Source organism: Enterococcus sp. AZ196, assembly GCF_050498845.1.
Classification (GTDB): domain Bacteria; phylum Bacillota; class Bacilli; order Lactobacillales; family Enterococcaceae; genus Enterococcus_A; species Enterococcus_A murrayae.
On the sequence record NZ_JBIPAM010000001.1, the window covers coordinates 2273281 to 2495000 of the forward strand.

Here is a 221720-nt window from a genome sequence, read left to right on the forward strand (position 1 = left end):
ACATTGATTGGCTTATTAGTCGGTGTCTTTCGAACGATTCCTGAGTCGGACAATAGCGCAAAACGCGGACTGCAAAAAGTGTTTGGTTGGCTGTTAAATGCTTACATCGAGATTTTCCGTGGAACACCAATGATTGTTCAATCAGCCGTAATCTATTATGGGATCGCCATGGCTTTCGGCATCGATCTGAATCGTACAGCTGCTGCTCTATTCATCGTATCAATCAATACTGGTGCTTATATGTCAGAAATCGTCCGTGGGGGAATCTTCGCTGTCGACCAAGGGCAATTCGAAGCTGCTCACGCAATTGGGATGACTCATGGTCAAACAATGCGTAAAGTCGTACTACCGCAGGTCTTACGAAACATTTTGCCGGCGACCGGAAATGAGTTAGTCATCAATATCAAAGATACTTCGGTATTGAGTATCATCTCTGTTTCTGAATTGTTCTTCCAAGGGAAATCAGCTGCCGGAACGAACTACATGTTCTTCCAAACCTACTTCATCATCTGTGTGATCTATTTCATCTTAACCTTCACAGCAACGCGTATCTTACGAGCTGTTGAAAAGAAAATGGACGGTCCTTCGGCATATGTCCGCTTAGATGATGTAGACGTAGCAGTTGGTGAAGATAAATAGTAAGAAAGGCTGAACGAACTCGTGAAGTCAAACCGCAAGAAAAGCGAAACGAACTCGTTCTGCTTTGCCAGTCCCACTAATAGAAATAAGGAGGATCATTATGAGCAGTATCATTGAAATCGAACATTTGAAAAAGAGCTTTGGCGATAACCTCGTCTTAAAAGATATCAGCATGAATGTCAACAAAGGAGAAGTCGTGACCATTATTGGTGCGTCTGGCTCTGGTAAATCCACTTTTCTGCGTTGCATCAATTTATTGGAAACTCCAACAGATGGAAAAATCATGTATCTAGGTGAGAATGTTTTAGCGCCGGGCTATAATTTACCAAAATATCGTACCCATTTAGGAATGGTTTTCCAATCCTTCAACCTCTTCAACAACATGAACGTTTTGCAAAACTGTATGAGCGGTCAAGTAACAGTTTTAGGCAGGAAGGAAGAGGAAGCCCGCAAAGTTGCGTTAGAAAATTTGGAAAAAGTTGGCATGGCACGCTTCATTGATGCCAAACCAGCACAGCTTTCTGGAGGACAGAAACAGCGGGTCGCTATCGCTCGTGCCTTATCAATGAATCCAGAAGTCATGCTGTTTGATGAGCCGACATCCGCCCTTGATCCCGAAATGGTCGGCGACGTGCTGCAGATCATGAAAAAATTAGCGGGAAGCGGTCTGACGATGGTGATTGTGACACATGAGATGGCTTTTGCGAAGGAAGTCTCTGATCGTGTCATCTTCATGGATAAAGGAGTCATCGCAGAACAAGGAACACCAGAAGATATCTTTGTACACCCGAAAGAAGCTCGAACAAAAGAATTCTTGCATCGAGTATTACATCCAGAACCTTAAAACTTATACACCAAAAAAGCGGCAGAAGCTCTTAACTTCTGCCGCGATTTTTTTTGCCAAATATTTTTTGATAGTATTGGTCAGCCCTACGATAAGAAACGACCCAGATACCGGAAACTAAAAACCGGCCAAAGATTCCAATGGGCGGAAAAAGAAAAACTCCGCCTAAAACAGCTAGGTTAATAATTATTGATAGCTTGCTGCGTTGGTCACGCCTTAAAACCTTTGCCACATGACTATCAGGCTCATTCGCTTTGATCAGCTGTTTCGATAAAACACCATATGAAAAACTCCACATCATGTAAACTAGCACATAAGAAAATTCCGGCCAAAAATGGTCAGGATTACGACCCACCCAACTCGTCACCGCAGGGCATAATGTTAGCCAAAATAACCAAAAAATATTTGCCCAAATAACACGATAATTGATTTTTTCTGACATCTGCATCATTCGGTGATGATTCACCCAGATCACAGCGACAAAAATGAAGCTCACCACATAGGCAATTAATGTATTCGTGATACTCAGCAATGACGCCAGAGATGGCTCGTCAGGTATTTGAATATCCAGCACGAGAACGGTCAATACAATAGCAACTACACCATCTGTAAATGCTTCCAAACGTGACTTTGTCATTTTTTCACCTTCTTTCTTAGAATAGCATGAAAATTGTTTTTCCCTATATAATTTTACTCACTTTTTACTGGTTAATAACTGACAGGTTTTTGTAAATAAAGTACAATATAGAAGAAATATGCTTAAAAAAATTCAGATTAATAAATTAATTTAATAAAGGAGGAAAACAGATGTTATATGAGGAACTTATGTTTGATGCGTCGCTCCTCTTGCGTTTTAATATCTTTAAATACCTAAATCAAACATCAAAAAAAATACTAGCAATCAGTCAATTGTCAGAAGATTTAGATTTAAATTATCAGCAAAGTGTCATTGAGTTGAATGAAATAGATCAAGAATTGGCAGAAATTCGGCCAAATCACGAAACAATCATGATGCGTGCCGGAAAGGTAAATCTAGAAAATCTCAACGCTACCGTTGATGAATATCGGTATCACCTATTGCAGCAAGCGGTGCCGTTTCAGTTTATCCTATACTTCCTAAATGAAGAAAATCCAACAATCGAACAATTTTGTGAGAAATATTTTGTGAGCCGCTCCACAGTTTCTCGTAAGATCGATAAGTTGAAAAGACATTTAAAACGCTTCAACATCCGCTTTACTTATACAGAGGCCGGAATGTCTGGAGATGAACGCTTGATTCGTTTAGCATTGTTTGATCTTTTATGGCTTGGAACCCGTGGAATTGAATGCCCATTAAATGTTGATCAGCATCAGTTGAATCAAATCGTTGATACATACAAAGAATATTTCCCGTTGTCACGAACGTACTTTGGAACCCAAGAAATCAAATTATTTACTTCGATTGATATGATCCGTGTCAATAACAAGAAATTTGTCAAATACGACCCGCGCTACAATTTCTTAATGAAGGACAATCCTTACTACGACTTTACTTCATTGCGTGATTTAGTCGATGTTCCTATGACGACCCGTCAGTTAAAAGGCGAATCTAGCTTCATTTATTTGTTAGCTCACTATTCACCTTTCTATACGATTCGTGATGATCAGAGTATGAAACAAACAATTCACGACTTTAATGCCCGGCCAAATCCAGTCAATGATTTTGTTACAGAATTTCGTAATTTCGCGAAAAAGGCGCTGTTTCCTGATCGTCCTGAAATGATGGATGATCCGTTAGTTATTGCGAATTTATTGAATATTACCTTCGGCTACTTTATTTTCCGGCAACCATTCCCAAGTATGATCGAATTGGTGATGGATCCCAATGAAAAACAAACGCGCGGTGAATATATTTTATTTCAAAATATCCAAAACTTTATGCAAATGGCAAAAGATAACCCGCAATACAGCTTTATTGGTTCTGTACATCCGATGCTTACGCGAGCCTTTAAGCGATTGTTATTGCCTTACTTCAACCAATTTCCATATGCGAATAATTTGAAAGTCGGGATCGCCTTGGAACACAATGCCATCTTCGTCCGTGATTTATATCGCTTCTTGGAAGATCTGCGCTTTATCGATGCTGAACCTTATGATGTGTCCTTGAAGGATGATTATGATTTAATCATCAGTTCGTCTTCGTTGCTGAAAAAAGAAAAGCCGCATATTCAATTGTATCAATTGGACTTCCCATACACGAAAAATGAGCTGATTCCGCTATACCTGGAATTACGGAACATTTACGATAAGAAAAATCGCGTGTATGAATAGTAAAATCTCCCAAGGACATGATGCCATGTTTTTTGGGAGATTTTTTCTTTAGTGATTAAGCCTTTTTTGCCGATACCATTCTGCTTGGTATTTTCTGTCAGCAGTTCACGTTTAAAATTTACTTGATATTATATAATTATTAGGTCTTTAATTTCACTAATTTGCGGCAATCAAGCGTTTTATTCGACTTTCTCCGAATAAATTCTTTTATTAATATATCGATAGATGAGCTTTATTTCTTATAAAATTAATGGTTTCGCTAGTCTTTCATCACATTTTATTCATAAGTAGTTGCTATTATATAAGCATACCAACAAACAACCCTAACACTTTTTCATTTTTTAACTCCTTTGCTCATCGGCCACCCACCGGTGAGCTCCTTTTTGTTTATAAGGAAATAAATATAATATTTTTGTCAAGTTAATTGCGTTCCACTTTCTTTATAGATTTTTTAATTTCTGAACAACCATCGTTCACACTTTTTTCACAACTAGTTGCTATTATATATGTATACCAACAAACAACCCTAACACTTTTTCATTTTTTAACTCCTTTGCTCATCGGCCACCCACCGGTGAGCTCCTTTTTGTTTATAAAGAAATAAATATACTTAATCTTTTTTTCAACCTACTTTCTTTAATTTTATGCCAAGCTTCATTCACAAATAATTCACAACTCGTTGCTATTATATAAGCATACCAACAAACAACCCTAACACTTTTTCATTTTTTAACTCCTTTGCTCATCGGCCACCCACCGATGAGCTCTTTTTTTTGCTAATGGCACTGTTTTAATTATTAGATTGAGCACGCTTGAAGTTTCTCTTTCACTCCCATATGTTTACAGCAAAGAAGCGTCCGTTTTTTCGGACGCTTCTTTTTAAATATATGCAAATTACACTTCCAGCATTTTTTCAGCAATCCGAGCCTCTGATCCGACAACATTCAATAGTCGATCATAGATTTGCCCGTCCTTCAAAAAGATGACATCTTTAGCGGCCTGAGCTACTTTGCTGTCATGAGTGATCATTACGATCGTGATTCCTAAGTCCTGATTGATCTGCTGAAATATGTTGATTACCTCTGCTCCAGCGTTGCTGTCTAAATTTCCCGTTGGTTCATCTGCCAAAATAATTTGCGGCTCATTCATAAGTGCTCGGCAAATTGCCGCTCGCTGTTTTTCCCCTACGGATAATTCATGCGGCAATTTGTCCAGCAAATGCTCGATTCGCAAAACTTGGAAAAACGGTGTCATCCGTTCTTCTGCTTTTACGGTATCCTGTTTATCCAAAATCGCAGGCAACAGAATATTCTCTCTCACAGTAATACTCTCCATCAAATTAAAATCCTGAAACACGAAGCCAATTTTTCGTCTGCGTATATCAGATATCTCATCGGGAAAAAGTTTATGCGTCACTCGGTTCTCAAATACTACCTCTCCTGTAGTTGGCGGATGCATCAGACCTAAAATTTTTAGTAACGTGGTCTTTCCACAACCAGAGCGCCCCATGATACAAGTGAAATCTCCATAATTGATAGTCAGATCAATTCCCTTGAGTACTTCTTGCCGCCCATAATTTTTAGTAATAGCCGCGGCTGTGATGATTGGCTCCATTTACTTACCTCCACTTTTCAATTCTGCGATAGATCAAGCTTGCGATAACCAGCCAGCCTAATAAATAAATACTGTAATCCATTAGGAAGAAGCGGCTAAATTCCAGCCATTCCTGCCTCGAGAAGAATCGCAGCATCCCCATAGTTCCAATAAAGCCAGCACTCAGCAGAAACCCAGCGACTATCGGCAGCAACGTAAAGAGACCCACCTGCTGTTTTAAAACCCTTCGCTACTCTTTTTCCGGCATTCCTAATTGATCCAATAGTCTCCTTCGAGCGATCAAACTGGCCTGCTCGCTCTCGAATTTTGCTACCAACAGCCCAACACTCATAAAAATGCATACAATTAACGTAAAAATCAGTAGTAAAATCTGCAAATAATTCTCCGTAACGACATTATCTTCACGTTGTTTTTTTTCGTATATCGGCTCGATTGTTGAATCCCATCGCTTATCGTCTACATAGCTCTTCTTCAAGAAGCTCAACGAATTACTATTTTTTTGGACGCCATTAACCAAGAATAATTGACGAGGACTTTCCTTCTTGGCGAGTTCTCTAAATTCTTCATCTGCTAAAACAAGAATATTTTCCTGCAATCCTCGTTGAAACATACCAGTTAAGACTAAACGTTCTTGACTTTTTATATTGCGCATCGGAAAAATCAAATCAACATTTGCTGTGTTGTAACTTTCCAGTGGTGTACCGACCCTTAGGCGCGGTCGCGTGCTTTGGGGATCCCAATCGATCGGTTGTCCGCGAATACTGATCGATTGCTGATAAACCACATGCCATTGTCCTTTTTTTAAATGCAGCGGGTGTTTCGCAAGTTTATTTGCTTGTCGCAGCTGCTGGTACGACGTCTCCGAAATACCGATATGCTGTCCTTGTATAAACATGACAGGTCGACTAGTTCCGAACGCTTCCCATTCAGGATCGCCATCGACAGATGTTACTGGATAGAAAGGATATTTTTCCCACGCTGCTTCGTTCTGATTCAAGATTGCTTCTACCTGCTGAACCTCCGGCTGTTTGACCTTTGCGACTACTTCATAAGGAAACAAATCGGATACCGACGTTTGTTGAAAGGTCACTAAGCGTGGTAAAAAGAAGCCGATTGTTAATACCTGTAATAGCGTCGCTACTATTAAACTATTCATACTTTTATGGAATCGGTAAAATAAATCATTGCGTGAAAGCAATAGACTGATTTTTCCACGCTTGTATTTAACATAGAGTCCGCCTCCGCCTAGAAATAGTCCCCATAAAGCAACGACCAGTGATCCTACCACTAATAATGTCTCCGCTGATTTTCGACGGTGGAACCACCAAAAAGTAATAGCTAGTGCAATCAAGCCTACTAATAGAAACAGTAGTGTCCATCGTTGGTTCGGCCGATCCGGCTTTGCCTGCTCTCGCGGTTCAAACTGGATCAGGCGTAATATTTTCTCCTGATGAAAGGACATTGCCAGTGTCAACAGACCGACATACAGTAAAAATGCCCAGCCAAAGCCAGATAGTTCTCTGGCAATCAGTAAACTAAGTGTTCCGCCAATCAGGATACCCGCTAATGCACAAAAACTAAATTCTTCTAAAAGCATCGCCAAAAAGGTCTTTTTTCGAATGCCTAGCTGAATAAATAATTCCATGTGCTTCGCTTTAAAATCAACATATAAGCCATCCATAAAGGCCAAAAATAATAGCAGCAATAGCAATAGAACGCCGCCTGACTCAATAAAAATCCGCAAAAGCCCCGTCCTATCAAGGATGGAATCCTGCGTATGGGTTCCACTAAATTCCTTATAGGTAAAAAAAAGAATTACTAGTGTAAAAAAGACCAGTGCATTGGCAACTATCAGCAGCAAATAATTCTTTTGATGAGAGCGAAAATTCCTACGAATCATCTGGTGAAACGCCGACGGATATTTTCCCGGAAAGGCTAATCGTCGTTTGCGATCTTCATTATAGGATTTTTCGATTTTTTGCAGCTCTGCATATTTTCGATCCCGCTCAATTTTATCTTCTAAATATCGATTCAAAAGAAATTCCAGTGCACCCAAAATCAAGATTAAAACAAGCCAGATACTGCTAGAATAGAATTGAATGAAAATGAAGTAAAAGAACATCGTGAAATACAACCATGCTACTTTAACTGATTGTAAAAAAGAGACGCTTCGATGACGAGTGGTCAAAACGGCATCAAGGATATAGAGCAGTGCCAATATCAGAAATATTCCCGTACCCACTAAAACGCCAATCCCAGAAGAAAACTCGTTTTGCCAGAAATGTAAAAAATTCCCGCTGATGAGACTACGAATCCAGACCTCAAGTAAGCTGAAGCGCTGATTGACACCGCCGATTATTTTTAAAAATGAAGCAATTATTAAAACTCCATAGCCCGCAGCCATGGTAATTCGATCCATTCTCTTTTGCATGATACCCTCCTCAGACAGACTTTTACACTTATTATCATATCAGAAGGAAGTTCTCGTGAAAGCGTTTATTCCAAATTTTTTGATCCATTAAATTATCTTCAAAAATAAGATAACGTGAGAAGAAGCGCATTTTCTTATGTTTATAGTTTTTTCTAATTTGCGAGAAGTTGCGCTGAAAAAAAGGCATCCTATTTAAGGATGCCTAGTAAGTAAAATTATTTTTTATGTGTTTCAAACAACGGGCTGACTGGTTTGTTTTCATGGATACGTTTGATCGCATCCCCCATTAATTCACCAACACTGATTTCGTCGATTTTATCGATCTTGCGTTCATCAGATAAGTAGATTGAATCTGTTACAACTAAATGTTCGATCGCTGAATCTTGGATCCGCTGCATTGCCGGACCGGATAATACAGGATGCGTACATGAAGCGTATACTTGTTTCGCACCAGCTTCTTTTAATGCATTTGCAGCTAGTGTAATCGTACCAGCTGTGTCGATCATGTCATCGATAATGACACATGTCTTCCCATCGACTTTCCCAATGATATTCATTACTTCGGCAACATTCGCTTTCGGACGACGTTTGTCGATGATCGCGATCGGTGCTTTCAAGAATTCGGCTAATTTACGCGCACGTGTTACCCCACCATGGTCTGGTGAAACAACCACGACATCGTCGCCGCAAATCCCTTTTTCTAAGAAGTAATCAGCGATCAATGGCGCGCCCATTAAGTGATCCACAGGGATATCAAAGAATCCTTGGATTTGAGAAGCATGAAGATCTAACGTCAATAGACGTGTTGCGCCAGCTTTTTCGATCATGTTAGCAACAAGTTTAGCAGTAATTGGTTCCCGTGCACGCGCTTTACGGTCCTGACGGGCATACCCGTAATAAGGCATTACGACATTGATTGTTTTTGCACTCGCACGTTTCAAAGCATCGATCATAATCAAAAGTTCCATTAAATTATCATTTACCGGACTACTTGTTGACTGAACGACATAGACATGACAGCCGCGAATACTTTCTTCAATATTTACTTGAATTTCACCATCGCTAAATTGGGTAACTGAACTTTTTCCTAGTTCAACACCGACTTCTTCAGCGATTTTCTCAGCTAAGGGACGATTTGAGTTCAAAGCAAAAATTTTCAATCTTGGATCAAAATAGTGTTTCGACATGGGGACCTCCACTTTCTTTTTAAGCATACGTTACCGATTATATACCATTTCAAATAAAATACTAGTCATTTCCATTTAAGAAATCAAGAGAATTCCCTTAAAATGGCAAACGATTTGCATATCCTGCTTTATTCACCTGACGGGCACGAGCAATCGCCATATCTCCTTCAGCGATATCATCCGTAATCGTCGAACCGGCTGCTGTGACGCTATGATCTGCGATAGTGACTGGTGCGATGATATTTGTCCCTGAACCGATAAAGACATGATCACCTACATTAGTATGATGTTTGTTCTTGCCGTCATAGTTAACAAAAACAACACCGCAGCCAACATTGATATCTTTTCCAAGCGTCGCATCGCCAACGTAAGTCAAGTGACCGACTTTGGTATTTTCACCGATCGTCGCCTTTTTGACTTCTACGTAATTCCCGATATGCGCATTCGCACCGATGTCTGCCTGCGGACGCAAATGGGCATTAGGGCCAACATCTGCATTTTTACGAACAATACATTCTTCTAAGACGGAAGCTTTGATTTCTACATTGTCTTCTATCGTGCTGTCGACGATTTTTGAGTGTGCGCCGATAATACAATCCGAACCGATTACAGTCTTTCCTTGAATTTGCACACCCGGCTCGATGATCGTATCTGAACCGATCTCGATTCCGGCATCTATATACGTAGTTGCCGGATCAATAAAGGTCACACCATTGACCATATGTTGGCGATTGATCCGACGACGCATAATCCCATTCGCATTCGCTAAAGCAATACGATCATTTACACCTAATGATTCTTCAAAGTCCTCTGTTTGATAGGCAGCGACCGTTTGATCTTCGTTCTTTAATATTTCAACGATATCCGTTAGATAGTATTCCCCTTGCGCGTTGTTGGTACCGATTTTTTCCAGCGCTGCAAATAGCTGTTTATTATCGAAGCAATAAGTTCCCGTATTGATTTCTTGAGTACGAGCTTCCTCTGGCGTCGCATCTTTTTGTTCAACGATTTTTTCTACGATGCCGACATGATCTCGCAGGATACGCCCGTAGCCTGTTGGGTCTTCTGCATGAGCTGTCAAAATCGTCGCACTTGCCTTTTTCCCTTGATGGTAATCAAAAAGATTATTCAACGTTTGAGTCGTAAGCAAAGGCGTGTCCCCGCTGATAACCAAAGTGGTTCCTTCTTTGCCTTTTAAAAATTCTGCCGCCTGCATAACCGCATGACCCGTACCTAGTTGTTCTGCCTGCAGAGCGTATTGACTGCGTTCACCTAACTGCTCTTTAACCATTTCCGCGCCATGACCCACGATCGTTACGATCTCAGTTGGCTGTGTTTCAACCACACGTTCAATAATATGCTCCACCATCGGTTTTCCCGCTACTGGATGCAAGACCTTGTATAATTTTGATTTCATGCGAGTTCCCTTACCCGCTGCTAAAATAATCGCATAACGATTTTCCAAAAGAAGTCACTCCTATTTCGTTTTAATGTATTCATTTTTCTTAAAAAATGAGTCTGATCCTCAACACGCATATCATTCCACTAATTATGCTGAAAGTATAACGTAGAACTGATATCCTCATTCATAATAATGAAATAATTTAAAAAAATTATCTCGGTTTTCATTCCGCATCTCATTCCACTAATATACTAAGATAAAAGTGGAGCTGACATCCTATTTCGTTTTAATAAGCACTGAAATTTCTATTAATTTTTAAACACTCATACTATTTTACTAGCCCGACGCAAAAAAGGCTAGTCCGTCAGACCCTCCATAAAAAAACTGGAGAGCCCAAACAGCTTAGCATTTCTAGCAGCTATTTATCAAAGCAGTTGCCTGGTACGACCGTGATAGTCTTCGTGCTGGTGTCAACATCCTGCACAAACAACAATGAATTATAGTCATCGATGGCACGTTCGCCTTTGAACTTAGATTCTGCAAAAACAGTGATTCCCACAAGCTCTGCTTCAAATTCTTCAATCAAACTCTTCATACCATTGACGGTCCCGCCGCCCTTCATGAAGTCATCCACGATCAAAACTTTCGAACCGCGCTTCAAACTGCGTTTTGATAATTCCATTTTTTCAATACGTTCAGAAGAACCGGAAACGTAATTTACACTGACAGTTGATCCTTCCGTGATTTTCGAATCCCGGCGGACAATCACAAATGGTGCGTTTAAATAATATGAGACTGCTTGGGCGATCGGCACCCCTTTTGTTGCAACAGTCATAACTGCATCGACTTTCTTATCCAAATATTGAGCAGCAATAATACGACCGACTTTACGCAGCAAGTCTGGTTGCCCTAACATATCAGACAGATACACGTAACCTCCAGGCAATAAACGATCTTCCTCTGACAAACGCTCAGCTAAAGAGCCAATGTATTCCTGCGCTTCCTCATCCGTAATGCTCGGTGTAAAAACAACACCGCCTGCTGCACCTGGAATTGTTTCTAAGAACCCTGTTCCTCGTTCTTTGAAGGTTTTCTTTACAATGGCTAAATCTTCACTGATAGAAGATTTTGCCGAACCATATCTGGCCGCAAAAAAAGTCAATGGAATCAAGTCATGTGGATGATCCAACAAATATTGTGTCATGTCGATTAATCGTTCGCTTCGACGCACTTTCACGTAATTCACTCCTATTTCGTTTTAATATTTTTTTCTCGATGAAAAAAATTTTGATTCTCAACGCGTATTCATGTCCTGCTTCCATAAAGAAAGAGCACACGACTGCCTATTCTGATTTATCGTTTCCCATTATAAGGGTTTAACCAATAAAATTCGAGCATTTTCTCGTTTTAAAGTCGAAAAGTTCGGAATTTATTAATTATTCCACAAAAAAAGAGGAAAAGCTTTCGCTTTCCTCTATTTCTGCTGCTGTTTTCGCTGAATCATGATCCGTAATTGCCGAATGCCATTAAGGATTAGGAACAATAAAATGAAGCCTAGCGTAATCGTTGCCCCTGGCGGTGTATCTAAATAATACGAACCAGTCAGTCCGCCGATCATTCCAACGAACCCAACGAGGACGCTGACTAGAATCACGATGTTGAAGCTTTTTCCCACGCGCATCCCAATCGCCGCTGGCAGCACCATAATCGCCGAGATCAGCAAAGCTCCCGCGATCGGAATCATAATAGCGATCGCCACCCCTGTCACAACATTGAAAATCATCGACATCGTGCGGATCGGCAAACCGTCTACAGCCGCAATATCTTCATCAAAGGTCAAAACATACATCGGACGTTTAAATAGTAAAAACAGAACGCCAACTAAAACAAACAATATTCCTAGAAAAATGACCTGCTCCCATGTAATCGTTACGATTGATCCAAAAAGATAAGATTGGATGCTGACTGCCGAGCTTCCCGGTGCTAAACTCATTAAAACCAATGCTACTGCCAAGCCCGCTGCCATCAAAATCGCAATAGATATTTCCGAATAAGAGCTGTACATATTCTGTAAATATTCCATAATAACTGCCGCAGCTACAACGACCAGCAATGTGGTGCCAGTCGGATTCAAATTTAAGAAGAAGCCCAGCGCTACTCCGGCTAATGAAACGTGGGACAGCGTATCCGCCATCAGTGATTGACGACGAATGACCAAAAACACCCCCAGCATCGGCGCAATTCCAGCAATAAAAATAGCCGCTAGGAAGGCACGTCTCATGAACTCATATGAAAGCAACGCCATTTGGAATTCTCCTTTCGCACCAATCGGATATGCCGATCGATATATTTTTTGGTATCCTCATGATCATGAGTGATCATCAAAATACTTTTGTCGTGTGCGTGTGCACTATGACGCAGCAACTCATAAAAATCATTCCGAGATTTTTCATCCATCCCGGTGGTTGGTTCATCTAAAATCAACAAATCTGGATCTTTTGCAAATAAACGAGCCAGACTGATTCGTTGCTTTTGTCCGCCAGACAACTCGCCAACTTTTTTATGGCGCATGTTCCACATGTCCACCGATTCCAAAGCCTTCTGTACATGCTCGTGGTCTCGTGAAGAAAGTTTTTTAAACCATTTCCCCTGCGGATAACGTCCAGACTCTACTAACTCCAGAACAGTGCTGGGAAAACCAGCATTAAAAGAGGCCACTTGCTGCGGGATATAACCGATACTCAATTTTTTCCCTTGAGCATTCTTCTTTGCAATCGTGACTTTCCCGCTACTGGGCTTTAATAAACCTAATGTCGCTTTGATCAATGTCGATTTTGCGGCACCATTTTCTCCAGTCAAAATGACAAACTCCCCCGGATCAACATGATAGGACACATTTTCCAAAACTGGTTCGTTGTCATAATAGAATGAGAGGTCTTCCACCTCGATATACGACATTTTCGTCTCTCCTTTTAAAATAATTCTCCTACTAATGAATACTTTCCTTCAAAGCCTCTAAATTTTCTCGCATCACAGAAACATAATCTTCACCGTTTTTGATTTGTTTTTCCGTCAAGCTTTCTAACGGGTTCAACACTTCCAGCTTTACACCCGTCTCTTTAGACAATGTTTCGGCAACTTTAGATGAGGCATTCTCTTCAAAATAAATCACTTTGACCTGATGATCATCCACATAATGCTTCAACTCGCTCAAACGACTAGGAGAGGGCTCCTGATCTGGCGAAATTCCTGCGATCGCTTCTTGTGTTAACCCATATTGCTTAGCTAAATAGCCAAAAGCCGCATGCTGTGTCACAAATGTTTTGTTCTTCGCATCCATAAATGCCGTTTGATAGTCTTTGTCCAATGTTTTCAGCTCATCAATATAACTTGCCGCATTTTTTTCAAATGACGCTTTATCCGCTGGATACTTCTTGCTTAACTGATCCCGAATCGCTTCAACTTCCTTGATTGCTAAAACAGGATCCAGCCACACATGAGGATCTAAATCGTGGTCATGCTCGTGCTCTTCGTGTTCCTTTGCATCATGGTCATCATGAGCTTCCTCATGGTCATGATCAGCGCCATCCATCAAAGTAATGCTTTTAGAAGCTTGAATGATGGCTGTTTTTTTCGTATCAATGGTGTCCGTCAAATTATCCGTCCATGTTTCCAGCTCTGGACTATTATAAACAAATACATCCGAATCTGAAATTTTAGCTAAGTCTTTAGCTGACGGCTCAAAATCATGCGGCTCCGTACCTGCAGGGATCAGCAATTCCACATCGCCTTTGTCCCCAACCACTTGCTTGGTGAACTCATACATCGGGTAAAAGGTTGTCATCACCTGAATTTTTTTATCAGATGAGACTTCTTTTTTCTCTTCGCTGCCACAAGCAGTCAGTAAAACTGATAGTAACACAGTTCCTATTAAAAGCAGTCCTTTTTGCATCTTCATCTATTAAAACACCTTCTCTTCTCTTTTTAAGACAAGATTTAATTTAACAGATGTTTTTCTATCCGTCAACACAAAACGTAAAAATTACGATTTACACCCGAGTAATCCTGTTAAATCGTAAAATAAATGACCTGTCATTCATATGAAAAGCGGGACCTGTATCCGATTCATTTCTTTTCTTATGTTATTTTATATTGTCTGATAGTTAAAATTTTCCGAAAAGCAAAAAAAATAGACCCCTTGAGATCTATTTTAACGTACGAACGAGATAGACTTCATCGCAAAAACCCTTCAACGCATTAAACACATGCTTTGCTCGCGAATATTTCCGACACAGGGCATAAACTGTCGGACCGCTGCCGCTCATCATTGCGGCATCAGCACCATACTTCAGCATACGATCCTTCAGCTGTTGGATAACCGGATGCTTCCTAATCGTCACAACTTCCATTGAGTTGCCTAAATTTTCTGTCATTCTCTGATAATCATTTTCTTCGATCGCCGACACAAGTGCAGCAATATCAGGATGATATAAATCCTCCATCACGATTTGAGCAAAAATCGTCCGTGTTGAAACACTCATTTTCGGTTTCACTACCACGACCCAGCATTGCGGCATCGGAGCGATCGGCGTGACCTTTTCTCCAAAACCTTCAACTAATGATGTTTGTCCATATACACAATAAGGAACATCCGAGCCGACTTCCGCACCTAAGCTGGCTATTTCTTCAATCGACAGACCTAAGTCCCATAAGCGATTCACTGCTCGCAGTGCTGCCGCAGAATCCGTCGAGCCTCCGCCTAATCCTGCCGCCACAGGAATCTCTTTATGGATTTTGACCCGCAGTCCTTTTTTTATATCAAAGCGCTCCTTGACCAAATCCAGCGCCTCATAAACATGGTTCTTTTTATCCGTGGGTAAAAAAGCCTTGTTGGTCTCAATAATGATTTTATCTTCTGGAATCTCTTCCAAATACAAACGATCCGCTAGATCGATGCTCGCCATAACCATCGCCAGCTCATGCAAGCCATCCGGTCGTTTGCCTAAAATGTCGAGGCCCAAGTTGATTTTTGCTGGGGCTTTCTCCATAATTTCCATTTTCTCACCCGTTCAAATTTTTCACTAGACGATTCTATCATAGCCCATCCTAAATGTATAGATAATTCATTCTAGCATAGGCACCCCAAATTAGTTGAATAATTCCTCCCGAGGCTTTACCATGAGATTAGGAGATGCCGCAGCGAATTTATGTGTTGTCAGAAAAGTATTCATTACGAATTAGGAGGAAACGATATGAATCTACTACCGAAAAACGATTGGCTAGATGGAGAAGATTTAGTTGGCAAGCTGATGAACACGTTTTGGGACGATCGGAAAATGAGTGTAGATATTCGCGATTTAGATGATCATTATGAAGTAAAAGCAGATCTTCCTGGATTTGAAAAATCAGAAATTTCCGTTCATTACAACAATGACATTCTTTCAATCGATGCCGAGCACACAGCTGAAAATGAAGTCAAAAATGATGGCCGCTTTGTCCGCAGAGAGCGTTCCAGCAGTGCTTACCACCGTCAATTTGTCGTCAAGGATATTGTTGAAGAAGAAATCAACGCAAAATTTGAAAATGGCGTACTTACTTTAAAACTGCCTAAAACAGAGTATGAAGAAAAAAATGGCAAATCGATCACGATCGATTAAGACCAGAATAGAAAAAATACCGACCGCCAAAAGTTAGATGGTTTGTCTAACCTTTGGCGGTCGGTTCAATTTGTTCATTCTTTTATACTTCGATCATCTCTTCTGAAATGGTTACCCCTTTATTCTTTCCTCGGCCAATCAACAATAATAGCTGCAAAGCAGAGAACACGAAGCTGCTGTCCTTCATATAAGCAAAGTATCTCGGACGCCAATGATCGACATAAACCGTTTTTTCTTCTGCTACCTGCTGAAAGGCATAGATTGAATGTCCATATTTATAAATCAAGTTCATGATTCGTTCCCCTAAAAAGGCAAAGGAGGTTTCACCAACCTTCGCTAACGGTGCCATGCCTTGATAGACTTCACCATAACCCTGCTTTTTCAGCTCATCCATTAAATGCAATTTCAAAAAGGTCGGCAATTCGTTAGGTACATCATTTCGAAAACGTAACAGATCAAAGGAGGCTTTTTCCTGATCAACCGGCTGCTCTGTAATAAAACCAACAATTCGATTCTGCGGATCACGAGCGATTCCAACATTACTAGTTTCGATATAAGCGCGATCAAAACGTCCCACAGAGAAACACTTCTCTTTTTCTCCATTCAACCATTCATCGGAAATTTCCTCCAGCTCGTCAAAGACCTCTTCCGGCAGCTTCTCAAAATAGATAAACTGATAGCCTTCATTGGTCAGTCTTTTAAACTCAAAGCGGTCCGAAAAAACATCCAACTTATGCTGAGTGAAGTCTGTCACGCCCGTTTCACCGATCTTATCAAAATGGAAACCTAAATCATGTAAAAGGAGTACGTACTCTTCCGATATCTTATAAAACGCTAACTGATACCCAAGCTTATCGGCATGCTCCATAAAAGCAAAAGTTGCCGCTTGCCATTTTTCAGGATTTCCCACGGGATCTCCTAAAACAAAACACTTATTGGCTCTCGTTTGAAACCCAAAGACAATTTGATCATTGCCATTTTCTTGATAATAGAAATATTGATAGCCTGACACTCGTAAATAGTGGCTGGCCGGTGTACCACCATAACGATTAATCAGATAATTGAATCGTTTTTCATCCCATGCCGCTCCAATTTTAGTCTCGCTTTGTGTCAAATATTGATAGAGAATGGCTAAACACAAAATCGATAAAATCAATCCGATTAAGCCGGAAAACCAAATCTCCTCTGACGGAAAAGCAAAATACTTCGTCGACAAACGTTCCGTACTCCAAATTTGCCCACTGTGATAGCCGGCCACTGCATAGAAGATGAACAGCAGACCGAACAAAATACCGTCAAAAACCAATCCACCCCAAGAATAAATAAAACGTTCCCGATAGAATTCTTTGCGAGACATCCAAACGATCAGTAAAATCACCAAGTAAACCACAATCAAACGAACGGATGCCGTTCGAGCGACTGTATTGATAATCCCGAAGATCAGCAATAAAATTGTCGGCCAGAATGCCCGTTTTACCTTCTGCGAGATTCCCCGGGCAAAGCCCAGCAGCAAGAATCCGATCAACAAATTCAGCGTCTGATCCAAGAAATCAAATGAGAATGGCAGCAATACTTGAAACAATCGACTGATATTTGACAAATTCGTCAATGTCGATAGCAAAATCATCATAATTCCCGCAAAATATACTGCACTGACCATGATCACATGAGCCAGTTTTTGTGAAAGCAGCCGCGGTAAATTATCAAAGTAACGGTTCATTTTGACACTGGTATTGGTCAAAAAGATCACGATCCCTGTGACAAACGGAACTAGATAATAGAATATCCGATAAAATAAGATCCAGACAACTGCGGTGCTTTGATTCAGACCGAGGTGTCCTAACCCTAAAATCATCATGACATCGAAGGTCCCTGCACCTCCTGGCACCATCGTCAGCATCCCTAAGCCCGTTGCGATCACAAACATTGGGTATACTTCTCCAATATTTAACCGCACCCCCATGAGATAACCAACTGTTAAGAAAACTGCTAAGGCCCCAAGCCATTGGCCTAATGAAGCTAAGTATAGTTCAAAAATTTGCTTCATTCGAAATTCTTTAAAAATCGTCCGACGGCGGGCATAGACAAAGCCGAACAAAATCGGTGCAAAAGCTCCGCCAATCAATAGCCAAAGTCGGTATCGAACGAACGGATTCTGCGTTCGAAAGAAAAACAGATCTAAAGAGGTGATAAAGGCCATAATGGACAGTCCTGCCAGCATGAAAATAGCAATTTTAGAGATAACGGCTAAAACCTTTTTCTTCTCCATCCCTTTGCCATAAAAGCTTGAGCGCAGACTCACTCCGACGACCCCGCCAAAGCCGGCTAAGTTATTGATTGTATTGGTGGTCCAAGCCGAGACCAGCCATTCTTTGCGATTCACTCGTGAACGTCCCGCTGTTTCCAGCGTCGTAATTGCCACGTGATCATACAAAAGCATGGGCAGAACGCCGCATAGGCCGATCCCAAACATACTTAATAATGAAACCTGATCCTGTTGTTTGATCGTTTGCCAAACGGTTTGCCAACTCATTCCATGGGCGATATTTTTTACCTGATTCGCGACAAAAAATAAGACGATCCCAAAGAAGATAATCTTGAGTAAGGTAGCATAGCGTTTGAACCAGCGACTGATAGTCGTCATCCTTCTACTCCATTCTTTCTTTTCTTGTACTCTATTTTAAATGAATTCTTGTTTTGAAGCTATCCTTTTAAAATTATGATTCCCTTAAAAATATATTTGTTATAATTTTGACGCAATTCTTCATGATTTCATGGAATAATTGAAGCTATATAATAAAATTGCTGGTATTCAAATTGCAGGAAAGTACGTTTTTCAGTTCGCATAAAGTCAAGAAGTCATTTTTACAGGGTTGCCGTAAAATTATGAGTAAAAGGGAAAAAATAAAAAGCCTCAAAACTGAGGCTTTTTACTATTTTGCATAATCGGTTGCTCGTGTTTCACGAATAACGACCACTTTGATGTGTCCTGGATAATCCAATTCATCTTCGATTCTGCGGCGAATGTCGCGAACTAAACGAACGGAATCTAAATCAGAGATTTCTTCTGGTTTGACCATGACACGTACTTCACGCCCTGCTTGGACAGCAAAGCTTGAATCCACTCCGTCAAAACTATTTGAAATATTTTCCAAGTTTTCCAAACGACGGATATAGTTTTCTAAGGACTCGCTCCGTGCCCCTGGTCTAGCGGCTGACACTGCATCGGCAGCGGCTACTAAAACAGAGATTACTGAAGTTGCTTCTGTATCCCCATGGTGAGAGGCAATAGCATTGATCACAACAGGGTTTTCACGATATTTGGCAGCTAACTCTGCACCAATTTCAACGTGAGAGCCTTCGATTTCATGATCGAGTGCTTTACCAATGTCATGAAGCAAGCCTGCGCGCTGTGCCAATTGAACATTTTCGCCTAACTCTGCAGCTAAAACGCCCGTTAGTTTGGCCACTTCGATCGAGTGGTTCAGTACATTTTGACCATAGCTGGTCCGGAAATGTAACCGCCCTAAAATCTTAATCAAATCTGGATGCAAGGTGTGGGCGCCCACTTCAAAGGCTGCCTGTTCCCCGTATTCACGAATACGCTCATCCATTTCTTTGCGAGATTTTTCAACCATTTCTTCGATCCGTGCCGGATGAATCCGACCATCTTGAATCAATTTCTCTAACGTCATACGGGCAATTTCCCGTCTGATTGGATCAAAGCCGGATAGAACGACTGCTTCTGGCGTATCATCGATGATCAAATCGATCCCCGTCAATGTTTCCAATGTCCGAATATTACGGCCTTCACGTCCAATAATGCGACCTTTCATCTCATCATTTGGCAGCGTAACTACCGAAACAGTCGTTTCAGAAACAGCATCGGCACCACAACGTTGAATAGCCATCGCCAAAAGATTTTTGGCTTTGCGATCGGCTTCTTCTTTCGCACGTTGCTCAGATTCCTTGACCATCACAGTTAACTCATGGTTCAATTCCTCTTCAGTCGTCTTCATAATTACTTCTTTCGCTTCATCTTTCGTTAAAGAAGCAACTTGTTCCAATTTTGTTTGTTGTTCTTCAATCAGTTGTTCTACATCTTTTTCTCGCTCGTCAATTAATTGCTGTCTAGCACTGATTTTTGTTTCTTTTTCTTCCAGTGAGTGCTCACGCTTCTCGAGAGAGTCGTCTTTACGATCTAAAGTCTGTTCTCTTTGAAGCAAGCGATTTTCTTGCGATTTTAATTCTTGTCTGCTTTCTTTCAACTCACTTTCAACTTGTGCGCGATACTGCTGGTTTTCTTCCTTGGCTTCCAACAAAGCTTCTTTCTTTAAGGTCTCTGCTTCTTTATTTGCATGCGTAATGATCCCTCTAGCTGTGTTTTGTGCCCCATCAATTTCTTTTTCATGGCGTGCTTTTGCTGCCACGAAACCCAAACCAAGACCGACAATTAAACCGATGATAGCGAGGAGAATAGGAACTAACATTAAATCCACCTCCGTACTATCTTATTTACCTATCTGTAGTTTTTTGATAAACGAATGTCAAATTATCAATATGCCTACTTGCATATGTGTGAGAGTCACACAACTTTATTCTAATGTTTGTCTGATAGCGTGTCAACTTTATTTCTCTTTTGCCAACGGCTCTAATAAAGCGCTTTGATTTGTTTTGAAAAGTCACGAAAAAAAACACTAATGACCCCGCGGCTACGCATTGTCATTAGTGTCCATTTGTTTTTTATTCATCTAATGGTAGTTCTTCTTGTCCGGCTTCATCTGCTTCCGCCACATCGCCTTCTTCTCCGATGCCGTAAGCTGCCCGAACCCGCGTAGCGACCTCTGCCATCATTTCTGGATGATCCGCCAGATATTTCTTGGCATTTTCACGCCCTTGGCCGATTCGGTCCTCTTTATAGCCATACCAAGCGCCGCTCTTATCGATAATGTCTTGTTCTACAGCCATGTCTAAGAGCTCGCCTTCTTGCGAGATTCCCCGACCGTACATCAAATCTACCTCAGCGATTTTAAACGGAGGAGCCACCTTGTTTTTCACAACTTTGATCTTCGTACGGTTACCAATGATATCTGTCCCGTTTTTCAATTGTTCAGCACGACGGACTTCTAAACGAACCGTTGCGTAGAATTTCAATGCACGTCCACCAGGGGTCGTTTCAGGGTTACCGAACATTACGCCGACTTTTTCCCGAATTTGGTTGATGAAGACGGCGATCGTCTTCGTTTTGTTGATCGAGCCGGATAATTTACGCAATGCTTGCGACATCAAACGAGCTTGCAAACCAACATGGGCATCTCCCATTTCACCATCGATCTCAGCTCGAGGGACTAACGCCGCTACCGAGTCAATCACAATAATATCTACTGCCCCACTGGAAACTAATGCGTCCGCGATTTCCAATCCTTGCTCACCAGTATCTGGTTGAGAAAGCAGCAGCTCATCAATGTTTACGCCTAAACGTTGTGCGTATTGAGGGTCCAATGCGTGTTCAGCGTCGATAAAGGCCGCTGTCCCGCCATGTTTTTGAACTTCCGCGATAGCATGCAATGCTACCGTTGTTTTACCAGAACTTTCTGGACCATAAACTTCAATAATCCGTCCGCGAGGGTAACCACCCACACCCAATGCAACGTCTAGCGCCAAAGAGCCGCTTGGAATCGTAGAAATCTGCTGGTCGACCTTTTCTCCTAATTTCATGATCGAACCTTTTCCGTAGTTCTTTTCAATCTTCTTCATTGCAGCATCTAAAGCTGCCTTGCGATCATTAGCCAATAACTGATCCTCCTATTTCGTATAATAAACATGCTTTCCACATCATTATTGCTTTTTCAATATCCCTAGTTTATCGGTTTAAAATCAAAAAAGCAAGCAAAAAACGAACAAACATTCGGTTTTTTAATTTTTATTTAGAATTGCTCTTCGAAGCATATCCAAGCCCTTCATCACTGAACTATGTCGAACGTAAAAACGATCACGAGTAAAATGGTTCTCTGTGACGATCGTTTTGCCATTTTTTTGTGCTAATCCAATATAAACAGTCCCTTTTGGTTTTCCTTCTAATTCATCAGGGCCGGCCACGCCGGTAAAGGACAACGCATAATCGGTACCAGCAAGGCGCAGAGCAGCCTCTGCCATCTCCTTAGCACATTCTTCGCTGACGACACCGGTACGCTCTAAAAGAGCCGGATCAATTCCTAAGAAGTCCGCCTTTGTCTCTTTTGAGTAGGTTACAAAACCTCCTGGGAAAACTGCTGAAACCCCTGGAATCGTGCCTAAAGTTGCTTGAAATTCGCCCGCAGTTAAACTTTCTGCCGCTGTAATACTCAAGCCTCTTTCTTTTAACAACTCTACGACAACTTGAACTAAGCTGTTCTCTTCACCATAGCCGTAAAAGAATTCGCCAACCTTGGCTAAAATTTCTGCTTCTGTCTGATCTAATAAAGCATTCGCGGAGAGTTCATCTTCCGTCTTCGCAGTGATACGCAATGTCACTTCGTTGGGCTTCGCGTAAGGCGCGATCGTCGGATTCGACTGGTGTTCGATCATTTCTGCCAGATCGGTCACTAATTTCGATTCACCAATACCGAAAAAGCGCAATACTCGTGAAGTTAATTTTTCTGTCGTAGGAAATTCTTTCTCCAGTAATGGACGCGCCTGCTCCAAGAACATCGGTTTCAGTTCACTTGGAGGTCCTGGTAATAGAATGTAATTATTTTTTTCACCTTTATATAAGCAGCCGATTGCTAGACCCGTTCGGTTCGGCAATGGGATCCCATCTTGCAATGTTTCGATTTGCCGCAAGTTATTCGGTGTCATAGTGCTTTGCCGTTGTGCAAAGAACCCATTTAATGCCTCTAAGCCTGCTTGATTTTGAACGAGTGGAACACCTACATGGTCAGCTAATACATTTTTTGTCAAATCATCGTCAGTTGGTCCTAACCCGCCGCATAAAAGAATCAATTCACTGCGTGTATCCGCTAATTGAAGCAATTCTTCCAAACGCTGCGGATTGTCGCCAACAACGGTATGGAAATAGACTTCGATTCCCATATCCGCTAATTTTTCTGATAGGAAAGTCGCATTGGTATTCACGACCTGCCCTAATAAAAGTTCTGTGCCCACGGCAATAATTTCTGCTTTCATTCGTCCCTCTTCTTTCTAAAGATACGCCATTTTTTCTCAACTATAACAGAAAAAACTGAATTTAAGGAGTGATTGGCAAACTTATTTATCGGTGTACGCATGATCACTCTATTTTTGTTTTTTTTAGTCTACTTCATTTTAATGTACGCAAACGACGTAAAAAAGAACGATACCTAAGAGTATCGCTCCAAAATTTCTATTACATCGAGCCTTTAAAGATCGATGTGTTTTTAGCAAAGTAGTCATATCCTGAATAAATCGTAAAGAATAGGCAGACATACAACATGATTTGATCCACTGGAATACCGATAAAATTAAACGGTACGTTGTTAAGGTAAAGCAATACGATCCCAACCATCTGTGTGGCCGTCTTGATTTTCCCCGGCATCGCTGCGGCCATAACACCGCCGCCTTGCTCCACAATCAATAGACGCAAACCAGTTACTGCTAATTCACGACAAACGATGATGGCGATCACCCATGAAGGTGCTTTTCCTTGCTCCACTAATATGATAAAGGCTGTCATTACAAGCATCTTATCCGCTAATGGATCAGCAAATTTTCCAAAGTTAGTCACTAACCCGCGAGCTCGGGCAATTTTACCATCTAAGTGATCCGTATAGCTGGCTACTGCAAAAATAATTGCTCCGACTAGCTGCGTTACCGCTAAACTAGTATTTCCGATTTGCAATGTTCCCCAATCCCATGGCGCTAATACAACGATCATGAACACCGGAATCATAAAGATCCGAATGACAGTCAATTTATTTGGTAAATTCATTGTTGATTCCTCCTAATTCTATTTAACACACGTCCCTAAGACGCATAGGCGATATTCAGCGTCACATTCTTTTTCAGCAACGAGTCTCCCGGCTGAAAATCAAGTGTCTGATCATTGACTTTGATTTCAGCATATTTCGCCATCCCTACAGTAATCACCGCTTGGGCTGCGTCGTCTGGCAATTCGGTTGTTTGTGATTCTCCTGGTTGCAGCGTGTATTGATACGTCAAAGCACCGTTTATCTGTACACCGACCCATACGCGTTCTTTTCCCGTGAAAGTGATTTTTAATGGTTTTTCCGCATTCTCCACTTTCATCGTTGCCTCGTTCGTTGTATTATTTTCCATCGCAAACGCCATTTTAGGTTTTTCCGGTTTCTTCGATGATTCCGTTGTCGGTTTCGGCTGCGTTGATGAAACCTTTTCCGCTGAGGATGAAGAAACATCTGAACGTTCAACTTGAACAGAACTATTTTCTGGAATAATTGCAGTCTCTTGATGGTCTAACCAAGTTATGTAGCCTACCACAGCAATAATCGCTAATGCCACGAGTCCCAAAACGACCATCGGCATCGTCGCCCTAAAACGAGCGCGGGTAGGATTTTCAGCATGTTTATTTTTTCTTAGCTCGTCGACAGTTTCCAATTCCGGATAACTCGGCAACGGCTGATCCTTGCCATCCAAAACATCGATCAAATGATTGCCGTCAAGTTTCACCTCATCAGCATATTGTCGAATGAACGTCCGCAAATAGTAATCACTAGGCAATTCTTGAAAGTCGTTTTCTTCAATTGCCAGCAAATAACGTTTTTGGATTTTCGTGCGCTGCTGCAGTTCATCTAGACTGATTTTTTTATCGATACGGGCTTTGCGTAACGTTTCTCCAATATTAATACTAGCCACTTGATTCTCTACTCCTAATTCATAGTTTGGACTGAAATCCTAATTCATAGTAATGAAGCAACGCTTGTCCTTATTCCATCCAACCGCCAGCAACAGGCAGAACAATCCCCGTTGTATAACCGGCTTCTTTAGAAAATAAATAGTTGCAGGCTGCTGCGACCTCTTTGGGATCTGCTAAGCGGCCTAAAGGGATTTCTGCTTTCAAATCAGACAATTCTTGTGAATCCCAATTGTCATTCATTTTAGTCTGTACAGCTCCGGGTGCGACAACATTCACAGTAATACCTAATGTTGCAACCTCTTTGGCATAAGCCTTCGCAAAGGCTTCCTGAGCTCCTTTGACAGCACTGTAGACCGTTTCCATACTGCTTCCGCGATGTCCGTAAACGGAGCCGATGAAAACGACTCGACCATTTTTATTGGCAGCCAATTTTTCTTGCAGTCCCTGCAATAAAAGCAGCGGTGTTTTCAAATGAACCCGCCACAAAGCCTCCATTTGGTCAGCCTTCGTCTCTGGCAACAACTCGTAAAAAGTGAAGCCCGAAGCAAAAACAATCCCATCAACTTGGAATAACTGTTGCAAAAAATGAGGGATTTCCGCTTCCCTCAACATGTCTAAGGATACCATAAAAAAATCTTGCTGAGGATAACGTTTCTGTAAGTCTGAAACGAAATTTAAAACTTTTTCTTTTTGCTGATTGTAGTGGCAATAGAGGGACAAGCCTTGCCCCGCCAATTTTTCGCAAACGGCTCGCCCAATATCGCCGCTTGCGCCCATCACTAATGCATAAGGCATCTTATGCCTCCTTCTCCATATAAAAGCGGGTGAACGCCTCTTTACGGATAAATAATTCTCCCGCAGCTAAAACATCGGCCAGTTCAATTTCCTGAATGATTTCTGGCATATCGAACAATGTCCATTCACCATATAAAGATTGAGTGAATTGATTTGCGACATATTCTAAAGAATTTAATGATTGGAAATATTTCCCTAGCATTTTTTTCTTCAATAAAGCCAGATTCTTTTCATTAACCTCCGGATCGGTCGCAAAATTCAGTAAAATCGTCGTCAAATGATCGGCCAGTTTTTGCGGCTCTTCACTGTCTCCGCCAAAATCAGCAAAATAGAAACTGCGATCCAACGAAAATTCATACCCGAAGCTGTCATCCAACAGCCCTTCATTGTACAATCGCAAATAATTTTGTGAGGTTGTTCCTACCAACATTTGGAACAGCAGATCCATTGAAATTTTGAAGATCAAGCGTTTCTTATTATCAGCAGGCAGCTCCGCCAATCCTTTCACACCCACGATCGCTTTTGGTATCGTGATTGGCATTTTTTCTTCACTAAGCTTGATGATCTCGTCAGGTGTTTCTTGCGGAAAACGTCGTTGGATTGGTTCTGGCGCTTCAAACATTTTTTCCGCTTGATTCTTACGAATGAACGCCATCAAAGCTTCCGGTTCCAGATTTCCTACGACGAATAGCGTCATGTTGCTAGGGTGATAAAAAGTATTGTAGCAAGTATACAGATCTTCAGCTGTAATCTCCGCAATAGAATCGATTGTTCCAGCAATATCGATGTGCAGCGGATGTTTCGGGTACATATTCTTTAAAATAGCGAAAAACTGCTGCCAGTTTGGATCATCTTGATACATTTGGATTTCCTGACCAATGATCCCCTGCTCTTTTTGCACGGATTCTTCAGTGAAATATGGCTCTTGGACAAAATCCAATAGTGTCGCTAAATTCAATTCCAATTGATCTGTCGTTGAAAACAGATAACTCGTCCGAGTAAAGCTGGTGAAAGCATTCGCTGATGCACCCTGCTCACCAAATTTTTGGAATACATCCCCGTCTTCCTTTTCAAACATTTTGTGTTCTAAAAAGTGGGCAATTCCATCGGGGACTTTAATGTAGTCTGTTCCGCCACGCGGGATAAATTCATTGTCGATCGAACCGTAATTCGTACTGAACAACCCATATGTCTTATGATAACCAGCTTTTGGCAATAAATAGACGGTTAAACCGTTTGGTAAAACTTCTTTATATAAGGTCTCGTTGATTTTTTGATATGCTACTTTAGCCATTCTGCTGCCCTCCATCTAAAAAGAAGATTGCTTGCAGACGTATTTTTTTAGCGACCCTTTGAACATCTTTTGGTGTCACAGCCGCCAAGCGTCTTAGCCATTCTTCGTCTGTTAGTTTACTTTGCGGCAACCATTGCGCCAAGTAAGTTGTCTCGATTGTATTTTGCATGCTGTCTAACCCTAATAAGTAATGATTCCTCAACATCGCTTTGGTTTGCTGAAAAGCCAAATCAGTAAATTGGCCAGCCTGCAGTTCGATCAATTGTTCATCAATTAAATGCAATACTTTCTCACGGTCATCGCTATTGATTCCAGTCTGCACCTGCAAGTATCCGCGGAAGGTATCAAAGGAGCTAGAGGCGTAATAAGCCAAGCTCGCCTTTTCCCGAACATTAATAAATAATTTCGAATGGGGGAAGCCGCCGAATAAGCCATTGAAAACCAGCAGAGCGAAGCGCTCCATATCTTCATAGTAAATATCTGTCGCGTAAGCCAAGTTCAATTTTCCTTGTGTCACCGTCTCTTGTATCTGCTGTTCGCGAATCACATTGTCTTGGTTTTGATAGTAATAAATGGCAGGGAAACTTTCTTCCCGATCAACAAACGGCAGGCGCTTGAACAGCTCTTCCATTTCTGCTTCTTCCACATCACCGATTACAAACAGATCTACTTGATCTTGGGTAATCATCTCATGATAATACGCCGCTAGATTTTCATTCGTTTCATTTTCTAAATCGGCTACCGTACCAAAGCTTGGCACCTTTTGGGCTTCATCTGTGAAATAGGTTTCTTTGATCTTTAACGATGCCATTGTTTGCTTGTCTTCGTGCAGGGTTTCGATATAGCTTTGCAGATTTTCCTTTTCTAATTGAAACATCTGTTCATCAAATTTCCCATCTTGAATATTGGGATAAAACAGGACTTCCCGCAAGAAATCCATTGCAGCAGGCAAAAGTTTTGGGTCATCAACGTATTTTCCATTAACCACGCCCAAGCCAATATCTAACCAGTGTAAATTTCCTTTTCGCCCAACATTTAAGCCAAAGCTGGCACCATAGAGCTCAGCCAATTGAGCGCTCAGCTTCGTCTGATCAGGATATCGTAACGAATTGGTTTCCAATAAGTTCGCCAACAAAGCACGTTTGGTCATGATCTCTTTTGTCAGCCGGGTCGTCATACGCCCATAAAATTGAATTGTTTTATACTTTTTCGTCGGAATAACGTGCAGGCGCACGCCTTTTTTTAGTTCAATCATTTATAAAGCTCCTTATTCCTATTTAATGTATTCATTTTTTACACATTACTGCAAGATAAACGATAGGGGTATTTTCTCCACGCGTTTGCCTTCTCTGAGAAACAGGCAAATCTGCAACAGTATTTTTGTCTTATCACTAAGGCTAATTATAGCACAGGCATGATCTAAGAACTGGAATCAGCTCTAGCGGACAGGCTGTTTTATTTTAAATTTTTTTCTTCTTTCGCTATACTGAAAACAAGGACGAAGAGAGAGGAGTGTCACGATGTTTAAAGAATTTAAAGAGTTCTTGATGCGAGGAAACGTCATTGATCTTGCTGTTGGTGTTGTTATCGGTACTGCATTCACCGCTATTGTGACCAATGTTGTTAACGGATTGATCACGCCATTAGTAGGGTTGATCGTTTCATTATTTACAAAAGGAAAAGACTTAAACGAAGCAATGTCTGTTTTAGACTGGACACCAGTCAAGGGAGTTACCTTTGCCTTTGGTGATGTTGTCAGCGCGTTGATTACCTTCATTATTACTGGTTTTGTGCTATTTTTGATCGTCAAAGCTGCCAACAAAGCCAAAAATACTGCTACAAAAAAAGAAGCTGCTGTACCAGAAGTCAAGGTTCCAACAGCCGAAGACTACTTAGCGGATATCCGCGATCTATTAGTGGAACAGAATAAAGCAGCACAGGAAAACGTGGAAGACAAATAAAAACCATGGAGCGTTATGCTCCATGGTTTTTAAATTGCTTCTGTTAAAAATTCGATCTCTACTGTACGAGTCAATACATCGGAATAGCTGTATGAAACACGTTCGAAAGAATTTTCTTCTGGGTCCAAATCAACCACAAAAACGGAAGGATAAGTCTCGGTTAAGATTCCTTTACGTTGTGTCTGGCGCTTGCGTCCCGTCTGAGCTACAAGCATAATCGGAGCACCAATACGATCTTCCAAGTTTTTCTTGATAGTCGCTAAAGTTGTTGGCATACAGTTCACCTCAACATATATTATAGCACAAATATAAAACTTTTCAATGTTATCATAAGATAAAAAAATTTGCAACTTCTTATCTGACTATCAGCTAGAAAGCCCTTTCAATCATTCGTTCAGTTCATCTATTTTTTTCTTGATTTTATTTTTAGTCCGATTCAATGCATTATGGATCGCCTTTTCTGTTTCATTCAAATATAGCGCGATCATTTTGGGCTCTACCCCTTTTAAATAATAATTCAAAGCTCGAAGCTCTAAGGGAGACAGCACAACCTCCCCCGTCAATAGCATCTCACTAATAAACAAATCCTCTTCTACAAACTCATGGTACTGAAACTGTTCACTGAAGGCTTCGGAACCGACTTTTTCGATGGAAACAGCCTGCTGTTGGGCGAAACGCTTTTTAGCCCGCTGGCGACGCAAAAGGGAACGGATACGATTTTCAAAAATCATTTTGTAGTACAAACCGAATGTCGTTCCACGACCTTTGCGATAACTTTGCATCGCATCATTCAACGCGATCCGTCCTTCCTGCAGCCAATCATCTAAATCAAAATCGCGTATGTGATACCGAGACTGCATACTGTATACGATTGGCACATATTGACTAAACATTTCTTCAAAGGCAACACTATCAAATTGTTCTGAATCATTCTTTTCTTCCATTCCAAAAAAACACCCCTCTCACAAGTAAAAGCATACACTTTGTCTAAAAATGAGAGGAGTGTTAAAAGTAGATTTATTTTTTTCGGCTTAATTCGTCTAACTTCTGTGACAACTTTTGTAATTGTTCATTATTCCATGGAGAATTTCGGCGAAAATTTTTAAAATGCGTATCTTCGGTATCTCCAGTTATCAATGCTTCCGTTTGTTGAACAGTCTTATACAATTCACGAGCAGAGGTTCGCAAGGCTCCCTGAGAAAAGATTGTCCATTGTTCCGCTAAATCACTGGTCGCTACGGTGACTTGAGTGAGACGATCATTCAATTCTCCTGCGATCCGTTCAATATAGCTGTCAGCTGTTTCATCCTCTTTTGTAAAAACAACTGTCAGCTGATATTTTTTATAGCTTTGAGTGATTCCAGGGACAAACTGCGCATCAAACACGACGATCGTTTCCAATCCTTGGTACTTCGCAAAATTCGACAAACGAAACAACAACGCTTCCCGCGCTTCTTCCAAACGCTCTTGATTTTTTAAGGCGGTCAATTCCGGCCATGCACCAATCATGTTATAACCGTCAACGATCAGCAACTGTTTTTTCATCACTGGTCACTTCGCTTTCGGAAGACTTCATACATCAATAAGCCAGCTGCTACACCCGCATTTAGGCTTTGTACATGACCGGTCATCGGGATCGTCAGCATTTCATCGACTTCTTTTTTCAAGCCAGCACTCATGCCTTTTCCTTCATTGCCAATGATTAAGGCAATCGGACCAGAAACTTTCCACTGACGATAATCAGTACCTTCCATATCCGTGCCGAAAATCCAATAGCCGGCATCCTTCAATTGTTTGATACTTTGAGCCAGATTTGTCACTCGCGCGATTGGCACATATTCCACTGCGCCAGTCGACGCTTTCGTCACGACAGGCGTAATCCCTACTGAACGATGCTTTGGAATGATTACGCCGGACACACCGCTGGCATCTGCTGTCCGTAAAATAGACCCGAAATTATGGGGATCCTCCAGACTGTCTAAAATCAGTAAAAATGGTGCTTCTTCAGAAGATGATTTTGTCAGTAATTCATCCAAGGTCAAATATTCATAAGGGGTTATTCCCATAACAACACCTTGATGAACCCCACCGTCACTTAATGTATCCAGCTTCTGCTTTGGTACCCACTTCACCGGAACGGCTTGTTCTTTTGCCAAAGCTTTCAATTGATCGATCTTATTGCCATGTGCATCTTCTTGTAAAAATAATTTGTTTCCGCGGCCAGCCTGCAGCGCTTCTACACTGGCATGATGACCGAAGACAAAATTATTCTCTTCGGACTCAACCGCATCGATCGGTTCGTTGCGGCGATCTTTAGGTCGATCATTTTTTCGCTGATTGCGGCGATCAGTTCCCCGCCGTTGTTTTTTATCCTTCATTTACTTCGCCTGCTTTCTCTAAACACCACTTAATCAATTCTTCCAATCGTTCCTGCCGCTCTAATAGATGCAGATAGCCCATCAAGGCCTCAAAACCAGTGGACATACGATAGGTCATGATATCGGTATTTTTCGCAGAGGTATAGCTTTTGGCATTTCTTCCACGCCGATAGATCCCCTGCTCTTCTTCTGTCAGCATACCATCTTCGATCATTTTTTGAATCAACATTGCTTGGGCTTTAGCCGAAACATAATGAGTCGCCATATGATGCAGCTTATTCGGACGTGTCTGACCTTCTCGAACAAGATAATCCCGCACATGGGTTTCATAAATAGCATCGCCAACATAGGCTAGTGCTAAGGCGTTTAATTGTTTATAGTCTGTCATTATGCTCTTCTCCAACGAACGCCTTGAGGAGTATCTTCTAAGAGTATCCCCTGATCTTTTAATTGATCACGAATTTCATCGCTGCGGGCAAAATTTTTGTCTTTGCGCGCTTGATTACGTTCCTCAATCAATTGGTCGATTTCCTCATCCAATAGTCCCGCCGTTTGGAACTCAATGCCAAAAACTGCCAACATCTTTGTGAATTCTTCTAAAACTGTTGTCAGAACTGCTGCTGAAACCTTGTCCTGTTCACTATAATTATTTAGCCATTTAGCTGCTTCATAAACCACGGTGATTCCATTGGCCGCATTGAAGTCATCGTCCATTTCTTCGATAAAGCGATTTTTCAAGGCATGCACTTCACTTAATTTTTCTTGATCCTCCGCTAATTCTGCTTCTGCCGTCGTTTGACGGAAGGCCGCATTTTCAAAGGCTGTACGTAATTTTTGTAAATTTGCTTGTGCGTCCTTCATCGTCGCCTCGCTGTAGCGGATCGGACGGCGGTATTGTGTCGTCGCCATAAAGAAGCGTAAAATTTGCGGATCAATTTCTTTCACTAAATCATGAACGGTCACAAAGTTGCCTAATGATTTACTCATTTTCGCATCGTCTTCACCAATCGTTACATAGCCATTATGCATCCAATAATTTGCAAATCGCTGACCCGTTTTCGCTTCACTTTGAGCGATCTCATTTTCATGATGAGGAAATTCCAAATCCTGGCCGCCGCCGTGGATATCGATCGTGTCCCCTAAATGTTTAGTCGCCATTACTGAACACTCGATATGCCAGCCTGGCCGACCTTCACCCCAAGGAGATTCCCAAGAAATTTCATCTGGCTTCGCACTTTTCCACAACGCAAAATCCAATGGGTCCTCTTTGATTGCCTGCTCCGCTCCAGTCCGCTGGCTTGCACCAACCTCCAGCTCGTCAATCGACTGATCACTTAGTTCCCCATAATGTTCAAATTTACGCGTACGGTAATAGACATCGCCTTTGGCTTCATAGGCATAGCCCTTTTCAATCAAAGCTTCGATAAACGCTAAGATATCGGGAATATGATTGATCACTCGCGGATGCAGAGTCGCTGGTTTTACATTTAACGCCGCTGTATCTTCTTTAAAGGCCGCGATAAATCGGTCTGCTACTTCCGGTGCCGTGATTGACAATTCGTTGGCTGCCTTGATGATCTTATCATCCACATCGGTGAAATTCGAAACATAATTCACTTCGTACCCGCGATATTCAAAGTAACGGCGGATTACATCAAAGGCAATCGAGCTGCGGGCATTTCCAATATGGATATAGTTATAAACTGTAGGCCCGCAGACATACATTCGAACTTTATTTTCTTCAATAGGTTGAAAAATCTCTTTCTCTCGTGTCAATGTATTGTGTATTTTAATCATGTTGAATTTTCTCCCCTTTTATTCTGACTATTTTTGCAGGTATACCTACAGCGGTCGCGTCAGCTGGCACATTCTTTAATACGACAGCACCAGCCCCGATTTTCGCTCTTTCACCGATCTCAATCGGTCCTAATATTTGGGCATTCGCCGATATAAATGCCCCTTGACGCACAGTCGGATGCCGTTTCCCAGTATCTTTTCCAGTTCCGCCCAACGTTACGCCATGGAACAATACAACATCTCGCTCAACTTCCGCTGTCTCACCGATCACTACACCCATTCCATGATCGATAAAAACACCTGAAGCAATTTTGGCACCCGGATGAATCTCAATCCCTGTCAAAAAACGCCAAAATTGCGAGTGAATCCGTGCCAGTAAAAACCAGCGATGCCGGTAAAGAAAGTGCGAGAATTTATGGAAAAATAATGCATGGACACCTGGATATGTAAGAACTACTTCCGCGCCTGTTCGGACTGCCGGATCATTTCGTTTCGCTGCTGCGATTGCTTCTTGCCACCAACCCATTTACCTCAACTCCTTTTACTCTTTTTTCTGTCAGCGTTCCTCCCTAACTTGGAAAGCGGGCAGATTTATAGTGATATCTTCATTCTCCGATACAGCTAGCTCTTAATAAGGCAATCATTTTCGAAAATCACGAAAAATGAATCACATTCTCACCACGCATATTATTTTTCTAACCTGCTGAAGCAGGAAGAAAAACTGACAGCTAGCTCTTAATAAAGAATTTATTTTTCCAAAATCGCGAAAAATAATTCTGATTTTCGCTTCACATATCATTCTGCTAAACTACTTGTCTCTAATGCATATAAAAAATCAATATTCACACCTCAAAACAAACGAACTGCGAAAAGCAGAAGTGAAAAAAAGGCGTCTTTTGAGGAAATTCCTCAAAAGACGCCTTTACGTGGTCCCACTTTTGTTTGCAATAAAGTCTATTGCCTTGAAACAGGTAACGTCTGTGAACCGTCCTTAGCTACGTATCGCCAAGACCACTCGGAGATGCATTTCGCAAGCATAGATCTGACTGCTTTCACCACCCGCAGTCTCTCTGAAAAATCGCCGCTTACTACTTCTTCTCTTCTTTGTGTTTACATTACTTGATCTAAATGTGATAAGGCCTTTTCTTTGCCTAATAATTCAACTGTTTCCGGTAATTCTGGTCCGTGAACCACACCGCTGACAGCTACACGGATCGGCATCCAAAGGTTTTTCCCTTTGATCCCAGTTTCTTTTTGAACTGCTTTGATCGCTGCCAAGACGCCTGCTGCATCTACTGTTTCCATCGCTTCTAGTTGTGCTTTGAAGGCGTTCAAGACTGTTGATACACCTTCACCTGCTAAAACTTCCTTCGCTGCATCATCTAGTTCAAGATGCTCTTGGAAGAACAAGCTAGATACTTCGGTAATTTCTGCTGCGTAACTCATTTGCGGTTGGTATAAGCTGATTACCCGTTTCACCCAATCTTTACGCTCAGGTGTTGGATTTTCTTCGACTTTACCAGCCTGAATCAAATATGGCAAGCACAAATCTGTTAATTTATCTAAATCCATCGCTTTGATGTAATGGTTGTTAACCCATTCTAATTTCTTTTGATCAAAGGACGCAGGGGATTTGCTCAAACGTTTCGTATCAAACAGCTTGATCAGCTCTTCTTGAGAAAAGATCTCGTCTTCGCCAACTGGTGACCAGCCCAGAAGAGTAATAAAGTTGAACATCGCTTCTGGCAGATAGCCTAACTCACGATATTGCTCGATGAATTGTAGAATGCTTTCATCACGCTTACTTAGTTTTTTACCCGTTTCTGTGTTGATGATCAAGGTCATGTGACCAAAGGTTGGACGCGGCCAACCAAAGGCATCATAGATCATTAATTGCTTTGGTGTATTGGCAATATGGTCGTCACCACGCAATACGTGGGTAATCTTCATCAAATGATCATCAACTGCCACTGCAAAGTTATACGTCGGCATGCCATCACGTTTTTGAATGATGAAATCGCCGCCCACATTGTCAGATTCAAAGCTGATTTCACCCTTGACCATATCCTCAAAAGCAAAGCTGGTGTTGCGAGGAACTCGGAAACGAATCACTGGCTCAAACCCTTGAGCTTCTTTTTCTGCCTGTTCTTCTGGAGTCAGATTGGCACATTTGCCTGAATAGTGAGGCATCTCTCCGCGCGCACGCTGCGCTTCACGTTCTTCTTCCAACTCTTCAGAAGTACAGTAACATTTATACGCCAAATTGCTCATTAGTAATTGATCGATCAACGGCTGATAAACTTCCCGACGTTCTGATTGACGATAAGGACCATACTTTCCAGGATTTTCTGGTGATTCATCCCAATCAATCCCTAGCCATGCTAAATTTTCCAGCTGGCTTTTCTCTCCGCCTTCAATGTTTCTTTTTAAATCGGTGTCCTCGATCCGAATGATGAACTCTCCATCATTGTGGCGAGCAAATAGATAGTTGAACAACGCTGTTCGGGCATTTCCGATGTGTAGGTGTCCAGTCGGACTTGGTGCGTAGCGCACACGAATTTTTGACATATATTAGTTCCTCTTTCCCGCTTATTTAGTAAATGAAAGCCATTTACTACTCAACCCAAATTGTACAATCAATCCACGGTTTAGTAAAGCTGCACTGTTATTTTGCAGCCTTTTCATGTGTGTAGTCTAACTTTTTCTCAGGTGAATCATCTTTGATGTTGCGGCTTGAATGCGCAGGCTTCGCAAAAATCATTCGCCCAGCGGCGGTTTGCAGGGCACTCGTCACGACTACTTCGATATGCTCATTCATGTAATGCTGCCCATCTTCCACCACGACCATTGTCCCGTCATCCAAATAAGCAACTCCTTGTTGGCGCTCTGTTCCAGCCTTCACCACTAAAACATTCATGTTCTCGCCTGGAATCACGACTGGTTTCACCGCATTGGCTAGCGCATTGATATTTAAGACTGCCACATTTTGGAATTCTGAAACTTTATTCAAGTTATAGTCATTGGTTACGATCACACCATCTAATAGCTTAGCCAGTTTAATCAATTTACTGTCGACTTCGCTGATATCTTCAAAATCGCCATCATACATTTCAACAGCAATGCCGTCTTCTTTTTGCAATGAATTCAAGATATCCAAACCGCGGCGTCCCCGCACACGTTTCAGGCTATCGCCAGAATCGGCAATATATTGCAATTCATATAACACAAAGTTGGGAATCATCAAGACCCCTTCTAAAAAGCCGCTCATTGCAATATCATAGATTCTCCCGTCGATGATGACGCTCGTATCTAAGATTTTATACTTATGAAAATGATCATCCGCTTTACGCTGTAAAACTTCGCCGTCGTTCGATTCCGCTTTTTTGCTGCGGCCGCTGAAGAATTTCTTCAACTCATCGATCCGCGTCGTTCCCATTCGAAATCCTAAATAGCCTAACAGCAGCATGATCAAGATTGGCAAAGCGCTGTTAATAAATGGAAGCGGGATCTGATATAAAGGGGTCGTCCCAATCAATCCTAGAGTCAATCCGAGGATTGCACCCACCACTCCAAATAAGATATAAGTCAAGCTAAGTTCATTTAATTGTTTCTCAATTTTTTTCACACCAACTGTGATTGGTTCTACGATCGCCAAAGAAATAATATAAAAAATAATTGCACCGATAAGGCCGTTCGTAAGTGAATTATTCAACCACATGTTGTCTGCATAACCAATCGCTGTCCATGCTGCCGGTAGGAAAGTAACTCCTAAACTAATCCCAACAATCAAAACGATTACTGTCAACACACGTTTCTGCATGCCATCCCTCCTAAATTCTATTATTTATTTTAAGCTAAAAAGCTTTGAATAAAGGGTGTGCCGGAAAATCTCCCGACACAGCCTTATTTACCGAAATACTTTTCTTAGTGTTTCTCCTAATGTCGCTACTGGGACCAGCTCGATTCCCTTTGGCGGCGTCCAATCAGCCATATTATTCTTAGGCAGATAGATTCTTTTAAAGCCTAATTTGCTGGCTTCCTTGACCCGCTGCTCAATACTGCTGACTCGCCGAATTTCACCAGTTAGACCGATTTCACCGATAAAACATTCGGTCGCTTCCGTGCCATTTTCTTTATAGCTGGAAGCAATCGCTACAGCCACAGCCAAGTCGATGGCAGGTTCATTTAATTTTACACCGCCTGCTGCTTTCAGATAAGCATCCTGATTCTGCAGCAATAGGCCCGCGCGTTTTTCTAAGACCGCCATGATCAAAGATACGCGATTAAAATCCAATCCGGTCGTCGTTCGTTTCGCATTCCCAAAAACGGTCGGAGTCACCAAGGCCTGCACCTCGACCAGAATCGGCCGACTGCCCTCCATCGCAACAACAATAGCAGAGCCGGTCGCACCTTCTAGGCGTTCTTCCAAGAACACTTGGGAAGGATTCGCCACTTCGACAAGCCCATTTTCCCGCATCTCAAAGATTCCGATCTCATTGGTAGAGCCAAAACGGTTTTTTACCGCCCGCAGAATACGAAAGCTGTGGTGTTTCTCCCCTTCAAAGTATAAAACGGTGTCCACCATGTGCTCCAACATTCGCGGTCCAGCGATGTTTCCTTCTTTTGTCACGTGGCCCACAATGAAGATGGCGATTCCATTTGTTTTAGCAAGCTTCAATAGCTCAGCGGTTGTTTCACGAACTTGACTGACCGAACCGGCGACACTCGTGATATCTGGCTGGGTCATAGTTTGAATCGAGTCAATGATCACGTAATCTGGCTTCAGATTTTCAATCGTCCGGCTGATCTCGCCCATATCTGTTTCCGCATACAAATAAAAGTCCGTATCGCTTGAGCCTAAACGCTCTGCCCGCAATTTTATCTGCTGGGCACTTTCTTCTCCGGAAACATACAGCACATTGCCGCCGGTCGCCGCTAATTGGTGGGATACTTGTAATAATAAGGTGGATTTCCCGATCCCAGGGTCCCCACCAATCAATACCAATGAACCTGGAACGACTCCGCCGCCTAGAACCCGATTCAACTCTGCTAATTCTGTTTGAATTCTGGTCTCTTTTTTGAAGACAACATCCTTCAGCTTGGTGGGAGTCGCGCGCTCACCGGTTAGACTGACGCGGTTGCGCCGATCTTCCGGATGATTCTGCTCCACTTCCTCCACCATCGTGTTCCAGTTTCCGCAGTTAGGACACCGCCCCAAATACTTGGGCGAAACATAACCGCATTCTTGGCAGATAAATTGTGTCTTGGTCTTTTTTGCCAAAACGTTCGCCTCACTCGTTTATTTTTTATCCGATGAGCCGAATCCGCCTATTCTTTCAGCTGCAGCTGCATCGTTGTCGGCTTTAAGAAACGGTAAGAAAATGCCTTGTCCGATTCGTTCGCCCTTTTTAATCTGCACATCCGTCAAACCAAAATTTGAAAATTGAAACATAATATGTCCCTCGTTGTCAGGGTTATTATAATAATCGCTGTCGATCACTCCTACGCCGTTGCTTAATGTTAAGAAACGCTTCAGCGGATTGCTGGATCGATTCGCTAATTGTAAATACTCGTCTGACCCCATGTAAGCTTTGATCCCTGTAGGAACCAATACCGGCTTAACGATTTTTTCAGATACTTCCGATCCCTTGGTAAAATGCTGGATGATCTGTTTCCAAACCGCTGGAATCACGATGTCCTCTGCTGCTTCAAAGTCATATCCCGCAGCATTTTTTGTTGCTCGTTGCGGCAAATTGATTGCCTTATCTTGATAAGCTTTCGTAACTTCAAAACCTCTTTTTTTCATTTCAAGCTCCCTTTTTATACTACTGAATTGATTTTTTAAGAAAATCGCTTCTATTTTCAATCGGTATTTCATTCCACTAGACAGTTGTTTTTTACTCACTAGTTGATTTCCTCAACAATAAAGTCAAACAGCCCGCCTTTGTGAAATATATAGCTATTCTACCATAGAGCGGGCATCTGTTCGAAAATCTTTTACGAAAACTCTATGGAAATTTAATGAATTTTTTTCGCTCTTTCCTAGTTCTCACTGATTCGTTCATCCAATGCCGGCAGCCGATTAATATACATTTCGATTCGCTTGGCATACGAAGGACTTTCTTGATAGGTTTTAATCTGCTCCTGCAGCGTTTTAAGATCATCCGTTACAATACCGTTGACGTTTAACGAAACCATTCGATCCATTGAATCCGCGTCATTGACTGTCCAGGCATAGACTTCCTTTTTTTCCAGATGGGCTCTTCGAACGAAATCGCCTGTCAAGGTTGTTTCTTCCATTGTATAAGCGTTTGCCGGTGTTTGCGGGAATACTAAATTATAAGGTAAGACATAACTGACATACAACTTTGGTGCCTTTCTTTTCAGCTCTTCTACTATCTTATAGTCCAGAGAATGGATTCGATGGTGATGAGTCAAAATATCGTCTTGATATTTTTCGATGAATCGATCCATCATCTCTTTAGAGTCCGTAGCATTCGTTTTGATTTCAATCAATAATTTCTGCTGATGCTTGTCAGCAAAGGCTAAGTAATCATCAAAGCTGGCGATTGGAGCTACATGCCCATTTTCAACTGCCTGCAGCTCTTGGCTCTCACTCAAGGTTAATTCATGAGTCGCAGCATTTTTTCCAGTTAATTTTCTGAAATTCTTATCATGAAAAACAACGAACTGATGGTCTTTGGTTTCCTGAACATCCATTTCGATATAATCCGGCTTTTCCTTGATGGTAGCGGCCATTGCTGGGATCGTATTTTGCACCCCGTTACCATTATCGACACCACGATGAGAAATCGTTAACGGAATAGAATCCTCTACCCCCGCCAAATAAAGGACGTTGCTAAGCAATGTCGTCCCACCCAAAAAGATAACCAATATTCCTGCCGCAATCCGTGTCCACAGACTAGGGCGAATCAATCGCAGCGGACGTTCACTGCTGATCACCAATGGATAAAACTTTTGAACCAGCATACTGAAATACAAAACAGTCGCCCAGGCCAACATTAACTGGCTGAAAAGCTGGATACTTGTCAAGGTAAGCATCGCACCAATCGCAGGGAAGGGTTTTGGCAAGAAATCCAAGACGACCTGCAGTCCATAGCTCACACCATAGCCCACATATGAAACGATCGTCAAGAACACGGTCAAAATAAAAATTCGCCATGCATAATGCCAATACCGATGATGCGTCAATTCTAAGCTTCTCGCCATCGCCTGTTTGGGCGGCTCGTCAGAGAAAATCATCAACGGCAGCACAAACAATAAACGGATTCCAATATAAGATACTGCAACAGACGCGACCATTAATAATAGAAGAAACAGAACATTTTCACTTAAATAATCCAAAATGAAAACTGGAATCGTGACTTTGCTTAGCAACGGCGTCCGAAAAATCGCATTGGCAAAGGGCAAAATCAACACAAAATAAAATAGAAAGAAAAAGAAGGTGGCTGGACGCAAATGACGCATTTGATAAAGCGATTGCTTGAAAAGCTCCCACAGCGACCGTTCTTCCTTCGTTTGGATACTTTTGATGCTGAACAGTTGAAAGGTGAATTGCAAGAAAACCAATGTCAGCACCAGTGCCAAAAGCAGCAGCAAGGCTGCTAAGACACCCGGATGTTTCGTTATAATCGTCAGAATATTTGTGTTAGAAACGTAGGGTATCTTCCCTTGTCTTAAAATGAAGGCGATTGAAAACTGGACACTGGGAATTACCAGCATTTCTAAAACAATATTCGTTCCGATGATCAAAAGGATATAACTGCCCCAATGACGGAGAAATTCTCGTGAATAGGTGAAAAAGAATTTTAATGAAGACATTCGTCTCTCTCCTTTTTAATGATGATGGAAATGGCTGTCAGCCTAAATTCGAGAACTCATTTTACTCCCTAAAAAGCTGAATTCGGAAAAATCGGGCACAAGAATTATGTGTCCGATTGGGTTTGACGTTTCCGATCGTAATCTGGATCGAACTCGTCAGTTTCGATATAAATATACGCCTTTTTATCCGGCAAAGCCTTGCGAATCACACGTTCGATCTGATTGACCACCTCATAGCTGACCCCTTCATAAGAATCAGCGATATCGATCTTCGCAGCGATCATGACTTCTGTAGGTCCCAAATGAACGGTTTTGATATCAATGACTTTTTTGACCTCGTCCCGTTTAAAGGCATCTCGAATCTTCAGCAAATCATTTTTAGAAACACTTTCGCCAATAATCAGGCTGTAAAATTCGCGTGCCAAGAAGATCGAAGCAAACAGCAGCATCATCCCAATCAGCAGCCCGCTCAAAGCATCAAACATTGGATTGCCAGTAACCATCGTTAATAATGTCCCCGCAATCGCCAAGACTAAACCGATCACCGCACAGAAATCTTCCGTAAAAATAATCAAGATCTCACTATGCCGGCTTTCGTGTAAAAATGTAAATAAAGGCTGCTTCTCTGTGTTCAGCTCACGTATTTCTTTGATCGCTACCCGCAAAGAGCTTCCTTCGACTAAGATCCCGAAAACTAAGATCACTAATACAATCAAAGGATTGGCGACCTCATGACTGGGATGAAATAGTTTTTCTACCGCTTCCCAAATTCCTAATGCGCCCCCGCCAAAAAACAGCATGGTCGCTACGATCGTACTGAAAAAATATTTCGCCCGTCCCTCACCGAACTGATGGAGCTCACTTTGTCCGCGAGCAGCACGCCGATTACCAAACAATAGTAAAATTTGATTGCTGCAATCCACCACACTGTGGATGCTTTCATTCATCATCGCGGCGCTGCCGCTAAGCATGTAGCCGATAAATTTACTGACTGCGACTAATACATTCGCTAACAATGCAGCCAGCACCGCCATCGACCCTTGCGCTTTTTTCTCTTCCATATGATTCACTCGCTTCCTGATGCCTCCTATTATAAAACAGAACGGAAAAATCATAAAAGCAAAGCTCTTCAAGCAAATCATTCGTCAGTACTGGCGTTTTATGAAAAAATCAATTAAAACGAGAATGGAGGAAACAATATGAGGCTTTGGCATGAAGCATTGATTCCATTGCTCCCTCGTCAGCAGCTGTTAGGTCAACATCGGGAAGTTGCGGCGTTGCGCGGGAAGGGCTGGGGAAAGAAACACGCCACAGTAGATTACGCCTTTGTTCATCCTTACTATAAGCTATATCAATTTCATTTACTGGTTATGGAGGAGATGAAGCGGCGCGGCTATGCCCCAGATTCCTTGTGGTATGACCCGCTGTATCGAGGAAAGAAGCTTCCGCCGATGTCCGGTATCGAAACGCTGCCGACCACCCGCCCTCTATATCCAGAACACGATGAAAGCTACTTGGAAGAATGTCTCAGCAACCTCGCTCAAAAAGGTGTGTATTTGTCTAAGCCTTGAATTCGGTCATGTTTCCGCGAAAGCGCAGCGGCAGATGATTGCGCTGCGCTGTATAATTCGCCCGTTCATCGATTGTGACCGCCCGCAGGAAGGTTTTCCACTGCTGACGAATGACCTGCTCATCGCTGGCTTCAGCAAATTCCGGACAACTGGTATTTTCCATCAAATGAATGTCGCCATGATCAATGATTCCCAGTAGTTCATGGGTCTCGTCGTAGATCATGATTTTCTCCTGCGGATAGCGCTCCGCAAAATGCGGGCAGAGATACGGCATCACATAATGCTTCGGATTGATTTTGCTGAATAGGACGTCTCCGACATATTCAAAGCGAACAAAGCCGGTTAAGGCGTGATTTTCTCCCAACATCGTCCGAATGCTTTTTCGTAGTGCTAAAATCGCTGGGTGCCCTAAATGATTCTCTAATAAATCCTTCGTCTGCAAAGCAATCTCAATGGCATCCAGCAAATGGCGCTCCTTCCCCTCAAGTGTGGCATAAAAGCCGTTTTGAATAAAAAGAAAATTTTCCGGCCGCAGCCGCTGCCGTAAACGGCGATAGATTTTCTCCCCGCGGACTGGATCCGTTTCGACCCATTCCGCTAAAAACAAACTTTCTACCGCCGTTTCCGGTGATAAAATCAGCGTTGGAAATTTCTTCTCGCGAAAGCTGCGGTCCACGACGGTCATAAAACCAAGAAAGCTCCCGTCATACTCCCAATGCTCCGTTGATTCTCGCAATGTAATCACCTACTTTTCGCATGTTCAAAGCGTTCTACATCAAATAAAGATAATTGTTCACTCGTCGATTGGGTGTTGTGTTTCTTTAATACCTGATATTGCTTCGAGGAGATCAGGGAAGTAATGATCCACTCAGGGTCTTTGATCAAGCCCGCAGGTGTCTCGTGGTTGCAGGCAATGAAATATTGTGCCCGCTTGATAACGATCCCTAATTTTTTCAAATCAGTCAGGTGGAGCCGATAATATTTTCGTGCCTTCACAATATTTTGTGCGCTTTTCGGACCGATCCCCGGTACCCGCAACAGCTGATCATACGGCGCAGTCTGAACATCTACCGGGAAACGCTGGTAGTTTTGCACCGCCCAATTGGCTTTAGGATCAAGATAGAGATTAAAATTCGGCTTGTCCTCCGATAAAATCTCATCGGCCGTAAACTTATAATAGCGCAGCAGCCAATCTGCCTGATACAGGCGATGCTCCCTTAATAATGGCGGCTCTGTCGTCACTGCCGGCAATAGATTGTCTTGATTGACTGGAATATACGCTGAATAATAGACACGCTTCAGCTGGTATTTTTGATACAGATTTTCTGAGATCTTTACGATCGAACGATCACTCTCAGGACTGGCTCCGATAATCATTTGTGTCGATTGCCCAGCCGGCACGAAGCTCGGCCCGCGCCGAAGCGCCGGTAAAAATTCCTGTTCTTTCTTTACCGTCGTAATCTGCTTCATGGGTTTATATAGATCAAACGGATCTTTGTCCGGAGCCAGTAACTTCAGACTTTCGCGGGAAGGCAGTTCGACATTGACGCTCATGCGATCTGCCAAAAAGCCCAATTCTTCAATCAATTTTTCATCCGCACCGGGAATCGCCTTGACGTGGATGTATCCGCGAAAGCCTTTTTCCTCACGCAAAATTTTCAACGTCTTGATCAAAAGCTCGCACGTGTAGTCCGCACTTTTAATGATTGCTGAGCTTAGGAACAAGCCTTCGATGTAATTGCGCATATAGAAATCCATAGTTAAATCCGCCACTTCCTGCGGCGTGAAGGTCGCTCGGGGAATTGCATTTGATTTACGGTTGATACAGTAATGACAATCAAAAATGCAGGCATTGGTAAACAGTAATTTTAGCAACGACACACACCGGCCATCCGGTGTAAAGGAATGGCAAATACCTGAAGCCTGTGTGCTGCCGACTGTCCCTGGCCGTGTATTATTTTCGACGCCGCTGCTGGAACAGGAAACATCGTATTTCGCAGATTCAGCTAGAATGTCAATTTTTCTTTCCAGTTCCATCGAAAATCACTCCTTGTTCATCATCAAATGACTCATACGCGAACGTATGTTCTTATTTAACCAAAAAAAAGACCGGTTGTCAAAATTAATTTGATAGATACTCCTAAAGACGGATGAAGTCGGCGGCAGATTTGCTATAATTTAAATCAATAAGTAGTAAACTTACTTAATAAAAGGAGTGGGAATAATGGAAAGGAAACAATACGTTTGTGATAAGTGTGGGTCGCAGCATTACACATCTGATCAGTTCCAAGCAACTGGCGGAAACTTTGCGAAGATTTTTGATGTTCAGAATAAAAAATTTACGACAATCAGCTGTAAAAAGTGCGGATATACAGAGCTTTACCGTGGTGAAACTTCTGACGGCTGGAATATCCTTGACTTCCTAATGGGTGGAGGTTAAACAAAAAAGCGGCAATCGCCGCTTTTTTTGTTTGTCCTCGATTATCGAACAACCACTGCATATTTTCTTGCATTATAGATGTTCTCGAAAGTCGTTCGGTTCAGCCAATAAGAGCCGCTGATGGGATCAGACACGTGGACTTGGTTGCCGGCTTTATTAAAGCCATCCAAGGTGACCGCGTGATTATTATTGGCCGCAACACCAAAGCTCCAATTTCCCCAACGGATTGGTTGAAAATTGATCGTTACCCACGCTACGACAGGATTGCCGTTTTTCACTTCATTAATCAGCGTATTCATCGAGCTGCCAGAAATATTTTGAACATTTCCGTATTTTTGACCCCAGCTTGTCAATGGGGCGGGATAAATCGCTGAATAGGTGTAAGAATTCTCAACAAATGGCGAGCCCACGAAGCCAGTGTTTGGATTCCCATTTGATGACTTAGGAATCGTATTTAAGAACGAGCGCAGACTCCAATTGGTCAGCTTGCCCTTGTACTGCAATGCTTGAAGCAAGGAAGCTCCTTCACAGCCGCTCGGTGCTCCCAGCGCATATTGATCATAATTTCGTACCCCTAGTAATCGGTAGTCCTCATAACTCTGCTCACCGCTGCCGATCGCATACCATGCAATTCCTTCATAGCGCCAGCCGGCCCTTTTTAACGGATCTCGCTCCGAGGTAATCGGCGTGTAATGGTGCGCACCGGCTTTAGCGTTCGGATTATATAAGCGATAAAGAGGTGTCCCTCCATTTGGTGAATACCAAGCGATCCCTTCATAACGCCAGCCAACTTTTTTTAGATGATCTCGTTCACCGGCATTTAACGTATAGTGATGGTCCCCCGCATTCGGATTGTACAAGCGATAAACAGGCTTTCCGTCGGCGGGTGCCTGCCAACCAATTCCCTCATAGCGCCAGCCGACAGAACGCAGGTGATCTCGTTCACTGAGCGTTTTTGTATAAAAATGTTCCCCGCTATTCGGGTTGTACAGTTTGGGTACCTTCCTCTGCGTGAACAAACGCAGGTGCGGCAAATGCTGCCAACGTCAACGAACAAACCAACAGAATACTTTTTTTCATTTGAACATTCCTTTCCTGATTTCATTAAAAATAGAAGAGCAAGCAGCTCTTAGTGAAAATCGCCAGCTTAATCTCATTAATTATTGTACGTTCTCTGGTTCATTCCGTCTCCTACCGAGCTTGTTCAATAATGTACAAAAAAATGCCCATTAAAAGTTCACAAATGGGCATGAACGCTTAACAAGCAAAAGTTGAAGGGGTTATTTACTGATCGACACTCGTGTTGGACTGACCCATGTTCCTGTACCAAAGCCTAGGATCGTTTTAATCGCCGGGATAAAGGTCGTCGCGATCGTCAAGGCGTTCATCATCCAATAGATCAGCATATAAAATGGGGCAAAAATCAGGTATTTCAATTTACGCCCATCGTCATCAATAATGAGGGCAGCCGCAACTTGCAGAAAGCCGGCCAGCATCTCAAAATTTATGAAAATAAAGGATAAGGTCAGCAGATGGAAGATCTGGTGATACTCTCCATGCACCAGCAAATGAATGATCGTCCCAATAAAAATCGCCAGAAAAAGCCAATAATACAGACTCCACAAAATACTAACTGTTTGGTCTGCAAACAGCAGAAACTGCTCAAAATAGTTGAACGGATGCAATGCTACCTTCTTCATGTTTGTCAGCCAGACCTCCGTACCGCCTTTGGCCCAGCGTTTGCGTTGACGATAAAGCATCTTCAGTGTATTCGGTACCCCCATGAAGAACATAATGTCTGGTGCAAAGGTGGGAATCCAGCCGTTTAGCTGCTGATCCCATGCGATGCTGATATCTTCGGTCGCACGATCTTGCCGAAACAAGCCGACATCGATCAAGGCATCCTTGCGATACATCGTATTTGCACCGCTGTAGGCATACATTGTTCCCAGCGTCCCTATTTGGCCTCTTTTAATGACTCCGACGATACTTGAAAATTCGACGGTTTGGGCTTTTTCGATAATTTTTGACCGGTTTTGAACATCCATATTTCCTGTTACTGCTGCCACATTTTGATCGGCCTCAGTCCTAAAATAGTTTATGTATTTCCAAAGCGCATCTGCTTCGGGAATCGTATCTGCGTCGTTGCTTAATATGTACTCCCCTTTAGCAAATCCCACACCGATATTAAACGCGTGTGCTTTGCCCTTATTTTTTTCAATACGCAGCACTCGCAGGCGGGGATAACGGTCCTGCAGCCGGGCTAAAATCTCTGGTGTCTGATCGGTGGAACCATCATCGGTGACCAGCACCTCATAGTTATGGTAATTCAACTCGCTGAGCAAATATACCAGCGTGTCTTCAATCACCACTTCTTCGTTGTGCGCAGGTACCATGATTGTCACCAGCGGCTCTTCTGCAGTCGGAATTTCTTTGAAGTCTGTTTTCTTATGACGAAATAGCAAGCGATAACAAATAACTTCAATCAACCAAACGAATGCCCCCAGTACTGGATAACTGACCAAAATAAACAGCAACACATTCACTACCGCGTTTAGGATCGGATACCCTGTGTCAATCGTCATGCTGTTCAGCCTCCCTATAGAGTTTGCGAATGGTATCGTCTGCCAGATTTTTTTCTTCCGGTACAGAATAATAGCGCGCCTCATGTCGTGTCTCTTCTGAACCAAAGCGCTCTGTATAAAAAGTATTCAGCGTCGTTTTTCTAGCCTGCAGTCCTTCCTCATCGTAAAGCTTTTCCACCAGCTCGTGGTGTTTGATTCGATAATTATTGCGTAACGTTAGAAAAAGAACGCCCACCGAAATAATGCCCAAAGAAACAAGAAACTGAAACCCGGTGTGATAATAGATCGCTTCTCCTGCGCGATCGTTCCACACATGATAAAACTTCGAATTATGCTTCAGCAGCGTCGATGAAATCGTCCAATAAATCGGGATGGATACAGCAATCCAGCCAACAATCGTCAACAGGCCGATATAAAATTTATTCCACCAATGCCCTTTTTCAAAAAAGGAATCACGAACAAAATGCTTCTCTGCCTCATGACGATTCTCATTAATCTTCATCTCCAGCCCTTCTTTCTCGATTATTATGACTCCGTTTTCTGAAAATACAACAATTTTGTTTCAATTATTAAAACGTTTTAACCTTTTTTAAATGGAACCGCAACCAGAGCTAACCATTTTCGTTAACATCCGTTGGTTCTATTTTCGATTCAAGTAAGCTAAAGTAGATTTAAGGGAGATGAAAAGTATGAATAATCAGAAAAGTCCGATCGCGAACAACTTGCGTTCATTAAGAAATCGAAACAACTGGTCTTTAGAGTATGTGGCAGAAAAATTGGAGGTCTCACGTCAGGCAGTCGCCAAATGGGAAAATGGAGAGTCTTTGCCTGATGTCATGAAATGCGATGCTTTAGCTAATCTTTATGATGTTACTTTGACTGATTTGATCCGTCACAATCAGGAAGATGAAGGAATACCTATCGGCCCGGCCGGCAAGCATATTTTTGGAATCGTCCCTGTCGGCTCCCGTGGACAGATTGTTCTGCCGAAAAAAGCTCGTGATCTTTTAAGCATTAAAACCGGAGATACCCTAGTAGTTCTCGGCGACACAAATCCCGCATCAGCAGGTATCGCCTTGATCGATAGTGAGATGTTTATGCGAATGACAGGAAATACGATCGAATCGATTTTCGATAAGAAGGAGGAATCATGATGAAACTGCTGGAGGTAACAGAGCTTTCGAAAAACTATCCGACATTCTCGTTAAAAAATGTCAGCTTTGACGTTCCAGAAGGTCAAATCATTGGGTTAATCGGTGTCAACGGTGCGGGAAAAACAACCATTTTAAAGGCGCTGCTAAATCTGATCCCCGTGGATCATGGAACGGTCAGAATGTTCGAAAAGAGCTTCTTAGAAAATGAACCCGCCTGCAAGCAAAAAACTGGCGTCGTGTTAGGCGGAATCGATTTTTATAAAGAAAAGAAAATCAAGGATATCACCGCGGTCACTAAACGGTTTTATGAAGACTGGGATGAAGCAGCTTATCAAAAATTTCTAAAGCTGTTCTCCCTAGAGCCGAATAAAAAGGTCAAAGAGCTTTCGGCTGGAATGCGGGTGAAGTACCTGATCGCCTTGGCACTTTCCCATCAAGCAAAGCTATTTATTTTTGATGAGCCCACCAGCGGACTCGATCCGGTATCGCGGGATGAGCTGATCGAGATCTTTCTTCAAATCGTTAAAAATGGAGGGAAAAGCATTCTTTTCTCCACCCACATTACCTCCGATCTAGAAAAGTGTGCAGATGCGATCGTTTATATCAAAGAAGGAGAGCTGGTCAAAGCCGCTCCTAAAAAGGAATTTATCGACTACTTCCAAACGCTGAAACGGCCAGACGAAACAGAAGCTCTCAGCTTGGAATCTATTATGGTACGAATGGAGGGGAAAAATTATGATTTCTAATCTACTGTACAAAGAGATCCGCTTAGCCGCGCATCCCAACCTGTTTATCTTCACTTTGATGGGTCCGCTTATCTTAATTCCCGGGTATCCTTATACAATGATCTTCCTATTCAGCTTAATCGGAAATTTCGTTAATTTGATGTATACACGGGAAAACAACGACATCTACTATTCTACCTTGCTGCCGCTGAAAAGAGCCGAAGTCGTTTTAGGAAAATGGCTGGTACTGCTAGTTTCCCAACTTTTGACGATCGTGATCTCCTTGCCGTTTGCCTTTTTACGGCTGCAGCTGTTGTCGCAGCCTAATCCTGTGGGGCTTGAAGCAAATACTGCCTTTTATGGGTTCGGCCTGATGATCTTTGCTTGTTTCAATTTCATCTTCTTAACAAGTTATTTTCAAACGGTCTATAAGGTCGGAGCTTCCTTTTTGAAGGGGCTGGTTCCAGCAACACTTGTTGCGATCATCGTAGAGGTTCTCGTGCATTTTCCAAGACTAGCTTGGCTGGATGCGGTCACCTTTGATGGCCAAATCAAACAGCTGCCTATTTTAGCGGCGGGAATTTTGATCTATAGTGTTGCGATGTGGGCGACATACAAACTATCCGTTCGGCGATTCAGCCAAGTGAATCTATAAATAGCGCTGCTGTATGCAGGTTTCCCCATAATAAATACCCCTAACCAGAACTTGAGGATTTCTCAGTCCTGGTTAGGGGTCGCTTGTCCGTCTAACGCTCAAAACGTTTTTACTTTTCGTAATAGCCTGTCCAAGAAAGCCCGTCTTCATTGGCTTTTGCTCCGACAAACTCTTTTTGCGTAGATTTTCTGACTAATTTTCCCTCGCCCGTCAGATCATCCATCAGCTCTTTATGACGCGAATACGTCACTTTTTCTAATTCATTTAGATCGCGATTAGTGAAAAAGTCCTCACTGCGCTCCACTTGCTCTGCCTGAGAAAAATCAGGTGTCGCCTTTTCTTCAACTGCCACATCCTTCTTTTGAGTAAACCAAAAGAATAGAAATGCCGCAGCCAGCACACCAACCAGTGCCACTACTTTTTTCATTGCGTCCTCCCCTGAAGCATCTTCTTACTTTTCAGTATGCCACAAGTGAAAACGTTTTTGAATGAAAAATTAATTTTTATCAAATAATCTTTTTTTAAAAAGGAAATAGAATGGATTGGCTTATTTTCTTATTAAAATTAAAACAAAAAAATCATCTTTGCTGATTACTCGAACTCTTCATATTCATTTGGGTCCTGTCCATCAATCCGTCCATCCGGTTTCTCCAGCAGATTGATCCGCTCGATTTCAGTTTGCGATAACTCAAAATCATCAATCGCTAGGTTTTCTCGTTGATGCTGCAGATTCCGTGATTTGGGAATCGGAATGATCCCCCGTTGCCCATGCCAGCGTAAAATAATTTGCGCTGGGGTCTTGTCATATTTTTCAGCCAGCTCAACAATCACTGATTCCTTCAGCGCGTCGCTGCCGCGGCCTAAAGGACTCCATGCTTCAGAGACAATGCCGCGTTGCTCATTCGCCCGCACCATTCGCTCTTGTACCCAGTAAGGATGGATCTCGATTTGATTCACCGCAGGCGTCATACCGGTTTTTTCAATGATTTTGTCTAAATGCTCCGGTTCAAAATTAGAGACTCCTATGGAACGGATCAGCCCCATTTTTTGTGCGGTCACTAAAGCCTGCCAGGCCTCCACGTACAAACCACGTTTTGGCAGCGGCCAGTGTATCAGATATAAGTCAAAATAATCCAATCCCATGCGGAACAAGGATTCTTGGATCATCATCAACGCATCCTCATAATGATGGTATTTTCCAGGCAGCTTTGTCGTCACAAAAAATTCAGAGCGCGGAATCCCAGAACGGCGGATCGCCTCGCCTACAATTCCTTCACTATCATAATTGGTGGAGGTATCTAACAGACGATAGCCATCCTGAATCGCCGTCAAGACTTGATCAAGTCCTGCCCCTCCGCGAATTTGGTAGGTACCTAGACCGATCGCCGGTATCTGATGCCCGTCATTCATTGTAATCAATGGTACTTTCATCATCAAACTCCTCCTTCTTTTAACCTATCCCGCTTTTTGCATTGAAAAAGCAGATTCCGTAAGCTTTCGCTCTCATTTCTACCTTACCATCAAATTCTGATAACTGTTAAATCCTCTGCTCAGCTTTCGAGAATTTATTTTTGAAAATAGGCAGAAAAATTTGGGGGAAAGAGGTATACTACTGAATGAACACATTAGAGGGAGAAGATTACATTGGATTCAATTATTTGTATCGTTTTGGGCATGCTGTTTGCGAATGGTGTTCCCCACTTTGTCAAAGGTATCACTGCTGAAAAATGGGACGTACCTTGGAAAAAACCGGCTTCTGCCTCTACGAATGTTTTATGGGGGATTGCGAACTGGCTGATCGTTGTGATTCTCTACGCGCTCTTCAAGCCAGACATCAATAGTTTTGATGCCGCCTGCTTTTTAATTGGTATGGGTATTACTGGATATTATCTGGCGCTGCATTGGTCAGAGAAAAAGAATGAAAATGACGCTGCTTGATTAGCAGCGTCATTTTTTTATTCTTCGATTTCAGCTTTTTGCTTCTTCGTCAGCTTTTGATACACCAATTGATAAGACACTTCGATCAATTGCTCAATCGCCTCATCATTCAAGTCATCACTGGCCAGCTTGATCGAGTTCCAATGATTTTTGTTCGTGTAATACCCTGGAATCACCGTTCCCTTATAAATCTCCCGCAGCTCCTCGTTTTTTTCAGGCAGATTTTTCAAGGTGATGATCGCATCTTCGCTGGCTTGATCGTTCATCATGCCAAACATTTTCCCCTGCAGGTCAAAATAAAGGACTTCCCAATCCTCGCGAAAATAAACCTTCGCTCCCTTCAGCTTCTCGCCAAAGACCTTAAACCGTTCGATCCGCTGTTGAATCATTGTTTGTTCCATAGCTCCTCCTTAATATGCTGACTGCCAGTCTGACTCTGGGCAGCTTCATGGCTGCGCTCTACTATTTTTATTTTAATGAACTAACCGACGTGTTATAGGTGAACTTCTGATAATGATTTCTTACGATCGTATATTCAAACGGAAGCCCCGTTTCCGTAAACACGATCTCCTCAGTTACTGTGACAGGCTCATAGGGTGTAAGCTGCAGCTCTTTTTGATCCTCTTCATCAGAGGGAGCCGCAAAAATCGAGACATACGAATTCGTCAACGAAATCCCCATTTCATTGATAGCGTAATCATAAATCGAGTCTTTCGCGATCTCCTTTGTCAGCTTAGGAAACAACTGAATCGGGATATAATTGGTTTCGATGGAAACAGCCACTTTATCAATATACCGGACCCGTTTAAAATGATAGGTGAAATCATTCTCCGTTAATAAAAGTGCCTTACGTATTTCTTCTGGCGGTAAAATCACTTCAAACAACAGGATTCTCGAACTGATTTCCTTTCCCTGCTCTGAAAATGATTTAGTTAAGCCGATCGGGCCCCTTTTTTGATGGCTATAGTCGTCATAGTTTTTCTTGAATAATAAGTTTACAAATGTTCCTGAGCGGGCCTTCCTAAATAAAAGACCGTCTTCTACTAAGGAGTCCATCGCCTTTTTCATCGTACTTCTGCTCACCTTAAAGGCTTCGCTCAAATCTCGTTCGTTGGGTAATTTCCCTGAAGGGTATTGATCTTCTAAAATATTCTTTTTGAGCTTTTCTGCTATTTGATCATATAAATTGAGATAATCCATCCTAACCTCCTTATACAGCCGCTTTTCCTCCTTATTATATCCAAGAGAAATTCTTTTTACAACAATTCTGGTACGCTCCAATTTATTATGTGGTTGACTCCAATATCGCGATGTGGTTTAATAACCTTGAAAGTGCTTTCTAAAAAATTATGAGGAGAATAATTTATGAAGAAGTTAACCGCGTTATTAGAGAAATATTTGCTGCCTTTTGCTGATATATTTAGTAAAAACCGCTACCTTGTCGCTATCAAAGACGCTTTTCTGATCTCTCTGCCCTTTACTATTTTCAGCTCCATGTTTACTGCGATCGCTAATATCCCCTTTTTACCGAATATTTTTGGCGAAAAGGCGATTACGCAATTCCAAGCATTTGTTTCACCAACCTTCTCTTTAACTATGGGAGTCATTTCTTTTATCGTCGCTGCCGGTATCGGCTACAGCTTGTCGAATCACTACAAGGTGAATCCTATTTACGGCGCAATTGTTAGTTTGGTTTCATTTATCATGATTACACCGATGACAACCGCTACAGAAGCTGGCGAGGAGGTTCTCAATGTTTTGCCCCTTTCTGAGGTCGGAGCCGTTGGGATGTTTGCCGCAATTATTATGTCTATCCTAGCTACTGAGATTTATCGGTACGCTATCCAGCATAACTGGACGATAAAAATGCCTAGCAGCGTACCAAAATTAGTGTCCGATTCTTTCTTTTCCTTCATTCCAATTGCCGTAGCGTTGATCGCTGCCTTTGCCATTCGAATGATTTTTGAAGCGACTCCTTTTGAAACGGTCAACAACCTGATCTATCAAGTTCTGCAAAAGCCGTTAACTTCTTTAGGAACATCGCTTCCTGCAACGATCATTGTTGGAATATTGGTCAATCTGTTCTGGTTCTTTGGTCTTCACGGGCATGTCATTGTCGGCAGTGTGATGGTCCCTATCTGGAATGCTCAGTCCTTCGATAACCTGACTGCTTTTCAAGCTGGAAAAGACTTGCCTCATCTGGTTACCGGTCAATTTACTGACTTTTTTGTACTAAATGGCGGCTATCTTTCAATCCCTGTGCTGATTTCCCTGCTGTTTCTTTTTAAGAAGCGTACGGATTGGAATGATCTAGGAAAAATCGCCCTTGCGCCAGGTATCTTCGGTGTTTATGAACCATTGATTTTTGGTCTGCCGATCATGCTGAATCCGATTATGTTCATTCCTTTAGTTGCTACACCAATCATTACAACAACGCTATCCTACCTTGCGATGAATCTTGGTCTAGTTCCATTTACAACAGGCGTCGCATTGCCTTACACAATGCCGCTGATCGTTAGCGGCGCCATCGTGACAAACTCGATTCGCGGAGCCATCTTGCAAATCGTTTTACTGATCATCTTAACCTTTATGTGGTACGTGTTCTTAAAAGTATTAGATAACCAAAACAGACTGGAAAGGGAGCAAACGGTTCATGACTAAAGAAAAAATGCTAGGAGCATTATACGGCGCCGCTGTCGGTGATGCTTTAGGCGCACCTACGGAATTACGAACTACCAATCAAATCCTCGAAACGTTTGGAGGATATGTAAAAGAATACACCTTAGCACCAAAGGATACTTTTGCCAGAGACTATCCCGCTGGAACCATTACGGATGATTTTAGTATGTCCTATTATTTGATGCAGGCCATCATCGAGCATGAGGGGAACTTTACAGAAGAAATCGCTCAGCAGGCCATCATCAATTGGGGGGCGGATGACTATTATTTTGACAAATTTGCCGGCCCAACTACTCGAGCAGCAATAGAAAACATGAAGCAGGGCCTTCCTACCGATGTTGATCCATTCGGTTTGATCAACTACAGCGGTCTAGCGACAAATGGCGGTGCAATGAAGACGATCCCGTTGGCCTTATTGGCTAACGGCGACTTGGAGAAGGCGCTGGAATATACTATTTGGATGTGCAAACCAACCCATTTCAACAGCAATGCGATTTCCGCGGCGGCGGCGATCTGCTGCGCGGCGACCCATGCGCTGACAGAATCCGCGACCTTAGAAAGTATTGTCGCAGCTGCTGTATGGGGTGCCGAAAAGGGCCGAGAATACGGCGAACAGCAGCAGCATATATCTGTTGGAGTGGATATTGCCTATAAAATTCAAGAGGCCGTGAAGATCGGTGGTCAGGCAGCCAGCTTTGAACACTTATTAAGCGAAACCGCTGATAAGGTCGGCACGAACTTCCTTGTCCAAGAATCAATTCCCGCTGTATTTAGTCTGTTGGCCGGAACAGAAGGGAATACGATGCTTGGCATCTATGCCGCAGTCAATGTCGGCGGCGACACAGATACCATTGCTTCTATGCTGGGGGGAATTCTTGGCGGGTTCAACGGCAGCCAAAGCATTCCGCAAAAATACATTCATGATATGGAAAAAGTAAATACAACACTCCCACTCCAGTCAACGATCGAGGCGTTTGTAGCCCTATGCTCCTCCCGATAAAATCAGAGGAGCATTCCAAAACGTGAAAGGAGGACGCCAAGAGTGAAGAAAGAAACGATTCGGTCCCTGCCAAAAATTGAATTGCACTGTCATTTAGACGGCTCCATTCAAATCAGCACTTTAGAAAAGCTGGCAAAAAAAGCTGGGATTCCCTTGAACTCGTTAACGAAGGCAATTGCACCAAAAAAATGTCATCATTTAAAGGAATACCTAGAAAGCTTTGACTGCATTTTACCCTTGCTGCAAAGTGAAGAAAATCTGACCCTCGCGGCCTATGATCTGATTGAACAGGCGGCTGAAGAAACGATTCGGTATATTGAGATTCGTTTTGCCCCGCTGCTGCATCAAGAACAAGGGTTGTCGATCGAACAAATCCTTCGTGCTGTTTGTCGAGGAATCCAGCACGCACAGAAACAGTTTGACGTTCAGGCAAATCTGCTGATCTCCGCGCTGCGCCATCATTCTAATGCAGCGAATCAACAATTAATTGATACGGTCACGCAATTGAATTCAGAAACGATCGTCGGTTTTGATTTTGCCGGTGATGAGCAAGCAACATCAAACGAGAAGATCAAGCCCACTGCCGACTACGCATTAGCTTCAGGTCTGAAGCTTACTTTACATTCAGGCGAATGCGGATGTGCTCAAAATGTCGTCGAAGCGATTCGCTTAGGCGCTGTCCGAATCGGGCATGGTGTAGCAATTAAGAGCGATACCGCCATCATGGATTATTGTGCCAAAAAGGGGACTTTGCTGGAGCTGTGTCCTACCAGCAATATCCAAACCAATGCGATCAAGGAGTGGGCAGACTATCCATTGCACAAGTTTTTAACTCACAATGTCAAATGCTGCATCAATACGGATAATCGAACGGTCTCTCAAACCACCTTGACAGAAGAGTACCTTCTTTTAGCAACCCACTGCCAATTGAGCTATTTAGAAATGAAAAGACTGAATCTAAACGCGATCGAAGGTGCCTTTGCAAGTCAGCAGCTAAAGGATCAGCTAGTCCAACAAATAAATATCGGCTATGCTGATGTCATCCCTTCGTCAGAGGCTTAGAGCATGACGCTTAAAATCAATCTGCTCAAGGTTCTGTTGGGAACACTCTTATCTGCCTTCGGACTTTCCTTAATGATCACCAGCAGCTTAGGCGTCGATACCTTAAGTGTTGCCTTGTTCGGAGTTATGAATATCTTTCCGCTAAAATTTGGCTACTTAAGCCTATGCTTCAATCTTTTCGCTCTAATGATCGCTTTTCTTTTTGACCGCAGGCAAATCGGCATCGGGAGTCTTATTAACGGTATTGGTATTGGATTAGGCGTCAATTTTTTCACTTCCTTCTTTACGCTAAATACCTCCTCTATCATCAGCCAGTTAGTTGCTTCGATCAGCGGTGTATTACTCTTTGCTCTAGGTATTGGAATCTATGTTTCCGCACAATTAGGTGCCGCTGCCTTGGAATGCTTGACCTTGATGGTCGTCAACAGTTCAAATTTTTCGATCAAGACTGTTCGTATCCTGATCGATAGCACGATGATTGTAATCGGTCTTTTACTAGGCAACGCTAATTTAGGCATAGGCACTCTCCTATGCGTATGTACTACAGGGGTCATTATGGAAGGTGTCCTAAAATTCCAAACCCGCCTGATTAAAAACAAAAAAATTGATGCAGGGTAAGTCCCCGCACCAATTCATTGATAATTTAAATAGTAAGCCCCCTATAATTCTTCCCCGTTTCCATCCATGGGGGAGAATTTTTTGTTAAAGCGAGGATTTTGTCTGAGAAAGGAGCTTTGCGTTCGCCATTTCAAGTAGGCGTTTTACAAATCCTGCCGCTTAAATAGCCAATAGGCTGCAACAAAGCCAATGATCCCTGTCAAAAAGATGCTTCCCAAGGTTAATAGATCATCTTTGAACGACAGCTCGATTAAGCTTTGAACAACTACCGCTGACCATGGCATGAGACGTGCAAAATTGAATGGGATATTGAGCGCAAACATTTGGATTCCAGTAAATGCTAAGGCGGCCATGATCGTCGGATAAAACAATTTCCGCTGCATGACACTCACCGTCAATAAAGGCAGCGCTGCGACAAAAGCCAAAAAGCAGTATTTAAAGAGTGTCGTCACCAGAGTTTTGGTTCCTGTTGCGCCAAAAGTGTCTGGATAAATCAGCCAGCCGCCAATCGTATAAATGATTACGACACCAATCAGCGTTCCTGTATACCAGATGAACCAAATCGCTAATTTGCCTAAAAGAAATCGGAAGCGCGAGGTGGGAGCCGTCAAGACATTATTGATCGTGCGATCCTCATACTCCCGCTGCATTAAGAAGGTGACAATGAATCCGCTCATAATTGACAGTAACGAGCCGACAACTAGATAGACAGTCGGCAGCCAAACGCGATAGTCTTCTATCGGGGATTCAACGATAACTAAATCCTTAAAGACCATAAAGGCCGCAGCGAACAATGTCAGCAGTGAACAAACCGCAAAGATGCGATTCCGTTTCAGCTTCATCCATTCAGCAGAAATTACATTATGCAATGCCGACACCCCCCGTGATCTTTCGAAAGTGCTCTTCTAAATTGACCGAGCCGACAAATAAACTGGAGACCTCGATCCCGTTTTTTCCGAATAGGCGGTTGATTTCTTGCGGTTCAAAGGAAAAATCAAAAATTTTGATCGTATCATTGCCGTCCACCGTATAATTGCTGAGATTCAGCTGCTCCTCTAAGAGACGAGCAGCCTGATGAATATCCGATACAGTAACACTGATATATCGCTGATTGTGTTGTGCAATTTTTTCCAGATCACACTCCTCCAGCAGCTCGCCATCGTGCAAAATACCGATGATATCCGCGATTTGCTCGATCTCTGATAATTGGTGACTAGAGATTAAAATTGTCTTGCCATGAACCTCGGCCAGCTCCTTCAGCAGCCTGCGGATTTCAACGATGCCGATCGGGTCCAGCCCATTCGTCGGTTCATCTAAGATCAGCAGCTCCGGATCGTTCATTAATGCATTGGCGATTCCCAGCCGCTGCTTCATCCCTAATGAGTAATTGGCAAAACGCTTGTGTGCAGCATGCGTCAAATCAACCAGCTTCAAAGCCTCCGCCACACTGTTTCTTTGTGTCTGCCCCTTCAGCTTAGAGAATACCTTCAAATTTTCCTGACCGGTTAAATACGGATAAAAGCTTGGTGTCTCGATGATATTTCCAATACGCAGGTATACTTCCGGATGCGTATTAGGCGATTGACCAAACAACAGTACTTCACCTGAACTTGCTCCTGCCAAGCCCAACAGTATTTTCATGATCGTCGTTTTTCCTGCGCCGTTGCGCCCCAAAAGTCCATAGATTTTTCCTTTGGGAATGGCGATCGAGACGTCCTTGACTACCGTCTGATCATGGTAGCGCTTCGTCAGCGCCGCCGTTTTTACAACATATTTTTCCATGGCGACCATCCTTTCTATACTTCTAGCTTAGCAGGGCTACCTTGCCCTAACCTTGTCAAACCCTTGTTTTTTTCTAGTTTATTTAGGCAGCGTCAAGGAAAATTGTGTCCCTTCGCTTAATCGACTGCTGACACTGATTTTTCCATGATGAGCCGTGACTAGTTCCTGGACGATCGCCAGTCCCAGGCCGTTGCCTTTCGAGCCCCGAGCTTCGTCTCCTTTATACAGACGATCAAAAATCCGCGGGAGATTTTCCTCCGAGATCCCTTTGCCGTTATCGGTGATCTCAAGCCGAACCTGCTGCTTTTCTTCCGCCAACTTGACCGTAACCTTGTTTCCTTGACTATGGTTTAAGCAGTTTTCCAATAAGTTATCGATGATCCTGCGAAACGCTGAAGCGTCCACTTTGCAATAAAACTCTTCTTCAGGAATGTCGATTTCATAAGTAAATTGCGGTTCCATTCGCGGAATCCAGTCACTGATACTCTCCCTCAGCAGCTCACACACATCGACCGTTTCGAATTGATAGCGACGTTCCCCTGATTCAAGCTTGACCCATTCAAAAAGAGTACTGATATACTTTTCTAGTTCAAATGCTTTTGCCTGAGAAGAATGCAGATAATGCTGCTGCTCCTCTTCCGTTACCAATCCATCGTTGATTGCCTCTAAGTAGCCTATCAGAGAGGCCAAGGGCGTACGAACATCATGCGACAAACTGGTGATCAGCTTGCGATATTCATTCTCAGAAGTCCGCAATCCACTAAGCTGCCGCTTGATATCTGCCACAATCTCATTCAACCGAAAACAAAACTCCGCCACATCCGTTGCTTCATCCGTAACCATTTTTCGATCGAGGTTCCCTTCAGCGATATCTTCTAAAACAAGCAGCGCTTGGGCAAGCTGCTGTTTGTTTTTTCGAAGACGGGCAATTAGATATAGACAACCTGCGGCCAGCAAAACACAAATACTACCTACTATTGCCATCTCCTATCCCTCCTGATTAAAACGATAGCCGACCCCGCGCACCGTTTGGATAAAGAAAGGCTGGGCAGTATCCGCCTCGATCTTCTTTCGCAGCTTACTGATGAAGGACATGATATTACTATCATCAAAGGCATATTCATCGCCCCAAACCTGCTGATAAATTTGACGTTTCGTAAAAATTTGTCCCTTATGCGCTGCCAGAAAATACAAAAGCTCAAACTCTTTTCCCGTCAATGCCAAAACTTCATTATCCAATAAAGCAACTCGCGTCTGTGTATCAAGGGTTAAATGCTTCAGATTGAGAGTCTTTTCCGCACCAGCAGTCCGATTAAATGTTGTATAACGCCGAACCAAAGAATCGATCCGTGCCATCAGTTCCGCCATGCTAAACGGCTTCGTCAAATAATCATCCGCCCCCAGCTGCAGCCCGCGAACCTTATCCGCCTCTTCATTCTTAGCCGTCAGCATCAAAACTGGAACCACGCTTTGCTTGCGGATCTCCGTCAAAATACTCAACCCATTGATTTGCGGCAGCATGATATCCAACACAATCAAGTGATAGTCACCTGTCAGCGCCATGTTCAATCCGCCAGCTCCTGTGTAGGAAATATCCACTGTATACTCAGCATTTCTCAAATATTTTTCTATGATAGAACAAAGCTCCTGATCATCATCAATGATCAATATCCTGATTTTCTCTCGCATCGGCCTTCTCCTCAAAAAAGTAATTATTCTATTGTTAATTTTAGCAAAGTTCAAGAGGATTTCGGAGGGAAGTTGTGAGGAAAAGAAAAACACCATCCAAGTTGGACGGTGTTTTGAGATTGATTGGGGAAAGACGGTGTATTCCAGTGCTTTTAGATTTAGACGAACTCGGAAGTCATGGAAGCCTTAATCACTGAGAAATTTACATTCCACTATTTTAGATTCTGATTTTTTAGGGTCGACAGATTGATCTAAAATCAGCGTTTAACTATGATTGGTGTGCAGTTATTTCCGAGCTTCTCGTAGAAAATTTAACTTATTATTCGAATAAAAGCCAAATAACCATACACTTCAGCTAAAAAAATGTATGGCTATTTGGCTATTCGAAATTTTTTTAAACTACATTAACTCGGATTTTTCCATCGACAAATAAGCCTTCATGCTAAAAGGACGTCCTTAGTTCAGCGTAAATATGCTATCTCTACTTACGTTTTCTTTTTGGCTTCCCTTTCCCTGTTTGCTTTTTCTTCTCCTTTTTTGATCTGGATGCCTTTTTTCCTTCAGGCGTCCGCTTCATCAGCTCCTCTTTCCGCTCTCGTTCTTGTTGGGCTTTGCTCTTCGGTTTCTGATAAGGCTTATAGGGCATTTTTTCAGCGGCGGATAGGGCCATCGGTCTAGATTCAGCGGCTTTTTTTGTTGCGGCTTTTGGTGCTTGGTTTACTATAGTAGCTGCGGGTTTGTTAGTGGGTTCGGCTTTTTGTGCTGCCGCGACGGGACCTTCAGATTTACTTGCAGTCCGCACTTCTTCCTTTGGCGCTTCCTCTTTCAGCTCTGCCATCCGTGTATCAGTCAAAACGATCCCTTCAGGTAAAAGGGCCTTCACTAATTTCAGCTTTTCTTCGTCCGTCATCGTACTGAAGTCAAGACCTGTTGCCGCTTCCATTTTTGGCTGAGTCGCAACTGCATGGATCTGCTCAGCCTCATCCACGACTGCGCCTTTTTTGATTTTAGGATGACGGGTACAGTTTTGGATTTCAGAATTTTCTAGTTTTACAAAACGGCGGATGCCGTCCTTTTCAAAGATCGTTAAGGAGCTCATCAGCTCTAACACCGCATCGATCTTCATCCCCGAAGAACGGATATCGGCATCGCGCAAACTCCAGGTATGAATCTTGCCGACTGCATCCTCAAAGGTGGAAAGAAGTTTATATTGCTGACCGTCTGTTTCCTCCACAGGGGTCGTTGGGACAAATAAATATTTCTTACACTCACTTAATCGATTGTTGAAGCGGTGGTATTCGTTCTTATTTTTATACAGCCGACGAGTGACTTCTTCCCACTCTTTGCCGCCTTTAAAGGAATCGCGGAACAACGGGCAAAGTTTCCGCAGCACGTCTGTCGGCTCAGCATAAAGAAAAATTTCCCGAATTAACTCACTGCAGAAATCTGAAAAATCACTGATACACAAGCTTTGCCGAATCAGCACTGCCACAATATATTGAATCACCGCATCCGCATCAGATGATTCTGCGTATGCCTGCGAGATTCTTTTCTCAAGATTGATCTTCCCCATTGTGAACAACGTGATTTGTGATATTTTTTTGCTTGCCATCTTTTTTCTCCCCTTCAGATCCTGATCGGTCCATTCTTTTCTTCGTTCGGTTCTTACCTTCGTTTCTTTATTATATAACAATGATAGCGCTTCAAACTGGTCAACCTTTTTAATTTTTTTAAAGGATTTGAATAATAACTATTCAGCAAAGGACATCAAACCATCTATAAAGCCCTCTCCAAACGCCTTATCGTCGCCTTTCACCTTCACCGCCGTACGGAGCTCTATCCATTTGTCTTCCATAAAATAATCGGATTGGAGAAATGTTTGTCATTACGGACCTTATATACTTAAAAAAATAGTATTAAATCACTATTTTTATTATCTAATTAACTTTATTGAAAAATTATAGTATTATTTAGATACACATATTTTTATTAATCTTTATTTCTAAAGGATAGAAAGATGGAGGAGTTCAAATGAACAAAAAAATTGGGGTCAAGCTTGGTGTAACATTCGCAATCTTATTTAGTTTTCTATTCGCCACTCCAACCCAGCATTATCAGGTGGAAGCCGCGAAAACCAAAACGGAGAAAAAGGTTAAAATTACCCGTACCGCCAACAAGAAAGTCACCGTAAAGGTTAAAAAATATATTGACGGCGATACGACGCGCTTTAAGTTGAAAAACGGCAAAACGGTTACTGCAAAATATTTATTGATCGCTGCACCAGAGCTCAAAAAGGAGAATCCTTACGCACAAGAAGCGAAGGATCGAACAAAAGAATTACTGAAAAAGGCCAAAAAAATCCAAATAGAATATGACAAAGGCTCGAAACGCGACAATAAAAAACGAGAGCTGGTTTATATCTGGGCCGACGGTAAATTAATCCAAGAAACATTAACAAGTGAAGGCTTGGCTGTAGTTCATAGTACAAAAGGCAAGAACACGAAGTACCTTGATAAAATCAAAAAAGCGGAAGAGCAAGCCAAAGAACAGAAACGAAATATCTGGAGTATTGAAAACTATGCCCAAGCAGGCAAAGGGTATGATCAAGCAACAGCAGATGAGTACAAAAAAGCCCGCGTTGAAGCCTTAGCTGCCAAGCAAGCCGAAGAAGAGCGGCTGAAAAAAGAGCAGGAGGCCAAAGAAGCCGCGGAAAAACAAGCGGCGGAACAAGCGGAAGCGGCTAGAAAGGCCGAAGAAAAACGAATCGCAGAAGAAGCGGCAGCAGCTAAAAAAGCGGAAGAGGAGCGAATAGCTCAAGAGGCTGCAGCCCAACAAGCCGCGGCTCAGGCTGAAGCTGAGGCCCAAGCACAGGCACAGCAACAGGCTCAAGCTGCACAAGGCCAAACAGTCTATGTCACTCCGACCGGCAGTAAGTACCATACCCATAAATGCGGTAATGGCACCTATTCGCCGGCTACTCTGGAGGAGGCCCAAGCAATCGGATTGACACCTTGTTCCAAATGCTATTAATTCAAAAGGGGACGCCAACTCGGCGTCCCCTTTCTATGCGTCTCCGCTATCAACAGTTTCAAAGTTCTCTGCGCCTCCCAGATTGTCGATCTGGAAGGTCGCTTCGTCTTTGTTATAGCTCAGTGTAGCCTTCTTATAACGGAAAACTTGGCTCACGTCGTCCGTAGCATCCGTGTAGATCGTATCGTAGTAAATCAAGTACTGGACAGTATAGACATCTTTGCCGGTCATACTGACGGATTCGACTTTTGCCTTGGCATTGACCCGAGATTTTTTAGCGCTCGTGCGAAATTCATTGATAAATTTCTCAAAATCCTTTTCATCAGCATTACTTGCGCCGTTAACAAAATGCTCAGCTAGATCACTCTTTTCAGATGCGCCGAAATCGCTATATTTAGAACTATAGCTCGACAAATCGCTGTATAAACGATCCAAGAAAATCTGAACATCCGCTGTTGATTGGACATTGTCAAAATCCAAATGAATTTCTGAAGCATAGCTGTCCGCTTTGTAGTCGTCTGCTAGAAACTCAGTCGCTGCGATTCGGTACGTATCACTTTTTAACTGATCACTAGCTGTCTTGAATGCTAATTGAACCTCCATCCCCTGATGCCAAACGACATCCTTAATCTCTGCTTGGCCCTCTTCGATGGTTCCGACTTCCTTATCATTCAGTAAAACCTGCGCGCCGTCGACATTCGAGGTGACTTTGAAGGAAATCTTATGGAGATTGATCGCGACATGACTGTCCGTTTCAAATTCAGGGTTATGGTAGCGAACCAACGCTTGCTTAGCGGCTGATTTTTCACTATCTAATTTTCCTTCTACTTGATAGCTGCCCGGTGTTAATGGCCCCCAGGTCGTCTGATAATTACTCCCTTTAGAGGTTGCCAGCTTTTCACCATCCAGCGACAACTGCATGCCTGCTTGATCGGTCGTAACGGTCAGATAGACCGGCTGAATCACTAATTGATAACGAGGAAACAAGCCAAGATGCTTCCCTTTTTCCTGAACAGAAAAATCGTCTAGCTGACCGGGATTATTTTTTAAATCCGTTAAAAAATCAGCGAAATCCGCTTTATGATTGCTTTCTTGATAATAGCTGACAAATTTTTTCAGGTTGGCCGCCGATACTTGATAGTTGGGATCTTCCGAAACGACAACTTCTGCTATCTTTTCGGGATCTTGTGTTTTGAAAATTCGTTCCAGCCGGCTTAATTGCTGCGGGTAGCTATAATAATATCGGCCAAATAGGAACCCGAAGGCAAATAATACTACTACCATTACTCCTGCACCGATGCCAATTTTCTGCTTCTTCGATAACGGTTTTTTCGGCGAAGCTGCTGGTCTCACGATGGTTTTTATCTGATGCCCGCAATTCGGACAAAAATCCGCATCCGATGGGATGGATTCGCCGCAATTTGGGCAGAAACGTTTAGCTTCCGGTGCCTCCGACTTTTCTTCTTCTGCCATCACTTCTGGCTTTACTGAAGCAGCTGCAGTAAATGGCTGCCCGCATTCTTCACAAAAGCGCGCCTCTGAGACATTTTCATGACCACAATTGGAACAATTTTTCATGGATATCCTTCCTGTTCTATCAGTCTTTCAGTACTGATTTATAAGTCTTTATCACCTATGATTGTAGCAAATATAACAATAAAAAAGGATATTATTTAAAAAAAAGACACTCTCTCGGATTGAGAAAGTGTCTTGCGCTTTTCAATTAAACGATCGACATACCGCCATCAATGATGATGAACTGACCATTCGTATAGCTGGAAGCATCGCTTGAGAAGTAAAGGATCGTTCCATTCAATTCCCCACGTTTGCCTGGACGGCTCATTGGATTCAAGCCTTGATATAAGTTTAAGAAGTCTTCTGATTTAAACAGCGTATCCTCTGTCATCTCAGATTCAAACAAGCCCGGCCCGATCGCATTAGTCGTAATATTGTATTTCCCATAGCTGGCTGCCATCCCCTTGGTCAATCCGAGAACCGCTGCTTTGCTGGCATTGTATGAATGACGGATAAACACATCCTCCTTATCAGCCATCACTGCGTTGATCGATGCGACGTTGACGATTCTTCCATAGTTGTTATCTATCATATGTTTTACTACGTATTTACTCACTAGGAAGATGCCCTTTACGTTGACATCCATGGATTTATCGAAGTCTTCCACCGTTAAGGAATCCACACCGCCGCGCACCGCGATTCCTGCATTGTTTAGTAAAATGTCCAAATGTCCGAAATGATCATATGCCTGTTGGATTCCGTCTTTGACATTCGCTTCATCCGTAACATCCATTTTGATCGCTAAGACATCACGGCCTATCTCCTTGATTTCTGCGGCTACTTCTTCTAACCGTTCCAAACGTCTAGCCAACAAAACCACATCCGCACCGGCTTTTGCATAAGCGATCGCGGCATCGCGACCCAGCCCGCTGCTGGCACCTGTTACTACCGCTACTTTTCCATTTAAATCAAACATAGAACATCACTCCTTCTTTTTTGATAACGCATACAACGTTGCTATACTAACGTTACCTAAGATAGTAGGGTGATGTCAATAGCTTGTGTAAAATAGCTAGGCTCTTCTATCGTTAAAAACACCTTTAGCTACCGTAATCGCGTTTAAAACTTTGGGAAAACCCACATAGGGAATACAGTGGGTAAATACCTCTATGATCTCTTCCTCCGTAAGTCCAACATTTAGCGAGCCGTTAATATGAACGACTAATTGCGCATTCGTATCGCCCTGAGTCAGTAAGCTGGTGATCGTGATGATTTCCCGCTCCCTGAAGGACAAAACGGGATTATTATATATATCCCCAAAAGCAAATTCCAAAATATAACGGCCAACATCCGGAGCAATAGCCTCGAGACTATGAATCACCCGCTCCCCTGCTTCACCATCAATCTCTTGTAAATTCCTGATCCCTTGTTCCAATCTCTTATCACTCATAGCAGTCTCTGCCTCCTTTATGTTAAAGTACTATAAACTATCAAGTTGACTTTATAGCAAGAAGCTTTGATAAAAAATGTAGCAGAGGAGAATCTAGATGTATAAAATCAGCGAAGTTTCCAAAATGATCGGCTTTAGTATCCCGACCCTGCGATACTATGAAGAATTAGGGATCAGTACTCCGGCTAAAAACAAAAACGGCTACCGTGAGTACAGTGAAGCAGACATTGATTGGCTGCGTTTCATCCATCGCTTAAAACAGACCGGTATGGATCTGGAAACAATCAAGAAGTATTCAAAGCTGAGAAGTCAAGGCGATCAGACCATTGAAAAGCGCATGAAGCTTTTAGCCGCGCAAAGAAACCGGCTGTTAGCGGAAAAAAGAAAGATTGACGACCATCTCTTTTTCTTGGAAAACAAACAGGAGACTTATAAAAAAATGCTGGTCGACAGAAGAAGCTAATCGGCTTGAAACAATAGTTTCCTTTTTGCTCAATAGCAGCCGTTCAATAAGGCCTCCCCTGCTTTTGTTGAAACAATACTTTCTATTTTTATCCTCAGCCTGTTCAATATCCTATAATAGGTAAAAAAAGGAGGAGATAGGGTATGTGAACTTACAAAAGCGACGTATTAGAAACATCCGTGAAGTGGTTTAAGGATAGCGCCAACAGAGAGGATTTGGAGCGTTTGGATGATTTGATCAACAGCCGCGCAAATGAAGGCTGGGAATTCGTGACTCATTCATATATGCCAAATGTTACCGCGACTAGAAGCGCGATTCTCGTGACATTCAGAAAAGAACAATAATCGACCGTTATCTAAAGGACTGGGAGTTTCTTCCCAGTCCTTTTTAGTCTGCAAATAAATGCAATTCTACACAATCTCTTTAAAGGAAATTCCACGGACAACCTTTTCAACAAGATCCCCACTATAGCAGGTCAAAGAATAATTGCTCATACGGAATAGCGTCCTCCATAGCCAAAAAATCATTTAAAAATAACTTGCTTTTGTTTTGTTTTTCACCTAAACTTTATAAACAGAGAGAATGAGAATCATTATCATTTATTTGCGGGAGGGTGAGTCTTTGAGAAAAAAAGGAATCGTGCTTGTTCTATTATTGTTAAGCGCTCTCTCTATTTTTATCGGAGTAAAAGATTTGATGCTGCAGGCTTTATTCCATGGCGATCCGGAACAGTGGCTGATACTCGCCACCACTCGTGTACCGCGGACAGTCAGCTTAATTCTGGCAGGTGCAACGATGAGTATCTGCGGTTTGATCATGCAGCATCTGACACAAAATAAATTTGTTTCACCAACAACTGCTGGAACGATGGACAGCGCTCGCCTGGGGATTTTGCTCGTAATGCTCTTTTTGCCTAATGCCTCCACCATGGTTCGGACCTTTTCAGCATTTGTCTTCGCTTTTTTAGGAACCATGCTCTTTTTAAGTCTAAGTCGTCTGCTGCCAACAAAGGATCCGATTTTTCTCCCCCTGCTTGGTGTGATGTTTGGTAATATTGTCGGTGCAATCGCCACGTTCTTTGCTTATCAGTTCCAATTGATCCAAAACATGTCTTCTTGGCTGCAGGGTAATTTTTCATTAGTAGCTAAGGGAAGCTATGAGCTGCTCTACCTGACAATTCCGCTATTTTTTATTATTTACTTATTTGCCTACTACTTCACAATCGTAGGCCTAGGAGAAGATGTCGCGGTCAATCTGGGAGTCAACTATCGTTTGACTCAGACGCTGGGGATCGGTCTGGTGGCTGCTGCCAGCGGATTGGTTTTGATCATGGTTGGCACCGTGCCCTTTTTAGGGGTGATCGTTCCCAATATTGTCTCGCTGATCTATGGCGACCACGTCAAACAAAATCTATGGATCACCGCCATCAGCGGCAGTGTGTTTCTAATGGCCTGCGATATTATTTCACGCATCGTGATCGCACCTTATGAGGTACCGGTCAGCTTGACGGTAGGTATTTTAGGCAGCGTGATTTTTATTTACTTATTGGTTAGGAGGAAACGGGTATGAAATTTTCTCGGCCAAAAAAAGCGCTGCTGCTAGTCGTTCTCACGATCATAGCACTGCTCTTATGTGGACTGTACTTGACCTATAATACATATGGAAATTTCCAGTTTGCTTGGATGCTGCGGGGAAAAAAGGTTGCAGCCTTTTTACTGGTGGCACTGGCAACGGGAATGGCGACAATCAGTTTTCAGACACTGACCCAAAATCAGTTTTTAACGCCGAATATTCTAGGCCTGGATTCCTTATACGTGTTGATCCAGACCCTGCTGTTTTTTATCGTTGGTGGTGTCAACATGCTGTCACAGGAACAAACCTCCACCTTTTTAATCAGTATTCTTTTGATGGCGCTGTTGAGTCTGCTGCTGGCCAAGGTTCTGTTGAAGCGCCAGCAAAACGATTTATTTATTTTGTTAATGCTAGGAATGATTCTGGGTACCCTATTCAGCAGCACCAGTAATTTCCTGCAAGTAATGATGGACCCTAATGAGTATGATCTGCTGCAGGGGCGGCTTTTTGCCAGCTTTGGAAATATCAATACCACTCATTTAGGCTTAGCAGCCGTGATTATTCTGCTGGGTTCATTCAGTTTATTCGCTGCCAATCATTATCTAGATGTCCTGCATTTAGGCAGCGATCAAGCGACGAACTTAGGAATCTCACTAAATCGATTTCAGATCATGGTCTTATTCCTAGTGAGCCTTTTGACTGGAACAGCTACCGCACTAGTCGGCCCGATCACGTTTTTAGGCTTCATTGTCGCAAATATCAGTTACCAGCTGATGCCGACCTATCGCCACAGCTATCTCTTTTTAACTGCCGTGTTACTCGGAATCATCTTTTTGGTCGGCAGCCAATTTTTAGTCGAGCAAGTATTTCACTTAAAAACAACGGTCAGCGTCGTGACACAATTTGTCGGCTGCCTGTACTTTATCTGGAAAATCATTTATGAAAGGAGACAGCAGCGATGATCGATTTGAAAGAAGTATCAAAGAACTATGGGGCGAAAAAAGTCATTTCTGAGGTATGCTTACCCATTAAAAATGGGCAGCTGACCGCTTTTATCGGACCAAACGGAGCAGGCAAAAGTACCTTGCTGTCGATGATCAGCCGCTTGATCACGATCGATGCCGGGCAAATTTACCTTGATCACAATGAGGTCAAAGCGTGGGGCTCTAATGAACTGGCAAAGAAGCTGTCGATCCTGAAGCAAAGCAATGGTGTGAACTTGCGAATCACTGTCCGTGAGCTCGTAAGCTTCGGCCGCTTTCCTTATTCGAAAGGCCGTTTGACGGCGAAAGATCAAGACATGATCGATTATGCGTTAGAAAAGCTGGGGCTAGTCGAAATGGCGGAGGATCGGATTGATACTTTGTCCGGCGGCCAATTGCAGCGTGCGTATATTGCTATGATCTTGGCGCAGGATACTGAATATATTCTATTAGACGAGCCCTTGAACAATTTAGACATGAATCATGCGGTACAGCTGATGAAAACTTTGCGGCGCTTAGTGGAAGAGGAGCACAAAACAATTCTGCTGGTCATTCACGATATCAATTTTGCGGCGACCTATGCCGATGAGATCGTTGCAATGAAGGCTGGAGAAATCTTTGCTCACGGAACGACGAATGAGATGATCCAGCCCCACATTTTAAATGCGTTGTACGAAATGGAAATCAAAATCTGTGAGCTGGACGGCAAACGATTTTGCATGTATTTCAACTAAAAATGGGATTCAGACTCATTTAAAAATGAGTGCTTTTATTATAAATTAGGAGGAAACAGAAATGAAAAAATATATTGTTGGACTATCTATGGTATTGCTTGGTTTAGGCTTGGTCGGCTGCGGCTCGACGACTAATGAAGGAAGCAGCGATTCAACAGACAAAGCGGCAGCAAACAGCACTGTCAAAGACGAGACAATCGAGGTAAATGACTCAAACGGAAAGGTGACTGTGCCAAAAAATCCTAACAAGGTCGTGGTTTTCGATAATGGTTCTTTAGATACCTTGGATGCTTTAGGTGTAGGCGATAAAATCGTAGGGGCGGCAACGGATAACCTGCCTGCTTATTTGAAGGACTATAAAAAGCTAGAGTCCGCAGGCGGGATCAAGGAGCCGGATTTGGAAAAAATCAATCAAATGAAGCCGGAGCTGATCATTATTTCTGGTCGTCAAAGCGACTTTCTTGATCAGCTGAAAGCCATCGCTCCAACGATGTATTTAGCTGTCGATACCTCCGATACGTGGAATTCCATCAAACAAAATGTTGAAACCTTAGGACAAATCTTCGGCAAAGAAAAAGCAGCCAAAAAACAATTAGCCGCACTGGAAACCAGTATCAAGGAAACCAAAGCAAAAGCGGAAGCAAGTAAAGACAAAGCCTTGACTGTTCTCGTTAACGAAGGTCAATTATCAGCCTATGGGAAAGGCTCACGTTTTGGAATCGTTTATGACACCTTCGGCTTTGCAGAAGCAGATGATACCATCAAAGCCTCTACTCATGGTCAAAGTGTCTCATATGAATATGTCCTAGATAAAAATCCAGAAATCCTCTTTGTCGTCGATCGGACAAAGGCAATCGGCGGCGATGACAGCAACAATGCTGTTGCCGACAACCAGCTAGTTGCCCAAACAACTGCCGGCAAAGACAAAAAGGTTCTCTCACTCCAACCCGATGTTTGGTACCTTAGCGGCGGCGGGCTGGAATCGACTAAGATGATGCTGGAAGATGTGAATAAAGCCTTCGAATAGGACAAAAAGCCTTGATTGAATCGATCAAGGCTTCTTTATTCCGCTCTTTAAAGGTTTTCTCCAGACCGTCTTAGCCAGCAGCAGTACACATCTTTTTCATGATTGAGAAAGTGTCCCGAATGTGCCTATTCATTGATTGCTTCTATTCCCTGCTGCTTCATTTTTTCCACATGCTCCAGCATTGTTTGCAGCTGTTCCGCCGAATGACCTGTCCATTCCGTCACTTCACCGACGACTTTCAAGGGCTGTTGGGTCCGGTAAGATCGGGTTGGATTGCCGGGAAATTTCTTATCTGTCAAATTGGGATCATTCTCAAATTCACCCGTCGGTTCTACTTGATAGATCCGCTGCGGCGCATCTCCTAACGCCAGCTCTGCACCCCAGATCGCCGCGTCCATTGTCGCTGAGAAATAGACAAAATTGGCTTTTTCCTGTTTGCCGTAGTTGGAGCGTTTGCCTGCCTCAAGCAGGTCGCCTACCTTCAAATCAGCTTTTGTCCCATGATAGAACGGCCCTTTATCCAATACATCATTCATCGAATCAACTCCATCACTATTTTTTCTGTAACCGAGCAGTATAGCAGGAAAATTAGCAGCTGTAAACTTAATCAGTCAGCTGCACCTGCGACAGCTGTTCAGCAAATTGCCACGTTTCGCCATTATCGGAGGAACGATACAAACAGGCAAACATTTTTCCCTGATCAATCCCGTTCGTTTTCAACAAATAGAATTTGGTCTCCAGCTGATGGGTACTGACTTGAGTCACTTCGTTAGGTGATTGGAAAAGATCCAATCCGCCGGTTTGATAATCCGCTGGGATCGTCACTACCGCTTCTTTGAAGGAGCTGCCGCTATTGTTGGTGTAATACAGCTTTTCCCGTGTGGAGACAAATCCTAAAGCAGGATTAACAAAGCTGACATTTTGTACAGGCTGATTGATTGTCGTACCATTGCTCCTAGACCACGTCTGCCCTTGATCATTCGTCTGGTAGATCTCCAAGCCCTCTGAAGATACCTCTGGTGATATGTTGGAATAAACCAAGATGCCGCTGCCATCAGCGAAAAACTGAGCCTTGCGATAACGAATTCGTTGCGCGGCTTCAGACACAAGTGCTTTTTTCCACGTCTGTCCATTATCACTCGAGAATAAGAAAAACAGCTCCTTTTCGTTCTCCGAATAAATAAACCAGGAGAACGCCTTTGAAACATCGTACGTCTTGTCCATCCAATACCCCAGCGGAATCTCACCACTAGTCAGCAGATAGCTGCCTGTGCGCAGCCATTCAGGCTTCAGCGGTACAAAAGACCAGTCTGTCCCGCCATTTGTCGTTAAATAAAGCTCCCGCGTCTGTTCATTCAAATCCAGTTGATTCATCTGATTCACTTTTTTAGTCGGCGCCGTTCCCTGCTGCGTCAGCAGCTCGTTGCTCGTCAAGGGCGCTGCTGCACTTGAAGCGGTCGACCTTGACGGCTCAGCGCTGTAAAGATTTTGATAGCGCGTAACTCCATAATAAGTAAACACGCCGGCCCCACTAACAAAGATGAAGCTGATTATCAGTAATAGCCACTTCTGATTGACTCCCTTAGCTTTTGGAAAAGTTGCCGGCAGCAAGGACGGTTTCCCATTTAAAACGAACAATTGAATTGATGAAAAGCCCCATAGCTCCTGACGGTTGCCTAAATAAATGACCGCATCATCAAAAGTAGTGGTTAACTCGATACAATCAGCCTTTGCCAAGCGCAGCGTTGGCTTTCGATCGCCTTCTGCTAAATAATAGGCCTCGCGGTCCTGATAAACCACCGGGTACTTCGCTGCTTCTTTTACATAGCGCTCCAGAAAACGTTGAAACGACTGCCGTAGTCTGATTTCTTGAATCACATTCACCAGGAAGAAGACGACGGTCGCCGCTGCACTGATTCCTCCCAGCACTAGTGAAAAATGATAAAAGCCCCGCAGCCAGTAGCCGCGATCAATCGAATGTACACGCATCCCCAAATACTGATAAACAAAACTTCCAATACCGAAAAACAGGACCGATGCACCAATTAGAAACAGAAAAGCCGAAATCAGATTCTTTTGGCGATTTTTTCGTACACGCCGATAAATTGGTTCTCCCGCAGACAGCAAGTCGATGATTAATGATTCCTGATCCATAATTTCTCCTATCAGTTAACTTGTTTCGTCTATTATCTGTCAGAAGCTGGCGGTTGAACAGAGAATTTTCTCTAAAAGTTTGTAAAGAATTCCGACGAAAACCTAATCATTCAGCAATAGCTGCAAGCAATAATTTCGCTACTGAACGGACCGAAAAAGGATTTTGTTTTTATAACTAATACCTTTCGTATGATCAAAAAAAAAAGCCTTAGAGATTTCTCTAAGACTTTTTCAAATTGCCGGCAAATTCATGCATTCCCTTACGGATGTAAGTGAAACCTGAATAAAGAACAACGACGATCACGATCCAGGTTAATACGGTCATATTCAATCCGGTAACAAAACGCGTCGCGATAATCACTCCGATGATTCCGCCGATCGTAATTCCCAGACTGACTTTACGGGAGTAATCACCTGATTTAATAAAGTTTGTGCCGGCAACAGGCATTAGCCCTGCGCAAGAAGCCATCATGATGGGAAAAGCGACTAGTGGGCTCAAACCCAGCATGTAAACCATCGCCATACACGGAGCATACAAGCCAACACCGATCGTCATCAATGCGCCCAAGATGAAGTTCCCAACAATACCGATCACTAATTTCACTCCGGTCAAACTGGTCAAATGATTGCCCGTTCCTAATAAATCAAGCAAACCTAATTGTTTTAACGCCATCAATGCCGCAGTGATGATCAACGCGATGCCCATATAAAACTGCACCTTTTTTTCAGGAAGCTTACTAACGGTTTTTGAGCCGACATAAGAACCGACGATCGCTGCGATAACTAATGAAAATAAAGTCAACGGTGCCACTTTTACTACTGTAATAAAAATGAACGCTTCAATAATTACCGGAACCGTATGAGAAACATTTAACGTTCCTGGCAGTTGCCGATCATTGTCTAATTGCTTCGTCGTTTCCAAAAGCATGGTCGTCGGTGCAAAGCTGCCGATCCCCAAGGTATCCATCGCGTCGGTAATAAAGCCGATCACACCAGAAACAAAGATGTTTCCGCCGCCCCAGTTTCCGCGCTCTGCGATCAAATCGCGAATAAAATAAAAAAGATAATAAACCAATAGGACACCTAACAGTCCCAACAAAATTTGTACCATCATTCTCTCCTCTAAATAAAATAATCAATGAAAGCTCTTTTTCCTCTTAAGATAATACAACAATTCACAAGGATTTTGACTTAAATCAACTAACAGTTTGATGATAGTCGTCCAAGAAATCTTAAAGGATTCCATGAGTTCAGATAAGAGAAAAACAACATTTCCTAGAGAAGTCATACTGCAAAAAGCGTGACTGACAGCTAACTCTTACTAGAGGAATCATTTTTCAAAAAAAACGAAAAATGATTGTATTTTCGTACGCATATCATCACGCTAAACTTATTGAGCATAAATTAGCTTCACACTAGTAATGCACGTTCTCTTCTTAGGGACTGCAAAAAGCGTGACTGACAGCTAACTCTTCCTAAAGAAATCATTTTTCAAAAAATCGAAAAATGAATGTATTTTCGTACGCATATCATCACGCTAAACTTATTGAGCATAAATTAGTTTCACACTAGTAATGCACGTTCTCTCCTTAGGGGCTGCAAAAAGCGTGACTGACAAAAAAATGACCTTCAATTTCTTGAAGGTCATTCACTCAACACAAAATAATTATTTTCCGGATCGGCAAAATTGAACAGCCGTTTCCCACCTTGCTCCATAATGGGATTTACCTTAGGACTAAGCTTTTGCAGGCGATCGTGGCAGGCATCAAGGTCCGACACCTTCATTAGTAACGAAGGAAAATTGTCCACGACTTCGGGAGAAACTTTTTCAATAAATTGGCGATCAAACAGAACCAGCTCCACTGATTCAAACAACTCTAGCGTGATTTGCAGGGAGCCATCCGGCATTGGCTGCTGCGAGGTGATCTTCCCGCCCACTCCTTCTTGCCAGAAGGCCGCTGAACCGGCCACATCCTTGACGTACAACATGATTTCGATTCCATTAAGCATTTTTCTCCACCACTTCCTTCAGACGAAAACGCACCATCTCTGTAATCAGCTCTGATGGCAATTCTTGTTTATAAGGAATCTGCAATGCCCCTTTTGAGGTTTTGTAATCCTTCAGTCGTTCTTCAAAGGCAGTCATCGCACTTGGTGTCGGATAAAATCCCAAATGCTTTTTCATCGCGCCAAAGTGAACTAAATTCTCTGTTAAATAAAACGTTGGCATTCCGTAAGAAATTTTTTCAGTGGTTTCCTCTGGGACTATTTCTTTGATCAGTTGATAGATTTCTTGAAGCATCGGCTGCTGATCCGTTTCAGCAGCGTGAATGTATTCTTCAATCGGTGACATCGCTTCACGCCCTTTTTTTCTTTTTAGTCTAGCGGAAATCATTGAAAAGGTATACAAACTTGCTCTAATCGTCCTTCAGCAAATCCCCCAAAGAAAAGCCGTCAAAGGTCTCACCATCGTAATACTTCAATAATTGATCCGCTGTTAATAACGAAGAGGTCATCTCTTCATCCTTATCCTCGACTTGATTCAATGCCGCGTATTCCTGATACTGCTCCGCCAATTGGCGATACAGCTCTTTCTTTGAAGGACCTGCGCCAGTAATAAAAGGCAATTCCTTGATGTGTCCTCGATAAAGAGGGCGCTCATTCACCCACTCGATCGGCTGCTCAACGACGGTCAATTGAACCTCGGCAAAAATATCTTCATACATTATTTTTCCTCCTCTCGCATTTTTCGATACTGACGCGGTGTGATTCCTTCGATCTGCTTAAACCGTTTATAGAAAAAGGCCTTGTCTTTATAGCCTAAGCGCTCCACGATTGTTTGGATTGTCAGATCCGTTTGTTCCAGATAGCTTTTACAGCGCTCAATTCTTCTTAATAAGACGATTTCCGTAAATGACTGCCCCGTCTTTTCCTTCAATAAACTCGATAAATAATTCGGGTGAAAATGAAATTTTTGTGCGACCTCCTCTAGCGTCACCTGCTCCAAACGAGCATCGATATACGCCAATAGCTCTTCCGTCAGCTGTCCATTGGAGATAAATCTGTCCTTGGCAATCAACCGCTCGGCCTTGCCCTGGCTAATCTCGACAATCAACAGGACAAAGGCCGATTTTGTCACTTTATTGTTGAAGTACGCCATTTTAACTACTTGCTTTAGTAAAAGCAGGGCGTAAAAATGCACATCGGTCTCCTCCGCAAAATCATAGACCAAAAAGCGCGGGATACTAGCAAACTCATTACTCAAAGCCTCCACAAAGAAACGATACAGCAGCGGCTCTTCAAAAAATTGGCCCAGCAGCGATTCTGTAAAATAGCTCGATTTAAAATAAAAGGCGATCACTTCCGTCTCTAAATCCCCACAATAGGTAAGCGGTGTTGCTCCATTGACTATGATCAATCCGCCCGCGTTCAGCTCCTTTTTTACATCGTTGATCTGAACAGCCACTGTTCCCTTCATCACATACAGCATTCGAATAAAATCGGCCGGAACCGCGATCTGATCCCTTGTTTCCTTCGTCACGAAAGCCGCAATTTCTCGCCGCGCATTTGCAGCAAAACGCTGGACCTCGCCAATCATTTGACCATCATCGCCTAAGTAGCAATCCAAGGTTGCCAAAAATTGATAAAAGCTGTTATACTCCGTTGCTGTTACATCCATTTACCCACCACCTTAGAATCAAACACTTTCTTCTTTATCTACACTATTTTCAATATGTATCGATAGGCATATAATTTCTTTATTGATTGTACCATGTTTATGAATTTTAGACATTTGATTCAAACACTTTGCAAGTTCCACAAATCGGATGAATACGCATGCGTGAATTTGCTCAATACAATAGCCAAAAAAAGGAGAATTTACTATGAAAATCGGTTTTATCGGTGCCGGCAATATGGCATCTGCAATTGTTGAAGGCATTGTCCAAAAAGGGTTCAGCCAACCAGAGGACATTTACTTGTATGATATCTCAACAGAAAAAGTCCAAGCTTTCGCGAAAAAAATTGGTGCACATGCGGTAAATGATCCGCAGGAAGTTATCAAAACGGTCGATACCTTAGTCTTGGCAGTCAAGCCGAATGTCATTAAGGGCGTATTACTGGAGGCAAAGGACGCGATTCTGCAAAATGATCCATTGATCGTCTCAATCGCCGCTGGAACAAGTACCGAAGCGATCTATGATGTATTCGAAACAGATCAGCCGATCCGAATCGTTCGAGTAATGCCGAATATGAATGCGATGGTTGGCGAAGGTGCGGCGGCTGTTTGCGGAAATGCGAGCGCTGCAGAAGAAGATGTCACAACGATTATCGATCTGTTTAACGCAGTCGGCAAAGCTTGGCCGCTAGAAGAAAAATACTTCTCGATCTTCACAGCCATCGCTGGAAGCTCGCCGGCTTATACCTTCTTGTTCATCGACTCAATCGCTCGTGCGGCAGTGAAGAATGGGCTGCCGAAGGACATCGCGCTAGAAATGGCGACACAGGCAGTTTTAGGCAGTGCGGAAACCTTGGCTCACAGCAAGGAAAATCCATGGACACTGATCGATCGAGTAAGCTCTCCAGGAGGAACAACTGTCGCTGGGATCGTGGAATTAGAAGACAACGCCTTTATCTCAACCGTTATTAAAGGAATCGATGCAACGATCCGTAAAGACGAGGAACTAGGGAAAAAATAGCACTGATAAGAACGTTTTTTCGAACGCCTTCAGCGGTTCCGCTGATTGCGGAAATAGTCGTTTGACATACTGCGCCTATCTTAAAAAATTCTATAAAAGGACTTGGCAGATGATTTCGCCAAGTCCTTTTTGCTGCATCTTTATTTCGCTTGAAACAACTTTATCAATGTATCGTAAATGTAATTTTCAGTATTTGTATAATTGTTTTTCTTCAGCCGGCAGATCATGACCTTCCAGACAATCGGCTCATTCATCTGGCGCGCAACAAAATCATCCGACGCATATTGATCCGCCATCGGCAATGGCAAAATCGTCAGCAGCTCTTCATTGATTTTTACTGAGTTCAGCAGAAAATCCCAGGAGCTGGATTTCAAAATAATGTTCGTATACACGTTCTTACGCTCGCAAGCATCCTTGAATAAATGATGGATCATGAAGCTCTCATCAAACAGTGCGATTTTCTCATTGTGCAAATCTTTCCAATCGATTCGTTTCTTTTCTGCCAGATGATGCTTAGGCGACAGAAATACAGACAGCTCCGAGCTCTGAATCTCAAATGAATCAATGATATTCTGAGAAATGCCTTCCGGTGAAAGTAAAACAGCAATATCGACCGTTTCTAAAAGCAGCTCCCCTTTTAGACGATGGGCGCCCTGTTCTTTAAGCGTAAAATTGATCGTAGGATTGTCTAAAATCAATTTCGGCATAATGGTCGAAAAAATAAGAGACAATATTAACGGCGGGATACCAATCGTGATACTGCCAGCCATCGTATCGGCCGCTTCATGAAGATTCATCTGCATTTCATTATATTTTTTTATAACCTCTTGAGCATCAGCATAATACTTTTCACCAATATAAGTCAGACCGACGATCTTTCCATTGTTCCGTTTAAACAAACTCGTTCCTTCACGACTTTCGAAATCATTGATCATAATACTCAGAGTTGGCTGTGAAATATAGAGATTCTGGGCGGTTCGGCTCAAATTAAAATCGTTATTCACAATTGATATAAAATAACGAAGATGCTTTATATCCATGTTTCCCCTCCTGCGTTTCTTTCCTCATGCTCTTAGGATAGGCAGGCTTTTGCGAAATGTCAAAGCAATCCTCTATAAAAAAAATTAATACCTTGCTAAAAATTTGCTATTTTGCTTCTGCGCATATTCTTGTTATGCTTTCCATGGAATTGATTGAAAGCGCTTTTAATCCACTAAAATTATTTTAAGGAGTATTTGCATGAGAGAAATCGTCATTACCTCTGCTTTACGAACACCTATCGGCTCGTTCGGCGGAACATTAAAAAATATTTCAGCCATTGATTTGGGTCAGCAAGTTGTCAAGGAGCTTCTAGCACAAGCGGGAATCGCCCCTGACGAAATAGATGAAGTCATCTTCGGAAATGTCCTGCATGGCGGACTTGGACAAAATGTCGCTAGACAAATCGCCGTCAATGCCGGGATACCGGTTGAAAAAACGGCCTTTACCTTAGATATGGTCTGCGGCTCCGGCTTAAAATCAGTCGAGCTGGCGATCCAAGCAATTGCTTGCGGAGATGCTGAGGTTATTATTGCCGGCGGTACCGAAAATATGAGCCAAGCACCCTATGTGTTAAAGGATCATCGCTGGGGTGGTCGGTTAGGTGATGGGAAAATCATCGACACCTTGACCAATGACGGATTGACCGACGCCTTTAACCACTATCACATGGGAATTACGGCTGAGAACATCGCGGAAAAATACCAAATATCACGTGAAGAACAAGATCAATTTGCGGCGAACAGTCAAAAGAAAGCAGTCGCAGCGTTGGAACAGGAGCGATTCGCTGAAGAGATCGTGCCGATCACCATCCCTCAACGCCGCGGCGAAGATCTACTTTTCACTAAGGATGAATACCCTAAATCCAACAGCTCCTTTGAAAAGCTGCAAAAATTGCGCCCCGCCTTTGCCAAAGATGGCAGCGTGACCGCTGGGAATGCCTCTGGTATTAATGACGGTGCGGCGGCGGTTCTAATTATGAGCCGCGAAAAAGCAGAGGCGTTAAATCTGCCCATTTTAGCCGAAATCGTTAGCTATGCGAGCGCAGGAGTAGCCCCTGAAATAATGGGCACCGGCCCTATTCCGGCCACTAAGAAAGCATTAAGCAAAGCGGCGTTAACCATGTCGGCTATTGATTTGATCGAAGCTAACGAAGCATTTGCTTCACAGGCGATTAGTGTTATGCGAGCGCTTGAGATGGACCCTGACAAGGTGAATGTCAACGGAGGTGCGATTGCATTAGGCCATCCAATTGGTGCCAGCGGCGCTCGAATCTTGGTTTCTTTAGTACATGAAATGAAACGCAGAGAGGTCACTTATGGTCTGGCAACGCTTTGTATCGGCGGCGGACAAGGAACTTCTTTAATCGTTAAGAACGGAAACGAGGAATAATAGGATGAAGACAATTGATATAAGCAAAGCCGCAGAAATGGTCAATGATGGCGACGTCCTGATGGTCGGCGGTTTTATGGCAAATGGAACACCAGAAGCATTGATTGATGCTTTGGTTGAAAAAGGCGTTAAAAATCTAACGTTGATCTGCAACGATGCAGGATTCATTGATAAGGGCGTCGGGAAAATGGTTGTGAATAAGCAATTCACTAAAATCATTGCCTCTCATATCGGCTTAAATCGTGAAGCCGGCCGACAAATGAATGAAGGGGAAACAATCATTGATTTGGTACCGCAGGGAACGCTGATCGAACAAATCCGTTCTGGCGCTTACGGCTTGGGCGGCTTCTTGACACCAACTGGCGTTGGGACCCTTGTCGCAGAAGGAAAGACTGTCTTAAACATCGATGATCGTGACTATCTGCTTGAAAAACCTTTGAAAGCGGATGTCGCTTTGATCCTTGCTGATGTGGCAGATGAATCCGGCAACCTTCAGTACGCAGGTTCCGAAAACAACTTTAACCATCTTATGGCTGCCAATGCGACAACGACTATTGTGGAAGCACGCAAAGTCGTTCCAGTTGGCACGATTGATCCAATTTTTGTTCATACACCAAATATCTTTGTTGATTATCTTGTGGAAGGAGGTGCAGCATGCTAACAAAAGATCAAATGCAAGAGCGTATCGCTAGACGAGTCGCTCAAGAACTAACGGATCATTCATTAGTCAATTTAGGAATTGGACTCCCAACTAAAGTCGCTAACTACATTCCTGACGGCATTCATGTAACCTTACAATCTGAAAATGGATTCATTGGTCTCGGTCCAGTACCAGAAGAAATTGATCCAACGATCGTCAATGCGGGCGGACAGCCGGTGTCGATCCAGCCTGGCGGTGCTTTTTTTGACAGCAGTACCTCGTTTGGCATCATTCGCGGCGGTCATGTAGATGTCACGGTTTTGGGTGCTTTGCAGGTGGATCAAAATGGCAACATCGCCAATTACTTGATTCCTGGGAAAATGGTTCCCGGCATGGGCGGTGCGATGGATTTACTGACTGGAGCAAAAAAAGTCATTGTTGCCATGGAGCATACAAGTAAAGGAACGCCAAAAATTTTGAAGAACTGCACACTTCCTTTGACAGCAAAAGGAATCGTTGACCTGATTATCACCGAGATGGGAGTCTTCCGAGTTACCCCAGAAGGTGTTGAAGTCACAGAGATTTATCCAGATTTTACATTCGAAGAAATTCAAGCGGCAACAGAAGTGCCGTTAATAAAAAACATTCAAGAGGAGAAGATGCAAAATGTCTAAAGAAGTCGTATTCGTAACAGGAGCCGCTAGCGGTATTGGAAAACAAATCGGAGAAACGTTTTTAAATGAAGGAAAGATCGTCGTCTTTTCAGATATCAATAAAGAGAAGCTGGATGAACAAGTAGCCAACTACAATAAGCAAGGGCATGAGTCATTCGGAATCGTCTGTGATGTAACAAAAGAGGAGGCGATCAATGCTGCGATCGACCAAACGGTTGAAAAATATGGCCGCTTAGATATTTTAGTGAACAATGCCGGTCTGCAGCACGTAGCGATGATCGAGGATTTCCCAACAGAAAAATTCGAATTCATGCTAAAAGTTATGCTGGTTGCTCCTTTTATCGCAATCAAACGGGCTTTCCCAACAATGAAAAAACAAAAACATGGCCGGGTGATCAATATGGCCTCCATCAATGGCGTGATCGGTTTTGCTGGAAAATCTGCCTATAATTCCGCAAAGCACGGCATCATCGGCTTAACCAAAGTTGCTGCTTTAGAGGCTGCTGATTCAGGGATTACTGTAAATGCTATTTGTCCCGGTTACGTAGATACGCCGCTCGTTCGCGGGCAATTTGAAGATCTTTCTAAGACTCGGGGAATTCCGTTGGAAAATGTCTTAGAGGAGGTTCTGTACCCGCTCGTACCGCAAAAACGTTTGATCGATGTCCAAGAAATTGCTGATTATGTTTCCTTCTTAGCAAGTGATAAAGCAAAAGGCGTTACTGGACAAGCTGTATTACTTGATGGCGGTTACACCGCTCAATAAATCTCAAACGGGCGAAAGCATGCTTCCAAAATGTTTTCGCTCGTTCTATGAAGGAGGAAAATCATGAGTTTGCTTGGTTCGATCGGTGTCCTGCTGGGTGTCGCTGCAATCATCTATTTTTCACTAAAAGAAATCAACATTATTATCGCAGCTCCTTTGGCCACGTTGATCGTTGTACTTTTGAATCGAATGGATGTTGTCACTTCTCTATTAGGAAACCAGCCCAACAACTATATGGGGGCGCTGTCCACCTATATTTTGAATTATTTCGCGATCTTTTTGCTCGGCTCGATTTTGGCTAAATTGATGGAAGCCAGCAATGCCACCGTTTCGATTGCTGATTTTATTTTACAAAAGGTCGGGTATGATAACCCTTATCGCGTACTCGTTGCTATTTTTATCATCAGTGCGATCCTAACCTATGGCGGGATCAGCTTATTCGTTGTAATGTTTGCAGTCTTGCCGCTAGCTAAGTCACTTTTCAAAAAAATGGATCTTGCTTGGAATTTGATCCAAATCCCATTATGGCTGGGGATAGCGACTGTCACGATGACGGTCTTGCCTGGAACACCGGCAATTCAAAATGTCATCCCAATCCAATACCTGGATACTTCTCTGACCGCGGCAGCTGTCCCTAGTATCTTAGGCAGTATTGGCTGTGTCATTTTTGGCTTGTTTTACATGAAACGTACGTTGAACAAAAGCTTAGCCAAGGGAGAAAATTTTTCTACCTACACTTCGGGGGCTCAAACGGAAACCTCTGATCGGAAACAGCCTGCCTTCATTGCCAGCATTATGCCGTTAACAGTATTAGTCGTTATCGCAATCTCCGGCAGTGTATTAGGAAATGATTTCATCAAAAAAAATATTATCTATGTAGCTCTGCTCGTCGGGATCGTATTAGCGCTGGTTCTTTTTTACGGTTATATCCCTGACAAAATCGGTTCACTGAGTGTTGGGGCTACCGGCTCTGTCGGTCCAATCTTTGCAACGGCATCAGCTGTGGCCTTTGGGGCGGTAGTGATGATTGCACCCGGCTTCAAAATTTTCTCTGACTTGATCCTGAATATCCCAGGCAGCCCGCTGATTAGTTTAACTGTACTAACCTCAGCTATGTCTGCTATCACGGGTTCCTCTTCTGGTGCGTTGGGAATCGTCATGCCCAACTTCTCAGAATATTACCTTTCAACTGGATTAAATCCCGAGATGATCCACCGGGTCGCCGCCGTTGCTTCAAATATTTTAACGATTGTTCCGCAAAGCGGTGTGCTGCTGACCTTCTTAAGCCTAACGGGTTTAAACCATAAGAATGGATTTAAGCAAACTTTCACTACCGTATTTATGGGGACTTTGATTGCTGAAATCATCATCATTATCGTTGGCTCTGTAATGTATTAAAAATAGACCTCATAAAACCGAACAACTCGTTCGTCTTTATGAGGTCTATTTATTTACATATGAATCGGCAATCCTAACCCAACTTCACAAGCATCCATCACCATTTCAGATAATGTCGGATGCCCATGAATCGTCAGAGAGATATCCTCCAGGGTCAGATAGGATTCAATTGCCAACGTGATCTCAGCCACTAGATCACTGGCATTGACTCCGACGATTTGAGCTCCTAAAATAAGTTCGGTCTCTGCTTCAAAGACTAAGCGGACAAATCCTTCCGTCGCATTTAATGATAATGCTCGCCCATTGGCTTGCATCGGGAAGTTCGCTGTCTGCGCTTTGATTCCTTCTGCTTTCGCTTCCGCTAATGTATATCCGACAGTGGCAACTTCTGGATCCGTGAAGCAGATTGCCGGGATCGCACGATAATCTTTCGCTACGTTCTTCCCGCTAATCACTTCTGCCGCGACCTTTGCTTCATAGCTGGCCTTATGAGCAAGCGCCAACCCTTCTACGATATCACCAATCGCAAAAATTGTTTTCTGCGAAGTCCGATACTGCTCATCCACCTTGATCAAGTTTCTTTCCGTAAGAGTGACTCCAGCTTTTTCCAAGCCTAAGTTTTCTGTATTCGGTCTGCGGCCGACTGTTACCATTACATAATCGGCTTCGATGGTTTGGGTCTTGCCTTTTGCTTCGAACTCTACCGCAACACCATCGGTCGTCTCCGTCGTCTTTTTCGCTTTCGCATTCGTATAAATTTCCACGCCATTTTGTTTGAACTTATTTGCGACCAGCTGTTGAATGTCGCTTTCAAAATTCGGAACGATATTTTCCGCCCCTTCAATAATCGTTACCTCAGAACCAAGATTGCGATACGCACCGCCAAGCTCCGAACCAACAATCCCGCCGCCGATAATAATCAGCTTCTTAGGAATCTCCTTCAGGTTCAACCCACCAGTAGAATCTACTATGCGGCCGCCAAAAGCAAAACCAGGAATTTCGATAGGCCGGCTGCCAGTCGCTACGATCGCATGCTTGAACTCTAGTTTTTCTTCACCTGTTTTGGTTGTGATTGTCAGACTTTGCGGTCCAGTAAATTTGGCACGCCCCATGATGACGTCCACGCCATTTTTCTTTAAAAGCATCCCTACACCTGAGGTCAATGTTTTAACAACTTGCTGATCTTTCCATTGCTGTGTTTTGGTGAAATCCAAAGCAGCCTTCTTCACACGTAACCCTAGAAAGTCAGAATGCTGTGCCTCTTGATAACGATGGCCTGCTGTGATCAATGCTTTAGATGGAATACATCCGACATTTAAGCATACACCGCCGATATGTTCCGCCTCTACCACCGTCACCTTTTGACCTAACTGTGCGGCTCGAATTGCTGCCACATAACCGCCAGGACCTGCGCCGATTACGACTGTTTCTGTTTTTTTTGTCATCTCCACGCCCCCTACAGCAACAAGCTCATTGGATTTTCCAGCAGGTCAACAATCATACTTAAGAATGCTGCGGCAGGTGCGCCGTCAGCGACCCGATGATCAAAGGACAAGCATAGATTCAACGCTGTGATGGTCGCCACCTGTGGTCCCTCTGGTGTGTCTTCAACCACTAATTTATCGTAGCTTCCGCCAACTCCTAAGATCGCTACTTCCGGTAAATTGATGATTGGATTGAAGGTTTGGACTTTGCTGCGGCCTAATGAACTAATGGTAAAGGTTCCGCCGCTCATTTCTGCCGGCATCAATTGACCATCTCGGGCTTTTTTCGTCACAGCTTTCACTGCTGCTGTCAAGTCGCTCAAGCCTTTTTGATCCGCCTGCTCAACGACCGGTACAATTAAACCGTCGGAAACGGCAACGGCCACCCCAAGATTAACCTGATCAAACTGTTTAATTCCCTCAGCATAAGCATGGGCATTAAATTCTGGATACGCCTTTAATGCTACCATCGCTGCTTTGGCGATAATTTCTAAGAAAGATAACCGTTCGTCTGTACGCTCTTCCACCATCGGCAGCAGTTGTTTCCGCAACTCGATGACTTTCGTCAAATCAACCTCAGCATTCATTGTGACATGCGGAATCGTGTGCTTGCTCTCTGACATCTTATCTGCAATTACTTTACGCATGCCGCTCCAAGGAATCAGCTCACCTTCAGCAGCTTTTGCTGTTGACGCTGCTGCTGCCGGTTCTTGGTATTCCTTCACATCGAGTGCTTGGATGCGGCCTTTCGGTCCAGAGCCCTGAACCTTTTGCAAATCGATCCCCTTTTCTCGTGCAATCCGACGCGCCGCTGGTGTTGCGCGAACTTTTGTTGTTACGATCGTTGTTTCTTTCGCTGGTTCCGTTGTTTCTGCTGCTTCGGCTTTTGTTTCTTCAGCAGTCTCAGAACCAGCACCCGGCATCTCCGCAGGAACGTCTTCCCCGGCTTCACCAATGTAGGCGATCACTGAATTTACTGGTGCACTTTCACCGTCGCCGATATATTTTTTGAGTAAAATCCCTTCATCGTAGGCTTCCACTTCGATCGCGATTTTATCGGTCATCACTTCAAAAATCGCTTCCCCGATCTCTACAGAATCCCCTTCGTTTTTTAGCCAAGTCGTGATCGTTCCCACATCCATTGTGGAACTCAACTTCGGCATCAATACTTCGTTCGCCATCTTTATCCCCCTCTATGCCATCAATCCACGACAAGCGTCAACAATATCCTCCACTTGAGGAACCGCTTTCTTCTCAAGCTCTGGATGATAAGGCATTGGAATTTCCTTACCGGCCAAACGAACGATTGGCGCGTCTAAGAAATCAAAGCATTCTTCCTCGGCAATCACACTAGCTAATTCAGCACTGAATCCACTACGCTTGACTGCTTCAGTAACCACGACCGCTTTACCTGTTTTCACAACAGAATCAATAATCGTCTGCTTATCTAACGGGACCAACGTTCGCGGATCGACAACTTCGACTTGAATGCCTTCTTCTGCTAAAATATCCGCCGCTTCTAACGCTTTATGAACCATAATGCCTGTTGCTACAACGGAAATATCTGTGCCTTCTCGTTTGACATCCGCCACGCCGATCGGGATTGTGTATTTTCCTTCTGGCACATCCGAGCTCGTCCGGTAGCAAAGCTTGTGTTCATAAAACATAACGGGATTGTTATCTTCGATCGCCGCATGCAGCAGCCCTTTTGCATCATAAGCAGTTGCTGGCTGGATGACTTTCAATCCAGGAACATGAGCTGTCCAGTTCTCTAAACTTTGTGAATGCTGCGCCGCGGCCCCAGTTCCGGAACCTCCGGGAGTCCTCATTACCAATGGAATCTTCGCTTTTCCGCCATACATGTAGCGAATTTTCGCCGCTTGGTTAACAATTTGATCCAAGGCGATTGTAATGAAATCCGAAAACTGGATTTCAAAAATCGGACGCATCCCAGTCATGGCTGATCCAACAGCAGCTCCAGCGATCACTGATTCTGAGATCGGCGTTGAACGAATCCGTTCTTCACCAAATTCTTCCACCATGCCGCGGCTCACACCGAAAGCGCCACCATAAACACCGATGTCTTCACCTAACATGAAAATATCTTCATCTTCTCGCATCGCTTCAGACATTGCTTCTCTGACTGCTTCCGCGTACGTGATTTCTCTCATTTTCTGCTTCCTCCTACTTCGTTTTAAAGTAATTATTTTTCACAAACCGAAAAATAAGTTTGATTCTCTGCACGTATATCATTCCGCTAAACTGGTTAATTCTTGTTTTCCTTCAACTTCATTTTTTCTTGTATTCTTTTATTCTGGCAAAGCGGAACTGACATCCTACTTCGTTTTAACGTAATTATTTTTCAAAAACCGAAAAATAAATCTGATTCTCTGCACGTATATCATTTCGCTAAACTGGTTGATTCTTGTTTTGCTTCAACTTCATTTTTTCTTGTTTCCTTTTATTCTGGGAAAAGCGTAACTGACATCCTACTTCGTTTTAACGTAATTATTTTTCTCAAACCGAAAAATAAATCTGATTCTCTCCACGAATATCATTCCGCTAAACTGGTTAATTCTTGTTTTGATTCAACTTCATTTTTTCTTGTTTCCTTTTATTCTGGGAAAAGCGTAACTGACATCCTACTTCGTTTTAACGTAATTATTTTTCATAAACCGAAAAATAAATCTGATTCTCTGCTCGTATATCATTCCGCTAAACTGGTTGATTCTTATTTTCCTTCAACTTCATTTTTTCTTATTTCCTTTTATTCTGGGAAAAGCGGAACTGACATCCTACTTCGTTTTAACGTAATTATTTTTCATAAACCGAAAAATAAATTTGATTCTCTGCTCGTATATCATTCCGCTAAACTGGTTGATTCTTGTTTTCCTTCAACTTCATTTTTTCTTGTATTCTTTTATTCTGGGAAAAGCGGAACTGACATCCTACTTCGTTTTAACGTAATTATTTTTCATAAACCGAAAAATAAATCTGATTCTCTGCTCGTATACCATCCTATTTCTGCTCTAGTCTGAATAAACGTCTTCGTACATGCTTTCGAGCGCTGGCATTGGGCTTTCTTCCGCAAAGGTAACTGCATCTTCAATTGCCTGTTTGGCTGCTAATCTGATTTCTTCCGCTTCTTCTTCTGTAAAAATTCCTGCCGCTACAAATTTTTCACGGGCCAATTTGATTGGATCGTGATTCTTACGCCAGTCCTCTTCTTCTTCCTTCGTGCGGTATTTCTTCGCATCTGATTTTGAATGGCCCTTCCATCGATAGGTCATTGCTTCAATCAAGGTTGGACCCTCACCGCGTCGTGCTTTCTCTACCGCATCATAAGTCGTATTGATTACTTCGATGACGTCATTTCCTTCGATCGTAATCCCTTCGATACCATAAGCTTTTGCCCGCTCAGATAAACGATCGACATTCATCATCGTTTTAAATGGGCCGCTCATTCCGTATTGATTGTTCTCAATAAAGAAGACTACCGGCAAACTCCAAATAGAAGCTAGGTTCAATGATTCGTGGAAGCTGCCTTCATTTGTCGAACCATCTCCGGCATAGGCCAACGCGACCGTATCATTTTTTTTCAATTTTGAGGTTAGTGCCGCGCCAGTTGCGATTGGAAAGCCTCCGCCTACGATTCCATTAGCGCCAAGATTTCCCGTATCAAGGTCGGCAATGTGCATCGAACCGCCTTTTCCGTTGTTCGTTCCTGTCGTACGACCAAATAATTCCGCCATCATTTCATTGATATTCGTCCCTTTAGCAATCGTTTGCCCATGACCTCGGTGTGTGGCAGTGATCCAATCTGTTTTACGTAAAACAGCTCCGCTGCCTGCTGCTGTTGCCTCTTGTCCCACCGCTAAGTGAGTCGTTCCATGGATCAAGCCCTTCGCAAATAACTGATCCACCTTCTCATCGAAGAATCGAATCTCCCACATTCTGCGATAAAGCTCTACCAAATTCTCATCCGTCAAACCTGCTCGATTCGGAATCGAGATGTTTTTCGTTGCTGCCATCATTTATGCGCCTCCATTTTTATTTATCTTCATCTAATAACGTTTTAGCTGTCTCTTCATCAGTAATCAAAACATTGACCAATTTTCCTTTTAATGCGGCACGTATTCCGCTGACCTTCTCTTTGCCTCCGGATACTCCGATACGCTTTGGTATCTGTTTGAGCTCCGCCAAACTAATCGCCAAAACTTGATCATTCCAAGTACATTCTGTTAATTCGCCCTCCTCGTCGATAAAGTTGTAACAAATATCTCCTGACACATTGCCAGCAGTTAATTCCTTTCTTAGTGGAACCTCTTCATTCGGCAAATAGGCTTTGGTCATTGTGGAATAGGCTGGCAAGCCGCCGATTCCGACTAATGCAATATCGGCTTTCTTCCCTTTATCAAAAACATTTTTGATAAAGGATTGTGCCATAAAGACTTTTTTGGCTTCTGCAGAATCCACCGTGATCGGTGCATGCAGTTCTAATACGGAGCCTCCGCTTTTGCGGGCAAAAATCTCACAGACCACATTGGCCTGCAGTGCCGTATGCTCTTGTCCTAAGCCGCCGACTAGTGGAATGAACCGGACATTCTCCATTTGATTTTTCGGTAAAAAATTTTGTGCTGCTTCGTGGACGACCATCCCTGCCGATACGCCTACTGTTTCATCACCCTTCAAAATTCGAGTCAAATATTTTCCCGTCGCAATGCCGATTCGTTTATTCAGCATTTCAGCGGCCGCTGGTGCAATACAGATCACCTCAGTCAATCCATATTTCTCCACCAGTTTTTCTTCTAATAACCGATAAGGATGAACTAGATCATCATGAATGATAATTTCCACTAATCCCAAGGAACGTGCTTTGGCTAAATACTTAGAAACTAACGAACGGCTGATATTGAATTTTTTTGCTACTTCTGATTGTTTGGCGCCTTCTTCGTAGTACATTGAAGCAATCTCCGTCAGTAATCGTGCATCGTCGGAATAACTCATCTCATTTCCTCCCAGTTCGATCTTAACTACACATACCGTTTCACTAACCTGCTGTCGCATTTAATAAAACGAACATCCTACAGCGACTCTTTTTTGACTAAACGCGTCATTTACCATATGTTCTTATATTTAACATATGTTACACTGTCATCATAAGAGGGTTCGATGGAAGTGTCAACGCTTTCTCTAAATGATTTTTTTCACAAGCTCATCTTTATCGGATGTTCCAGCGACGCGATTTCCGTAACAAATGTTACTAGAATTCACATTCTTGTACTGTCAGTGATTATTCAAGCAAAAAAAAACGTCATAGTAAAAATCAGTTATTATTGGGCTCTCACGAATAAACCAATAAGGAGGATTTTCACTATGACTTTTCCAATTTCATTCTCATTCACGATAGAAGCCGAAGCATAACTAACTTTCCGTTCATTGAACGCATTATCGATGCAGTACAGCTGACTTTCAGCTAGTTTTCCGGCAAACGATCAGTGTTTACTAAAAGCTTTACGCCACAGCGCCTCCCTACTTCTCATCTTCATCATAATAAATTCCACTACCTGTTTAAAGACATCCTTTTTTCATCATTAATCATGAAAGAACAAAGTGAACACAGCTGTCATCCTTCAAATTGCTTTTTACAGTTGCTCCATTAGCTGCTGACAGCAGCTGTCCATATTGAACTTCGTAATAAAAGGAGTCCCATCAATGATTGGGACAGTCGTATGAAATTGGGGCTGACCAATGGCGACGATTGCTGAAATGTCTGCCGCTATTTCTGTTACATCATAAATACTTTCTCCAGCAACCTCGACGTCCATTCCTTTATTTTGCATAAACTCGCTAATGTAGTTCACCGCAAAATTTCGTTTATTATCGGACGTTCCGGCAACGACTAAAATTTTTTTCATATGCTCTCCTTTAATAGGTTCTTCCACCATCCGCTAACATAATTTGCCCATGAATATAAGAACTTTCTGGACTTGCTAAAAACAATGCCAGGTTCGCGATATCTTCTGGTTGGCCAATTCGCCGAAGCGGGATCTTTTTCAGCAGCTCCTCTCGACTGGCATCGTCAGGATAAAGAGTATCTAATATACCCGTCTGAATTACCCGTGGAGCGATCGCATTGACGTTGATCCCTCTAGGTCCGAATTCTTTCGAAGCTGCCCGCATCAAGCCGTGTTGACCCGCTTTTGAAGAGGCATAGTGCATACCGCCGCCGGTTCCTGTAATCGCTGAGCCGGAAGTGATAAAGATTACTTTTCCGACATTATCTACAAAATGATCGCAAAATGCCTTCAACGTATAGAAGGAGCCGTCTAAATTGATGCGCAGTACACGTTGCCACTCTTCAATCGAAATTTCATCAATTGAATGCAGGTAGCTGATTCCCGCATTGATCACCAAAATATCTACCCGCTTAAAATACGCCAATACTTGATCGCTGGCTTTCCTTAACGACTCTGGATCAGAAACATCTGTTTTAATAAAGAGTGATTCTGAATAGTCGCGAGAAAATTCCGCCGCAGTCTCTTCCCCATTGTTCTGATCAAAATCCAAAATTACTGTATGTGCACCAGCTTCTGCAAACTTGCGTGCAATGGCTTTTCCGATTCCTTTAGCGGCTCCAGTAACTACCGCAACTTTTCCCTTCATGTGCCCGCTCCTTTTTCCTTTTAGTGCCTTTATTTTTTCTCTGTAGAAAATAAACCCGCTCTTCAAATCGTCTGATTTATTTCCTCGCAATAAAACTGCAAAAATGGAACTGACTTCCTTTAGCTTAAAATATCAATAATCTTTTGCACATCCGCTTCAATACCGACACCTGTTAAAAACGATAGTGCTCGGATTACCGGAATATCCTCGCTTTCATAAGCGGTCGTAGTCACCACCAGATCAGCACCGCTGATTTTCGAAGGTAATTCAGCAACCTTACATTGTTCAACGGTTGCCGGGATATTGTTTTTCTCCAGCTCTTCTTTTACCCGCATACAAACGACGGTTGATGTCGCCACTCCTGTACCGCAGGCGATCAAAATATGCTTTTTATTCATTCGTTCCAGCTCCCTTGACTGTATTATTTGGATCATCTTTTCCAGTTGGTAATCCATATTGTTTTTTGATGTCATTTCGTGTCCAGAACCACAATGCGCCATACATCACTAAAGCTATGACTCCTGCCATGAAGGCTGGCAGGTTCGATGGGTCAATCAATTTCAGCATGATCCATAAGGTGATGTGAGAGCTCATATCAATTCCTGAGATCATCGTCGCCCCTTCTGGGAAAGCAAAGCCTACCGCATGCGCCATCGTTGTAGTCAATGCGCCTAAGTTCGTTGCGATGAAGAATACGATACAAATCGATACGATCGAGTTTAACAAGCCTCTGAAAATATTGCCCTTCGATGCTGCGACTGACCAAATGACCGTGAACGGCAGCACCGCTAAATCAGCAAAAGGCAGCAGACGGTTAAATGGCAAGACAGCTGCCAGCAGGATCGTAATTGGGACCATCAACAAGGCTACTGTGATAATGGCTGGATGTGCCGTTACAACAGCCGCGTCTAATCCGATATACACTTCTTTTCCAGGGAAACGTTTTTGAATAAACGCCTTGGCTCCTTCTGCAATTGGTGACAGACCTTCCATCAATAAGGCCACCATTCTCGGCATTAAAATCATGACCGCTGAGGTTTGAACACCTAATTGAATAATTGCCTGAGAGTCATAGCCTGCCAATAAGCCCATTCCAACTCCTAAGACCAGCCCGATCATCATTGGTTCGCCAAAAATTCCCAAGCGCTCCTTTAGATTTTTTGCATTGATATCAATTTTGTTGATACCTGGAATTTTATCCCACACACGATTCAACGCGTAGGTCAGTGGCGCAAAGTTCACCGTCTCTCCATGGGGCAGCGAAATCCCCGGCAGTCCAAAGAAATGCTCGACTGCTGGAGCCGTCCAATCGGCTAGCTTGAAAATAACGAACGTATTGATCAGAGAACAAATAATAGCGATCCAAATTGAGTTTGTCGCATAATAAATCATTGCCCCCGGGAAAATCAGATGCCAATAATTCCATAAATCCACATCCATCGTTTTTGTTAAATTAAATCGCAGCAAGATCATATTAAAAATAAAAATGACTGGAATCAAAATAACTGCGATCGGCGTTGCGAATGTGATTGCGGCTCCAATCGGCCACCCCACATCTAAAATATCCAATTGTAACCCTAACCGTTCGATCATCGCTTGGGAGGATGCCCCGATAGAATCCGAAAGCAATCCAATCACTAGATTCAACCCAGTAAAACCGATCCCGACAGTTAAACCGGCACGAAAAGATTTACTCAGCTTTTGCCCTAAAACCAAGCCAAAGACGGTCAAAATGATGGGCAGCATCGCCGCTGCGCCTAAATCTAAGATATAATTTACCCCTGCTTTAAGTATATCTAACATAGTTTTTTCTCCTTCTCCTTTGAATGAATCGCTTTTCCATAAAATGGAAAAGCTTTTGCAGTCAAGCCATACAGCGTTTTACTAATCTGCTGAAGCAAAAAGTAAAACCAGCAAACGAACACCATTACTGGATCGTTTTCAATAATCGCTCAACCTCAACAACCTGCTCTTTTGATTTTAGTAGCTGTAGATTTTTTTCATCCTGACACAACAACATGAGCTTTTGCAGCATCACCAATTGATTTTCCGGCTGTTTGATCGCCAACATAAAAATAAGTTCTACCTCTAGATAAACATCCTTGCTTGCCATCATTTCAAACGTGACTGGCTGCTCTAACACACCTACTAAAAAACCTTCCTTTTTTACATGGATCGAATCTGTATGAGGAATAGCAACATTGATCCCCTGCGTTGGTAATCCTGTAGGAAAGACCCGTTCCCGCTCAATCACAGCCTCTTTGTAGCTCTCATGTACAAAGCCTGCATCAATCAAAACCTCACTCATATTAGCAAGCAGTGCCTCCTGCTCCTTTTCATCAAATGCATAGTACAGAAACTTCTGATTTTCATTACTTAGTAGTTTATTCATAAGGAAACCCCATCACTTTATCTTCTAATTTTCTTAACTGGACCATTACCTCTTGTTCACAACGACACTGATCCATTATTTCCAAAAAATTCTCCGTTGCTAAGATTTCAGTAAAATAATAAAGACAGGTTCCGATGGAAACACCTTCCGGCAAAGAGAAAGCGATTACATATTTTACTGGATCATTTTTCTGATGATTAAAGTTTATCGGCTCCTTTAAACGAACAAAGCTTGCGCCGATCTTCTTTGCCCCATGAGAAAATTCTGCATGCGGGATAGCGACTCCCGGAGAAATAACGATGTATGAATCATTTTCGACGACCATTTGAATCATCCCTTGAATGTAATCCGCTGTAATCAAGTCATCTGCCAACAATAGTTGCCCCGCTGCTTCGATCGCTGATTGCCAATCGTCACATGGACAATCCAGTTTAATTCGCTCGATAGTCACTATCGATGTCAATCGGCTAACCTCTTGTGTCTCTGCTGACAAGCGCTCATTCAGGCGATTAAAGGATTCAATATCACTTAAAAAATTTTGATATTCGCCCACATCAATGTATTTCTGAATAATCGGCAAGAAATTTTCAATCATCGCCTCTTCTTTGGTAATCAAGTAATCTTGATCAATGAAATGACGTGGCTTGATCTTATACAATGCTTTTTGAATTCGAACAATATCCTGCTCTGTCAGAATCGGATTCACTAAAACAACTGGTGATTGGTCGAAATTTAAAGGAACCGTACTGACGATTAAGTCTTGATCATCCGGCCGAATCTTTTGCAGCGCATGAGAAGAGTCAACAGAGATTACTGAAATCTGCGGAAATGCCGAAAGCAGCTTTACTTTAATCAATTGGGCTGTCCCACTGCCGGAGTTACAAACAATGCGTAATCGTATCTGACCTTTTGAATGAGTATTATTACTATTTTCTAGAATGGCCATTGCATACATAACGATAAAAGACAGCTCGTTCTGTTGGATATCAACCTCCAAATAGCTTTCGATCTTTCGCAAATTTCGTTTTACAATTTCAAACATCTCCGGATAAGACTGATAAATCTCATCAAACAACACATTTACCACGCTATCCTTTAGAGAAAGTCGATAAATCAACAGCTTTAAATGATTTTCCAGCAGATCAAACAGATCGCTATTCAAGTAATATTTGATATCCATCTCCTTCGCTAAATTAAAGATAAACTCATTGATCAAGATTTGAATTTCAATCGAATCGATTTTACGTCCATTATTTTTGATATAACTTTTCCTGCGTAAAATGGAGATCAGATAACCCAATTCTCCCTCCGCAGCTACAATGGAGTAGGCTTCCTCGATTTTTTTGATGATCGTCTTGGCAAAGCTGGATTTGGAGCTCTCAAGCATTTCATTTAGGTCTTCAGAGGCTTCAATATAATGACTGAACTTGATGCGCTCAATCAAAATGATCAAGTAGCAGATCATCTCCTGATAAGAAAAATCGGACAATTGCAAGTGTTCTTCCTTTTCAGCCTCCATCAGCAGCTGACTGACTGTTTGGTAGCGGTTATCTGAATCAATAATATCCAGCAGCAGATTTTGAAAGATATTATTTTCCCACCCTAAGGCATAATCATAACCGTAATCAAACAACCCATTGAAAATAATTAGCTTGGTCATTGCCTTTCGAATCCTTATTTCATCGCCGGCAACTTTGTATCCTTTCCCAATGTGGGATAACAGAATCAGATCGTTCTTCGCAAACCACTTTTTTAACGCCTCGATATCACTAACCAATGTATTACGGCTGACTAAGAGGTATTCAGAGAGATAGTAGGTTGTCACATAATCATGACTAGTTATCAGAAGTAAAGCGAGAATGGTTCGGCGTTCGTCGAGGGTTAAATGATAGTGTTGAAATGATGCATAGGTTTTAAACAGTTCCTTTAGATCGACCTCCTTTGGTATTTGTAAATACCCATCTTCTAGATAGATGCCTTTATTTCCGTCACTGCTTTCCAATTGAAAGTTGATTTCTTTGACGTCATTACGAATCGTTTGTTCGGAGACCTTAAACAATTTTGCATAATTGGCCAATGAATCTTCTTTTTCATGCAAAATATCCAATAAAATTTTATTGATCCTTCTGTTCATCACTATCACCTCTACACGTTTAATTGTATCTCCCCTCTATTATTTCACAAGACCAATCCTTTTTGTTCATTTCTCAAAAGAATTGTGATAGATAGTCAGGAAGCTTCTATGCTACGCTTGGCATACTAAAAAAACTCTATTTTTTAATAACAAATTTAATAAAGGGATTGATTAAGGAGGGTATTACATTGAAAGCACTAAGAAAAATGAAGGACGGTTTTGGTAATATGGAATTATGTGATTTTGATAAGCCATCACCTAAAAATGATGATGTATTAATCAAAGTCGTGTTCAGCGGTATTTGCGGGTCTGATATTCATGCCTTTAAGGGAGAATATAACAAAAAAATACCATTGACACTTGGACATGAGTTCATTGGTATAGTTCATGAAATAGGGGATAAAGTAACAACTCTCACTGTCGGAGAGCGAGTTGTTAGTGAAACAACCTATGAAGTTTGTGAAAAATGCGTCCACTGTTCCGCACAGGAATTCAACCTATGCAGCCAACGAAAAGGGCTGGGCACTCAGGTCGATGGAAGCTTCGCAACCTTTGTTTTAGCCAAAGCAGAACGCTGTCATAAGCTGCCAGAAAGGATTTCAAATGAGACTGCTGCTTTGATCGAACCCCTTGCTTGCTGTGTCCACGCTGTAATGGAAAAGACACATATCCATCCCAACGAAAAAATCGCGGTATTTGGTCCTGGTCCGATTGGTGTTTTACTGGCGTTAGTCGCAAAATCATTGAAGGCAGATGTAACACTTATTGGTATATCAAAAGATGCCTATCGTTTAGCCAAAGCCAAAGAACTCGGTCTCTCTCTCACCGTCGACAGCCAAACAATTGATTGGGACTCTTTCCTCGCTGAACGGACGGAACAATTAGGCTTCGATCAAGTTTTTGAATGCTCCGGCAGCCCGCAAGCGCTGCAGCAAGCACTAGAGATTGTTAAAAAGAAGGGAACTGTTATTCAGGAAGGTTTATTCGCAAAAAATCCTGTTCCTGTTGATATGAGCCTGCTCCTAAACAAAGAGATCCAGCTCATCGGATCACGAACTCAAAAAACCAGCTCATGGCTTAAAACGATCGAATGGCTGCAAACCTCTAATATCGACTTATCTCCTGTAATCACAAACATTCTTCCGTTAACTCAGTGGGAGGAAGCCTTCCGCTTAGCAATGAACGGTGAAGAGCTGAAAGTCCTGCTAAAACCAGAATAATTGGCGTACAACCCTTTCTTCAACACTGCAAAATAAAAACTGTCTGCCTAAAAATGGCAGACAGTTAAGTCACACGCTCGCTCCGCTTGTCACAGAAACTATTCGTAAGTTGATCTACTTCAATGCTGGCTCTGTCCATAATCCTTGAATACTTCAACAGCAGTTTGAATCTGCTCATCACTTAGCTTAGCGATCTCACCGCCATAGGAATGAGCGACAAATAACGTTTTAGCAGCCTCTTCTAGATAAACAGCTGCGTACAATGCTTCTTTTAGATTTTTACCCACCGTTACGACACCATGGTTTTTTAATACGACTGCTAATTGATCGCCAATATGGTCAGCGACTGCATAGCCCATGTCGATGCTGGCTGCTGAGCTGTATGGAGCTACATTGACCGGTCCCTTTGCCGTATTAGCAAGTGTGGTAACATCGCAATCGATCCGATCAGTCACCAAACCGATCCCTGTAGCATAGGGCTGATGGGTGTGAATAACGGCGTTAACAGTTGGCAGATGCTGAAAAATATAGCGAATCGCGATCGTATCAACACTTGGACGACGTGCGCCTTCGATTATTTTTCCTTCCAGAGTCATCACAAGGACATCCTCTAGAACCATTTCTTCATACATCATTCCGCTGGGAGTGACCAGTATTGTCTCCTGATCCACTCGCATGCTCACATTTCCGCCGGACAATGAGATTAATCCATAGCGATCCAGTTTTATTCCCGCTGCGATTATTTCTGCTTTTTCTTTTTCTAACATCGGCTGGCCTCTTTTTTCTTTTTTGCACGAGCATTATACTCAGTGTTCACTCTTCTGGCACGAGCCTTCAGTGATTCCGGATGCTTTTCATATTCCAGATCCAGCAACAACCGGAACAGCTCTTGACCATCATTATAATTTTTTGTATTCAACCAATAGCGGCCTTTTAATATCCGCCGCCATCCATCCGCAGATACATTTTTCCTGCGGTCGGAAATTCCCGGATCTTAAAGCTTTTTAATTGCGTGAGACTATAATCATCGGTCCGCTTAAAAGAACGTAAACGCACCCTATCTCCTGTTACATCCACTTCCTTTGGTGTGACCCTTGCAACAAGGGCATTCCAAAAACTATAGAAAGCAACGATGCCGACTAAGCCCATCAAGGCAGGCATCCAATTGACTATAATTGAACTGATCGCAATGAGGAAAACGATCAATGAGACTACTCCTGTAACTAGGACATCCATAAAATACAATGTATTATCGTATTCGAACCGTTTCATTCGTTCTTCCTCCCTTATATCAATTAAGCAGCTTCTCCTTCGTCATGAAGCTGAGCGGCTTCCTTTTTAATCCGATTGCGATTCCAAACCGCCATGGCCACGGCAACAGCAGCCCCGACCCCTGTACCAATGTAGCCTAGCCCATTTAACCGAACCAAAGCCCATGTTAGTGGATTGGCCCCATCACAAATAGAAGAAATCTGCGATGCCCCTTCCGGCATTTGGAAGTTTACATTGTTGGCAGCTGTAGTGATCATCGGTGCCAGGTCCGTTGCGATCCACAGTCCGAAAACTAAGACGATTAAACCGACAATCAAACCTCTGAAGCCATTCTCTTTTACGATCGGCGTGATCAAAACAAACATCCACGGAATAACTGCTAAATCAGCAAATGGCATTACTGTGTTCCCCGGCAATACCACTGCCAAGAAAATCAATAATGGCACTAAGATGAAGGAAATCGCCAAAGTAACTGGATGCCCCACACCTACGGCAGAATCTAGCCCAATATAGATTTTCCCACGATTTTGGAACCTCTTTTGAATAAAATCACTGGCAGCGTCGCTTATCGGGATCAGTCCTTCCATCAACAGCGCAGCCATTTTAGGAATCAAGACTAAAACAGCCCCCAGAGAAACACCCAGCGTCAATACTTCTGTCACGTTGTATCCTGCAATAATCCCGATAATGATCCCCAGAAACGTTCCTACTAAGATCGGTTCGCCAAAAACACCAAATCTTTTTTGGACCGTATCCATATTAATATTGATTTTATTAACCCCAGGAATCTTATCGATTATTTTATTGATCACCATCGCAATCGGCGCATAGGCAGTTGTGAAGCCGTGGGGGAGCGAGACCCCAGGCAAATCTAATGATTTTTCTACCTCTGGAGCGGTAACGTCTCCTAAAACCATGATAATGACCATATTGACGACTGCCGCAAATATTCCCAACCATAAAGTATCGGTAATGATCGCTACCAAAGCACCCGTAAAAGCAAAGTGCCAATAATCCCAAATATCGACATCAACTGTTTGTGTCGTATTTGTCAGCAGCATTAAAATATTTACTAATAAACCTAATGGGATGATGATCAAGCCGACTGTTGATCCCATTGCGATCGCCGCTGAAGCCGGCCAGCCCACATCGATCGTCGACAAGCTCAAGCCATAACGATCAACCATCGCCTGTACCGCTGGCGAAAGACTCGTTCCTAATAGCGAGTTGATAACTAAATTCAAACCAATAAACCCTACCCCTACTGTCAATCCTGCCCGAAGACTTTTCCCAACACCTGTCCGGAAGGCACAACCAATAATAAAAATGACAATTGGCATTACAACGGATACACCCAATCCCTGAATAAATTGAAACACTTTAATAATAGTATCCATGATTCATCCCTCTCTTTACTCGTTTTATTTTATGCAGGTTACTTTTCCATCAGCTCTAAGATTCGATCGATCGTCGGTTTTGTGTTCACGCCTGTCAAAAAGCACACACCCGATACAGATTCACAGTCTAAATCTTTAGGTATCACTGTTGTAGAGATCAAAAAATCATAATTGGATGCTTTGTTGGGCGCCTCGGAAATCTTGCATTGGGTAATTTTATATTTTCCCTTATACCCATTTTCATCCAATAATTTAGAGATTTTTCCATTAACTGCTGTTGAAGTCGCGATTCCTGAACCACATGCTAGTAAAATATTTTTCATTTTCTCCACGTCCTTAATTTAGATTCTGTTTTATTTTTTTTACGGCCTCCGCCGCCGTTTTTGCCTGAATAATAGCTAAGACCTTTTCATCTGTTTGAAACATATCGATCAGCGCCTGTAAAAATTCCAATTGCTTTTTCGGCTCCTTGATCGCCAGCATAAACATGATTTTTACCGGAACTAGAACCTCTGGTGAACCCATCATCTCAAACATTACTGGCTCCTTTAAAATACCGATCGCCATTGATTGCCTGAAAACATATTCTGAATCTGTGTGAGGGATCGCAACGCCTATGTGCTCCAAGGGCAAGCCGGTCGCAAATTCCTTTTCCCGCTCTTGAATCGCCAGGCCAAACGCTTCATTCACACACTGATTATTTTCAAGACGATCCGCTAATGTAGCCAGTGCTGAAAAATTATCAGGCTCATCCATTTCCAAATCTACCAAATGTTCATCTAAATACATTTCATCCCAAAAATCAGCCACCTAAATTGCACTCCCTTCCCCCATCACTAACTCCAAAAGTGTCTGTTTATCCGTTACTTGAATCAGCTTTTCCACGTTCTCCTCCTTCTCGATAAATTCAAGTAATCCCGTAATTTTGCTTTTTGCTGCATCGATATCCGTATCTGAAATAGCGAAAAATAGTATCACATTTACGTTATTGATCCCCCAATTTATTTTTTTATCCAAGGTCATGATCCCAATCGACGTTTGATTAACCTCACTTGGATCCGCATGGGGAATCGCAACACTGACAGAAAAGCTGGTATCTCCCAACTTCTCCCGAACCCAAACAGATTCACCAAAATTTTCTTTTGCGATTCCTAGCCGCTGGTACTGGTCAATCATGAAATTCAAACACGCCTCTTTATTTTCCACATGCTGCTGAAGAAAAATAAGGTCTGGATTGATCCACTGATGCTGGACCTGCGTTTTTTCTTTTACCGTTGCGTTGTAGCGTTTGTAATAGGTATGAACAATGCGGCTGATTTCTTCATCCTTGATCATTGGAGAGATATACACGACATTTCTTGCCTTCAAATTAGCATCTGTAGTCACTACGACATCTCGCGAGTTCAGTGTTACCTGCTCGAACTCTTTTGTTGTTAACTGAATGACCTTATCTGTATGAGGAATGATTCGACGAATTTTGGTAAAAATCAAATCACTCGTGATCAGCCCTCGGGAAAGAACCACGTAAATATTGCGAAAGCTCACGCCATATTTTCGTTCCAAAGAAACCTGAAAATAAATCACTAAAAAAGAAATCTCATCCCCTGTAATTTCGATCGAAAAACGTTGTGCAATGCTGCTAGTCGCATAACACATCATGGAATAAAGCAATAGATAACGGTTCTTGATTTCCTCCATAAAGGGATTTTTGATCAAGATATTCCGCCGCAGACGATAGATCATCGGAACGATATGGCTCATCAGAGAATCATGCAGCTCCTGATCGCCAGAGAAATCAATATTTAACAAGTTGCCTAAATCAGCCATCAATTCTTCAACAGCTTCCTGATAACAATTGCTATAGCTTTTTGTTGATTTGTAATACGGCTTTACGTTCATGGCATACAGCGTTTCGGATAAATGATAAATATCGGGATACCAAAGCTCAATCGAACTATTCGCAGAAATGAAGGCGCAGATTTCATATGTTTGGGTGTAAAGGGCTAGATCTTCTAGTTCGTTTTTCTTCTTTTCCTCGATCGTCATATGACAGCCCTGTTCTGCGCGAGTAATCAAACATAAAAAGGTAAGAAAAATTGCTGAAAAATACTTGTTTGAAATATCGCTGTAAAACATGTCTGAAAACTTCTCCAACGTATCCTTGACTAGCTGGATTCGTGTTTCTGGAAAATAATTGCTCAATTGCACCAGCAGCTCATCATTATTGACAAGCAGGGCATCGGGAAATTTTGTCATCAAGAAATTTTGATAGGACTGTTGAATGTCAGCCTCGGTTCCCTTAAGTGTTACTTTGCGCCGGCTTTGGCAAATCTTAACTTCAAAACGACGCAGATACCGCTGCAGATAATCTAAATCTTTTTTTAGGGTCGAATCAGAAATAAAAAAGTCCCGTTCCAATGCTTCTAGCAATTGCCCTTCAGGATTTATGAATAATTGTCGAAAAACGGCTTCTCTTCGTCCCAAGACATCATAAATATCCGTGTCGCTCTCCACTGAGAAATCCGTGATTTGACTGACATTCCCCTCAGTTCCAACTAATTTGATCCCATGCCGCGGGACCTTGACGATCTCTATCTCTTTCTTTACCAATTCCTTATTCAAAAAATTGACATCATTCAAAATGGTTCTTGTTGAGACCTCTAGCTTCTCACTGAAATAATTCGTTGACTTGTAATCGCTTTCAGAAACCAATAGTGAAAGCAATTGATTTCGGCGCCGCATACTCTTATCCATTTTCACACCTCCTTATTCATTTTGCCGGACTGACCGCCTCACTATCTCTTATATTCATCATAGTCAATTTTCTTGTTAGTTAAAAGGCATCCTTTTTTCATCATTAATCATGAAAGAACTAATGAATAGGAACGATTCTTTTTTGAAAATATTCATCTTTCAATAGTTAAGCGCAGTTCGTTCGATCTAAGGTAGTTTTCGTATGGATACGATTTTGCCGGATGAAGAGGAAAAAACTGCAAAAAAATGCTGACCACCGAGGTCAGCAATTTTCTACTTAGTTTATTTCTTCCACTCATCAACTTCTTTTTGATGGTCCTTGATCCAGTCTTTTGCTGCTTGAGAAGGATCCTTTCCTTCATTGATGGCCAGCATGACACTTTCCATATCTTTTTGGTTCCAATGGAAATTATCTAAGACTTTATACGCTTCAGGCTGATCTTTTTTCAGACCCTTACGTGTTATCGTGTGAATAGCTTCTTCAGCTCCCATCGCACCCTTCGGATCTTCCAAATACTTCAAACCATATTTAGCAAACATCCAATGCGGTGACCAGCCAGTGATTACGATCGGCTGTTTCTTTTTAATTGCTTGGCCCAAAGCTACAGTCATAGCACCAGAAGATGAGGTAGAAACCTTCCAATCTGCTAAGTTCGGATAGGCTTTTAAGGTGTTCTCTGCTGCATTCACAACACCGGCACCAGGTTCAATTCCGGTAATTGTTTTGCCGGCCTGATCAGTCAAGTCCTCGATGGAATTAACATCCATATAATCTGGAACAACAATCCCAACTCTGGCGCCTTTTAAATTAACGCCTAGATCATTTACTTGATCTTTATATTGAGCAAATTGCGACTTATGGGTATTCGGCAGCCATGCAGCAACCATTGCATCCGATTCACCTTTTGCCACAGATTCCCACATGATCGCATTATCCAACGGTGTCAGGTTGACATTGTAGCCCATTTCTTTTAGAACCTCACCGATTACATGGGTTGAAGCAACTTCAGTATCCCATTCTACGTAAGTCAGGTTGATTGTTCCTTTGTTCTCGTTAGAGGATCCTCCAAAACCAAACGAAGCAAGTAATACAACAGCGGCGACAACACCGGCTGCGATTCCAACTTTTTTCTTTTTCGTTTTCGGCATTTTTTCAGCTGCTTGTTGCTTCGGTTTATTGATATTTTGAGTGAAGCGGTCAATGATGATGGCTAAAATAACCAACGCCAGCCCATTCACAAAACCATTACCAACCTGTGCTCGCTGCAAGGCAGATAGCACACCCCGCCCAAGACCAGGTGCTCCGATCATTGACGCGATCACAACCATTGATAAAGCCAACATCGTTGTTTGGTTGATTCCGGCTAAGATCGTACTTTTCGCTAACGGCAATTCCAATTTAAACAGCTTTTGTTTACCCGTTCCGCCGAATGAATCAGAGGCTTCTACCAATTCTTTGGGAATTTGACGAATCCCTAGATTGGTAAAGCGTACGGTTGGCGGCAAAGCAAAAATTACTGAAGCAAAGACACCGGGAACCATACCGATTCCAAAGAAAGCGACAGCTGGGATCAAATACACAAATCCAGGCATCGTCTGCATGAAATCTAAGATCGGCGTAATGATTTTTTTCGCCGTCTCATTTTTCGCCATCAAAATCCCTAATGGCACTCCAATAATAATCGACAATAAACTAGATAAAAGTACTAAGGTAACTGTACTCATCAAATCAATCCATAAGCCTTGATTGTAAATAAAAAGCAACCCAATTAAGGTAAAGCTCGTCAGTCCCCATTTTCTATTTGAAATAAAAAATGCGGCAACAGTTAAAATAAGAATCAATAATAAGGGCGGAATTATCGTTAATAGATTTGTCATGCCGTCCATCAAAAACTGTCCTGCATGCTGCAGGGCCGAGAACAATCCTGAAAATGTTCCCGTTAGCCAATCTGTAAATCCTTCGACCCAATCTGCGACGGGCAAAGCTTGCTGTAAGAAATTAAACATTCATTTTCACCTCTTCTGTTTCCGTATCTGCCAACGCTTCTAACACACTGCCGCGAATGACGACACCGACTAAACGATCGCCTTCCACTACAGCCAGCGGTGCCGGCGAATCAAAAATCAGATTGAAAATGTCAGTTACCAGCATATCTTTAGGGATTCGGCGGACATTTTTATCAATGACTTCTTTTAATGTTAAATTATTTTTTCGTGCCTCTAGAGCTTTGTCAGCTGTCAAGCTGCCTTTTAGCTTACGTTTACGGTCCACAGCTAAGAGCATGCTGACTTCCTCTTTACGCATCCGATTCAAAGCAACATTTGGTCCATCAACTTCGATGTTCGTGGTTAATGCAGGAACCATGATATTTTGGGCAGTCAAGACTTTCGAACGATCCACGTCCTCAACAAAGTCCCGCACATATTGATTCGCTGGATGTGTCAGAATTTCTTCTCCTGTACCGATTTGCATAATTTGACCATCTTTCATCAATGCGATTCGATCTCCGATACGCAATGCTTCATTCAAATCATGAGTGATGAAAATAATTGTCTTTTGCACATTTGACTGCAAATCCAATAATTCATCCTGCATTTCACGACGAATCAATGGGTCTAATGCGGAGAAGGCTTCATCCATCAATAAAATCTCCGGATCATTAGCTAAAGCCCGCGCTAATCCAACCCGCTGCTGCATCCCACCGGATAATTGATTTGGATATTGATCTTTGAAGGTCAATAAACCAGAGTTTTCCAATGCTTTTTCTGCTTTAGCCTGACGTTCGGCTTTGGGTACTCCGCGTACTTCAAGGCCGTATTCTGTATTCTCTAAAATCGTCCGATGAGGAAACAAACCAAAATTTTGAAAAACCATGTTGATTTTATGACGACGCACTTCTCGTAGTGCTTCTTTATCCATTTTGGCAATATCCTCTCCATCTATGTAAATCTCACCAGAAGTTGGATCAATCAACCGATTTAATAAACGAATCATTGTGGATTTTCCGCTGCCGGAAAGTCCCATAATGACAAAAATTTCTCCTTCATTGACTTCAAAACTTGCATCATATACACCGACAGTTGCACCTGTTTGCTCTAAAATTTCATTCTTGTCGCGATTCTCTTGAATCATCGTAAGGGCTTGTTGCTGTTTCTTGCCAAAAATTTTAGTCAGATGTTCTACCTTAACTTTACTCAAAAATATATCCTCCTCTTAAAAAGTGACCATACTACCTTAACATCATGTGGTCACTTTTGTCAAAAAAGATGTTGAAAATTTTCAGCAAACAAAAAAAGAAAGCGGACGCTTTCTTTTTTGTTTAGATTATTTATCTGGGTAAAACAAATGCTGCATTCGCTGCAATACTAGCTCATTACCAACAAAAAACAGGGTATCTCCAGCACAAATCTTCGCATATGGCCCAGGGGACAGCAATAATTCATTTTTTTGTTGAATCGCAATAACAGTCGCACCCGTCTCGTGCCAAATGTTTAACTCATTAACGGTACTTTCTAAGTGAGCCGCTTCTTCAGTCAATGTTAATTCATAAGGAACAAAGGGCGCACCATTATGGACGCGCTTCGTTTGGGATAATAGCTGATTCAATAGTCCGCTGACATTGTCCAGCTCCTGCTTCTGTTTTTCAACACTGGCTTGGATCTCGTTCTTAATTTCTTGGATAGACTGCACATCTTGATATTTTTCGAAATAGGCCTGCGCTTTTTCCCGCGAAAGTACATATGCTCCGCTGCCATGACGAACTTCCATAATGCCTAGATCCACCAAAACATTGATCGCTTTACGAGCAGTTTCAGGAGAAACATTGAAATTGCTGGCTAAAGTTGAGCGTGCATGAATTTTTTCTCCTACTTGATATCGTTTGTCAGCGATCCGTTCAGCGATCTCTACCGCTACTTGCTGATAGCGCGGCAGCAAGATTCGCTTTTTGTTTTCCCCTTCCATTCCAATCCCTCTTTTTCTGCAGAATTCTTTTCAAGCATAGCATATTTTTTTTGGAAAAGCTTTAATCATTGCAAGCGGATAAAATGAATTTGTTAGTGTTTTCGAATTTAGAATTTCTTCATAGAGGACTGTTTTTCATCGCTATCCTTCGCAATTTTAGCAAAAAAAGGCTAAGCTGATTCAGATTATTTTTTACTATCAATAGAAACTAGGAGTGGTTGTTTGCATTTTTTTACAGGTATTATTGGGTTGCTTATTGTTTTAGCACTGAGTTTTTTGATCAGCAGCGATCGAAAGAATATTCGGTATTCTCCGATTTTGGTTATGCTGCTGCTGCAATTTTTATTAGGCTTTATCTTATTGCGAACGACTGTAGGAACATCTCTCGTCAACGGTTTAGCAGCTGTTTTTGATGCCTTGCTGAGTTTCGCAGGCGCTGGTGTTGATTTCGTTTTTGGAGGAATCGCTAATAAGGACAGCTTTCCGTTTTTCTTAAACGTCCTAATGCCGATCATCTTCATCTCTGCGATCATTGGAATCTTGCGCTACATTAGACTGCTGCCTTTGTTTATGAAAGGTGTTGGACTTGCACTCAGCAAAATCAATGGTATGGGCAAATTGGAATCCTACAACGGAATTGCTTCAGCGATCCTTGGTCAATCGGAAGTATTCATCTCTATCAAAAAAGAGCTGCCTACTTTGTCTGAACAGCGCCTGACTACCATGAGTATCTCAGCGATGTCCACTGTTTCCATGTCGATCGTTGGTTCCTATATGGCACTGATCCAACCGCGTTATGTGATTACTGCACTCGTACTGAATCTATTCGGCGGATTCATTATTGCTTCAATCGTTAATCCCTACCAATTGGAAAATGATGAATTAGTGATCGCTGAGGACAAAGAGCAAACCTTCTTCCAAATGCTGGGAGAATATATTTTAGACGGCTTCCACGTGGCAGTCACTGTAGCAGCAATGCTGATCGGTTTTGTCGCATTGATCGCGATGATCAACTTCCTTTTTGCTAAACTCACGGGGCTGACCTTCCAAGAAATCCTAGGATACATTTTTGCTCCATTAGCTTTTATCACAGGCATCCCCTGGAAAGAAGCTGTGAATGCAGGAAGCTTGATGGCTACCAAACTAGTAACCAATGAATTCGTTGCTATGACGGAGCTGGCCAAAAGCAGCTGGGATTTTTCAACTCGGACTACGGCAATTCTCTCTGTTTTTCTAGTTTCTTTTGCCAACTTCTCCTCCATTGGAATCATTTCTGGTGCGATGAAGGGCTTAAACGAGGAAAAAGGCAATCTAGTTGCCAAACACGGATTAAAAATTCTATTGTGTGCTAGCTTGGTCAGCTTTCTAAGCGCAATTATTACTGGTCTGATTTTTTAACTATCCAAAAACAACCGCTAAGGCTCATTTTTACTGAGCCTTAGCGGTTGTTTTATTCATGCTGAAGTTGCGTATTCTTCTTTACTTTACACTTGATCGCGATTACGAAACAAAAAAACTGTAATCATCATCCATAAAATGGACTTTGTCTACAGTCTGAGAGCCGCACACTTGTGCGACTCCTTATTAAACGGTTTTTATTAATTTTAACTTGATAAAGTGCCCTTCGGCAGATTCGACAACTTGTTCTATTTTATAGTGAGGAACAAACTTAGGTTCATCCACTTCCAACAGCGTTACTTCTTTTCCGAAGCCAGGAACTCCTACAACGAGGTTTTTTGTTTCTAAATGCAGCTGCATCACATTTTGCAATTGACCTGAAACCTCTAACAAAGCTTTCCTATCCTTGCTTTGACGCCAAGTACTTTGATGCAGCAGCCGCAGTCCGCTTCGTAAAATAGTATTTTGAACTGTCTTCTGTCGAATGACTTCTTTCCACATAAACGGCTCCTTAAGCAGCCGTTTCTTCAACTGTAACAGTTACTCGGACACCTAAATTACGACCAGCCTCGACCAGCTGTTCCGCTATTTCTGAGGAACTATCTAAATAAAAGACAAAAGCGGTATATTCCTTTGCGAATTTATTTAAGAAGCGTTCTCCTTCTTCTAATAAAGCCTTTCCAGTCAGACTTTCATAAAAAATAACTTGCTTATTACGTAAGAAGGTTTGCGGCAATTGCTTTTGAACCCCGACAACTGCGACTTTTTCCCCCTGGTAGTGACGTTTGATATGATTCCAGATTTGTTGCTCTGGTTCCGCTTTCTTTTCAAGAATGAACAATATATTAACTCCCTTTCAGTTTAAATTCATTGCCTGCAGGAAATAGCCCTGCCACTAGTAAATCATGCAAGACCATCACCCCCATTCTTGCTAAAAAAATAACAAACCATATTATATCCATCATACCAGCTTCTTTTTTTAAAGCAAGCTCAAAAAAAAAGACTTTCAAGTTTTCTAAACCTGAAAGTCTTTAGAATCATAGCTGTTCTTCATCAGCAACTTCATATTCGTAAGGCGAACCTTCATAGAAAAATTGAGTGGATACTGTCGCCTCATTGTCCATAGCAATCAATTCTTTGCGAAAAGGAAATCTGACCGTATTGCCTTTGATCGTATATTCGCCAGGCAGGATATAATATAATTTATCATCCGGCGTCGGCTTATTTAATTGGGTCATGACTTTATCGACCACCTGCTCCGGATCGATGGCTGTTGCTTTTACGACCTTTTCATAATCCTTTAAAAATGCTGTCTGTCCTTCAAAATAGGTTCTATCCATTTTATTCACCCTTTCCTATTTACTTTACCAGTTGCCTTCATTTTCTTAAAAAAACTCGCTTACTCGGTCAAATCCAACATTCCTGCTTCTGTTTGAAATACAGGCCAGCTACCCGCAACATCGATTCGGATCAAACTTAATTCGGGATACTTTTGGAGCTCTGTTCTTACAGAGTGAATCAATTGGGCTTGTTTCGCTAAGTGCTCCTCCAGCGGCAAAAGCTTGTCTTGATCAAGAATTTCCCGATACTCTTGATTCTTTTGAATGATCTCACGGAAAGCCGCTTTGAATGACCGTTCGATTTTTCGCGCGAACTTTGCTTCATTATCAGTCGTATAAGCTACTTGCTCTTTTTCTGCCAGAAAAGTCACATAAATCAAAGGGACCGTCGAGACAGGCTTCATCGGTGACACATAATAAAATGCCTGTTCCAAAAGATCTAATGACAATGTCAGCTTCATAACTTCTCCTTCTTCCTAATCACTAGAATTTTCTCGAAAAAACGAAAATCCTTCTAATAGTTCCGCCTGAATCCTTTTTTATACCTTCAATGTAAGAAATAGGACTAGCCTCGTCTTTTCCTATGTTGATTATAGCACTGACAAGAAAATTTTTACTTTGATTTATCTCAAATAAGAAAAGCTTCGCGAACTCGCTCAGCTTTAGATCGTTACCGTTAATGCCGCTGCAGCTAGAATCAGTAACAGCCCAATGATGGTAATCGTCATTTCTTTTTTGGTTTTCTTTTGTCCCAAGAACCAGATACCGGTTAATGTGGCTAGCACAACCGAGGTTTGAGATAAAATGAAGCCAGTTGCTAATCCGTTCATATTAGGCTGTGCTGAGATCAAGTAGGTCAATGCAGCAAAGGCAAAAAAGAAGCCGGAGAAAATATGCTTATACGATACTGCTTCTACTAATGCAGATTTTTCTTTGTCCTTCATACGTAAAATCACGGAATAAACAAGCGCAACTAAAAACATACCGATCGCCTGCGGCAGGAATGCGTGCATCCCATCGATAGTGGTTGCTTGCGGTGCAGCGGAATAAGCCCAATAACCAATTTCACCGACTGCTAACAATAATACTGCTTTTTTCAAGATATTAGCTTTTTCTTGTGTTTTTTCTTCCGTCCAAACGGTCATCCAAGCACCTAAAACAATTAATACTAACGCAAAGCCGCCTAATAATTTCGCGCTAGTCCCTGGCCAATCGCCTAAAGCAAAGACTCCCCATAAGGATGCACCAAGTAACTGGAAGGCCGTCGTAATAGGCATCGCCCGAGACGAACCAATCAGGGTAAATGATTGAAAGGTGATAATTTGGGCAGTTGCCCACCCCACACCTGAGAGGATCGAAAAGACCAAGTTCATTCCTGTTGGAAAACTCATTCCATTGACTATTGCAAAAACTAGGGCAAAAATCAATGTACCTAAAGTTGAACCTACTATTTGATTGACCGGACGTCCACCAATTTTTGACGCGATGGTGGGATAAAGCCCCCATCCAAGTAATGGCCCTAGTCCAATCAAGATTGCTGTTGTATTCATACTGTCTCCTCCTTGATTTTCTCTTTTAAACTGACCTATCTAGTTTAAAAGACAACACCGCTTTCTAGCAAAATATTTGCATAAGGAGTCATTTCTCCAGTACGAATAAATGCTTTACTATCGTGCAAAGCAGCCTTCATCTCAGCATGAGTAATGAACGTTACAGGTGTTTCAGGTAATCGCTCTTGAATTTTTTTCAACATTTCTGGGTTCTCCGTTTTGATTTCCTCTGCCAGATAGATCCGTTGAACAGCTAATTCCTCTAGTACATTGTTCAAAACATCCATAAAGCTTGGAATACCTTTATCTACGGCTAAATCAATTTTTTCTGTCGTCATTGGAACCGGCATCCCGGCATCACCGATACTTAATTGATCAAAATGTCCCATTTGTGCGATCACACGTGAAATATCTGAGTTGATGACTTTACTTTTTTTCATGATAAAAATCCTTTCGTTACTTCAATTCATTTTTGTATGGAATAGATGGTTGAGCACCAAAGCGTTGAACTGTCAGCGATGAGGCCTTATTTCCATATTCAATCGCTTCTTCCAAGTTACTAAAATCCTTCATTAATACACTGCTCATAGCACCAATGAACGTATCCCCAGCCGCGGTAGTATCTACTGCGTTGACCTTGAAAGCTGGAACGATACCGTTACGCCCCTGAACGTCGTAAAATGCACCTTTACTGCCGATCGTGATAATCACTGCTTCAATTCCTAATTGATGTAAATAATCTGCAGCTGCTTTTAAGCTCGCCTCATCCGTAACGTGGATCCCGGTCAAAATTTCCGTCTCAGTTTCATTTGGAATGATCATATCTGTAACGCGCAAAAGTGCTTCTGGAACATTTTCCAAAGCGGGGGCAGGATTTAAAATTGTTTTTACACCTGCTTCACGGGCAATCGAAAAAGCTTCAATCGTACTTTCTAAAGTGCTTTCAAATTGAGCAATAACAAAATCACTGGCCTTGATCACATCCGCATACTCTTGGACCTGCTGCGGGGTGAAAGCATTATTAGCCCCCGAATGAATCATGATGCTATTTTCACCGTGATCATCAACAATAATATAAGCCTGACCAGTTGCTTGCTTCTCTAGGGTTTGGACACCAGTTAAATCAATTCCTTCTTCAGATAAAAGCTCCCGCATCATTTCGCCTGCTTCATCATTACCGATTGCTCCGATAAAATGTGTAGCTGCTTCAGAACGTTTGGCTGCCACTGCTTGGTTTGCTCCCTTGCCGCCGCCCGCAGAAAAAATTTCTTTCGTATGCATCGTTTCACCAGGTTTTGGCATTTGCTTCACACGGATCGTCCGGTCAAGATTGATACTTCCAATAACTGTAATCGTATTCATTTTGTTCACTCCATTTCCTATTCTTTCGAGTTCCTCAATTCGAATTAAATTAAAACGTTTTATTAAAACGTTTTAATTCGACACCAAAAATATAGCACAGCTTGAAAGCTATTTCAAGTGTGCTGTTGAAAAACGTTTTATTAATTGAACCGGCAAGGTTTTTTCTTCCCATTCTTTCTCAGGCTGCTCGATTCTTTCCAATAATAAGCGAGCTGTTGTTTGTCCCAGCTCATGGATAGGCTGGGCGATTGTCGTCAGCTGCGGCGTGACGTATTCGCACATATCGATATTATCATACCCAATTACACTGTAATCCTGCGGAATTTTTTTCTTTGCAGCGGCTAAGCCCAAGTATAAACCAAAAGCCAATTCATCATTGATAGCAAAAACTGCCGTTGCATCTGTCTTAATGATTTCCCTAGCTGCTTGACGTCCGCCGTCTTTCGTTAACTCTCCGTAAATCAAGATAGCCTTAGGATAAATTTCTTGAAAACCCGTTAGCCGTGTTTTGATATTTTCTGTCGCATCTTCAGGCAGCACTAATGCTACCTTTTCATGACCCAATTGACTCAAATGTTCGCCAGCAAGTCTTCCCCCGGAAAAATCATCAGTCAAAACTGCGTCGCTGAAGCCCTCTGCTTTCTTTTGATCCAAAACAATATAAGGGAGATTCTTTTTCCTCAGCGTTTCATTGATAGCCTGGTTGGAGATTGCTGAACTGGCTATGATATAGCCATCAACTCCGCGACGACTTAATTCTTCTAAATAATCCGTCTCTTTTTTCGTATCTAAATCAGCATTACAAAGCATCGTTATAAAGTTTTCGCGATAGAGAACACCTTCAACCCCACGGACCAACGTGCTAAAAAAAGGATTGGTGATATCAGGGACCAATACTCCAATCGTCTTGCTTTTTTTCATGACCATTCGACGGGCAAAATAATCTGGCTCATAATTCAAAGCTGCTTTGGCTGCTAGTACTTTTTCGACTGTTTTCGGACTGAATTTTTGATCGTTACCGTTTAAAATCTGAGAGACCGTTGCAATCGAGACTCCTGATTGTTTGGCGACATCTTTGATGGTGATTTTTTTATTTTTCATCTGACCGCTCCTCGCTCGTCGTAAGGTAATGATTTTTTAACAAAAATCAGTTTTATGTTCGTTCTGCTTCAAGCTCTGCTACATTTTCTCATGAATGGATGCACCTGTAAATACATCCGGTAATGAACTTGCTATAGTCTTTATTTTTTTCTATACTTCTTATGATATGCTCGCTCCTTGAATTTGTTTCGAAACACCGCAACAAAGGGTGCGCACATAAAATTTTTATAGCCTTGGTAAATGGTTTCACAGCTTACCATGGAAAAGAAAGGAAACAAATGAATAAAACAACAAAAATCATTCTAGGCATTATCCTAGTCTTAGCGATTGTATTAATCGCAGCAGGGAATTATTTTTACTCCTATGCCATTGTTCCTGCTAAAAAGGATTTTCTAGCGGATAGTTCAAAAAAGAAATCTGCGGAATTAATTTCTGCCGAAAATTGGTTCAATAATGAAAACAATCGCAGCGACTGGAATCTTTCCTCAAAAGACGGACTAAAATTATCCGCTTATTATCTGCCGGCAGAAAAGGATCAACATAAAACAGCGATTATTGCACATGGTTATATGGGGCAAGCTTCTGATATGCCGCAATATGCTAAAATCTATCACGATCTCGGCTACAATGTTTTGATGCCTGACGCTCGCGGGCATGGGAAAAGCGAAGGCGATTATATAGGCTTTGGCTGGCACGAGCGGAAAGACTACCTCCAGTGGATCGATCGCATCATCAAAAAAGACCCGCAGTCTGAAATCGTTCTTCATGGAGTGAGCATGGGCGCCGCGACTGTCATGATGACCAGTGGTGAAAAGCTGCCAGATAATGTCAAAGCCTTTGTAGAAGACTGCGGCTACAGCTCGGTCAAGGGTGAGTTGAATTACCAGTTGAAGCAAATGTTCAATCTGCCCTCATTTCCATTGATCCCTGTTACCAGCCTCGTTACGAAAGTCCGTGCAGGTTACTTTTTTGGTGAAGCAGATACGATCAAACAATTAAATAAAAACGAACGTCCGATGCTTTTTATCCACGGTGATAAAGATGACTTTGTTCCTTATTCGATGTTAGCTCAAGTTTACGCAGCGACTAAAGGACCAAAAGAAAAATATGTGGTTCACGGTGCTAAACATGCCGAGGCACTAAGCAGCGACCCTAAACTGTATCAGAAAAAAGTGACGGAGTTTATCCAGAAATATATTCCTTGATCCAAGTAGATAGAACGCTGAGTTAACAAAAAAACGAGCACTCATTGCGAGGACTGCTCTAACTAGGACTTCCTTTGTTCTTTGTCCTAGTTAGAGCTAGCCTCTATCAATGCGTCTCGTTTTTTGCTTGCTCCAACAAATATTCAGCTAAACTATCTGTAATTGCAATGTGAGTAAAAATTTTCGTTTTCGTGCCCACATACAGCACATCCTTTTTACTTTCCTCGTAACAGGCAACTGCCACACTGGAAATTTTGCGTACATCATCAACACCTAGCCCAATAACATTTTCGTTAATCTCACAAGCGACTTCCTGTCCCGCCTGATCAATAAATTTCGAGTTCACATCTCCGATCACATCAAGCTTCTCCAGTTCCTTGATATCTTGCTGATTCACATAGCCGATTTCTGTCATCGTATTGTTTTGAGAGAAAGGACTGGCGATTCCGACCAACGCGAAGTCGACATTTTTCCCTGCTTCCAACACATCGTGGATGCCATCATTTTCGATTAAGCTTCTCTTGATAAAATCATTGTCTACTAATGCTGGAGCATACAAATATTTGCATTTAGCGCGCATTTTTTTGGCTAGATCATAGGCCAATTGATTGGAATGGACATCTACCATCTCTGACCCTAACCCGCCAATCAGAGGTATGATCGTCGCATCTGAATGATTTTCATAGGGATATTCGTCAACGATCCCTCTTAACATTTTCCCCCACGAAAGACCAATCGTTTCAGCCTTCGCGACCTCCCTTTGAAAGGCCGTGATTGCGGTTTGGACTAACAAACGCTCAATCTCATCCTTCCGCAAACTGCTGGTATCTAATACTGCCGCCTTTTTTAACCCGAATGTTTCTTCCAATGCTAGTTCCAGCTCAACGGAATAAGCGCTTTCACTTTTGATGAAAATATCAACAATGCCTTCATTTTTTGCGTCATTCAAATATTTTGAAACCAATGAACGAGAGATTCCCATATGCTTAGCGATCTCCGATTGTTTCAAATTCTTTTTGTAATACATCGTAGCCACTTTTACGATGTCGCGATTATGTTTTATAGCCATTTTAATCCCATCCCTCTAAACAACTTTTGATTTTCAAACACCATGCGATTAATCCTACGAATGCGCGAGTAGAACTAGTGGGGGGTAAAATTCATTTTTCGCAGTTAATGTAAATCAACAAAAGAATTTTCCTGTCGCAAAAAAATACTTCTTTTCCTACTTAACATTCTACTAACTAACGGACTGATTCTATCAATAAATTGACAGCTGACCCCCTTTAGACAGCCTTTTTCTAAACCAAAGAAAAAGGCTGTTACGTTCATTTTGCCTATTATTTTTTGAAAAGCAGAACGGACAAATGAGGATGTACCCGATCGGCACATCCTCAACAACTTTTGTTCTAAATAATCTCGATCACATCGCCAATTTCAAAGCTTGGAAAAACTCCTGGGCTGACAATAATCGCTCCCGGCAAGATTTCCCCGATCTCATTTCGGAAATAAACCGAAATATGTCCTAACTCTTCAAAATTAGCATTTGCTTGCGACCCTACTTCTTCGATCGTAAATTCTTGATCACCAAATTTTATTTTCCCGCCGATCTTCAAGGCATCTTTCGGCTGATCCTCAAATTCATGAATCACACAAATATCTCTCAACTCTGCAGTCGCAGAAGGTCCAAACAAAATAATCAATCGTTCTTCTTCAAAAGCTGGTACCATGCTGCCAATTTCAATAATTTTAGATTTTACCATCCATCCATTCGCTCCATTCAAACAATTTTTAATACATTCCGAAACTAGCCAACCAAGCCAAAATTACAGCCGTAAAACCGGTTAGCATCCGTCCATATAAAATCGCGGGCACCCCGATGGCTACCGTTTCTGGTTTTGCTTCTCCTAAGGATAAACCAACTGGAATAAAGTCACAACCCACATGAGCATTTATCGCAAACAATGCTGGCAATGCGTATTGCACAGGAATGGAACCGTTAGCAATTTGTGTACCGATTAATACACCAATAACCTGTGAAATTACGGCACCTGGTCCCAAGATTGGCGACAAAATCGGAATACTACAGATTAAGGCTAAAGCGATCATCCCTGGTAATGAGCCTGCTAGTGGAGAAAGTACCTTCGCCAACCAGTCACCGACACCAGTATAATTGATAATCCCAACGATCATACTGATAAATGCCATAAATGGAATGATATTTTTTAATAGCATATCCAGCGCATCACGACCCGATTGATAGAACGTTCCCATTACACCACCAATGCCGCGTGAGAAACGAACTAAAAACCCGTCTTTTTTCGCTTGGACTTCTTTATGATCTTCTTTGATTTTTGAATATCTCTCTCTAAACTCTTCCTCAGATTCACGACCTTCAGTTATCATTTTTTCAGTTGCTGCCGCAGATTCTGCGTCTTCAGCATGTGCATGATTAACTGCTGCCATTTGCCGCTCTTCTAGATTCGCATCCTCCATCAACGCTACATCTTCTGGACGTACTCCCGAAACGAAGATATCTTCTGTAATGTGCTTTGATAGCGGTCCAGATGGAGAAGATGGCAATACATCTACGGTTGGGATACGCTTCATTGGATATACACCGATACGCGCTGTTCCCCCGCAGTCGATAACGGCACATACTGTCTCCTCTTCAGGAATTTGGTTCTTAAATCCATCACAGGCAATCCCGCCGGTCAAATCAGCAATTTGCTGCGCTACTGGATGGATACCGCCGCCAGTAACAGAAACAACTTTATTTTTCTTCTCTGTTGGTGTCAAGGTCAATCCAACACCCCAGCCCTTATTTCCAGGTTTTACAAATACTGTTTTGTACATTACGATTTCCCCCTTACGCAGTCGCTTTCTTCGCTTCTCTAGCCATCATGAATTTAGTCAGTCTTTCAGTTACGATCCCACGAATCAAAATAACAACAATCCCTACTAAAAAGTAGCGAACAGCTAAACTAGACTGGTTAAATCCTGCTTTGGTCACACCATTGGCAATTCCCAAATAAACAAATAATTCGCCTGCATTAGCATATGGGAACAATCCAGTTACCGGGTGAACGAATGATACAGCTGCATCATAAAATGCTGGTTTTTCTTCTTCCTTAACGAACTTGCCGAATGTATAAGCCATTGGGTTCGTCAACATCAAAACCGCCAAAATCGGCATCAACGAGTAACGTAAAATCATATATTTTGAACAATAGCGGATAGCTCTGTCGACACGTTCTTCACCGATAAATGCAATAACTGAGTAAGTAAACGTTAGTAGTACAATTAACAATGGTACGATCCCGGTCATGTATCCCATGAATTGCTCGCCGCCGGCTTCAAACATACCAATAAAGTTTTTCCCTGCCCATTCGATATATTTCATTATAAAATCCTCCTTTTAGGTAACCGCTTCCAATTTCCGTGTGTAAATCTGTGATAAGGCCCGATCAATTTGGGGCGCCTTTTTTTCTTGTTTTAATGTACTGTAGCTGACTAGCTGCACACCTCTATATGACTGTTCTTCTTTGAATCGTGCAAAAATCGTTAAACCTTTGCAAATATAGCACTGAATGACTTTTCCATCGGTATCAACGACAACTGCGACGATCGTCCGCAATACTTTCCCTTTAACAACTTCGGTATAAAATTCATATTCTGTTCCAGCCTGTTCAGTGGTGATTCTTTTTATGAAACTTTGATAATACTTCACCTGAACGATACTTAGCAGACTTTGACTAAGCATTAAAACGATCAAAATAATCATCAAGCCGTTCATAAGCTACATCCTCTCTAAAAGCAGATGAGGAAAATCCCCATCTGCCTAAAATTCACCTTACTCGCCAAACGTAGAATCTTGAAGTTTCCGCAAACGATAAACGGTCGTTGATTCATCAATTTCAATATCATCATAAGTCAAGAATGTACCGTCTTTAATGTCGCGTTTTGCAACAGATGAGCCGCCAACTAGGCCGATTGGTACATTATTATTTTTCACTAGATCTTCGTGTGTTTCTAGTACACCACGAACACAATAACCGCCGATACCATCGATTTTTTCTCCTGCCTTGATATCTTTCTTAGCTACGGCGACAGTTTCCGAAATCGGAGCGCCTAATGGAACGATCGCGTGATCATGATTTAAAACTGCTTTGGCAATCGTGATCGGTGTTTCTAAACTCGCTAAATGGTACGGACGATACAAGATATGGTGATCGCGATCCCCCTTCTTCATCAAGTAGCTCAATTCATGTCGAGCACCTTCATTTTGTCCTTTAACAATGACGAATACCCCAGGTGCCAATCCATCCACATATTCAACTACACCATATTTGTCTAAGACCCCGCCATTTTCTTTCAAATCCAAGTCCTTGATTACTGAATCAACATCGCCGCTGATCCCGTGCATCCCAACTTTATCAGGAATAAAGCCGATCGCATTAGATAATAAGTTCATTTCAGCCATAGTCTTCGTGCCGTCTTGGAAGGCTGCTAACATGTGGCTGGACATTTGTTTGGAATCTGCCTCTGCTTGAGCTGTATCTGGATTAGCGCCTACTTTCAGCTTATTGTTCTTTCCTTTACCAGCGACTAAAACTTCCATCCCCATGCTTTTCGCGAATTCAAATAATTCTGTTGTCGCAGCTGGCTCATCACCATCTGACCCTGTATAAACTAAGTTTGCTGAATCATACATTTTCTTCATCAATGGTCCGATCGTGATATCTACTTCTACATTCAGCAGAACAATATGCTTCTTCGCTAACAATGTTTCTAACGAAATTTGTGCCCCTACTTCTGGAACTCCAGTCGCATCAACAATTACTTCTACCTTATCCGAATGAATGATTTCTTTAAAATCTGAACTGACTAGAATGTCCACTTTTTTCTCTGCACTTGCATTGTAAGCATCCGCTGCGCGCTGTGCAGCATCCTTATTGATGTCACTGATACCTGTCACTGCCATCCCCGGAATCGTCGAAATCTGAGCGATCATCCCAAATCCCATTTGACCTGCACCAATTACCCCGACTTTGATTGGTGCGCCATTTCTTTCTCTTTCCAAAAGCTTCCCATAAAGTGTCATTATTACCCCTCCATACTTTTTTGACATATGACAAAGCTCTTGACATATGCCTTAAGACACCTTTAGTATAACATCGCACAAAATCATGTCAACGCTTTCTTTTCACAAACTATCATTTTCCATCAATCGGAACATATGTTAAATAAGTATTAAATACCGTAAAAAACGTGATGCAACAACAATTACAATGTAGCGTTCATTATATTCAATTCATTTCAAATAGAAAAGAATCACAATTTCACATCTTTAAAATAACTATTAATTATTCCGGCGTAATTTATCTTATTCTGCTAATCACAAAAAAATAGAATCTGTTTGATTAATGATTCACAATGCTGTAAAGTTCAAATATCCTAAAAAATGGGTTTCCTAACTATAGTAAATTTTTTTCGTCTTCTAACTAATGTGATTTATCTCATTTTATTGTGAATGAACAAACTATACTATTTTTTGTCATTTCCTGATTGATTATTGAAGAGAAAAAAACAAAAACCGTAATTTTGACAGACGTCAAAATTACGGTTTTATTATTGCTGTCCGTAGGTCTCGAATTTCTCCAAAACCTCTTTCATTTGTTCTTGATTCAAAAGTTTAGGTGTACCGATACAACGAGCACGATAATCAAGCTTTGCTAAAAACTCAATATCCTTAGCAACACCAAAGGCACTCGCCAGGTCCGGTCCAATCGTTAGGACACCGTGATTACCCAATAAAATACCATTATCCTGCTGGATAAAATTGAAAGCTTCTTCGGCTAATTCCCGCGTACCAAAAGTCTTATACTCACAACAACGAACTTTCTCACCAACAGAACCAATGATATAATGCAGCGGTTCGATTTCTTGCTGTAAACACGCAAACGTTGTCGCGTATTCTGAATGTGTATGAACGACGGATCTTACATCTGGGCGATTCGCATAAAAGATACTGTGAAGATCATACTCACTTGATGGTTTACGATTTCCTTCCAGTACTTTTCCCTGGAGATCCATCAAAACGATGTCTTCCGGCTCGGTTTCAAAATAAGGAATCCCGCTTGGACTGATCAGCATCGCTTCTTCTTCTGGAAAATAAATGCTAATATTCCCACCGGTACCAGTAGTTAATTTTTCGGTGATAAGTTTCTTGCCGTATTCGACAATCAACTCGCGTTCTTTTAGATGTCTCATCTTCTACTCCAATCAATAAAAATTATTTTCGGGTTGCTCCGTTAAATAGCGGGTTAAATCATAAGGCGAAAAAATTCCGCGGTCAGTTACAACCGCACCGATTAATTCCGGTGGCGTGATGTCAAAGGATGGATAAATCGCTTTGACTCCCGCTAATGTATGTTTGATACCATTCAATTCCATCACCTGCTCAGGATCACGCATCTCGATCTTGATACTTTCATGACTGATTTTATCCGTATCTGGAATCCCCGTAACAAAGTACGGAATACCAAAACGTTGCGCTAAAATAGCCATTTGATACGTTCCAACTTTATTGGCGATATAGCCGTCCTGTGCAATCGTATCTGCGGCAGAAGTGAACAAATCGATTGTTTCATGTGCCATCAGATAGGCAATCATATTATCAGAAATGACCGTCGTATCAAAGCCCATTTCCGCACAGCAGCTCGCAGTCAAACGAGCGCCTTGTAAATAGGGGCGGGTTTCTGCACAAAAGAAGCGCAATATCTTTTTCTGTTCAATGGCTTCTCGCAGAAGCATCCCAATAATCGTCTCCCCGAAGCACTGCGTTAAGACCGTACCATTATTTGGAATTTTTTCAATCAAATATTTTGCGACTTGATCCATCGTGTAATAGCGGCGGTTTAAAGAATCAATCGTATTTTGTTTAATTGCTTCAGCTGGTTCTTCGCCTTTTTTTAATGCTGCTTCTGCAACTGCTACACATTTTTCAGTGATCAGCGTCATTCGATTAGCGGTCGTGGGTCGTGCATTGGCAATCGTATGGGCTGCTTTTTTTAAATAAGCGATTTGATCTATCGGACCTAACCCCTTACTTTCTTCAGCAGCTAAGGCCATTCCCATTCCTGCTGCGGTGTAGGGACCTGCACTTTGAGTCACCATGTCCGTGATAGCTTGCGCAACTGCTTGATGTGTCTCGCATTCAACAAATTCTACCCTAGTCGGATAAATTCGGCGATCTAAGATCCGGACCTTTCCCTCTTCGTACCATGCCACATTTTCATATTGCAATAATGTCGGCATCGTATAATCTTGTCTTTCCAACTACATTCACCTTCTACTTCATAAATAATGGAATCCTCTTATAAATTGAAAAACGCAGAACTGACACACTCATTGACTCCATCAACTAACTGACTGCCGCTAGTAATATGTTGCCGATTGATAATTAATTGAATGCCTATTTTTAAAAGCAGCTGTTCTGCTGCAACTTTTTTCTCAGAAGGAATCAAAGATAACTCCTTCACCTTTGAATCTCCTACGACTCGCCGGATGATCTCCGTGCCAGCATACCCTACTGCATCAGTCATGATTCCTTGCAGCACGGTGTCTTTAAATGCATGATTACGATACAAGGAAACAGTCACTGCTTCATCGTAGCACCTATCCAGCTTCGCTTGGACCTGATCATAAACAGCGGCAATCATCCCCACGCTCCATTGGTGGAAAGTTTGATCAATTTTCGGATCAAATAGGTTTTTGATCATTGGAAAATAGAGATGAGCCAAAACATTTCCTATGTCATACCCCGCTGGACCATAAAAGGCAAACTCGGGATCTATTATTTTTAAGCCTGCTTGATTGATAAAAATAGAGCCAGTATGAAGGTCCCCATGCAATAATGACTGGGCATTATTCATAAAATTATTACGCAGCATCGCAACCTCTACCTGCAGTGGTACATTTTCATACAAATTTTCTCTAATAAAGTCTTCGTTGCCAGGAGTCAAAATATTTCGCTGCTTGTAATCATTATACGGCTCTGTGAACACTAGATCCTCGCTGATATCACACATTTCCGGATTGATAAAGTCCCTAACATGCTGTTTTTTTACCGCCCGATCCAAAACAAGATCACTCGTTAAAAGCAATGTGCGTGCTAAATATTCTGAAATTTCCTCACTAAAGTCAGGAAATAGTTTCTTATCAATCAACTCATAGCGCATGTTTTGATAGTCTGAAACATCTTCCATCGTCAAAGCATACATCTTTTGATCATAATAATAAACCTCTGGTACGAATCGTGGAGTTAGATTATTTTGCAAGCGTAAAATTTCTGCTTCGATTCGATTACGATCAATAGCTAATGGGCGGCCAGATGAACGCAGCAGCACATCTGCTTGCTTAATAATCAGACTTTCTTGTGTTGCCTCATTCACCACACGAAAGACATAGTTGATATTCCCATCGCCAATTTCAGTAACAGTCAGTGGTGCATCCTCCGGAAAAGCGCCTAGCTTCTCCACGACATAGTGTTTGATTATTTGCGTATCCATTAGAAAATGCTGCTGATACGCAGTCGATTCTTTTGGTGTAAGCTTCATATTATCGCCTCATTCATTTATTTTCGCTACCAGTTCAATAAGAGCTTCCTTTTTCTAAAACATGGAAAATGATTCTGTCTCTCGTCACACGATCATCTAATTAAACAGCTCAAACATTTTTATGCTTAAACCCTCTATCTAAATCTCCCCTGATAAAACTGCAAAAAGTGTGACTGACAAAAAAACACTCATCTAAAAGTGTACATTTAAACCAGTTAAATGCAACTCTTAGATGAATGTTCTTAACTAATCGCAATTTTCGTTCCCACAGTAATCACTGGCATCGCTTTATCTTCCACATAAAGGGTGCCTGGAAGCTCTGCCGTTTTCGAACCATCAAACCGTAGCGTGATATGGCCTAAATCGTCAAGATTCTTCTTCACCACATCCCCTACCGCCGTGATTTCATACACTTGATCATCGAAGGAAAAATTCATTCCTGCTGTAATCTCAGCTGTGGATGGTGTCAATTGGATGTTATAACAATAATCTGCTAATGTCTCTGGCGCGTCATCGCCAAAGAAAATCAACATCTTTTCTTGTTGAAACATCTCTGCTTCTGGGCCAATGTTGGTAACTTGCGTCTCAAAAATCATCTTTCATCTCTCCAAACATTTTAACTATATAATCCAAAACTTGCTAACCAAGCAACAACCACTCGGGGAACCCCATTTAGAAAACGTGAATACAAAACGGATGGTACGCCAACTTCTACTGTCTCTGCTTCAGCTTCTTCCAATCCCAAACCAACCGGGATAAAGTCGCAAGCATTTTGTGTATTGATAGCAAATAAAGCTGGCAAAGCTAAGTGTGGCGGAATGTTTCCCTTACCGATTTCCACCCCGATCAAGGTTCCTAAGATTTGGCTGATAACCGCCCCAGGTCCTAACAGTGGAGATAAGAATGGCAGTGAGCAGATAAAGCCAATAATGATCAAGCCAAAAACATTTCCTGCCAAAGGTTTCATCAGATTGGCAAAAACCGTCCCAATTCCTGAACCCTGAATGATCCCGATCAACAAGGACACGAAGGCCATAAAAGGAATGACTGTATTGATCATTGTCTGCACACCTTCACGAGCCGACTGATTGAATGTCGCTACGACTTTCCCGGCACCCATCCCGATTTTAGCGATAAAGCTTTTCTGTTCTGCTCTTTGTTCAGTAATTTTCTTATCTGTTGAATATTTGAACTCCCGCTCGGGCTTTTCTTCGGTGATAAAGGTCGGGCCGTTCGCTGCTTCTGATCCATCGGCCAGCATGATTTGATTTTCACCGACAGCAGACACGTAGATTTCTTCATTAATGTATTGGGCTAACGGGCCACTTTTTCCCGTCGGTACAATGTTCACTGTTGGAATGTTCTTTTTAGGATAGATTCCACAGCGCAATGTTCCGCCGCAGTCAATGATCGCTAGGGCGATTTCATTGTCTGGTATCGATGTTTTGAAGCCATTAACTGATTCCATACCAGTCAATTCTTCGATTTTATTCACAATACTCGGTTTGTCTCCGCCGCCGGTTACATAAACAAATTTATGTTTTTCATTTGTTGGTGTAATTACTAATGGTCCGCCATAACCACCCGAACCTTTTACGATTTTGATACTATTATAAGCCATTTTCGCTCCTCCTAATTCATTTCAGTGTAATTATTCCTCTAAACTACTCAATTTAACTTCATATAAACTGGAAACTATGGAACGGACACGCTATTCTGTCACTGCGACTTCATCCACTTTTTTACTTAACTGGATGCCTTGTTGTTTGCAGACAAACGCAGTAGTGAAATCTGTTGTCCAACCACCGATAAAATTCATGACCAAACCAACAAACATATAGCGAATCGCTAATTCCATCGAATTTAATCCTAATTGAGTAATTCCTTGGGCAATCCCCATCCAAACAAACAGCTCCCCAGGATTGATGTGAGGGAAAACACCATTACTTGTATGACAGAATTGCGCATTTGACGCATAGTAACTTGGCTTATAAAATTCGGGTAAAAATCGTGCCATCGTAAATGACATTGGATTTCCCAACATAAAAGCAGAAACAAAAGGCAATACTAGATAACGGGTAAAAGGATTTTTGGAAGAAACCTTCGCAACTTTTGTTACTCTCTCTTCACCTAAAAAAGCAATCAGTGTATTCATTGCCACCATCAACATCAAAACAACTGGTACGATCCCTGTCATCCAACTAATAAATGTTTCAGCACCCGTTTGGAAAAGGCTCATGAAGCCTTCCGCAAATTTTGTAATATAATCCATTGTTACACACTCCTTTTTCATATTTATGATTTACTTATTCGTAAAGCTGTAGAAACTGGAACTAACATCCTTTTTTGGTTAATTTATCTTGAATGGAAAGTTTCATTAATGATAATTGATTGCCTACATTAAAGATTGGGGATACAGGTGCTTCATCTCGATGGTGGCCGCTTTCAACCTCCACATAGACTTTTTGGGCATTCGCCGCCGCTTGACGCGTTAATTTATTTTCCTCAGACAGCACCGGAGCTTCCATCAGTTGGTGGATATCGATTCCAATAAATTGCGGACGCGGTTTGAAGCGAGCCAAGATCGAAGTTCCCTGCATCATTTCAGCATCTTGAATGACCCCAGCAGCATCAACCCCCAGTAACAAGATCGTCCCTGAAGCAATTTTTCCCGGACGACGACCGATCGCAACTTTTCCTTTACGCTTCATTCGAATATAGACAGAATTAAAGTTTTTAATCTGCTTCATCCCTAAAAAAATTTGAAGAATGTAAGCAATAATTGCAATAGCTCCTAAAACAAAAATATTCATACAATACCCGCTCCTTTCTGATGCAAAAAGAAGACTCTCCGTCTCCCTTCACTAAGACCCGTTAACTAGTAGCTGCCGATATTCTTCTTTACTATTGATCTGCTTGACCTGTTCACGTAGCAGCTCATTGGAAGAGATGACAAAAATTGTGTCATAAAAACTGAGCAGCTCATCCTCCATTGCCAGCGTCAGGTTTTCTGGAATTGCTACCAAAAAAATCAGTTCAATGTCCTCAAGGGATTGACCCTCTGGGTATATCCCAATAGTGACAAGAATTTCCTCACTTTTATGATTGATTCCGTGCGGAAAAGCGATTCCATTATCGATCACCGCAGATTCTTCTTGTGCTTTCGTTAAGATATACTCCTTAAACGAATCATCAATCAGCTTTTCGTTTCGTAATTTATCCAGCAAAACAATCAAATTCTCCTCATAGGACAGCTGCTTGTCTAAATGTTCAAAAGAAAACTGAATATGCTCGAACGACGCCGCCTTTGAAGCAACGATTCTCTTCCACTCGCTCAAGAGCCAATTTTCATTGAAAAGATCGGTTAACTTGATGACAGCAGTAGTGGCTTTCACATGTTTCAAGGGAATCGTCGTAAATACAGCAAAATAGCGTTCCAAATCCGTCGTTTCGTATTCTTCCTCTGAATAATGAACAATTCGAATGTTTGGTCCTAAAACGGTTGCCAACTGACGCTTAATCATTAAAGCTGTTCCTTTGCCGGTATTGCACACCACCGCAATCTCTTTCATCTTTGGCTGAGCATCGGATTTCAATGCCAACTCAAAATAAATAGCTAGGTAAGAAAGCTCAGACTGTTGAATCGGTTTTTGTAAAAAATCAGCCAGCGCTGTAATGCCTATTTCCGCCAGTTCATGGGCAAAGGCATGCTTTTGCTTGAACTCCTCACGAAATATGTCGTAGGTTTCAACTTGAAAAATGATCCGGTTAATCAAAAACATAAAATGGGCACGAATATTCTGGAACAGCACTTCTTGATCTAAGTGAATGATTACCGCCGCATTAATTTGATCCATCATGGATTGAAACAATGTTTTTACTTCTGGATTATCCGCCTGCTCCTCGGCAACCAAATTGTTGTTAAAAATATTCAATGGGAAACAAAGGAAATCAAAATCAAATTTACTAACTGTCAGACTGTAATCTGTTGCCAAGCTGACAAACAGCTCCTCCAATAATTGATCCTCCGAAAAATAATTAACATAATACGGAACCGCTTGTGTTAGAGGGTTTCCGCCTTGGATCCGTTGAATCGTTAAAATGATCGTCTTTTGCAATAACCCCAATGTACGGAAATCCATTTTCTTACTTAATGCGATTTCATCAATGCGCTTTAATAGCTCATCGCTTAACGTCGGCTGTTCCAAATAATCATACGCATGCTGCAAATAGAGCAATCGCAGCTGGGATTCGGCACCAGAGATTCGCAAGCCCTTATTTGGAGTACCAATCAAGGAAATTTGATACCGTGTCATCAGCTGCTTTAAATTCCGTAAATCCTTATTGACCGTTGAACGACTGACCCCTAACACCTCTGACAGATCATCGATTACGATATAGTCTTGCTGCTTCATAAAGCAATCAATCAAAACCGCAATTCGCTTTGTACTTGAATTGAAATCTGTCTGCTGCTTTAAACTGCCGTTCATAATTTCTGAGAACTGTTGGGGATCAATAACCTTTAATGAATAAATGGCCTCTTTTTCTTCAATTACTGCAATTCGTTCCATTTGATCATTCAATAGCTGTATCGCTTTTTTGGTGGTTTGTGCACTTGTATCAGTTATTTTCTGCAGCTCATTCAAACGCAAGCGATCATGAGTAATAAAATGCTGTAATAATTGATACCAGCGATTGATTAATGCCATTTATTACCCCCACCTTCTTTTATCCTCGTGTCTTTCCTCCAGCAATGTTAGTCGTAACACCTGTAATATAGCTAGAACGATTAGATAAATAATAGCACACCAAATCAGCGACTTCACTGAGCTTTCCGCTCCGTCCTAATGGAATCGTAGTGGTTTTATCATAGTTTTTACGAAGCTCCTCAACAGTGATTCCGCGTGTGTAAGCTAGTGCTGTCTCGTAGGCTTCCGTTCTCAAGCCTGTTTCCTCCATGATTCCTGGTGCTACTCCTACCACTCGAATTCCTTGCTTGCCCAACTCTTTGGACCACGACCGCGTAAAGCTGTTGACTGCTGCTTTCGTTGCCGCATACGGACTTTGCCCTTCTGAGCCTTCCAAACCGCATTCCGAAGACATATTGATGATTACCCCTTCGTGACTTTTCATCATCGTCCGAGCGACTGCTTGTGTCATTAGAAAGAGACCTTTTTGATTAATTGCCATCATTTTGTCGAATACCTCATCTGATAATTCAAACTGACCGTGAGGATTTTCCTTATCCACTAATAAACGCGGAACATTGATCCCAGCGTTATTCACTAATCCGTCGATCCGATCGAATTCCTCAACGACCTTCGATACATTTTCCTCCACTTGCTGGCGATCTGAAATATCCGTCTGAAAATAGTAAAGATTATCATGCGTTACCTTACCAGGTTGAAGATCAAAGTTTACGACGATCACTCCTTGATCCAGCAATTCATCGATAATACTTGCTCCAATTCCTGAAGATCCGCCTGTTACGATCACTTTTTTTCCTGCAACATCTAACCAATCTGACATTCTGTATTCCCTCCTCTTAATTACAAGCTCAGTATAAAGCGCTTTCCGAAAATGATTAATACGCTCTTTTTTTTGAGATTAGAAAAAAAAGTACACTAATTTGTGAAAAGGTATCAAAGACTTCACAAACTCATTCAACTTTTTAGCACTAATTACACATCAGCTCTCCAAAACAGTCGCTGTGTGTCTCAGCAAATAAGACTGAAAAGATCATACCTTCTTACAGAGGGCAAAAAAAGCTTAAGTAGGCGAACTACTTAAGCTTTTGCAATACTTTATTCATTTCGATTTGTAGTAATTGTGGAGAACGCTCAATCGCATCGATCGTATCTCCGGCAATATGTGAAGTAATCACAACATTGTCCAGCTCTAATAAAGGCTCATTTGGATTGATCGGCTCTTCCCACAATACATCAATACCAGCACCAGCAATCCTTTTTTTCGTTAAGCATTCGATCAAATCGGCTCGATCAATAATATCCGGCCGAGCAGTATTAATCAAATATGCACTTGGCTTCATCAAACTCAATAATGAATGATCAACCAACTTTATCGTCTCAGGCACTACTCGTAAATGCAAGGACACCACGTCTGAGTCACTAAAGATTTCTTTCAAGCTTTTCAGCTGAACCCGATAGCCTTCCTGATCCAACGTTGATTGATCCATAAACGCATCATAGGCGCTGACTTCTAATCCTAAAGCGGTTAATCGTTTCGCTACGATTTTTCCAATATGTCCTAATCCCACCAAACCAACTTTTAGATTGGAGAAGGAGGTTTTGTACGCATCATTCGGAAAATTTTGCGGCCACCTGCCATTTTTTACTTGAATCGCGGACATCGCAATATTGCGAACAGTCGCATACATCAAGCCAATCGTAAAATCTGCTACTGGTTCTGCGTTTCGAATGACATTGATTACCGACAAATCCTTTGATTCTTTCACTGCTGTTAAATCAATATGTTCCAAACCGCCTCGGCAGGTTCCGATCATCTTTAACTTTTTTGCATGAGCAAGTAATTTTTGTGAAACAGGTGCTAAATGAACTAGTAGGTATTCAGCTGTCGAAACAGCTTCCAGTATTTCTAACGGCCATTCAAAATTATTCGGACCATCCCGTTCCAATATTTTGATGGTCTCGCGAAATTCTGAACGTGATTGGCCAGCTCGCCATTCAAACCGTTGAATGTTTATTGGTGCTTCAAGCATCAATCCTTTTGCCGCGGAAGCCAAATTATTCGCTGGAACAAACGGGTCACCAATCACGACTACATTAGTCATCTTGCTGTCCTTCTTCCCTCAATAGCCCAGCCTTCGGTTTCACGTGAAACTTTTCTGCTAAATCTAAAAGCTGCTGATCACTAATTTGCTGCTTAATTTCTTGTCTTGTCGAACAAATTTGCAAATAGATTTGTGCGGCCTTTTCTGCTGTTTCGACTAGACCAAAAGCATCATCCATCGTTTGTCCCGCACCCATGATGCCATGATGCGGCCAAATGACGATCCTAGAATCATGCATTTTTTCTGCCGAAGCAGCACCTAATTCACTCGTTCCAGCAACCATCCACGGAAGAACGGACACTCCATCAGGAAAAACAACTAAACACTCTGTAATCATTTGCCATAGTGTCTTTGTAAATTTTCTCTCATCTAAATCATGAATAAAGGTCATTGCCGATATCGCTGTTGCATGGGTGTGCAAAATTACTCGATGTTCTGGATCCTGCTTGAGGCGAACTGCATGACATTGAAGATGCGACGCTAACTCGCTTGTTGGCAAATCGCCGCCTTCTAGCCCCCACAGTAGTTCGTACTTGTCCCCTTCTGTACTTATGCGAATGATCGCTAAACTATCAGCGGGATTCTTCTGAATATTTTTAAAATACTTGCCAGAACCCGAAACAAGAAATAGCTCCCCTGCTAAATTGTTAACAGCAAACTCTAGCTCAACCGTTCTCTTAACCTGATCGACATCAAGATAATATTGAACTTCCTCCTGTGGCAACCGATAGCTAATGTTTCCGCCATTCCGCTCTGCCCAGCCATACGCCCATAATTGACTAGTTGCCTCACACATTTCTCGGATAAAAGGAGCTTGACTGATCTCATGGATCTTCATTTCATCATCCTCCAGCTTTTAATTAATTAGAGGAGGATCGTAATTAGTCGAGCTACGATCATAAAAGCCACACCCAACACGCCGTGAATCCAATAAGTTCTACTTTTTACGACATCCCCATTGGCGCCAACGACTAGTTTTTTCGCTCCATCAAAAAAGATTTTGATAAAAAAAGCTAAACCGATCAAAACAAACAAATCGCTAATCATCGTAATCCTCCTCCAATCTAATAATTATTTTTGTCCGTAATAAGCATTTGCCCCATGCTTTCGCAAATAGTGTTTATCTAACACGCGCTGCGGCAATTCTTCTGCAAACGAATTTAATTGTCGAGTCAGCAAGTTCATCTTACAAACTTCTTCCAATACAACTGCGTTCATCACTGCACTTTGGGCATCTTTCCCCCAGGTAAATGGTCCATGTCCATGCAGCAGCACTCCTGGAACTTCCAATGGTTTGATTTCACGCTGCTTGAATGTCTCAATAATGACATTTCCTGTCTCGTGTTCATACCCTTCATCGATTTCATTTTGTGTCAAAAAGCGCGCACATGGAACGGAGCCATAAAACGTATCCGCATGGGTCGTTCCCATCGCTGGTACATCTAAACCTGATTGTGCCCAGGCTGCTGCCCATGTTGAATGGGTATGAACGATACCGCCAATTTCTGGAAACTCTTTATATAATACTGCATGAGTCGGCGTATCTGATGAAGGATTTAGTTTCCCTTCGATCACATTATTATCTAAATCGACTACGACCATATCCGAAGCGATCATTTCTTCGTAGCTGACACCGCTGGGTTTAATAACGAAATAGCTTGTCTCAGGATCATAAGCACTGACATTTCCCCATGTATATTTGATTAATCCTTGTTTAGGTAATGCTAAATTCGCTTGAAATACTTCTTCTTTTAATTGTTCTAACATCGATTCGGTCCCCTCTTACTCTGGATTGACTGCAACAACGATTTTGTTATAAGCAAGTTCTCGATTGAACATCTTAGGCAGCACATCCGGCAAATCTGTTAACGTGATTTCATTGCTCACCATTTCTTTGAACTTGATTCTGCGCTTAGACATTTCCTCTAGCGTTGCCTCCCATGCACGGCCTGGATAAGGTGCTGTATAGGAATTCCATGAGCCTGTAATCGTCAATTCTGCACGCATGATGCGCTCTGCCTCATGTTCAGATAATGGCAGGTCTTGATGTGAGATTCCCACTAATACCACAGTTCCATGTTTGCGAGTAATTAAAAGCGCTTGTTTTTGAGTGAATTTGCTTCCAGCAGTTTCAATCACTACGTGTACACCTAAACCCGTTTCGGCCTTGATTGCTTCTTCTAGATCCTGTTCTTTACTGTTGATCGTCACATCTGCGCCAAGTTGTTTTGCCAAGTCCAATTTTTCATCAAAAATGTCGACTGCGATCACTTTTTTTGCCCCGAAAATTTTCGCAATTTGAATCGCAAATTGTCCGATTGGGCCACAACCAAGAACCGCCACTGTATCGCCGACCTTCATATTTGAGCGCTGCATTGCATGCCAACTGATCGTCGCTGGCTCTACCCCAGCTGCTGACAATAGATCCAAATCTTCCGGCATTACTACACAGTGCTCTTCAGGAACTTTCACGTATTCGGCAAAGGCACCGTTACTGCCAGTACCGATTATGTTATAATTATCACTGAGACCATAGGATCCTTCTTTTGTATATTCAGAATTTGGATCGGGAATCAGTGGTGCAACGGCGATCTTGTCTCCGACCTGAACTTTAGTGACCTGTGATCCTACCCGATCAACAGTTCCGCTGAATTCATGTCCTAAAATGAGCGGATACATTCTTGCACCATCTTCTAAGTTTGCGCGGGGCACATCTGAGCCACAGATCCCCGCGTAAGCGACTTTGACTAATACTTCATCTTCACCAATAGCGGGAACATCCACCTCTTGAACTTCCAATACACCAGGTTTTATCAATACACTTGCTTTCATCTTTTTTGTCATGGTCTTTTTCATCCTTCTCTATCTCTATTAAGCCACTTTGGTTTTAGCATCTGGGATTTCAACGCTGTTTTTTGCTGCAGCCCGTTCAACATATCCATAGAAAGCTTCTTTGTTTTTGCGGAACAAGAAGTAAACGACAAAGTATGCGACGATCGTCAAGCCAATCAGTAATGGATTTTGACTTAAAAAGGCTAAGAAGATCAAACCAAAAATTGGTTTCCCTAAAATATTGAAGCTTGTTACCATCAACGCACCTGCTGGTAAAGTAACCCCGACTGTTTGCGCGATTTCTGTAAACATTGGTGCAGTATACGAACACATATACAATCCTAAACTGAACCAAATCACACCATTGAGCAATGTCTTCGCAATATTCCCATTCGATAAACATACCAACGCTTGTACCATATAAGGAATTGCCAACAAGTCAACGACTGGCAACGTTTGATTACCAGGTAAGATCATTGCGATAAATACCATGATCGGAATCAAAAGAATTCCTGAAATCAATGTCGCAGGTTCACCATAGCCCGTTGCATCATTTACACCTAGATACCATTCACGTCCTTCATTGTTGCCGCGAACGTTTTTACTAGCAGCTTGTGAAATTGGGTTGAAGGCTTGTGAGAAGATTCCTGCTACTTTCGGGAAGATCGCCATTACGGCACTGGTTGCGATCGCTACTTCTGTGATTTGCCCCCAAGCAGATAGTTCTGCTAGGTTGCTGAGATTTCCTAAAATTCCTAAAAACAGACCTAAGAATAAGCCTAGTGAGATCGGTTCACCCAAGAAACCTAATTTTTTCTGTAAGCCTTGCGGATTCAATCGAACTTTGTGCAGGCCAAGCATATTCCAAATCGGGTCCATCAATAATGCAAAGATGCCTGGTTCGATATTGTGCATTGCAATGATCGTACAATTGGGATAATGATAATAGCTAGACCAGCGTCGAGCCAGCATTTCTGATAATAGTAAGCTGTACATATTTAGTAAACACATCAATACAACTGCTAAGATCATATTTTTCGTAGCTAGATAAACCATTGAGCCCCAAACCATATAAGAATAGTTATTCCATAAATCTGAAGGCTGGAATACATTGGTCCACTTCACTAGGAAAAGAACTGTTTGTAAAACTAGAGCGATCACTAAATAGATCATGCCTGCTTCTGTTGAATAGGCAACTAACGCAGTCGCCTGCCACCCCACATCAAATGCCGGAAGATTGATCCCTGTTTGGTCAACCATCTGTTGAACAACTTTAGAAATGATTGGGGTATATGAGTTCAAAATCAAGGTGAAGCCCATCAATCCTACACCTGCATATAATCCAGATAAAAATGCCTTTTGAGTCTTCACTTTTAATACTTTGGCAACCACAAAAATCATTACAGGGACAAAAACTGCTGATCCAAACGTATCAAAAACGCTCTTTAATGTTTCTAACATTTCATTACTCCTTTTTCATTTTAATGTATTTATTTTTCCTGCTGAAAATAAGGCTGATTTTCAAGCCGTATACCTTTTTACTAATTAATGCATTTAGCCTTTGCTGAAGAGAATCAGCAAAAGCAAATTCTCTGTTACCATTCGCAAGAAACCAAAACAACCTAGTTAAAATTTATTTTTCCAATGCCGACAAAACGCCATCCACTTCTTCTAAAAATTCATCTTCACCAAAGCCTGTTAAGAAACCGATCGCATTTACTACTGGAATCCCATAGTCTCCGTCAGGTAGTGGACTCGTATAAGTAATAAAATCAAACTTGCCTGTCTTCGCTAAAGATAAAGCTTCGTTAGGATTTGCCTCTGTCGTATCAACGATATATCCTTTTTCCTCCAACGTCTCTCTTAATTTTTCCGCCACCATTGATGATGTAACTGTTCCTGATCCGCAAACGGACAATACATTGTATCTTTTCATTACTGCTCCTCCTATTTCTTTTCATTATTTTTTTGAACTTTTTACTCGTTTTTTTTCTGGCAATCTGCTAAATAGCTGGTCTGACATCCTTTCGCTTTACGCGATCTCCAATTCCATTTCTGCCACGATGTTATACATTTCTTCTGTAGATGCTGCTTTTTCTAGGCGCTTCAATGTTTCGACGTCCTGAAAAAGTCCCATCAATTTGCTCAACATTTTGACTTGGCCATCCGGGTCCTCCACTGCCATTAAGATGACTAATGACACACGGACTTTTTCTTTCGGATTGATCATCGAGCAAACCTCGATGGGTTCTGCCAAAGTCGCAATGGCTAAAGCGGATTGATGTACATGCTCACGATCCGTATGAGGAATCGCAATTCCATAATCTCCCATCTGCAATCCTGTAGGAAATCCCTTTTCTCTTTCCAATACTGCCGGAACATAGGTTGGTTTAACATAACCTAGTTCTTCCATTTTCTGCCCCAAGAATGTAATCATCTCTTCATAATCCTGCGGCTTCATTTTGCTAAAAAGCAATTCTCGTTTGATCACTCGATCCCTCCTGTTCTGTTTTTTTTGCTTCTTGCTTAATCAAAAGATAGCACGGAAACGCTTTCTTTCAAATTTCTTTTGAACTCATTTTTTACTGAACCTATTCCGTAATATTTGTATGACTTGCGGAAAACGTTGATTTCACAAGCATTTTTTATCATCAACTATTTGTAGAATTATCAGAGAATACAAAAAATCCCGTTCTCCAAAAGAACGAGATCACTATTTTATTACTTTTTGAAATCTTGAATGATGGCTAAAAGCGACTCCTTATCCTGCGCCTGATCCAGCCGTTGAATCACCTTAGGGTCACTAGCTATTTTTAGCAGCTGCATCATAGGTTGAATGTGCATTTTTTTATCGATCGGAGAAATAACCACGACATAACGATAACTCTGACCTTGACTGGTAAACCCTTGTTGTACCTTAGCTAGGCACATTCCCAGCTCACGAGCCCCATTTTCAGGAACTGTGTGAGGGATGACAATTTGATTTCCCAACACGATACTCGGGGTGACCTCTGGAAACTGTTCTTCAAGATGGCGTAAATATTTAGGCTCGACAATCTCACGGTCAATCAGATTTTTGGTCGCTGCTTGTAGAACAGCTTGCCAATTCAGATCATCTGGCAGAATGATGATACTTTCTTTTGTAATCAGATCACTCAAGTTTAGCTTTGTTTCATTCGTCAAAATCTCTTGGTCTTGTATTTGAAAAATTGAATTATACGAGATCATCAATTCTTTACGTATCTTCCCTTCTATCTCGTCATTCATCGGAAGATGTTTTTTGACAATCGATAAAATATGGTCTGGCTGCAATTTATAACTATCGATCTTGTAAATCAGCTGGATCACTTCGTTGACAATCAAGGTTTTGTTCATCGCGGACAAGTCATTTCCAACAACAATCACGGGTAACTCAGTAGTTAAGGGCGTAGTTGAAAAAATCAATTGGACTTCTAAACTGTCTTCCTTTTCATAAAACTCGCGAATCGAAAAAGAGCTGACAAAATGAATCATAGGAAACCAATTGTCTAATGTCTTTTCCAACAATTTTGAGCTGATGATGCCATTCGGGCACACGACTGCTGCTTTAACAATCGTATGATCGAGATTGATCGGTTTTTCTTTTTGCATATAGGCCCCAATGAACATGGTAATCAAATAAATCTCATCATTCGGAATGCGCTCTTCAAAAAACTCCTCCAGAGGTGCGATCGATGACTTCACAATAAAAAATAAAGGATCTAACTGATTTTTTACTATATCCGTAAGTGTATAGTCTGAAGTCAAACCATAACGAATCCGATAATACGCTGGTGTCAGATGCAGCGTTAGGTTCTCGATCAATTGTGCCTTGTCATTTAACTGTATGATCGTGTTTTTCTCCAGCATCGCGATAAACAGCTCGATATGGGTTCGCAAAGCTTCTTTGTTTAGAGAAAAAATATTACTTAAATCGGTAATTTTCAAAGAAAGGATATAAAGGCAGAGATAAAGGTGCTCTGTATAGGATTTTGGCAATATCCCCTGTCCAGCTAATACTTTTACGATTGCAGCATATTCATTCGTGTCCATAATTTCTTTAGCCAGCAATCCAAATCGCTGCTCAATTGTGTGTCCGTTTTTCACTCTACGATCCAGCAATACCAAAAAATAAGGCGCCGTTTGTATCCGATTGTCGGTATACTGAACCTGCAGCTCCTCTTCGACTAAGCGGAGCATTTTCCGCTGATTGTCAATTTCGGCCACTTGAATGTCTAAGTATTTTTCAAAAATGAGCCGATTATAGATGGAATCCATCACTTGGTCCGTCACTACAAGAATCAATCCGCGAATCGCTTCTTCATCCCCTCGAAAATAATAGCCGCCCTTTCGAGAATAATCGATCGTTATCTTGTGTCTTTTCAGCTGTTCTTTGAGTTTCTTGATATCTGAAACTATGGTATTTTTACTAACCTCTAAACTTTCTGAAAAGTGATAGAGCGAAAGATAATCCGCAGAGAAAATCAATAATAAAATAACCAATAATCGATGATACTCATCTAAAAAGCTGTTTTGATTTGCCTGCAGCTGGCTTTCGCTGTTCATGATTCCCGAGAAAGCATCGACCACTTTCGTATCAACTACAAAGCTGCCGTTACGTGATCGAATGATCTTTCGGTAGTTATTTTCTTCCAGATAGTCGTTTATTTTTTTTACTGCGTAATCTAACTGGTTGCGGGTAAGACTGTATTTTTCCATAATTTCTTTGGAAGAAATTTTCATTGTAGATGCGACTGTCTGAAGAACTTGAACGCTTCGATTGTCAAGATCCATCTATTTCCCTCCTGTCTTTATTTTTTCCTTTAGTCTAGCCTGAACAGCAAAAATAGTAAACGGTTTCTTTGTGAAATTATTTTAAAATAACATCATCCATTTTTTATCACCCTTATATTTCTAGTTGTCTTTTCCTGTAATCGATTGCTGATAAGCACTTATTTTTCAACATGCCACCCCCTAATGGAATCTGTACACAGGGCTCGTTCACCTTTTCCATCCGCTTTGTGAAAAATAATTCTAAAATACAAAAAGAGCTGTACCAAAAAATCTGGTACAGCTTCCCTTGCTTAATTAAAATTCGCCTGGATTAGACTCGATCATTACTTTGATCTCATGACCTTCCATCACTTTATCGAAGGCTTCACGCCACTCTGTCAATGGGTATTTTTTTGTGATCATCTCATTGATATTGATCGCGCCTTTGGCTAACAGATGAATCGCGATGGGCCAGTCATAAGGATTCTGTGAACGACTGCCGATGTATTCGATCTCTCGCTGAATGATTGATTCAGTATCCAAATCCACCATTTGATTGGCGAATAAGCCTACTTGAATAAACTGTCCCTGTTTGCGAATCAATGGCAAGCTGGCATTGACAGCTGGTACGGCCCCCGAGGCGTCGTATACTTTGTCCACACCATAGCCATTCGTTACTTCAGCAACGATCTTAGCCAAATCTTCCTTCATTGTATCTACAATCACATCCGCGCCAAGTTTTTTCGCTAATTCTAAGCGATGGCTATCCTTCGTGATCCCTGTCATAATGACAAATGCCCCAATTTCTTTGGCAATCTGAAGTAAGAACAAACCAATCGGTCCAGGCCCCATGATAATGATGGTATCTTTCAGTTCCAATTGGCTCTTTTGATACATCGCATGCACGCAGCAAGCCAAAGGTTCGCTCATCGCTGCTCCCTCATAACTCAGATGATCTGGCAATAGATGGATACTCTCTTCCCGTGCCAGCACATAATTGGCCATCGAGCCGTTTTGCTGGGTACCGATTCCTTTACGATGCGGACATAAATTGTATTGTTTTTCCTGACAATACTCGCACTCACCGCAGACATAGAATGTGGTCTCGCTGGTCACACGATCACCAATTTTGATCTTTGTGACACTGTCTCCGACTGCAACGACTTGTCCAGAAAATTCGTGTCCTAGCACGACTGGCGTAGTTGGGTTTTTATATTCGCCTTTAAAAGTATGGATATCTGACCCACAGATACCGGTATAAGCGACTTTGATCAATACCTTATCATCCGTTGCTTCAGGTACCGCAAGGTCGAGAAATGCCATTTGATCATAGCCGGGGGCTTGCTTTGAAACACCCTTCATTGTTTTCGTCATTTCTATATTCCTCCTACATCACTTGTGCAACTAATTCAGACAGCTTCAAGAATATCCATTTCAGGAAGTTCCCACCAGTATCTAAATTCGTGATTTCTGCCGCACCTTCTGGGAATTTGACGATTCCTTGTGCCATCTCAGTAATAACAGGTGCAAAGTTTGTCGCCATCAATAACGCCACTGCCATAACAACAGTTAAAGAGATGACTGAATGTAAAATATTTCCCTTACGACTAGGCACAACTAATGCCGCGAAAAATGGAATTGTCGCTAAATCGCCAAATGGCAATACTCGGTTGCCCGGTAAAATAACTGCTAAGAACAATGTGATTGGTACCATCAAGAGACCTGTTGATAGCGCTGCTGGTGAGCCCGTTGCTAACGCCGCATCCATCCCTAAATAAATCTCGCGATCACCATAACGACTTTGCAGTAATTTTTGCGCTCCTTCTTGAATCGGGATCAATCCTTCCATCAGGATTTTTACCATCCGCGGCATCAGGAACATTACTCCGCCCATGTTCATCCCAATTTGCAAAATACCGATGAAATCATAGCCGCCCAGCAAGCCGAGAAACATCCCGATGATGATCCCCATGATCATTGGTTCGCCAAAAATACCAAAGCGCTTTTGAATTGTTTCTGGTTTTACATCTAATTTATTGATGCCAGGAATCTTATCGACTAACCAGCCAATCGGCAACGCTAGAACAGCATACCCTTGTGCAGATCCTGTTGTGATACTGATACCTTCAAGTCCATAATATTCTTGGACTTTAGGAGCAGTTTTATCTGCAATAATTTGGATGATGATTGTAAACAAAATCCCGCATAGGATGCCAAAGAAAAAACTTTTTGTTACAATATAACCAGTTGCTGCCACAGAACTAACATGCCAGTAGTTCCAGATGTCAATATTCAGTGTCTTCGTTCGATTTAATGCCAGCATAATTAAATTCACGATTAAAATCACTGGAATCATCACAGCCGCGATTGGTTGCGCCCATGTCCCGGCTGAGACTGCTGGCCATCCAGCATCGATGATCGTCAAGTTTAAACCAAACCGTTCAACCATCGCTTGTGCTGCTGGACCAACGTTTGTAGTTAACACATTGATTACCAAATTGATCCCGATCATCCCGATCCCTACAGTTATCCCCGATATAATTGCTTTTTTTACTGGAACCCTAAAAATAATCCCAACAATGAAAATAATGATCGGCAGCATGACACTTGCGCCAGCACCTAAAATACTCTGCACCACATTCATTAAACCATCCATTGATACGTTCCTCCTAAATCGTTTTTTTAATGTATTTATTTTTTTCCTTTAAAAAATAAATCGTTTTCTTATCATGTATGCCGTCCCGCTAGTCTTCTCTATCTCGAAAGTCTGCAAAAGGCGGAACTGACACACATGAGTCTAAAATTATTGAATTTCCTTAGCTGCCTCGATGATCTGATTCTCCACTTTTTCCGTACCGATCCCTGTTAAGAAAGCCATGGCTGTAATCGCCGGAATTTTGTATTGCGTTGGCAGCATTGTTGTCGAAATCAACATGTCTGCTTCATCTTGCTTTCCTGCTGCTTCAGCTATTTTAATTTGCGTGATCTCTACTGGCATCTCATTTCTAGCAAATAAATCCTCAACCTTTTTCATAACTACCGTTGATGTTGCGATTCCTGCTCCACATGCTACTAATACGCGAATTGTTTTCATAATGTTTCTCTCCCTTTTCATGTTTTATAATTGATTTTTTTTGATAGTACGGATCAGTTCATTTTCCGTTGTCGCTAACAATAGCTCTGATAGAACGGTTTCGTTTTGTAATAATCCCATTAAAGACTGCAACATTTCTAACTGCGCATGGGGTTGATTCAATCCTAAAACAAAGATAATTTGTGCTTTAACTTGCTTGTTGTTGTCTTCCATATTGTGAAATACAACGGATTCTTGCATCGTGATTACCGCCACGAACTCTTCCAACACACACTCGGCATCTGTATGAGGAATTGCCGCACCCACATTCATTAATTGAATTCCAGTTGGGAAGGTTTCTTCCCTTTTTCGAATGCGGTCCAAGAAGTCTTCTCGTACCCAGCCTAAATCTAAAGCCTTTTGCGCAACTTGCTCAAACAACTCTGCTTGAGAAGAAAAATTCTCCTGTGCAAAGACTAACGGTTCTTTCACATAAGCACTTAGTGTCGCTTCTGTCATTATTTTGCCCTCCAATACTCATCGTTGAACTGGATCAACGCCTCTCGAATCTCTTCTTCCGAGGTTGCTTTTTCTAATTGTGTCAGCTCTTTTGCTCCTGCTAAACTCATCATTTCAAAAATCAAATCCAGGTGCTCCTCCTTATCATTGGAGCCCAGTAAAATTACGGTATGGATTTTTCTGCCATCTTCTGCAAAAACACCCTTTTTTACAAGACCTAAACTGATTCCTACTCCAATCGCGCCCGCCTCGGCCACTGTATGAGGCAACGCAATTTTATGTCGCAAAACAGTATAGGCAGGCAAGACCGGCATCTCTTTTTTCAATGCTTTGACGTAATCTGTTGTAATGACCTGCTGTCGTTCTAATGGCCGTGCCAACGCTTCTAAAACCTCTGGCCAGCTGATCGTCTCTTCGAATAGTTGGATCGTCTCCCCTTTTAAAAGATCAACCAAATGCGGCCGTTTCTTTTCTAGGATCATCGATTCCTTCGGTGCAAACAAGCTAAGCAGCTCTTCATAAAGACTTGCTTCATCCACGACCTGAGCATGTTTTTTCACCACCGTTAAGATTTTCTCTGGTGTAACAATCTCTGTTTGGATGATTGCAGTAGATCGCAACACTCGTTCTCGTAATTGACGTTTTTCCTGATCAGATAAAAAGTTGTTGACTACAAATAGCTTCTTATCAGTTTTCAGCGGAACCGCGGAAAAAATGAAATCTACCTCATTGTTTGTCCGGTAAAATTCCCGAGCGGACATCGAGCGAACAAAATCAATTTCTGGAAGTAAGTTCTTCAATGTATTCTCCAACAAAGCAGCGATTGAAATACCATTAGGGCAAACAATGATCGCCCGTTTCCGATTTTCCGGGTGAACAATTTCCGTACTCTCGACTATATGACTGCCGATAAACAGCGAAATGAAAAATAGCTCTGCGTCTGGAACCGGCTGACCAAAATAGTTTTCTAATGGACCGCTGGCTTCTTTCACTAAGTAAAACAATGAAAACAGGTTTGCATCCTTGTTTTCTTGATAAAAACGAGTCTGCAGATTAAGGTGATATTTGATTCGATAATAGGCAGGCCGCATATGTACCAGCAGCCGTTCCAGTAATTTTTCCTTTTCCTCCAAATTAACTCCTGCGATTCGTTCAAAATTTGCAATGACCTTCTCCAAGGCCTCCTTCATCTTGTTAATCTCTTTTACTGATAAAATATCCCCTCGAGAAAGATTGGTCGTCAGCAGCAGCATTGTTACATACACCCGTTCATTTTCACTTAAGCCATCGACATCCCAAATGACTCGATCAGCAGCTAAATACTCCTTCGTATCCGCAAGCTCCCGATAATTTACCTTGAAACTATAGGAGATCAATTTTCCTTTTTGTGCTCGTCTGATCATCAGAATAATCAGTAGCGGCAACGTTCTTAAACGCTCATCTGTAAATTGAACCTCTAGTTCTTCCTCCACCAATTCCACTCGTTTGCGAAAGACGTCAATCTGCTGCGGATCGATATTGGCAAATTGGATAATGAAGTTTATTCCGTTATACATCACTGCCAAATTGTTTAATAAATCAGAAAGCACATTGCGCTTATTCCATTCGTCGCCTTGGATAAAATAGCCCTTTTGGCGGGTATACTTCAACGCTAACTCATTTTGTCGAAGCTCTTGATCCACTTCCTTTAGATCTCGCAGTACCGTATTACGACTGACCTTCAACTCATCAATGAAATGATTCAGTGATAAATAGTCTTCCTTACTCAATAACATCAATTCAATTATGGCTGCTCGTTCTTTACCAGAAAACACATAGCTTTCAGTTGGCACCCCGAGCTGCTCATCACCACCCTTATAGTTTGAAAGAATCTCATTTGCGATCAGAAAATGACCATTTTTTGTCCGTTTAATCTCACTCAACTTTTCGTCTAATAAAGAATCATTGATTTTTTTCAACGCATAATTTAATTGCCCTCGTGTCAAATCAAATTTCTCACACAACGATTTACTAGTGATTTGCGGATTGTTAACCAACTCAACAAAAATCTGATTCGTTCGTTCTTCTAAATTCATTCTCATCCCTCTTTACATCTTCAATTTATACAAAAAACGCTTACATTTCTATCTTCTTTGTTCCCCAATAATTCAGTGTTCTTTATGCAACTTGGTGCCTACAAATGCTTTTTTTCACAAAAAAAAATGATTAAAGACAAGAAAGCCCTAAATGAAGGTGATTATCGATCCTAGCATTCCTGTTTTTAACTACGTATTATGCAACTTGGTACTCTTGTTCTTCCCTCATTTTAGCAAGAGTCTCATTCTTTGTCTGTTCTTTATGTAAGCTAGACTTTGCAAATTCAATGATAAAAATCTTGGACTAAATGATTCATCTTAATCTTTTTAGTTGATGCTCTCTCTAGTTTTTGCTTCATTTATCAAATCTCAAAAAAAATCCTAGATTTTCCTAGGATTTACATGACTGCTATTTTGATTTCATAAGGTTCTACTTTAAACAATTGAACCAAAATTTCATTAACCTGCTTAAATAATTCTTCATTGTCTTCGAAAATACATTTTGTTTGAATCCGCTGTTCCTTATTTTGATAGAGAATTTGATCACCAAGATATCTCGGTTTGATCACCTCGTTTTCTTTTTTCAAAACAATCTCTTCCTCGCTAATCCCTATAGGAATTACTGTCTCGCGCCATCCGTTCTTTTGCGCAATTGTTTGAACAAGTGAAGGAACATCAAAGTTGTCTAACACATCGGAGCGTTGATCTTCAAAGTGAATAGTGAAGGTCTCAGTATTTTGCAGACCGCAGGCATTGCATCCGCCTTCAATCAAAAAAGCTTTACTGGAAATAGCTGCTTTAGGCATGGTGCTTCCTCACTTCTTGATAAATTTTAACGAGAGACTCAGCATCTAATTCAGAAAAAGTTGAAACGACGGTATCGGCAAAAGCCAAATCTTGCTTTGGAAACGCTGGGTTCGCAAAACCGACACAAACCATTCCTGCATTTCGAACAGCGCCTGTTCCATTTTTTGTATCTTCAATCCCCAAACAATTTTCAGGATTCACACCTAATCGTTCCGCTGCAGCTAAATAAACATCGGGCGCAGGTTTTGAATGCGTTACTTCTTCCGTACTTACTACTTCTGAAAAATAATTAGACAAGCCGATTTCTGCTAGGCTCACTTTGATTTCTGCTAATGAAGAGGAGGAGGCTACCGCCAGCTTCAATCCTGCTTCAGATAATCCTTTAACAAAAGCTTGGACATGGGGAATCACTTTGATTCCATCCCGTTTAATCATTGCCTGGCGTAAATCAGTCATCTGCTGGATATACTCTGGTACTGACAAAGGCAGTGAAAACTCTTGCTTCATTTGTTCCCACATATACTCACCAGTCGTCCCCATGAACTGAAAATGATAGCTTTCTTCTACTTCATGCCCCGCTTCCCTTAAGATCTGTGATTTACTTTGGAAATACGTATATTCTGAATCAACTAATACGCCATCCATATCAAAAATAATCGCTTCTAACATAAATACCTCCTTGAATGTCCAGTGATCGAAGACACTCATTATTCTATTTTAAAGCCTCTCAAATGAAATTATCATCTTTAAAATAGTGTACCATACGATATTTGCTAAAGGCAGTTTGTTTCGAATGGATCAGAACAAAATACCAAAGAAAAAAGAAGCAAAGAAATCAGGATCAAGGATCTGATTCAATTGCTTCTTTGAGTTAAATATTTACACTTTTACACAATTCTATTTTTGTAATTGTATATAAGCTGTTACTCCTTTTGGCTTTCATAGTTTAATATGGTACGCTTCCATACGATAAAGATGTGCTATTTATTATGTTCTAAGAAGTTCTCAGCGTATAGCAGGCTAAGAAAGAAGGCCTTCATGATGAAATACAAGGAGATCAACTGGAGCCCGTTTAATACGATAGATCGCTTAACTAACCAGCCAAAGTTATATAGCGATCTATTTTTTATAGTTTTGACTAAAAGTCCCCTTCTGAATAACCAACCACACCGTCAACATGTCAACTAAGTAAATACTTTTGGATACCATTTCTTTGAACCCTATATCCTAATCTCTTTTTAGACAATGCCACTAGTCCTTTTCAAATAGTCAGTGATCACGGAATATATCAACTGTAAGTCACTTTTTCAATTCATCGTTCTTTAGTCAATAACTGTAAGCGTCAGATAATAAACAATTGCTTGCTTCAAAAAAAGAGGCCCAAAGACCTCTTACTGCTGTCCAAACAGCACATCATCCACAACATCCACCACGATCTGCTCATTCACCGTCTCATGCAGTCGATACCCTCGGCCCCAACAGGTTTCAATGATCGGACCAGTAATGCCTTTACTTGCAAGCTTGGCTTTTAAGTGTTTCACCATCACCGAGAGCTGAGACATGCTGGAGTTGCTCTTGCCTCTATTCCACATCCGCAGGCAGAGCTCGTCGCGGGGGATGGTTTGGTTTTTCTGCTCGTAAAGAATGACGAATAGTTTTAATTCGCCGCTGCTTAGTGCCAGTCTGGCTAGGGAAAGCTTCTCCTTAGTCTTTGGTAAAAAGACGATCTTGCTTTCGTTGGTTAGTTTGTCGCAGCTGAGTTTTTCTCTTAGTGATTCAACACTCGGGCGGCTTTCGATCCACTCGGTGATCCCAAGCTTCTGCCATTCTTCTAGCTGGGCTTCATCGACGGGCTCATCGGATTTTCGGAAGATTGGAATCGTGTAGTTATTCAGGGTCTTCACGAGTTCTTTTACTTCGACATTGGCGATGGTCTCGCTGAGAATGATTTGGTGGAAGATTTGGATGAAATCGTGATTGGCAGTATCCAACAGACACAGTTCCACCAGCTCTTTCGTCGTGAATACTTCATGACCCAGCTGTCTCAGGCGGTCTTCAAATACTTGTTCGTTCAAGGGATTTTTGGTAAATAATAGAATCTGACTCATTCATATTCCTACTCTCTGATTTTTTTAGTGCTGCTTTTGAAACTCACCCTTCATTAGGCAGTTGTAAAAGTACGTATTCAGCTGATAGCCTTCGCCCCAAAGGGTATGGATCGCATCCTCTATTCCATAGGCATCGAATACCTTTTTGCGAATTCTTGTGATCGCTGAGGATAGCTGGCTCAGCTTGGAGTTTTGATTCTTCGAGCGCCAGCCGTGACAGAGCTCGTCCCGGGCCAAGGATAGATTGTCCGCTTCCTTCAGGTGTTGAATAATCTCTTTCTCCATCTTTGTAAAATGGATATCTGAAAAATATAAGGGAAAGGCTTTTTTCTGATAGTCGGAAAAACGAGGGTTAGAGCTCAGTGGATCAACGCTAAAATCGACCCGCTGCAGCAGTGCCTTATAGAGCAGCTTTTCTCTTAGCCTTTCCAGCGAGGTGTTCGCTTCGACCCAATCAAACACATGCCAGCTGCGCCAGTTGGCTAAAGCGGCCTCATCGGGTTCTTCTCCGACGATTCGCACCAGACAATCAGTGGTGACTTGTTCACCGAACTCCTTTGCTTCACTATCTGTGAGCGTCTCGCTCAAAAATATCCACTGAAAGGACTTCATCAAATGATCTACCCGCCGCGCGTTCGCCCACAGCTCCCAAATCGACACCGAAACCAGCACTTCGTAATTCAGTTTTTGGAGCTGTATCTGCAGGGCTGTTTCTACCGAAATATTTTTTGTTAAGATCAATATGCGCGTCATTTTCCACCTCTTCCCCCTTGTTCTTGCATTTCTATGTACAAGCCGCTCGAAGGAACTCGAGCGGCCTTTTTTAAGCAGTTAACTGGTTCTGGATCAGAACATATAAGCTGATTCCCAGACCAATCCAGACGATCGCTAAGAGGAACATTCCCCAGTTCGCCAGCAGATAGGTCAGCTTTTTCTGTTGCGTCCGCTCACAATAAGCCAGATCCTTCACTAGGAAAAAGATGGCTAGGATAAGGGAAAGACCCCCCATTCCCGCAGACAGCCAGACAAAATTGTACATCGATACCACTCCTTGTTCGTTTATCTTTCCTTACGGTGCTGTAGTCAATGTCCAATCCATGTCAGCCTCGTATTTCAAGCCAGCGATACCAGAATGCGCTAGTAACTCTAGTTCAACATCGTTGAAGGCATAGTCTAACTGGTAAACACCTTGCGCGGCACCATTCGTCAATGGGACAGTTGTACTGTCAGAAGGAATGACTTTAGTACCTGTTGAACCCAGACTGGTTAATGATTCGCTGTTTTTATTGTAATTTTGGACCTCTTTCAGATCCCCATTTTTTAATTGAATAGTGGTCGTTGCAGGTAAGGTCTTCGAACCACTGGTGAACTGTCCAAGCTTCGCAGTTAACGACCAGCCGCTCAGACTTTCTTGATCCATGTAACGAATGTAGGGATTGTATCCGGATTGATAAGAAGCCGCATCTAATCCTTTTGTTTGAGCATACGGCTTCACTTCTACATCGCCAAAACGAAAATCAGGAATATTGATCAAGCCTGCATTACCTGTTGGCTTCAAATTTGGTTCATCTGGATCATCGATACGGACAAAGTTCTCTGCAGTCAATGGACTTGCCATGTTCCCATCAATTTCAATCTCCGCAGGAAGCACCTGATTCACCGCGCCTGTCGCAGTGTCCGTAAAAGTAATGTCTGCGTAGTTGTTTGGTCCACCATTTGGAATACTGATACCTGCTAGACTGAATCCGCCGGCCCAATCCACGGGTGTTACTGTAAAGTTCTGTGCCGCACCACCCACAGGTGTCACCGTCACTTGTGTAGGGGCAGATAAGCCCGCAGCCCAATTACTGGTTGCTTTTAGCTTCAGATTATTCAACGTAGAAGTCCCTGTGTTGGTTAACCGGGAACTCCATGAAACTGAACTACCACTTGCGACAACTTGCGGAGTTGGTGTCAGGTCAAGAGTCGCTGTGGTATTCCGTGCTTGATAGTGATAGCGTACTTCTTTTCCGCCTTTAACATTAGTAACAGCATAAGAAGGAGATGAATTCACCGTTCCCGGTGCATCCGTTACATTTTCCCAGCCAACATAATCCCAGATTCCACCACTGGTATCTGTAATTGGCGTGGTTGCTGAGCCGGTGAAGTTATCATTGTCATCAATAGAACCCGTTTTCGGATTTCCAGTCATTGGAATCAATGTTGAACCATCTGATTGATCCACCCATTTTTCAGTGATGGTGTGTTGTTTCTTCCGATAGACATATTGAATTGTTGTATTTCCAGAAATCGTGTGGGATACAGGCATTGTACTCGGGCGCATAGCGCTCATCGGTTCAGAACCTAACTTCCATCCTTGATATTCCCAATCAACACCACCAGTGGTTTTCGTTGGTGCAGGCGTCTGCGTGAAGGTATCGCCATCAGCCATTGTTTGCCCCATGTTGTTCCAAGAAGGATCGATCGTTCCTGAGCTCGTATCAATATACTCTTCATCCACCGTACGAATAGCTCGTTTATTGTAAACAACATGGACTTCATTTTGAGTATCAGCTACTAATGTTGCATTAAATCCAATGGATGGCGGATGTGTAGTGTCCATGCTAGCCTTATTCCCTTTTCCCTTATACCATCCCTTGTACGTATAAATATATCCTGAATCTGTATAAGTTTTCGGAAGACTAGAATCGTTCGTCATTTTATATGCAAATGGTTGATTTGTGATGTTTTCATAACGTTCATTAGTATATCCAGAAGGAGCAGGGATCAAAGCACCACTTTCATCTTCAAATACTTCTTTTACTTGATAATAAATTACGTAAAATCGAATAGTATCACCTGCTCGCCCCCAAACTTGAAATGCTCCAGTAATATAGTACCCGTTCTCATTATAAACCCATCTTGTTCCAAATCTAATGTCAGAATAGCCTCCTATGATGTGTGTTCCCAAACTATGTCTGATATAATGAGTATTATCAGCATTTTTGTTCACATTAAAAATAATAGCTTGAGAAGTTGTTCCTCCGCCAGGGAATAATTCCATACCACTACTAACACTCATCGTATTCTTCACAGGTGCTACGATTCCAGATGGAGGAGCATGGCTAAATTCCTTTACATAAGGCATCGGAGTATTTATCTTTATGTTTGATAAAAAGCCTAGAAAATTATCTCCACTTGTCGAAGACGATTGATTAAAAGCAGGTAAATGTAACGTAAAATGATTCTGACCTAATGTTTTTGTAATTGCCAATGGGTTGGCGCTTATAAGACTAGTATATACTGGTGGAGAACTACCACTTATATATCCCTTGGCCACAACAGATGTCCCTTCTAGTCCCATTGAAAAAGGCAATTCATTTCCTTGATTATCCACAAATTCGAAATAAACATCTTCAGGTGCTAGATTAAGTCCATACGCTTCACCTTTTTGTGGAAACAAAATAATTCCTACGAGAATACTACCCACAACAAACAATGGGAATAACCACTTCTTAAAATTATTTCTACTCATGACTTTTTCTCCTCTCTTTCATAAGATAGAAGAAAACCAGCATGACTAAAAATACCCCCACAAACGGCAACGTAATTGAAAGCAACTCACCTGTTTGCGGCAATAACTTATCACTCGAATAATAATACGGCGTTCCTGCTGAACCGCCATCATTATTTCGCCAAAAGAAAATACTCTCTTTCTTTTCACTGGATTTTGTCACTGGCAACGAAGACTCGCTTTGTATCGTACTGCTAGAACTTGTCGAACTGGATGTAGTCGAGCTTGTTGTGTTACTAGTAGACGTTGTTGTTGATGTTGTCGTACTCGTAGTTCCTGCAATCTTTAATCCCACATGATTCTGTGTTGTCTGGCTTGCTGCATAAACGGACGCACTGCTGACGGTTAGGCAAAACAACCCAACCAACAGATACAGACCTTTATTCTTCTTCACGTTTTTCCCTCCCTTTCGTTCGGTTGACAAAGCGAATGACGAGCCAAGCAGTCACGACTGCCGTTGCAGTTCCCATGACGTAGAAACTAGTAGTCCACCAACTCGGGATAAAGATACGAAACGCCGTTTGTTGATTCATTTTCTTCGCCATTTCGCGAGTAATCGTGAAATCTTCCTTAAAATTCCAGGTCTTCGTTTCCCCTTTGACTTTCCCGATAAAGGTGTATTCTCCTGCTGAGACCTCCTGCATCCCCCAATCAATTTGGAAAGGAAAGACAGAATTTGGTGCGATTTTCACCTTTTCCTGTTTGTTCTTTGCGATAGCCTTTTCCTGCCCTTTGCGAACAATCTTTCCTTCTGCCGTTAAATTTTGCATCGCTTCTGGATACGGATTTTGAATACTGGCCTCTAAGACCTTACTGCCGTAATCGATCTCTGGTTGAAGCTTTGATAGCTTCAAATCCGTTTCGCCATAGATCGGCGCAAAATCCTGTTCTGTCAGAACCAAACCAATCGCATAGCCGTAAGTGTTTTTTACCGCCATTCCCTGACTTTCTTCTTCCTCGTCATCTGATTTCAGCGAAATGCGAACACCGCCTAACAGAATCCCTTGAAAAGTGTCTTTCGGAAGGTGAATATCTATTTCCGCTTTTCCTTCTGAATAGGCTTCGACAGACACTTCTTTATTTTTAGGCTTTGCTACTTCATTGATCGGCAGCGTCATACTCTTATCCGGCTTTTTGTCTCGCTCATCGTATGTAATCAAGCCGTTCTTATTTGTTGCCGCATTGATCACTTCGACTTTGTAGGTTTGTTTATCGGCTGAGCTATTCATAATTTTTACTTCAATCGTCTGCTTCTGCTCAGGCTGCATCAATAAATGATAGAAGCTCACACGGTCGTTGATCTGATTTTCAGGCAAGACCGCTTGTACCGTGAAGCCGGCACGCTTTTCATTTTCTGTGATCCCCTGCGATTCTTTGGTATCCTCGGCCAAACCAATCGTTGGAAAAAGAATCAATAGTACTAAACTAAAAATCGGGAGTAGTCGTTTCATGTTCGGCTCCTTTAGACAAGACAGGTTGAAGACAATGCCTCATCTTCAACCTCTCCTTTTTTCACTTTTTTGTTAAATAGAATCCGTTAACGTCCAGTCAATGGTTCCCTCATACTGTTCGCCAGCCGCAACAGCGTTCATTGGCGCTGCAGGAATATTTAAGTTGATATTCGTAAATTCCCCCTGCCAATACCCTTCACCACGACCATCCGCATTACCAACACCAGTTTCAGCAGAAGCACTCATAATCATTGTACTTGCAGTACTTAATGTAACTGCTGGTGTTACTGTATCTGGTGTATGCACGGTTGCACTTGCCGTAGTTGGAGTCGCTACCCAACCAGTTGGATTCATTTCATTAATGCTTTGAGCCATTGTAATAGTCGCACCTGTTAATGATTTACCAGATCCAGTATCCGCAAGATCGGCAGTTAATTTCGCTTCTAATTTCCAACCAGCCGCACGAGTTCCTCGTACATCTCCTACTAAGAAATGTTTGGTAGCCGTATTCGTTCCACCAGCTCCACCAGTATTTGTGGCAGGTTTTCCTTCCCAATTCGCATCAATAGGAACGACAGTGGTTGTTGAAACAACCGTTGTCGGTACCGTTGTTTCCGCAAAGTTAAATTCTTTCGGAACGTAAATCAAACCAAAATCAGTTCCTGGCGGTGTTACTGGTGGTACTACTGGAGGTGTGATTGGCGGTGTCACCAATGTTCCTTTTTTAAATATTACCGATCCATTTGATTGTCCACTATATGTAGCCGCATCTGCCGGTAATGCTGTGGTCGCCAATACCCCTCCAAGGAATGCTGCACTTAACAAACCTGTTACTAACTTTTTCTTATTCATCTCTTCTCTCTCCTTAAATGTTCATTTTTCTATATCTAAAATGTACAAACTGGTACATTTGATACTAAAATAGAGTGATGCCTTTTTCGCTATGTTTTGATTATTTTTTTCTATGTTTATCCAAAACTATGATTATGCTTATAAACACTGATATATCAGCGTTTATAGAAGGTTTTTGACGGAAGGTGACGGCGGATGGTTGTCTGTGAACTCGCGAATACCCTTTTTTTAACAAAAAGTGAAAGAAAAAAAATTGAAGGTTGGTTACTCTTCTAAGTAAGCGCTTACTTATTTTGGACAAAAGGAAGAGGGCAGTAAATAAGGAAAATCATTTTTTGAAAACGTTATCTACCATTTGATATTTTTAGCACATGGCGGCTTCCATGCGGTAAATCACTTCTACTCGTTGTTCAGTCATAGAATCCGCATAGGTATCTAAGGTCAACTTGGTGGAGTTGTGCCCTAAGAGTGCACTGACAGATAGGATATCGCTTTGTGCTTCTAGACAGCGGGTCGCGAATGTATGGCGTAGCTGGTGGAAATGGATTTCTTCTAACCCGCATTTTTTTCGAATTCGATGGAAGTGATAGGTCAATAATCGTGGTTCCATCGGATGGTTCTTTGTCGAAAAGACAAACGTGCTATTGGCTTGTCGGTGATACTTTAAGAGTTGTTTCCGCAACGATTGGCTCATAGGGATGGATCGTGTACCTGATTCTGTTTTCGTCGAACCAATCATTAATTGAGTTCTCTTGCCTTTTGCACTTAGCGAGATGCGCTGATAGGTATGGCTAACAGTAATCAAATTGCGTTCAAAATCAATATCCTTCCACCGCAGAGCGGCAATCTCACCGATTCGCAATCCGGTATGCAGGGCTAAATAGGTAGGTAAGCCGGTCTGATTCTTTTCAGCTAAGGCAACTTTCTCCAACTTTCGTTGTTCCTGTTTATTCAAGGAGCGAATGGTCTTTCTGGGTTTCCTTGGCAGTTTTAAAGAGAGAAAGGGATGCTCTTTTAAGTAGCCTCTTTGTTTGGCGGCTGTTAAACATTGAACGGTGATTCTTAAAATGACCTGCATGGTAGAGACTTCCAACCCTTTCGTTCGCCAGAGCTGGATCAAGTACTTCCCTGTTTCTTCGGTTAATTCGTTCAGATAGGTTTCTCCAATATAAGGGAACACGTATTGCTTTAATTTATACTCATAAGAACTGTAGGTGGCGGGTTTTACCTCCTGCTGGATGTCTTTTAACCACGTCTTTCCCCATTCTTCTAAAGGGATACAGGCATCCCCATACAGTTCTTGTTGGGTAAGATAGTAGGCTTTCATGGAATAGAGCTTTGTTCGTACGTCATTGAATGTTCGTCCATAGATATAACCATATTTGATTTGGCGATTGGGTTTATAGCCTTTTTTATAGCGTCCTTCCCACCGACCATCTTTTCTTTTATAAATGTTTTCTCCTCTGCGCATCCTTCTTCTCCTCCTGACGGCTTATTTGACGGCAAATAATCAAGAATTAATTTCATCCGACCTTACTTCTAATTGATTTTCATAAAAACACTTCCGCTAAAAACATTACAATTATTCTTTTTGCATGATTTTTGCAAAAGATATTGATTATTCTTTGCCTATATTTTATAATTAATTCAAATCAATTCATTTTTTTGCTAAATTATTCGTAGCATGAAATAAAATTGTTCTTAGTTTTGGATAAACTATGTAATAAGTTATCCAAAATTAACAACTTAATCAACCACTTGCATGAACAAAAACAAGAGACAACTTCTTACATTCATTAAGAAGTTGTCTCTTTTTATTCATTTAACAGTGTTTATTCCTTACAAAAAGATGAAAATACATCCTTTCTTATTTTCTTAATATATAACACCATTTTTACATTTTTTCGATTTTCTATTCTGAAAATAAAGAAATTCAACACACCCGATTTCTTGTTTTATCGTATATTCTTAGTGGAACCATAAAATTAAAGCGCTTTATTTTATAGAGGAGGAGTTACAATGACGAAGAGTTACTATGGAGAAATACTGGATTTCCGGTCAAGAGGACAGATATGGGAGGAGTATCGCAGGGCTTCTGAACCCTTTGATCCATTGGTTGTGGAAGAGATTGATTGTCTCCTTCCAATGCCGGATCGATCTGGCGTGCTAATCATTACAGAAGACGACATCCTCATCAGTGAGCAGAGTCCGCTGACGACGTTGCAGGCGTTTTCCTTCGCTCACTGCTTTCCTGATCATAAGATTCTTTCTTCCGCCCTTCAAGATATCGGTCATTTCGGTAAATATAAGTTTCCTTGGGCGTGTCCTTATTTTTCCCTGTGTCCAATGGAAGGCGGCAGTAACAGTGTCTGGATCAATCCACTAAAGATCGAGAACGTCCATGCCTATGGTGGGCTCCATTATGTCGAACTGCTCAATGGGATAAAGGTGGCAATTCCGATCCAGCGATATTATGCATTGGTTCGATCAGAGATTGCCTGTGGGATCTTGGCGGCGATTCGACAAGACCACTTCCACTTTTCAATGTATGGCGATCAGCCTTTGGATTACTTGGACCTGCCGAATACTTCGTTTGGCCGCAGTCTGAAAAAACGCCCGCTCCTCAAAGCGTTCGTCACCCAAAAATATGAAGTCCACCGCCGCTATCAACGCGCACGCTTTCTCCATTATTATCAAGAATTGGCGGAGACCCCCCAAGAGATCGATTGGGAGAATTGGCACTAATCCCCTTTATTGACTGGATGAGTTCTTCATCCAGTCTTTTTTTCTCCTAAAACCAACGATACGAGACAAAATTCTTTAGTGTACTCCTTTTGAGCTACCAATGTCAAATGTCAATTTCGTTTTGACCCCCTCAACTTCGAATGTTTTCAACGGTGAATCAACGTTTCTCTGTCCAAAACATTCGAAATTGGGTGGGCGTCATCGAAATTGCGGTTCGCATTTTATTTGCAAATCCATTATCTTGTAGTCACCGGCCGGTACAAAAATACAAACACACGGAGGAAATAAGAAATGATGCAAAAACTAAGTACAAAATTACAAGTGCAGCTCGCTGTACCTGGTGCAGAGAAATTAAAGAAAGTGACGTTCCCAAATGTCGTAGACAATCCCGCTGAAGCAGAGATACTTGAGTTGGGAGAAATCATGAAGAACCTGGATCAAGAAGATACGTTGTTAGACGGCGTGATCATCACCAGCCAATCACGCGTAACGAAGAATTAGGAAGTGGAGGAAAATAGATATGAAAAAATTAGTAGCGATTTTTAAAACCAGCGGCGGTCGTTCCCAGACATGGAGCTTCCCAACTCCCGGCGAAGGAAAAGCGCCTGAGGAAATTCGAGGATTCTTGGAACGGCTGACAATGTTAAACCTGTTCAAGAAGGACGACGAAAAGCTGTTCAATCAAGTCGTTAGTGCAAAGTACGTTGAAACTGTTGAAACGATTATCTTTTAAACCATGCGAATGAGAAGCGGTGGCGCAATCGCCGCTTCTCTAACTAAAAAAATATAGAACTCAAGAAATAAGGAGGACATGATCCATGAATGAACAAACGTTAACTTGCCGACAATTGTTTAACTTAACACCAAAAACACTAGAAAAACGAATTACTGAATACTATTACCAGACTCAAAATAGCAGCTTAACGATCAAATACATCTTAACGTTACGCGTCCGTTTTCAACTCGGTGCGGAGGAGTTTGCCTTCATTCTGAAGGATCTTGTGCGTGAGATTTTTATGAATACCAAAGCCACTCGCACCATGAAGCGCTTCTTTTATTACTTTCAAGATTACTTCATGGCACCTGAATGGCACTCGTTAGCTGCAAGAGTATTTCCTGTCCGTAACTTTGGCGAAAAGGCCATCTCACTTGTCCGTTCTCTTATTGCAAAAGTCCGTCCTAATGAAACCAACGAACCATGATAAGTTTTATTACCTACGCAAAAAACTAATTTAGAAAGGAAAGCAGAACAATGACCCATGATTTAGTCACGACCTTTACCAATGGTCTAGGCAAAGAACACGACTGGACCTATAAAAATGTGAATGCCGATTTGCCTGTAGAACAGATCAAAGAAGCTTGCGAACTACTGACTCAATTGGATATTTTTGAAAAAAATGGCGTAAAACTATTTGATACTGTCGTCACGGCAAAGTTCGTTACCACGTACGAAACTGATATTTTTGATGTGGAGAATGACTCGACCACTCCAAGTAAAGAACTGAAGGAGAAAAAAGTATCAATTAATAAACAAGAAAAAACAGCAGCTGAACAGACTTATAAAGAGGTGACAACGGCAGACTCTTTAATGAAGTCCAAGAAAAAGGAACCTACGACTGCCGATTCAATAAAGCTGGAAACTCCGATTAACTCTGAAAAACCAGCACGAACAGCTTCTACTAGATCAACAAGAAGCTATGACTATTTGTACAATTCCTCAAGAAATGCGCTTGAACAGGCTTTGAAAGGACCCGCAGAAACAAGAAGTACTCACCCTTCATTAATACTAAAAAATCAAACAAGTGGATTAAAGCACACAATCGATGATAATGAACTTTCTGCCAGCGTCCCTACAGCTTCTGCAACAGCACAACCTGAGGAAACAGAACAACTCAGCACACGAAAAAGGTTTCTTGACTGGCTTCGGCGAAAGAAAAATCGAAACAAGGATGACCTAGATAGCCAGCCACATAAGCTAGAATAGCTTAGTCAACTTCTGCCCTTTCACAATTGAATACCTTTTGCGTAGGTATATGTCTGTCGTCGGCCTCCACTTTTGAGAGGAGGTGATGCACCTTGAGCGAGCTGATTCGATATGTCCTCGCTCCGCTCTTTGTGGGGCTGATCATCGCCCTCGTCAACCATTGGTTGAGTGGGCGCGATCCATGACGACTGAAATTAAATACACCTGCAGTTTTTAATCGCAGGTGTTGAAATCATTCCTATTTACAGTATCTTCTCAATCGATTTTTCCGGGATGAACCACATCAATAAAATCAAAACATTAACGATTAACACCGCAATAGGGGTAATCAATTTTCCTAGGATCAGTGCTACGATCGCTAAGCCAATTGATAAATAGGATTTAGGATAATGTCTAAATAATTGCCCAACCTGAGAATCTTTACCGTTTGCCCGCACCAGTGTTCGAACCAATAGATAATAGGCGAAATCGGTTCCTAATGTCACTAAGCCATATAATGCCTGCGGCGGCCAAGAAAAAGGGTAATCCCCAACCCAAGCAGTGACATATGGAAAGAGTGTCATCATTAATATTAGAAAATTATTAGCCCACAATACCCAGCCATCTACTTTTCGTACTAGTTGAAAAAGATGATGATGGTTATTCCAATAAATCGCTAAGCTGACAAAACTGATCAGATAAACAATAAATTTATGCTCCATATTTAAAAATGCCGTCCAGGTTGGAGCACCTGGTTCGTGTAACTCTAATACCAATAGAGTCATAATAATAGCGATCACCGCATCTGTAAAAGCTTCAATTCGTGACTTTGACATTTTTTCTTAACTCCATTCGTTGCTTACTAAAAAGTAGCTGTCTCGACTCTTATTAAACAAAAAAAGGCATAATTTGCCAATAAATACGTCTTAAGTTGGACGTAAGCGCGAAAATATTTTGCTAAACTATGTTTAAGTTAAAACAAATGGAAAGAAGGAATCTAAAATGATGAAAGAATATCCTATGGTTGTACGAATTTTAGCTGTTGTCGGCTTTTTCTTAGTTGCTAGTTTGATTTTAAGTATTGTTGGTCCAATCTTATCTGGTTTGATCGGCTTATTCTTTAGAGTCGCGATTCCATTAGCAATTGCTTACTTCTTGGTCAACTGGTTGACCAAACGTCGCGGACGCACCTATTAAAAAAATCGTCGAAAGCAAAGCTTTCGACGATTTTTCTTTATCCCAACGCAACATCGAGAATCATCATGATAATAAATCCTGACATTGCCCCAAATACCCCAAAATGATGTTTACTATCTGTCGTTGCTTGGGCCTCTGGAATCAATTCTTCTACCACTACATAGATCATAGCTCCAGCAGCAAAAGATAAGGCATACGGCAATAAGGGTTGTACACTCGTTACTAAGATCGCTCCTGCGACAGCAGCGATCGGCTCTACAAGTCCTGAAGCCTGTCCGTATAGAAAAGATTTCGTTCGGCTCAAGCCTTCCTGTCGCAATGGAATCGAAACAGCAGCACCCTCTGGAAAGTTTTGGATTCCGATCCCCAACGTGACGGAAATTGCTGCTAAAACTGCTGCTGTTGGATTCGCTGCTTCATTTGCCGCACCAAAAGCAACACCAACCGCCAAGCCTTCCGGAATATTATGCAGGGTAATCGAAAATACAAGCAAAATCGTCCGCTTCAAGTGGCTGGGCAGTCCTTCTTTTTCTTTGTTCGGTCCAAAGTGCATGTGAGGAATCGTTTTATCTGCTATATAAAGAAATAATCCACCTAAACCAAAACCGAGACTGACTACTAACCAAGGAATTGAACCATTCTCTTCTGCAGCTGCAATCGCCGGATCCAATAATGACCAAAAGCTCGCCGCAATCATTACACCAGAGGCGAAACCTAACATTAGGTTCAATACATTACGATTGATATTTTTAAAAAAGAAAACCAATGCAGCACCTAAAGCAGTCATTCCCCAGGTGAACAATGTTCCCACCAACGCTTGCTGCCAAGCTGCTAAATCAAGTAGCCATCCAATCATAAGAGCCTCCTACTTTCTATTTTAAATGTGTTTCTTTCTAAAAAAATTTGCTAGTACACCTTAAAATGATTGAAATTACTTTAAGGAACCCGCAAATTTGAACTGGTATCCTGAAAACGTTTATTTGCTATAACTTTATCATGTTTTAGGTATGCCTGTAAACTTCTTTTGGAGACACTTTCTTTGCTGGTTTTTTTAAGACGCGTTATACTTTTTAGGTAGGAAACTTACAAAAAGAAAGTGAGTGGAGAAGATGACAAAAATTAATGCAGGAGTTGCAATGGTCAACGTCTTAGAAGCTTGGGGAATCGATCATATTTATGGTATTCCCGGCGGTTCATTCAACTCAACAATGGATGCCTTATATCATGAACGCGAAGCTGTTAAATATATCCAAGTGCGCCACGAAGAGGCAGGCGCTTTGGCTGCTGCCGCAGATGCCAAACTGACTGGTAAGATTGGTGCTGTTTTTGGTTCAGCTGGTCCTGGTGCGAGTCATTTAATTAACGGCCTCTATGATGCTCAAATGGATCATGTGCCTGTTTTAGCTTTGTTGGGGCAAGTGGCTTCTACTGCAATGAACTATAATTCTTTTCAAGAGTTAAATGAAAATCCAATGTTTGCAGACGTCAGTGTGTATAACCGGACGGTAATGACACCTGAAAGTTTGCCTCATGTAATCGATGAAGCGATTAAAGCGGCGTATCAACAAAAAGGAGTAGCCGTTGTTACCATCCCTGTTGATTTGGGTTTTGCAGAAATTGAAGAAGCAGAGATTGCCACTGCGAAAAACCATAAAACTGGCGTAGTACTCCCAGATGAAGCTGATCTGAAGGCCGCATTGCCTTTAATTGAAGCAGCGAAACAACCGGTCCTTTATATTGGGCAAGGTGTCCGCGGCGGATTCGATGCTATTAAAGCCTTTGCTGAACATTTTTCAATGCCTGTCGCAGCTGCTGTCTTAGCTAAAGGAATTGTCCCTGATCTTTATGAAAACTTCTTAGGCTTCGCTGCTCGTGTAGCAACTAAGCCTGCGAATGAAGCATTGGCTGATGCTGATTTGATTGTGTTTGTCGGCAGCGACTTCCCATTTGGCCGATATTTCTTCAATCCAGAAGCAAAGTTCATCCAAGTCGATATTGATGCAGCAAAATTTGGTCGTCGCCACCATGTCGATCACTCTATTTTAGGGGATGGCGCAACAGCTCTTCGCCGCTGGGTCGAACTTGGAAAAGAACGACCTGCAGACGCATGGCTTGAAGCCAATCAGGAAAATATTCGTAATTGGCATGCTTGGCGTAAAAGCTTCTATAATGATGATTCAACGCCATTACGTGCAGAACCTGTCTTCAAAGAAATCAATCGGATCGCGGAACAAGATGCTGTTTACGTTGCCGATGTCGGGAATGTTACGCTGAACGCTATTCGTCATCTAGAAATGAATGGCGACCAGCAATTTACAACCTCTGGCTGGTTTGCAACAATGGGCAATGGTGTCCCTGGCGGTATTGCAGCACAATTGACTTATCCAGATAAACAAGTCTTTACCTTCAGCGGAGACGGCGGTTTTGCCATGCAGATGCAAGATATCATTACTCAGGTAAAATACCATTTGCCAATTATCAACGTCGTCTTTTCAAATGATGCTTTTGGTTTTATTGAGGCTGAACAAGAAGATACAGAGCAACAAAAATTTGGTGTCTTTCTAGAGGGCGCAGACTTCGGTAAAGTTGGTGAGGCATTAGGTGCTGATGGCTTCACGATTACTGAATATAGTCAATTAGAGCCTGCCTTCACAGCAGCGAAAGCCAGCAAACGTCCAGTCGTAATCGACGTCAAAATCAAAGATGAACGACCTCTGCCCGTCGAAGCTCTAGAATTAGAACCAGAAAAATTTTCAACAGAGCAAATCAATGCCTTCAAAGAAAAATATAACGTTCACGATATGCCTACTTTACGTGAAATATTGAAATAAGGCAGCGGTTCTTATTAAAAGTGAAAGTGGTGGTGCCAAAGATATCTGGCACCACCACTTTTTTTACATTCTCCGAATTGTCTGTTTGGCTTCCACTTCTAATTGCTTTGTCAGCTCTTCTGCCGACAGTTCGCGATTTACCAAAGCCTGTAGAAGCATGGGTAAATTCACTCCTGTCACTAAAGACTGCCGCGAATCATTCATTACACAATAGCTGGCATAGCGAAATGGCGTACCACCAAACATATCCACCAGCCAGACTAGTTCATCAGCTTTCGTTAATAAGTCTTTGGCATATTTTTCAATTTTTTCCTGCAGACCTGTAGCTCCTGGCTGGATATTTAATGTTTCTACACAGCTTTGCTCACCCAGGATGGACTCCGCTGTTTTTAACAGACTGTCCGCTAAATGGTCGTGGGTCGCGATAATGATCCCGATCATACTGACACATCCCTTCAATTTCTCAGTCTATCTTATTTTTAATCCCAAGTAAATTCTTATAGGTTGACTTGAAACTTCAGATGTTCCCCGATATAATGCAGAGAGGCCTTACGCCAATACTGATAAAGCGAGGAAAATCATTGATTACAGTAAGTGACGTTAGTTTACAGTTCCCTGACCGTAAACTATTTGATGATGTAAATATTAAATTCACTCCCGGCAATTGTTACGGGTTGATTGGTGCGAATGGTGCCGGTAAATCAACCTTTCTAAAGATTTTAGCAGGCGATATCCAGCCTTCTACCGGCTCAGTTACTTTAGGACCAAACGAACGAATGGCTGTGTTGAAGCAAAACCATTTTGACTTTGAAGAGTACACTGTTCTTGAAACAGTCATCATGGGACACGAACGCTTATACCAAGTCATGCAAGAAAAAGACGCTGTTTATATGAAGGAAGATTTTTCTGACGAAGATGGTATTCGTGCAGCAGAGCTAGAAGGTGAATTTGCCGAACTCGATGGTTGGGAAGCTGAACCAGAAGCAGCGGTTCTATTGCAAGGGTTAAATATTCCCGAAGAACTTCATCAGCAAAAAATGAGTGAATTGACGGCTGGACAAAAAATCAAGGTCCTTTTAGCTCAATCGCTTTTTGGCAAACCAGATGTACTATTGCTGGATGAGCCAACGAATGGATTAGATATCCAATCGATCGACTGGTTAGAAGAATTCTTGATCAACTTTGATAATACCGTAATTGTCGTATCCCATGACCGCCACTTCTTAAACAAAGTGTGTACACACATGGCTGATTTAGACTTCGGAAAAATCAAATTATATGTCGGCAACTATGACTTCTGGTTAGAATCAAGTCAGTTAGCAACGAAATTGCAATCGCAGCAAAATGCTAAAAAAGAAGAACAAATCAAAGAATTACAAGAATTTATCGCTCGCTTCAGCGCCAATGCATCGAAATCAAAACAAGCGACTTCTCGTAAAAAAATGTTGGATAAGATTACATTAGATGATATCCAGCCTTCTTCACGTCGTTATCCATTCGTGCAGTTCAAACCAGAGCGAGAAATCGGTAATGATTTACTGCAAGTCGATAACGTTAGTGTAACAATCGACGGCAAGAAAATTTTAGATAACATCTCTTTCACCTTGAATCGTGACGACAAAGTCGCTTTCATCGCTGAAAATGACTTAGTTACTACTACCCTATTTAAAGTGATTATGGGCGATCTTGAGCCTGATACAGGAACCGTTCGCTGGGGTGTAACGACAAGCCAAGCTTACTTGCCAAAAGATACGACGAAAGAATTCGACAGTGAACTGCCAATCCTTGATTGGCTACGTCAATATGCCAGTAAAGAAGAAGATGACAATACTTTCTTACGCAGTTTCTTAGGTCGTATGCTGTTTTCTGGCGACGAAGTAATGAAGCCAGTCAATGTTCTATCCGGTGGTGAAAAAGTTCGTTGTATGTTATCAAAATTAATGCTGTCAAAATCAAACGTCTTAGTCCTAGATGACCCAACCAATCACTTGGACTTAGAATCGATTTCAGCACTAAATGATGGTTTGATCGCCTATAAAGGTTCGCTTTTATTTGCCTCTCATGACCATCAGTTCATTCAAACAATTGCTAATCGAATCATTGCTATTTCTGAAAATGGCGTGGTTGACCGTGCAGAAACGACCTATGATGAATTTTTGGAAAACCCAGAAGTTCAAAAACAATTAAGTAAATTGTATTAAAAAAAAGCATTCGCGAGAAAAAATCGCGAATGCTTTTTTTATTAAATAAATTGTACGAGCTCCATCAAGATCGGAACGACAATCACAAATAATACAGTACTAGTTGTTACTAGATTCGTAGCATATTTAACGTCTCCGTGCGCTTCATTTGCTAAAATTGGCAGTACAGCTAACATTGGTGTCGCAGATTGTACGATCAAGGTTTGTTTCAATAATGGCGCAAGATTTGCTCCAAAAGCGTTTGATCCAAGAGCGATTAAAGCAATCAAAACAGCTGGTGCTAAGATAAAACGTCCTAGTAAAGCTACGACAGTATCACGATCAAAGCGGATGCTCTTTAACCCGGCATCATATAAGACGATCCCGATATAAAGCAAGGATAACGGTGTAACGATACTGCCGACGTAGCCAAGCGTTGCATTGATAAAGCTTGGTACTGGAATACCTACTAACAAGAAGATAATCGCTACGATAAAACCTAATAAAGGTGGTGGCAATAATTTCTTCCAATTCAGTTTGGCTTTGCTTTCACCTTTGACTTTGGTTGGATCATCATTCGATATCAGGAACACCCCAAAAGCCCAAGTAGAAACGGTATTCGTCACATAATAGACCAAGAAATAAGGCAATGATTTTTCACCGAACAAGGCGATATTTAAGGGCAGTCCGATAAAGATCGTGTTGGCATTAACGATCGCATTCATGAATATCCCACGGCGTCCTGGACGAATCTTCAAGATTTTAACTAGAGCATAGGCCAATATATAGGAGATAATCACTGCTCCAACCGGGTAAATCAAACTACCCGATAGCTGGAACAGGCTTTCCTTGGTCAAGTTCTTTAATACGGATACAAAGATGGAGGCTGGCAGCGCCACACGTGTAATCAATGATGAAATGCTTTTACCAAAGCTTTCATCAAACCAACCTTGACCTTTCAAGATATAACCTAAAGCAATCATAATAATGATGCTTAAAACACTTTGAATCGATTGAAAGAAAATCATCTTTTTTTCCTCCCCTTTTACTCAATTATTCATTATCAAGCGATTGATACTCTGGATACCATTTCATCTCTTCAACAGCTTGTTTGATGTCGTTGATTTCTTCTTTATTTAATTTTTGATCCACAACGCTTTTTACAACTACTTCAGCAATTGTTTGAGAGAATTCTGTCAATTTTGATACAGGCGGCAGTACAGCTGCACCTGGTTTGCTTGTATCAACAATTCCACCTAGTGCATGGCTTGCTCGTGATAGCATTTCACCATTAACACGGGTTGCAGTTGAAGCAATGATTCCAAGTCCTAAGCCAGGATACATTAGGGCATTGTTGGCTTGACCAATCTGGTAGGTAATGCCGTTGTATTTTACATCTGCGGCAGGAATTCCCGTACCGATTAGAGCTTTCCCATCCGTCCATTTAATTAAATCTTCTGCGGTTGCTTCAGCCAATTTTGTTGGATTAGACAACGGGAAGATAATTGGACGTTCTGTATTAGCCGCTATTTCTCGTACGATTTCTTCAGTAAAGGCTCCTGGTTGAGTTGAAGTACCGATAATAATCGTAGGATGAATCGCTTTAACCGCCGCTGCTAAATCTGTCAATTCAGCAGCATTTGAAAACTCCTTGCGCTGACGGACAAATTCTTTTTGACCAGGCGTTAAGCCCTCTGTATCTTCAAACAGCACGCCTTGTTTGTCTACCATGTAGAAATGCTTTCTGGCTTCTTCTTCAGACAGTCCTTGACGCTTCATTTCATCCAGCAATTGGTTGGCAATACCAACACCAGCAGTGCCGGCACCAAAGGTCATCACTGTTTGTTTCGTCAAGTCTTCTTGTGAGATATTCAAAGCACCTAAGACACCTGCTAAAACAACAATTCCTGTTCCTTGAATGTCATCATTGAAGGTCGTGATTTTATCTTGATATTTCTCTAAGATAGTTGCAGCATTCGAACGTCCAAAATCTTCCCAGTGCAGCAAGACCTCAGGAAACAATTCTTCAACAGCCTCAACAAATCGATCAATCACTTCGTAATATTTATCGCCATAGATCCGTTTATGCTTATTGCCCAAATACAATGGATCATCTAACAACTCTTGATTATTCGTCCCAGCATCGATCGAAACAGGTAAAACTTGAGCTGGATTGATACCGGCTGCAGCAGTGTAAACCATCAATTTACCAATCGCTATATCTACTCCATTGACACCCCAGTCACCGATTCCTAGGATCCCTTCCGCATCTGTTACAACGATTAATCGAATATCACGGCCAGCTGCAGCATTTTTCAAACTTTCTTTGATGCTTTCTGGTTCATCGACTGAAATGAATGCGGCATTTTGTGATTCAACAAATAACTCATTATATTGTTCGATGGAATCTGCTACAGTTGGATCATAGACGATCGGCATAAATTCTACGACGTGTTGTCCCATTAATTTGTAAAACAGAGTACGATTCGTATTAAAGATTTCCATCAAAAACAGACGTTTTTCTAAGTTCGTTGCTTTACTTTGGTATTGACCATAGGTTTGTTCTGCCTGCTCTTCCAAAGTTTGCACTCTGGCTGGCAGCAAACCCGTTAAACTGTATTTCTTACGTTCTTCCTTTGTAAATGCAGTTCCTTTATTTAAAAATGGATTATTTAAAATTTCGATTCCTTTCATGTCGTTCTCCTCCTTATTGATTACAGTTAGGACAATACACGCTTGCACAGACTATAGTCAAAACAAAAGCTTAGAATAAATTTTATTTATATGATAATCTAATTTCACAAGAGGAGACGATTATGAACTTTAAAGACTTAGAATATTTCCAACGCTTAGTACGAGAAAAAAGTTTTACGAAGGTAGCAAACGCCTTTCATGTCAGTCAACCCACGATTACTTATGCCGTAAAACGGCTGGAAGATGAATTGGGGACAGAACTCGTATATCGTGATCAATCACATAAACAATTGGTCATCACGCAATCTGGCTTGATCCTTTCACGTCACATCTCAAATATTTTGAAAGAGGTGACGATCGCTGTTACGGAAATCGACCGATTAAAAGAAGAAACCTTAGACTTTGGATTGCCCCCTATTATTGGAAATTTCTATTTTCCAAAACTTTCTTCTTATCTCTTTAAAAATAATTTGATGCGCCATATTCACTTAGTTGATGGTGGATCAAGAGATCTCTATGGTCTTTTACGTCGAGGGAAAATAGATCTTGCCTTGCTTGGTTCAACACAACCGATCCGCGATGATGATTTGACTAGTGAAATTCTAATCGAAAAAAACTTCATGATTGTTGTTAGTCAAAAGCATCCTCTGGCCAATCGCAAAGAGATCTCTTTTTCTGAATTAAAAGAAGAACCGTTTGTTTTATTGAATGAACACTACGTTCATCCCACTGCTTTTAAAAAAATGGCGCAACAAGCTCATTTCGAACCACAAATTATTTATCAAAATAGTAATCTAAATATTTTGAAAGGCATGATACGTGAACAAATTGGCATTGGTTTTTTAGCAGAACTTGCGATCTCGCCTGAAGATAACTTGGTTATGATTCCTATTACCGATCAACCTCAGCCCACGTTCATTATTTCACTTGTTCAACGCGAGCAAGTGTTAGATTCAACGATTCGCGGTCAATTAATCGAGTTGATTCGGGGATTTAGCCAGCAAAAAGAGCACTAAAAAAACGAGGATAACAATAGTTATCCTCGTTTACTTATTAACTTCGTTTTTCACCGCGAGTGAAGACCGCAATACAACCCAAGCCAGTATGACTAGCGATTGTTGTTCCTAATGGAAAAATTCGGATCTCTTTTGGTTGAATACTTTCTTCTAAATGACGCTTCACTTCTTCAGCACCTTCTTGATCGGCGCTAGTTGTGATAAAAATCGTTTGATTTTCGGGATCTGCTGTCGCTTCACTGATTTTATCAGCGACTAGCTGCAACGCTTTTTTACGTCCGCGAACTTTTTCAACATTTTGCAGCTTGCCTTCAACATCGACAGTGATAATTGGTTTGATGTTCATCAAACCTCCAATTGCTGCACTCGTTTTAGAAATACGTCCACCACGTTGCAAATGATTCAAATCATCAACCGTTACCCAATGATGATACGTCAACTTATTTTCTTCCAGCCAATGATATAAATCCGTCAAAGACATCCCTGCCTGCTGTTTTTGAGCTGCTTCATAAACCATCAGCCCTTCACCGCCGCTGGCAGCTAGAGAATCCACCACATAGACTTCTGCCTCAGGCAAATCTTCTTTTAAAATTTCAACTGCCTGCATAGCACTTTGATAAGAGCCGCTCATTCCAGATGAGAAGCAGATATACAAAATCGGAATGTTTTTTTCTGCATAACCGCGGAAAAATTCAACATAACGACCAACATTGACCTGTGATGTCGTTGGCATCGCTCCATCTTTGATTTGTTGATAAAAATCAGCGATCTTAAAGCTGCGCCCCAAGTCATCAGCAAATTCTGCCCCATCGATCGTGACGTACATCGAAATAAAATCAACATTATTTTCATCTAATAATTCATAAGGCACATCGCAACATGAATCTGTCAGAATCTGATACATTTTTAAAATCCTCCAAACCCCCACTTAATAGTAAATCTATTTTACTAGATAATTGGTTGCTTGTCTCATAATATGTTAGATTTGAGCCCAAACACTCTCCATGATATTCGTTTGTGTCCGATCTGGGCCAACAGAAAATGTTGAGATTCGTACACCTACAAGTTCAGAAACACGACGAACATAATTCCGTGCATTTTCCGGCAAATCAGCTAAATCGCGGCAACCCGTGATGTCTTCGCTCCAGCCAGGTAATTCTTCATAAACCGGCTTGCAGCGATTCAATTCTTTCAAGCTTGCAGGATAATGATAAATCAATTCTCCATCCAATTCATATGCAGTACAAATTTTGACTGTATCTAATCCGCTCAATACATCGATTGAGTTCAAAGAAAGATTGGTAATGCCTGAGACACGTTTTGAATGACGCATCACAACAGAGTCAAACCAGCCCACACGACGTGGACGACCCGTTGTAGTTCCATATTCGCGACCAACTTTGCGAATTTGATCTCCAACTTCATCAAATAATTCCGTTGGGAAAGGCCCGTCACCGACACGTGAAGTATAAGCTTTACATACCCCTACTACTTTATCAATTTTTGCTGGCCCAACACCGCTACCGATAGTTACACCGCCAGCAACTGGATTCGATGACGTAACAAAAGGATACGTTCCCTGATCGATGTCCAGCATCACTCCTTGAGCTCCTTCAAACAACACACGCTTGCCCTGATCAAGTGCATCATTTAAGATAACCGAAGTATCTGTCACGTACTGTTTAATCTGTTGGCCGTATTCGTAATACTCTTCAAAAATGTCATCAAAGTCCATTGCTTCGTCATCAAACATTTTCACAAATTGACGATTTTTTTCTTCCAAATTGATCTTTAAGCGTTCTTCAAATATTTCTTTATCTAGCAAATCAGCTACGCGGATACCCACGCGAGCTGCTTTATCCATGTAAGCAGGTCCGATCCCTTTTATGGTTGTTCCAATTTTATTTTCACCTTTAGCATCTTCTTGCAATTGATCCAATTTAATATGATAAGGCAAAATTACATGGGCACGATCAGAAATTCGCAAGTTATCTGTTGTAATTCCGCGTTCATGTAAATAAGCCAATTCTGTAACTAATGATTTGGGATTTACTACTACACCGTTTCCAATGACACTCGTTTTTTCTTTGTAAAAAATCCCAGATGGAATCAAGTGTAATTTATATGTTTCATTGTCAAATTTGATTGTATGACCTGCATTATCTCCACCTTGGTAACGAGCAATGACTTCTGCATTTTCACTCAAAAAATCCGTGATCTTTCCTTTACCTTCATCGCCCCACTGCGTCCCTACAACTACTACAGATGACATCTGAACACCTCATTTATTTTTATTTAATCCTGAATCATTGTATCAAGAATAACGCTATACTTCAATGAAAATTCGAATATTAAAATATATAGATTATAAAAACAGGGTAAATCACGAACATTATTTTTAAAATGAGCGCTATTTGCAAAAAAAAACGCAAGTCTTAAACTTGCGTCAAAATTCTTCTCTTGGTGATAAGGAAGAGAATTTATTGTATTGCTTAATAAAGAGCAGCTCTACAGTCCCTCGGGCTCCACTCCGGTTCTTCTCAATGATAACTTCGATCACATTCCGATTTGCTGCGGATTCTTCCTCTTCCTCACCTTCGCGGTCGTAATAATCGTCACGATACAAGAAAGCTACAATGTCCGCATCTTGCTCGATTGATCCAGACTCACGAATATCACTCAATACTGGCCGCTTATCCTGTCGTTGTTCTACACCACGTGAAAGCTGAGACAAAGCAATGATTGGTACCTTCAACTCTTTAGCCAGCTTCTTTAATTGTCGTGAAATTTCAGATACTTCTTGTTGTCGGTTTTCTCGACCAGTTCCTTCAATCAATTGTAAATAGTCGATTAATATCAAACCAAGATTTCCTTTTTCCTTTGCCAGCTTGTGGCATTTTGCCCGAATTTCAGAAACTTTGATACCTGGTGTATCATCAATAAATATATTTGCTCGAGACAAACTGCCCATTGCAACAATCAAGTTCTGCCATTCTTCCTCAGATAACTGACCTGTTCTCAAGTGACTCGCTTCGATTGAGCCCTCCGCGCAAAGCATCCGGTTAACCAATGATTCTGCACCCATCTCCAAACTGAAGATAGCTACGGATTTGTCTGTCTTCGTTCCCACATTTTGGGCAATATTTAAAGCAAAGGCTGTCTTACCGACTGCAGGCCGTGCAGCTAAGATAATCAATTCCTCTGCCTGCAGACCAGCCGTCATTTTATCCAGAGCAGCATAACCTGTTGGCAATCCGGTAATCTCTTCATCATTTCGTGCCAATTGATCAATATTTTCAATCGCAGTATTTAGAACCTCACTGATGGTCAAAAAACCGCTCTTATTGCGACGTTCCGACACTTCCATAATATTCCGTTCGGCAGTGTCTAGAATCGTTTGTACGTCGTCTCCTTGCTCAAAACCTTGGGTCACGATGTTGGTGGCTGTCTGAATCAGGTTCCGCAACAAAGATTTCTCTTCTACGATTTTAGCATAATAGCCTACATTTGCTGCCGTCGGAACGCTTAAAGCAAGCTCAGATAAGTAACTTAATCCACCTGCATCTTCCAGCTGATTCTGTTGTTCCAATAATTCCTTGACCGTCACCACGTCGATCGCTTCGTTGCGATCATTTAATTGAATCATACCTCGGAAAATCAACTGATGCCCGCGGCGATAAAAGTCCTCTGGAACTATGTACTCCATGGCCGTGATCAAAGCATCCGTCTCCAAAAAAATAGAGCCTAAAGTTGCTTGTTCGGCTTCAATGCTTTGTGGTGGCACACGATCTTGTAACATTTCGCTCATGTCTTTTTACGCTCCTCTTTGTCCATCTATTTTACAAAATCTGCCCGTTAAATACAACAAAGAGTATGAGGAATTCTTTTAATTTCAAGAACTCTCATACTCTCTTGTAAATTGTTCGTTTAAATAAACTATTCTTCAATCACATGTACTTTTATGATTCCTTCAACTTCAGTATGGAGTTTAACTGGAACCTTTGTATAACCTAATGTGCGAATTGGATTTTCTAGTTCGATTTTTCGCTTATCGATCTTTAAATCGTATTGTTTTTTCAATCCTTCAGCAATTTGTTTCGATGGGATCGAACCAAACAAACGACCATCTTCGCCGCCCTTCGCTTTGATCTCTACTACAGTTTCTTCTTTTGCTAAAAAATCCGCCAATTTTTTTGCTTCAGCCAAGACTTCAGCTGCTTTTTTATCTTGTGCTTTCTTTTGACCACTTAATTCAGAAATGCTGCTTTTTGTAGCTTCCTTCGCTAAGTTATTTTTTAATAAGTAATTTTGTGCATAACCTGTTGGGACTTCCTTGATATCTCCCTTTTTTCCTTTACCTTTAACATCTTGTAAAAAAATTACTTTCATTCTTCTGTCCCCTCCGTTAACTGTTTATTAATAGCATCGAGTAACTGTTTCTTTGCCTCTGTAATCGTACTATTCTTTATTTGAGTAGCAGCATTAGTAAAATGACCGCCGCCTCCCAAAACTTCCATTACAGTTTGGACGTTAATCGTCCCGGAACTACGTGCGCTGATAGCTATTACTCCATCAGTTCGTTTGATAATTACAAAAGCTGCATTGATGTCCACCATTGATAACAATGTGTCAGCTGTCTTAGCCGCCGTCACACTATCATACTCTTGATCATCCGTTCCAGTAGCAACAACGATATCATCTCTGACATAATCACTCTCGCCGACTAATTTACTGATTTCCAAATAAGATTGAATATCAGTACTCAATAGATATTGTACTAAAGAAGCATCGGCACCACAAGTCTTTAAATAACTAGCAACATCAAATGTTCTAGCAGTTGTCCTAACCGCAAAATTTTTCGTATCAACAGTAATTCCCGCGAGCAATAGTGTCGCTTCCATTTTGCTCATTCTTTGACGTTCGTTACTTTCAAATTGAATCAATTCAGTTACTAATTCGGATGCTGAAGATGCTGAAGATTCGATATAGGTCAATAAAGACTTCTCTGGAAACTCTTCACCTCTTCGATGATGATCAATAATTACAATATTTTCAAATTGTTCATATAATTCTTGATCCACGGATAAGGACGGTCGATGATAATCGACCATCACTAATAGATCCCCTGCTTTGCGTTGCTTTTTAGCAACATCCGGAGAAATCAAAAGATTTACTAGCTCGCCATTTTGATGAATCTCTTCTAAGCAGCGTTCCACATCAGGAATAGTCTCTTCTTCATTAATCACAATTCGAACTTTTTTGTCATGGTATCGAGCTAAACAAGCAACACCAAAGGCTGAACCGATAGCATCCATATCGGGAAAACGGTGACCCATAACATATACGTTTCCAGTTTGGTTAAAAACATTTTTTAATGCTGTAGACATTGCGCGTGAACGTACCCTTGTTCGTTTAGCGGCACTCGCAGAATTGCCGCCATAAAAAACAGGCTTTTGGTCTTCCGCTGCATTTTTTACAACTACTTGATCACCACCACGAACTAACGCAATATCTAGATTATTTTGAGCCTCGTCGCCAATCACTTCTAAAGACTCATTGCCATAACTGATTCCCATACTGACAGTAATCAACATATCCTGCTTCTCAGCTGAAGCCCGTATATGTTCCAACAAATCAAAATGATTCTCTATCATTTTTTCTAAATCATCATAACGAGCAAAAATAAAAAAACGCTCCGCATTTACTCGTTTATAAAAGATATGATATGAGTCCATCCAATCAGAAATAATTGTTGTGATAAAAGAATTCAAATTAGATATTTCCTTGTCATCTCTCCGGTCAATCACGTCATCATAATTGTCGACTGAGAGAATTCCAACAACTGCTTGCTGCTGTTTTTCCTTGTTTTCTAACGTATATTCTTTTGTAATATCAATTAAATAGACAACGCGTTTTTCTTTATTTAAGTCAAAATGATAAAGTTTATTATCTATTTTATAAATATTTCTCCCTTTTTCTGCTCTTTGTAGCAACTCATTGACCATATCTTGTTGATCATCTTTTGTTAACAATTGAACACTTTCAGTTATTGCTGGATTCGTCCAAGTAAAAGTACTATTCTCATCCCAAGTAATAATTCCAACGGGCATGTCATCAGATACATAAGCTAAGGCTTCTTCAGCACGCTGAGAAGCGTATTGGATTTTCTGCTGATTCGTTACCTCGATAGAATTACGTAAGACAATTAGATAAACCCATAATAAAAGATCAATTATTATAACAATTGCGGCAGTCAAGAAAGTAAATGGTAATAAGAATATTGCGGTTAATTGAATCCCTAATAAGCAGAGGAAGAAAAAGGCCCATTTTGTTCTAGGTTTCTTTTTCATCTGAAACCTCCTAATTGTTTTTGACTAACAATTTCTAAAATGTTCTGTTTGATTCTGAGAACAAATAGTCTAACAGTGCAATTTTATCACAATCTATCATAGCAAGCGACTTTCTTGAATGTTTCACGTGAAACAAAAAAGAGACTTCAAAAATTGAAGTCTCTTTAAAATAACAGATTATGCTTCTTCTGATACGAATGCTAATAACCCCATAATACGAGCGCGTTTGATAGCGATCGTTAATTTGCGTTGGTTTTTAGCACTTGTTCCAGTCACACGACGAGGTAAAATTTTACCACGTTCGCTGATGAAACGTTTTAGTAATTCGATATTTTTGTAATCGATGTACTCGATATGATTAGCAGCAATATAGTCTACCTTACGACGTTTGCGACCTCTTCTTTGTTGTGCCATTCCGTTTCCCTCCTATTCAATTGTTAGAATGGTAAATCATCATCTGAAATGTCGATTGAGGATCCACTAAATGGATCTGAATCTCTATCGAAGTCAGGCATAGTGTTCTTAGCTGACTGAGAGGATTGATTATTATTGTTGTTGTTAAAATTATTTCCTCCACCTTGGAAGTCATCATTAGAACTAGGGTTCTGTTGACGTTGTTCATTTGCAGAACGCGATTCCAGTAATTGGAAATTCTCAGCAACAACTTCAGTCACATAGACACGTTGTCCTTGCTGATTTTCATAATTTCTTGTTTGGATACGGCCAGTCACACCTAAAAGAGTTCCTTTGCGCGCATAATTAGCTAAAGTTTCTGCTGATTTTCGCCAAATCACACAATTGATAAAGTCTGCTTCGCGATTTCCGCTTTGATTCGTAAAATTACGATTCACCGCTAAAGTAAACGTTGCAACACCTGTACCATTTGCAGTATAGCGTAAATCAGGATCCTTTGTTAAACGACCAACTAATACAACATTATTAATCAAAGTAAAGCCAGCTCCCTTCTCGTCAATTGTTTCACGTGAAACAATTATTCTTCAATCTTAACGATCATGTGACGAATGATATCGTCGTTGATTTTTGCAAGACGATCGAATTCGTTAACTGCACTAGCTGTTGTTGGCGCAGTTGCATTGACGATATGGTAGATGCCTTCACGGAATCCGTTCATTTCGTAAGCGAAACGGCGTTTTTCCCAATCTTTTGAATCGATAATTTCGGCTCCATTATCTTTCAAGATTGTATCGAAACGTTCTACTAAAGCAGTTTTTGCTTCTTCATCAATGTTCGGACGAATGATGTATGTGATTTCATACTTCGTATTTTGACTCATTGATTTTCACCTCCCTATGGACTATAAGGCTCTTAATTGTTTTAAGAGCAAGGAGAGCGATCTAAATTTTATCTAGACTACTCACAAATATTCATTATACATAATCGTCCTACAAAAATCAAATATTTCTTTACTTTAAGTTACGAAAAAAGACTGGGATTTCTCCCAGTCTTTGCTTTTTTTTATTCTTCAGTATCTTTTGGTGTTTCTGCGGACGTGTCAGTTGTATCGATTGTTTCCGTATCTTCAACTTCCTCGTCTTCTTTATCAACGATTGCCATTGTTACAACTTTCGTATTTTCTTCCATCTTCATCAGACGAACACCTAGCGTTGCACGACCTGTTTGTGAAACACCGCCAACATTGAAGCGGATGATCACACCTTTATCTGTAATTAACAGGATATCTTCATCACCATTAACAGTAGTTAATCCAGCTAGCGGCCCATTCTTATCTTTAACGTTAGCAGTCTTGATTCCTTTACCGCCACGTCCTTTGATTGGATATTCAGTAGCTTTTGTACGTTTGCCATAACCTTTTTCAGTAATGACTAAAACTTCTTGCTCTTCTTTTAATACATCCGAGCCGATCACGTAATCCTCATCTCGTAAACGAATACCACGAACCCCACTAGCTGTACGTCCCATATCACGAACAGCCTCTTCTTTAAACGTTACTGAGTAACCGTTGTGGGTACCGATAATAATTGTTTCATCGCCTTCCGTTGACATTACATTTACCAATTCGTCTCCTTCACGTAGTCCAATCGCAATCAAACCATTCGCACGAATATTCGAAAAGGCAGTAACTGTCGTACGTTTAACAGTACCTCTCTTTGTAACAAAGAATAAGAAGTGACCATCTGCAGCTTGTCCATTCACTGAGATTACTGCTTGGATCGTTTCATTTGAATCTATTCCTAACAAGTTGATAATAGGAATTCCTTTAGCTGTCCGGCCGTATTCAGGAACTTCATATCCTTTTGCACGATAGACTCGACCACTGTTAGTAAAGAATAATAACGTATCGTGTGTCGAGCAAGAAATCAATGTCTTCACGAAATCATCATTGTGAATGCCCATTCCTTGGACCCCTCGTCCACCACGACGCTGTGCACGAAATTCAGTTGAAGCAATTCGCTTGATGTACCCATTGTTAGTTAAAGCGATAACGACATCTTCTTCTTCGATTAAATCTTCATCTTCAAGACTCAAGACTTCACCGATGAGCAATTCAGTCCGACGCGCATCTCCGAATTTCCCAGCAATTTCAGCTAGTTCGGTACGGATGATTTCTTCCACACGCTCAGGACGCGCTAAAATGTCATCTAAGTCACTGATTGTCTTCAACAGCTCTTGGTACTCATTTTCGATTTTCTCACGTTCTAAGCCCGTTAAACGGCGTAAACGCATATCTAGAATCGCTTGCGCTTGTCGATCAGATAATTCAAAGCGTTCGATCAAAGTATTTTTCGCAATTTCATCTGAAGCAGAACTGCGGATCGTTGCAATAATTTCATCTATATGATCCAGTGCGATCCGTAAGCCTTCTAAAATATGTGCTCGTGCCTCGGCCTTTTTCTTATCGAAAATCGTCCGACGAGTAATAACGATCTTTTGATGTTCAATATAGTTTTCCAAAATCTGTTTCAAATTTAAGATTCGTGGAACGCCATTTTCAATCGCTAACATATTAAAGCTAAACGATGTTTGCAATGAAGTCATCTTATACAGGTTATTCAAAATGACTGATGCACTTACATCGCGACGAACTTCGATAACAATCCGCATACCTTCACGAGAAGATTCATCTCGCAAATCAGTGATTCCCTCTATTCGTTTATCACGATGCAACTCAGAAATACGTTCGATCAATTTCGCTTTATTGACCATATATGGTAATTCAGTGACAATAATACGTTCTTTCCCATTCTTCTGTTCTTCGATTTCGATTTTTGCGCGTACTGTAATAGAGCCCTTACCAGTCTCATAAGCTCTACGAATACCGGATTTCCCCATGACTAAACCGCCAGTTGGGAAATCTGGTCCTGGAATACATTCCATTAATTCTTGAGTTGTTGCCTCAGGATTTTCCATTAATAATTCAATTCCAGCTGTAACTTCTCTTAAGTTATGTGGCGGAATATTAGTTGCCATCCCGACTGCGATTCCTGTTGCTCCATTAACTAATAAATTGGGAAAACGTGCTGGTAATACTACGGGTTCTTGTTCACTGTCATCATAATTTCCTTGAAAATCAACAGTATCTTTATTGATATCCCGCAACATTTCCATCGCGATCTTACTTAGACGAGCTTCTGTATAACGCATCGCCGCAGCTCCGTCTCCATCGACAGATCCAAAGTTTCCGTGACCGTCTACTAACATGTTACGATAGCTGAATGATTGAGCCATACGAACCATTGATTCGTAGATGGCGCTGTCCCCGTGAGGATGGTACTTACCCATTACATCTCCGACGATACGCGCAGATTTCTTATGCGGTTTATCTGGAGTAACGCCTAACTCATTCATTCCATATAAAATTCGACGATGTACAGGTTTCAATCCATCCCGTACATCTGGTAAAGCACGTGCCACAATAACGCTCATCGCATAATCAATGAAGGATTCTCGCATTTCACTAGTTAGATTGACGTCGTGTATATTCTCTCTTCGATCTTCCAAATTGATCCTCCTATCTCGTATTAATGTATTCATTTTTCAAAAACCGAAAAATGAGTCTGTTTCTCGCCACGTATATCATTTCTCTAAAAACGTAAACGAGTAAGAGAAACTGACATCCTCATTAGAAAGGCTTTGCGAGCTCGCTCAGCTTTTGAGCGATAAGACTAAAATTTTATTCAGTCGTTCCTCAGACTTAACAAAATTTTCGCTTATCGCCGAAAAAGCTAGCTCGTTAAGCCGGACATCGATAAATCAGCTACAAAAACTTTTTCTACTTGCAAAAACTTATACTTTCTTACTAGTTTAAATATCTAAATTCTTAACGTAATGCGCATTTTCTTCAATAAACGCGCGGCGTGGTTCCACTCGATCACCCATCAGCATCTCAAAGACTTGATCGGCTTCGATCGCATCATCAACACTGACCCGCAACATTAGACGATTTTCTGGATCCATTGTCGTTTCCCATAATTGATGATCATCCATTTCCCCTAAACCTTTGTACCGCTGTACGTTGGGTTTTGGAGTCGCGGGTAATTCTGACATTTTTTGCGCTAATTCTTCTTCCGCGTTTTTACCTGGCTGGATGTAAGTAATATTCTTTCCTTGCTTAATTCCATACAATGGTGGTTGCGCAATATAAACATATCCTGCTTCCACAATTGGACGCATATAACGATAGAATAAAGTTAGCAGCAATGTTCGAATGTGTGCGCCATCTACATCGGCATCAGTCATGATAACTAATTTATGGTAACGAGCTTTTGATACATCAAAGTCTGCTCCAAAACCAGTTCCCATAGCCGTAAACAAGGAACGTATTTCCTCATTCGCTAAAATTTTATCCATCGATGCTTTTTCAACGTTTAAAATTTTTCCACGGATCGGTAAGATCGCTTGGAATTCTCGGCTACGGCCTTGCTTTGCTGAACCGCCGGCAGAATCTCCTTCGACGATGAATAATTCACATTTCTCTGGATCATTACTTGAACAATCGGCTAATTTACCAGGTAAATTACTGATTTCTAAAGCACCCTTACGTCGCGTCACTTCCCGAGCACGTTTAGCAGCTAAGCGTGCTTTAGCAGCCAGCATTCCTTTTTCAACGATACGACGACCGACAGACGGATTTTCCATCAAAAACTTTAGAAAATTTTCCGAAAACAGACGATCTGTAACTGTCCGAACTTCAGAATTTCCAAGTTTTGTTTTCGTTTGACCTTCAAACTGCGGCTCTGGATGTTTGATAGAAATTACTGCCGTCAATCCTTCCCGCACATCTTCACCGGAAAGATTTTCATCATTATCTTTCATTATTTTTTGCTTACGCGCATAATCATTAATAACACGCGTTAAAGCTGTCTTAAACCCAAATTCATGAGTACCGCCTTCATAGGTATGGATATTATTAGCAAAACTCAATATATTGGTGTGATAACCATCTGTATACTGCATAGCTACTTCGACCGTGATATCCTGCTGTTCGCCATCTACAAAGACAGGTTCATCAAAAATAACCGCTTTGTTATGATTCAAGTGTTCCACATAACTTTTGATCCCACCTTCGTAGAAATACTCACGTAAAACGGGCTTTTCCTCTCGTTTGTCTTCAATCGAGATCTTTAGTCCACGATTCAAGAAAGCTAACTCACGAACACGGGTTGCCAATTTATCAAAATTGAAGACGGTAGATTCGGTAAAAATCTCAGGATCTGGAATAAAATGGACCGTTGTTCCGTGTTTTTCGGTCTCTCCAATCACTTTCAAATCATCCACGACAGCTCCGCGGCGATATTCTTGGAAATAGATTTTACCATTTTTAAAGACACGAACATCTAAGCTCACGGACAATGCGTTTACAACGGATGCCCCAACCCCGTGAAGCCCTCCAGATACCTTATATCCGCCACCACCGAATTTTCCTCCTGCGTGTAGGATCGTATAAACGGTTTCCACCGCAGGACGACCTGTTTTTGCTTGAATGTCGACTGGTATCCCACGACCATCATCGCTGACCGTGATGCTGTTGTCCTCTTCGATTACCACATGGATATGTGATGCAAAGCCTGCTAGAGCCTCATCAATAGAGTTGTCCACGATTTCCCATACAAGATGGTGCAAGCCCTCTGTACTGGTGGAACCGATATACATCCCTGGCCGTTTCCGGACGGCTTCTAGTCCTTCTAGCACCTGAATCTGACTGGCATCGTACTCTTGAGCACGTTCTAGTAAACTCTTTTCCTCTTCTGTCATCTACGCTTCTTTCCTTTCTATCTGTCCTTGATGGACATAAAAAATATCCGGATGAACCGTCATTTTTCCTTTAACATGATTCAATGTTGTCGTCGTCAAAAATGTCTGTACTTTGTTTTCGATTGTCTCCAATAAATGGATCTGGCGACTGTCATCGAGCTCACTCATAACGTCATCTAATAGTAAAATCGGATATTCTCCTGTTTCTTCTTTCATCAAATCAATTTCAGCTAATTTAACACTTAAAGCTGTGGTGCGTTGCTGACCTTGTGACCCATAGGTTTGCACATTTTGCTGATTCACTTTAAATATCAAATCGTCTCGATGAGGGCCTAAAAATGTATTTCCTTTGAATATCTCCCGTTTACGATTTTTCTGCAGCTCACTTAGAAAAACTGTACGTATTTCTTCAGTCTCTTCGCTATCTAGCGAAATACTGGCATCATATTCAATTGTCAATTCTTCTTTCTGGTTCGTAATCTTACCATGAAGATCGTTGGACCAATATTCTAGTTTTTTGATAAATTTCAACCGATTGGCTAAAACTTTGCTGCCAAAATCTACTAGTTGCTCGGTCAAAATATCTAGGTATATCTCATCAGTCTGCTTCTTTTCAGATAATTGCTTCAAGTAAAGATTACGCTGCTTTAATGTTTGTTGATACTGGGCCAAATCGTAAAGATAGACAGGATTAATCTGACCTAATTCCATATCGATGAACCGTCGTCTGATTTGCGGGCTGCCCTTCACTAATGAAAGATCCTCTGGAGCAAATAAAATGACATTTAATTGACCTATATAACTACTCAATTTTTTTTGCTCGATATGATTGACTTTAGATTTACGGCCTTTTTTAGTCAATAATAACTCTAACTCTAACTCACTTGTTCCTCGCTCGATTCGACCCTTAATCTGAGCAAAATCATCCTGCCAACCAATTAGTTCTTGTTCACTACTGGTTCGATGACTTCGGGTCAACGCCAAAACATAAATACTTTCCAAAAGATTGGTTTTCCCTTGAGCATTCTCTCCTAGAAAAATATTTAAGCGGTTAGGAAATTCCAAGACAAGCTCTCGATAATTTCTATAGTTCCTTAGCTCAAGCTTATTCAGCCGCATCTTGTTCTTCCTTATTTTTGACCATAAAAAAAGTTCCTACCTCAGGAATATCGATCATCATTCCTGGATAGAGCTTTCGGCCACGGCGATTTTCCAATTCACCATCTACAAATACTGTTTCCTCCGCTAGAAACCACTTGGCTTGTCCTCCGCTAGAAATTAAATTGATTTCTTTCAATAACTGACCAAGTGTCATGAAATCTGTTTCTAAAAAAATTTTTTGTTTCACATTCATCCCTCATTTTCATGCTAGAAACACCTCTTCATTATACCCTTTTTTTATCGATAAAACAAATGAACTCGTTGTATTTTTCGTTTTAAGAAGATCTAAGCATTTTTAATTAATTCACTCAAAAAAAAGTAAAAGGTCTTAAAATCGATTTTAAGACCTTTTACCGGAATTGAGTTTTTTACACAATTTTTTCATTTTTTTCAAAAAATCTGTGAAACTCACTAATTTTTTTAGTTTGTCCGTACTGGTGTAATCAATTGAATAAAGGAAACGTCCCCTTCGCTTGGTTCTAAAGTAAATGGACGAATTGCTGAAATAAATTGAATCTTGATACTCATATCGCCAAAAGCACGCAAAGCATCCTTCATATAATCAGGATTGAATGAAATCTCTAACGGATCACCGCTGACCTTTTCATAAACTAGCTCTTCTTCCACTTTACCAATTTCTGGTGAATTTCCATAAAGAATAACAGAGTTATCTGCAATTGCTAGACGAACAATGTTGTTGCGTCCTTCATGTGAAAGTAATGAAGCACGTTCGATTGCAGCTAAAAATGTAGGTACAGAGAAAGTAATTTCCGTATTGAAGCTCGTTGGAATTAAACGATTGGTATCTGGATAATTCCCTTCCAGTAAGCGAGAATAGAAATACATCGTTGGCGTTTTGAATAAAACTTGATTTTCCATGATACTTATTTCAACTTCTGCTTCCTCGTCAGATAATGATCGTGAAAGCTCTACTAAACTTTTCCCTGGAATAACAATATCAAAGTCCTTATTAGCATTTTCTACAGGTACAATTCGTTGGCTCAATCGATGCGAATCAGTGGCAACAGCTAGTAGCTGGCCATTTGACATGGTCAGGTGAACCCCAGTTAAAATAGGGCGACTCTCATGTTGAGACACAGAAAAAACAGTCTCACCAATTAATTTTGTCAACATGTGGACAGGTAATTTTAATTGATTTTGTTCCTCTACAACAGGAAGATGTGGATAATTATCTGCATCTAAGCCATTAACTGTAAAATGAGCAGCACCTGATGTAATCAATACTTGATAATTTTCTTGTACTTCCAATGTAAACGTTGTTTCTGGTAAACGACGAATAATTTCACTAAAGAAACGCGCTTGCAAAACAATTGTTCCTAATTCAGTAATCTGTAACTCTGCTTTTTCGTCATCAGCTGCTAAAAAAGTCTCAATTGAAATATCGGCATTACTTCCAGTTAAGTTCAAACCTTCGTTACTTAACTCGATCTTTACTCCTGTTAAAATCGGAATAGTTGTTTTAGTCGAAATAGCACGTTGAACAGTTTGTAATTCTTGAATGAAGCGGGCACGATTAATAGTAAATTTCATGATGGAACTCCTTTTTCATTTAATTTATTTATTTTCAAGCAATCTTATCATTAAGTATATATCCAACACGTAGTCAAAAAATTTTTTGTTCAAGAAAGCTGTCAGGTATTCTTTTTATTTATTTAAGATAATTAAGTAATAAAAGTAGTAGGGCCTGTTGATCATGTGGAAAACGAAAAGAAAACGTTGAAACAGCAGTTTTTCCACTTGTGGATAAGGTGTGGATAAACAAGCTTCTTTTCGTTAATGTTTCCACAAGCTATCCAAGCAGTAAATTTTTGATCTCAGCAATTTCTTGTTGGATATCACTATCGTTTTTCATTAACTGGCTGATTTTTTCATGTGCGTGAATAACAGTTGTATGATCTTTCCCACCAAATTCGGCACCAATTTTTGGTAAGGAGCTTTCTGTCATTTCACGAGCTAAATACATAGCGATTTGGCGTGGAACAACGATTGTTTTAACTCGCTTCTTCCCTTTCAAATCTTTTACTTGGATATGGTAGAATTTTGCGACTTCATCTTGGATTTTGCTGATAGAAAGCTGTGCATTGCTAGTTCCTTTTAAACTTTTTAATGCATCTGCAGCGATACTGGTAGTAATATCGGCACTATTCATTGTAGCAAATGCTTGAACCCGTACCAAAGCCCCTTCGAGCTCACGAATATTAGAATCAATTTGTCCTGCAATATAACTCAATGTGTCATCTGGAATCTCAAGATTTTCTGCTTGCGCCTTTTTTCGTAAAATTGCTGTTCGAGTCTCTAAATCTGGTGGAGTTATATCGACGGATAATCCCCAAGCGAATCGAGAAACTAGGCGTTCTTGCAATTTAGGGATTTCGTTAGGAAGTCGATCACTAGTCAGTACGATTTGCTTATTATCATTATATAAGTTTTCAAAAGTATGGAAAAATTCCTCTTGAGTTGCTTCTTTATCTGCAAAAAATTGAATATCATCTACTAACAACAAGTCCACCTTACGATATTCTTGTCGAAACTCCTCCGATGTTTTGTTCTTAATCGAATTGATAAAATCATTAGCAAAAGTCTCGCTTGAAACATATTTTACTTTTGCTTTAGGATTTATCGCTAACATTTGATGTCCGATTGCGTGCATCAAATGTGTTTTCCCTAAACCAACTCCACCGTAGAAAAAAAGTGGATTATAAATAGATCCAGGTTCTTCCGCGACAACCAACGCAGCAGCGTGTGCCATTTGATTCCCCTTACCAATTACAAAAGTATCAAATGTATATTTAGGATTGAGCATTGCACGTTTGGTTGTATCTAATTTTGGCGTTTCTTCTTTTTCAACGATACTGACGGGAGGTGCTTCGTCTGGAGTAACAAAAACGGGCATTATTTCGTCTCCTGTCACTTTAAAACCGATTTCGACGATTTTCGCGGCTAGATGTTTTTCCCAATAGCGCTTATGTAAATCGCTTGTAACTTCAATTGTTAGTTGATTATTTGTTAAGGCTAAAGGTTTAGCAGTGCCTACCCAGGCATCGTAACTAGCAGGATTAAGGTCATTTTTATAGCTGTCCTTCAATTCCTGCCAGAAATTGTCCAATGAGGTCAAATAAGTCGCCTCCTATGTTAATAAAATTCAGATAGACTTACTTTATCATTTTTTTAAAAAGTTTTCCACAGCCGGAGATGAAATAGGACAAACTTTCTTGTTTTCCACAGAATGTATAAAAATACAAAAAAAGAACTGACAACCATGTAAAAACATATACACAGCTTTTATAAAAAATGTGGAAACTTCCTTTTTTCCACGAGGAAATACACAAATAAAGAAAAAGCGAAGCCTTGGTAGATAAAAGCGAAAAACAGTTATGCACATAACTTATCCACCATGTGGACAAGTTATCAAAAGGCAAAAAAATTGGGGAAAAAACATTTAGAAATTCTATACAAACTTTTTCCACAAAAATGTTATGCACAGATAAATCAAAATTATCCCCAGATTTTGTGGATAAAAAGTACGTCTATAATTCTTGAGTGGTAAAACATTTAGTTGTTTGGTTTCAGAAATTAGGTAAATTTAGATTGTCTTCCTAATTTCATTATTGACAAAGTAGGGGAAGAGTCGTTATAATGTTCGGGTATGTCTATGTAATGTTAGCTATGGAGGTGTAATTTAATGAAAAGAACTTATCAACCAAATAAACGTAAACGTCAAAAAGTTCATGGATTTCGTAAACGCATGAGCACTAAAAACGGCCGTCGCGTATTAGCAAGCCGTCGTCGTAAAGGAAGAAAAGTACTTGCTGCTTAAGCCACTGCCGGTCAGTGGTTTTTTTTGTACCTAAAATGAGATTCTTAATGAATTTTTCTGACAAATAAGGATGATTCCTTATTTTGAAGTATGGTATTATTGTCAGGTATAGATTTAAAAGAAACGAAGGAAACTAGATGAAAAAAAAATATCGGGTAAAAAAAGAACGAGATTTTCAAAAAGTGTTTCAAGAAGGTATTTCTTTTGCTAATCGAAAGTTTGTAGTATATCGTCTAGAGCCTTCTGGTCAAGAACATTTTCGAGTAGGCTTGTCAGTCGGTAAGAAGGTTGGAAATGCAGTTGAACGGAATCAAGTAAAACGGCAAATTCGTGCGCTTTTACAAGAGTTAAAATTTGAATTACCACCAATAGACTTTATCGTTATTGCGCGACCAACTACCAAAGGCTTATCTCATGATGAAATGCGTTCAAATCTTATACATGTTTTAAAATTAGCTAAAATATTAAGTTAGGAAGGAAACAGATTTAGGTGAAAAAATATAAAAAAATATTATTGATGACAGGTTTATTGAGCCTAGTTTTCATATTATCGGCCTGTGGAACAGGAGAAGTGAGTGCACACAGTACTGGTGTATGGGATCGTTACGTGGTTTATTACTTTGGTCAGGCCATCAAAGGACTAGCTTTTAGCAATGTCGGGATTGGAATTATTCTATTTACTATTATCATCCGAATTATTTTAATGCCGTTGATGCATTTTCAAACAAAAAGTATGCGTAAAACGCAAGAATTGCAACCGAAAATCAAAGCATTGCAAGAAAAATATAGCTCTCGTGACCAAGAAACACAACAAAAGCTGCAAGAGGAAACTAAAAAATTATATGCAGAAAATAATGTGAGCCCTTACGCAGGATGTTTGCCGCTTCTAGTTCAAATGCCTGTTATGATGGCTTTGTATCAAGCAATTTTACGAATTCCAGAGTTACGATCAGGTCATTTTTTATGGTTGAACTTAAGTCAATCCGATCCTTATTTCATTTTACCGATTCTTGCGGCAGTCTTTACTTTTGCAAGTAGTTATTTGTCAAGTATGAGTCAACTTGAGTCCAATGCTTCATTAAAAATCATGAATTTTGCAATGCCAGTTATGATTTTTGTCATGGCATTGAACTTAGCAAGCGGATTATCTTTATATTGGGTTGTTTCCAATGCTTTCCAAGTAGTTCAAACATTATTAATTAATAACCCATTTAAGATTCGTAGAGAAAGAGAAGAAGCTGCCCGACAAATTCGTGCAAGAGAACGAGCGTTGGAAAAGGCTAAGCATCCAAAGAAAAAACGTAAAAAATAAAGCGACTAGTGTTTCATTTTCATAAGATAAATACTTTACATTAATTATAATAAGGAGGTTTAGAAAATGCCTGTTTATGAAGGACCAACAATTGATGAAGCAATCTCTAAGGGTTTGCAAGCTTTAGGATTGAAGAAAGAAGTTGTTGATATTGAAATTTTGACCGATGCTAAAAGAGGTTTCTTAGGAATGGGGAAAAAGGACGCCCGTGTCTCAATTGAACCGATTAAGGCTGAAAAATCTGTAACTCCTGAGGATTCAGCAGAAAAAAAATTAGACGAACGTGCTCCTTCTAATGAGTCTGAATCTGAAGAGAAAGTACTAAAAGAGGATTTCTCGATCCGTTCAACTAGTCAGCTAAATGAATTAGATGAAGAAGAAGCGACTAAAGAATTGGCACTGTACTTAACTAACATTACTAACGACATGGGAGTACCGGCTTTAGTTAAGATTCAACATGAGACTAGTGGTCTAATTATTATGAATTTAGAAACTAGTAAGCAAGGTATGTTGATTGGTAAACACGGAAAGATATTAAATGCTTTGCAGTATTTGTCGCAGGTTTTTCTGCACCGTGTAGCAAAGGAAAAATTATCAGTAGTTGTGAACGTTGGCAATTATCGACAAAAACGTGAAGAAGTTTTAACACGTTTGGCACAGCGAACTGCAGAGAAAGTAAAAGAAACAGGACGACCAGTCTTTTTGGAACCAATGCCAGCATTTGAACGGAAAATGATTCATTCAGCGTTGAGCAAAGACGAATACATTAAGACTCATTCTGAAGGTGAAGATCCATATCGCTATTTGGTCGTTGAACCAGCAAAAAAATATTTTTAAACTAGAATTAGAATGCTGTACCGAGCTAATGGGTACAGCTATTTCTTTATCAAAATTTGAGAAAATGACGTCAATTTAGCAGGTATGCTTGAATTGTCAAAAAAAATATGCTAATCTTACACCAGAATTTTGTAGAAAAAAGCAGTCAAAGTGCTCAATCTACTCCTTTATCAAGGGGTGGAGTAGGCACTTTTTTTATGTTCTTAATTAATGGGAGGGAATAAATTGGCAGAGATTACCTTAGAGTTTGATACGATTGCAGCTATTTCAACTCCGCCAGGTGAGGGTGCGATAAGCATTGTACGACTGAGCGGTGATCAGGCCGTAGCAATTGCGGACAAAGTATTTCATAGTGGGAAAAAAAGTTTGATGGATGTGCCTTCACATACGATTCATTACGGTCATATCATTGATCCAGCTGATCAACAAGTGGTTGACGAAGTGATGATTAGTGTGATGCGAGCACCGAAGACATTTACGCGTGAAGATATCGTCGAAATTAATTGTCATGGTGGGATTGTAGTTGTTAATCAATTATTGCAGCTCATTTTACGTTCAGGAGCGCGTTTAGCCGAACCAGGAGAATTTACTAAAAGAGCTTTTCTAAATGGTCGAGTAGACTTATCTCAAGCAGAAGCTGTAATGGATTTGATTCGAGCAAAAACGGATCGGGCAATGAGCGTCGCAATCAATCAATTAGATGGTAACTTATCCCATTTAATTCGCCAGTTGCGACAGGAAATTTTAGAAACACTGGCACAAGTAGAAGTGAATATTGACTATCCAGAATACGATGATGTAGAGGAGTTGACTACACAATTATTATTAGAAAAGGCGCAACAAGTGGGTCAGCAAATTGATGCATTGCTATTGAATGCAAAACAAGGAAAAATATTGCGTGAAGGGTTAAGTACAGCAATTATCGGTCGTCCTAATGTAGGGAAATCAAGCCTATTGAATTATCTTTTACATGAAGAAAAAGCAATTGTGACAGAGATTGCTGGGACGACACGTGATGTCATAGAAGAATATGTTAATGTTCGTGGTGTACCGTTGAAATTGATTGATACAGCAGGAATTAGAGAGACTGATGATATAGTAGAACGGATTGGCGTGGAACGCAGTCGTAAAGCGTTAAGCGAAGCAGATTTAATCTTGTTGGTTTTGAATCAAAGTGAATCCTTGACCGCAGAAGATAAAGAATTATTAAAAGCAACGCAAGGTCTAAAACGAATCATATTATTGAATAAAACGGATTTACCAAACAAGCTATCACAACCAGAGCTCTTTGTGCATTTGAGCGAGGATGAAGTCTTTTCCATTTCCGTTTTGGAAAAGGCTGGATTAGATCAATTAGAAGAAGCGATTGCCAAGCTTTTCTTCGGAGGTCAAACAGGCGAAAAAGATGCAACTTATGTATCAAATACTCGTCACATCGCATTGCTCGAAAAAGCTGTACAATCATTGGATGAAGTTCGCAATGGGATCCTGTCTGGTATGCCAGTGGATCTGGTTCAAATAGATATGACTCGTTGTTGGGATTATCTAGGTGAAATTGTTGGCGATAGTGTACAAGATGAATTAATTACACAATTATTTAGCCAATTTTGCTTAGGGAAATAAAGAAGGAGTTGCTACATGGAATATCAAGCAGGAATTTATGATGTAATCGTCGTTGGGGCAGGGCATGCTGGTTCTGAGGCAGCCTTAGCAACAGCACGTATGGGTCAAAAAACTTTATTAATTACAATTAATTTAGACATGGTGGCATTTATGCCATGTAATCCGTCTATTGGAGGGCCTGCTAAAGGCGTTGTTGTGCGAGAAATTGATGCGCTTGGCGGTGAAATGGGACGAAATATTGATAAAACATATATTCAAATGCGGATGCTTAATACTGGTAAGGGACCTGCGGTAAGAGCCTTACGGGCGCAGGCAGACAAACATGCTTACGCAGAAGAAATGAAACATACGATTGAACGAGAAGAAAATTTAACGCTGAAACAAGGCGTTGTTGATCAGTTAGTTGTTGAAGAGGGGATATGTAAAGGTGTCGTGACCTCGACAGGGGCTGTTTATTCAGCTAAAGCAGTGATTATCACTGCTGGAACAGCATTACGTGGTGAGATTATTATCGGTGAACTAAAATATTCATCAGGTCCTAATAACTCACAGCCGTCAATCAAGTTAGCTGATCATTTACAAGAACTAGGATTAGAAATCCATCGCTTCAAAACTGGTACACCACCGCGAGTGAAGTCAGGTTCTATTGATTATAGTAAAACTGAAATTCAGCCTGGTGATGAAAAAGCAAATCATTTTAGCTATCAAACACCGGATAGTCAGTACTTGAAAGAACAAATTCCTTGTTGGTTAACGTATACGAATCCAAAAAGTCACGAGATTATTCAAAATAATTTACATCGGGCCCCGATGTTCACTGGTATCGTTGATGGAGTAGGGGCACGCTATTGTCCGTCGATTGAAGATAAAATCGTACGATTTGCTGACAAAGAGCGTCATCAATTGTTCCTAGAACCAGAAGGCCGACACACAGAGGAAGTCTACGTACAGGGATTATCAACATCGCTGCCAGAGGATGTACAAAATGATGTTTTGCATTCAATTGAAGGCTTGGAAAATGCTGAAATGATGCGAACAGGTTATGCGATCGAATACGATATGGTGGCTCCTCATCAATTGCGTCCTACGCTTGAAACAAAAGTCATTGAAAATCTTTATACAGCTGGACAAACGAATGGAACTAGCGGTTACGAAGAGGCGGCAGGACAAGGTTTGATGGCTGGAATCAATGCAGCGCTAAAGATTCAAGGCAAAGAACCATTCATCATGAAACGTAGTGATGGTTATATTGGTGTTATGATTGATGATTTGGTGACTAAAGGGACTAATGAACCTTATCGGTTATTGACCTCAAGAGCAGAATATCGCTTGATATTACGTCATGATAATGCGGATTTACGTTTGACAGATATTGGATATAAGATTGGATTAGTAGAAGAGGAAGACTATCAAACCTATTTGATCAAAAAGGCTCATATCGCAGCGGAAATGGCTCGTTTGCAAACGATTCGTATAAAACCACATGAAGAAGTTCAAAGCTTTCTGCGAGCTAAAAATAGTGCAGAATTGAAGGATGGCGTTTTAGCAAGTGACTTTTTAAAGCGACCAGAGATATCTTATCAAGAATTGTTGCAATTCATTCCTATCAATGAAGAATTGACAGAAAAAGAAGTGGAACAAGTAGAAATTCAAATTAAGTATGAAGGCTATATAAAAAAGGCAATGGAGAAAGTAGAAAAATTAAAACGAATGGAAGAAAAACGTATTCCAAAGCGAATCGACTATGAAGTTATTAATGGTCTAGCTACAGAAGCAAAACAAAAATTACAAAAGATTCAACCAGAAACAATTGCTCAGGCTAGTCGCATTAGTGGTGTGAATCCCGCAGATATCAGTATTTTAATGGTATATATCGAACAAGGAAAGATAGCCAAGGTAGAGGCTTAAATGCCTTGATACAAAGCTATTTCCTTGTTACATGTGAAACACTCATGAACGACTGAATGCTATATTGAATGCCATTCACCTTAAAAAGCCATATATTTAGCAAAATTAGCGGCTGTTTCATCTTGCTTGGTTTGTGTGACCATGATATAGATGTCAGTCGTTATTTTTGTGGATTTGTGACCTAGTCGGTGAGAAACGTCTTTGATACTAGCACCACTTTCAAAAAATAGCGATGCGTTTGTTTTTCTAAAGTCATGTACTTTGATAATCTTCATATTTGGAAAGTGATTTGCTACCTTCTTCATTACATTGTTTGCATAGGCTTTGTACAGGTATTGATTTTTATTTTTTAAAACAGAGTTGCAGAAGACCACACTTTTACTAAAATTCTTATCTCTAATTCCGAAACGTAGTTTTTCTTGAAGGATATAGTTTTTCCATTCTTTTAAGATTGATATAGAGCGATCATCTAGCTTGATCGTTCTGTTAGATGTTTCTGTTTTGGTATCCTGAATGATTGGCTTACCGCTTTGTAACTCTGCTAATGTTTTATTGATTGAGATAGTTTTATCCTCGAAATTAATATCTTCCCACAACAAAGCCATTGCTTCACCTTTACGCAATCCCCCAAATGCCAAGAGGCGAAAGAACGTGAATGCTCGCTTATCTTTTAAGTGTGATAAGCACTCAAAGAAGGCTATTAATTCATCTTTAGTGTAGTAGTTGTCAGCTTCGTTTTTAACGACTTATAACTTACTTTTAGGGGTAATCGTACGCTCCATTGGATTGTCGTTTAAAACGTCGATAAGGATGCCATACTTAAACACCATACTGACATAGATTTTCATTTTCTTATAACTTGAATACTTTTTAGCCCAAACATTCAAATTCTTTTGACAAAATAAAGGTGTAACTTTATCAATGCGAAGTTTGCCGAAATCTTTTAAAATATGATTATCAAAGTAAATCCTGATACGTTGTTTAGTAGTTGCTTTAATGTCCTTTTGATGCTGCTCGAACCATAGTTCGTAAAGCTCTTTGAAGGTCATTGATTGTCGCTTAGCTAAACCATTCTTTTCGAAGTCCACTTGCAGACGTGATAAAACAAGTTGGGCTTCTTTTTTTGTGTTGAAATTGCGGCGAGTAGTTTTGATTGACTTGCCCGTAACTTTATCAATGCCGAGATAGGCTTGAAATTGCCATGCGCTTGATCCATCTTGTTTTTGATATTGCTTAAATGTTGCCATTGTATTTTTCCTCCCAGTACCTAACGTGGGGCAGTATGTAAGGAAAATTCCAAGTTTAAGGATTAAATCTGTTTTCTTCTTTTTTAAGTAAAGAGTCAACCAGTTCTATTACTTTCATTGTACTTTCATAGTTGAGTAAGTATGGAACGTTTTTCAAATTTCCAGAGATTTGTTGTTGTGAAATACCGTGTTGTTCAAATTCAGGATTTTGTCGATCACGGATGCTAAATATTTTACCAGCTTCAAGTTGTTTTAATGTTAAGTTTGCTATATCTAATGATCTTTTAATCTCGTTCCGAATTGAAATTTCCATATTTCTATCTTCAATCAATTCATCAATTTTGTCATCATACAGTTCCTGTATAGATGTCGTTGGAGGATCAATTAGCAATAATAAGTCAGAAAGGTAAGATGCATTAAAAGGTACTGGTGGTTCTTGTTGTCTTTCTTTGTCCAATTTATCAATCTTTGATTGAATTTGGAGTATAGAGTTATCATGTTTCTTAAGGTCGGCAGTGAGTGATTCGATATTTGTTAAGAGTCTGTTTTTTGAATTTTGCTCGCCAGTCAATAAAAAATCTACAGTTACATTTCCTAAGCTTGCAATTTTTCTAAGCATAATATCGTTGGGTTTGTTTCTTCCGTTTTCCCAATTACTTAATGCTGAAACTGTACAACCAATTTTTGGAGATATGTATAAATCAATCTAATAACTTTTAGGCCAGTGCAAATTTGCACCGGCCTATTCAATAATAAAAAAAAGAATAACCATCATGAGTTAATTACGGTAAAATACAGGAAGAAGCAAAAAATGAAGTCTCAAATATAGGTGTGCAGGATGAATCAATTAATTGTAAAGTACATAAAAGAAACTTGTGTGTCATTAGAGCAAGGAAAGGAATACAAAGCCATTGGTTATGATCCCTTACTGAAAAGCATCGCTGTAATTGATGAAAGCAAGGAGGCTTATTTGTATCCGCCTAGCGCTTTTAAAATCCAAGGTGATTATACTCAGCTTCCACTTCAAGATAATCGTGTGTGATGCTTGTAGTATTAATTTAAATCGAAGCCAACAGTGGCAACGCGGTAGTTCGCTAGGGGTTGATCAAACAGACACCTAACTTATTTCATTATTATTCAAATCAGATAGGGTGTTGTTAAAGTTGGAGGTAAGCAAATGAGAATTCTAAAGAAACCACATATTATTATTTTTTTGATAGTAGCTGTTTGTTGCTTTGTTTATGCAGCTTTTACAAATATTTGGTTTTTAAAATTATTTAAATTTATGTTTATTCTATTATTGGTTGCGTTAACGGTTGAAGCTTTAGATAATTATTTGAGTAAGTAAGTTTCTTATGAAACTATATTTTTCGAGAGGCAACGAAGCACTATCATATCAAAAAAGGTCTGCCCTTGTTAATTAAGAATCATTGATAAAAACAAAGAGGTGTTTAACCTGGATCAAGTGAAATATGTTTTCTATTCAATCGGAGGATATCTTGAAAGTTATGAAGTAATTTACTTTGAGAAAACGGAAATAATTCAAATTACACAAGAAGATTTAATGCACGGGATCAACCAAACAAAATCAATATCTGTTGAATTCTTTGATAATATTCTTTCAAATATTGAAGCCATTACTAATAGTTGGGAACAGGAGTACATAAATCCCGAAATATTAGATGGTACGCAATGGGAGCTACTTTTATCAAAACATAGCAAGAATGTTACAGATCAACTTTTAAAAGAAACTGATAAATCTAATGAAATTTCAGGGATCAAATTCTTTTATGGATCAAATAGTTACCCTGATAATTTTAAGCAGATTGAAGAGTACATGGAGAAATTATTTATTGAAAAGTAAAAGGAGTATTTATGAAGATTACTATTGACTTAGTTCTTTTTTTTGTCGCTATTATATTGATGATTTTGCTAATAATTAAACCAACAAGGTTATGGCTAGTAGACCAAGAGAACATAATAAATGTATGTGTTGCTATTATCGGTCTTATTGTTGCCGTCTGGTTCGGCTTTTCTGCTGATCAACTGAGCAAAGAAGCCAATAAATTAGCTTCAGTTTCAAAAAGCATTTCTCAAAATAGCTATTACTATTATACAATTGAATCTGATAGTAAAAAGCCTAACGAGAGACCTTATATAGACCAAAAATCCGGACTATATCGATCATTATTTGTTTTATTAAAAAGTCAAGACTTTGAAACAGAAGAGCCAATTAGAGTTGGTGTAAGAGAAACAAGAGATGGTGTAGAAAGCTTTTCGGAAAAAGACAAGACCGTTACTTTTATTGGTAGGCCACAACAATCAGAAAGAGATTTTTTTACAACGGAATCCTTTTATTATTATTTCGTTGTAGGTGAAGGACTAAACAATAAGGTACAAGTCGAGACAGTAGTCTTTTTTATTGATAATATAAAAAACTCAGATACTATCAATAAAAATTCAGAGTTTTTCACAGCTATGTCTAAGGATGATTTAATAAATAAGAAAAGTGTGGCTAACATGTATGCTAGAAATTATTTAACTGATAAAGGAGAAGAATTAACAGAAGAAAATGTTGGTCGCATTTCAAAAGAAATTAATTCTATCTTAGATAAATATGAAGAGATACAAGAACATGTTAAACAAATATATTAATTAAATTCAGTAAAAGCCTTATAGGGTTTCTTTATTTTTACCATCCTATAAATTTATTAAGAAACTTGATTTGAAATAGAAAAATTGCCCCACGTTAGATGAGAAATTTATTGAATGCTATTTTGAATGCCACCGAAAATAACTAGGTGAAATTCATTGAAAATGGCATTCAATTTTTTTGTTTAAAAAGTCTGATATGCCAGCATGTGAAAGTCCAAAACGAACGTGTTTTCGACTATATCGAACAAGGAAAGATAGCCAAGGTAGATAGTGAAACGGCTTAGTATAATAATCTTAAAAAGAGAGCAACCCTTATTGTGACATTAAAGGTTGCTCTCTTTTTTATAGAGGCTGATAATAAAATATCGATTCTATTTTATTATATTTAAAGTTTCTCAAAGAGTAATCTCAATTTCTCTGTAAAAATTGGGCTATTTGTAGAAATATTGTCCATATAAATTCATTTGCTTGTGTCAGTTTTGAAAACAACAGCGATTCTATTAGAAATCCATTTAGTTTAGTTTTAACGTTGTTAACATTTTACGTAATTCAGCAACGGGAACTTGTCCCGGCGCCGAAGCTGTTCCAGCGGAACCGAAAGTCGCTGCAGAACCAAAAACTTGACCAGAGATACGACTAACCATTCCTAGCGCTCCCATTGACATAGTAATCAAAGGAACATCGGCATAATACTCATACATTTCATGTGTTGCTTCTAATAATGTTAATACATCTGCAGAAGATTTCGGCATTACTGCAATCTTGCAGATATCAGCACCCTTATTTTGCATGGTCCTTAGGCGAGTAATGATCTCATTTTTTTCTGGGGTTTTATCAAAATCATGATTGCACATAATAATTTTAATATCGTTTTTATGTGCTAGATCAATCACTTCTGCCACTTTATTCTCTGCCATGAATAATTCCACATCCAATAAATCTAAGCTTCCTTCCACTATGATGGCTTTATAAAGGTTAAAATACTCATAGTCTGAAAGTTCACAAACGCCGCCTTCTTTTTTTGTACGGAAAGTGATTAGTAATGGTTTTTCTAAAATAGCTTTTAGATTGTGCGAAAGTTCAGCAACAGATTGTGGGTCCTGAACGTGTTCAAAAAAATCTATTCGCCACTCCACTAGATCACAATCTAATGCATGGATAGCTTTTGCTTCCGACACCAACTCTTCTTTAGTTTGACCTACCATAGGCACGATAATTTTTGGCAGGCCTTCACCAATTGTAATTTGATCAACAGTTACTGTTTTCATGTTATTCCTCCTAATCTTTGAATAAAAGCTCTTTAATATAACTAACAGGCATATCTTCCCCAGTAAATAGTTTAAATGCAGCAGCACCTTGATAAAGCATCATACCGAGCCCATTAATAGCTTTTTTTGCCCCATGTTTTTTAGCAAATTTCAGCAATTTAGTTTCTCTAGGAGAATAAACGACATCAAATACAACCAAATCTGGCCGAATAAGGGTCGAGTCATTGATTAAACTGATATCTTCCAAAGGTTTCATACCAACACCGGTTGCATCAATGTAAATATTACTCTCTGAGATAGATTTTTTGAATGCCTTTTGATCAGCTAAATCTGTAACAGTTGCTTGACAAGCTGTATTTTCATTGATTTTACGGGCAGTTTCTTTGGCGTTGGAAAAGACAGTGTCGTCAATATTGAAAATTCGTAATTCTTTAGCACCGTCAAAGGCTGCTTGGATGGCGATGGCTGTGCCAGCACCGCCAGCACCTGTTAAGGTAATAATTTGGTCTTTTACTCCGACGCCCTCATCCTTTAAAGCCTCCATTGCACCTATTCCATCTGTATTGTATCCAACGAGATGACCTTTGCCATCAATATTAGTAACGGTATTTACTGCACCAATCAGAGTAGCTTCGGGAGATACCTCATCTAAATAAGGAATGATTGCTTGTTTATTTGGCATCGAAACATTTGATCCACGAATACCTAAAGCGCGAATTCCTTGAATTGTATCTTTTAATTCTTCATTACCAACTTCAAATGCCAAATAAGCGTAATCAAGTCCTAGCTTAGCAAAAGCTTCGTTATGCATCGTAGGAGACATGCTGTGGCGAATAGGTGTTGCAATCAAGCTAATTAATAAGGTGTGTCCGGTAAGTCTTTCAGTCATGGTATATTCCTCTTTTCAAATTTATTTATTCAAAGATTTTCAAACGGAGCCTTTTTATACCTATTTTTTTAGGAAATAAATCACAATGTTTTATCTCTATTTTAGGATGTATTTTGCTGGAAGACTAATACATTATATTGATGAAATCAATAAAGTGAATAAATAAAACGATTAGCTTAAGACTAATCGTTTTACTAATTTATTATAGCGATGAACGATGACTAGTGAAGCCATCAAACCAATAACATTCAAAAGAATGACGAACCAAAAAACATAGGTAATCCCTTGTTCGCTAAGCATACCGGTAATATATGGTGTAACCATAATAGAAACAGAAGTAGCTAGTGAATAATAGCTGGTATATTTCCCTTTCTTTTTAGGAAATAATTCCAACATCAAAGCTAAACCTAATTGCCAAATACCACCAGCTGCAAAAATCCCGATACAGATAGCTGCTATAATAACAGTTGAAAAGCTCGGATAGAGTAGCATTAAAAGCAATGATATCCCTGATATTAAAAGACAAAAACTAATAAATTTAGGTATGTTGATTCCTCTTTTTACTATACCAGAAGTAAAAAATACTGAGATAAATGAACCTGTGCTATAAAGACTGACGAAAATTAAACTATTTTCATGAGAAACGATCTGCATACTTTCCGTATATTGAGGAATCCATAAAATGAAAATATTGAACAACGAAACGGAAACAAAAGAAAAAATCAATAAAGCGATTCCATCTATTTTGAATTTCCCCCGATTTTGCGGTGCATTAACTGTAGTAATCTCTGTCTCTTTTTTAATAATTGTTGCAGAATTCGGAAATCGGGCAAACAGTAGATAAAACATATTAATGAATAAACATAGAGCACATAGAATAAAAGGCCAACCAAAAAATAGATCGTGTTGTATTAAATAACGTGTAATAAAAGGAAGTAGAAACTGACCAAGAGAGATAAACGCTTTGTTTAGAACACTAAGTGAGCTATTTACTCGTTCATCAGGATAAGCTTCAACCAATGTCGGATAGGTGCTAGTATCTAGAAAAGCATTACTAACTCCACCAAACATCGCTAAAAAAAATGCTAACTGATAATTCGGACTCAAAAGCATTCCGCAAAAGAAGATAATATAAGAAGCAATAGCGATTAATACTGTCCTTTTTCGTCCAAACTTATCTGAGAAATAACCGGAAAAATATAAACTTAAAATTCTTCCTAGTCCAATAGCACTCATAACCAATGTAACTTGAGCAGTGGTGGCTTGCCATTGAATTTTTAAGTTCGTCATATTCTGAGATAAAATAATAGCAGCCATTCCTTGGAAAATATAATTGAAATATAAACTAGTAATTAATAGGCGATATTTTTCTTTTTTCATAAAAGACTCCTTTCTTGTGATGTATTTCACTTGAAGTCACCCACATAATAACTCAATTTTATTATGAAAACTAATGATTTATATCAATAAAATTGATAAACTCTATTTATCAAATAAGCAGATAATTTTTAGTGAACGGGGTGAGGAAGTGAATTTGCGACAATTAGAATTTTTTGTAATACTAGCTCAAACAGAACACATGACGCAAGCAGCCAAAGAATCAAATACCTCCCAACCTAATATTAGTCATTCAATGACAATGTTAGAACAAGAGATTGGGGTAACTCTGTTTGAAAAAAAAGGACGAAATATCCAATTGACCCGCCATGGACGGATTTTTTATGGATATGTCGCCCCGGCACTGGCTGAGATCGAAAAAGGTCAACGAAAATTGCAAGAAATGATCGATCCTGATTCTGGTGAAATTCAATTTGGATTCATTTTTACGATGGGCGCAAATTTAGCACCCAAATTGACCCAATCCTTTCATCGGAAAGGGTATCAAAAAATTAATTTTGAATTTCAACAAGGAAACTCCAATCAGATCATACAAATGCTGCTTGATGATCGCATAGATATTGGGATTTGCTCAAAAGTGAGTAATGATTCTGAATTAATTTATCAAATTTTAACACAAGAAGAGATGGTTGTGGTAGTCCCTTCTGAGCATCCCTTGGCAAAATATGACAAAATTTCTTTGAAAGATACCACTAAATACCCTTACGTTTATTACAGTAAGCAAAGTGGGCTACGACCATACCTAGATCAACAAGTCCAAAATTTAAAAATAGATTTGGATATTGTCTGTGAATTAGAAGAAGATCATAGTATTTTAGGCTTTGTTGGACAAAATTACGGAATAGCAATTATGCCTAATATACCATCAATCAACTCTTTCCCTGTGAAGAAACTGACCATTATGGATGACTTGGAGGATCGAAATATTTATTTAGCAGTGAAGAAAAATAATTTAGAAATTCCGGTTTTGAAAAAATTTTATGATTTTTGTTTAGAAAACACGAATAAAAAATGGGATTAAAGCTTTATTAATCTCTGTGTGAAACATAGGTAAACCATTGCATGTAAAGCAATAATGCGTTAAAGTAGAGAATAGTCTGTGAAACATTTTGCTGTTTCACGAAAATGAAAGGATTTCTTATGACACCAGAAGAATTTCAAATGGAATTAGGCAAACAAGGAATCGAACTATCAACAAGACAGATGGATCAATTCTCGACTTATTTTCGCTTATTAGTTGATTGGAATCAAAAGATGAATCTCACGGCGATCACGGAGCACAGGGATGTCTATTTAAAGCATTTTTATGATTCTATTACCTTAGCCTTTTCAACTACATTTAAATCAAAGGGGAAGCTATGTGATGTAGGATCAGGTGCTGGGTTTCCTAGCTTACCATTAAAGATCGTTTTTCCAGAATTAGAAGTGACAATTGTAGATTCATTAAATAAACGAATTAATTTTTTAACAACATTGGTAAATGATTTACAGTTGGATGGTGTTCATCTTTATCATGATAGAGCGGAAAGCTTTGGGCAAAATTCTGAATTTCGTGAGTCATTCGATTTTGTGACCGCCCGTGCTGTAGCTCGGTTGAATGTTTTGGCAGAACTTTGTTTACCATTGGTTAAAAAGAACGGTTATTTCTTTTCTTTAAAAGCAGCCAAAAGTGAAGAAGAGTTAGCTGAAGCAAAACAAGCGATTGCTTTATTAGGTGGTAAGCTGATTGATGCTGAGGATGTTTCATTACCAAATGGCGATATACGCCATATCATTACAGTGCAAAAAAAGAAAGAGACCCCCAAAAAATATCCACGCAAACCGGGTTTACCAAATAAGCAACCTTTAAAATAATTAAATGAGTATAACAACTTATTTTTCCTTAGAAAAATAAATTTTTTAGTAGAAACTAGGAGGAAATTAGATGGCACGGATCATATCTGTTGCAAACCAAAAAGGTGGTGTCGGTAAAACGACTACGACTGTTAATTTGGGTGCGTGCTTAGCGAATGATGGTAAGAAAGTCTTGTTGATTGATAGCGATGCACAGGGGAATGCCACAAGCGGTTTAGGCGTGCGTAAACCTGATGTGAAGCAAGACATTTACGATGTTCTAGTCAACGAGGTTCCAATCAAAGAGACAATTATTAAAACTTCACGGGAAAATTTATCAATCGTTCCAGCTACTTTACAATTAGCGGGTGCGGAAATTGAATTAACATCTATGATGGCTCGAGAATCACGATTAAAAAGTGCTTTGGCAGAAGTCAGTGATGATTACGACTTCATTTTGGTGGACTGCCCGCCATCATTAGGGCACTTGACAATTAACGCATTCACAGCTAGTGATGCGATTTTGATTCCAGTTCAATGCGAATATTATGCATTGGAAGGATTGAGTCAGTTGTTAAACACCGTTCGTTTAGTACAAAAACATTTCAATCCTGGTCTAGAGATTGAAGGTGTATTATTAACGATGTATGATGCTCGCACAAATCTTGGTGCCGAAGTGGTAGAAGAGGTTCGTCGTTATTTTCAAGAGAAGGTTTATGACACGATTATTCCGAGAAATGTCCGTTTATCTGAAGCACCTAGTCACGGAAAACCAATCATTGATTATGATCCACGTTCAAAAGGCGCTGAAGTTTATCAAGCTCTAGCAAAGGAAGTGTTAGTTCGTGAGCAAAAATAAAGGATTAGGCCGTGGAATCGATGCCTTATTTCAAGATCTTTCTGAGATTGAAGAAGTTGATATGAAGAAGGATCAAGTAGTCGAGATTCCATTAAGCGATCTACGCCCCAACCCTTATCAACCACGGAAATCATTTGATGAGACAACTTTACAGGAGTTAGCTAATTCCATCGAACAATCTGGGGTTTTTCAACCGATTATTGTAAGAAAATCTGCCGTCAAAGGTTATGAGTTAATTGCCGGTGAACGTCGTTTCCGTGCCTCCAAATTGGCAGGCAAAGAGACAATTCCTGCAATCATTCGTGAATTCGACGAGGAAGCCATGATGCAAATTGCAGTATTGGAAAACTTACAACGAGAAGATTTGAATCCATTGGAAGAAGCCGAAGCTTATGAGATGTTGATGAAAAACTTAAAGCTAACACAAGCTGATGTAGCCAATCGTTTAGGCAAAAGTCGTCCTTATATCGCTAATTATTTACGTTTGTTGACTTTACCTAAATTAGTTAAGGAAATGGTGCAGGATGAGCGTTTGTCAATGGGGCAAGCACGTACTTTGTTAGGTTTAAAGAAAAAAGATCAGATCTTGAAATTAGCAAATCGTGCGGTAAAAGAGAGCTTGACGGTTCGTCAATTAGAACAGATTGTTAATGAATACAATGAAGGTAAAGCAAAGGATAAGAAAAACGGTCCGCGTTTGACCAAGGAAAAACCTTATTATTTACGAGAAAGCGAAGATCGCTTGATGGATAAATTCGGAACAGGTGTCGAGATTGTTGAAAAAGATGGTAAAGGAAAGATTTCGATTGAGTATCTATCACCATCGGACCTTACTCGCATTTTAGATATTTTAAATATACATTTTGATGAGTCGTAAATGGTTAATCCTTAAAAACGATGAATACGAACATGGAGGTTTGCCAGATGTATGATTTAGGTGATATCGTTGAGATGAAGAAACCGCATGCCTGCCAGACTAATCGCTGGGAGATCATTCGTATGGGGGCTGATATCAAAATAAAATGTGTCCACTGTGGACATATTGTTATGATGACACGCCGTGACTTTGAAAAAAAAATGAAAAAAATCCTTGAGAAGAAAAGCATTTCAACTCAAGAATAATTCCTTAGTAGAGAAAGAGTGAAGTAAACCATGGCCTTAACAGCCGGAATCGTAGGATTGCCCAATGTTGGTAAATCTACATTATTTAATGCAATTACTAAAGCAGGTGCAGAGGCTGCTAACTATCCTTTTGCGACAATTGATCCAAATGTTGGAATGGTAGAGGTACCTGATTGGCGTTTAGAACGTCTAACTGAGTTGGTTCACCCGAAAAAAACGGTCCCGACAACTTTTGAATTTACTGATATTGCTGGTATTGTAAAAGGAGCTAGTAAGGGGGAAGGTTTAGGAAATCAATTTTTAAGCCATATTCGCCAAGTTGATGCGATTTGTCATGTGGTACGATGTTTTGACAACGAAAATATTACCCATGTTGAGGGCAGGGTCGATCCATTAGAGGATATAGAAACAATTAATTTGGAATTAGTATTAGCTGACCTTGATTCGATTAATAAACGTTATGCTCGTGTAGCAAAAGTCGCGAAAACAAAAGAAAAGACCGCAGTAGCAGAATTAGCTGTATTGGATAAATTGAAACCTGTTTTAGAAGAAGGATATTCTGCCAGAACAATCGAATTTACGGAAGAAGAACAAAAAATCGTAAAAGGCTTATTCTTGTTAACGAGTAAACCAGTTCTTTATGTAGCAAATGTTGATGAAGATACAGTTGCTAGTCCATCTGATAATGAATATGTACAGACTGTACGTAATTTTGCGGCTAGCGAACATTCTGAAGTAATTGTTGTTTGTGCTGAGGCGGAAGAAGAAATTGCAGAGTTGGAAGAGGAAGACAAAGCTGAATTTTTAGAAGCAATGGGGATTGAAGAATCTGGGCTAGATCAACTTATTCGAACGGCATATGATTTATTAGGATTAGCAACTTACTTTACTGCGGGCGAACAAGAAGTTCGTGCATGGACATTCCGAAAAGGAACGAAAGCTCCCCAAGCGGCCGGAATCATCCACACCGATTTCGAACGTGGTTTTATTCGTGCTGAGACAGTATCTTTTGAAGATTTAAATAAATACGGCAGTATGCACGCGGCGAAAGAGGCTGGACGTGTCAGATTAGAAGGAAAAGATTATATCGTACAAGACGGCGATGTAATGTTGTTCCGTTTCAACGTTTAGGGAGGAAAGAAACAATGGAACCAGAAAAGTTACAAACGTTGCAAGCAGAAAATGTTCAACTTGAAGAGAAGCTGACTAAGCGTAACGAGCAATACATTTTTGATCTAAAAAAAGCTTTAAAAGCAGCGAACTTGACGGATGAACAAACTATCGCAGCCTTGAATGAGATGTTGCCAACTTTAGTCGAAGAACAAAAATCCGGAAAAACAGCGCGACAATTATTTGGAACTGTTTCAGAACGATTGGATGCGATTGTCAATAAACCGGTTGAGCAGAAAAAATCAACTACAGCTTCCTTGATGTGGTTAGATAATTTCTTATTGTTATTTGGTTTATTAGGTATTGTTGCCGGAATCATGGGATTGTTTGTTTCACGTGGAACACAAACAGTTACTTATGGTTTAACAACACTAATTGTGGCTTCTGCTGTTGGTGGATTAGTATTTTATATGATGTATTTATTTGTTTACCAGTTTGAGCAACCTGGGGCAGATAAGTCGAAAAAGCCAAAAACGTGGAAAACAGTTCTTATGCTAGCCTCGGTTACTATTGTGTGGTTCTTAGTTTTCAATGGTGCAGCGTTGCTTCCACCAGCTCTTAATCCTGTTCTTGAACCTATGATAATGGTTGTTTTATCGGCTCTTGCTCTGGCGTTACGCTATTACTTGAAAAAACGTTTCGGGATCATCAGTAGTCTAGCCACTGCTCCACGTAGATAAAAAGAAGCGGTGATCTAAAAATCACCCTATAGGATAAAGACAGTCAGAAAATCTATTTTTTTGTAGGCAGTACAAATTCTAGGTATTTTTATCTATTTTTTCTACATGAGCACATCTCATCTTTTTTTGAACCATTTAGAAAGTTGTATAAACGATTAGAGAGTAATACTTTGGGCTCTCAGTGATTAAGAGAGTTGAATGATTCAACTCTTTTAATCTTTAGGAAAATAATAGACATCAAATTCATTTATAAAGAATTTGATGTCTATTATTGTTTTATTAATGACTTCAGTCAGTTTCGCTCGTGTTAGCGAGTGAAACAAAAAAACCGCGCGTTTCTACGCGTGGACGAAAGAGCTTTAGCGTTAAAAACTCCTTTCGATATACTACTAAGTGGCTACCAACCGCTCATTTTATCGAAAGGAGTTTTTCTATGCCATCAAATGACGACAAAAGTTTATCACATACACGCTGGAATTGTAAGTACCACATCGTGTTCACACCAAAATACAGAAGAAAAGTAATTTATGGTGAGTTAAGAAAAGATATCGGAAGAATTTTGCGTAAACTTTGTGAGATGAAAGAAGTAGAAATCATCGAAGCTCATGCAATGCCAGATCATATCCACATGTTAGTAAGAGTTCCACCGAAAATAAGCATTTCTCAGTTCATGGGATTTTTAAAAGGCAGAAGTGCGACTCTGATCCATGAGCAGCATGGAAACTTAGTCTATAAATATGGGAATAAAAGTTTCTGGTCTAAAGGATATTACGTAAGTACAGTGGGGTTGAATCAAAAGACAATCGCAAAATATATAAGAGAGCAGGAATCAGATGATCGTATTCGAGATAGTATAAGTAAACGAGAATACGTTGATCCATTCAAGAGTAAGAAAAAGAAATAAAGTAGCGAGCGCCGAGCGGTTGGCGGTCTTTTGGGAAGCTCCATTTATGGAGTACGTGAGTGGGGACCTCTTCTAGAGGTGTTAAAAAGCCACCCGTTTTCACGGGTGGATGGGTTACTGATACCTTTTAATTAGTTACTTTAGTAATTAATTTTGCGATTACTTGTCGGTGATATTCTTTCGCAGCTTCTTGCACTATTTTTTTTGTGCTACTTGATCCATTGTAGGATCTTGAATCATAGCATTTTTAACTTTTTCTTGGATAAAGCTTTTAGATTCTTTTTGCATTGAGGATTCATTTTCAGCTATTAATTTTGTTAAATTTTTCGCTTGATCAGTACTTAGTATTAACCAATCTTTTGAAACATTGAACGTATTTTTTTCTTTGATTAGTTGATGATTTTTACTTGAAAGTCCAAACCAGAATCTTGCGGTATCATTTTTGTAAACCCAATATGTTTTATCTGTTCGTAATTGTGTCTGTGATTGATTCTTTTTTAAGGTATTTTCTACATGATTTATTCCAGTTGTTCTCGGTTTCTTTTGAGATTCATTGGTTTTATATAAATAGATTTTCTCTGTTCCATTACCAAGTGGTTGATACAGCAACAGGTTTATATTTTTATTATTAGTAGCAGATATCAAAGTCTGAGTAGTTGTTTCAGTAGTTTTCTTCATAGCATAGTGATAGCGATCATTTGCTGTAATAAAGATTAAACTGATCAGGAAAATTATTGCGAAGATCATTGAAAGTAATTTTTGCCAGGTCTTTTTGGCAAAAATATTTGTTAAAGCAAAAGTCAATACACTGATAATTGTTATAGCAAAAATCATTTTGTCATACCTCCTTCAACCTTTTTATTGTTCTTTAAGAAGAAGGTAATGATAAAACCGACAACACTAAATATTACAGCAACATAAAAAGCAGCATGATAACCAGAGAGAGTAGCACTGATTGCTTGATTTTTGTAAAATAACGGTAACGTTTTTAATAGGTGGGCTGCTGGTAAATTATCTTTTGTAACATTGGACAATACACTAATCAATATAGCTGTTCCGATTGAGCTTGCTACTTGACGGAAAGTATTGTTTACGGCTGTTCCATGACTGATTAAGTTCATAGGTAAAGCGTTCATCCCAGAAGTAGTGACTGGCATCATGACCATAGAGATACCGAACATTCTGATTGCATATAAAATTACAATCATAGCAATGGGGGGTTCGGAGGTCAAAAATGCAAATGGTAAAGTAGCAGCCGTTAGAATTAGCATCCCGCTGATTGCTAAACGTTTTGCCCCATGTTTGTCAAAGATTGCCCCAGTAATAGGCATCATTAATCCCATAATCAAAGCTCCAGGCAACAACATTAAACCAGAGTGAAAAGCTGACTCTCCACGGATATTTTGAATATATAAAGGAAGAACCATTTCTGCGCCAACCATTGCCATATTAACCACACCACTTAAAATAGCTGCAATTGTAAAGGTTGAGGACTTAAATACACGTAGTTCTAAAAAAGGCTGTTCTAGTCGTAGTTGTCGCCATACAAATAAACTGATGACTACTATTCCTGCGATTAAAAAACCAATAACTTTTGCATTGCTCCAGCCGTTATTACCAACAGAAGAAAAACCATATAACAAACTTCCGAACCCAATCGTCGACAGTAAGGCCGATAATATATCAATACTTGGATTAGATAATCGAATAACACTTTTCATTAAAAAGGTAGCTAGTACTAGTACTAAAATAACAATAGGAATTACCATACCGAAAAGATCACGCCAAGTGTAGTGGTCAATGATCCAACCAGAAAGGGTAGGTCCTAAAGCGGGAGCAAGCCCAATCACGATACCAGCCATTCCCATAGCTGAACCACGTTTTTCAGGGGGAAATATTGACAACATAATATTTTGCAGTAATGGCATTGAAATTCCAACCCCTGCAGCTTGTATAAGTCGCCCAATCAATAGAATAGAAAAATTTGGTGCCATGAAACAAGTAACTGTGCCAATTAAAAAAATGGTCATTGCAGCTAAATACAATTTTTTCGAACTAAATTTATTAATAAGCCATGCACTGATTGGAATCATAATCCCATTAACTAGCAAGAAGCCCGTAGTTAGCCATTGAACACTAGAAGCAGAGATATCGAAAGCTTTCATCAGTGTTGGAAAAGCTGTTGTTAACAATGTTTGGTTTAACACCGTACAAAATGTACCAATTAATAGTACTACAACTAGTAAGGTGCGGTTGTAGGGTTTCCCATAAATATCGATCGTTTGATTATTACCCACGATCTAACGCCTTCTTTCTTTTTTTGAAAATTTTCAGAAATAATAAACATTCGTTTGTTACTTTACTGCTATCGTTTATTTTTGTCAACTTACTTGACACGAATGTTAGAGGAAGTATAATCGGGATGTAAAGTGAGGGATGCGTAGTGAAGAATAATACAGTTAAACAGCTCCTTGAAAGTGATGACTTATTAATAGGAATCAGTGAATTAAGCAAAATGACAAATGTTTCGCCTCGTCAAATTCGTTATTGGGAACAAAGAAAATATATTGAATCAACAGGGGAGAAAAGTGGAAATAGGAAATTTAGGCTTCCTATGGTAATCAAAGTGGAAATTATTAAACATTATTTAGATGAAGGATATACACTTACTGCAGCCGTCGAAAAGGCGCAAGAGCGGCAAGAAAATATTCATCAGGCCAAAATGTTACTGAAAGACGTGCTCAAAGGTATCCAAAAAATTGGAGATCGTTATACTGTGATTCATCTAGATGATTTTTCAAATAAGGAAGGGTTCTATTTGGTTAGGGATATAGAAACCAATCAAGCCACTTATCAAATTATTGGAAAAGATATCGAAGTAACAAAGGATCGAATAGAAGAGTGGTTTGATTTTGTAGAAAAATAAAGGTTAGATGAGGATTTCGACACAAGTTATTGACTTCACTCGCTCATTCTGTTAGTTTTTTTATTAAAAATAATTCTGGGGAGTGGTAACGAACAATGTCTAATTGGGAAACGAAATTTGCAAAAAAAGGTCTGACATTTGATGATGTTTTGTTGGTTCCGGCGGAGAGTCATGTATTACCAAATGAAGTTGATATGAGTGTACATTTGGCGAAAAATATTAAATTAAATATTCCGTTAATGAGTGCAAGTATGGATACTGTGACAGATAGTAAAATGGCAATTGCTATGGCTCGACAAGGTGGACTTGGAGTCATCCATAAAAATATGAGTGTTGCTGCCCAAGCAGATGAGGTTCGTAAAGTAAAACGTTCAGAAAGCGGAGTAATCATTGATCCGTTTTTCTTGACACCAGAACACAAAGTTCAGGATGCCGAAGATTTAATGAGTCGCTATCGTATTAGCGGTGTGCCAATTGTAGAAACTTTGGAAAATCGAAAATTAGTCGGTATCATTACGAATAGGGATATGCGGTTTGTAACAAATTATGATATCCCGATTCATGAAGTTATGACTAAAGAAGGTCTAGTAACAGCACCTGTGGGAACTAAACTGCAAGATGCTGAAAAAATATTGCAAAAGCACAAAATCGAAAAGTTACCTATCGTTGACGAAAAAGGTTGGCTAAGTGGTCTGATTACAATTAAAGATATTGAAAAAGTTATTGAATTTCCTAATGCTGCTAAAGATGAACATGGCCGTTTGTTGGTTGCAGCAGCAGTAGGAGTCACTAGTGATACTTTTGAACGTGCTGAAGCATTGCTGAAAGCAGGGGCGGATGGTATTGTAATTGATACAGCTCATGGGCACAGCGCAGGCGTTTTGCGTAAAATTAGTGAAATCCGTAAAACATTTCCAGATGCAACTTTGATTGCTGGTAATATTGCAACAGCTGAAGGGGCAAAAGCTCTATATGATGCTGGCGTCGATGTTGTAAAAGTAGGTATTGGACCTGGTTCTATCTGTACAACACGGGTTGTTGCTGGTGTAGGAGTACCTCAATTAACAGCAATTTATGATGCTGCCTCAGTTGCACGTCAGTATGGCAAGGCTATTATCGCTGATGGCGGAATCAAATATTCTGGAGATATCGTAAAAGCATTAGCAGCAGGAGGACATGCAGTTATGCTTGGTTCAATGCTTGCTGGGACAGACGAATCTCCTGGAGAGTTTGAAATTTATCAAGGTCGTCGTTTTAAAACATATCGTGGAATGGGTTCTTTGGGGGCGATGGAAAAAGGTTCAAGTGATCGTTATTTCCAAAGCGGTGTTAATGAGGCAAATAAGTTGGTTCCTGAGGGTATTGAAGGTCGTGTTGCTTACAAAGGAACTGCAGCAGACATCATTTTTCAAATGATTGGTGGTCTAAAAGCAGGAATGGGTTATGTTGGTGCCGGGAACTTAGAGCATTTACGTGAAAATGCTCAATTTGTTCAAATGAGCGGCAATGGACTAAAAGAATCACACCCTCATGACGTTCAAATTACCAAAGAGGCACCGAATTATTCAGTTGAGCAATAGAAAAGAAATTGTTTCTCATTAAAATAGCACTTTCGCATATGCGAAAGTGCTATTTTTGTAAATTACTTCTCTTTCTTGATGACTTTGATGTTCCCCATATAAGGGACTAAGACTTCTGGAATTGTAACTGAACCGTCTTCGTTTTGATAATTTTCTAAGATAGCCGTTACAGTTCGACCAACGGCTAGCCCAGAACCATTTAAGGTATGAGCATACTGGACTTTGCCCTCGTGGTTGCGATAACGTATCATTGCTCGACGTGCTTGAAAATCTTCGCAATTTGAACAAGAACTAATTTCACGGTAAGTATTTTGGGCGGGTACCCAAACCTCCAAATCGTAAGTTTTAGCCGCTGAGAAGCCCATATCTCCTGTGCATAAGGTGATGACACGATATGGCAAGTTTAATTTTTGTAAGAGAATCTCAGCATTTTGAGTCATTTTTTCTAATTCATCATAAGAAGATTCTTTATCACTGAACTTCACCATTTCTACTTTGTGGAATTGGTGTAAACGAATTAATCCACGTGTATCACGTCCAGCGCTACCGGCTTCAGAACGAAAAGAAGGAGATAAAGCTGTGAAGTAGATCGGTAAATCTTCACCATCTAAAATTTCATCAGCATAATAGTTTGTTAGAGGTACTTCTGCAGTTGGTATCAACGTTAAGTCACGATCTTCAATTTGAAAGACATCCTCTTTAAATTTTGGAAATTGTCCTGTACCAAACATTGATTTGCTATTTACTAAATAGGGTGTAATCATCTCTGTGTAGCCTTGTTCATAAACATGTTCGTCTAACATAAAGTTGTAAACCGCACGTTCCAATCGTGCGCCTAAACCCTTGTAATAAACAAAACGGCTACCTGATACTTTTGCACCACGCTCAAAATCTAAGATATCCAAGTTTTCTGCGACTTCCCAATGTGGTTTTGGTTCAAAAGAGAACTCCCGAGGAGAGCTCCAACGGTGAACCTCTACATTATCATCTTCATCTTCGCCGATTGGTACAGAATCATGAGGCAAGTTTGGTAGAGTTGTTGCGATCTCAGTTAATTGTGTATCAATCTCTGACACTTGAGCATCAAAGTCTTTAATTTTTACACCTACCGTTTTCATTTCCTCAATTTTTTTTGATGCATCAATCTTTTCACGCTTCAGTTTTGCAATTTCACTTGAAACGTCATTACGATATTTTTTTAATTCTTCTGTTTTTACCAGTAATTGCCGGCGTTGTTCATCTAAATCTAAGAAATGCTCCAATACATCTTTTTTTACACCTCGAGTCGCTAATTTTTCGTTTACTTCCGGAAAGTTATTGCGAATCATTTTAACATCTAGCATTGTTTTTCCTCCTTTAAAATAAAAAACACCGTTTCATCCCTAAAACAGGGACGAAACGGTGTTGAATTTCGCGGTACCACCCAAATTCAGCATAAGCTGCACTTGATCGACACTTATCGGCGTCACCCGGTTTTTTTTTCAAAAAACGCAGAATATGAAACTGGATTTCCCTAAGTAGTTTTGTTGATTTTCACCAGCCATCAACTCTCTAAAAAAACAAACTTACGTACTTGGTTTCCTGCATATCTTATTGAGATTAGTATAAGCAATCAAAATTTTAAAGTCAATGATTATCTGGGGTGGGCTTCATTTGATTTTTATAAAGTGGTAAGTGAATAATAAAAGAAGTCCAGTCATCATTTGATTGAGCGTAAATATAACCACCATGAAGATTAACTATATTTTGGGCAATAGCCAAACCTAATCCAGTTCCACTGATTTCCTGTGAACGGGATCCATCAACACGATAAAAGCGATCGAATAATTGATCTAGAGCCTCTCTAGGAATTGGTGACCCATTATTTTTAACAGTGACAACTGCTTCATTTTTTGCTTTTTCGATCACAATAGCAATTTTATTAGCTTTTGTTCCGTATTTTAGCGCATTTGTAATTAGATTATTGAAGACACGAACAAGTTTTTCCGTATCACCATCCATTACCAATTGAGCTTCTTTCGTTTCAATTTGTATTTGAACATTTTTCTTCTTGGCTTCCAATTCGAAGTCAGCGGCCAATTGCTCTAATAGCTGTACCATATCAAAAGAAACATTATTAATAGGAACAGAAGGTTGGCGGACCTTGGAATATTCAAATAGATCTTCAACAAGGGATTTCATTTGTTTGGCTTTTTTGTATGCAATACTTGTATATTTAAGAATCTCCTCATTACTTTGGTATTGGCCATCTTCAATCAACCCAAGATAACCAATGATAGAGGTCAGCGGTGTGCGAATGTCGTGACTAACATTTGTAATCAATTCATCCTTCGATTTTTCAATTTCTCGTTCATCTTCTATAGCTGCAACAGTACTATCTACCAAGCCATTTATACTATCGACAACCTTGCTGAGATCACCACGTAGTTCAAACGGAATTCGGTAATCGTAATTCCCGTTTGCAATATAATGCAATTCATTAATAATATGTCGTAATTGCATCTGTCGATAACGTCTGATTAATCGCCAAAATACAATAAGTACATCAATGATAATGAAAAAAGGAATAACAAAGTTACGACCACTCCAAAAGATATCACTACCGAGGTTACTAGCAAAAATATCTTTTGAACGATAGATTGCATCGGTTAAATCAGGCGAATTATTTAGCATCTGAGTAAAAAGTACCATAATCGCCACATTTAATAGAAGCAATAAAATGACTGTAACTATTCCTTCAGCTATTAGCTCACTGACTTCTTTTGAGGTAAGACTAACACGTTTTTTCTTTTCTACTTTATTTTGCATCTATTTTATAACCAACACCCCACACGGTTTGAATCACTTTTTCACCATCAGTGGCTTCTTCGATCTTATCACGTAAGTGGCTAACATGAACCATGACCGTTTTTGCGGAGACTATACTTTCTTGTTTCCACACTCGTTCAAAAATTTCATCCGCACTGAAAACACGATTCGGATGACTTGCTAATAAGTATAAAATGCCAAATTCTAAGGCAGTCAATTGAATTTCCTTTCCATCCACAGTTTTTACTTCATGAGAATCTTTGTTAATGATCAATGATTGAATTTCAAGGATATCTGGCTGATCTTCAGCGACATGCATCTTTGTTCGGCGCAATAAGGACTTAACTCTTGCCATAACTTCTAATGGATTGAATGGTTTGGTTACATAATCATCTGCACCCGCCACTAATCCTTTTATTTTATCCATATCAGTAGTTTTTGCTGTTAGCATAATAATTGGAATCTGTGATTCCTTTCGTAATTCTTTTACAACTTGCATGCCATCCATAACAGGCATCATAATATCTAATAGTAGTAAATCGATATCATTTGTAGTTCGAAGTTTACTCAAGGCTTCTTTACCATCGTATGCTTTTACGACTTCATAGCCCTCATTATGCAAATAAATACTCAAGAGTTCTACAATCTCTTTATCGTCATCCGCAACTAGTACTTTCATTTATTGTTCCTCCGTTCATATAAAAATAAATACATTACTATTTTACCAGAGAAATCAAAGGAAGGCGAAAGACAGCACTATGAGTTAAGGAAAAATCAAAAATAGAATAACGAAAATTAATTTTTTATACTAATAGAAACAATCATTTTGAATGTTAAAAAGCGAACGAAAATATTTTATTTATATCTATTCATCGGATTTAGAAAAAAGTGAATTAAATGATTTTTTTTCGTTGACCAAACCTTATAAAACTGCTATATTATCTTATGTTCTGAAATGGTGAGAAATCTTTTGGAATGATTAAGAGATAGTATTGACAGAAAACTAACTTTCAGTTATTCTATCTAGGTTGCGTTAATCAATAACAAGGAAATCTCAAAAAAGTTATTGACATTCACTCGGCAACCTGTTAAGATATAAAAGTTGCTGAAACAAAGCGACAAACAATGTAGACCTTTGAAAACTGAACGAATAAAACAAACCAAATGTGTAGGGCGTTTCTATTTATATAGAAACAAACAACATAGCAAGCAATATGCTAGCAAGTCAATTAATACAATTGAGCTTAACAGTTTAACGACTGTTTCAAACACTTTATATGAGAGTTTGATCCTGGCTCAGGACGAACGCTGGCGGCGTGCCTAATACATGCAAGTCGAACGCTTTTTCTTTCACCGGAGCTTGCTCCACCGAAAGAAAAGGAGTGGCGAACGGGTGAGTAACACGTGGGTAACCTGCCCATCAGAAGGGGATAACACTTGGAAACAGGTGCTAATACCGTATAACAATCGAAACCGCATGGTTTCGGTTTGAAAGGCGCTTTTGCGTCACTGATGGATGGACCCGCGGTGCATTAGCTAGTTGGTGAGGTAACGGCTCACCAAGGCAACGATGCATAGCCGACCTGAGAGGGTGATCGGCCACATTGGGACTGAGACACGGCCCAAACTCCTACGGGAGGCAGCAGTAGGGAATCTTCGGCAATGGACGAAAGTCTGACCGAGCAACGCCGCGTGAGTGAAGAAGGTTTTCGGATCGTAAAACTCTGTTGTTAGAGAAGAACAAGGATGAGAGTAAAATGTTCATCCCTTGACGGTATCTAACCAGAAAGCCACGGCTAACTACGTGCCAGCAGCCGCGGTAATACGTAGGTGGCAAGCGTTGTCCGGATTTATTGGGCGTAAAGCGAGCGCAGGCGGTTTCTTAAGTCTGATGTGAAAGCCCCCGGCTCAACCGGGGAGGGTCATTGGAAACTGGGAAACTTGAGTGCAGAAGAGGAGAGTGGAATTCCATGTGTAGCGGTGAAATGCGTAGATATATGGAGGAACACCAGTGGCGAAGGCGGCTCTCTGGTCTGTAACTGACGCTGAGGCTCGAAAGCGTGGGGAGCAAACAGGATTAGATACCCTGGTAGTCCACGCCGTAAACGATGAGTGCTAAGTGTTGGAGGGTTTCCGCCCTTCAGTGCTGCAGCTAACGCATTAAGCACTCCGCCTGGGGAGTACGACCGCAAGGTTGAAACTCAAAGGAATTGACGGGGGCCCGCACAAGCGGTGGAGCATGTGGTTTAATTCGAAGCAACGCGAAGAACCTTACCAGGTCTTGACATCCTTTGACCACTCTAGAGATAGAGCTTCCCCTTCGGGGGCAAAGTGACAGGTGGTGCATGGTTGTCGTCAGCTCGTGTCGTGAGATGTTGGGTTAAGTCCCGCAACGAGCGCAACCCTTATTGTTAGTTGCCATCATTTAGTTGGGCACTCTAGCGAGACTGCCGGTGACAAACCGGAGGAAGGTGGGGATGACGTCAAATCATCATGCCCCTTATGACCTGGGCTACACACGTGCTACAATGGGAAGTACAACGAGTCGCGAAGTCGCGAGGCTAAGCTAATCTCTTAAAGCTTCTCTCAGTTCGGATTGTAGGCTGCAACTCGCCTACATGAAGCCGGAATCGCTAGTAATCGCGGATCAGCACGCCGCGGTGAATACGTTCCCGGGCCTTGTACACACCGCCCGTCACACCACGAGAGTTTGTAACACCCGAAGTCGGTGAGGTAACCTTTTGGAGCCAGCCGCCTAAGGTGGGATAGATGATTGGGGTGAAGTCGTAACAAGGTAGCCGTATCGGAAGGTGCGGCTGGATCACCTCCTTTCTAAGGAATCAGTTCATCTAAGATGAACGTTACGGAAACTACACAGGCTTGTTTTTATTCGTTCAGTTTTGAGAGGTTTACTCTTAAAAAAATACCGGGGCCTTAGCTCAGCTGGGAGAGCGCCTGCTTTGCACGCAGGAGGTCAGCGGTTCGATCCCGCTAGGCTCCATTGATGACGTTGGTCATCATTCGTTCATTGAAAACTGGATACAGAAACGTAATTTTAAACAAACCGAGAACACCGCGTTGAATGAGTTTTTTAATACGTTCAATTGCTTATTTTTTTCTGATTGGGAAGTCTATCGCTAGATGGAACAATCAAACCCCTAACGCAAGTTAGGATAAGGTTAAGTGAATAAGGGCGCACGGTGGATGCCTTGGCACTAGGAGCCGATGAAGGACGGGACTAACACCGATATGCTTCGGGGAGCTGTAAGTAAGCTTTGATCCGGAGATTTCCGAATGGGGAAACCCAGCATCTTTTATAGGATGTTACTTTTCAGTGAATACATAGCTGATTAGAGGTAGACGCAGAGAACTGAAACATCTAAGTACCTGCAGGAAGAGAAAGAAAAATCGATTCCCTGAGTAGCGGCGAGCGAAACGGGAAAAGCCCAAACCAAGAGGCTTGCCTCTTGGGGTTGTAGGACTCCGATATGGTAGTTCAGTGAGATAGTCGAAGGACCTGGAAAGGTCTGCTGGAAAGGGTAAAAGCCCCGTAGACAAAATTTGACTGGCACCTAGGAGGATCCTGAGTACGGCGGAACACGAGGAATTCCGTCGGAATCCGGGAGGACCATCTCCCAAGGCTAAATACTCCCTAGTGACCGATAGTGAACCAGTACCGTGAGGGAAAGGTGAAAAGCACCCCGGAAGGGGAGTGAAATAGATCCTGAAACCGTGTGCCTACAACAAGTTAGAGCCCGTTAATGGGTGATAGCGTGCCTTTTGTAGAATGAACCGGCGAGTTACGATTACTTGCGAGGTTAAGTTGAAAAGACGGAGCCGCAGCGAAAGCGAGTCTGAATAGGGCGAATGAGTAAGTGGTCGTAGACCCGAAACCATGTGATCTACCCATGTCCAGGTTGAAGGTGCGGTAAAACGCACTGGAGGACCGAACCCACGTACGTTGAAAAGTGCGGGGATGAGGTGTGGGTAGCGGAGAAATTCCAAACGAACTTGGAGATAGCTGGTTCTCTCCGAAATAGCTTTAGGGCTAGCCTCAGAGTAAGAATGATGGAGGTAGAGCACTGTTTGGACTAGGGGCCCATCTCGGGTTACCGAATTCAGATAAACTCCGAATGCCATCCATTCATCTCTGGGAGTCAGACTGTGAGTGATAAGATCCATAGTCGAAAGGGAAACAGCCCAGACCACCAGCTAAGGTCCCCAAATAACTATTAAGTGGAAAAGGATGTGGGGTTGCACAGACAACTAGGATGTTGGCTTAGAAGCAGCCACCATTTAAAGAGTGCGTAATAGCTCACTAGTCGAGTGACCCTGCGCCGAAAATGTACCGGGGCTAAATAGTTTACCGAAGCTGTGGAGCACACCATTAGGTGTGTTGGTAGGAGAGCGTTCTAAGGGCGTTGAAGGCAGATCGTGAGGACTGCTGGAGCGCTTAGAAGTGAGAATGCCGGTATGAGTAGCGAAAGACAGGTGAGAATCCTGTCCACCGAATGACTAAGGTTTCCTGGGGAAGGCTCGTCCGCCCAGGGTTAGTCGGGACCTAAGCCGAGGCCGAAAGGCGTAGGCGATGGATAACAGGTTGATATTCCTGTACCCGTTGTTTTTGTTTGAGCAATGGAGGGACGCAGGAGGCTAAGGAATCAGACGATTGGAAATGTCTGTCCAAGCAATGAGTCTTGAGGCGAGTCAAATGCTTGCTTCTTTAAGGACAAGTTGTGATGGGGAGGGAAATAATAGTACCGAAGTTCCCGATGTCACACTGCCGAGAAAAGCTTCTAGTGAGAAACCAATGGCCCGTACCGCAAACCGACACAGGTAGTCGAGGAGAGAATCCTAAGGTGAGCGAGAGAACTCTCGTTAAGGAACTCGGCAAAATGACCCCGTAACTTCGGGAGAAGGGGTGCTGATCTAACGATCAGCCGCAGTGAATAGGCCCAAGCGACTGTTTATCAAAAACACAGGTCTCTGCAAAATCGAAAGATGACGTATAGGGGCTGACGCCTGCCCGGTGCTGGAAGGTTAAGAGGAGTGCTTAGCGTAAGCGAAGGTACGAATTGAAGCCCCAGTAAACGGCGGCCGTAACTATAACGGTCCTAAGGTAGCGAAATTCCTTGTCGGGTAAGTTCCGACCCGCACGAAAGGCGTAACGATTTGGGCACTGTCTCAACGAGAGACTCGGTGAAATTTTAGTACCTGTGAAGATGCAGGTTACCCGCGACAGGACGGAAAGACCCCATGGAGCTTTACTGCAGTTTGATATTGAGTGTTTGTACCACATGTACAGGATAGGTAGGAGCCGTAGAAGTCGGGACGCTAGTTTCGACAGAGGCGCTGGTGGGATACTACCCTTGTGTTATGACCACTCTAACCCGCACCACTTATCGTGGTGGGAGACAGTGTCAGATGGGCAGTTTGACTGGGGCGGTCGCCTCCTAAAGAGTAACGGAGGCGCCCAAAGGTTCCCTCAGAATGGTTGGAAATCATTCGCAGAGTGTAAAGGCACAAGGGAGCTTGACTGCGAGACCTACAAGTCGAGCAGGGACGAAAGTCGGGCTTAGTGATCCGGTGGTTCCGCATGGAAGGGCCATCGCTCAACGGATAAAAGCTACCCTGGGGATAACAGGCTTATCTCCCCCAAGAGTCCACATCGACGGGGAGGTTTGGCACCTCGATGTCGGCTCGTCGCATCCTGGGGCTGTAGTCGGTCCCAAGGGTTGGGCTGTTCGCCCATTAAAGCGGCACGCGAGCTGGGTTCAGAACGTCGTGAGACAGTTCGGTCCCTATCCGTCGCGGGCGTTGGAAATTTGAGAGGATCTGTCCTTAGTACGAGAGGACCGGGATGGACTTACCGCTGGTGTACCAGTTGTCTCGCCAGAGGCATCGCTGGGTAGCTATGTAGGGAAGGGATAAACGCTGAAAGCATCTAAGTGTGAAGCCCACCTCAAGATGAGATTTCCCATTTCTTTAAGAAAGTAAGATCCCTGAGAGAAGATCAGGTAGATAGGTCAGGAGTGGAAGTGCAGTGATGTACGGAGCGGACTGATACTAATCGATCGAGGACTTAACCAAAAATTGATTTGAGGTTGTTTAAAAGACGTTTCTGATCCAGTTTTGAGTGAACGACGTTTACTCAAAAAAGAAAATAGTGTGGTGGCGATAGCGAGAAGGATACACCTGTTCCCATGTCGAACACAGAAGTTAAGCTTCTTAGCGCCGATTGTAGTGAGGGGTTGCCCCTTGTGAGATTAGGACGTCGCCACGCGGATTCCATCCCTAAAAAGGATGGAATTTTTATTTCTTAACTACTAATCTTTAGTGATAGAAAATTTATTTTATTTTTTTTGAGAATTGTTAATAAAACTATTGACACTCCAAAGCCATTAAGTTATTATAACTGAGTTGTTAAATGTTAATGGCAACTTTTTCGAGAAACTCAAAAAGTTATTGACATTCACTCAGCAACCTGTTAAGATATAAAAGTTGCTGAAACAAAGCGATAAACAATGTAGACCTTTGAAAACTGAACGAATAAAACAAACCAAATGTGTAGGGCGTTTCTATTTAATAGAAACAAACAACATAGCAAGCAATATGCTAGCAAGTCAATTAATACAATTGAGCTTAACAGTTTAACGACTGTTTCAAACACTTTATATGAGAGTTTGATCCTGGCTCAGGACGAACGCTGGCGGCGTGCCTAATACATGCAAGTCGAACGCTTTTTCTTTCACCGGAGCTTGCTCCACCGAAAGAAAAGGAGTGGCGAACGGGTGAGTAACACGTGGGTAACCTGCCCATCAGAAGGGGATAACACTTGGAAACAGGTGCTAATACCGTATAACAATCGAAACCGCATGGTTTCGGTTTGAAAGGCGCTTTTGCGTCACTGATGGATGGACCCGCGGTGCATTAGCTAGTTGGTGAGGTAACGGCTCACCAAGGCAACGATGCATAGCCGACCTGAGAGGGTGATCGGCCACATTGGGACTGAGACACGGCCCAAACTCCTACGGGAGGCAGCAGTAGGGAATCTTCGGCAATGGACGAAAGTCTGACCGAGCAACGCCGCGTGAGTGAAGAAGGTTTTCGGATCGTAAAACTCTGTTGTTAGAGAAGAACAAGGATGAGAGTAAAATGTTCATCCCTTGACGGTATCTAACCAGAAAGCCACGGCTAACTACGTGCCAGCAGCCGCGGTAATACGTAGGTGGCAAGCGTTGTCCGGATTTATTGGGCGTAAAGCGAGCGCAGGCGGTTTCTTAAGTCTGATGTGAAAGCCCCCGGCTCAACCGGGGAGGGTCATTGGAAACTGGGAAACTTGAGTGCAGAAGAGGAGAGTGGAATTCCATGTGTAGCGGTGAAATGCGTAGATATATGGAGGAACACCAGTGGCGAAGGCGGCTCTCTGGTCTGTAACTGACGCTGAGGCTCGAAAGCGTGGGGAGCAAACAGGATTAGATACCCTGGTAGTCCACGCCGTAAACGATGAGTGCTAAGTGTTGGAGGGTTTCCGCCCTTCAGTGCTGCAGCTAACGCATTAAGCACTCCGCCTGGGGAGTACGACCGCAAGGTTGAAACTCAAAGGAATTGACGGGGGCCCGCACAAGCGGTGGAGCATGTGGTTTAATTCGAAGCAACGCGAAGAACCTTACCAGGTCTTGACATCCTTTGACCACTCTAGAGATAGAGCTTCCCCTTCGGGGGCAAAGTGACAGGTGGTGCATGGTTGTCGTCAGCTCGTGTCGTGAGATGTTGGGTTAAGTCCCGCAACGAGCGCAACCCTTATTGTTAGTTGCCATCATTTAGTTGGGCACTCTAGCGAGACTGCCGGTGACAAACCGGAGGAAGGTGGGGATGACGTCAAATCATCATGCCCCTTATGACCTGGGCTACACACGTGCTACAATGGGAAGTACAACGAGTCGCGAAGTCGCGAGGCTAAGCTAATCTCTTAAAGCTTCTCTCAGTTCGGATTGTAGGCTGCAACTCGCCTACATGAAGCCGGAATCGCTAGTAATCGCGGATCAGCACGCCGCGGTGAATACGTTCCCGGGCCTTGTACACACCGCCCGTCACACCACGAGAGTTTGTAACACCCGAAGTCGGTGAGGTAACCTTTTGGAGCCAGCCGCCTAAGGTGGGATAGATGATTGGGGTGAAGTCGTAACAAGGTAGCCGTATCGGAAGGTGCGGCTGGATCACCTCCTTTCTAAGGAATCAGTTCATCTAAGATGAACGTTACGGAAACTACACAGGCTTGCTTTTATTCGTTCAGTTTTGAGAGGTTTACTCTCAAATCGTTCATTGAAAACTGGATACAGAAACGTAATTTTAAACAAACCGAGAACACCGCGTTGAATGAGTTTTTTAATACGTTCAATTGCTTATTTTTTTCTGATTGGGAAGTCTATCGCTAGATGGAACAATCAAACCCCTAACGCAAGTTAGGATAAGGTTAAGTGAATAAGGGCGCACGGTGGATGCCTTGGCACTAGGAGCCGATGAAGGACGGGACTAACACCGATATGCTTCGGGGAGCTGTAAGTAAGCTTTGATCCGGAGATTTCCGAATGGGGAAACCCAGCATCTTTTATAGGATGTTACTTTTCAGTGAATACATAGCTGATTAGAGGTAGACGCAGAGAACTGAAACATCTAAGTACCTGCAGGAAGAGAAAGAAAAATCGATTCCCTGAGTAGCGGCGAGCGAAACGGGAAAAGCCCAAACCAAGAGGCTTGCCTCTTGGGGTTGTAGGACTCCGATATGGTAGTTCAGTGAGATAGTCGAAGGACCTGGAAAGGTCTGCTGGAAAGGGTAAAAGCCCCGTAGACAAAATTTGACTGGCACCTAGGAGGATCCTGAGTACGGCGGAACACGAGGAATTCCGTCGGAATCCGGGAGGACCATCTCCCAAGGCTAAATACTCCCTAGTGACCGATAGTGAACCAGTACCGTGAGGGAAAGGTGAAAAGCACCCCGGAAGGGGAGTGAAATAGATCCTGAAACCGTGTGCCTACAACAAGTTAGAGCCCGTTAATGGGTGATAGCGTGCCTTTTGTAGAATGAACCGGCGAGTTACGATTACTTGCGAGGTTAAGTTGAAAAGACGGAGCCGCAGCGAAAGCGAGTCTGAATAGGGCGAATGAGTAAGTGGTCGTAGACCCGAAACCATGTGATCTACCCATGTCCAGGTTGAAGGTGCGGTAAAACGCACTGGAGGACCGAACCCACGTACGTTGAAAAGTGCGGGGATGAGGTGTGGGTAGCGGAGAAATTCCAAACGAACTTGGAGATAGCTGGTTCTCTCC

Annotated in this window: 216 protein-coding genes, 1 tRNA gene, 5 rRNA genes, 1 pseudogene and 2 other annotated features (2 of these 225 only partly in view); of the genes and pseudogenes, 67 read left to right on the forward strand and 156 right to left on the reverse strand. The window is 41.2% G+C overall.

Annotated features, from left to right (window positions below; all coding sequences use genetic code 11):
- Positions 1-639, forward strand: partial view of an ABC transporter permease subunit gene (locus IGI67_RS10865; protein ID WP_429957692.1) — the 3' end only. 960 nt of this gene lie to the left of the window's left edge; 639 of the gene's 1599 nt are visible here — the last part of the coding sequence; its start codon lies off the left edge, out of view; its stop codon occupies positions 637-639.
- A 100-nt stretch (positions 640-739) separates the two neighbouring features.
- On the forward strand, positions 740-1483 hold the full coding sequence (locus tag IGI67_RS10870; RefSeq protein WP_429957693.1) for an amino acid ABC transporter ATP-binding protein: 744 nt from the start codon (positions 740-742) through the stop codon (positions 1481-1483).
- Positions 1484-1514: 31 nt separating this feature from the next.
- Here the strand turns inward: IGI67_RS10870 and IGI67_RS10875 are convergent, their stop codons facing one another.
- Complete coding sequence (locus IGI67_RS10875; protein WP_429957694.1) at positions 1515-2120, reverse strand: TMEM175 family protein; 606 nt, start codon at positions 2118-2120, stop codon at positions 1515-1517.
- A 170-nt stretch (positions 2121-2290) separates the two neighbouring features.
- On the opposite strand from IGI67_RS10875, the gene IGI67_RS10880 reads away from it, so the two are divergent.
- On the forward strand, positions 2291-3793 hold the full coding sequence (locus tag IGI67_RS10880) for a helix-turn-helix domain-containing protein (protein WP_429957695.1): 1503 nt from the start codon (positions 2291-2293) through the stop codon (positions 3791-3793).
- Between the two features lie 894 nt (positions 3794-4687).
- Here the strand turns inward: IGI67_RS10880 and IGI67_RS10885 are convergent.
- The 10 genes from IGI67_RS10885 to ispE form a co-directional block, all read right to left on the reverse strand.
- Entirely contained in the window at positions 4688-5407 is a 720-nt protein-coding gene (locus IGI67_RS10885) for an ABC transporter ATP-binding protein (protein WP_429957696.1), read from the reverse strand.
- A 4-nt stretch (positions 5408-5411) separates the two neighbouring features.
- Positions 5412-5600: a hypothetical protein gene (locus tag IGI67_RS10890; RefSeq protein WP_429957697.1), complete on the reverse strand. Its 189-nt coding sequence runs from the start codon at positions 5598-5600 to the stop codon at positions 5412-5414.
- A 36-nt stretch (positions 5601-5636) separates the two neighbouring features.
- On the reverse strand, positions 5637-7838 hold the full coding sequence (locus IGI67_RS10895) for a hypothetical protein (RefSeq protein WP_429957698.1): 2202 nt from the start codon (positions 7836-7838) through the stop codon (positions 5637-5639).
- A gap of 215 nt (positions 7839-8053) precedes the next feature.
- Positions 8054-9025: a ribose-phosphate diphosphokinase gene (locus IGI67_RS10900; RefSeq protein WP_016179446.1), complete on the reverse strand. Its 972-nt coding sequence runs from the start codon at positions 9023-9025 to the stop codon at positions 8054-8056.
- Between the two features lie 97 nt (positions 9026-9122).
- A complete protein-coding gene (gene glmU, locus IGI67_RS10905) occupies positions 9123-10490 on the reverse strand; it encodes a bifunctional UDP-N-acetylglucosamine diphosphorylase/glucosamine-1-phosphate N-acetyltransferase GlmU (RefSeq protein ID WP_207107446.1) in 1368 nt (455 codons plus the stop codon).
- A gap of 355 nt (positions 10491-10845) precedes the next feature.
- Positions 10846-11664: a pur operon repressor gene (purR, locus tag IGI67_RS10910; RefSeq protein ID WP_088934160.1), complete on the reverse strand. Its 819-nt coding sequence runs from the start codon at positions 11662-11664 to the stop codon at positions 10846-10848.
- 237 nt (positions 11665-11901) lie between these two features.
- The gene (locus IGI67_RS10915) at positions 11902-12732 is read right to left on the reverse strand and encodes a metal ABC transporter permease (RefSeq protein ID WP_207107445.1); all 831 of its coding nucleotides are present in this window, start codon (positions 12730-12732) and stop codon (positions 11902-11904) included.
- The gene (locus IGI67_RS10920) at positions 12705-13385 is read right to left on the reverse strand and encodes a metal ABC transporter ATP-binding protein (RefSeq protein WP_429957699.1); all 681 of its coding nucleotides are present in this window, start codon (positions 13383-13385) and stop codon (positions 12705-12707) included. Before IGI67_RS10920 ends, IGI67_RS10915 begins: the two co-directional genes overlap by 28 nt.
- 31 nt (positions 13386-13416) lie before the next feature.
- Complete coding sequence (locus IGI67_RS10925; RefSeq protein ID WP_429957700.1) at positions 13417-14385, reverse strand: metal ABC transporter substrate-binding protein; 969 nt, start codon at positions 14383-14385, stop codon at positions 13417-13419.
- A 247-nt stretch (positions 14386-14632) separates the two neighbouring features.
- Entirely contained in the window at positions 14633-15484 is an 852-nt protein-coding gene (ispE, locus tag IGI67_RS10930) for a 4-(cytidine 5'-diphospho)-2-C-methyl-D-erythritol kinase (RefSeq protein ID WP_429957701.1), read from the reverse strand.
- A gap of 195 nt (positions 15485-15679) precedes the next feature.
- Between ispE and IGI67_RS10935 the strand changes: the two genes are divergently transcribed.
- A complete protein-coding gene (locus tag IGI67_RS10935) occupies positions 15680-16084 on the forward strand; it encodes an Hsp20/alpha crystallin family protein (protein ID WP_207107442.1) in 405 nt (134 codons plus the stop codon).
- A gap of 82 nt (positions 16085-16166) precedes the next feature.
- Here IGI67_RS10935 and mprF read toward each other — a convergent pair whose 3' ends face one another.
- The 9 genes from mprF to yfmF form a co-directional block, all read right to left on the reverse strand.
- Positions 16167-18728 carry a bifunctional lysylphosphatidylglycerol flippase/synthetase MprF gene (gene mprF, locus IGI67_RS10940; RefSeq protein ID WP_429957702.1) on the reverse strand — a complete coding sequence of 854 codons (2562 nt, stop codon included), beginning with the start codon at positions 18726-18728 and terminating at the stop codon, positions 16167-16169.
- A gap of 289 nt (positions 18729-19017) precedes the next feature.
- Positions 19018-20574: a ribonuclease Y gene (rny, locus tag IGI67_RS10945; RefSeq protein ID WP_207107440.1), complete on the reverse strand. Its 1557-nt coding sequence runs from the start codon at positions 20572-20574 to the stop codon at positions 19018-19020.
- A 253-nt stretch (positions 20575-20827) separates the two neighbouring features.
- Positions 20828-21877, reverse strand: coding sequence for a recombinase RecA (gene recA / locus IGI67_RS10950; protein ID WP_207107439.1), 1050 nt, complete (start codon positions 21875-21877; stop codon positions 20828-20830).
- A 123-nt stretch (positions 21878-22000) separates the two neighbouring features.
- A complete protein-coding gene (locus IGI67_RS10955) occupies positions 22001-23248 on the reverse strand; it encodes a competence/damage-inducible protein A (protein ID WP_429957703.1) in 1248 nt (415 codons plus the stop codon).
- Between the two features lie 199 nt (positions 23249-23447).
- Positions 23448-24029 carry a CDP-diacylglycerol--glycerol-3-phosphate 3-phosphatidyltransferase gene (pgsA, locus tag IGI67_RS10960; protein ID WP_207107437.1) on the reverse strand — a complete coding sequence of 194 codons (582 nt, stop codon included), beginning with the start codon at positions 24027-24029 and terminating at the stop codon, positions 23448-23450.
- Positions 24030-24064: 35 nt separating this feature from the next.
- Positions 24065-24931 (reverse strand): RodZ domain-containing protein, encoded by an 867-nt coding sequence (locus IGI67_RS10965; protein ID WP_207107436.1) that lies wholly within the window; start codon positions 24929-24931, stop codon positions 24065-24067.
- Positions 24932-25001: 70 nt separating this feature from the next.
- Positions 25002-25727, reverse strand: coding sequence for an elongation factor P 5-aminopentanone reductase (gene ymfI, locus IGI67_RS10970; protein WP_429957704.1), 726 nt, complete (start codon positions 25725-25727; stop codon positions 25002-25004).
- A gap of 1 nt (position 25728) precedes the next feature.
- Positions 25729-27021 (reverse strand): EF-P 5-aminopentanol modification-associated protein YfmH, encoded by a 1293-nt coding sequence (gene yfmH, locus IGI67_RS10975; RefSeq protein WP_429957705.1) that lies wholly within the window; start codon positions 27019-27021, stop codon positions 25729-25731.
- Positions 27014-28276, reverse strand: a complete 1263-nt coding sequence (yfmF, locus tag IGI67_RS10980; RefSeq protein WP_429957706.1) for an EF-P 5-aminopentanol modification-associated protein YfmF — start codon at positions 28274-28276, stop codon at positions 27014-27016. The genes yfmH and yfmF overlap by 8 nt, the downstream gene beginning before the upstream one ends.
- A 265-nt stretch (positions 28277-28541) precedes the next feature.
- Between yfmF and mscL the strand changes: the two genes are divergently transcribed.
- Positions 28542-28982, forward strand: coding sequence for a large conductance mechanosensitive channel protein MscL (gene mscL / locus IGI67_RS10985; protein WP_429957707.1), 441 nt, complete (start codon positions 28542-28544; stop codon positions 28980-28982).
- Positions 28983-29011: 29 nt separating this feature from the next.
- Here mscL and IGI67_RS10990 read toward each other — a convergent pair whose 3' ends face one another.
- The 13 genes from IGI67_RS10990 to IGI67_RS11050 form a co-directional block, all read right to left on the reverse strand.
- The gene (locus IGI67_RS10990) at positions 29012-29257 is read right to left on the reverse strand and encodes a Veg family protein (protein ID WP_010742697.1); all 246 of its coding nucleotides are present in this window, start codon (positions 29255-29257) and stop codon (positions 29012-29014) included.
- Between the two features lie 111 nt (positions 29258-29368).
- Positions 29369-29926, reverse strand: a complete 558-nt coding sequence (locus tag IGI67_RS10995) for a sigma-70 family RNA polymerase sigma factor (RefSeq protein WP_429957708.1) — start codon at positions 29924-29926, stop codon at positions 29369-29371.
- Between the two features lie 73 nt (positions 29927-29999).
- Positions 30000-30527, reverse strand: coding sequence for an NYN domain-containing protein (locus IGI67_RS11000; protein WP_429957709.1), 528 nt, complete (start codon positions 30525-30527; stop codon positions 30000-30002).
- Positions 30527-31360, reverse strand: coding sequence for a 23S rRNA (guanosine(2251)-2'-O)-methyltransferase RlmB (gene rlmB, locus IGI67_RS11005; protein WP_429957710.1), 834 nt, complete (start codon positions 31358-31360; stop codon positions 30527-30529). Before rlmB ends, IGI67_RS11000 begins: the two co-directional genes overlap by 1 nt.
- Positions 31350-31748: a Mini-ribonuclease 3 gene (locus IGI67_RS11010; RefSeq protein WP_207107428.1), complete on the reverse strand. Its 399-nt coding sequence runs from the start codon at positions 31746-31748 to the stop codon at positions 31350-31352. The genes rlmB and IGI67_RS11010 overlap by 11 nt, the downstream gene beginning before the upstream one ends.
- Entirely contained in the window at positions 31748-33157 is a 1410-nt protein-coding gene (gene cysS, locus IGI67_RS11015; protein ID WP_429957711.1) for a cysteine--tRNA ligase, read from the reverse strand. The genes IGI67_RS11010 and cysS overlap by 1 nt, the downstream gene beginning before the upstream one ends.
- Positions 33150-33683 (reverse strand): serine O-acetyltransferase EpsC, encoded by a 534-nt coding sequence (epsC, locus tag IGI67_RS11020; RefSeq protein WP_429957712.1) that lies wholly within the window; start codon positions 33681-33683, stop codon positions 33150-33152. The genes cysS and epsC overlap by 8 nt, the downstream gene beginning before the upstream one ends.
- 383 nt (positions 33684-34066) lie before the next feature.
- Positions 34067-34271 (reverse strand) — a binding site (T-box leader).
- Complete coding sequence (gltX, locus tag IGI67_RS11025) at positions 34268-35725, reverse strand: glutamate--tRNA ligase (RefSeq protein WP_429957713.1); 1458 nt, start codon at positions 35723-35725, stop codon at positions 34268-34270. (Overlaps the previous feature by 4 nt.)
- Positions 35726-35822: 97 nt before the next feature.
- Positions 35823-36977, reverse strand: a complete 1155-nt coding sequence (locus tag IGI67_RS11030) for a PIN/TRAM domain-containing protein (protein ID WP_429957714.1) — start codon at positions 36975-36977, stop codon at positions 35823-35825.
- An 87-nt stretch (positions 36978-37064) separates the two neighbouring features.
- Positions 37065-38438: a DNA repair protein RadA gene (gene radA, locus IGI67_RS11035; RefSeq protein WP_207107423.1), complete on the reverse strand. Its 1374-nt coding sequence runs from the start codon at positions 38436-38438 to the stop codon at positions 37065-37067.
- A gap of 18 nt (positions 38439-38456) precedes the next feature.
- Positions 38457-38963: a dUTP diphosphatase gene (locus IGI67_RS11040; protein WP_429957715.1), complete on the reverse strand. Its 507-nt coding sequence runs from the start codon at positions 38961-38963 to the stop codon at positions 38457-38459.
- 236 nt (positions 38964-39199) lie between these two features.
- Positions 39200-40999, reverse strand: coding sequence for a glycerophosphoryl diester phosphodiesterase membrane domain-containing protein (locus IGI67_RS11045; protein WP_429957716.1), 1800 nt, complete (start codon positions 40997-40999; stop codon positions 39200-39202).
- Between the two features lie 104 nt (positions 41000-41103).
- Complete coding sequence (locus IGI67_RS11050; RefSeq protein WP_429957717.1) at positions 41104-42060, reverse strand: cation diffusion facilitator family transporter; 957 nt, start codon at positions 42058-42060, stop codon at positions 41104-41106.
- Between the two features lie 138 nt (positions 42061-42198).
- Here IGI67_RS11050 and IGI67_RS11055 point away from each other — a divergent pair, with 138 nt between their 5' ends.
- Positions 42199-42570 (forward strand): TIGR02328 family protein, encoded by a 372-nt coding sequence (locus tag IGI67_RS11055; protein WP_429957718.1) that lies wholly within the window; start codon positions 42199-42201, stop codon positions 42568-42570.
- Here the strand turns inward: IGI67_RS11055 and IGI67_RS11060 are convergent.
- Together IGI67_RS11060 and IGI67_RS11065 are read right to left on the reverse strand one after the other, a co-directional pair.
- A complete protein-coding gene (locus tag IGI67_RS11060; RefSeq protein WP_429957719.1) occupies positions 42560-43306 on the reverse strand; it encodes a TIGR03915 family putative DNA repair protein in 747 nt (248 codons plus the stop codon). The two genes, IGI67_RS11055 and IGI67_RS11060, sit on opposite strands and share 11 nt — an antisense overlap.
- 5 nt (positions 43307-43311) lie before the next feature.
- Complete coding sequence (locus IGI67_RS11065; RefSeq protein WP_207107418.1) at positions 43312-44607, reverse strand: putative DNA modification/repair radical SAM protein; 1296 nt, start codon at positions 44605-44607, stop codon at positions 43312-43314.
- 187 nt (positions 44608-44794) lie between these two features.
- Here IGI67_RS11065 and IGI67_RS11070 point away from each other — a divergent pair, with 187 nt between their 5' ends.
- A complete protein-coding gene (locus IGI67_RS11070) occupies positions 44795-45010 on the forward strand; it encodes a zinc ribbon domain-containing protein (protein ID WP_429957720.1) in 216 nt (71 codons plus the stop codon).
- A gap of 41 nt (positions 45011-45051) precedes the next feature.
- On the opposite strand, the pseudogene IGI67_RS11075 reads toward IGI67_RS11070, so the two are convergent.
- From IGI67_RS11075 to IGI67_RS11085, 3 genes and pseudogenes are all read right to left on the reverse strand, one after another.
- Positions 45052-46005, reverse strand: a pseudogene (locus IGI67_RS11075) (C39 family peptidase); the annotation flags it as partial.
- Between the two features lie 285 nt (positions 46006-46290).
- The gene (locus tag IGI67_RS11080; RefSeq protein ID WP_429957721.1) at positions 46291-47595 is read right to left on the reverse strand and encodes a glycosyltransferase family 2 protein; all 1305 of its coding nucleotides are present in this window, start codon (positions 47593-47595) and stop codon (positions 46291-46293) included.
- Positions 47585-48097 carry a hypothetical protein gene (locus tag IGI67_RS11085; protein ID WP_429957722.1) on the reverse strand — a complete coding sequence of 171 codons (513 nt, stop codon included), beginning with the start codon at positions 48095-48097 and terminating at the stop codon, positions 47585-47587. Before IGI67_RS11085 ends, IGI67_RS11080 begins: the two co-directional genes overlap by 11 nt.
- Positions 48098-48284: 187 nt before the next feature.
- On the opposite strand from IGI67_RS11085, the gene IGI67_RS11090 reads away from it, so the two are divergent.
- From IGI67_RS11090 to IGI67_RS11100, 3 genes are read left to right on the forward strand one after another with little or no spacing between them, the layout of a single operon-like run.
- Positions 48285-48749 (forward strand): helix-turn-helix domain-containing protein, encoded by a 465-nt coding sequence (locus IGI67_RS11090; protein ID WP_207107413.1) that lies wholly within the window; start codon positions 48285-48287, stop codon positions 48747-48749.
- Positions 48746-49495 (forward strand): ABC transporter ATP-binding protein, encoded by a 750-nt coding sequence (locus IGI67_RS11095; protein WP_429957723.1) that lies wholly within the window; start codon positions 48746-48748, stop codon positions 49493-49495. The genes IGI67_RS11090 and IGI67_RS11095 overlap by 4 nt, the downstream gene beginning before the upstream one ends.
- Positions 49485-50129, forward strand: a complete 645-nt coding sequence (locus tag IGI67_RS11100) for an ABC-2 transporter permease (RefSeq protein ID WP_429957724.1) — start codon at positions 49485-49487, stop codon at positions 50127-50129. The genes IGI67_RS11095 and IGI67_RS11100 overlap by 11 nt, the downstream gene beginning before the upstream one ends.
- Positions 50130-50238: 109 nt before the next feature.
- Here IGI67_RS11100 and IGI67_RS11105 read toward each other — a convergent pair whose 3' ends face one another.
- Positions 50239-50556: a hypothetical protein gene (locus IGI67_RS11105; RefSeq protein WP_207107411.1), complete on the reverse strand. Its 318-nt coding sequence runs from the start codon at positions 50554-50556 to the stop codon at positions 50239-50241.
- A gap of 164 nt (positions 50557-50720) precedes the next feature.
- A complete protein-coding gene (locus IGI67_RS11110; RefSeq protein ID WP_429958636.1) occupies positions 50721-51560 on the reverse strand; it encodes an aldo/keto reductase in 840 nt (279 codons plus the stop codon).
- Between the two features lie 213 nt (positions 51561-51773).
- Here IGI67_RS11110 and IGI67_RS11115 point away from each other — a divergent pair, with 213 nt between their 5' ends.
- A complete protein-coding gene (locus IGI67_RS11115) occupies positions 51774-52067 on the forward strand; it encodes a hypothetical protein (protein ID WP_207107410.1) in 294 nt (97 codons plus the stop codon).
- Between the two features lie 17 nt (positions 52068-52084).
- On the opposite strand, the gene IGI67_RS11120 is transcribed toward IGI67_RS11115, so the two are convergent.
- Positions 52085-52468 (reverse strand): MmcQ/YjbR family DNA-binding protein, encoded by a 384-nt coding sequence (locus IGI67_RS11120; protein WP_429957725.1) that lies wholly within the window; start codon positions 52466-52468, stop codon positions 52085-52087.
- A 67-nt stretch (positions 52469-52535) separates the two neighbouring features.
- Positions 52536-53267, reverse strand: coding sequence for a GntR family transcriptional regulator (locus tag IGI67_RS11125; protein ID WP_429957726.1), 732 nt, complete (start codon positions 53265-53267; stop codon positions 52536-52538).
- Between the two features lie 165 nt (positions 53268-53432).
- Here IGI67_RS11125 and IGI67_RS11130 point away from each other — a divergent pair, with 165 nt between their 5' ends.
- From IGI67_RS11130 to IGI67_RS11145, 4 genes are read left to right on the forward strand one after another with little or no spacing between them, the layout of a single operon-like run.
- The gene (locus IGI67_RS11130; protein WP_207107407.1) at positions 53433-54728 is read left to right on the forward strand and encodes a PTS sugar transporter subunit IIC; all 1296 of its coding nucleotides are present in this window, start codon (positions 53433-53435) and stop codon (positions 54726-54728) included.
- The gene (locus tag IGI67_RS11135; RefSeq protein WP_429957727.1) at positions 54721-55746 is read left to right on the forward strand and encodes an ADP-ribosylglycohydrolase family protein; all 1026 of its coding nucleotides are present in this window, start codon (positions 54721-54723) and stop codon (positions 55744-55746) included. The genes IGI67_RS11130 and IGI67_RS11135 overlap by 8 nt, the downstream gene beginning before the upstream one ends.
- Before the next feature lie 42 nt (positions 55747-55788).
- Positions 55789-56808 (forward strand): adenosine deaminase, encoded by a 1020-nt coding sequence (gene add / locus IGI67_RS11140; protein WP_429957728.1) that lies wholly within the window; start codon positions 55789-55791, stop codon positions 56806-56808.
- Between the two features lie 3 nt (positions 56809-56811).
- Positions 56812-57426, forward strand: coding sequence for a YczE/YyaS/YitT family protein (locus IGI67_RS11145; RefSeq protein WP_429957729.1), 615 nt, complete (start codon positions 56812-56814; stop codon positions 57424-57426).
- A 143-nt stretch (positions 57427-57569) separates the two neighbouring features.
- Here the strand turns inward: IGI67_RS11145 and IGI67_RS11150 are convergent, their stop codons facing one another.
- The 5 genes from IGI67_RS11150 to IGI67_RS11170 form a co-directional block, all read right to left on the reverse strand.
- Positions 57570-58295 carry an ABC transporter permease gene (locus IGI67_RS11150; RefSeq protein ID WP_429957730.1) on the reverse strand — a complete coding sequence of 242 codons (726 nt, stop codon included), beginning with the start codon at positions 58293-58295 and terminating at the stop codon, positions 57570-57572.
- The gene (locus IGI67_RS11155) at positions 58288-59208 is read right to left on the reverse strand and encodes an ABC transporter ATP-binding protein (protein WP_429957731.1); all 921 of its coding nucleotides are present in this window, start codon (positions 59206-59208) and stop codon (positions 58288-58290) included. Before IGI67_RS11155 ends, IGI67_RS11150 begins: the two co-directional genes overlap by 8 nt.
- A 78-nt stretch (positions 59209-59286) precedes the next feature.
- Positions 59287-60192, reverse strand: coding sequence for a sensor histidine kinase (locus IGI67_RS11160; RefSeq protein ID WP_429957732.1), 906 nt, complete (start codon positions 60190-60192; stop codon positions 59287-59289).
- Positions 60193-60195: 3 nt separating this feature from the next.
- On the reverse strand, positions 60196-60897 hold the full coding sequence (locus IGI67_RS11165; RefSeq protein ID WP_429957733.1) for a response regulator transcription factor: 702 nt from the start codon (positions 60895-60897) through the stop codon (positions 60196-60198).
- A gap of 481 nt (positions 60898-61378) precedes the next feature.
- A complete protein-coding gene (locus IGI67_RS11170; protein ID WP_429957734.1) occupies positions 61379-62509 on the reverse strand; it encodes a glycosyltransferase family 1 protein in 1131 nt (376 codons plus the stop codon).
- A 419-nt stretch (positions 62510-62928) separates the two neighbouring features.
- On the opposite strand from IGI67_RS11170, the gene IGI67_RS11175 reads away from it, so the two are divergent.
- Positions 62929-63927 (forward strand): thermonuclease family protein, encoded by a 999-nt coding sequence (locus IGI67_RS11175; protein WP_429957735.1) that lies wholly within the window; start codon positions 62929-62931, stop codon positions 63925-63927.
- A 33-nt stretch (positions 63928-63960) separates the two neighbouring features.
- Here the strand turns inward: IGI67_RS11175 and IGI67_RS11180 are convergent, their stop codons facing one another.
- The 3 genes from IGI67_RS11180 to IGI67_RS11190 all read right to left on the reverse strand — a co-directional run bounded on the left by IGI67_RS11180 (position 63961) and on the right by IGI67_RS11190 (position 66892).
- A complete protein-coding gene (locus tag IGI67_RS11180; RefSeq protein ID WP_429957736.1) occupies positions 63961-65505 on the reverse strand; it encodes a zinc ribbon domain-containing protein in 1545 nt (514 codons plus the stop codon).
- 145 nt (positions 65506-65650) lie between these two features.
- The gene (locus IGI67_RS11185; protein WP_207109865.1) at positions 65651-66418 is read right to left on the reverse strand and encodes an SDR family NAD(P)-dependent oxidoreductase; all 768 of its coding nucleotides are present in this window, start codon (positions 66416-66418) and stop codon (positions 65651-65653) included.
- A 96-nt stretch (positions 66419-66514) separates the two neighbouring features.
- Complete coding sequence (locus tag IGI67_RS11190; RefSeq protein ID WP_429957737.1) at positions 66515-66892, reverse strand: carboxymuconolactone decarboxylase family protein; 378 nt, start codon at positions 66890-66892, stop codon at positions 66515-66517.
- 97 nt (positions 66893-66989) lie between these two features.
- Here IGI67_RS11190 and IGI67_RS11195 point away from each other — a divergent pair, with 97 nt between their 5' ends.
- The 6 genes from IGI67_RS11195 to IGI67_RS11220 all read left to right on the forward strand — a co-directional run bounded on the left by IGI67_RS11195 (position 66990) and on the right by IGI67_RS11220 (position 71671).
- Positions 66990-67355, forward strand: coding sequence for a MerR family transcriptional regulator (locus IGI67_RS11195; RefSeq protein WP_429957738.1), 366 nt, complete (start codon positions 66990-66992; stop codon positions 67353-67355).
- A 179-nt stretch (positions 67356-67534) separates the two neighbouring features.
- Positions 67535-67699 (forward strand): DUF4177 domain-containing protein, encoded by a 165-nt coding sequence (locus tag IGI67_RS11200; RefSeq protein ID WP_429957739.1) that lies wholly within the window; start codon positions 67535-67537, stop codon positions 67697-67699.
- A 238-nt stretch (positions 67700-67937) separates the two neighbouring features.
- A complete protein-coding gene (locus tag IGI67_RS11205) occupies positions 67938-68924 on the forward strand; it encodes an ABC transporter permease (protein WP_429957740.1) in 987 nt (328 codons plus the stop codon).
- Entirely contained in the window at positions 68921-69889 is a 969-nt protein-coding gene (locus tag IGI67_RS11210) for an iron chelate uptake ABC transporter family permease subunit (RefSeq protein ID WP_429957741.1), read from the forward strand. Before IGI67_RS11205 ends, IGI67_RS11210 begins: the two co-directional genes overlap by 4 nt.
- Positions 69886-70644, forward strand: coding sequence for an ABC transporter ATP-binding protein (locus IGI67_RS11215; RefSeq protein ID WP_429957742.1), 759 nt, complete (start codon positions 69886-69888; stop codon positions 70642-70644). Before IGI67_RS11210 ends, IGI67_RS11215 begins: the two co-directional genes overlap by 4 nt.
- Positions 70645-70705: 61 nt before the next feature.
- Positions 70706-71671 (forward strand): siderophore ABC transporter substrate-binding protein, encoded by a 966-nt coding sequence (locus IGI67_RS11220; protein WP_429957743.1) that lies wholly within the window; start codon positions 70706-70708, stop codon positions 71669-71671.
- Positions 71672-71796: 125 nt separating this feature from the next.
- Here the strand turns inward: IGI67_RS11220 and arr are convergent, their stop codons facing one another.
- The 7 genes from arr to IGI67_RS11255 all read right to left on the reverse strand — a co-directional run bounded on the left by arr (position 71797) and on the right by IGI67_RS11255 (position 77504).
- Entirely contained in the window at positions 71797-72207 is a 411-nt protein-coding gene (gene arr, locus IGI67_RS11225) for an NAD(+)--rifampin ADP-ribosyltransferase (protein WP_429957744.1), read from the reverse strand.
- Between the two features lie 67 nt (positions 72208-72274).
- Entirely contained in the window at positions 72275-73825 is a 1551-nt protein-coding gene (locus IGI67_RS11230) for a WD40/YVTN/BNR-like repeat-containing protein (RefSeq protein ID WP_429957745.1), read from the reverse strand.
- Positions 73826-74045: 220 nt separating this feature from the next.
- On the reverse strand, positions 74046-74936 hold the full coding sequence (locus tag IGI67_RS11235) for a sulfite exporter TauE/SafE family protein (RefSeq protein ID WP_207110118.1): 891 nt from the start codon (positions 74934-74936) through the stop codon (positions 74046-74048).
- Positions 74937-75469: 533 nt separating this feature from the next.
- The gene (locus IGI67_RS11240; RefSeq protein ID WP_429957746.1) at positions 75470-75835 is read right to left on the reverse strand and encodes a VOC family protein; all 366 of its coding nucleotides are present in this window, start codon (positions 75833-75835) and stop codon (positions 75470-75472) included.
- The gene (locus IGI67_RS11245; protein WP_429957747.1) at positions 75828-76178 is read right to left on the reverse strand and encodes an iron chaperone; all 351 of its coding nucleotides are present in this window, start codon (positions 76176-76178) and stop codon (positions 75828-75830) included. The genes IGI67_RS11240 and IGI67_RS11245 overlap by 8 nt, the downstream gene beginning before the upstream one ends.
- Before the next feature lie 64 nt (positions 76179-76242).
- A complete protein-coding gene (locus tag IGI67_RS11250; protein ID WP_207110111.1) occupies positions 76243-76551 on the reverse strand; it encodes a hypothetical protein in 309 nt (102 codons plus the stop codon).
- Positions 76551-77504 (reverse strand): helix-turn-helix domain-containing protein, encoded by a 954-nt coding sequence (locus IGI67_RS11255; RefSeq protein WP_429957748.1) that lies wholly within the window; start codon positions 77502-77504, stop codon positions 76551-76553. Before IGI67_RS11255 ends, IGI67_RS11250 begins: the two co-directional genes overlap by 1 nt.
- Before the next feature lie 205 nt (positions 77505-77709).
- Between IGI67_RS11255 and proC the strand changes: the two genes are divergently transcribed.
- The gene (proC, locus tag IGI67_RS11260) at positions 77710-78522 is read left to right on the forward strand and encodes a pyrroline-5-carboxylate reductase (protein ID WP_429957749.1); all 813 of its coding nucleotides are present in this window, start codon (positions 77710-77712) and stop codon (positions 78520-78522) included.
- 140 nt (positions 78523-78662) lie between these two features.
- On the opposite strand, the gene IGI67_RS11265 is transcribed toward proC, so the two are convergent.
- On the reverse strand, positions 78663-79562 hold the full coding sequence (locus IGI67_RS11265) for a LysR family transcriptional regulator (RefSeq protein ID WP_429957750.1): 900 nt from the start codon (positions 79560-79562) through the stop codon (positions 78663-78665).
- Positions 79563-79761: 199 nt separating this feature from the next.
- Here IGI67_RS11265 and IGI67_RS11270 point away from each other — a divergent pair, with 199 nt between their 5' ends.
- From IGI67_RS11270 to IGI67_RS11290, 5 genes are all read left to right on the forward strand, one after another.
- The gene (locus IGI67_RS11270; RefSeq protein ID WP_429957751.1) at positions 79762-80952 is read left to right on the forward strand and encodes an acetyl-CoA C-acetyltransferase; all 1191 of its coding nucleotides are present in this window, start codon (positions 79762-79764) and stop codon (positions 80950-80952) included.
- 4 nt (positions 80953-80956) lie between these two features.
- Positions 80957-81613, forward strand: a complete 657-nt coding sequence (locus tag IGI67_RS11275; RefSeq protein WP_429957752.1) for a CoA transferase subunit A — start codon at positions 80957-80959, stop codon at positions 81611-81613.
- The gene (locus IGI67_RS11280; RefSeq protein WP_207110105.1) at positions 81607-82266 is read left to right on the forward strand and encodes a 3-oxoacid CoA-transferase subunit B; all 660 of its coding nucleotides are present in this window, start codon (positions 81607-81609) and stop codon (positions 82264-82266) included. The genes IGI67_RS11275 and IGI67_RS11280 overlap by 7 nt, the downstream gene beginning before the upstream one ends.
- On the forward strand, positions 82259-83032 hold the full coding sequence (locus tag IGI67_RS11285; protein ID WP_207110104.1) for a 3-hydroxybutyrate dehydrogenase: 774 nt from the start codon (positions 82259-82261) through the stop codon (positions 83030-83032). The genes IGI67_RS11280 and IGI67_RS11285 overlap by 8 nt, the downstream gene beginning before the upstream one ends.
- 63 nt (positions 83033-83095) lie before the next feature.
- Positions 83096-84430, forward strand: a complete 1335-nt coding sequence (locus tag IGI67_RS11290) for a GntP family permease (RefSeq protein ID WP_207110103.1) — start codon at positions 83096-83098, stop codon at positions 84428-84430.
- 53 nt (positions 84431-84483) lie between these two features.
- On the opposite strand, the gene lpdA is transcribed toward IGI67_RS11290, so the two are convergent.
- The 11 genes from lpdA to IGI67_RS11345 form a co-directional block, all read right to left on the reverse strand.
- Positions 84484-85875, reverse strand: a complete 1392-nt coding sequence (gene lpdA, locus IGI67_RS11295; RefSeq protein ID WP_429957753.1) for a dihydrolipoyl dehydrogenase — start codon at positions 85873-85875, stop codon at positions 84484-84486.
- An 11-nt stretch (positions 85876-85886) separates the two neighbouring features.
- Positions 85887-87095 carry a dihydrolipoamide acetyltransferase family protein gene (locus tag IGI67_RS11300; RefSeq protein WP_429957754.1) on the reverse strand — a complete coding sequence of 403 codons (1209 nt, stop codon included), beginning with the start codon at positions 87093-87095 and terminating at the stop codon, positions 85887-85889.
- A 12-nt stretch (positions 87096-87107) separates the two neighbouring features.
- A complete protein-coding gene (locus tag IGI67_RS11305; RefSeq protein ID WP_429957755.1) occupies positions 87108-88085 on the reverse strand; it encodes an alpha-ketoacid dehydrogenase subunit beta in 978 nt (325 codons plus the stop codon).
- A gap of 858 nt (positions 88086-88943) precedes the next feature.
- Entirely contained in the window at positions 88944-89948 is a 1005-nt protein-coding gene (locus IGI67_RS11310; RefSeq protein WP_429957756.1) for a thiamine pyrophosphate-dependent dehydrogenase E1 component subunit alpha, read from the reverse strand.
- 16 nt (positions 89949-89964) lie between these two features.
- Positions 89965-90921 (reverse strand): sugar-binding transcriptional regulator, encoded by a 957-nt coding sequence (locus IGI67_RS11315; protein ID WP_207110098.1) that lies wholly within the window; start codon positions 90919-90921, stop codon positions 89965-89967.
- 638 nt (positions 90922-91559) lie between these two features.
- On the reverse strand, positions 91560-91832 hold the full coding sequence (locus IGI67_RS11320; RefSeq protein WP_429957757.1) for a hypothetical protein: 273 nt from the start codon (positions 91830-91832) through the stop codon (positions 91560-91562).
- Between the two features lie 10 nt (positions 91833-91842).
- On the reverse strand, positions 91843-92580 hold the full coding sequence (locus tag IGI67_RS11325; RefSeq protein WP_429957758.1) for an SDR family NAD(P)-dependent oxidoreductase: 738 nt from the start codon (positions 92578-92580) through the stop codon (positions 91843-91845).
- 119 nt (positions 92581-92699) lie between these two features.
- Positions 92700-92978 carry a PTS sugar transporter subunit IIB gene (locus IGI67_RS11330; RefSeq protein ID WP_207110095.1) on the reverse strand — a complete coding sequence of 93 codons (279 nt, stop codon included), beginning with the start codon at positions 92976-92978 and terminating at the stop codon, positions 92700-92702.
- Positions 92971-94383: a PTS galactitol transporter subunit IIC gene (locus tag IGI67_RS11335; protein ID WP_207110094.1), complete on the reverse strand. Its 1413-nt coding sequence runs from the start codon at positions 94381-94383 to the stop codon at positions 92971-92973. The genes IGI67_RS11330 and IGI67_RS11335 overlap by 8 nt, the downstream gene beginning before the upstream one ends.
- A gap of 124 nt (positions 94384-94507) precedes the next feature.
- Complete coding sequence (locus IGI67_RS11340) at positions 94508-94972, reverse strand: PTS sugar transporter subunit IIA (protein WP_429957759.1); 465 nt, start codon at positions 94970-94972, stop codon at positions 94508-94510.
- Complete coding sequence (locus IGI67_RS11345) at positions 94965-97106, reverse strand: BglG family transcription antiterminator (RefSeq protein ID WP_429957760.1); 2142 nt, start codon at positions 97104-97106, stop codon at positions 94965-94967. Before IGI67_RS11345 ends, IGI67_RS11340 begins: the two co-directional genes overlap by 8 nt.
- Positions 97107-97294: 188 nt before the next feature.
- Between IGI67_RS11345 and IGI67_RS11350 the strand changes: the two genes are divergently transcribed.
- Positions 97295-98326: a zinc-binding dehydrogenase gene (locus IGI67_RS11350; protein WP_429957761.1), complete on the forward strand. Its 1032-nt coding sequence runs from the start codon at positions 97295-97297 to the stop codon at positions 98324-98326.
- Between the two features lie 119 nt (positions 98327-98445).
- On the opposite strand, the gene IGI67_RS11355 is transcribed toward IGI67_RS11350, so the two are convergent.
- The 9 genes from IGI67_RS11355 to IGI67_RS11395 form a co-directional block, all read right to left on the reverse strand.
- Entirely contained in the window at positions 98446-99093 is a 648-nt protein-coding gene (locus tag IGI67_RS11355) for a class II aldolase/adducin family protein (protein WP_429957762.1), read from the reverse strand.
- Between the two features lie 166 nt (positions 99094-99259).
- Positions 99260-99598, reverse strand: a complete 339-nt coding sequence (locus IGI67_RS11360) for a hypothetical protein (protein WP_429957763.1) — start codon at positions 99596-99598, stop codon at positions 99260-99262.
- 23 nt (positions 99599-99621) lie between these two features.
- Positions 99622-100995, reverse strand: a complete 1374-nt coding sequence (locus tag IGI67_RS11365; protein ID WP_429957764.1) for a PTS galactitol transporter subunit IIC — start codon at positions 100993-100995, stop codon at positions 99622-99624.
- A 38-nt stretch (positions 100996-101033) separates the two neighbouring features.
- Positions 101034-101318 (reverse strand): PTS sugar transporter subunit IIB, encoded by a 285-nt coding sequence (locus IGI67_RS11370; protein WP_207110087.1) that lies wholly within the window; start codon positions 101316-101318, stop codon positions 101034-101036.
- A gap of 13 nt (positions 101319-101331) precedes the next feature.
- Positions 101332-101805 (reverse strand): PTS sugar transporter subunit IIA, encoded by a 474-nt coding sequence (locus IGI67_RS11375; protein WP_207110086.1) that lies wholly within the window; start codon positions 101803-101805, stop codon positions 101332-101334.
- A complete protein-coding gene (locus IGI67_RS11380) occupies positions 101806-103749 on the reverse strand; it encodes a BglG family transcription antiterminator (protein ID WP_429957765.1) in 1944 nt (647 codons plus the stop codon).
- Positions 103750-104031: 282 nt separating this feature from the next.
- Entirely contained in the window at positions 104032-105756 is a 1725-nt protein-coding gene (locus IGI67_RS11385; protein ID WP_429957766.1) for an ABC transporter permease/substrate binding protein, read from the reverse strand.
- Entirely contained in the window at positions 105749-106948 is a 1200-nt protein-coding gene (locus IGI67_RS11390) for a quaternary amine ABC transporter ATP-binding protein (RefSeq protein WP_207110083.1), read from the reverse strand. Before IGI67_RS11390 ends, IGI67_RS11385 begins: the two co-directional genes overlap by 8 nt.
- A 126-nt stretch (positions 106949-107074) precedes the next feature.
- Positions 107075-107713: a GntR family transcriptional regulator gene (locus IGI67_RS11395; RefSeq protein WP_207110082.1), complete on the reverse strand. Its 639-nt coding sequence runs from the start codon at positions 107711-107713 to the stop codon at positions 107075-107077.
- A 222-nt stretch (positions 107714-107935) separates the two neighbouring features.
- On the opposite strand from IGI67_RS11395, the gene IGI67_RS11400 reads away from it, so the two are divergent.
- On the forward strand, positions 107936-109111 hold the full coding sequence (locus IGI67_RS11400) for a NupC/NupG family nucleoside CNT transporter (protein WP_429957767.1): 1176 nt from the start codon (positions 107936-107938) through the stop codon (positions 109109-109111).
- Between the two features lie 186 nt (positions 109112-109297).
- Here IGI67_RS11400 and IGI67_RS11405 read toward each other — a convergent pair whose 3' ends face one another.
- The 9 genes from IGI67_RS11405 to rbsR all read right to left on the reverse strand — a co-directional run bounded on the left by IGI67_RS11405 (position 109298) and on the right by rbsR (position 114464).
- The gene (locus IGI67_RS11405; RefSeq protein ID WP_429957768.1) at positions 109298-109612 is read right to left on the reverse strand and encodes a hypothetical protein; all 315 of its coding nucleotides are present in this window, start codon (positions 109610-109612) and stop codon (positions 109298-109300) included.
- A 10-nt stretch (positions 109613-109622) separates the two neighbouring features.
- Positions 109623-109952: a hypothetical protein gene (locus tag IGI67_RS11410; protein ID WP_207110079.1), complete on the reverse strand. Its 330-nt coding sequence runs from the start codon at positions 109950-109952 to the stop codon at positions 109623-109625.
- 4 nt (positions 109953-109956) lie between these two features.
- Positions 109957-110121 carry a hypothetical protein gene (locus tag IGI67_RS11415; RefSeq protein WP_429957769.1) on the reverse strand — a complete coding sequence of 55 codons (165 nt, stop codon included), beginning with the start codon at positions 110119-110121 and terminating at the stop codon, positions 109957-109959.
- A 27-nt stretch (positions 110122-110148) separates the two neighbouring features.
- Positions 110149-110451, reverse strand: coding sequence for a DUF5960 family protein (locus IGI67_RS11420; RefSeq protein ID WP_429957770.1), 303 nt, complete (start codon positions 110449-110451; stop codon positions 110149-110151).
- A gap of 59 nt (positions 110452-110510) precedes the next feature.
- Complete coding sequence (locus tag IGI67_RS11425) at positions 110511-110912, reverse strand: hypothetical protein (protein WP_429957771.1); 402 nt, start codon at positions 110910-110912, stop codon at positions 110511-110513.
- Between the two features lie 201 nt (positions 110913-111113).
- Complete coding sequence (gene rbsU, locus IGI67_RS11430) at positions 111114-112001, reverse strand: ribose/proton symporter RbsU (RefSeq protein WP_429957772.1); 888 nt, start codon at positions 111999-112001, stop codon at positions 111114-111116.
- Positions 112002-112045: 44 nt separating this feature from the next.
- Positions 112046-112441, reverse strand: a complete 396-nt coding sequence (gene rbsD, locus IGI67_RS11435; protein ID WP_207110075.1) for a D-ribose pyranase — start codon at positions 112439-112441, stop codon at positions 112046-112048.
- Between the two features lie 16 nt (positions 112442-112457).
- The gene (rbsK, locus tag IGI67_RS11440; RefSeq protein WP_207110074.1) at positions 112458-113363 is read right to left on the reverse strand and encodes a ribokinase; all 906 of its coding nucleotides are present in this window, start codon (positions 113361-113363) and stop codon (positions 112458-112460) included.
- A gap of 108 nt (positions 113364-113471) precedes the next feature.
- Complete coding sequence (rbsR, locus tag IGI67_RS11445; protein WP_429957773.1) at positions 113472-114464, reverse strand: ribose utilization transcriptional repressor RbsR; 993 nt, start codon at positions 114462-114464, stop codon at positions 113472-113474.
- 278 nt (positions 114465-114742) lie between these two features.
- Here rbsR and IGI67_RS11450 point away from each other — a divergent pair, with 278 nt between their 5' ends.
- Positions 114743-115669, forward strand: a complete 927-nt coding sequence (locus IGI67_RS11450; RefSeq protein WP_429957774.1) for an alpha/beta hydrolase — start codon at positions 114743-114745, stop codon at positions 115667-115669.
- 106 nt (positions 115670-115775) lie between these two features.
- Here IGI67_RS11450 and IGI67_RS11455 read toward each other — a convergent pair whose 3' ends face one another.
- The 39 genes from IGI67_RS11455 to IGI67_RS11645 all read right to left on the reverse strand — a co-directional run bounded on the left by IGI67_RS11455 (position 115776) and on the right by IGI67_RS11645 (position 154633).
- Entirely contained in the window at positions 115776-116738 is a 963-nt protein-coding gene (locus IGI67_RS11455) for a sugar-binding transcriptional regulator (protein ID WP_429957775.1), read from the reverse strand.
- A gap of 340 nt (positions 116739-117078) precedes the next feature.
- Positions 117079-117432: a PTS glucitol/sorbitol transporter subunit IIA gene (locus IGI67_RS11460; protein WP_207110070.1), complete on the reverse strand. Its 354-nt coding sequence runs from the start codon at positions 117430-117432 to the stop codon at positions 117079-117081.
- 28 nt (positions 117433-117460) lie between these two features.
- Positions 117461-118525, reverse strand: coding sequence for a PTS glucitol/sorbitol transporter subunit IIB (gene srlE / locus IGI67_RS11465; RefSeq protein WP_207110069.1), 1065 nt, complete (start codon positions 118523-118525; stop codon positions 117461-117463).
- Between the two features lie 13 nt (positions 118526-118538).
- On the reverse strand, positions 118539-119072 hold the full coding sequence (srlA, locus tag IGI67_RS11470; protein ID WP_207110068.1) for a PTS glucitol/sorbitol transporter subunit IIC: 534 nt from the start codon (positions 119070-119072) through the stop codon (positions 118539-118541).
- A gap of 15 nt (positions 119073-119087) precedes the next feature.
- The gene (locus IGI67_RS11475) at positions 119088-119465 is read right to left on the reverse strand and encodes a transcriptional regulator GutM (RefSeq protein ID WP_429957776.1); all 378 of its coding nucleotides are present in this window, start codon (positions 119463-119465) and stop codon (positions 119088-119090) included.
- 57 nt (positions 119466-119522) lie between these two features.
- The gene (locus IGI67_RS11480) at positions 119523-120773 is read right to left on the reverse strand and encodes an NAD(P)H-dependent oxidoreductase (RefSeq protein WP_207110066.1); all 1251 of its coding nucleotides are present in this window, start codon (positions 120771-120773) and stop codon (positions 119523-119525) included.
- 527 nt (positions 120774-121300) lie between these two features.
- The gene (locus tag IGI67_RS11485; protein ID WP_429957777.1) at positions 121301-121942 is read right to left on the reverse strand and encodes an L-fuculose-phosphate aldolase; all 642 of its coding nucleotides are present in this window, start codon (positions 121940-121942) and stop codon (positions 121301-121303) included.
- Between the two features lie 12 nt (positions 121943-121954).
- The gene (locus tag IGI67_RS11490) at positions 121955-123010 is read right to left on the reverse strand and encodes a s-methyl-5-thioribose-1-phosphate isomerase (protein ID WP_429957778.1); all 1056 of its coding nucleotides are present in this window, start codon (positions 123008-123010) and stop codon (positions 121955-121957) included.
- A 38-nt stretch (positions 123011-123048) separates the two neighbouring features.
- Positions 123049-124290: an S-methyl-5-thioribose kinase gene (gene mtnK / locus IGI67_RS11495; RefSeq protein WP_429957779.1), complete on the reverse strand. Its 1242-nt coding sequence runs from the start codon at positions 124288-124290 to the stop codon at positions 123049-123051.
- 242 nt (positions 124291-124532) lie between these two features.
- Complete coding sequence (locus IGI67_RS11500) at positions 124533-124886, reverse strand: PTS glucitol/sorbitol transporter subunit IIA (RefSeq protein ID WP_429957780.1); 354 nt, start codon at positions 124884-124886, stop codon at positions 124533-124535.
- A 20-nt stretch (positions 124887-124906) separates the two neighbouring features.
- Entirely contained in the window at positions 124907-125911 is a 1005-nt protein-coding gene (gene srlE / locus IGI67_RS11505; RefSeq protein WP_429957781.1) for a PTS glucitol/sorbitol transporter subunit IIB, read from the reverse strand.
- Between the two features lie 90 nt (positions 125912-126001).
- The gene (gene srlA / locus IGI67_RS11510) at positions 126002-126562 is read right to left on the reverse strand and encodes a PTS glucitol/sorbitol transporter subunit IIC (RefSeq protein ID WP_207110060.1); all 561 of its coding nucleotides are present in this window, start codon (positions 126560-126562) and stop codon (positions 126002-126004) included.
- A gap of 61 nt (positions 126563-126623) precedes the next feature.
- Positions 126624-127103, reverse strand: a complete 480-nt coding sequence (locus tag IGI67_RS11515) for a transcriptional regulator GutM (RefSeq protein ID WP_429957782.1) — start codon at positions 127101-127103, stop codon at positions 126624-126626.
- Between the two features lie 51 nt (positions 127104-127154).
- Positions 127155-128999 (reverse strand): BglG family transcription antiterminator, encoded by a 1845-nt coding sequence (locus IGI67_RS11520; protein ID WP_429957783.1) that lies wholly within the window; start codon positions 128997-128999, stop codon positions 127155-127157.
- A 19-nt stretch (positions 129000-129018) separates the two neighbouring features.
- Positions 129019-129819, reverse strand: a complete 801-nt coding sequence (locus IGI67_RS11525) for an SDR family oxidoreductase (protein ID WP_429957784.1) — start codon at positions 129817-129819, stop codon at positions 129019-129021.
- Between the two features lie 253 nt (positions 129820-130072).
- Complete coding sequence (locus tag IGI67_RS11530) at positions 130073-131101, reverse strand: NAD(P)-dependent oxidoreductase (RefSeq protein ID WP_429957785.1); 1029 nt, start codon at positions 131099-131101, stop codon at positions 130073-130075.
- Complete coding sequence (gene rhaD / locus IGI67_RS11535) at positions 131094-131939, reverse strand: rhamnulose-1-phosphate aldolase (RefSeq protein WP_429957786.1); 846 nt, start codon at positions 131937-131939, stop codon at positions 131094-131096. The genes IGI67_RS11530 and rhaD overlap by 8 nt, the downstream gene beginning before the upstream one ends.
- A gap of 26 nt (positions 131940-131965) precedes the next feature.
- Positions 131966-132148: a hypothetical protein gene (locus IGI67_RS11540; protein WP_207110054.1), complete on the reverse strand. Its 183-nt coding sequence runs from the start codon at positions 132146-132148 to the stop codon at positions 131966-131968.
- 24 nt (positions 132149-132172) lie between these two features.
- The gene (locus IGI67_RS11545) at positions 132173-132868 is read right to left on the reverse strand and encodes an L-ribulose-5-phosphate 4-epimerase (RefSeq protein ID WP_429957787.1); all 696 of its coding nucleotides are present in this window, start codon (positions 132866-132868) and stop codon (positions 132173-132175) included.
- A 15-nt stretch (positions 132869-132883) separates the two neighbouring features.
- Positions 132884-133945: a zinc-binding dehydrogenase gene (locus IGI67_RS11550; RefSeq protein ID WP_207110117.1), complete on the reverse strand. Its 1062-nt coding sequence runs from the start codon at positions 133943-133945 to the stop codon at positions 132884-132886.
- A 27-nt stretch (positions 133946-133972) separates the two neighbouring features.
- Entirely contained in the window at positions 133973-135394 is a 1422-nt protein-coding gene (locus IGI67_RS11555; protein WP_207110052.1) for a PTS galactitol transporter subunit IIC, read from the reverse strand.
- 172 nt (positions 135395-135566) lie between these two features.
- Entirely contained in the window at positions 135567-135869 is a 303-nt protein-coding gene (locus IGI67_RS11560; protein ID WP_207110051.1) for a PTS sugar transporter subunit IIB, read from the reverse strand.
- A 96-nt stretch (positions 135870-135965) separates the two neighbouring features.
- Positions 135966-136424 carry a PTS sugar transporter subunit IIA gene (locus IGI67_RS11565; RefSeq protein WP_429957789.1) on the reverse strand — a complete coding sequence of 153 codons (459 nt, stop codon included), beginning with the start codon at positions 136422-136424 and terminating at the stop codon, positions 135966-135968.
- A gap of 230 nt (positions 136425-136654) precedes the next feature.
- A complete protein-coding gene (locus tag IGI67_RS11570) occupies positions 136655-138745 on the reverse strand; it encodes a BglG family transcription antiterminator (RefSeq protein ID WP_429957790.1) in 2091 nt (696 codons plus the stop codon).
- Between the two features lie 294 nt (positions 138746-139039).
- The gene (locus IGI67_RS11575; RefSeq protein ID WP_429957791.1) at positions 139040-140098 is read right to left on the reverse strand and encodes a zinc-binding dehydrogenase; all 1059 of its coding nucleotides are present in this window, start codon (positions 140096-140098) and stop codon (positions 139040-139042) included.
- Positions 140099-140111: 13 nt separating this feature from the next.
- Positions 140112-141380, reverse strand: coding sequence for a PTS galactitol transporter subunit IIC (locus IGI67_RS11580; protein ID WP_207110047.1), 1269 nt, complete (start codon positions 141378-141380; stop codon positions 140112-140114).
- A gap of 147 nt (positions 141381-141527) precedes the next feature.
- Positions 141528-141818, reverse strand: coding sequence for a PTS sugar transporter subunit IIB (locus tag IGI67_RS11585; protein WP_207110046.1), 291 nt, complete (start codon positions 141816-141818; stop codon positions 141528-141530).
- Positions 141819-141842: 24 nt separating this feature from the next.
- Positions 141843-142316: a PTS sugar transporter subunit IIA gene (locus IGI67_RS11590; RefSeq protein WP_429957792.1), complete on the reverse strand. Its 474-nt coding sequence runs from the start codon at positions 142314-142316 to the stop codon at positions 141843-141845.
- Positions 142316-144391 carry a BglG family transcription antiterminator gene (locus tag IGI67_RS11595; RefSeq protein WP_429957793.1) on the reverse strand — a complete coding sequence of 692 codons (2076 nt, stop codon included), beginning with the start codon at positions 144389-144391 and terminating at the stop codon, positions 142316-142318. The genes IGI67_RS11590 and IGI67_RS11595 overlap by 1 nt, the downstream gene beginning before the upstream one ends.
- Before the next feature lie 398 nt (positions 144392-144789).
- Entirely contained in the window at positions 144790-145197 is a 408-nt protein-coding gene (locus IGI67_RS11600; RefSeq protein ID WP_429957794.1) for a DUF4809 family protein, read from the reverse strand.
- Positions 145190-145867, reverse strand: a complete 678-nt coding sequence (locus tag IGI67_RS11605) for an HAD family hydrolase (protein WP_429957795.1) — start codon at positions 145865-145867, stop codon at positions 145190-145192. Before IGI67_RS11605 ends, IGI67_RS11600 begins: the two co-directional genes overlap by 8 nt.
- Before the next feature lie 722 nt (positions 145868-146589).
- Positions 146590-147306 carry a helix-turn-helix domain-containing protein gene (locus IGI67_RS11610; RefSeq protein ID WP_429957796.1) on the reverse strand — a complete coding sequence of 239 codons (717 nt, stop codon included), beginning with the start codon at positions 147304-147306 and terminating at the stop codon, positions 146590-146592.
- 24 nt (positions 147307-147330) lie between these two features.
- Positions 147331-148059, reverse strand: coding sequence for a helix-turn-helix domain-containing protein (locus tag IGI67_RS11615; RefSeq protein WP_429957797.1), 729 nt, complete (start codon positions 148057-148059; stop codon positions 147331-147333).
- Between the two features lie 70 nt (positions 148060-148129).
- Positions 148130-148345, reverse strand: coding sequence for a hypothetical protein (locus IGI67_RS11620; RefSeq protein WP_429957798.1), 216 nt, complete (start codon positions 148343-148345; stop codon positions 148130-148132).
- 30 nt (positions 148346-148375) lie between these two features.
- Complete coding sequence (locus IGI67_RS11625) at positions 148376-150820, reverse strand: WxL domain-containing protein (RefSeq protein ID WP_429957799.1); 2445 nt, start codon at positions 150818-150820, stop codon at positions 148376-148378.
- Complete coding sequence (locus tag IGI67_RS11630) at positions 150813-151253, reverse strand: LPXTG cell wall anchor domain-containing protein (protein ID WP_429957800.1); 441 nt, start codon at positions 151251-151253, stop codon at positions 150813-150815. The genes IGI67_RS11625 and IGI67_RS11630 overlap by 8 nt, the downstream gene beginning before the upstream one ends.
- Positions 151240-152310 carry a DUF916 and DUF3324 domain-containing protein gene (locus tag IGI67_RS11635; RefSeq protein ID WP_429957801.1) on the reverse strand — a complete coding sequence of 357 codons (1071 nt, stop codon included), beginning with the start codon at positions 152308-152310 and terminating at the stop codon, positions 151240-151242. Before IGI67_RS11635 ends, IGI67_RS11630 begins: the two co-directional genes overlap by 14 nt.
- A gap of 72 nt (positions 152311-152382) precedes the next feature.
- Positions 152383-153162: a WxL domain-containing protein gene (locus IGI67_RS11640; protein ID WP_429957802.1), complete on the reverse strand. Its 780-nt coding sequence runs from the start codon at positions 153160-153162 to the stop codon at positions 152383-152385.
- A 364-nt stretch (positions 153163-153526) separates the two neighbouring features.
- A complete protein-coding gene (locus tag IGI67_RS11645) occupies positions 153527-154633 on the reverse strand; it encodes a tyrosine-type recombinase/integrase (RefSeq protein WP_429957803.1) in 1107 nt (368 codons plus the stop codon).
- A 548-nt stretch (positions 154634-155181) separates the two neighbouring features.
- Here IGI67_RS11645 and IGI67_RS11650 point away from each other — a divergent pair.
- From IGI67_RS11650 to IGI67_RS11675, 6 genes are all read left to right on the forward strand, one after another.
- Positions 155182-155907, forward strand: coding sequence for a hypothetical protein (locus IGI67_RS11650; RefSeq protein WP_429957804.1), 726 nt, complete (start codon positions 155182-155184; stop codon positions 155905-155907).
- A 291-nt stretch (positions 155908-156198) separates the two neighbouring features.
- A complete protein-coding gene (locus IGI67_RS11655) occupies positions 156199-156408 on the forward strand; it encodes a hypothetical protein (RefSeq protein WP_429957805.1) in 210 nt (69 codons plus the stop codon).
- A 19-nt stretch (positions 156409-156427) separates the two neighbouring features.
- Positions 156428-156640: a DUF2922 domain-containing protein gene (locus IGI67_RS11660; protein ID WP_429957806.1), complete on the forward strand. Its 213-nt coding sequence runs from the start codon at positions 156428-156430 to the stop codon at positions 156638-156640.
- An 85-nt stretch (positions 156641-156725) separates the two neighbouring features.
- Positions 156726-157109, forward strand: coding sequence for a hypothetical protein (locus tag IGI67_RS11665; RefSeq protein WP_429957807.1), 384 nt, complete (start codon positions 156726-156728; stop codon positions 157107-157109).
- Positions 157110-157159: 50 nt separating this feature from the next.
- On the forward strand, positions 157160-157891 hold the full coding sequence (locus IGI67_RS11670) for a DUF2922 family protein (RefSeq protein WP_429957808.1): 732 nt from the start codon (positions 157160-157162) through the stop codon (positions 157889-157891).
- A gap of 92 nt (positions 157892-157983) precedes the next feature.
- The gene (locus IGI67_RS11675; RefSeq protein ID WP_111945260.1) at positions 157984-158076 is read left to right on the forward strand and encodes a type I toxin-antitoxin system Fst family toxin; all 93 of its coding nucleotides are present in this window, start codon (positions 157984-157986) and stop codon (positions 158074-158076) included.
- A gap of 57 nt (positions 158077-158133) precedes the next feature.
- On the opposite strand, the gene IGI67_RS11680 is transcribed toward IGI67_RS11675, so the two are convergent.
- Positions 158134-158706 (reverse strand): TMEM175 family protein, encoded by a 573-nt coding sequence (locus IGI67_RS11680; RefSeq protein ID WP_429957809.1) that lies wholly within the window; start codon positions 158704-158706, stop codon positions 158134-158136.
- Positions 158707-158872: 166 nt separating this feature from the next.
- Between IGI67_RS11680 and IGI67_RS11685 the strand changes: the two genes are divergently transcribed.
- Positions 158873-159067, forward strand: coding sequence for a hypothetical protein (locus IGI67_RS11685; protein ID WP_429957810.1), 195 nt, complete (start codon positions 158873-158875; stop codon positions 159065-159067).
- Between the two features lie 37 nt (positions 159068-159104).
- Here IGI67_RS11685 and IGI67_RS11690 read toward each other — a convergent pair whose 3' ends face one another.
- Positions 159105-159923, reverse strand: a complete 819-nt coding sequence (locus IGI67_RS11690) for a ZIP family metal transporter (protein ID WP_207109759.1) — start codon at positions 159921-159923, stop codon at positions 159105-159107.
- Positions 159924-160176: 253 nt separating this feature from the next.
- On the opposite strand from IGI67_RS11690, the gene spxB reads away from it, so the two are divergent.
- Complete coding sequence (gene spxB, locus IGI67_RS11695) at positions 160177-161898, forward strand: pyruvate oxidase (protein WP_207109758.1); 1722 nt, start codon at positions 160177-160179, stop codon at positions 161896-161898.
- A gap of 63 nt (positions 161899-161961) precedes the next feature.
- Here spxB and IGI67_RS11700 read toward each other — a convergent pair whose 3' ends face one another.
- On the reverse strand, positions 161962-162339 hold the full coding sequence (locus tag IGI67_RS11700; protein ID WP_242550413.1) for a PTS sugar transporter subunit IIA: 378 nt from the start codon (positions 162337-162339) through the stop codon (positions 161962-161964).
- Positions 162340-162479: 140 nt separating this feature from the next.
- On the opposite strand from IGI67_RS11700, the gene IGI67_RS11705 reads away from it, so the two are divergent.
- On the forward strand, positions 162480-164099 hold the full coding sequence (locus IGI67_RS11705; RefSeq protein WP_429957811.1) for an ABC-F family ATP-binding cassette domain-containing protein: 1620 nt from the start codon (positions 162480-162482) through the stop codon (positions 164097-164099).
- Between the two features lie 41 nt (positions 164100-164140).
- Here IGI67_RS11705 and IGI67_RS11710 read toward each other — a convergent pair whose 3' ends face one another.
- Positions 164141-165106, reverse strand: coding sequence for an AEC family transporter (locus tag IGI67_RS11710; RefSeq protein WP_207109755.1), 966 nt, complete (start codon positions 165104-165106; stop codon positions 164141-164143).
- A 25-nt stretch (positions 165107-165131) separates the two neighbouring features.
- Entirely contained in the window at positions 165132-166772 is a 1641-nt protein-coding gene (locus IGI67_RS11715) for a malolactic enzyme (RefSeq protein WP_429957812.1), read from the reverse strand.
- Between the two features lie 122 nt (positions 166773-166894).
- On the opposite strand from IGI67_RS11715, the gene IGI67_RS11720 reads away from it, so the two are divergent.
- Positions 166895-167788 (forward strand): LysR family transcriptional regulator, encoded by an 894-nt coding sequence (locus IGI67_RS11720; RefSeq protein ID WP_207109753.1) that lies wholly within the window; start codon positions 166895-166897, stop codon positions 167786-167788.
- Positions 167789-167825: 37 nt separating this feature from the next.
- Here the strand turns inward: IGI67_RS11720 and IGI67_RS11725 are convergent, their stop codons facing one another.
- The 14 genes from IGI67_RS11725 to dnaA all read right to left on the reverse strand — a co-directional run bounded on the left by IGI67_RS11725 (position 167826) and on the right by dnaA (position 184669).
- Positions 167826-168692, reverse strand: coding sequence for a DegV family protein (locus tag IGI67_RS11725; RefSeq protein ID WP_207109752.1), 867 nt, complete (start codon positions 168690-168692; stop codon positions 167826-167828).
- Between the two features lie 75 nt (positions 168693-168767).
- Positions 168768-170060: an adenylosuccinate synthase gene (locus IGI67_RS11730; protein ID WP_207109751.1), complete on the reverse strand. Its 1293-nt coding sequence runs from the start codon at positions 170058-170060 to the stop codon at positions 168768-168770.
- Positions 170061-170234: 174 nt separating this feature from the next.
- Entirely contained in the window at positions 170235-171596 is a 1362-nt protein-coding gene (gene dnaB / locus IGI67_RS11735) for a replicative DNA helicase (protein WP_207109750.1), read from the reverse strand.
- A gap of 128 nt (positions 171597-171724) precedes the next feature.
- On the reverse strand, positions 171725-172177 hold the full coding sequence (gene rplI / locus IGI67_RS11740) for a 50S ribosomal protein L9 (RefSeq protein WP_207109749.1): 453 nt from the start codon (positions 172175-172177) through the stop codon (positions 171725-171727).
- The gene (locus IGI67_RS11745) at positions 172174-174138 is read right to left on the reverse strand and encodes a DHH family phosphoesterase (protein ID WP_429957813.1); all 1965 of its coding nucleotides are present in this window, start codon (positions 174136-174138) and stop codon (positions 172174-172176) included. The genes rplI and IGI67_RS11745 overlap by 4 nt, the downstream gene beginning before the upstream one ends.
- A gap of 177 nt (positions 174139-174315) precedes the next feature.
- Positions 174316-174552: a 30S ribosomal protein S18 gene (gene rpsR, locus IGI67_RS11750; RefSeq protein WP_071863071.1), complete on the reverse strand. Its 237-nt coding sequence runs from the start codon at positions 174550-174552 to the stop codon at positions 174316-174318.
- Between the two features lie 23 nt (positions 174553-174575).
- Positions 174576-175085 (reverse strand): single-stranded DNA-binding protein, encoded by a 510-nt coding sequence (gene ssb, locus IGI67_RS11755; RefSeq protein WP_207109747.1) that lies wholly within the window; start codon positions 175083-175085, stop codon positions 174576-174578.
- A 44-nt stretch (positions 175086-175129) separates the two neighbouring features.
- Positions 175130-175432 (reverse strand): 30S ribosomal protein S6, encoded by a 303-nt coding sequence (rpsF, locus tag IGI67_RS11760; protein ID WP_010742561.1) that lies wholly within the window; start codon positions 175430-175432, stop codon positions 175130-175132.
- A gap of 182 nt (positions 175433-175614) precedes the next feature.
- The gene (gene gyrA, locus IGI67_RS11765) at positions 175615-178119 is read right to left on the reverse strand and encodes a DNA gyrase subunit A (RefSeq protein WP_429957814.1); all 2505 of its coding nucleotides are present in this window, start codon (positions 178117-178119) and stop codon (positions 175615-175617) included.
- Between the two features lie 303 nt (positions 178120-178422).
- Positions 178423-180372 carry a DNA topoisomerase (ATP-hydrolyzing) subunit B gene (gene gyrB / locus IGI67_RS11770; protein ID WP_207109745.1) on the reverse strand — a complete coding sequence of 650 codons (1950 nt, stop codon included), beginning with the start codon at positions 180370-180372 and terminating at the stop codon, positions 178423-178425.
- Complete coding sequence (recF, locus tag IGI67_RS11775) at positions 180373-181491, reverse strand: DNA replication/repair protein RecF (RefSeq protein ID WP_429957815.1); 1119 nt, start codon at positions 181489-181491, stop codon at positions 180373-180375.
- Entirely contained in the window at positions 181478-181720 is a 243-nt protein-coding gene (gene yaaA / locus IGI67_RS11780) for a S4 domain-containing protein YaaA (RefSeq protein WP_207109743.1), read from the reverse strand. Before yaaA ends, recF begins: the two co-directional genes overlap by 14 nt.
- A gap of 233 nt (positions 181721-181953) precedes the next feature.
- Entirely contained in the window at positions 181954-183084 is a 1131-nt protein-coding gene (gene dnaN, locus IGI67_RS11785; RefSeq protein WP_207109742.1) for a DNA polymerase III subunit beta, read from the reverse strand.
- A 259-nt stretch (positions 183085-183343) separates the two neighbouring features.
- Positions 183344-184669 (reverse strand): chromosomal replication initiator protein DnaA, encoded by a 1326-nt coding sequence (dnaA, locus tag IGI67_RS11790; protein WP_429957816.1) that lies wholly within the window; start codon positions 184667-184669, stop codon positions 183344-183346.
- A 567-nt stretch (positions 184670-185236) separates the two neighbouring features.
- On the opposite strand from dnaA, the gene rpmH reads away from it, so the two are divergent.
- From rpmH to mnmG, 6 genes are all read left to right on the forward strand, one after another.
- Complete coding sequence (gene rpmH, locus IGI67_RS11795; RefSeq protein WP_006703104.1) at positions 185237-185371, forward strand: 50S ribosomal protein L34; 135 nt, start codon at positions 185237-185239, stop codon at positions 185369-185371.
- A gap of 137 nt (positions 185372-185508) precedes the next feature.
- On the forward strand, positions 185509-185844 hold the full coding sequence (gene rnpA / locus IGI67_RS11800; RefSeq protein WP_207109740.1) for a ribonuclease P protein component: 336 nt from the start codon (positions 185509-185511) through the stop codon (positions 185842-185844).
- 17 nt (positions 185845-185861) lie between these two features.
- Positions 185862-186683 carry a membrane protein insertase YidC gene (locus IGI67_RS11805; protein ID WP_207109739.1) on the forward strand — a complete coding sequence of 274 codons (822 nt, stop codon included), beginning with the start codon at positions 185862-185864 and terminating at the stop codon, positions 186681-186683.
- A 66-nt stretch (positions 186684-186749) separates the two neighbouring features.
- Positions 186750-187520, forward strand: coding sequence for an RNA-binding cell elongation regulator Jag/EloR (gene jag, locus IGI67_RS11810; RefSeq protein WP_207109738.1), 771 nt, complete (start codon positions 186750-186752; stop codon positions 187518-187520).
- Positions 187521-187745: 225 nt separating this feature from the next.
- On the forward strand, positions 187746-189143 hold the full coding sequence (gene mnmE / locus IGI67_RS11815; RefSeq protein ID WP_429957817.1) for a tRNA uridine-5-carboxymethylaminomethyl(34) synthesis GTPase MnmE: 1398 nt from the start codon (positions 187746-187748) through the stop codon (positions 189141-189143).
- A gap of 15 nt (positions 189144-189158) precedes the next feature.
- Positions 189159-191051 carry a tRNA uridine-5-carboxymethylaminomethyl(34) synthesis enzyme MnmG gene (gene mnmG / locus IGI67_RS11820; protein WP_429957818.1) on the forward strand — a complete coding sequence of 631 codons (1893 nt, stop codon included), beginning with the start codon at positions 189159-189161 and terminating at the stop codon, positions 191049-191051.
- A gap of 80 nt (positions 191052-191131) precedes the next feature.
- Here mnmG and IGI67_RS11825 read toward each other — a convergent pair whose 3' ends face one another.
- Genes IGI67_RS11825 through IGI67_RS11835 form a run of 3 tightly spaced genes read right to left on the reverse strand, consistent with a single transcriptional unit; the run spans position 191132 to position 193004 of the window.
- The gene (locus tag IGI67_RS11825; RefSeq protein ID WP_429958637.1) at positions 191132-191752 is read right to left on the reverse strand and encodes a site-specific integrase; all 621 of its coding nucleotides are present in this window, start codon (positions 191750-191752) and stop codon (positions 191132-191134) included.
- Positions 191753-191797: 45 nt separating this feature from the next.
- Positions 191798-192298, reverse strand: coding sequence for an Arm DNA-binding domain-containing protein (locus IGI67_RS11830; protein WP_429957819.1), 501 nt, complete (start codon positions 192296-192298; stop codon positions 191798-191800).
- Between the two features lie 55 nt (positions 192299-192353).
- Complete coding sequence (locus IGI67_RS11835) at positions 192354-193004, reverse strand: helix-turn-helix domain-containing protein (RefSeq protein ID WP_429958638.1); 651 nt, start codon at positions 193002-193004, stop codon at positions 192354-192356.
- Between the two features lie 132 nt (positions 193005-193136).
- On the opposite strand from IGI67_RS11835, the gene IGI67_RS11840 reads away from it, so the two are divergent.
- The 4 genes from IGI67_RS11840 to IGI67_RS11855 all read left to right on the forward strand — a co-directional run bounded on the left by IGI67_RS11840 (position 193137) and on the right by IGI67_RS11855 (position 194953).
- Complete coding sequence (locus IGI67_RS11840; RefSeq protein ID WP_429957820.1) at positions 193137-193340, forward strand: hypothetical protein; 204 nt, start codon at positions 193137-193139, stop codon at positions 193338-193340.
- A 135-nt stretch (positions 193341-193475) separates the two neighbouring features.
- Positions 193476-193646 carry a hypothetical protein gene (locus tag IGI67_RS11845; protein ID WP_429957821.1) on the forward strand — a complete coding sequence of 57 codons (171 nt, stop codon included), beginning with the start codon at positions 193476-193478 and terminating at the stop codon, positions 193644-193646.
- A gap of 117 nt (positions 193647-193763) precedes the next feature.
- Positions 193764-194162 (forward strand): hypothetical protein, encoded by a 399-nt coding sequence (locus tag IGI67_RS11850; protein WP_429957822.1) that lies wholly within the window; start codon positions 193764-193766, stop codon positions 194160-194162.
- Between the two features lie 11 nt (positions 194163-194173).
- Positions 194174-194953, forward strand: a complete 780-nt coding sequence (locus IGI67_RS11855) for a hypothetical protein (RefSeq protein ID WP_429957823.1) — start codon at positions 194174-194176, stop codon at positions 194951-194953.
- Between the two features lie 512 nt (positions 194954-195465).
- On the opposite strand, the gene aroD is transcribed toward IGI67_RS11855, so the two are convergent.
- From aroD to IGI67_RS11870, 3 genes are all read right to left on the reverse strand, one after another.
- A complete protein-coding gene (aroD, locus tag IGI67_RS11860) occupies positions 195466-196221 on the reverse strand; it encodes a type I 3-dehydroquinate dehydratase (protein ID WP_429957824.1) in 756 nt (251 codons plus the stop codon).
- Between the two features lie 10 nt (positions 196222-196231).
- Positions 196232-197110, reverse strand: a complete 879-nt coding sequence (locus tag IGI67_RS11865) for a shikimate dehydrogenase (protein WP_429957825.1) — start codon at positions 197108-197110, stop codon at positions 196232-196234.
- A 171-nt stretch (positions 197111-197281) separates the two neighbouring features.
- Positions 197282-198490 (reverse strand): MFS transporter, encoded by a 1209-nt coding sequence (locus IGI67_RS11870; RefSeq protein ID WP_429957826.1) that lies wholly within the window; start codon positions 198488-198490, stop codon positions 197282-197284.
- A 148-nt stretch (positions 198491-198638) separates the two neighbouring features.
- On the opposite strand from IGI67_RS11870, the gene IGI67_RS11875 reads away from it, so the two are divergent.
- The 8 genes from IGI67_RS11875 (at position 198639) to tnpA (ending at position 205076) form a co-directional block, all read left to right on the forward strand.
- Positions 198639-199529: a LysR substrate-binding domain-containing protein gene (locus tag IGI67_RS11875; protein WP_207109732.1), complete on the forward strand. Its 891-nt coding sequence runs from the start codon at positions 198639-198641 to the stop codon at positions 199527-199529.
- A 119-nt stretch (positions 199530-199648) separates the two neighbouring features.
- On the forward strand, positions 199649-200362 hold the full coding sequence (gene rsmG / locus IGI67_RS11880) for a 16S rRNA (guanine(527)-N(7))-methyltransferase RsmG (RefSeq protein ID WP_207109731.1): 714 nt from the start codon (positions 199649-199651) through the stop codon (positions 200360-200362).
- Between the two features lie 70 nt (positions 200363-200432).
- Entirely contained in the window at positions 200433-201200 is a 768-nt protein-coding gene (locus IGI67_RS11885; RefSeq protein ID WP_429957827.1) for a ParA family protein, read from the forward strand.
- Positions 201187-202077, forward strand: a complete 891-nt coding sequence (locus IGI67_RS11890) for a ParB/RepB/Spo0J family partition protein (protein WP_088933986.1) — start codon at positions 201187-201189, stop codon at positions 202075-202077. Before IGI67_RS11885 ends, IGI67_RS11890 begins: the two co-directional genes overlap by 14 nt.
- Positions 202078-202124: 47 nt before the next feature.
- Positions 202125-202322 (forward strand): DUF951 domain-containing protein, encoded by a 198-nt coding sequence (locus tag IGI67_RS11895; protein WP_429957828.1) that lies wholly within the window; start codon positions 202125-202127, stop codon positions 202320-202322.
- A 30-nt stretch (positions 202323-202352) separates the two neighbouring features.
- The gene (ychF, locus tag IGI67_RS11900) at positions 202353-203453 is read left to right on the forward strand and encodes a redox-regulated ATPase YchF (protein ID WP_207109729.1); all 1101 of its coding nucleotides are present in this window, start codon (positions 202353-202355) and stop codon (positions 203451-203453) included.
- A gap of 14 nt (positions 203454-203467) precedes the next feature.
- Positions 203468-204172 (forward strand): DUF1129 domain-containing protein, encoded by a 705-nt coding sequence (locus tag IGI67_RS11905; RefSeq protein ID WP_207109728.1) that lies wholly within the window; start codon positions 203468-203470, stop codon positions 204170-204172.
- Between the two features lie 433 nt (positions 204173-204605).
- Positions 204606-205076, forward strand: a complete 471-nt coding sequence (gene tnpA, locus IGI67_RS11910) for an IS200/IS605 family transposase (RefSeq protein WP_429956540.1) — start codon at positions 204606-204608, stop codon at positions 205074-205076.
- A 195-nt stretch (positions 205077-205271) separates the two neighbouring features.
- Here tnpA and IGI67_RS11915 read toward each other — a convergent pair whose 3' ends face one another.
- Both IGI67_RS11915 and IGI67_RS11920 read right to left on the reverse strand, forming a co-directional pair.
- Complete coding sequence (locus IGI67_RS11915; protein WP_429957829.1) at positions 205272-205910, reverse strand: DUF4811 domain-containing protein; 639 nt, start codon at positions 205908-205910, stop codon at positions 205272-205274.
- Complete coding sequence (locus tag IGI67_RS11920; RefSeq protein WP_429957830.1) at positions 205907-207373, reverse strand: MDR family MFS transporter; 1467 nt, start codon at positions 207371-207373, stop codon at positions 205907-205909. The genes IGI67_RS11915 and IGI67_RS11920 overlap by 4 nt, the downstream gene beginning before the upstream one ends.
- A gap of 146 nt (positions 207374-207519) precedes the next feature.
- On the opposite strand from IGI67_RS11920, the gene IGI67_RS11925 reads away from it, so the two are divergent.
- Together IGI67_RS11925 and guaB are read left to right on the forward strand one after the other, a co-directional pair.
- Positions 207520-208002, forward strand: a complete 483-nt coding sequence (locus IGI67_RS11925; protein WP_207109725.1) for a MerR family transcriptional regulator — start codon at positions 207520-207522, stop codon at positions 208000-208002.
- 95 nt (positions 208003-208097) lie between these two features.
- Positions 208098-209582, forward strand: a complete 1485-nt coding sequence (gene guaB / locus IGI67_RS11930) for an IMP dehydrogenase (RefSeq protein WP_207109724.1) — start codon at positions 208098-208100, stop codon at positions 209580-209582.
- A 62-nt stretch (positions 209583-209644) separates the two neighbouring features.
- Here the strand turns inward: guaB and serS are convergent, their stop codons facing one another.
- The 3 genes from serS to IGI67_RS11945 all read right to left on the reverse strand — a co-directional run bounded on the left by serS (position 209645) and on the right by IGI67_RS11945 (position 213069).
- Positions 209645-210925 (reverse strand): serine--tRNA ligase, encoded by a 1281-nt coding sequence (gene serS / locus IGI67_RS11935; RefSeq protein ID WP_207109723.1) that lies wholly within the window; start codon positions 210923-210925, stop codon positions 209645-209647.
- 43 nt (positions 210926-210968) lie between these two features.
- Positions 210969-211178 (reverse strand) — a binding site (T-box leader).
- A gap of 30 nt (positions 211179-211208) precedes the next feature.
- A complete protein-coding gene (locus IGI67_RS11940; protein WP_207109722.1) occupies positions 211209-212390 on the reverse strand; it encodes a sensor histidine kinase in 1182 nt (393 codons plus the stop codon).
- Entirely contained in the window at positions 212380-213069 is a 690-nt protein-coding gene (locus IGI67_RS11945) for a response regulator transcription factor (RefSeq protein ID WP_010742532.1), read from the reverse strand. Before IGI67_RS11945 ends, IGI67_RS11940 begins: the two co-directional genes overlap by 11 nt.
- A 594-nt stretch (positions 213070-213663) precedes the next feature.
- On the opposite strand from IGI67_RS11945, the gene IGI67_RS11950 reads away from it, so the two are divergent.
- From IGI67_RS11950 to IGI67_RS11975, 6 genes are all read left to right on the forward strand, one after another.
- A 16S ribosomal RNA gene (locus IGI67_RS11950) occupies positions 213664-215222 on the forward strand.
- A 96-nt stretch (positions 215223-215318) separates the two neighbouring features.
- Positions 215319-215391: transfer RNA gene (locus IGI67_RS11955), tRNA-Ala, on the forward strand.
- Between the two features lie 176 nt (positions 215392-215567).
- Positions 215568-218480 (forward strand): 23S ribosomal RNA (locus IGI67_RS11960).
- A gap of 77 nt (positions 218481-218557) precedes the next feature.
- Positions 218558-218673 (forward strand): 5S ribosomal RNA (gene rrf / locus IGI67_RS11965).
- 388 nt (positions 218674-219061) lie between these two features.
- Positions 219062-220620, forward strand: a 16S ribosomal RNA gene (locus IGI67_RS11970).
- 244 nt (positions 220621-220864) lie between these two features.
- Positions 220865-221720: ribosomal RNA gene (locus IGI67_RS11975) — 23S ribosomal RNA — on the forward strand (it continues 2057 nt past the right edge of the window).
- Together the 16S, 23S and 5S rRNA genes with 1 tRNA gene alongside form the textbook arrangement of a ribosomal RNA operon.

Excerpts from the sequence above, each read along its gene's own strand:
- IGI67_RS11540 (WP_207110054.1), bottom strand. The coding sequence starts at position 132,148 with ATGATTAGCGATTTGTTTGTTTTGATCGGTTTAGCTTTTTTTATCAAA.
- tnpA (WP_429956540.1), top strand. The coding sequence starts at position 204,606 with ATGCCATCAAATGACGACAAAAGTTTATCACATACACGCTGGAATTGT.
- IGI67_RS11010 (WP_207107428.1), bottom strand. The coding sequence starts at position 31,748 with ATGACAGACTATAAACAATTAAACGCCTTAGCACTAGCCTATGTTGGC.
- rbsR (WP_429957773.1), bottom strand. The coding sequence starts at position 114,464 with ATGAAAAATAAAAAAATCACCATCAAAGATGTCGCCAAACAATCAGGA.
- IGI67_RS11395 (WP_207110082.1), bottom strand. The coding sequence starts at position 107,713 with ATGGAAGGGGAAAACAAAAAGCGAATCTTGCTGCCGCGCTATCAGCAA.
- IGI67_RS11165 (WP_429957733.1), bottom strand. The coding sequence starts at position 60,897 with ATGCGAGAGAAAATCAGGATATTGATCATTGATGATGATCAGGAGCTT.
- IGI67_RS11640 (WP_429957802.1), bottom strand. The coding sequence starts at position 153,162 with ATGAATAAGAAAAAGTTAGTAACAGGTTTGTTAAGTGCAGCATTCCTT.
- recF (WP_429957815.1), bottom strand. The coding sequence starts at position 181,491 with ATGCGGCTGAATAAGCTTGAGCTAAGGAACTATAGAAATTATCGAGAG.
- IGI67_RS11450 (WP_429957774.1), top strand. The coding sequence starts at position 114,743 with ATGAATAAAACAACAAAAATCATTCTAGGCATTATCCTAGTCTTAGCG.
- spxB (WP_207109758.1), top strand. The coding sequence starts at position 160,177 with ATGACAAAAATTAATGCAGGAGTTGCAATGGTCAACGTCTTAGAAGCT.
- IGI67_RS11715 (WP_429957812.1), bottom strand. The coding sequence starts at position 166,772 with ATGAAAGGAATCGAAATTTTAAATAATCCATTTTTAAATAAAGGAACT.
- ychF (WP_207109729.1), top strand. The coding sequence starts at position 202,353 with ATGGCCTTAACAGCCGGAATCGTAGGATTGCCCAATGTTGGTAAATCT.
- gltX (WP_429957713.1), bottom strand. The coding sequence starts at position 35,725 with ATGTCAAAAATTCGTGTGCGCTACGCACCAAGTCCGACTGGACACCTA.
- IGI67_RS11335 (WP_207110094.1), bottom strand. The coding sequence starts at position 94,383 with ATGTTAGATATACTTAAAGCAGGGGTAAATTATATCTTAGATTTAGGC.
- IGI67_RS11380 (WP_429957765.1), bottom strand. The coding sequence starts at position 103,749 with ATGGATAAGAGTATGCGGCGCCGAAATCAATTGCTTTCACTATTGGTT.
- IGI67_RS11175 (WP_429957735.1), top strand. The coding sequence starts at position 62,929 with ATGAACAAAAAAATTGGGGTCAAGCTTGGTGTAACATTCGCAATCTTA.
- IGI67_RS11670 (WP_429957808.1), top strand. The coding sequence starts at position 157,160 with ATGACCCATGATTTAGTCACGACCTTTACCAATGGTCTAGGCAAAGAA.
- rnpA (WP_207109740.1), top strand. The coding sequence starts at position 185,509 with ATGAAAAAAAAATATCGGGTAAAAAAAGAACGAGATTTTCAAAAAGTG.
- mprF (WP_429957702.1), bottom strand. The coding sequence starts at position 18,728 with ATGACGACTATCAGTCGCTGGTTCAAACGCTATGCTACCTTACTCAAG.
- IGI67_RS11360 (WP_429957763.1), bottom strand. The coding sequence starts at position 99,598 with ATGAAACGGTTCGAATACGATAATACATTGTATTTTATGGATGTCCTA.
- IGI67_RS11330 (WP_207110095.1), bottom strand. The coding sequence starts at position 92,978 with ATGAATAAAAAGCATATTTTGATCGCCTGCGGTACAGGAGTGGCGACA.
- IGI67_RS10900 (WP_016179446.1), bottom strand. The coding sequence starts at position 9,025 with ATGTCGAAACACTATTTTGATCCAAGATTGAAAATTTTTGCTTTGAAC.
- IGI67_RS10955 (WP_429957703.1), bottom strand. The coding sequence starts at position 23,248 with ATGAAAGCAGAAATTATTGCCGTGGGCACAGAACTTTTATTAGGGCAG.
- IGI67_RS11710 (WP_207109755.1), bottom strand. The coding sequence starts at position 165,106 with ATGATTTTCTTTCAATCGATTCAAAGTGTTTTAAGCATCATTATTATG.
- rny (WP_207107440.1), bottom strand. The coding sequence starts at position 20,574 with ATGTTAGTTCCTATTCTCCTCGCTATCATCGGTTTAATTGTCGGTCTT.
- rbsU (WP_429957772.1), bottom strand. The coding sequence starts at position 112,001 with ATGAATACAACAGCAATCTTGATTGGACTAGGGCCATTACTTGGATGG.
- IGI67_RS11720 (WP_207109753.1), top strand. The coding sequence starts at position 166,895 with ATGAACTTTAAAGACTTAGAATATTTCCAACGCTTAGTACGAGAAAAA.
- rlmB (WP_429957710.1), bottom strand. The coding sequence starts at position 31,360 with ATGAAGGATAAAAAACAACGGCGGGGAACTGATCGCCGCAATCAGCGA.
- IGI67_RS10885 (WP_429957696.1), bottom strand. The coding sequence starts at position 5,407 with ATGGAGCCAATCATCACAGCCGCGGCTATTACTAAAAATTATGGGCGG.
- IGI67_RS11050 (WP_429957717.1), bottom strand. The coding sequence starts at position 42,060 with ATGGAAGAGAAAAAAGCGCAAGGGTCGATGGCGGTGCTGGCTGCATTG.
- IGI67_RS11320 (WP_429957757.1), bottom strand. The coding sequence starts at position 91,832 with ATGAAAAAAATTTTAGTCGTTGCCGGAACGTCCGATAATAAACGAAAT.
- IGI67_RS11555 (WP_207110052.1), bottom strand. The coding sequence starts at position 135,394 with ATGTTAGAAACATTAAAGAGCGTTTTTGATACGTTTGGATCAGCAGTT.
- IGI67_RS11190 (WP_429957737.1), bottom strand. The coding sequence starts at position 66,892 with ATGAGTGATAAGAGATTGGAACAAGGGATCAGGAATTTACAAGAGATT.
- ymfI (WP_429957704.1), bottom strand. The coding sequence starts at position 25,727 with ATGCCTTATGCATTAGTGATGGGCGCAAGCGGCGATATTGGGCGAGCC.
- jag (WP_207109738.1), top strand. The coding sequence starts at position 186,750 with ATGCCTGTTTATGAAGGACCAACAATTGATGAAGCAATCTCTAAGGGT.
- IGI67_RS11420 (WP_429957770.1), bottom strand. The coding sequence starts at position 110,451 with ATGGATAGAACCTATTTTGAAGGACAGACAGCATTTTTAAAGGATTAT.
- IGI67_RS11100 (WP_429957724.1), top strand. The coding sequence starts at position 49,485 with ATGATTTCTAATCTACTGTACAAAGAGATCCGCTTAGCCGCGCATCCC.
- IGI67_RS11615 (WP_429957797.1), bottom strand. The coding sequence starts at position 148,059 with ATGACGCGCATATTGATCTTAACAAAAAATATTTCGGTAGAAACAGCC.
- IGI67_RS11290 (WP_207110103.1), top strand. The coding sequence starts at position 83,096 with ATGAGTTTGCTTGGTTCGATCGGTGTCCTGCTGGGTGTCGCTGCAATC.
- IGI67_RS11205 (WP_429957740.1), top strand. The coding sequence starts at position 67,938 with ATGAGAATCATTATCATTTATTTGCGGGAGGGTGAGTCTTTGAGAAAA.
- IGI67_RS11515 (WP_429957782.1), bottom strand. The coding sequence starts at position 127,103 with ATGAATATTTTTGTTTTAGGAGCTATTGCAATTATTGCTTACATTCTT.
- IGI67_RS11460 (WP_207110070.1), bottom strand. The coding sequence starts at position 117,432 with ATGGTAAAATCTAAAATTATTGAAATTGGCAGCATGGTACCAGCTTTT.
- rsmG (WP_207109731.1), top strand. The coding sequence starts at position 199,649 with ATGACACCAGAAGAATTTCAAATGGAATTAGGCAAACAAGGAATCGAA.
- IGI67_RS11315 (WP_207110098.1), bottom strand. The coding sequence starts at position 90,921 with ATGAGTTATTCCGACGATGCACGATTACTGACGGAGATTGCTTCAATG.
- IGI67_RS11000 (WP_429957709.1), bottom strand. The coding sequence starts at position 30,527 with ATGAAAAAACAGTTGCTGATCGTTGACGGTTATAACATGATTGGTGCA.
- IGI67_RS11545 (WP_429957787.1), bottom strand. The coding sequence starts at position 132,868 with ATGTTAGAACAATTAAAAGAAGAAGTATTTCAAGCGAATTTAGCATTA.
- IGI67_RS11725 (WP_207109752.1), bottom strand. The coding sequence starts at position 168,692 with ATGTATCAGATTCTGACAGATTCATGTTGCGATGTGCCTTATGAATTA.
- IGI67_RS11130 (WP_207107407.1), top strand. The coding sequence starts at position 53,433 with ATGAAGAAGTTAACCGCGTTATTAGAGAAATATTTGCTGCCTTTTGCT.
- IGI67_RS11620 (WP_429957798.1), bottom strand. The coding sequence starts at position 148,345 with ATGTACAATTTTGTCTGGCTGTCTGCGGGAATGGGGGGTCTTTCCCTT.
- IGI67_RS11185 (WP_207109865.1), bottom strand. The coding sequence starts at position 66,418 with ATGTTTGATTTAAATGGAAAAGTAGCGGTAGTAACAGGTGCCAGCAGC.
- IGI67_RS11325 (WP_429957758.1), bottom strand. The coding sequence starts at position 92,580 with ATGAAGGGAAAAGTTGCGGTAGTTACTGGAGCCGCTAAAGGAATCGGA.
- dnaB (WP_207109750.1), bottom strand. The coding sequence starts at position 171,596 with ATGAGCGAAATGTTACAAGATCGTGTGCCACCACAAAGCATTGAAGCC.
- IGI67_RS11095 (WP_429957723.1), top strand. The coding sequence starts at position 48,746 with ATGATGAAACTGCTGGAGGTAACAGAGCTTTCGAAAAACTATCCGACA.
- epsC (WP_429957712.1), bottom strand. The coding sequence starts at position 33,683 with ATGGGTTGGTGGCAAGAAGCAATCGCAGCAGCGAAACGAAATGATCCG.
- IGI67_RS11125 (WP_429957726.1), bottom strand. The coding sequence starts at position 53,267 with ATGGATTATCTCAATTTATATGATCAAATAGCAGAAAAGCTCAAAAAG.
- IGI67_RS11135 (WP_429957727.1), top strand. The coding sequence starts at position 54,721 with ATGACTAAAGAAAAAATGCTAGGAGCATTATACGGCGCCGCTGTCGGT.
- IGI67_RS11915 (WP_429957829.1), bottom strand. The coding sequence starts at position 205,910 with ATGATTTTTGCTATAACAATTATCAGTGTATTGACTTTTGCTTTAACA.
- IGI67_RS11345 (WP_429957760.1), bottom strand. The coding sequence starts at position 97,106 with ATGAACAGAAGGATCAATAAAATTTTATTGGATATTTTGCATGAAAAA.
- yfmH (WP_429957705.1), bottom strand. The coding sequence starts at position 27,021 with ATGGCTAAAGTAGCATATCAAAAAATCAACGAGACCTTATATAAAGAA.
- IGI67_RS11065 (WP_207107418.1), bottom strand. The coding sequence starts at position 44,607 with ATGGAACTGGAAAGAAAAATTGACATTCTAGCTGAATCTGCGAAATAC.
- IGI67_RS11560 (WP_207110051.1), bottom strand. The coding sequence starts at position 135,869 with ATGAAAAGATACAATGTATTGTCCGTTTGCGGATCAGGAACAGTTACA.
- mtnK (WP_429957779.1), bottom strand. The coding sequence starts at position 124,290 with ATGAAGCTTACACCAAAAGAATCGACTGCGTATCAGCAGCATTTTCTA.
- IGI67_RS11385 (WP_429957766.1), bottom strand. The coding sequence starts at position 105,756 with ATGTTTAATTTCTTACAGCAAGCTTTGCCCGTCGCAGATTGGGTCGAA.
- IGI67_RS11940 (WP_207109722.1), bottom strand. The coding sequence starts at position 212,390 with ATGCAAAATAAAGTAGAAAAGAAAAAACGTGTTAGTCTTACCTCAAAA.
- IGI67_RS11605 (WP_429957795.1), bottom strand. The coding sequence starts at position 145,867 with ATGTTAGAAGCGATTATTTTTGATATGGATGGCGTATTAGTTGATTCA.
- rbsK (WP_207110074.1), bottom strand. The coding sequence starts at position 113,363 with ATGAATACGATTACAGTTATTGGAAGTATCAATCTTGACCGGACGATC.
- arr (WP_429957744.1), bottom strand. The coding sequence starts at position 72,207 with ATGAATGATGTATTGGATAAAGGGCCGTTCTATCATGGGACAAAAGCT.
- IGI67_RS11110 (WP_429958636.1), bottom strand. The coding sequence starts at position 51,560 with ATGAAAGTACCATTGATTACAATGAATGACGGGCATCAGATACCGGCG.
- IGI67_RS11500 (WP_429957780.1), bottom strand. The coding sequence starts at position 124,886 with ATGATTTTTGAGACGCAAGTTACCAACATTGGCCCAGAAGCAGAGATG.
- IGI67_RS11285 (WP_207110104.1), top strand. The coding sequence starts at position 82,259 with ATGTCTAAAGAAGTCGTATTCGTAACAGGAGCCGCTAGCGGTATTGGA.
- IGI67_RS11230 (WP_429957745.1), bottom strand. The coding sequence starts at position 73,825 with ATGGATCAGGAATCATTAATCATCGACTTGCTGTCTGCGGGAGAACCA.
- ispE (WP_429957701.1), bottom strand. The coding sequence starts at position 15,484 with ATGGAAATTATGGAGAAAGCCCCAGCAAAAATCAACTTGGGCCTCGAC.
- IGI67_RS11680 (WP_429957809.1), bottom strand. The coding sequence starts at position 158,706 with ATGTCAAAGTCACGAATTGAAGCTTTTACAGATGCGGTGATCGCTATT.
- IGI67_RS11235 (WP_207110118.1), bottom strand. The coding sequence starts at position 74,936 with ATGGTACAAATTTTGTTGGGACTGTTAGGTGTCCTATTGGTTTATTAT.
- IGI67_RS11665 (WP_429957807.1), top strand. The coding sequence starts at position 156,726 with ATGAATGAACAAACGTTAACTTGCCGACAATTGTTTAACTTAACACCA.
- IGI67_RS11590 (WP_429957792.1), bottom strand. The coding sequence starts at position 142,316 with ATGACAGAAGCGACACTAAGTGCTTATGTGAAAGAACCGTTAGTCTTT.
- IGI67_RS11220 (WP_429957743.1), top strand. The coding sequence starts at position 70,706 with ATGAAAAAATATATTGTTGGACTATCTATGGTATTGCTTGGTTTAGGC.
- srlA (WP_207110068.1), bottom strand. The coding sequence starts at position 119,072 with ATGAAATATATCGAATGGGCAGGGAAAAACTTTATTGGTATGTTTGAA.
- IGI67_RS11865 (WP_429957825.1), bottom strand. The coding sequence starts at position 197,110 with ATGACTGAAAGACTTACCGGACACACCTTATTAATTAGCTTGATTGCA.
- IGI67_RS11655 (WP_429957805.1), top strand. The coding sequence starts at position 156,199 with ATGATGCAAAAACTAAGTACAAAATTACAAGTGCAGCTCGCTGTACCT.
- srlA (WP_207110060.1), bottom strand. The coding sequence starts at position 126,562 with ATGGATTATATTACAAAATTTGCGGAAGGCTTCATGAGCCTTTTCCAA.
- IGI67_RS11310 (WP_429957756.1), bottom strand. The coding sequence starts at position 89,948 with ATGATGGCAGCAACGAAAAACATCTCGATTCCGAATCGAGCAGGTTTG.
- IGI67_RS11635 (WP_429957801.1), bottom strand. The coding sequence starts at position 152,310 with ATGAAACGACTACTCCCGATTTTTAGTTTAGTACTATTGATTCTTTTT.
- IGI67_RS10995 (WP_429957708.1), bottom strand. The coding sequence starts at position 29,926 with ATGGAAGAAAAGAATGATTCAGAACAATTTGATAGTGTTGCCTTTGAA.
- IGI67_RS11455 (WP_429957775.1), bottom strand. The coding sequence starts at position 116,738 with ATGGCTATAAAACATAATCGCGACATCGTAAAAGTGGCTACGATGTAT.
- IGI67_RS10875 (WP_429957694.1), bottom strand. The coding sequence starts at position 2,120 with ATGACAAAGTCACGTTTGGAAGCATTTACAGATGGTGTAGTTGCTATT.
- IGI67_RS10895 (WP_429957698.1), bottom strand. The coding sequence starts at position 7,838 with ATGCAAAAGAGAATGGATCGAATTACCATGGCTGCGGGCTATGGAGTT.
- IGI67_RS11030 (WP_429957714.1), bottom strand. The coding sequence starts at position 36,977 with ATGCAGAAACGTGTGTTGACAGTAATCGTTTTGATTGTTGGGATTAGT.
- IGI67_RS11525 (WP_429957784.1), bottom strand. The coding sequence starts at position 129,819 with ATGTCAGATTGGTTAGATGTTGCAGGAAAAAAAGTGATCGTAACAGGC.
- IGI67_RS11580 (WP_207110047.1), bottom strand. The coding sequence starts at position 141,380 with ATGGATGGTTTAATGAATGTGGTGCAGAGTATTTTAGGTGCTGGCGCA.
- IGI67_RS11085 (WP_429957722.1), bottom strand. The coding sequence starts at position 48,097 with ATGAAGATTAATGAGAATCGTCATGAGGCAGAGAAGCATTTTGTTCGT.
- IGI67_RS11055 (WP_429957718.1), top strand. The coding sequence starts at position 42,199 with ATGAGGCTTTGGCATGAAGCATTGATTCCATTGCTCCCTCGTCAGCAG.
- IGI67_RS11180 (WP_429957736.1), bottom strand. The coding sequence starts at position 65,505 with ATGAAAAATTGTTCCAATTGTGGTCATGAAAATGTCTCAGAGGCGCGC.
- IGI67_RS11250 (WP_207110111.1), bottom strand. The coding sequence starts at position 76,551 with ATGTATGAAGATATTTTTGCCGAGGTTCAATTGACCGTCGTTGAGCAG.
- IGI67_RS11895 (WP_429957828.1), top strand. The coding sequence starts at position 202,125 with ATGTATGATTTAGGTGATATCGTTGAGATGAAGAAACCGCATGCCTGC.
- IGI67_RS11480 (WP_207110066.1), bottom strand. The coding sequence starts at position 120,773 with ATGACACTTTATGGGAAGCTTTTGGAAAGAGAAAGAAATGGCGCACCA.
- IGI67_RS11305 (WP_429957755.1), bottom strand. The coding sequence starts at position 88,085 with ATGAGAGAAATCACGTACGCGGAAGCAGTCAGAGAAGCAATGTCTGAA.
- IGI67_RS11570 (WP_429957790.1), bottom strand. The coding sequence starts at position 138,745 with ATGGATCTTGACAATCGAAGCGTTCAAGTTCTTCAGACAGTCGCATCT.
- IGI67_RS11700 (WP_242550413.1), bottom strand. The coding sequence starts at position 162,339 with ATGATCGGGATCATTATCGCGACCCACGACCATTTAGCGGACAGTCTG.
- IGI67_RS11685 (WP_429957810.1), top strand. The coding sequence starts at position 158,873 with ATGATGAAAGAATATCCTATGGTTGTACGAATTTTAGCTGTTGTCGGC.
- IGI67_RS11830 (WP_429957819.1), bottom strand. The coding sequence starts at position 192,298 with ATGGCAACATTTAAGCAATATCAAAAACAAGATGGATCAAGCGCATGG.
- IGI67_RS11690 (WP_207109759.1), bottom strand. The coding sequence starts at position 159,923 with ATGATTGGATGGCTACTTGATTTAGCAGCTTGGCAGCAAGCGTTGGTG.
- IGI67_RS11045 (WP_429957716.1), bottom strand. The coding sequence starts at position 40,999 with ATGTCTTCATTAAAATTCTTTTTCACCTATTCACGAGAATTTCTCCGT.
- IGI67_RS10915 (WP_207107445.1), bottom strand. The coding sequence starts at position 12,732 with ATGGCGTTGCTTTCATATGAGTTCATGAGACGTGCCTTCCTAGCGGCT.
- rplI (WP_207109749.1), bottom strand. The coding sequence starts at position 172,177 with ATGAAAGTAATTTTTTTACAAGATGTTAAAGGTAAAGGAAAAAAGGGA.
- IGI67_RS11090 (WP_207107413.1), top strand. The coding sequence starts at position 48,285 with ATGAATAATCAGAAAAGTCCGATCGCGAACAACTTGCGTTCATTAAGA.
- IGI67_RS11240 (WP_429957746.1), bottom strand. The coding sequence starts at position 75,835 with ATGCTTAATGGAATCGAAATCATGTTGTACGTCAAGGATGTGGCCGGT.
- IGI67_RS11645 (WP_429957803.1), bottom strand. The coding sequence starts at position 154,633 with ATGCGCAGAGGAGAAAACATTTATAAAAGAAAAGATGGTCGGTGGGAA.
- IGI67_RS11280 (WP_207110105.1), top strand. The coding sequence starts at position 81,607 with ATGCTAACAAAAGATCAAATGCAAGAGCGTATCGCTAGACGAGTCGCT.
- IGI67_RS11650 (WP_429957804.1), top strand. The coding sequence starts at position 155,182 with ATGACGAAGAGTTACTATGGAGAAATACTGGATTTCCGGTCAAGAGGA.
- IGI67_RS11405 (WP_429957768.1), bottom strand. The coding sequence starts at position 109,612 with ATGTGGAAAGAAGTCATTCGACAGAAGACAGTTCAAAATACTATTTTA.
- IGI67_RS11275 (WP_429957752.1), top strand. The coding sequence starts at position 80,957 with ATGAAGACAATTGATATAAGCAAAGCCGCAGAAATGGTCAATGATGGC.
- IGI67_RS11745 (WP_429957813.1), bottom strand. The coding sequence starts at position 174,138 with ATGAAAAAGAAACCTAGAACAAAATGGGCCTTTTTCTTCCTCTGCTTA.
- IGI67_RS11145 (WP_429957729.1), top strand. The coding sequence starts at position 56,812 with ATGACGCTTAAAATCAATCTGCTCAAGGTTCTGTTGGGAACACTCTTA.
- IGI67_RS11080 (WP_429957721.1), bottom strand. The coding sequence starts at position 47,595 with ATGACGATTGACACAGGGTATCCGATCCTAAACGCGGTAGTGAATGTG.
- guaB (WP_207109724.1), top strand. The coding sequence starts at position 208,098 with ATGTCTAATTGGGAAACGAAATTTGCAAAAAAAGGTCTGACATTTGAT.
- IGI67_RS11600 (WP_429957794.1), bottom strand. The coding sequence starts at position 145,197 with ATGCCTAAAGCAGCTATTTCCAGTAAAGCTTTTTTGATTGAAGGCGGA.
- IGI67_RS11370 (WP_207110087.1), bottom strand. The coding sequence starts at position 101,318 with ATGAAAAATATTTTACTAGCATGTGGTTCAGGAATCGCGACTTCAACA.
- srlE (WP_429957781.1), bottom strand. The coding sequence starts at position 125,911 with ATGGCTTATAATAGTATCAAAATCGTAAAAGGTTCGGGTGGTTATGGC.
- mnmG (WP_429957818.1), top strand. The coding sequence starts at position 189,159 with ATGGAATATCAAGCAGGAATTTATGATGTAATCGTCGTTGGGGCAGGG.
- proC (WP_429957749.1), top strand. The coding sequence starts at position 77,710 with ATGAAAATCGGTTTTATCGGTGCCGGCAATATGGCATCTGCAATTGTT.
- IGI67_RS11885 (WP_429957827.1), top strand. The coding sequence starts at position 200,433 with ATGGCACGGATCATATCTGTTGCAAACCAAAAAGGTGGTGTCGGTAAA.
- gyrB (WP_207109745.1), bottom strand. The coding sequence starts at position 180,372 with ATGACAGAAGAGGAAAAGAGTTTACTAGAACGTGCTCAAGAGTACGAT.
- IGI67_RS11105 (WP_207107411.1), bottom strand. The coding sequence starts at position 50,556 with ATGAAAAAAGTAGTGGCACTGGTTGGTGTGCTGGCTGCGGCATTTCTA.
- IGI67_RS10990 (WP_010742697.1), bottom strand. The coding sequence starts at position 29,257 with ATGCCAACAACTTTAGCGACTATCAAGAAAAACTTGGAAGATCGTATT.
- IGI67_RS11520 (WP_429957783.1), bottom strand. The coding sequence starts at position 128,999 with ATGGCATTAATCAATCGCTGGTATCAATTATTACAGCATTTTATTACT.
- IGI67_RS10870 (WP_429957693.1), top strand. The coding sequence starts at position 740 with ATGAGCAGTATCATTGAAATCGAACATTTGAAAAAGAGCTTTGGCGAT.
- IGI67_RS11840 (WP_429957820.1), top strand. The coding sequence starts at position 193,137 with ATGAATCAATTAATTGTAAAGTACATAAAAGAAACTTGTGTGTCATTA.
- IGI67_RS11905 (WP_207109728.1), top strand. The coding sequence starts at position 203,468 with ATGGAACCAGAAAAGTTACAAACGTTGCAAGCAGAAAATGTTCAACTT.
- IGI67_RS11210 (WP_429957741.1), top strand. The coding sequence starts at position 68,921 with ATGAAATTTTCTCGGCCAAAAAAAGCGCTGCTGCTAGTCGTTCTCACG.
- serS (WP_207109723.1), bottom strand. The coding sequence starts at position 210,925 with ATGCTAGATGTTAAAATGATTCGCAATAACTTTCCGGAAGTAAACGAA.
- IGI67_RS10935 (WP_207107442.1), top strand. The coding sequence starts at position 15,680 with ATGAATCTACTACCGAAAAACGATTGGCTAGATGGAGAAGATTTAGTT.
- aroD (WP_429957824.1), bottom strand. The coding sequence starts at position 196,221 with ATGAAAACAGTAACTGTTGATCAAATTACAATTGGTGAAGGCCTGCCA.
- rpsR (WP_071863071.1), bottom strand. The coding sequence starts at position 174,552 with ATGGCACAACAAAGAAGAGGTCGCAAACGTCGTAAGGTAGACTATATT.
- IGI67_RS11215 (WP_429957742.1), top strand. The coding sequence starts at position 69,886 with ATGATCGATTTGAAAGAAGTATCAAAGAACTATGGGGCGAAAAAAGTC.
- mscL (WP_429957707.1), top strand. The coding sequence starts at position 28,542 with ATGTTTAAAGAATTTAAAGAGTTCTTGATGCGAGGAAACGTCATTGAT.
- IGI67_RS11195 (WP_429957738.1), top strand. The coding sequence starts at position 66,990 with ATGTATAAAATCAGCGAAGTTTCCAAAATGATCGGCTTTAGTATCCCG.
- IGI67_RS11070 (WP_429957720.1), top strand. The coding sequence starts at position 44,795 with ATGGAAAGGAAACAATACGTTTGTGATAAGTGTGGGTCGCAGCATTAC.
- yfmF (WP_429957706.1), bottom strand. The coding sequence starts at position 28,276 with ATGATTGAACTAAAAAAAGGCGTGCGCCTGCACGTTATTCCGACGAAA.
- IGI67_RS11255 (WP_429957748.1), bottom strand. The coding sequence starts at position 77,504 with ATGGATGTAACAGCAACGGAGTATAACAGCTTTTATCAATTTTTGGCA.
- IGI67_RS11855 (WP_429957823.1), top strand. The coding sequence starts at position 194,174 with ATGAAGATTACTATTGACTTAGTTCTTTTTTTTGTCGCTATTATATTG.
- IGI67_RS11945 (WP_010742532.1), bottom strand. The coding sequence starts at position 213,069 with ATGAAAGTACTAGTTGCGGATGACGATAAAGAGATTGTAGAACTCTTG.
- rbsD (WP_207110075.1), bottom strand. The coding sequence starts at position 112,441 with ATGAAAAAAAGTAAAGTCATCAACTCAGATATTTCACGTGTGATCGCA.
- IGI67_RS11270 (WP_429957751.1), top strand. The coding sequence starts at position 79,762 with ATGAGAGAAATCGTCATTACCTCTGCTTTACGAACACCTATCGGCTCG.
- IGI67_RS11120 (WP_429957725.1), bottom strand. The coding sequence starts at position 52,468 with ATGGAACAAACAATGATTCAACAGCGGATCGAACGGTTTAAGGTCTTT.
- lpdA (WP_429957753.1), bottom strand. The coding sequence starts at position 85,875 with ATGACAAAAAAAACAGAAACAGTCGTAATCGGCGCAGGTCCTGGCGGT.
- IGI67_RS10920 (WP_429957699.1), bottom strand. The coding sequence starts at position 13,385 with ATGTCGTATATCGAGGTGGAAGACCTCTCATTCTATTATGACAACGAA.
- cysS (WP_429957711.1), bottom strand. The coding sequence starts at position 33,157 with ATGATTAAAATACACAATACATTGACACGAGAGAAAGAGATTTTTCAA.
- IGI67_RS11425 (WP_429957771.1), bottom strand. The coding sequence starts at position 110,912 with ATGAAGCTGACATTGTCATTAGATCTTTTGGAACAGGCATTTTATTAT.
- rpsF (WP_010742561.1), bottom strand. The coding sequence starts at position 175,432 with ATGAGTCAAAATACGAAGTATGAAATCACATACATCATTCGTCCGAAC.
- dnaN (WP_207109742.1), bottom strand. The coding sequence starts at position 183,084 with ATGAAATTTACTATTAATCGTGCCCGCTTCATTCAAGAATTACAAACT.
- IGI67_RS11625 (WP_429957799.1), bottom strand. The coding sequence starts at position 150,820 with ATGAGTAGAAATAATTTTAAGAAGTGGTTATTCCCATTGTTTGTTGTG.
- IGI67_RS11300 (WP_429957754.1), bottom strand. The coding sequence starts at position 87,095 with ATGGCGAACGAAGTATTGATGCCGAAGTTGAGTTCCACAATGGATGTG.
- IGI67_RS11265 (WP_429957750.1), bottom strand. The coding sequence starts at position 79,562 with ATGGATATAAAGCATCTTCGTTATTTTATATCAATTGTGAATAACGAT.
- IGI67_RS11575 (WP_429957791.1), bottom strand. The coding sequence starts at position 140,098 with ATGACGAAAACAATGAAGGGTGTTTCAAAGCAAGCCCCCGGCTATGAT.
- IGI67_RS11245 (WP_429957747.1), bottom strand. The coding sequence starts at position 76,178 with ATGTCACCGATTGAAGAATACATTCACGCTGCTGAAACGGATCAGCAG.
- IGI67_RS11660 (WP_429957806.1), top strand. The coding sequence starts at position 156,428 with ATGAAAAAATTAGTAGCGATTTTTAAAACCAGCGGCGGTCGTTCCCAG.
- IGI67_RS10880 (WP_429957695.1), top strand. The coding sequence starts at position 2,291 with ATGTTATATGAGGAACTTATGTTTGATGCGTCGCTCCTCTTGCGTTTT.
- IGI67_RS11155 (WP_429957731.1), bottom strand. The coding sequence starts at position 59,208 with ATGGAAAAATATGTTGTAAAAACGGCGGCGCTGACGAAGCGCTACCAT.
- pgsA (WP_207107437.1), bottom strand. The coding sequence starts at position 24,029 with ATGAATTTACCAAATAAATTGACTGTCATTCGGATCTTTATGATTCCG.
- IGI67_RS11550 (WP_207110117.1), bottom strand. The coding sequence starts at position 133,945 with ATGACAAAAAAGATGAAAGCAAGTGTATTGATAAAACCTGGTGTATTG.
- IGI67_RS11585 (WP_207110046.1), bottom strand. The coding sequence starts at position 141,818 with ATGAAAACAATTCGCGTATTAGTAGCATGTGGAGCAGGAATCGCAACA.
- IGI67_RS11610 (WP_429957796.1), bottom strand. The coding sequence starts at position 147,306 with ATGAGTCAGATTCTATTATTTACCAAAAATCCCTTGAACGAACAAGTA.
- IGI67_RS11595 (WP_429957793.1), bottom strand. The coding sequence starts at position 144,391 with ATGAATTTAGAAGAACGAACGAATCAGATTTTTGTTGAGTTGGTTAAC.
- IGI67_RS10925 (WP_429957700.1), bottom strand. The coding sequence starts at position 14,385 with ATGAAGATGCAAAAAGGACTGCTTTTAATAGGAACTGTGTTACTATCA.
- srlE (WP_207110069.1), bottom strand. The coding sequence starts at position 118,525 with ATGTACAAAACAGTATTTGTAAAACCTGGAAATAAGGGCTGGGGTGTT.
- IGI67_RS11160 (WP_429957732.1), bottom strand. The coding sequence starts at position 60,192 with ATGGCAATAGTAGGTAGTATTTGTGTTTTGCTGGCCGCAGGTTGTCTA.
- IGI67_RS11340 (WP_429957759.1), bottom strand. The coding sequence starts at position 94,972 with ATGAATAAACTACTAAGTAATGAAAATCAGAAGTTTCTGTACTATGCA.
- IGI67_RS11870 (WP_429957826.1), bottom strand. The coding sequence starts at position 198,490 with ATGAAAAAAGAAAAATATCGCCTATTAATTACTAGTTTATATTTCAAT.
- IGI67_RS11475 (WP_429957776.1), bottom strand. The coding sequence starts at position 119,465 with ATGAACGGCTTGATGATTATTTTGATCGTTTTAATGCTTAGTCAAAGT.
- IGI67_RS11170 (WP_429957734.1), bottom strand. The coding sequence starts at position 62,509 with ATGGCAAGCAAAAAAATATCACAAATCACGTTGTTCACAATGGGGAAG.
- IGI67_RS11730 (WP_207109751.1), bottom strand. The coding sequence starts at position 170,060 with ATGTCATCTGTAGTAGTTGTAGGGACGCAGTGGGGCGATGAAGGTAAA.
- IGI67_RS11845 (WP_429957821.1), top strand. The coding sequence starts at position 193,476 with ATGAGAATTCTAAAGAAACCACATATTATTATTTTTTTGATAGTAGCT.
- rhaD (WP_429957786.1), bottom strand. The coding sequence starts at position 131,939 with ATGAAGATCCATGAGATCAGTCAAGCTCCTTTTATCCGAGAAATGTGT.
- IGI67_RS11355 (WP_429957762.1), bottom strand. The coding sequence starts at position 99,093 with ATGTTAGAAAAAGAAAAAGCAGAAATAATCGCAGCGGGAATAAAACTG.
- IGI67_RS11040 (WP_429957715.1), bottom strand. The coding sequence starts at position 38,963 with ATGAAAAAAAGAGGTTTTGAAGTTACGAAAGCTTATCAAGATAAGGCA.
- IGI67_RS11530 (WP_429957785.1), bottom strand. The coding sequence starts at position 131,101 with ATGACTAATGTAGTCGTGATTGGTGACCCGTTTGTTCCAGCGAATAAT.
- IGI67_RS11485 (WP_429957777.1), bottom strand. The coding sequence starts at position 121,942 with ATGAGACATCTAAAAGAACGCGAGTTGATTGTCGAATACGGCAAGAAA.
- IGI67_RS11365 (WP_429957764.1), bottom strand. The coding sequence starts at position 100,995 with ATGGATACTATTATTAAAGTGTTTCAATTTATTCAGGGATTGGGTGTA.
- rpmH (WP_006703104.1), top strand. The coding sequence starts at position 185,237 with ATGAAAAGAACTTATCAACCAAATAAACGTAAACGTCAAAAAGTTCAT.